Source organism: Algibacter sp. YIN40, assembly GCF_057219435.1.
Map to the genome: position 1 here is coordinate 1,441,782 of NZ_JBXVVC010000001.1, position 230,686 is coordinate 1,672,467.

228 protein-coding genes, 1 tRNA gene, 3 pseudogenes and 2 riboswitches (2 of these 234 only partly in view) are annotated in these 230,686 nt (G+C 32.7%); of the genes and pseudogenes, 150 read left to right on the top strand and 82 right to left on the bottom strand.

Annotated features, from left to right (window positions below):
* The 11 genes from AC2D6V_RS06615 to AC2D6V_RS06665 all read right to left on the bottom strand — a co-directional run.
* Positions 1-345 carry the beginning of an alkene reductase gene (locus AC2D6V_RS06615; protein WP_484647269.1) on the bottom strand. The gene continues 726 nt to the left of window position 1, outside the view, so 345 of the gene's 1,071 nt are visible here — the first part of the coding sequence; it begins with the start codon at positions 343-345; its stop codon lies beyond the left edge, outside the window.
* Between the two features lie 28 nt (positions 346-373).
* Positions 374-1,231, bottom strand: coding sequence for an extracellular catalytic domain type 1 short-chain-length polyhydroxyalkanoate depolymerase (locus AC2D6V_RS06620; RefSeq protein WP_484647270.1), 858 nt, complete (start codon positions 1,229-1,231; stop codon positions 374-376).
* Between the two features lie 11 nt (positions 1,232-1,242).
* Entirely contained in the window at positions 1,243-2,127 is an 885-nt protein-coding gene (locus AC2D6V_RS06625; RefSeq protein ID WP_484647271.1) for an alpha/beta fold hydrolase, read from the bottom strand.
* The gene (locus tag AC2D6V_RS06630) at positions 2,124-2,738 is read right to left on the bottom strand and encodes a pyridoxamine 5'-phosphate oxidase family protein (protein WP_484647272.1); all 615 of its coding nucleotides are present in this window, start codon (positions 2,736-2,738) and stop codon (positions 2,124-2,126) included. Before AC2D6V_RS06630 ends, AC2D6V_RS06625 begins: the two co-directional genes overlap by 4 nt.
* 6 nt (positions 2,739-2,744) lie before the next feature.
* Complete coding sequence (locus AC2D6V_RS06635; protein WP_484647273.1) at positions 2,745-3,212, bottom strand: nucleoside deaminase; 468 nt, start codon at positions 3,210-3,212, stop codon at positions 2,745-2,747.
* A gap of 9 nt (positions 3,213-3,221) precedes the next feature.
* Entirely contained in the window at positions 3,222-3,656 is a 435-nt protein-coding gene (locus AC2D6V_RS06640; RefSeq protein ID WP_484647274.1) for a hypothetical protein, read from the bottom strand.
* A gap of 143 nt (positions 3,657-3,799) precedes the next feature.
* The gene (locus tag AC2D6V_RS06645) at positions 3,800-3,937 is read right to left on the bottom strand and encodes a hypothetical protein (protein ID WP_484647275.1); all 138 of its coding nucleotides are present in this window, start codon (positions 3,935-3,937) and stop codon (positions 3,800-3,802) included.
* Between the two features lie 147 nt (positions 3,938-4,084).
* On the bottom strand, positions 4,085-5,071 hold the full coding sequence (locus AC2D6V_RS06650) for an alpha/beta fold hydrolase (RefSeq protein WP_484647276.1): 987 nt from the start codon (positions 5,069-5,071) through the stop codon (positions 4,085-4,087).
* A gap of 33 nt (positions 5,072-5,104) precedes the next feature.
* Entirely contained in the window at positions 5,105-5,659 is a 555-nt protein-coding gene (locus AC2D6V_RS06655; RefSeq protein ID WP_484647277.1) for a carboxymuconolactone decarboxylase family protein, read from the bottom strand.
* 147 nt (positions 5,660-5,806) lie between these two features.
* Entirely contained in the window at positions 5,807-6,217 is a 411-nt protein-coding gene (locus AC2D6V_RS06660) for a nuclear transport factor 2 family protein (RefSeq protein WP_484647278.1), read from the bottom strand.
* Between the two features lie 74 nt (positions 6,218-6,291).
* On the bottom strand, positions 6,292-6,852 hold the full coding sequence (locus AC2D6V_RS06665) for a TetR/AcrR family transcriptional regulator (protein WP_484647279.1): 561 nt from the start codon (positions 6,850-6,852) through the stop codon (positions 6,292-6,294).
* 166 nt (positions 6,853-7,018) lie between these two features.
* On the opposite strand from AC2D6V_RS06665, the gene AC2D6V_RS06670 reads away from it, so the two are divergent.
* A complete protein-coding gene (locus AC2D6V_RS06670; RefSeq protein ID WP_484647523.1) occupies positions 7,019-7,438 on the top strand; it encodes a CBS domain-containing protein in 420 nt (139 codons plus the stop codon).
* Positions 7,439-7,549: 111 nt separating this feature from the next.
* Positions 7,550-7,966 carry a CBS domain-containing protein gene (locus tag AC2D6V_RS06675; protein WP_484647280.1) on the top strand — a complete coding sequence of 139 codons (417 nt, stop codon included), beginning with the start codon at positions 7,550-7,552 and terminating at the stop codon, positions 7,964-7,966.
* On the opposite strand, the gene rpe is transcribed toward AC2D6V_RS06675, so the two are convergent.
* From rpe to AC2D6V_RS06690, 3 genes are all read right to left on the bottom strand, one after another.
* Positions 7,963-8,625, bottom strand: coding sequence for a ribulose-phosphate 3-epimerase (gene rpe / locus AC2D6V_RS06680; protein ID WP_484647281.1), 663 nt, complete (start codon positions 8,623-8,625; stop codon positions 7,963-7,965). The genes AC2D6V_RS06675 and rpe overlap by 4 nt on opposite strands.
* Positions 8,626-8,811: 186 nt before the next feature.
* Complete coding sequence (locus tag AC2D6V_RS06685) at positions 8,812-9,675, bottom strand: sigma-70 family RNA polymerase sigma factor (protein ID WP_242085608.1); 864 nt, start codon at positions 9,673-9,675, stop codon at positions 8,812-8,814.
* A gap of 174 nt (positions 9,676-9,849) precedes the next feature.
* Positions 9,850-10,848 (bottom strand): hypothetical protein, encoded by a 999-nt coding sequence (locus AC2D6V_RS06690; protein WP_139001808.1) that lies wholly within the window; start codon positions 10,846-10,848, stop codon positions 9,850-9,852.
* Between the two features lie 138 nt (positions 10,849-10,986).
* Here AC2D6V_RS06690 and AC2D6V_RS06695 point away from each other — a divergent pair, with 138 nt between their 5' ends.
* The 7 genes from AC2D6V_RS06695 to AC2D6V_RS06725 all read left to right on the top strand — a co-directional run bounded on the left by AC2D6V_RS06695 (position 10,987) and on the right by AC2D6V_RS06725 (position 17,141).
* Positions 10,987-11,262: a hypothetical protein gene (locus AC2D6V_RS06695; protein WP_139001809.1), complete on the top strand. Its 276-nt coding sequence runs from the start codon at positions 10,987-10,989 to the stop codon at positions 11,260-11,262.
* Positions 11,263-11,678: 416 nt separating this feature from the next.
* On the top strand, positions 11,679-12,815 hold the full coding sequence (locus tag AC2D6V_RS06700) for a helix-turn-helix domain-containing protein (protein WP_139001810.1): 1,137 nt from the start codon (positions 11,679-11,681) through the stop codon (positions 12,813-12,815).
* Positions 12,816-13,011: 196 nt separating this feature from the next.
* A complete protein-coding gene (locus AC2D6V_RS06705) occupies positions 13,012-13,701 on the top strand; it encodes a DUF6134 family protein (RefSeq protein WP_484647282.1) in 690 nt (229 codons plus the stop codon).
* Entirely contained in the window at positions 13,698-14,375 is a 678-nt protein-coding gene (locus AC2D6V_RS06710) for a CPBP family intramembrane glutamic endopeptidase (RefSeq protein WP_462923712.1), read from the top strand. Before AC2D6V_RS06705 ends, AC2D6V_RS06710 begins: the two co-directional genes overlap by 4 nt.
* Positions 14,372-15,358 (top strand): NAD-dependent epimerase/dehydratase family protein, encoded by a 987-nt coding sequence (locus tag AC2D6V_RS06715; RefSeq protein WP_139001813.1) that lies wholly within the window; start codon positions 14,372-14,374, stop codon positions 15,356-15,358. Before AC2D6V_RS06710 ends, AC2D6V_RS06715 begins: the two co-directional genes overlap by 4 nt.
* Complete coding sequence (locus AC2D6V_RS06720) at positions 15,355-16,125, top strand: SDR family NAD(P)-dependent oxidoreductase (RefSeq protein ID WP_139001814.1); 771 nt, start codon at positions 15,355-15,357, stop codon at positions 16,123-16,125. Before AC2D6V_RS06715 ends, AC2D6V_RS06720 begins: the two co-directional genes overlap by 4 nt.
* 53 nt (positions 16,126-16,178) lie before the next feature.
* Positions 16,179-17,141 (top strand): NAD-dependent epimerase/dehydratase family protein, encoded by a 963-nt coding sequence (locus AC2D6V_RS06725; protein ID WP_484647283.1) that lies wholly within the window; start codon positions 16,179-16,181, stop codon positions 17,139-17,141.
* A gap of 60 nt (positions 17,142-17,201) precedes the next feature.
* On the opposite strand, the gene AC2D6V_RS06730 is transcribed toward AC2D6V_RS06725, so the two are convergent.
* The gene (locus AC2D6V_RS06730) at positions 17,202-17,513 is read right to left on the bottom strand and encodes a hypothetical protein (RefSeq protein WP_139001816.1); all 312 of its coding nucleotides are present in this window, start codon (positions 17,511-17,513) and stop codon (positions 17,202-17,204) included.
* Positions 17,514-17,539: 26 nt separating this feature from the next.
* Positions 17,540-18,508 carry a sodium-dependent bicarbonate transport family permease gene (locus tag AC2D6V_RS06735; RefSeq protein WP_139001817.1) on the bottom strand — a complete coding sequence of 323 codons (969 nt, stop codon included), beginning with the start codon at positions 18,506-18,508 and terminating at the stop codon, positions 17,540-17,542.
* A 293-nt stretch (positions 18,509-18,801) separates the two neighbouring features.
* Between AC2D6V_RS06735 and AC2D6V_RS06740 the strand changes: the two genes are divergently transcribed.
* Positions 18,802-19,725: a LysR substrate-binding domain-containing protein gene (locus AC2D6V_RS06740; protein ID WP_484647284.1), complete on the top strand. Its 924-nt coding sequence runs from the start codon at positions 18,802-18,804 to the stop codon at positions 19,723-19,725.
* Positions 19,726-19,935: 210 nt separating this feature from the next.
* Here the strand turns inward: AC2D6V_RS06740 and AC2D6V_RS06745 are convergent, their stop codons facing one another.
* Positions 19,936-21,741 carry a hypothetical protein gene (locus AC2D6V_RS06745; protein ID WP_484647285.1) on the bottom strand — a complete coding sequence of 602 codons (1,806 nt, stop codon included), beginning with the start codon at positions 21,739-21,741 and terminating at the stop codon, positions 19,936-19,938.
* A gap of 165 nt (positions 21,742-21,906) precedes the next feature.
* Positions 21,907-23,160 (bottom strand): methionine adenosyltransferase, encoded by a 1,254-nt coding sequence (gene metK, locus AC2D6V_RS06750; RefSeq protein WP_484647286.1) that lies wholly within the window; start codon positions 23,158-23,160, stop codon positions 21,907-21,909.
* 623 nt (positions 23,161-23,783) lie between these two features.
* Between metK and ilvD the strand changes: the two genes are divergently transcribed.
* From ilvD to AC2D6V_RS06780, 6 genes are all read left to right on the top strand, one after another.
* Positions 23,784-25,469 (top strand): dihydroxy-acid dehydratase, encoded by a 1,686-nt coding sequence (gene ilvD, locus AC2D6V_RS06755; RefSeq protein WP_484647287.1) that lies wholly within the window; start codon positions 23,784-23,786, stop codon positions 25,467-25,469.
* 51 nt (positions 25,470-25,520) lie between these two features.
* A complete protein-coding gene (gene ilvB, locus AC2D6V_RS06760) occupies positions 25,521-27,254 on the top strand; it encodes a biosynthetic-type acetolactate synthase large subunit (protein WP_484647288.1) in 1,734 nt (577 codons plus the stop codon).
* Positions 27,255-27,264: 10 nt separating this feature from the next.
* Positions 27,265-27,798, top strand: coding sequence for an acetolactate synthase small subunit (gene ilvN, locus AC2D6V_RS06765; protein WP_484647289.1), 534 nt, complete (start codon positions 27,265-27,267; stop codon positions 27,796-27,798).
* A 20-nt stretch (positions 27,799-27,818) separates the two neighbouring features.
* Complete coding sequence (gene ilvC / locus AC2D6V_RS06770) at positions 27,819-29,294, top strand: ketol-acid reductoisomerase (RefSeq protein ID WP_484647290.1); 1,476 nt, start codon at positions 27,819-27,821, stop codon at positions 29,292-29,294.
* Positions 29,295-29,536: 242 nt separating this feature from the next.
* Positions 29,537-31,129, top strand: a complete 1,593-nt coding sequence (locus AC2D6V_RS06775) for an NADP-dependent glyceraldehyde-3-phosphate dehydrogenase (RefSeq protein WP_484647291.1) — start codon at positions 29,537-29,539, stop codon at positions 31,127-31,129.
* 151 nt (positions 31,130-31,280) lie between these two features.
* Positions 31,281-31,802: a plastocyanin/azurin family copper-binding protein gene (locus AC2D6V_RS06780; RefSeq protein WP_484647292.1), complete on the top strand. Its 522-nt coding sequence runs from the start codon at positions 31,281-31,283 to the stop codon at positions 31,800-31,802.
* 85 nt (positions 31,803-31,887) lie between these two features.
* On the opposite strand, the gene AC2D6V_RS06785 is transcribed toward AC2D6V_RS06780, so the two are convergent.
* Genes AC2D6V_RS06785 through AC2D6V_RS06800 form a run of 4 tightly spaced genes read right to left on the bottom strand, consistent with a single transcriptional unit; the run spans position 31,888 to position 36,488 of the window.
* On the bottom strand, positions 31,888-33,345 hold the full coding sequence (locus tag AC2D6V_RS06785; RefSeq protein ID WP_484647293.1) for a Gfo/Idh/MocA family protein: 1,458 nt from the start codon (positions 33,343-33,345) through the stop codon (positions 31,888-31,890).
* A 29-nt stretch (positions 33,346-33,374) separates the two neighbouring features.
* Positions 33,375-34,151 carry a 3-keto-disaccharide hydrolase gene (locus tag AC2D6V_RS06790; protein WP_484647294.1) on the bottom strand — a complete coding sequence of 259 codons (777 nt, stop codon included), beginning with the start codon at positions 34,149-34,151 and terminating at the stop codon, positions 33,375-33,377.
* Positions 34,152-34,175: 24 nt separating this feature from the next.
* Positions 34,176-34,763: a gluconate 2-dehydrogenase subunit 3 family protein gene (locus AC2D6V_RS06795; RefSeq protein ID WP_484647295.1), complete on the bottom strand. Its 588-nt coding sequence runs from the start codon at positions 34,761-34,763 to the stop codon at positions 34,176-34,178.
* Positions 34,764-34,772: 9 nt separating this feature from the next.
* Positions 34,773-36,488, bottom strand: a complete 1,716-nt coding sequence (locus tag AC2D6V_RS06800) for a GMC oxidoreductase (RefSeq protein ID WP_484647296.1) — start codon at positions 36,486-36,488, stop codon at positions 34,773-34,775.
* A 114-nt stretch (positions 36,489-36,602) separates the two neighbouring features.
* Here AC2D6V_RS06800 and AC2D6V_RS06805 point away from each other — a divergent pair, with 114 nt between their 5' ends.
* From AC2D6V_RS06805 to argH, 17 genes are all read left to right on the top strand, one after another.
* Positions 36,603-37,634, top strand: coding sequence for a helix-turn-helix transcriptional regulator (locus AC2D6V_RS06805; RefSeq protein ID WP_484647297.1), 1,032 nt, complete (start codon positions 36,603-36,605; stop codon positions 37,632-37,634).
* A gap of 97 nt (positions 37,635-37,731) precedes the next feature.
* Complete coding sequence (locus AC2D6V_RS06810; protein ID WP_484647298.1) at positions 37,732-38,718, top strand: sugar phosphate isomerase/epimerase family protein; 987 nt, start codon at positions 37,732-37,734, stop codon at positions 38,716-38,718.
* Positions 38,719-38,745: 27 nt separating this feature from the next.
* Positions 38,746-39,978, top strand: coding sequence for a nucleoside permease (locus AC2D6V_RS06815; RefSeq protein ID WP_484647299.1), 1,233 nt, complete (start codon positions 38,746-38,748; stop codon positions 39,976-39,978).
* A gap of 2 nt (positions 39,979-39,980) precedes the next feature.
* Positions 39,981-41,126 carry a Gfo/Idh/MocA family protein gene (locus AC2D6V_RS06820; RefSeq protein WP_484647300.1) on the top strand — a complete coding sequence of 382 codons (1,146 nt, stop codon included), beginning with the start codon at positions 39,981-39,983 and terminating at the stop codon, positions 41,124-41,126.
* Positions 41,126-42,178: a sugar phosphate isomerase/epimerase family protein gene (locus AC2D6V_RS06825; RefSeq protein WP_484647301.1), complete on the top strand. Its 1,053-nt coding sequence runs from the start codon at positions 41,126-41,128 to the stop codon at positions 42,176-42,178. Before AC2D6V_RS06820 ends, AC2D6V_RS06825 begins: the two co-directional genes overlap by 1 nt.
* 10 nt (positions 42,179-42,188) lie before the next feature.
* A complete protein-coding gene (locus tag AC2D6V_RS06830) occupies positions 42,189-43,499 on the top strand; it encodes a 3-keto-alpha-glucoside-1,2-lyase-like domain-containing protein (protein ID WP_484647302.1) in 1,311 nt (436 codons plus the stop codon).
* Positions 43,500-44,014: 515 nt separating this feature from the next.
* Entirely contained in the window at positions 44,015-44,638 is a 624-nt protein-coding gene (locus AC2D6V_RS06835; RefSeq protein WP_484647303.1) for a GNAT family N-acetyltransferase, read from the top strand.
* On the top strand, positions 44,638-45,813 hold the full coding sequence (locus AC2D6V_RS06840) for an argininosuccinate synthase (protein ID WP_484647304.1): 1,176 nt from the start codon (positions 44,638-44,640) through the stop codon (positions 45,811-45,813). Before AC2D6V_RS06835 ends, AC2D6V_RS06840 begins: the two co-directional genes overlap by 1 nt.
* Before the next feature lie 3 nt (positions 45,814-45,816).
* A complete protein-coding gene (gene argC, locus AC2D6V_RS06845) occupies positions 45,817-46,794 on the top strand; it encodes an N-acetyl-gamma-glutamyl-phosphate reductase (RefSeq protein WP_484647305.1) in 978 nt (325 codons plus the stop codon).
* Positions 46,795-46,847: 53 nt separating this feature from the next.
* Positions 46,848-47,642, top strand: a complete 795-nt coding sequence (gene proC, locus AC2D6V_RS06850) for a pyrroline-5-carboxylate reductase (protein WP_484647306.1) — start codon at positions 46,848-46,850, stop codon at positions 47,640-47,642.
* 1 nt (position 47,643) lies between these two features.
* Positions 47,644-48,768, top strand: coding sequence for an aspartate aminotransferase family protein (locus tag AC2D6V_RS06855; RefSeq protein ID WP_484647307.1), 1,125 nt, complete (start codon positions 47,644-47,646; stop codon positions 48,766-48,768).
* A gap of 1 nt (position 48,769) precedes the next feature.
* Entirely contained in the window at positions 48,770-49,963 is a 1,194-nt protein-coding gene (locus AC2D6V_RS06860) for a glutamate-5-semialdehyde dehydrogenase (protein ID WP_484647308.1), read from the top strand.
* 1 nt (position 49,964) lies between these two features.
* Positions 49,965-50,729, top strand: coding sequence for a glutamate 5-kinase (proB, locus tag AC2D6V_RS06865; protein ID WP_484647309.1), 765 nt, complete (start codon positions 49,965-49,967; stop codon positions 50,727-50,729).
* A 58-nt stretch (positions 50,730-50,787) separates the two neighbouring features.
* Positions 50,788-51,726 carry an N-acetylornithine carbamoyltransferase gene (locus AC2D6V_RS06870; RefSeq protein ID WP_484647310.1) on the top strand — a complete coding sequence of 313 codons (939 nt, stop codon included), beginning with the start codon at positions 50,788-50,790 and terminating at the stop codon, positions 51,724-51,726.
* 129 nt (positions 51,727-51,855) lie between these two features.
* On the top strand, positions 51,856-52,632 hold the full coding sequence (gene argB, locus AC2D6V_RS06875; protein WP_484647311.1) for an acetylglutamate kinase: 777 nt from the start codon (positions 51,856-51,858) through the stop codon (positions 52,630-52,632).
* Positions 52,633-53,703 carry a M20 family metallo-hydrolase gene (locus AC2D6V_RS06880; RefSeq protein WP_484647312.1) on the top strand — a complete coding sequence of 357 codons (1,071 nt, stop codon included), beginning with the start codon at positions 52,633-52,635 and terminating at the stop codon, positions 53,701-53,703.
* A gap of 94 nt (positions 53,704-53,797) precedes the next feature.
* Complete coding sequence (gene argH / locus AC2D6V_RS06885; RefSeq protein ID WP_484647313.1) at positions 53,798-55,072, top strand: argininosuccinate lyase; 1,275 nt, start codon at positions 53,798-53,800, stop codon at positions 55,070-55,072.
* Positions 55,073-55,399: 327 nt separating this feature from the next.
* Here argH and leuB read toward each other — a convergent pair whose 3' ends face one another.
* Together leuB and AC2D6V_RS06895 are read right to left on the bottom strand one after the other, a co-directional pair.
* Positions 55,400-56,518 carry a 3-isopropylmalate dehydrogenase gene (gene leuB / locus AC2D6V_RS06890; protein WP_484647314.1) on the bottom strand — a complete coding sequence of 373 codons (1,119 nt, stop codon included), beginning with the start codon at positions 56,516-56,518 and terminating at the stop codon, positions 55,400-55,402.
* A gap of 45 nt (positions 56,519-56,563) precedes the next feature.
* A complete protein-coding gene (locus AC2D6V_RS06895) occupies positions 56,564-57,739 on the bottom strand; it encodes a 2-isopropylmalate synthase (RefSeq protein WP_484647315.1) in 1,176 nt (391 codons plus the stop codon).
* Between the two features lie 149 nt (positions 57,740-57,888).
* On the opposite strand from AC2D6V_RS06895, the gene AC2D6V_RS06900 reads away from it, so the two are divergent.
* The 21 genes from AC2D6V_RS06900 to AC2D6V_RS07000 all read left to right on the top strand — a co-directional run bounded on the left by AC2D6V_RS06900 (position 57,889) and on the right by AC2D6V_RS07000 (position 82,880).
* Entirely contained in the window at positions 57,889-59,439 is a 1,551-nt protein-coding gene (locus tag AC2D6V_RS06900; RefSeq protein WP_484647316.1) for a hypothetical protein, read from the top strand.
* Positions 59,440-59,515: 76 nt separating this feature from the next.
* Positions 59,516-59,616, top strand: a riboswitch (SAM riboswitch).
* Positions 59,617-59,711: 95 nt separating this feature from the next.
* Positions 59,712-60,986: an O-acetylhomoserine aminocarboxypropyltransferase/cysteine synthase family protein gene (locus tag AC2D6V_RS06905; RefSeq protein ID WP_484647317.1), complete on the top strand. Its 1,275-nt coding sequence runs from the start codon at positions 59,712-59,714 to the stop codon at positions 60,984-60,986.
* 24 nt (positions 60,987-61,010) lie between these two features.
* On the top strand, positions 61,011-64,412 hold the full coding sequence (thrA, locus tag AC2D6V_RS06910; RefSeq protein ID WP_484647318.1) for a bifunctional aspartate kinase/homoserine dehydrogenase I: 3,402 nt from the start codon (positions 61,011-61,013) through the stop codon (positions 64,410-64,412).
* Between the two features lie 38 nt (positions 64,413-64,450).
* Positions 64,451-65,623 carry a trans-sulfuration enzyme family protein gene (locus AC2D6V_RS06915; RefSeq protein WP_484647319.1) on the top strand — a complete coding sequence of 391 codons (1,173 nt, stop codon included), beginning with the start codon at positions 64,451-64,453 and terminating at the stop codon, positions 65,621-65,623.
* Positions 65,624-65,635: 12 nt separating this feature from the next.
* Positions 65,636-66,055, top strand: coding sequence for an RrF2 family transcriptional regulator (locus AC2D6V_RS06920; protein ID WP_484647320.1), 420 nt, complete (start codon positions 65,636-65,638; stop codon positions 66,053-66,055).
* Between the two features lie 161 nt (positions 66,056-66,216).
* Positions 66,217-66,474, top strand: a complete 258-nt coding sequence (locus AC2D6V_RS06925; RefSeq protein WP_298237453.1) for a DUF2061 domain-containing protein — start codon at positions 66,217-66,219, stop codon at positions 66,472-66,474.
* A gap of 12 nt (positions 66,475-66,486) precedes the next feature.
* Positions 66,487-67,107, top strand: coding sequence for a phosphoadenosine phosphosulfate reductase domain-containing protein (locus AC2D6V_RS06930; protein ID WP_484647321.1), 621 nt, complete (start codon positions 66,487-66,489; stop codon positions 67,105-67,107).
* Between the two features lie 49 nt (positions 67,108-67,156).
* Positions 67,157-68,062 carry a sulfate adenylyltransferase subunit CysD gene (gene cysD, locus AC2D6V_RS06935; RefSeq protein ID WP_484647323.1) on the top strand — a complete coding sequence of 302 codons (906 nt, stop codon included), beginning with the start codon at positions 67,157-67,159 and terminating at the stop codon, positions 68,060-68,062.
* An 84-nt stretch (positions 68,063-68,146) separates the two neighbouring features.
* On the top strand, positions 68,147-69,394 hold the full coding sequence (locus tag AC2D6V_RS06940) for a sulfate adenylyltransferase subunit 1 (RefSeq protein ID WP_484647325.1): 1,248 nt from the start codon (positions 68,147-68,149) through the stop codon (positions 69,392-69,394).
* 8 nt (positions 69,395-69,402) lie between these two features.
* Positions 69,403-71,511 carry a HEPN domain-containing protein gene (locus AC2D6V_RS06945; RefSeq protein WP_484647326.1) on the top strand — a complete coding sequence of 703 codons (2,109 nt, stop codon included), beginning with the start codon at positions 69,403-69,405 and terminating at the stop codon, positions 71,509-71,511.
* A gap of 9 nt (positions 71,512-71,520) precedes the next feature.
* Positions 71,521-72,282 (top strand): uroporphyrinogen-III C-methyltransferase, encoded by a 762-nt coding sequence (gene cobA / locus AC2D6V_RS06950; RefSeq protein ID WP_484647327.1) that lies wholly within the window; start codon positions 71,521-71,523, stop codon positions 72,280-72,282.
* Positions 72,283-72,285: 3 nt separating this feature from the next.
* Positions 72,286-72,870 carry a precorrin-2 dehydrogenase/sirohydrochlorin ferrochelatase family protein gene (locus tag AC2D6V_RS06955; protein ID WP_484647328.1) on the top strand — a complete coding sequence of 195 codons (585 nt, stop codon included), beginning with the start codon at positions 72,286-72,288 and terminating at the stop codon, positions 72,868-72,870.
* Between the two features lies 1 nt (position 72,871).
* Positions 72,872-73,927 (top strand): NAD(P)/FAD-dependent oxidoreductase, encoded by a 1,056-nt coding sequence (locus AC2D6V_RS06960; RefSeq protein ID WP_484647329.1) that lies wholly within the window; start codon positions 72,872-72,874, stop codon positions 73,925-73,927.
* 92 nt (positions 73,928-74,019) lie between these two features.
* Positions 74,020-74,763, top strand: a complete 744-nt coding sequence (epsC, locus tag AC2D6V_RS06965; protein ID WP_484647330.1) for a serine O-acetyltransferase EpsC — start codon at positions 74,020-74,022, stop codon at positions 74,761-74,763.
* The gene (gene cysM, locus AC2D6V_RS06970; RefSeq protein ID WP_484647331.1) at positions 74,747-75,637 is read left to right on the top strand and encodes a cysteine synthase CysM; all 891 of its coding nucleotides are present in this window, start codon (positions 74,747-74,749) and stop codon (positions 75,635-75,637) included. The genes epsC and cysM overlap by 17 nt, the downstream gene beginning before the upstream one ends.
* 68 nt (positions 75,638-75,705) lie before the next feature.
* Positions 75,706-75,816: riboswitch (SAM riboswitch) on the top strand.
* 50 nt (positions 75,817-75,866) lie between these two features.
* A complete protein-coding gene (locus AC2D6V_RS06975; RefSeq protein WP_484647332.1) occupies positions 75,867-76,880 on the top strand; it encodes a homocysteine S-methyltransferase family protein in 1,014 nt (337 codons plus the stop codon).
* A 9-nt stretch (positions 76,881-76,889) separates the two neighbouring features.
* Positions 76,890-77,171, top strand: coding sequence for an antibiotic biosynthesis monooxygenase family protein (locus AC2D6V_RS06980; protein WP_484647333.1), 282 nt, complete (start codon positions 76,890-76,892; stop codon positions 77,169-77,171).
* Entirely contained in the window at positions 77,171-79,846 is a 2,676-nt protein-coding gene (gene metH / locus AC2D6V_RS06985; RefSeq protein ID WP_484647334.1) for a methionine synthase, read from the top strand. Before AC2D6V_RS06980 ends, metH begins: the two co-directional genes overlap by 1 nt.
* Before the next feature lie 185 nt (positions 79,847-80,031).
* A complete protein-coding gene (metF, locus tag AC2D6V_RS06990) occupies positions 80,032-80,988 on the top strand; it encodes a methylenetetrahydrofolate reductase [NAD(P)H] (RefSeq protein ID WP_484647335.1) in 957 nt (318 codons plus the stop codon).
* Positions 80,989-81,028: 40 nt separating this feature from the next.
* On the top strand, positions 81,029-82,126 hold the full coding sequence (locus tag AC2D6V_RS06995; protein ID WP_484647336.1) for an acyloxyacyl hydrolase: 1,098 nt from the start codon (positions 81,029-81,031) through the stop codon (positions 82,124-82,126).
* Between the two features lie 7 nt (positions 82,127-82,133).
* Positions 82,134-82,880, top strand: a complete 747-nt coding sequence (locus AC2D6V_RS07000) for a head GIN domain-containing protein (RefSeq protein ID WP_484647337.1) — start codon at positions 82,134-82,136, stop codon at positions 82,878-82,880.
* Here the strand turns inward: AC2D6V_RS07000 and AC2D6V_RS07005 are convergent.
* From AC2D6V_RS07005 to gldA, 3 genes are all read right to left on the bottom strand, one after another.
* Entirely contained in the window at positions 82,866-84,053 is a 1,188-nt protein-coding gene (locus AC2D6V_RS07005) for an acetate/propionate family kinase (RefSeq protein ID WP_484647338.1), read from the bottom strand. The two genes, AC2D6V_RS07000 and AC2D6V_RS07005, sit on opposite strands and share 15 nt — an antisense overlap.
* Before the next feature lie 3 nt (positions 84,054-84,056).
* Positions 84,057-86,147 (bottom strand): phosphate acetyltransferase, encoded by a 2,091-nt coding sequence (gene pta, locus AC2D6V_RS07010; RefSeq protein ID WP_484647339.1) that lies wholly within the window; start codon positions 86,145-86,147, stop codon positions 84,057-84,059.
* A 169-nt stretch (positions 86,148-86,316) separates the two neighbouring features.
* Positions 86,317-87,213 carry a gliding motility-associated ABC transporter ATP-binding subunit GldA gene (gene gldA, locus AC2D6V_RS07015; RefSeq protein ID WP_484647340.1) on the bottom strand — a complete coding sequence of 299 codons (897 nt, stop codon included), beginning with the start codon at positions 87,211-87,213 and terminating at the stop codon, positions 86,317-86,319.
* Between the two features lie 283 nt (positions 87,214-87,496).
* Here gldA and AC2D6V_RS07020 point away from each other — a divergent pair, with 283 nt between their 5' ends.
* The 4 genes from AC2D6V_RS07020 to AC2D6V_RS07035 are packed head-to-tail and all read left to right on the top strand — an operon-like array spanning position 87,497 to position 91,407.
* On the top strand, positions 87,497-88,324 hold the full coding sequence (locus tag AC2D6V_RS07020; RefSeq protein WP_484647341.1) for a prephenate dehydratase: 828 nt from the start codon (positions 87,497-87,499) through the stop codon (positions 88,322-88,324).
* Positions 88,321-89,466: a pyridoxal phosphate-dependent aminotransferase gene (locus AC2D6V_RS07025; RefSeq protein ID WP_484647342.1), complete on the top strand. Its 1,146-nt coding sequence runs from the start codon at positions 88,321-88,323 to the stop codon at positions 89,464-89,466. Before AC2D6V_RS07020 ends, AC2D6V_RS07025 begins: the two co-directional genes overlap by 4 nt.
* Entirely contained in the window at positions 89,463-90,314 is an 852-nt protein-coding gene (locus AC2D6V_RS07030; protein ID WP_484647343.1) for a prephenate dehydrogenase, read from the top strand. The genes AC2D6V_RS07025 and AC2D6V_RS07030 overlap by 4 nt, the downstream gene beginning before the upstream one ends.
* A 10-nt stretch (positions 90,315-90,324) precedes the next feature.
* A complete protein-coding gene (locus tag AC2D6V_RS07035) occupies positions 90,325-91,407 on the top strand; it encodes a chorismate mutase (protein WP_484647344.1) in 1,083 nt (360 codons plus the stop codon).
* A 49-nt stretch (positions 91,408-91,456) separates the two neighbouring features.
* Here AC2D6V_RS07035 and AC2D6V_RS07040 read toward each other — a convergent pair whose 3' ends face one another.
* Complete coding sequence (locus tag AC2D6V_RS07040) at positions 91,457-91,903, bottom strand: hypothetical protein (protein ID WP_484647345.1); 447 nt, start codon at positions 91,901-91,903, stop codon at positions 91,457-91,459.
* Between the two features lie 86 nt (positions 91,904-91,989).
* Between AC2D6V_RS07040 and rsgA the strand changes: the two genes are divergently transcribed.
* From rsgA to AC2D6V_RS07095, 11 genes are all read left to right on the top strand, one after another.
* Complete coding sequence (gene rsgA / locus AC2D6V_RS07045) at positions 91,990-92,940, top strand: ribosome small subunit-dependent GTPase A (protein WP_484647524.1); 951 nt, start codon at positions 91,990-91,992, stop codon at positions 92,938-92,940.
* A complete protein-coding gene (gene dtd / locus AC2D6V_RS07050; RefSeq protein ID WP_484647346.1) occupies positions 92,941-93,393 on the top strand; it encodes a D-aminoacyl-tRNA deacylase in 453 nt (150 codons plus the stop codon). It begins immediately after the preceding gene.
* Positions 93,393-93,935: a metal-dependent hydrolase gene (locus AC2D6V_RS07055; protein ID WP_484647347.1), complete on the top strand. Its 543-nt coding sequence runs from the start codon at positions 93,393-93,395 to the stop codon at positions 93,933-93,935. Before dtd ends, AC2D6V_RS07055 begins: the two co-directional genes overlap by 1 nt.
* Positions 93,892-94,218 carry a nucleotide pyrophosphohydrolase gene (locus AC2D6V_RS07060; RefSeq protein WP_484647348.1) on the top strand — a complete coding sequence of 109 codons (327 nt, stop codon included), beginning with the start codon at positions 93,892-93,894 and terminating at the stop codon, positions 94,216-94,218. The genes AC2D6V_RS07055 and AC2D6V_RS07060 overlap by 44 nt, the downstream gene beginning before the upstream one ends.
* A 54-nt stretch (positions 94,219-94,272) precedes the next feature.
* Positions 94,273-95,496 carry a 3-phosphoshikimate 1-carboxyvinyltransferase gene (locus AC2D6V_RS07065; RefSeq protein ID WP_484647349.1) on the top strand — a complete coding sequence of 408 codons (1,224 nt, stop codon included), beginning with the start codon at positions 94,273-94,275 and terminating at the stop codon, positions 95,494-95,496.
* Positions 95,497-95,609: 113 nt separating this feature from the next.
* On the top strand, positions 95,610-96,659 hold the full coding sequence (gene queA / locus AC2D6V_RS07070; protein ID WP_484647350.1) for a tRNA preQ1(34) S-adenosylmethionine ribosyltransferase-isomerase QueA: 1,050 nt from the start codon (positions 95,610-95,612) through the stop codon (positions 96,657-96,659).
* A gap of 124 nt (positions 96,660-96,783) precedes the next feature.
* Entirely contained in the window at positions 96,784-97,824 is a 1,041-nt protein-coding gene (rlmN, locus tag AC2D6V_RS07075; RefSeq protein ID WP_484647525.1) for a dual-specificity RNA methyltransferase RlmN, read from the top strand.
* 88 nt (positions 97,825-97,912) lie between these two features.
* On the top strand, positions 97,913-98,890 hold the full coding sequence (locus AC2D6V_RS07080; protein WP_484647351.1) for a polyprenyl synthetase family protein: 978 nt from the start codon (positions 97,913-97,915) through the stop codon (positions 98,888-98,890).
* A gap of 74 nt (positions 98,891-98,964) precedes the next feature.
* Entirely contained in the window at positions 98,965-99,540 is a 576-nt protein-coding gene (locus AC2D6V_RS07085; protein ID WP_484647352.1) for an RNA polymerase sigma factor, read from the top strand.
* A complete protein-coding gene (locus tag AC2D6V_RS07090) occupies positions 99,527-100,291 on the top strand; it encodes a hypothetical protein (RefSeq protein WP_484647353.1) in 765 nt (254 codons plus the stop codon). Before AC2D6V_RS07085 ends, AC2D6V_RS07090 begins: the two co-directional genes overlap by 14 nt.
* Positions 100,292-100,390: 99 nt before the next feature.
* Positions 100,391-101,470 carry a hypothetical protein gene (locus tag AC2D6V_RS07095; protein WP_484647354.1) on the top strand — a complete coding sequence of 360 codons (1,080 nt, stop codon included), beginning with the start codon at positions 100,391-100,393 and terminating at the stop codon, positions 101,468-101,470.
* Positions 101,471-101,505: 35 nt separating this feature from the next.
* Here AC2D6V_RS07095 and def read toward each other — a convergent pair whose 3' ends face one another.
* The 8 genes from def to AC2D6V_RS07135 form a co-directional block, all read right to left on the bottom strand.
* Positions 101,506-102,141, bottom strand: a complete 636-nt coding sequence (def, locus tag AC2D6V_RS07100) for a peptide deformylase (protein ID WP_484647355.1) — start codon at positions 102,139-102,141, stop codon at positions 101,506-101,508.
* Between the two features lie 32 nt (positions 102,142-102,173).
* Positions 102,174-103,451 carry a rod shape-determining protein RodA gene (gene rodA / locus AC2D6V_RS07105; RefSeq protein WP_484647356.1) on the bottom strand — a complete coding sequence of 426 codons (1,278 nt, stop codon included), beginning with the start codon at positions 103,449-103,451 and terminating at the stop codon, positions 102,174-102,176.
* Positions 103,451-105,391, bottom strand: a complete 1,941-nt coding sequence (locus AC2D6V_RS07110) for a peptidoglycan D,D-transpeptidase FtsI family protein (RefSeq protein WP_484647357.1) — start codon at positions 105,389-105,391, stop codon at positions 103,451-103,453. The genes rodA and AC2D6V_RS07110 overlap by 1 nt, the downstream gene beginning before the upstream one ends.
* Positions 105,388-105,744, bottom strand: coding sequence for a rod shape-determining protein MreD (locus AC2D6V_RS07115; protein ID WP_484647358.1), 357 nt, complete (start codon positions 105,742-105,744; stop codon positions 105,388-105,390). Before AC2D6V_RS07115 ends, AC2D6V_RS07110 begins: the two co-directional genes overlap by 4 nt.
* Before the next feature lie 142 nt (positions 105,745-105,886).
* Entirely contained in the window at positions 105,887-106,699 is an 813-nt protein-coding gene (mreC, locus tag AC2D6V_RS07120) for a rod shape-determining protein MreC (RefSeq protein ID WP_484647359.1), read from the bottom strand.
* A gap of 21 nt (positions 106,700-106,720) precedes the next feature.
* A complete protein-coding gene (locus AC2D6V_RS07125; protein ID WP_298237856.1) occupies positions 106,721-107,749 on the bottom strand; it encodes a rod shape-determining protein in 1,029 nt (342 codons plus the stop codon).
* A gap of 169 nt (positions 107,750-107,918) precedes the next feature.
* Positions 107,919-109,451 carry a bifunctional phosphoribosylaminoimidazolecarboxamide formyltransferase/IMP cyclohydrolase gene (purH, locus tag AC2D6V_RS07130; RefSeq protein WP_484647360.1) on the bottom strand — a complete coding sequence of 511 codons (1,533 nt, stop codon included), beginning with the start codon at positions 109,449-109,451 and terminating at the stop codon, positions 107,919-107,921.
* A 177-nt stretch (positions 109,452-109,628) separates the two neighbouring features.
* Positions 109,629-110,084, bottom strand: a complete 456-nt coding sequence (locus AC2D6V_RS07135) for a GAF domain-containing protein (RefSeq protein WP_484647361.1) — start codon at positions 110,082-110,084, stop codon at positions 109,629-109,631.
* Positions 110,085-110,162: 78 nt separating this feature from the next.
* Here AC2D6V_RS07135 and xrtF point away from each other — a divergent pair, with 78 nt between their 5' ends.
* The 7 genes from xrtF (at position 110,163) to AC2D6V_RS07170 (ending at position 115,554) form a co-directional block, all read left to right on the top strand.
* Positions 110,163-110,708, top strand: coding sequence for an exosortase family protein XrtF (xrtF, locus tag AC2D6V_RS07140; protein WP_484647362.1), 546 nt, complete (start codon positions 110,163-110,165; stop codon positions 110,706-110,708).
* Entirely contained in the window at positions 110,705-111,133 is a 429-nt protein-coding gene (locus tag AC2D6V_RS07145; RefSeq protein ID WP_484647363.1) for an exosortase F system-associated membrane protein, read from the top strand. The genes xrtF and AC2D6V_RS07145 overlap by 4 nt, the downstream gene beginning before the upstream one ends.
* A 60-nt stretch (positions 111,134-111,193) precedes the next feature.
* Positions 111,194-111,592, top strand: coding sequence for an HYC_CC_PP family protein (locus AC2D6V_RS07150; protein ID WP_484647526.1), 399 nt, complete (start codon positions 111,194-111,196; stop codon positions 111,590-111,592).
* Positions 111,593-111,675: 83 nt separating this feature from the next.
* Complete coding sequence (locus AC2D6V_RS07155; RefSeq protein WP_484647364.1) at positions 111,676-112,398, top strand: heavy-metal-associated domain-containing protein; 723 nt, start codon at positions 111,676-111,678, stop codon at positions 112,396-112,398.
* Positions 112,399-114,642, top strand: a complete 2,244-nt coding sequence (locus tag AC2D6V_RS07160; protein ID WP_484647365.1) for a TonB-dependent receptor — start codon at positions 112,399-112,401, stop codon at positions 114,640-114,642.
* 157 nt (positions 114,643-114,799) lie between these two features.
* The gene (locus AC2D6V_RS07165) at positions 114,800-115,153 is read left to right on the top strand and encodes a heavy-metal-associated domain-containing protein (protein ID WP_484647366.1); all 354 of its coding nucleotides are present in this window, start codon (positions 114,800-114,802) and stop codon (positions 115,151-115,153) included.
* 35 nt (positions 115,154-115,188) lie between these two features.
* On the top strand, positions 115,189-115,554 hold the full coding sequence (locus AC2D6V_RS07170) for a DUF2200 domain-containing protein (RefSeq protein ID WP_484647367.1): 366 nt from the start codon (positions 115,189-115,191) through the stop codon (positions 115,552-115,554).
* 91 nt (positions 115,555-115,645) lie between these two features.
* On the opposite strand, the gene groL is transcribed toward AC2D6V_RS07170, so the two are convergent.
* From groL to miaB, 8 genes are all read right to left on the bottom strand, one after another.
* Positions 115,646-117,277: a chaperonin GroEL gene (gene groL / locus AC2D6V_RS07175; protein ID WP_484647368.1), complete on the bottom strand. Its 1,632-nt coding sequence runs from the start codon at positions 117,275-117,277 to the stop codon at positions 115,646-115,648.
* Between the two features lie 105 nt (positions 117,278-117,382).
* The gene (locus AC2D6V_RS07180; RefSeq protein ID WP_298237867.1) at positions 117,383-117,658 is read right to left on the bottom strand and encodes a co-chaperone GroES; all 276 of its coding nucleotides are present in this window, start codon (positions 117,656-117,658) and stop codon (positions 117,383-117,385) included.
* Between the two features lie 145 nt (positions 117,659-117,803).
* A complete protein-coding gene (gene secG, locus AC2D6V_RS07185) occupies positions 117,804-118,169 on the bottom strand; it encodes a preprotein translocase subunit SecG (protein WP_484647369.1) in 366 nt (121 codons plus the stop codon).
* A complete protein-coding gene (locus AC2D6V_RS07190) occupies positions 118,169-119,125 on the bottom strand; it encodes a hypothetical protein (protein WP_484647370.1) in 957 nt (318 codons plus the stop codon). Before AC2D6V_RS07190 ends, secG begins: the two co-directional genes overlap by 1 nt.
* A complete protein-coding gene (lptE, locus tag AC2D6V_RS07195; RefSeq protein ID WP_484647371.1) occupies positions 119,119-119,631 on the bottom strand; it encodes an LPS assembly lipoprotein LptE in 513 nt (170 codons plus the stop codon). Before lptE ends, AC2D6V_RS07190 begins: the two co-directional genes overlap by 7 nt.
* A 52-nt stretch (positions 119,632-119,683) precedes the next feature.
* The gene (locus AC2D6V_RS07200; protein ID WP_484647372.1) at positions 119,684-120,955 is read right to left on the bottom strand and encodes a sigma 54-interacting transcriptional regulator; all 1,272 of its coding nucleotides are present in this window, start codon (positions 120,953-120,955) and stop codon (positions 119,684-119,686) included.
* A gap of 35 nt (positions 120,956-120,990) precedes the next feature.
* Positions 120,991-121,332, bottom strand: coding sequence for an avidin-fold protein (locus AC2D6V_RS07205; protein ID WP_484647373.1), 342 nt, complete (start codon positions 121,330-121,332; stop codon positions 120,991-120,993).
* A 3-nt stretch (positions 121,333-121,335) separates the two neighbouring features.
* Entirely contained in the window at positions 121,336-122,784 is a 1,449-nt protein-coding gene (gene miaB, locus AC2D6V_RS07210; protein ID WP_484647374.1) for a tRNA (N6-isopentenyl adenosine(37)-C2)-methylthiotransferase MiaB, read from the bottom strand.
* Positions 122,785-122,934: 150 nt separating this feature from the next.
* On the opposite strand from miaB, the gene AC2D6V_RS07215 reads away from it, so the two are divergent.
* The 8 genes from AC2D6V_RS07215 (at position 122,935) to AC2D6V_RS07250 (ending at position 133,609) form a co-directional block, all read left to right on the top strand.
* Entirely contained in the window at positions 122,935-123,702 is a 768-nt protein-coding gene (locus AC2D6V_RS07215; RefSeq protein ID WP_484647375.1) for a hypothetical protein, read from the top strand.
* Between the two features lie 139 nt (positions 123,703-123,841).
* The gene (gene topA, locus AC2D6V_RS07220) at positions 123,842-126,331 is read left to right on the top strand and encodes a type I DNA topoisomerase (RefSeq protein ID WP_484647376.1); all 2,490 of its coding nucleotides are present in this window, start codon (positions 123,842-123,844) and stop codon (positions 126,329-126,331) included.
* Between the two features lie 184 nt (positions 126,332-126,515).
* The gene (locus tag AC2D6V_RS07225; RefSeq protein ID WP_484647377.1) at positions 126,516-127,682 is read left to right on the top strand and encodes a formimidoylglutamase; all 1,167 of its coding nucleotides are present in this window, start codon (positions 126,516-126,518) and stop codon (positions 127,680-127,682) included.
* Positions 127,683-127,844: 162 nt separating this feature from the next.
* Entirely contained in the window at positions 127,845-129,209 is a 1,365-nt protein-coding gene (gene porK, locus AC2D6V_RS07230; RefSeq protein ID WP_484647380.1) for a T9SS ring complex lipoprotein PorK/GldK, read from the top strand.
* Between the two features lie 74 nt (positions 129,210-129,283).
* A complete protein-coding gene (gene porL, locus AC2D6V_RS07235) occupies positions 129,284-129,919 on the top strand; it encodes a type IX secretion system motor protein PorL/GldL (RefSeq protein ID WP_484647381.1) in 636 nt (211 codons plus the stop codon).
* A 49-nt stretch (positions 129,920-129,968) separates the two neighbouring features.
* Entirely contained in the window at positions 129,969-131,528 is a 1,560-nt protein-coding gene (gene porM, locus AC2D6V_RS07240; RefSeq protein WP_484647382.1) for a type IX secretion system motor protein PorM/GldM, read from the top strand.
* 48 nt (positions 131,529-131,576) lie between these two features.
* Positions 131,577-132,467, top strand: coding sequence for a type IX secretion system ring subunit PorN/GldN (gene porN / locus AC2D6V_RS07245; RefSeq protein ID WP_484647384.1), 891 nt, complete (start codon positions 131,577-131,579; stop codon positions 132,465-132,467).
* A 104-nt stretch (positions 132,468-132,571) separates the two neighbouring features.
* Positions 132,572-133,609, top strand: a complete 1,038-nt coding sequence (locus tag AC2D6V_RS07250) for an NAD(P)/FAD-dependent oxidoreductase (protein ID WP_484647385.1) — start codon at positions 132,572-132,574, stop codon at positions 133,607-133,609.
* A gap of 16 nt (positions 133,610-133,625) precedes the next feature.
* On the opposite strand, the gene AC2D6V_RS07255 is transcribed toward AC2D6V_RS07250, so the two are convergent.
* Entirely contained in the window at positions 133,626-134,009 is a 384-nt protein-coding gene (locus AC2D6V_RS07255; protein WP_484647387.1) for a DUF983 domain-containing protein, read from the bottom strand.
* Positions 134,010-134,096: 87 nt separating this feature from the next.
* On the opposite strand from AC2D6V_RS07255, the gene AC2D6V_RS07260 reads away from it, so the two are divergent.
* The 5 genes from AC2D6V_RS07260 (at position 134,097) to AC2D6V_RS07280 (ending at position 137,683) form a co-directional block, all read left to right on the top strand.
* A complete protein-coding gene (locus AC2D6V_RS07260) occupies positions 134,097-136,007 on the top strand; it encodes an ABC-F family ATP-binding cassette domain-containing protein (protein WP_484647389.1) in 1,911 nt (636 codons plus the stop codon).
* 96 nt (positions 136,008-136,103) lie between these two features.
* Positions 136,104-136,934, top strand: a complete 831-nt coding sequence (locus tag AC2D6V_RS07265) for a leucine-rich repeat domain-containing protein (protein ID WP_484647391.1) — start codon at positions 136,104-136,106, stop codon at positions 136,932-136,934.
* Between the two features lie 79 nt (positions 136,935-137,013).
* Positions 137,014-137,196 carry a CPXCG motif-containing cysteine-rich protein gene (locus AC2D6V_RS07270; RefSeq protein WP_484647392.1) on the top strand — a complete coding sequence of 61 codons (183 nt, stop codon included), beginning with the start codon at positions 137,014-137,016 and terminating at the stop codon, positions 137,194-137,196.
* 119 nt (positions 137,197-137,315) lie between these two features.
* Positions 137,316-137,388 (top strand) — tRNA-Met (locus AC2D6V_RS07275).
* Positions 137,389-137,497: 109 nt separating this feature from the next.
* Positions 137,498-137,683: a hypothetical protein gene (locus AC2D6V_RS07280; RefSeq protein ID WP_484647393.1), complete on the top strand. Its 186-nt coding sequence runs from the start codon at positions 137,498-137,500 to the stop codon at positions 137,681-137,683.
* Positions 137,684-137,705: 22 nt separating this feature from the next.
* Here AC2D6V_RS07280 and AC2D6V_RS07285 read toward each other — a convergent pair whose 3' ends face one another.
* The gene (locus AC2D6V_RS07285) at positions 137,706-137,861 is read right to left on the bottom strand and encodes a ribbon-helix-helix domain-containing protein (RefSeq protein WP_484647394.1); all 156 of its coding nucleotides are present in this window, start codon (positions 137,859-137,861) and stop codon (positions 137,706-137,708) included.
* Between the two features lie 576 nt (positions 137,862-138,437).
* Between AC2D6V_RS07285 and AC2D6V_RS07290 the strand changes: the two genes are divergently transcribed.
* The 7 genes from AC2D6V_RS07290 to AC2D6V_RS07320 all read left to right on the top strand — a co-directional run bounded on the left by AC2D6V_RS07290 (position 138,438) and on the right by AC2D6V_RS07320 (position 143,615).
* Positions 138,438-138,824 carry a hypothetical protein gene (locus tag AC2D6V_RS07290; RefSeq protein WP_484647395.1) on the top strand — a complete coding sequence of 129 codons (387 nt, stop codon included), beginning with the start codon at positions 138,438-138,440 and terminating at the stop codon, positions 138,822-138,824.
* A 124-nt stretch (positions 138,825-138,948) separates the two neighbouring features.
* Positions 138,949-139,575, top strand: coding sequence for a recombinase family protein (locus tag AC2D6V_RS07295; protein ID WP_484647396.1), 627 nt, complete (start codon positions 138,949-138,951; stop codon positions 139,573-139,575).
* 23 nt (positions 139,576-139,598) lie between these two features.
* On the top strand, positions 139,599-139,760 hold the full coding sequence (locus AC2D6V_RS07300) for a hypothetical protein (RefSeq protein ID WP_484647397.1): 162 nt from the start codon (positions 139,599-139,601) through the stop codon (positions 139,758-139,760).
* A 337-nt stretch (positions 139,761-140,097) separates the two neighbouring features.
* A complete protein-coding gene (locus tag AC2D6V_RS07305) occupies positions 140,098-140,874 on the top strand; it encodes a DUF6090 family protein (protein ID WP_484647399.1) in 777 nt (258 codons plus the stop codon).
* A 221-nt stretch (positions 140,875-141,095) separates the two neighbouring features.
* Entirely contained in the window at positions 141,096-141,806 is a 711-nt protein-coding gene (locus AC2D6V_RS07310; RefSeq protein ID WP_484647400.1) for a hypothetical protein, read from the top strand.
* Between the two features lie 546 nt (positions 141,807-142,352).
* Positions 142,353-142,601 carry a hypothetical protein gene (locus tag AC2D6V_RS07315; RefSeq protein WP_484647401.1) on the top strand — a complete coding sequence of 83 codons (249 nt, stop codon included), beginning with the start codon at positions 142,353-142,355 and terminating at the stop codon, positions 142,599-142,601.
* 108 nt (positions 142,602-142,709) lie between these two features.
* A complete protein-coding gene (locus AC2D6V_RS07320) occupies positions 142,710-143,615 on the top strand; it encodes a toxin-antitoxin system YwqK family antitoxin (RefSeq protein ID WP_484647403.1) in 906 nt (301 codons plus the stop codon).
* Between the two features lie 110 nt (positions 143,616-143,725).
* Here AC2D6V_RS07320 and AC2D6V_RS07325 read toward each other — a convergent pair whose 3' ends face one another.
* Positions 143,726-144,517: a competence protein CoiA family protein gene (locus AC2D6V_RS07325; protein WP_484647405.1), complete on the bottom strand. Its 792-nt coding sequence runs from the start codon at positions 144,515-144,517 to the stop codon at positions 143,726-143,728.
* A 195-nt stretch (positions 144,518-144,712) separates the two neighbouring features.
* On the opposite strand from AC2D6V_RS07325, the gene AC2D6V_RS07330 reads away from it, so the two are divergent.
* The 16 genes and pseudogenes from AC2D6V_RS07330 (at position 144,713) to AC2D6V_RS07405 (ending at position 159,899) form a co-directional block, all read left to right on the top strand.
* Positions 144,713-146,101 carry a hypothetical protein gene (locus AC2D6V_RS07330; RefSeq protein WP_484647406.1) on the top strand — a complete coding sequence of 463 codons (1,389 nt, stop codon included), beginning with the start codon at positions 144,713-144,715 and terminating at the stop codon, positions 146,099-146,101.
* A gap of 233 nt (positions 146,102-146,334) precedes the next feature.
* Positions 146,335-147,636, top strand: a complete 1,302-nt coding sequence (locus AC2D6V_RS07335; RefSeq protein WP_484647408.1) for a toxin-antitoxin system YwqK family antitoxin — start codon at positions 146,335-146,337, stop codon at positions 147,634-147,636.
* A 417-nt stretch (positions 147,637-148,053) separates the two neighbouring features.
* Positions 148,054-149,553: a toxin-antitoxin system YwqK family antitoxin gene (locus AC2D6V_RS07340; RefSeq protein WP_484647409.1), complete on the top strand. Its 1,500-nt coding sequence runs from the start codon at positions 148,054-148,056 to the stop codon at positions 149,551-149,553.
* Positions 149,554-149,558: 5 nt separating this feature from the next.
* On the top strand, positions 149,559-149,990 hold the full coding sequence (locus tag AC2D6V_RS07345; protein ID WP_484647410.1) for a toxin-antitoxin system YwqK family antitoxin: 432 nt from the start codon (positions 149,559-149,561) through the stop codon (positions 149,988-149,990).
* A gap of 9 nt (positions 149,991-149,999) precedes the next feature.
* Positions 150,000-150,053, top strand: a pseudogene (locus tag AC2D6V_RS07350) (hypothetical protein); the annotation flags it as partial.
* 9 nt (positions 150,054-150,062) lie between these two features.
* Positions 150,063-150,254 (top strand): toxin-antitoxin system YwqK family antitoxin, encoded by a 192-nt coding sequence (locus tag AC2D6V_RS07355; RefSeq protein ID WP_484647527.1) that lies wholly within the window; start codon positions 150,063-150,065, stop codon positions 150,252-150,254.
* A 159-nt stretch (positions 150,255-150,413) separates the two neighbouring features.
* On the top strand, positions 150,414-150,836 hold the full coding sequence (locus AC2D6V_RS07360; RefSeq protein WP_484647411.1) for a hypothetical protein: 423 nt from the start codon (positions 150,414-150,416) through the stop codon (positions 150,834-150,836).
* A gap of 310 nt (positions 150,837-151,146) precedes the next feature.
* Positions 151,147-151,974 carry a hypothetical protein gene (locus AC2D6V_RS07365; RefSeq protein WP_484647412.1) on the top strand — a complete coding sequence of 276 codons (828 nt, stop codon included), beginning with the start codon at positions 151,147-151,149 and terminating at the stop codon, positions 151,972-151,974.
* Between the two features lie 133 nt (positions 151,975-152,107).
* On the top strand, positions 152,108-152,929 hold the full coding sequence (locus AC2D6V_RS07370; protein ID WP_484647413.1) for a toxin-antitoxin system YwqK family antitoxin: 822 nt from the start codon (positions 152,108-152,110) through the stop codon (positions 152,927-152,929).
* Between the two features lie 210 nt (positions 152,930-153,139).
* Entirely contained in the window at positions 153,140-153,883 is a 744-nt protein-coding gene (locus AC2D6V_RS07375; protein ID WP_484647414.1) for a hypothetical protein, read from the top strand.
* A 707-nt stretch (positions 153,884-154,590) separates the two neighbouring features.
* The gene (gene gndA, locus AC2D6V_RS07380) at positions 154,591-156,474 is read left to right on the top strand and encodes an NADP-dependent phosphogluconate dehydrogenase (protein WP_484647415.1); all 1,884 of its coding nucleotides are present in this window, start codon (positions 154,591-154,593) and stop codon (positions 156,472-156,474) included.
* 25 nt (positions 156,475-156,499) lie between these two features.
* A complete protein-coding gene (locus tag AC2D6V_RS07385; protein WP_484647416.1) occupies positions 156,500-156,802 on the top strand; it encodes a divalent metal cation transporter in 303 nt (100 codons plus the stop codon).
* A 221-nt stretch (positions 156,803-157,023) separates the two neighbouring features.
* Positions 157,024-157,734, top strand: a complete 711-nt coding sequence (locus AC2D6V_RS07390; RefSeq protein ID WP_484647417.1) for a FadR/GntR family transcriptional regulator — start codon at positions 157,024-157,026, stop codon at positions 157,732-157,734.
* Positions 157,735-158,002: 268 nt separating this feature from the next.
* The gene (gene tnpA, locus AC2D6V_RS07395; RefSeq protein ID WP_484647418.1) at positions 158,003-158,449 is read left to right on the top strand and encodes an IS200/IS605 family transposase; all 447 of its coding nucleotides are present in this window, start codon (positions 158,003-158,005) and stop codon (positions 158,447-158,449) included.
* Positions 158,450-158,655: 206 nt separating this feature from the next.
* Positions 158,656-159,081 (top strand): annotated as a pseudogene (locus AC2D6V_RS07400) (SDR family NAD(P)-dependent oxidoreductase); the annotation flags it as partial.
* Positions 159,082-159,143: 62 nt separating this feature from the next.
* On the top strand, positions 159,144-159,899 hold the full coding sequence (locus AC2D6V_RS07405; RefSeq protein WP_484647419.1) for an SDR family NAD(P)-dependent oxidoreductase: 756 nt from the start codon (positions 159,144-159,146) through the stop codon (positions 159,897-159,899).
* Between the two features lie 72 nt (positions 159,900-159,971).
* Here AC2D6V_RS07405 and AC2D6V_RS07410 read toward each other — a convergent pair whose 3' ends face one another.
* From AC2D6V_RS07410 to hutH, 3 genes are all read right to left on the bottom strand, one after another.
* Positions 159,972-160,199, bottom strand: coding sequence for a YgaP family membrane protein (locus tag AC2D6V_RS07410; protein ID WP_484647420.1), 228 nt, complete (start codon positions 160,197-160,199; stop codon positions 159,972-159,974).
* Between the two features lie 79 nt (positions 160,200-160,278).
* Entirely contained in the window at positions 160,279-162,276 is a 1,998-nt protein-coding gene (locus AC2D6V_RS07415) for a urocanate hydratase (protein WP_484647421.1), read from the bottom strand.
* A gap of 10 nt (positions 162,277-162,286) precedes the next feature.
* Complete coding sequence (gene hutH, locus AC2D6V_RS07420) at positions 162,287-163,780, bottom strand: histidine ammonia-lyase (protein WP_484647422.1); 1,494 nt, start codon at positions 163,778-163,780, stop codon at positions 162,287-162,289.
* An 80-nt stretch (positions 163,781-163,860) separates the two neighbouring features.
* Between hutH and AC2D6V_RS07425 the strand changes: the two genes are divergently transcribed.
* The 3 genes from AC2D6V_RS07425 (at position 163,861) to era (ending at position 166,530) form a co-directional block, all read left to right on the top strand.
* A complete protein-coding gene (locus AC2D6V_RS07425) occupies positions 163,861-164,739 on the top strand; it encodes a LysR substrate-binding domain-containing protein (RefSeq protein WP_484647423.1) in 879 nt (292 codons plus the stop codon).
* A gap of 84 nt (positions 164,740-164,823) precedes the next feature.
* The gene (bamJ, locus tag AC2D6V_RS07430) at positions 164,824-165,549 is read left to right on the top strand and encodes a BamJ family beta-barrel-assembly machinery protein (RefSeq protein WP_484647424.1); all 726 of its coding nucleotides are present in this window, start codon (positions 164,824-164,826) and stop codon (positions 165,547-165,549) included.
* 99 nt (positions 165,550-165,648) lie between these two features.
* On the top strand, positions 165,649-166,530 hold the full coding sequence (gene era, locus AC2D6V_RS07435; protein ID WP_484647425.1) for a GTPase Era: 882 nt from the start codon (positions 165,649-165,651) through the stop codon (positions 166,528-166,530).
* A gap of 63 nt (positions 166,531-166,593) precedes the next feature.
* Here era and AC2D6V_RS07440 read toward each other — a convergent pair whose 3' ends face one another.
* Positions 166,594-167,088, bottom strand: a complete 495-nt coding sequence (locus AC2D6V_RS07440) for a GTP-binding protein (protein WP_484647426.1) — start codon at positions 167,086-167,088, stop codon at positions 166,594-166,596.
* 171 nt (positions 167,089-167,259) lie between these two features.
* Between AC2D6V_RS07440 and der the strand changes: the two genes are divergently transcribed.
* Positions 167,260-168,564, top strand: coding sequence for a ribosome biogenesis GTPase Der (gene der / locus AC2D6V_RS07445; protein WP_484647427.1), 1,305 nt, complete (start codon positions 167,260-167,262; stop codon positions 168,562-168,564).
* A gap of 86 nt (positions 168,565-168,650) precedes the next feature.
* Positions 168,651-169,667 (top strand): annotated as a pseudogene (locus AC2D6V_RS07450) (sugar kinase).
* A gap of 15 nt (positions 169,668-169,682) precedes the next feature.
* On the opposite strand, the gene AC2D6V_RS07455 reads toward AC2D6V_RS07450, so the two are convergent.
* From AC2D6V_RS07455 to AC2D6V_RS07475, 5 genes are all read right to left on the bottom strand, one after another.
* The gene (locus tag AC2D6V_RS07455; protein WP_484647428.1) at positions 169,683-170,528 is read right to left on the bottom strand and encodes a TPM domain-containing protein; all 846 of its coding nucleotides are present in this window, start codon (positions 170,526-170,528) and stop codon (positions 169,683-169,685) included.
* Between the two features lie 6 nt (positions 170,529-170,534).
* Complete coding sequence (locus AC2D6V_RS07460) at positions 170,535-170,972, bottom strand: TPM domain-containing protein (RefSeq protein ID WP_484647429.1); 438 nt, start codon at positions 170,970-170,972, stop codon at positions 170,535-170,537.
* A gap of 5 nt (positions 170,973-170,977) precedes the next feature.
* Positions 170,978-171,574 (bottom strand): LemA family protein, encoded by a 597-nt coding sequence (locus AC2D6V_RS07465; protein ID WP_484647430.1) that lies wholly within the window; start codon positions 171,572-171,574, stop codon positions 170,978-170,980.
* 127 nt (positions 171,575-171,701) lie between these two features.
* Positions 171,702-172,031, bottom strand: a complete 330-nt coding sequence (locus AC2D6V_RS07470) for a MerR family transcriptional regulator (protein ID WP_484647431.1) — start codon at positions 172,029-172,031, stop codon at positions 171,702-171,704.
* A complete protein-coding gene (locus AC2D6V_RS07475; protein WP_484647432.1) occupies positions 172,031-173,002 on the bottom strand; it encodes a M23 family metallopeptidase in 972 nt (323 codons plus the stop codon). Before AC2D6V_RS07475 ends, AC2D6V_RS07470 begins: the two co-directional genes overlap by 1 nt.
* A 217-nt stretch (positions 173,003-173,219) precedes the next feature.
* Between AC2D6V_RS07475 and alaS the strand changes: the two genes are divergently transcribed.
* The 6 genes from alaS (at position 173,220) to AC2D6V_RS07505 (ending at position 182,965) form a co-directional block, all read left to right on the top strand.
* The gene (gene alaS / locus AC2D6V_RS07480) at positions 173,220-175,835 is read left to right on the top strand and encodes an alanine--tRNA ligase (protein ID WP_484647433.1); all 2,616 of its coding nucleotides are present in this window, start codon (positions 173,220-173,222) and stop codon (positions 175,833-175,835) included.
* A gap of 176 nt (positions 175,836-176,011) precedes the next feature.
* On the top strand, positions 176,012-176,974 hold the full coding sequence (locus AC2D6V_RS07485; RefSeq protein ID WP_484647528.1) for a GSCFA domain-containing protein: 963 nt from the start codon (positions 176,012-176,014) through the stop codon (positions 176,972-176,974).
* Positions 176,975-177,130: 156 nt separating this feature from the next.
* The gene (locus AC2D6V_RS07490; protein ID WP_484647434.1) at positions 177,131-178,972 is read left to right on the top strand and encodes an outer membrane protein assembly factor BamB family protein; all 1,842 of its coding nucleotides are present in this window, start codon (positions 177,131-177,133) and stop codon (positions 178,970-178,972) included.
* Between the two features lie 606 nt (positions 178,973-179,578).
* On the top strand, positions 179,579-181,462 hold the full coding sequence (locus AC2D6V_RS07495) for a tetratricopeptide repeat-containing sensor histidine kinase (protein ID WP_484647435.1): 1,884 nt from the start codon (positions 179,579-179,581) through the stop codon (positions 181,460-181,462).
* A 70-nt stretch (positions 181,463-181,532) separates the two neighbouring features.
* Positions 181,533-182,183, top strand: a complete 651-nt coding sequence (locus AC2D6V_RS07500) for a response regulator (RefSeq protein WP_484647436.1) — start codon at positions 181,533-181,535, stop codon at positions 182,181-182,183.
* Between the two features lie 167 nt (positions 182,184-182,350).
* On the top strand, positions 182,351-182,965 hold the full coding sequence (locus tag AC2D6V_RS07505) for a DUF4230 domain-containing protein (RefSeq protein ID WP_484647437.1): 615 nt from the start codon (positions 182,351-182,353) through the stop codon (positions 182,963-182,965).
* Here the strand turns inward: AC2D6V_RS07505 and AC2D6V_RS07510 are convergent.
* Positions 182,960-183,265 carry a rhodanese-like domain-containing protein gene (locus tag AC2D6V_RS07510; protein ID WP_484647438.1) on the bottom strand — a complete coding sequence of 102 codons (306 nt, stop codon included), beginning with the start codon at positions 183,263-183,265 and terminating at the stop codon, positions 182,960-182,962. The genes AC2D6V_RS07505 and AC2D6V_RS07510 overlap by 6 nt on opposite strands.
* Positions 183,266-183,377: 112 nt before the next feature.
* Here AC2D6V_RS07510 and AC2D6V_RS07515 point away from each other — a divergent pair, with 112 nt between their 5' ends.
* Entirely contained in the window at positions 183,378-184,130 is a 753-nt protein-coding gene (locus tag AC2D6V_RS07515; protein ID WP_484647439.1) for an enoyl-CoA hydratase/isomerase family protein, read from the top strand.
* Here the strand turns inward: AC2D6V_RS07515 and AC2D6V_RS07520 are convergent.
* Complete coding sequence (locus AC2D6V_RS07520; protein ID WP_484647440.1) at positions 184,120-185,880, bottom strand: aromatic amino acid hydroxylase; 1,761 nt, start codon at positions 185,878-185,880, stop codon at positions 184,120-184,122. The two genes, AC2D6V_RS07515 and AC2D6V_RS07520, sit on opposite strands and share 11 nt — an antisense overlap.
* 155 nt (positions 185,881-186,035) lie before the next feature.
* On the opposite strand from AC2D6V_RS07520, the gene AC2D6V_RS07525 reads away from it, so the two are divergent.
* The 3 genes from AC2D6V_RS07525 (at position 186,036) to AC2D6V_RS07535 (ending at position 188,753) form a co-directional block, all read left to right on the top strand.
* Positions 186,036-187,139: a bestrophin family protein gene (locus tag AC2D6V_RS07525; protein ID WP_484647441.1), complete on the top strand. Its 1,104-nt coding sequence runs from the start codon at positions 186,036-186,038 to the stop codon at positions 187,137-187,139.
* A 92-nt stretch (positions 187,140-187,231) separates the two neighbouring features.
* The gene (locus tag AC2D6V_RS07530) at positions 187,232-188,011 is read left to right on the top strand and encodes a LytR/AlgR family response regulator transcription factor (RefSeq protein ID WP_484647442.1); all 780 of its coding nucleotides are present in this window, start codon (positions 187,232-187,234) and stop codon (positions 188,009-188,011) included.
* Positions 188,012-188,093: 82 nt separating this feature from the next.
* On the top strand, positions 188,094-188,753 hold the full coding sequence (locus AC2D6V_RS07535; RefSeq protein WP_484647443.1) for a hypothetical protein: 660 nt from the start codon (positions 188,094-188,096) through the stop codon (positions 188,751-188,753).
* A gap of 84 nt (positions 188,754-188,837) precedes the next feature.
* Here the strand turns inward: AC2D6V_RS07535 and AC2D6V_RS07540 are convergent, their stop codons facing one another.
* Together AC2D6V_RS07540 and AC2D6V_RS07545 are read right to left on the bottom strand one after the other, a co-directional pair.
* Complete coding sequence (locus AC2D6V_RS07540; protein ID WP_484647444.1) at positions 188,838-189,398, bottom strand: DUF4136 domain-containing protein; 561 nt, start codon at positions 189,396-189,398, stop codon at positions 188,838-188,840.
* 149 nt (positions 189,399-189,547) lie between these two features.
* On the bottom strand, positions 189,548-189,712 hold the full coding sequence (locus AC2D6V_RS07545) for a C1orf53 family protein (protein ID WP_484647445.1): 165 nt from the start codon (positions 189,710-189,712) through the stop codon (positions 189,548-189,550).
* Between the two features lie 51 nt (positions 189,713-189,763).
* Here AC2D6V_RS07545 and AC2D6V_RS07550 point away from each other — a divergent pair, with 51 nt between their 5' ends.
* The 6 genes from AC2D6V_RS07550 to AC2D6V_RS07575 all read left to right on the top strand — a co-directional run bounded on the left by AC2D6V_RS07550 (position 189,764) and on the right by AC2D6V_RS07575 (position 196,098).
* Complete coding sequence (locus AC2D6V_RS07550) at positions 189,764-190,102, top strand: hypothetical protein (RefSeq protein WP_484647446.1); 339 nt, start codon at positions 189,764-189,766, stop codon at positions 190,100-190,102.
* Positions 190,092-191,006 (top strand): 1-aminocyclopropane-1-carboxylate deaminase/D-cysteine desulfhydrase, encoded by a 915-nt coding sequence (locus AC2D6V_RS07555; protein ID WP_484647447.1) that lies wholly within the window; start codon positions 190,092-190,094, stop codon positions 191,004-191,006. Before AC2D6V_RS07550 ends, AC2D6V_RS07555 begins: the two co-directional genes overlap by 11 nt.
* Before the next feature lie 90 nt (positions 191,007-191,096).
* Positions 191,097-191,894, top strand: a complete 798-nt coding sequence (locus AC2D6V_RS07560; protein WP_484647449.1) for a glucosaminidase domain-containing protein — start codon at positions 191,097-191,099, stop codon at positions 191,892-191,894.
* Positions 191,895-191,908: 14 nt separating this feature from the next.
* The gene (hemL, locus tag AC2D6V_RS07565) at positions 191,909-193,195 is read left to right on the top strand and encodes a glutamate-1-semialdehyde 2,1-aminomutase (RefSeq protein ID WP_484647450.1); all 1,287 of its coding nucleotides are present in this window, start codon (positions 191,909-191,911) and stop codon (positions 193,193-193,195) included.
* Between the two features lie 454 nt (positions 193,196-193,649).
* Positions 193,650-195,170, top strand: coding sequence for an amidase (locus tag AC2D6V_RS07570; RefSeq protein ID WP_484647451.1), 1,521 nt, complete (start codon positions 193,650-193,652; stop codon positions 195,168-195,170).
* A 217-nt stretch (positions 195,171-195,387) separates the two neighbouring features.
* The gene (locus AC2D6V_RS07575; RefSeq protein WP_484647452.1) at positions 195,388-196,098 is read left to right on the top strand and encodes a DUF6090 family protein; all 711 of its coding nucleotides are present in this window, start codon (positions 195,388-195,390) and stop codon (positions 196,096-196,098) included.
* A gap of 134 nt (positions 196,099-196,232) precedes the next feature.
* Here AC2D6V_RS07575 and AC2D6V_RS07580 read toward each other — a convergent pair whose 3' ends face one another.
* The 3 genes from AC2D6V_RS07580 to AC2D6V_RS07590 form a co-directional block, all read right to left on the bottom strand.
* Positions 196,233-196,685, bottom strand: a complete 453-nt coding sequence (locus AC2D6V_RS07580) for a hypothetical protein (RefSeq protein ID WP_484647453.1) — start codon at positions 196,683-196,685, stop codon at positions 196,233-196,235.
* A 265-nt stretch (positions 196,686-196,950) separates the two neighbouring features.
* Positions 196,951-198,171 (bottom strand): hypothetical protein, encoded by a 1,221-nt coding sequence (locus AC2D6V_RS07585; RefSeq protein WP_484647454.1) that lies wholly within the window; start codon positions 198,169-198,171, stop codon positions 196,951-196,953.
* 35 nt (positions 198,172-198,206) lie between these two features.
* Positions 198,207-199,727 (bottom strand): tetratricopeptide repeat protein, encoded by a 1,521-nt coding sequence (locus AC2D6V_RS07590; RefSeq protein WP_484647455.1) that lies wholly within the window; start codon positions 199,725-199,727, stop codon positions 198,207-198,209.
* Positions 199,728-199,878: 151 nt separating this feature from the next.
* Between AC2D6V_RS07590 and yiaA the strand changes: the two genes are divergently transcribed.
* The 7 genes from yiaA to AC2D6V_RS07625 all read left to right on the top strand — a co-directional run bounded on the left by yiaA (position 199,879) and on the right by AC2D6V_RS07625 (position 205,409).
* Positions 199,879-200,364, top strand: coding sequence for an inner membrane protein YiaA (yiaA, locus tag AC2D6V_RS07595; RefSeq protein WP_484647456.1), 486 nt, complete (start codon positions 199,879-199,881; stop codon positions 200,362-200,364).
* 111 nt (positions 200,365-200,475) lie between these two features.
* Complete coding sequence (locus tag AC2D6V_RS07600; protein WP_484647457.1) at positions 200,476-201,225, top strand: ceramidase domain-containing protein; 750 nt, start codon at positions 200,476-200,478, stop codon at positions 201,223-201,225.
* A gap of 6 nt (positions 201,226-201,231) precedes the next feature.
* Positions 201,232-202,515, top strand: a complete 1,284-nt coding sequence (locus tag AC2D6V_RS07605; RefSeq protein WP_484647458.1) for a DUF2157 domain-containing protein — start codon at positions 201,232-201,234, stop codon at positions 202,513-202,515.
* The gene (locus AC2D6V_RS07610) at positions 202,512-203,075 is read left to right on the top strand and encodes a GDYXXLXY domain-containing protein (protein WP_484647459.1); all 564 of its coding nucleotides are present in this window, start codon (positions 202,512-202,514) and stop codon (positions 203,073-203,075) included. The genes AC2D6V_RS07605 and AC2D6V_RS07610 overlap by 4 nt, the downstream gene beginning before the upstream one ends.
* Positions 203,076-203,124: 49 nt before the next feature.
* A complete protein-coding gene (locus tag AC2D6V_RS07615; protein ID WP_484647460.1) occupies positions 203,125-204,003 on the top strand; it encodes an alpha/beta hydrolase in 879 nt (292 codons plus the stop codon).
* A 34-nt stretch (positions 204,004-204,037) separates the two neighbouring features.
* Entirely contained in the window at positions 204,038-204,787 is a 750-nt protein-coding gene (locus AC2D6V_RS07620; RefSeq protein WP_484647461.1) for an alpha/beta hydrolase, read from the top strand.
* A gap of 133 nt (positions 204,788-204,920) precedes the next feature.
* Complete coding sequence (locus tag AC2D6V_RS07625; RefSeq protein WP_484647462.1) at positions 204,921-205,409, top strand: hypothetical protein; 489 nt, start codon at positions 204,921-204,923, stop codon at positions 205,407-205,409.
* Positions 205,410-205,578: 169 nt separating this feature from the next.
* On the opposite strand, the gene AC2D6V_RS07630 is transcribed toward AC2D6V_RS07625, so the two are convergent.
* The 3 genes from AC2D6V_RS07630 to lysS all read right to left on the bottom strand — a co-directional run bounded on the left by AC2D6V_RS07630 (position 205,579) and on the right by lysS (position 209,359).
* Positions 205,579-206,445: an MBL fold metallo-hydrolase gene (locus AC2D6V_RS07630; RefSeq protein ID WP_484647463.1), complete on the bottom strand. Its 867-nt coding sequence runs from the start codon at positions 206,443-206,445 to the stop codon at positions 205,579-205,581.
* Positions 206,446-206,649: 204 nt separating this feature from the next.
* The gene (locus AC2D6V_RS07635) at positions 206,650-207,414 is read right to left on the bottom strand and encodes a DUF6090 family protein (protein WP_484647464.1); all 765 of its coding nucleotides are present in this window, start codon (positions 207,412-207,414) and stop codon (positions 206,650-206,652) included.
* 256 nt (positions 207,415-207,670) lie between these two features.
* Complete coding sequence (gene lysS / locus AC2D6V_RS07640) at positions 207,671-209,359, bottom strand: lysine--tRNA ligase (RefSeq protein ID WP_484647465.1); 1,689 nt, start codon at positions 209,357-209,359, stop codon at positions 207,671-207,673.
* Between the two features lie 288 nt (positions 209,360-209,647).
* Between lysS and AC2D6V_RS07645 the strand changes: the two genes are divergently transcribed.
* From AC2D6V_RS07645 to lipB, 3 genes are all read left to right on the top strand, one after another.
* Complete coding sequence (locus AC2D6V_RS07645; protein ID WP_484647466.1) at positions 209,648-210,535, top strand: hypothetical protein; 888 nt, start codon at positions 209,648-209,650, stop codon at positions 210,533-210,535.
* Positions 210,536-210,646: 111 nt separating this feature from the next.
* Positions 210,647-210,805, top strand: coding sequence for a YqaE/Pmp3 family membrane protein (locus tag AC2D6V_RS07650; protein ID WP_484647467.1), 159 nt, complete (start codon positions 210,647-210,649; stop codon positions 210,803-210,805).
* Positions 210,806-210,833: 28 nt separating this feature from the next.
* Complete coding sequence (lipB, locus tag AC2D6V_RS07655; RefSeq protein WP_484647468.1) at positions 210,834-211,532, top strand: lipoyl(octanoyl) transferase LipB; 699 nt, start codon at positions 210,834-210,836, stop codon at positions 211,530-211,532.
* A 97-nt stretch (positions 211,533-211,629) separates the two neighbouring features.
* On the opposite strand, the gene ppk2 is transcribed toward lipB, so the two are convergent.
* From ppk2 to rsfS, 7 genes are all read right to left on the bottom strand, one after another.
* Complete coding sequence (gene ppk2, locus AC2D6V_RS07660; protein WP_484647469.1) at positions 211,630-212,409, bottom strand: polyphosphate kinase 2; 780 nt, start codon at positions 212,407-212,409, stop codon at positions 211,630-211,632.
* 110 nt (positions 212,410-212,519) lie between these two features.
* Positions 212,520-212,786: an acyl-CoA-binding protein gene (locus AC2D6V_RS07665; protein WP_484647470.1), complete on the bottom strand. Its 267-nt coding sequence runs from the start codon at positions 212,784-212,786 to the stop codon at positions 212,520-212,522.
* The gene (locus AC2D6V_RS07670; protein WP_484647471.1) at positions 212,779-213,435 is read right to left on the bottom strand and encodes a phosphatidylserine decarboxylase family protein; all 657 of its coding nucleotides are present in this window, start codon (positions 213,433-213,435) and stop codon (positions 212,779-212,781) included. Before AC2D6V_RS07670 ends, AC2D6V_RS07665 begins: the two co-directional genes overlap by 8 nt.
* Positions 213,425-214,246: a phosphatidate cytidylyltransferase gene (locus AC2D6V_RS07675; RefSeq protein WP_484647472.1), complete on the bottom strand. Its 822-nt coding sequence runs from the start codon at positions 214,244-214,246 to the stop codon at positions 213,425-213,427. Before AC2D6V_RS07675 ends, AC2D6V_RS07670 begins: the two co-directional genes overlap by 11 nt.
* Position 214,247: 1 nt before the next feature.
* On the bottom strand, positions 214,248-214,856 hold the full coding sequence (locus AC2D6V_RS07680) for an LUD domain-containing protein (protein WP_484647473.1): 609 nt from the start codon (positions 214,854-214,856) through the stop codon (positions 214,248-214,250).
* Positions 214,857-214,968: 112 nt separating this feature from the next.
* Complete coding sequence (gene ftsH / locus AC2D6V_RS07685; RefSeq protein ID WP_484647474.1) at positions 214,969-216,933, bottom strand: ATP-dependent zinc metalloprotease FtsH; 1,965 nt, start codon at positions 216,931-216,933, stop codon at positions 214,969-214,971.
* Positions 216,934-216,940: 7 nt separating this feature from the next.
* Complete coding sequence (gene rsfS / locus AC2D6V_RS07690; RefSeq protein WP_484647475.1) at positions 216,941-217,312, bottom strand: ribosome silencing factor; 372 nt, start codon at positions 217,310-217,312, stop codon at positions 216,941-216,943.
* Positions 217,313-217,404: 92 nt separating this feature from the next.
* Between rsfS and AC2D6V_RS07695 the strand changes: the two genes are divergently transcribed.
* Complete coding sequence (locus AC2D6V_RS07695) at positions 217,405-218,136, top strand: biotin--[acetyl-CoA-carboxylase] ligase (RefSeq protein WP_484647476.1); 732 nt, start codon at positions 217,405-217,407, stop codon at positions 218,134-218,136.
* On the opposite strand, the gene AC2D6V_RS07700 is transcribed toward AC2D6V_RS07695, so the two are convergent.
* Entirely contained in the window at positions 218,133-218,528 is a 396-nt protein-coding gene (locus AC2D6V_RS07700; RefSeq protein ID WP_484647477.1) for an SRPBCC family protein, read from the bottom strand. The genes AC2D6V_RS07695 and AC2D6V_RS07700 overlap by 4 nt on opposite strands.
* 26 nt (positions 218,529-218,554) lie before the next feature.
* Positions 218,555-219,199 carry an orotate phosphoribosyltransferase gene (gene pyrE, locus AC2D6V_RS07705; RefSeq protein ID WP_484647529.1) on the bottom strand — a complete coding sequence of 215 codons (645 nt, stop codon included), beginning with the start codon at positions 219,197-219,199 and terminating at the stop codon, positions 218,555-218,557.
* A 128-nt stretch (positions 219,200-219,327) separates the two neighbouring features.
* On the opposite strand from pyrE, the gene AC2D6V_RS07710 reads away from it, so the two are divergent.
* Positions 219,328-219,909 carry an NUDIX hydrolase gene (locus AC2D6V_RS07710; protein WP_484647478.1) on the top strand — a complete coding sequence of 194 codons (582 nt, stop codon included), beginning with the start codon at positions 219,328-219,330 and terminating at the stop codon, positions 219,907-219,909.
* A gap of 4 nt (positions 219,910-219,913) precedes the next feature.
* On the opposite strand, the gene AC2D6V_RS07715 is transcribed toward AC2D6V_RS07710, so the two are convergent.
* Positions 219,914-221,650, bottom strand: a complete 1,737-nt coding sequence (locus AC2D6V_RS07715) for a M14 family metallopeptidase (protein ID WP_484647479.1) — start codon at positions 221,648-221,650, stop codon at positions 219,914-219,916.
* Between the two features lie 137 nt (positions 221,651-221,787).
* Between AC2D6V_RS07715 and AC2D6V_RS07720 the strand changes: the two genes are divergently transcribed.
* On the top strand, positions 221,788-223,401 hold the full coding sequence (locus AC2D6V_RS07720; RefSeq protein WP_484647480.1) for a SulP family inorganic anion transporter: 1,614 nt from the start codon (positions 221,788-221,790) through the stop codon (positions 223,399-223,401).
* Positions 223,402-223,551: 150 nt separating this feature from the next.
* Here AC2D6V_RS07720 and AC2D6V_RS07725 read toward each other — a convergent pair whose 3' ends face one another.
* The 4 genes from AC2D6V_RS07725 to AC2D6V_RS07740 all read right to left on the bottom strand — a co-directional run bounded on the left by AC2D6V_RS07725 (position 223,552) and on the right by AC2D6V_RS07740 (position 226,077).
* A complete protein-coding gene (locus AC2D6V_RS07725) occupies positions 223,552-223,998 on the bottom strand; it encodes a HEAT repeat domain-containing protein (RefSeq protein WP_484647481.1) in 447 nt (148 codons plus the stop codon).
* Between the two features lie 82 nt (positions 223,999-224,080).
* Positions 224,081-224,491 (bottom strand): VOC family protein, encoded by a 411-nt coding sequence (locus AC2D6V_RS07730; RefSeq protein ID WP_484647482.1) that lies wholly within the window; start codon positions 224,489-224,491, stop codon positions 224,081-224,083.
* Positions 224,491-224,946: a pantetheine-phosphate adenylyltransferase gene (gene coaD / locus AC2D6V_RS07735; protein WP_484647483.1), complete on the bottom strand. Its 456-nt coding sequence runs from the start codon at positions 224,944-224,946 to the stop codon at positions 224,491-224,493. The genes AC2D6V_RS07730 and coaD overlap by 1 nt, the downstream gene beginning before the upstream one ends.
* A 150-nt stretch (positions 224,947-225,096) precedes the next feature.
* Positions 225,097-226,077 carry a D-alanine--D-alanine ligase gene (locus AC2D6V_RS07740; protein ID WP_484647484.1) on the bottom strand — a complete coding sequence of 327 codons (981 nt, stop codon included), beginning with the start codon at positions 226,075-226,077 and terminating at the stop codon, positions 225,097-225,099.
* A 165-nt stretch (positions 226,078-226,242) separates the two neighbouring features.
* On the opposite strand from AC2D6V_RS07740, the gene AC2D6V_RS07745 reads away from it, so the two are divergent.
* Together AC2D6V_RS07745 and AC2D6V_RS07750 are read left to right on the top strand one after the other, a co-directional pair.
* Positions 226,243-226,797, top strand: a complete 555-nt coding sequence (locus AC2D6V_RS07745) for a PASTA domain-containing protein (protein WP_484647485.1) — start codon at positions 226,243-226,245, stop codon at positions 226,795-226,797.
* Between the two features lie 3 nt (positions 226,798-226,800).
* On the top strand, positions 226,801-227,835 hold the full coding sequence (locus AC2D6V_RS07750; RefSeq protein ID WP_484647486.1) for an RluA family pseudouridine synthase: 1,035 nt from the start codon (positions 226,801-226,803) through the stop codon (positions 227,833-227,835).
* A 173-nt stretch (positions 227,836-228,008) separates the two neighbouring features.
* Here the strand turns inward: AC2D6V_RS07750 and AC2D6V_RS07755 are convergent, their stop codons facing one another.
* Together AC2D6V_RS07755 and AC2D6V_RS07760 are read right to left on the bottom strand one after the other, a co-directional pair.
* The gene (locus tag AC2D6V_RS07755) at positions 228,009-228,554 is read right to left on the bottom strand and encodes a cupin domain-containing protein (RefSeq protein WP_484647487.1); all 546 of its coding nucleotides are present in this window, start codon (positions 228,552-228,554) and stop codon (positions 228,009-228,011) included.
* Between the two features lie 32 nt (positions 228,555-228,586).
* Complete coding sequence (locus AC2D6V_RS07760) at positions 228,587-229,150, bottom strand: hypothetical protein (RefSeq protein WP_484647488.1); 564 nt, start codon at positions 229,148-229,150, stop codon at positions 228,587-228,589.
* Positions 229,151-229,404: 254 nt separating this feature from the next.
* On the opposite strand from AC2D6V_RS07760, the gene yaaA reads away from it, so the two are divergent.
* Positions 229,405-230,163: a peroxide stress protein YaaA gene (yaaA, locus tag AC2D6V_RS07765; RefSeq protein WP_484647489.1), complete on the top strand. Its 759-nt coding sequence runs from the start codon at positions 229,405-229,407 to the stop codon at positions 230,161-230,163.
* A gap of 136 nt (positions 230,164-230,299) precedes the next feature.
* On the top strand, positions 230,300-230,686 hold the 5' portion of the coding sequence (locus tag AC2D6V_RS07770; protein ID WP_484647490.1) for a hypothetical protein. It continues 351 nt past the right edge of the window; 387 of the gene's 738 nt are visible here — the first part of the coding sequence; its start codon is at positions 230,300-230,302; its stop codon lies beyond the right edge, outside the window.

Below are 230,686 nucleotides of genomic sequence, written 5' to 3' on the forward strand. Positions count from 1 at the left end.
TGTTACTGCTCCATTTGGCATATTTACTTTGGCTGTAATTCTACCAGTATGCATTAACTGTACAAATATTTTCCCCCCTTGTGAATGAACCAATTCTGCAATTTTTTTCCAGCCTATAATTTGTTCATCAGTGTATGCACCTGGTATACGTGGATACCCAATACCATTAGCTGAAGGAGATGTGCCTTCACTTATAATTAGTCCTGCATTTGCTCGTTGTTGGTAGTACTTTGCCATTAGATTATTTGGAATATTATCTATGGCTCTACATCGAGTCATGGGTGCCATTACGACCCTGTTTTTTAATGTTGTATTTCCTAAAGTAAAAGGATTAAATAAATTCATGTGATTGTGTTTTTATGTATTAGTTTATTTATTTTCTATTCAAATTAAAAAATTCCCATATAACATCATTAAAAGCGATATCGTGAGTTGTTTTACCTAAAGGAAAGCCAACATTAAAATCATTCGCTCCAGGCCAAGTATGTCCACCATTTTCAATTTTTATTAAAACAACATCTTTTTTTCCGCTAAACGTTGTAATGCTTACTGAAGTTTCGTCTTCTATTGGATTCATTTCTTTAACAACTTTTTTATTGCTTTTATTATGATTTCTCCAATATATTATTGTCTCTTCAACTGAATTATATTTGCCTTCTTTCCCATTATACTTAACATGTTCATCAACATCTCCATGCGCTAATAGAACTGCTACTTTTTCCTTGGATGCATGTCTTTTTTTAACTTCATTTGGTATAGGAGCACCAATTGCAGCGATAGCAGCAAAAACTTCGGGAAGTTCAACAGCTAGTCTATGTGTGAAAAAACCACCTCGAGAGAGTCCTGTAGCAAATACCGCATTGGAATCTATGTTATAATGCTTCTTGATTTTTCCTATTAATTGACGAATAAACTCAACATCTTTAGATCCTTCATCGTAGTCCATACCAAAACCAACATTCCAGTCTTTTTTTATTCCTTGAGGATAGATAACTATAAAATTATTTTTATTAGCGCTTGAATTCATTTTTGTATAAAACATATGTTCTAAAGCGGTCATCCCAGAACCGTGAAAATTTAAAACGAGAGCTGCTGGTTTTTCTTTGTTGATAGTTGAAGGAATGTACATTGTGAATTGACGCATTTCTCCATCAATTTTTATTCCTTGAGTTTGTCCGTAGCTAAATGTAGTTATGCATAAAATAATTATGCTTTTAATTAATGTTTTCATCTTGTCTGTTTTTACTTTATTGAAGTATTATGATTTGAAATAAATTTGGTTACTACCTCAACCAATTCATAAGGTTTATCCATATGCACATAATGGCCTGATTTATCAATTATTTCGAGTTGAGAATTAGGGAGTTTTTCAACAATCTCATATGCGAGTTTAATATTAATAAAGCGATCATATTTACCCCATACAACCAATACAGGTATTTCTAGTTTGTGAGCAACTTGCTCAAAATATGTTTGTCCGATATGAAAGTTTTGAAAATAGGACAGGAAAGCATCCATTGTATGCTCTCTTTTACCATCATCCAGAAATTCTTTACGGACTTCTTTTGGAATAGAATGTCCCTTATGAAACCCTTTAATATAAACAATTTTAGATGAAATACTAGGAAACCATCGAACTAAAGCTTTACTTATAATAGATCCTTTTTTTGTAAAACTATTCAACTCCCAAGAAGAATATTGTTTTCTCGGAAAAGGAATACCATCCATAACAATTAGTTTTGAAACTAATTCAGGCCTTTCTAGACCTATTAATAATGTTGGTAAAAGAGCAATATCTGAAGCCAAAATAATAGGTTGTTTAACATTGATTGTATCCATAAAATCTATGACTATGTCTGCAAATTTTTGAGAATTATAGTCTTCAGTTGACTTAAATGACTCACTACCTCCAAACCCTGGCCAATCTAAAGCTATGACATGATAATTATGAGATAGCATTGGTGCAACAGCATACCAAGCCTGTAGGTTTTCAGGAACGCCATGTAATAATAAAACTGTCGGTTTTGATTTGTGCCCTAGTTCAGCAAAGCGAATCAAGTTGTTGTTTTTTTTCAACTTAATAGTCTTTGTAACTAGTAATTGGCTGTTATATGATTGTTTCATCATTTAATAATCTCTTTTAGTTCTATTATTTCTTCTTCTAACTTTGATATATATTCTTTTTGTGGCAAAAAAGCTTTATTTATTTCTTCAATAGTATATCTTGGTATTATATGTTGTGGACAGTTCCAATCGTATGCTTCAATATTAAAGACCATCATTCGTTCTGGACGAAATTTGTAATCTTTCAAATCGAGCATATCATATAATTCGGGATTATCTTTTAATTCCACAATTTCCGCTTTAGCGAAAATCTTGAGTCGTGTTCTTGTTGGGTAATCTATCATTATGAGTGATACGTTATTATTGGTTGCTATGTTTCCAACCGACACATATTGCTTGTTTCCTATAAAATCGATAAAACCCAATCGTTTAGAATCTAATATTTTTAGAAAACCTTTTGGACCGCCTCTGTGCTGTATGTACGGAAACTCTTTTACTCCAATTGACGCCAAATAAAAACTATCACGATTCTCAATGAATGACTTCTCATTATTTGTCAATCCATCAACAACACTCAATTTTTCCATACGTTCATAGCTCTTCCGACTACCATGTTTCTCTTGTAGTTTTTTTACCATTTCTGTGAATGCTATTTCCGCAAAGTTTTTAGCCATGATATTTTAATTATTTAATGATTGATAATTTCTTGAAAGAGCCAAACATTCATTTTCTAATATGCCTTCAATAATTTCAGGCACTTTTTTCCATACTGGAATGCTATTTGTTTGTAATATCTTAAAACTAGAATTTTTCCCTCCGACATATTTAGATTTCACACCAAAAACAATAGTTTTAATATTATAATGTCTAATAACGTAAGAACACATTATACAAGGCTCATGAGTAGTATAAAGTATAGATTCGCTTAATGATTGATGATTTAATAAAGCATCCTTAATAGCTTCAATTTCGGCATGTTTAGTTACGTCCTTTGAAGATTTTCCTGCTTCTTTACCAATGCCTACAATAGTGTTATTTTTTACGACTATCGACCCAACAGGTGGATTTCCGTTAAGCATTGCTTCTTTTCCTAATTCTATGCATTTTTTCATATACTTTAAATGCGCTCTCATGCTATAGACTGCCATTAATAAGTGTTAATTTTTAAGAGATTTAAATGTTGAAAAAATATCATAGTTAAGTAATAATATTAACGGAACTGCAAAGGCTAAATGACGGACCAAGGTTATTACTGGCATCATTGGATCCATATCAATTCCTGCAATACCCGCGCCTAATAAAGGAAGCATAAATAACCAAACAAGTGCTATAGTTTCTCCAACTACAAATGTGATAGCCCTTAACCATTTAGGTCCCCAAAGTGATGGCGCTATACCAGCAAACAAAATGGATAATAATATACCATTACTATAATGTCCTATAATTCCATATGCTATTCCTAATCCCGTTTTTGTTCCTAATACACCTGGTATATCCCACCACTTTCCGGTAATTAATAATCCTACTAAATCAAACAGTATAGTACCTATAACTCCTGCTATTATTGCGTTTTTCCAATTAATTGTTTTCATAATATTTTTGTGTTTTTAAATTCTATTAAAACTGGAGTTTTGTCTTTTAAAGTTCCACCTCACTCTTTTACTCGCATTTGCTATTTCAAGTTTTCGATAGTTAAATGCATTTTTGTTAATTGTAATTGATGTTTTCATAATCTTTACTTTGTTCGTGCCATTGATTCCCAATATCCCATGATTTCTAATGGCTTTTTATAAATTCTTTTAATTTTGCCAAAACTTTCCTCGCCAGATTTTAAATAATGTGTCTGAGTTGCTTTTATACAATTTGCTTCCATAATTATTAATTTTTATTATTTTTGATATTACAAAAGTGTTCTATCAAAATATAATTGACTTGTTATCAAAGGATAAAGATTTGTTCGAGAAGGAAACCCTTTTTATTTATGAAGTAAAAACTCGAACAAATTCAAACTAACTCTCAATTATTCTATGTTATTCTTTTGTAAAAAACTTAATATGTGACTAGCAATTTCGTCACCTTTTTCTTCCAAGGCAAAATGTCCTGTATCTAATAAATGAAACTCTAAATTTTTTAAATCTCGCTTATATGGATGTGCCCCATCTGCTGGAAAAATATAGTCGTTCTTCCCCCATACAATTAATGTTGGTGGCTGATGATCTCTAAAGTACTGTTGCCATTCTGGATATAAAGGCACATTCGTTCTATAATCATAAAACATAGCTAATTGAATTTCATTGTTTTCTTCACGAGTTAAATGTTGCAAATCAATATTCCAATTATCTGGACTGATTTTAGATACATTACCTACACCATGAGTGTATTGCCATTTTAATCCATCTGGTGAATGAAATCCTTCAAGCGGCTTTCCGTTTTCAACAGTATAATCATTCCAGTATTTTTTGATAGGAATCCAGAAATCTTTTAAACCTTCATCATAAGCATTTCCATTCTGAATAATTAATGCATCCAGTTTTTCAGGATATTTTGCAGCAATTCTAAAACCAATAGGTGCGCCATAATCCATTAAATAGATACTATATTTTTCAACTTTTAATTCTTTTAAAAACCCTTCCACAATTTTTGACATATTATCAAAAGTGTATTCAAAGTCTTTAATTAATGGTTGATCGCTTCTACCAAATCCTGGGTAATCAGGAGCTAATACATGATATTGTACAGACAAGTCTGTAATTAAATTGCGAAACATATGTGATGATGTTGGGTAGCCATGCAATAAAAGTATGGTTGGTTTGCTAACATCTCCAGCTTCACGATAAAATATGTTTACGCCATTGACTTTTACATTTTTGTGAAATGTTGGTTGTTTTGTCATTTCTAATGTAACTTCCTTTTTGTCTGTTTTTGACTTTTCAAAAGAAGATAGACTAATGGATAGCAGGGCTAAAAAGGTGATACTAAGTACTGATTTTAAAATTTGTGTTTTCATAATATAGTATTTAATGTTTGATTAATTTGTTAATTATGCTTCTTGTAATTTTTCTATGTTTTGTGTTTTTGGAAAATCTATTTCAAAACCTCCATTGTGATATATATTATTTGTAATAGTTGTTAAAGCAACTGCTCCTATTAATTCAGCAAAAGCAGCTTTTGTATATCCAGCAATAAAAAAGTTGTCAATTGTATTTTGAGAAGGATGCCCCTTTAGATTTACAACTTCGCTAACTAAAGTTACTAAAGCATTTAGTTTAGTATCTTCTATATCATTAGATCTTAATTGAAGGGTTTCTTCTTCTGTAAATCCATTCATTTTACCTATTGCTGTATGAGCAGCTAAACAGTAAGCACACCTGTTTGCTTGTGATGTTGCTAAAGCTATAGCTTCATATTCTTTAGCTGAGAATTCTCCGCTTTTAAGTGTTTCTGTAAAGGATAAGAAACCTCCTAATAATTTATCTGAAACTCCCATTGCTGCGTACAGGTTTGGTACCATGCCTATTTTATTTTTTACATTATTAAAAATAGCTTGTGCGTTTTCGTTTGCTTCTTTTAATGATAATGGTTTTAATGTTTTCATAATTCTAAAATTTATTTTTATTTTTTTTTAAGACTAAATCCTATGCCTCCTTTTACTATTCCAAATACTTATTTTTGATTTCCTTAATGTACTTGTAATGCGATTACTGTTTAATGTTCTCATTTTTTTATAATTTATAGTTAATATTTATTTAAACTTTCTTTCAGATTTTTTTATGTCTATATCGTTTGCACTCATATCTCGTACTTGCATTAATCCTTCTTCATTAAATTCCCAATGCTCGTTACCATGTGTTCTTTTCCATTGACCAGTATTAGCATCTTGCCATTCATATTCAAAGCGAACAGATATTCTATTATCTGTAAAAGACCATAAGTGCTTTTTAAGTTTATAATGTAACTCGTTATTCCATTTATCTTTTAAAAATTCCTGTATAGCCATTCTACCTTCAAAGAATTTATCTCGGTTTCTCCACTTAGAGTCTACAGCATAGGCAAGCGATACTTTTTTATAATTTTTACTATTCCAAGCATCTTCTGCGCTTTGTACTTTTAATTTTGCCGTTGCCATTGTAAATGGAGGGGTTAATTTTATCATTTTATATAATTTTATACAGACAAGTCTGTTTGTTTTAATGAAGAAAAATAATATTTTTCTTATGTTTTATTCGTTTAACATAATATTTTTTTACACACGTTTTTTCCACTTTTAATTGGCCAAACATCTTTTTGAATTTGAGATTGAATAATTGCACCTTCTAAAAGAATGACAATTTCATCTCCAAGGGTATCGGCTTCACCATCATTATATTCCTCTACTTCTTTTAGTGTATTTTTCACCCAAGTTCGAACATCATTTTTATGTAATAAAGCTTGATTTCTTATTTTGTCGTGATCTTGTGGTAAGTCAGTTATTATATTTTGCCATCCACAACCTCTAAAGTTCACATCTGTCAGCCATTCAACCAAATAATCAAAACATCTTAATATCCTATTTTTAGGGTCCTTTTCTACAGATACAAAATTTGATAATTGCCCCATCCACACAGAATGCCTTCCAATTAAGTAAGCTACTGCTATATCTTCCTTAGATCTAAAATGTTGGTACATACTAGCCTTAGCTACACCAGCTTCTTCAATAATTTGGTTTATTCCAGTTTGATTAAATCCTTGGAAATAAAACAATTCAGAAGCAGTTTGAACAAGTCTTTCTTTAACACCTAATTTTTTCATAGGGCAAATATATAACTATTACTTAAAAAACAGACAAGTCTGTATTTATTTAACAATTTATTAACATATATCATTTTGTTTAGATTTATGGAATATGATTTTAATCATAATTTATTAAAACTTAGTTTAATAATTTTAAGGATAACAAAACTTATATATGAAAGTCATGATACGCAAAGCACCAATTTCAATGATAATGACGGAACCTGTTATTACATTAAAAAAAGAAGACAATTTAGAAACAGCCGAACACCTTTTTAAAAACCGCCATATTAGACATATTCCTATAGTAAGTGGAGATGCAGTGATTGGGATGCTTAGTTACACAGATTTATTACGACTTAATTTTTCTCAATTAAACGAAGAAGAAAATACAGATTCTGATGTTTTTATACATAATATGTTTACTATAGAACAAGTAATGCTTCAGAAGATTGTGTCTGTGTCATCATCAAATTCAATAAAAGAAGTAGCCGAAATATTTGCAACTAAAGAGTTTCATGCTTTACCCGTAGTTGATAACAATAAATTGGTTGGCATTGTTACTACAACAGATTTGATAAAGTATTTGTTAAAACAGTTTTAGTTAGTCATTATTGAATTACTGCAATGTTTTAAGTAAACGACGGCTGATTATTATCATATTTTCCTAAGAGTTTAGTTACTAATTTTGCGATACAATTTAAATAATAAGATCATGAGAAATAGAACTCCAGTTTCTGAAATAATGTCAAAAGACATTATAGCTTTAGATAGAACAGATGATTTAATTAGAGCAGAAATGCTTTTTAAAAAACATAACATTCGCCACATTCCAGTTGTGAACGAAGAATCTATTATAGGCATGTTGAGTTACACCGACTTGCTAAAAATTAGCTTTGCAGACGCTACTAACGATGATCGGGATGTTGAAACTATAGTCTATAATATGTATTCAATTGAACAAGTAATGGCTAAAGATTTAGTATGTGTTAATAGTGAGACTACTATACGTGAGGTTGCAGAGATTCTAGCTGAAAAAGAGTTTCATGCTCTGCCTGTGGTTGACGATTCTACTTTAGTAGGTATTGTAACTACAACAGATTTAATAAAATATTTGCTTAAACAATACTAAGAATTTGCTAAAGCTTTTAAATCTTTAGTGGTTTCTAGTTGGTTGGTACTTTTAAAAACGTAGCTTCCTGCTACTAAAACATCTGCTCCAGCATTAACTAATTCTTTGGCATTTTTATTAGTTACTCCGCCATCAATTTCAATGAGTGTTGATGCACCTTTGCGGGTAATTAATTCTTTTAACTGCTTTACTTTATTATAGGTGTTTTCTATAAAACTTTGTCCGCCAAATCCAGGGTTTACACTCATAACGCAGACTAAGTCAATATCATTAATCGTATCTTCTAAAACATTGATATTGGTATGTGGATTCAATGCAACGCCAGCTTTCATGCCTTCATTCTTTATAGCCTGAAGCGTTCTGTGTAAATGTGTACATGCTTCATAATGAACAGTTAGAATATTACTTCCTAATTGAGCAAAAGTTTTTATGTATCGATCTGGGTCAACTATCATTAAGTGTACATCTACCGTTTTTTTTGCATGCTTTGTTATTGCTTGTAAAACAGGCATTCCAAAGGAGATGTTAGGTACAAAAACGCCATCCATTATATCGATGTGAAACCAATCGGCTTCACTTTCATTCACCATTTCAATATCCCGTTGAAGATTTGCAAAATCGGCTGCTAACATTGATGGTGCTATTAATTTAGAACTCATTATAAGAATGCTTTGTTAAAGTTTCTACAAATATATAGATAAAAAAAGAAGTTTCTTCCCTTTGGGAAGACGGAAGATGGGAGAAAAAATAAACCCCCGGTAATCAGCCGAGGGTTCTTTCATCAATCAAAAAACGAACAGTTATGTGTAACTGTTTGTTGTGGTAATTTAGTCGTAATTATATTACTATCCTAAATATGTTTTTAATATTTTACTTCTAGACGTATGTTTTAATCTACGAATAGCTTTTTCTTTTATTTGTCTTACACGCTCACGTGTTAAGTCGAATGTTTCTCCAATTTCTTCTAAAGTCATTGGGTGCTGGTTACCTAAACCAAAATATAAACGAATAACATCTGCTTCACGAGGTGTTAAAGTTTCTAAGGCACGTTCAATTTCCGTACGTAGAGATTCGTGTAATAATTCTTTATCTGGATTTGGTGATTCACCACTATTTAATACATCGTATAAGTTAGAATCTTCACCTTCAACTAAAGGCGCATCCATACTTACGTGACGTCCAGAATTCTTCATGGACTCTTTAACATCGTTAATAGTCATGTCTAATTCTTTTGCAATTTCCTCTGCAGAAGGCGGACGCTCATGACTTTGCTCTAAAAAGGCAAATGTTTTATTAATCTTGTTAATAGAGCCAATTTTATTAAGAGGTAAACGTACAATACGTGATTGCTCAGCTAACGCTTGAAGAATCGATTGTCTAATCCACCAAACAGCATAAGAGATAAACTTAAATCCACGAGTCTCATCAAAACGTTGTGCAGCTTTAATTAGTCCCAAGTTGCCTTCGTTAATTAAATCTGGAAGGGTTAAACCTTGGTTTTGATATTGCTTAGCTACCGATACAACGAAACGTAAATTAGCTTTTGTCAACTTTTCTAAAGCTAATTGATCACCAGCTTTAATACGTTGAGCTAATTCTACTTCTTCGTCTGCAGTAATTAAGTCAACTTTTCCAATTTCTTGCAGGTATTTATCTAACGAAGCGGTTTCTCTATTGGTTACCTGCTTCGTAATTTTGAGTTGTCTCATGTATTATATCGTTATTTTAGAGGGATTGCAATTCTTATTCTATGGTTATACGTTTAAATGTCAAAAAATGTTACAAAAACTTTGAAATAATTTTTTATACACTCTTTTTTTAGACCCTAGAGTATTTGAATTGTCACAATTTAGACCGCGCGAAGTGGCTAACTATTTCTTTATCTATAGGAAAGACATTTTATCTTCCATGTTTATACGCTCTTGGGCAATGTAAATTTTTTGATGTACTTTTTTAAAAAATAACGTTCTATCTCTTTCACCTGAGGTTGCCAACAGTTTTGAGTTAGACATTTGTTTTTGCAAAAATTCATACATCATTTCGCATGTATTCTGATTTTCAATTTTAAAATAATTTAATACTGTAAATGGTGTGAAAAATACTTTGCCAAATGGGGTTATAATCATAGGTGTGTTAGTCAACATATGTAAATCACATTTGTATAGTAAAAATTTATTACTACTACCATGACTTTCAATGCTTTGGTTAATTGTTTGTTCCTCAATGTGTTTTATTACCTCATGTATGTCATCACAAATAAGTAAAGCCAAGTCTTTAGATACTAATCCAGCTTCAAAATAGTAAAGTACTTGCTGCAAAGTGCCATTAATTGTGTTATCGCTCCATAACTCTGTTATATCAATATTTTTATATATTTCACCTAATTGAAAAGCGCTTTTTAAAAGGGATTCAGGAATAGTACTTATCCAATCATCAAAAGAAATTTTGCTTTTGGCCATGTCAATATTCAAATCTTTCAACCAGACATACATTTTATATCTTGTTAAATAAGAATCTGTTAGGGTGTGAAAAACAGGGACGTCTTTAGCTGAGTAAATAATTGAAGCACCTTTAAGCTTCGTTAAAGGGTAGGTGTTGTTGTAAGATTGTTTTAACCATGATTCTAGTCCATCCGTATCATGAATAGTTGGGGACAATTCCGCTATAATAGAGTTTTGGTTACCAACTTCAAATAGTTTATTTAGTGAAATATTATAATGTTTTGCAAGTTTTACACTTTCTTCAAGTGATAAATTCGTTTTTAAATTTATACGTCTATAAGCGGCATCGTAACCAATATCTAATACATCTGCCATTTCATCTACAAAAGACGTATTGTCTTTTGATTTCTCTTTTAAGAGTTTAATGAACTGATTTTGCATTTTTTCAAAAATTCCAAGTAGGAAAGTGGGTGGTTTTGTGAAAAATAAGAAAATTAAATTGTTTTTTAAACAATTTAGTCAAATGATTATCAATTAATACAAAGTAAGTTTGTACTATAATCTTTTAATAATCTAGCCATGAAAGCTAATATTACAACAAATTCTCCCTTAATATTGTTTTGGTCTGTTCCTAGTATTTCTATGGTAAGGGAATATAAGGCTAAATGTGAATTACTAAGTAAGGCTATCGCTAATCTCAAATCTGTTGAAATTTTAACTTATGATAATAAGCTTATAAAGCTTGAACATATTATAATCGATTCAGGAAAATTCTTTGGAATGGAAAATATCAAAGGAGAGCTTAAAAAACTATTGCTGAATGTTAACAAGATTAAAGAAATAATAATACTTTAAATTGATCGCAATGAGAACTGTTAGAAATATAAAAAGTAATCCATTTAAAAATCTTGTATTAAGCATTATTGATAACTATCTATATTATGTTGTAATTAAAAAATCCTATAAGCAACAATTGGAACAAAAAATGTTGTCATCAGAAACTCAGAATTTTAATTTTCGAGTAGCCTCATAAGTGATTCGGAATACTTTTGTTAAACTTTAGTAAACTCGTCCATTCTTTTTGTCTTATTTCAATGTTAAGTGCAACTTAAAAGCAGTGTATAACATTCTATTAAAAATACCACCCTTTTTTGTTATCTTCGTTTTAGACATAAAAATCTTACGATATGAAGGATAATTAACTTTCCCAAATTCGAATAGCTCTTTTAAATTGTAAGAAACTTATTTTAATTTTTTAAGTTGACTTAATTATGGACTTCGTTTCCATTATTGACTTTTTATTAATGGCTGGGGTTTTACAAGGTTTCGGATTTAACCTTGTAACCATTTTTGTTAAAAAGAGATTCGATAAAACCATTATCTTTTTAAACTTAACTGTCTTATTTATTTCATTAAACAATCTTCAAAGGTGGCTTATAGATAATGATTATTCGTCTGATTTGTTTCTGTTGGAAAATTTGATGATTCCTTGGTATTTGTTTATTGCGCCAATGTTTTATGCATTTACAATTCACTTTATTAAAGTTCAGGATCGTGTAAATGACTTTGTTAGGTTTACAATTGTGCTTTTTATTGTTGAAATAATTATAAGGCTGTGTTTAATTTCTCATGTTTATTATCAAGTTCCTAATAGGGACATATCAATAATAGAAAATTACACGACTTTTGAAGATATCTTCAACTTGGTATACGGTATTTTGTTTTTTGCGAATTCGTGTATTCTTATATTCCGAAAACACCACTTATTGCAATATATTTTAGCTTATGATGACTTAAATTGGATAAAATGGTTTATTCGCTTTGGTGGTTTGGTCATGCTTTTATGGGCAGTTGCTGTGATAGTTAAAAGTTTAACAGGTGATGAGTTTGTGTACTTATTTTTACGATTTAGTTCGTCAATACTGCTCTATTGGATAGGATATCAAGGATTCTATAAATATAATGTGGTAAGGGATCGTATTTATTTAAGAAGTTCTATTGAAACGAATAGTGTTTTAATTACGCCAAATAATTATGAGAAGCCATCCACAAAATCTGATGATTTCTTTAATGAAAAACATCAAAATGACTTTGAAAACGTGAAAAATCATGTTATTGGAAATAAACTTTATTTGGATCCTTTGCTAAGCATGGAGACTTTGGCCAGCGACCTTGGGATGAGCAAAAGTTATTTCTCAAAACTGATAAATTCTTATAGTACCTATAACTTTTCAGATTTTATTAATTCGCTTAGGGTAGAACAAGCTAAAAAGTTTTTGTCCAGTAATGAATTTAATGAATATACCATTGTAGCTATTGGTTTAGAATGTGGTTTCAATTCTAAATCTACCTTTTATTCTGCCTTTAAAAAATTCACTTCAGAGACACCAACATCCTACAGAAATTAAGATTCTTCTGATATATATCATTGTGACTTCATAGATATGTAATTAAATTTAGTATTAATTCTTAAATTTAGAATTATTAGAATCCAATATTATCGTTGGACATCCTGATTTTCATAAATAAGAATATCTTGGACATTAAAACATTTTAAACTTAATAGTTTTATGATTGAAAGAATTAATTATAAAACTATTAGTTATGTTACCTATCCTTATTTTATATCTCTTTAAAAAGATCAAAAGTAATACTGTTATATTGAGTATTAAGGAAGAGTTAAAAACGGCTGTATTGAAGGTAAAAACTTTTTTATTCATTCTAGCAGTATTAATTTCATTCTCCTTTGCTAAGGTCAATAGTAAAGTTATTACCTATCATGTTATTAAAAATAATGTACTAATAGGTACAATTGAAATCAATAAAAGAGTTATTGATGATTCTGTTATTTATTTATCCGAAAGTCATATAAAAGTCAAGTTTTTATTAAAATTTAATGTAGTTGCTAAAGAAAAGTCAGTCTATAAAGATGGCGTATTGGTCTATTCTTCCATATTCAGAACTCTTAATAAAAAGACAAAAACAGATAATAAGATTGTTTTAGATAATGGGCAATACAAACTTCAATCTACAGGTAATTCAACAGCCTTAGGTTTTAACCGTATCAAACAGAATCTTATCACCTTATATTTTGAAGAACCTAATGGAGCTGGCTATGTTTTTTGTGACAACTTAGGGACTATGTCAAAAATAACACCATTAGGCGATAGCAGATATAAAGTAGAATTTTCCAATGGAGCATATAATGTGTTTCATTATAAAAATGGGCAATGCGTCAAAATTGATGCTGTAAACAAACTATTTAATGTAACTCTAATTCCAGTAGTAATATGAATAATTCAGAGATTATATGGACTCTTATAGGAATTATATTTTCCACCTATTTTATAGTGAGTTTTGTGTTTAATAAGTTGGGAATTCAAAATTTACATAAGGCATTAATATCTGCCAATGGATTACGTCTATTAAATTTAAAACATCTTTTAGGTATCGTCCTTTTTGGAGTATTTAGTTATATAATGATGCCAGAATTTAGGGTTCTTATAGAAACTATTGAAATAGCAAAATTAGTTGTTTTAATAGCATTCTTCTTGATATTGTTTCTTTCTGCTTTCGTCTCTTATTTAAGTATCCAAAAAAGAGAAGAGATTCATAAAGTCCATATAAGCCATTATAGTTTTTCAAACGCCTGGATGTATTTCATTATAAGATTTACATTTCTATTATGTTATGAATTCTTTTTCAGAGGTGTTCTTTTATTCAAGTTTCTTAACGAAACAAGCCTTTTTTTGGCTATTTTTTATAGTACAACCTTTTACGTATTAATTCACATTTTTGATTCAAAAAAAGAAATTATTGGAGCTATACCTTTTGGAATTGTTCTATGCTTATTCACATATTATACAAACAGTGTTTGGTATGCTTTTTTAATTCATCTCGCACTATCATCTGTTTATGAAATTTCGATGTTTTATTATTTAACACTTAAAAACAAAATTATATCATGAAAGTATTTGTAACAGGAGCCACAGGTTATGTTGGCCATCAATTAGCAAAAAAATTGGCAAATCAAAATTATAAAGTGATTGCTCTAGTAAGGAATTTGAATTCAGAGAATATTCCAAAACATGTAAATATTATTCCTGTAAAAGGTGATATATGTAATTATGATTCCATAGAAAAGAGCATTGTAGGCTGTGATTATGTATTTCATACGGCAGCTTATACCAACTTAAAATGTAAAAATATAAATAACTTCTATAGTGCCAATGTTAAGGGAACAGAGAACATTTTGAAAGCTTCTCAAAAACATCATATTAAAAAGGTTATTTATACTAGTACACTTGCTGTTCATGGGCCTTCATATAAAAGCATTGCAATTACCGAAGATCAACCGCGATTAATATCCTATTCAAATGATTATGAGTTAACAAAAGGGGTTTCGGAAGAGTTGGTTTTCTCATATATCAAAAAAGGATTGCCTTGTGCCATTTTAAATGTTACACGAGTATATGGTCCAGGGTTAAAGACTTTTACAAGTGGTGTCAACACACTAATTTCCAAAATTGCGAATAATGATTTTTTGATCGTACCAGCAAAACTAAATGTCACAACAAATTATGTTTTTATTGATGATGTTGTCGATGCTCATATACTAGCAATGAAAAAAGAGATAAGTAACGGGAAATATATTATTGGGGGTGATAATATAAGTTATGAGACCCTTTTTGAAGTCATTAAAAATATTACAAAAAGTAAGATAAAAATTGTTAAGGTTAACTACGGCATTATAAAAACTGGCTTTGCTATCATTAACATAACTAAGAGATTTTTTGGAATGCCATCAGGAATTACCACAAAAGTTTTAGACTCCCTCTTTGTAAATAGAATTTCATCATCACGAAAGGCGATTAAAGATTTAGATTATCAGGTTACACCCTTAAATAGAGGTCTTTTAACAACTATAAATTACTTAAAATTTGCAGCATGAAAACTTATACTTTAATAACTGGAGCAAGCAAAGGATTCGGAAGAGCACTTGCTTTGGAATGCGCAAAAAAAAACATGAATTTGGTTTTAGTAGCGCTTCCAAATTCTGGATTAGAAGTGTTGAGTGAATTTTTAACAAACAATTTTGGAATTGATGTGTTGTTTTTTGAAATGGATTTAAGTTCAAAAGAAAATTGCATACATTTATATCAGGAAGTCAAAAGGAGAGGGGCCTCAATTAAATATCTAATAAACAATGCAGGCATGTTAAGTAATGGTTTATTTGAAGATATGAACGCGGATTATTTTTTAACCCAGATAAATATTAATGTCTCAACTCCAACTTTATTAACAAAACTATTCATCGATGACTTTAAGGCCTATACCCCATCAGGAATATTGAATGTAAGCAGTATGGCGAGTTTTTTTCATTTGCCAAAAAAACAAGTATACAGTGGTACCAAGGCTTATTTGTTGTCTTTTTCAAAAAGCTTAAGAAAAGAACTCAAGAAATATGGGATTTCTGTTTCTATTGTTTGTCCTGGAGGGATGAATACCACAGCGAGGTTATGCATACAAAATAGAAGATTAGGATGGATATCTAGAAAATCAATTCTTAATCCAGAGGACGCTGCTAAAGAAACTCTACAAGATTTTTTTCGAGGTAAAGAGGTCATTATCCCTGGTTTTATGAATAAAGTTTTTATGTTTTTAGATTCAATACTTCCGGTAGGAATCAAAAATAAACTTACAAGTAATGCTATTTAATAAGGTCTCATTTCAAAAATTCAATATTGTTTTATCCAAATGAGCTTAAAATAATGACTGTTTTAGTTACTGGAGCTAATGGCTTATTAGGGACCAACGTTATAAACGAGCTTTTGAGAAAAGGCTATAAAGTTTATGGGTATTTAAGAAAAAAGTCTTCTTACAAGGGGATAGTTAATGCAAATCTTACATTATTAGAAGGTAATTTGCCTGATGTTAATGGTATATTCCAGGTGCTTGGAGATGTCGATACTATAATTCATTGTGCAGCTATAACTAATCAAAACCTTTTGCAATATTCAGATTATTACGATTTAAACATTAAAAGTGTTAAGCATCTTGTAGATATAGCAATAGAACAAAGTGTCTCAAAATTTATTTATGTAAGCACCTCTAACGTCTTTGGTCATGGAAAAAGCGGGGTTTCGGCAAATGAAAGCTCTAAAATGAGATATCCGTTTTCAGAGTCCTTCTATGCTTTAAGTAAGTTAGAAGCAAGTCGTTATTTGAAAACTAAGGAAAGTCAAATTGAAGTGGTGACCGTTAATCCAACATTTATGATTGGAGCGTATGACACAAAGCCAAGTAGCGGAAGAATTGTTTTAATGGGATTAAAGAATCGAATTGTTTTTTGCCCTCCAGGAGGTAAAAATTTTGTTTGTGTAGAGGATGTGGCTAATGGAATTATAAGTGTTTTAGATAATGCTGTAAACGGAGCGTCTTATATCATAGGCAACGAGAATTTAAGTTACACTAAGTTTTTTAAGAGACTTCGAGTGCTGTGTAAAAGAACGTTCATAATTGTAAAACTCCCAAGAATAGTGCTATTATTTTTTGGTAGAATAGGAGATACACTTAGGTATTTTGGAGTAAGAACCAATTTGTCGACTGTTAATATGAAGGCTGTTTCAATAAACAACTATTATTCAAATAGAAAAGCTCTAGAGGAATTAAGACTAACTATTAACCCTATAGAAAAGGGAATAGAAGATGCAATAAATTGGTTTAAGAAATAAAAACCCGTCAATCTTGACTCTCAAGGTTAACGGGTTTTTGACTAACTCAAACTAACTATTTTAATCTTCTACTTGAATTGTAATGATACTTTCTATTCTTAATTTCTTTCCTTTTAAACGGGCATCTTTAAAATAATCTTTAGCATCATGCTTCGCATCGATGAGCTCAATGATTCTACTGTTGTCATATTCGCAAGTATCATTTGCGTTACCTTCAGTGCGAGATAATCTCTGTAACTTGTGAAAGTTAATTTTTACATCCAAAACCGAGTTGATTATATCTCCTGCTTCAGATGGTGTAAAGTGACCATCAATAAGTTTAATTTCTTGATCTAAATTAATTTCTTTGGTTGAAATCGATTGTGTTTCCATAATGTGATTTTTTTAAGTTAAAAATTTTATAAAGTATTTTGAATGATAAACAAGTAAAGTGGCATACCCAGAGTAATATTAAACGGGAATGTAATAGCTAAAGCCATTGGTATGTACAAACTAGGGCTGGCTTTTGGAACTGCGATTTTCATGGCAGCGGGAACCGCAATATAAGACGCACTTGCTCCTAGTATAGCAAATAATAGACGATTACCTACTTCGCTTATAAAAAGACCACTTGCAACTGCAACTATAACACCATTGATAATTGGTATAATTATGGCAAATGTTAAAGCAAATCGTCCTTTTTTAATAAATTCATTAAGTTTTTTACCACTTGTAATTCCCATATCTAATAAGAATACTGCTAGGAATCCTTTAAAAATATCTGTAGTAAATGGCTTAATACCTTCTGCTTGAGCTTCACTGGCTAGAAAACCTATCGCCAAACTCCCAAGAATCAATAAGACACTTCCATTAAACAAAGCATGTTGAATAACTGTTTTCATTGGAATTTCTGATTTACCATTACCACCTTTAAAAAGCATAATTAAGAGTAAGCCTACCATAATTGAAGGAGCTTCCATTAAAGCCATTACAGCTACCATGTGCCCACTAAAGGCAATTTGCTCTATTTCTAAAAATGAAATAGCGGTAACAAAAGTTACAGCACTTACAGATCCGTAGGCAGCAGCTATCGCACCAGCATTTTCAATGCTAAACTTGCGTCTTAGTATGAAATATCCATATACCGGAACAGCTACTGCTAAGAAAATACCAAACAATAAAGACCAAAGAATCTCCATGTCAAATTCACTATGCGCCAATTCTTGTCCACCTTTAAAACCAATGGCAAGTAACAAGTAAAGAGATATGAATTTTGAAGAATTTTCTGGGATATGCAAGTCACTTTTTAGCTGCACTGCAATGACGCCCAAAAAGAAGAACAATAATGCAGGATTAGTTAAGTTGTCTATAAGTAAATGTAAATCCATTTAAAATTCTTTAGTTTTTCCGTTTAGTTTGGTTGCTAAGGATTATGAAACCTATTGTTAATCCACATACAGTCAATTCTTTTAAAAAAAGGTTGTTGCTTTTTATTGATAGAATTATAAAAATGAGGTAAGTAGAAATCAAAATGGCATCATTAAAAATTCTTGGCTTTTCTTGCAACTTTTTTAAACTGGTGTAAAATGCTTTTTTCATTGGATTTATTTTTTTGCAAAGTTTAATACTTTTGTTGATATATTTTTATTTATATTTATTATGAAAAACATAAATTATATTTATGAATTATACTTTACATCAACTAGAGGTCTTTTTAAAAATTGTCGAATTACAGAGTGTTACTAAGGCCTCTGAAGCCTTATATCTGACGCAACCTGCTGTTTCAATTCAATTAAAAAATTTTCAAGAACAATTTAAAATCCCACTATTTGAAGTGGTTGGTAGGCGTATATATATTACCAAATTTGGTGAAGAAGTAGCAGAAGCCGCAAAAAAAATAATGGAAGAAGTCAAACAAATTGATTATAAGGCCTTGTCGTATCAAGGTGAATTGGCTGGAAAATTAAAAATAGCTATTGTTTCTACTGCTAAATATGTAATGCCATATTTTATTTCAGACTTTATTAATGAACATCGAGGTGTTGATCTTGCAATGGACGTAACAAATAAAGCGTCGGTAATAAAAGCTCTGGAAAATAACGAGGTCGATTTTGCTTTGGTTTCTACCATACCAAAAAAACTTAAAATAAATAGAATAGAGCTAATGAAAAATCAATTATTCATGGTGGGAGGAAAGGATTATAAAATGAAAGGTGAATATTTATCTAAATCGGAGTTTCAAAAATTACCACTTATATATAGAGAACAAGGCTCGGCTACACGACTTGCCATGGAAAAATTTATTGATTCGAAAAAAGTATCTACTTATAAGAAAATGGAGTTGACATCGAATGAAGCTTTAAAGCAAGCTGTGATTTCTGGGTTAGGTTTTTCAATAATGCCATTAATAGGGATAAAAAATGCTGTTGCCATTGGGGATTTGCAAATTATACCAGTAAAAGGACTTCCCATGGTAACCAATTGGAATTTAATTTGGCTCAGTTCTAAAAATATGTCCACCATTGCCAAAAGTTTAATAGATCATGTTAACGAAAATAAACAAGCTGTTATTGCTAAACATTTTGGCTGGTTAAGAAGGCATTAATTAGATTTATAATATAAATTTGTAACCAGTATTAATTGTTGTTATTGGATATTAGTGAATATTATAATTTTTTAGTCAAATAATTTGGCTTGAGAAATTTTATTGACACTTATAGAATTAGTTTATTTTAGACTAAAGATAATGCCAAATATCACAAATAAAAAAGACCACTTAGTGAAGTGGCCTTTTAACCTTTCTTTTTCAATAAAATTAATCTCTAAAAACATGAATAACACCTGTTATAGTATGTGCATTACCATTGTAATCTTCATAACTACCGTTAAAATTAATATCAATGTACTCCCCAACCTCACCTAAAGCCGTAACATTATAGGTAATGTTGTTATTCTCTTGAGACATACTAATACATTCGCCAATAAAAATACCAGTATCATCTGGTGTTTGGAAATCTAGGTTATCATAGGTTCCTGTATGAGGCGCATCATTTAAATTACCAAATAAATAGAAACACGTATTATTACCACTAGCATCTCTTTGTCCAGAAATATTGAGACTATTGCCACTTGTTCCATTAGCGGTATCGCCAAAAGTAGCTTGAATGTTTGCAGCCAATAAGGCATTCTCACCTGTATCACCATCAATATTATATTGTATAAATTCGGTAATACTATTACACGACATTAATTTACCCAGATTGGTTTCTGGCGTACTAAACGTGTAATTTATTTCTCCAGTAGTTTGCAGATTGTCCGTATCTATGGCTTCTATCGAGAAATTATCTGCTGAGCCACAACGCAACATATTAATTTCGAATACGCCTTCTTCTACCGTATCGAAGAATTGTTGATCGCCATAAGTTAATACTACATAACCATTAGTAATTGGGTTTTCATTACAATCTGTAAAAACACCTGTGATGGTTTCATTAATAATATCAGACGTTTCACTCACAACCACTAATAAACTGTCATCAGCATTAAATGGTCCGATAGTAGCTGTATAAATTATGTTTGAACCACAAATAGCGAAGTCATAAACAGTAATTTCTAGTGTTTCACCACTTGGCACTAAACCGCAAACTTCACCTAATTCGTTGGTGTAGCCACTACGCGTTCCGTAGGTATTGCTAGTTACATTAACCCTTGTATTGGCAAAGGCCGTTTCATTTTCATTTATAACTCTAATACATAAGTTGATGGCTTCTGCTGGGATATCGCAGTTCCAGAAAGAAAAATGAGCTACAGTTCCTATATAGTAGTTCCCAACCAAAGTGGCTTCGCCTTCTTCAATCCAGTAGCCTTTATCTTCATCAAAATACCATAGCGGAATTGTGCTTGGTGCCATAGATAATATACTAGCATCTACAGGAATTTTAATTTCAGCCGAACTTCCTTCAGCTATATTTAAATCTTCACTACCAGTTCCGCGTAATTCTACTGCCAACATACCTAAGGTTTGAAGCATACGTTCTTGGTTATCTCCATTTTCTGCATATAACATACCAGGCATCATTAATTCAACATTTTCATCGGTGGCATCTAAATGATGAATAATCACGTCTAAGCTACCAGAGTATGGCGTGCCGTCTTCTTTAATGTAGTCACCTTCTAAACTAACAGAAGCACCATTACCTATTGAAATGGTTTCTGTAGTACCACTACTTGTAGTGCCTGCAACAGTTTCTTCTAAAAGCATGATGGTAACTTTGTTAACACCATTTGTTGGTATTACCGAACGTGAGCCATGAATATAACCAGCTTTTTCAGCTTTTATAAAGGCAAATCGTTCGTTTACATCGGCATTTTTAAGAATAAAAACACCGTTTTCATCGGTTTGTACGGTCTCATTTCCAATTGAAATAAAAACATTCTCGATGGCATTATTGTTAACATCGATAACATTACCAATAAACTCTCTTGTAATTTCAATGCCAAAATTTTCATGGAAATTTGATGGCGTATCGTTGTTGTTTTGCTCACCGTTTGGCAAATTATCTTTGTTACAAGATATTGTTGGTCCAATTAAACAAATCAAAAGAAGTAATTTTGTTTTCATAAGAATAAATATTTGTAGGTTAAAAATTTGGGCGATGACTGCTTTAAGCAGTCATCTGCTTATATAACAAGTTATTTAGAGAATTTCCTAGCCTAATTAAATAAAAAAACAAAAAACCCTCTGAAACACTAAGTTTCAGAGGGTTTTAAGAATAAGTATTTATTGTTATAAGCTAAAAGCCGCTTTTACCTTTTCTACATAATCCAACTTCTCCCATGTAAATAATTCTACATCAAGCGTTTTACTTTCACCATTTGGTTGGCTAAAAGTTTTCGAAACAACACGGTTGCTGCGTCCCATATGTCCATAAGCAGCAGTTTCGCTATATATTGGTGAGCGTAGTTTTAAACGGTCTTCAATAGCAAAAGGGCGCATATCAAAAATCTTAGAAACTTTCTCGGCTATTTCGCCGTCGGTCATGTTAAAAGGACAAGTGCCGTAAGTATCTACAAATATTCCCATTGGTTCTACGACGCCAATAGCGTAACTTACTTGTACAAGAATTTCATCTGCAACACCTGCAGCTACTAAGTTTTTTGCTATATGTCGTGTTGCATAAGCAGCACTTCTATCTACTTTACTCGGGTCCTTTCCAGAAAAAGCACCACCACCATGCGCACCCTTTCCACCGTAAGTATCTACAATAATTTTACGTCCTGTAAGTCCTGTATCTCCATGTGGTCCACCAATAACAAACTTTCCAGTTGGGTTAATATGATATGTGATGTCATCATTAAACAACTTTTGAATATTTTCAGGTAGATTAGCAACCACTCTTGGGATTAAAATATCGACAATATCTTTTCTAATTTTTGCAAGCATGGTATCATCATCTGCAAAATCATCATGCTGTGTAGAAACTACAATAGCATCGATGCGTTGCGGAAGGTTATCGTCACTGTATTCAATAGTTACCTGACTTTTAGAATCTGGGCGTAAATAAGTGATTTCCTTATTTTCTCGACGCAATGTGGCTAATTCTCTTAAAATTTTATGCGATAAATCTAATGCCAAAGGCATGTAGTTCTCGGTTTCGTTGGTTGCATAGCCAAACATCATACCTTGATCTCCAGCGCCTTGTTGTTCCTTGCTACCACGATCTACACCTTGATTAATATCTTCAGACTGCTCGTGAATTGCAGAAAATACACCGCAAGAATTACCATCGAACATGTATTCTCCTTTAGTATAACCAATTTTATTTATAGTATCTCTCGCAATTTTTTGAACATCTAAATAGGTATTCGATTTTACCTCTCCAGCAAGTACAACTTGTCCTGTTGTAACAAGCGTTTCACATGCCACCTTAGCATCTGTGTCGAATGCTAAAAAATTATCTATTAGTGCATCACTAATTTGATCTGCTACTTTATCTGGGTGTCCTTCAGAAACACTTTCCGAAGTAAATAAATAGGCCATTTTAATTTATTTTTTTGAGATTTGACGAGAGCGTCTCAGGAAGTTTACACTGCCTTTAGCATTTTTAAATCATGAATTTATTTCAGGATCTGCTTCTCGTAAACGAAAAACACAGAGGTTGCAATCAGTCAAATCTTTCCTCTTATTATTAATCATGCAAAAGTAAAAAAATAAAAGGATATGAACGCCTATTTCTCTTTTTTTCAAAAAAGAATAGGTGGTTTAAAATTAATTGTAAATATTTGTGGGGTTATGGTGCAAAAACAAATTTTAAATATCGTTTCTATTAGTGTCGTTGTGATTATTTCACGGTGAGAGGGAATGGTATTTTAAAACGAACATAAATTTTAAAGTCTTCCCTAAAACGGAAGGCTTTTTTTATGGAATATTTTTATAATTTTGAACATCATAAAAATAATCATTTAAAGCATTGTTAGTCAACATATTAAATTAATTTTTGTAATGCTGAATTTAACCAAAGAATAGAGTAAATAGTAGATTTAATAATGTAATAATATAATTTCGTAACCTTTTAAAGGGTTTATGGATTTTTCAAGCAAATTCTTAAAAACTATTAAAATAATTATCATTAAGTAAGAAAGGCGAAATTTTTTGCAAAAAACATGAAAGAACTTAATAAACATAGTAAAAGATTAACACAAGATGAATCTCAGCCAGCATCTCAAGCCATGCTATACGCAGTTGGTTTGACTGATGAAGATATGAGTAAAGCTCAAGTTGGTATTGCTAGTACAGGATATGACGGAAATCCATGTAACATGCATTTAAATGGTTTAGCTGCTGAGGTAAAGATTGAAACTAAAATTGCTGGTTTAGTAGGTTTAGGATTCAACACTATTGGTGTTAGTGATGGTATTTCCATGGGAACTTCGGGGATGAATTATTCTTTAGCATCTCGTGATATTATTGCAGATTCTATTGAAACCGTTATGAATGCGCAAAGTTATGATGCGCTAGTTTCTGTTGTAGGTTGTGATAAAAATATGCCAGGTGCCGTTATTGCTATGTTGCGATTAAATCGTCCTTCAATTATGATGTACGGTGGTACCATAGCATCTGGAAAATATAAAGGAAGAAAATTAAATATTGTCTCAGCTTTTGAAGCATTAGGTCAAAAAGTAGCTGGCGAAATTGATGAAGACGAATATAGAGATATTATAAGACGAGCTATTCCGGGTGCAGGAGCATGTGGTGGTATGTATACCGCAAATACTATGGCTTCGGCTATAGAGTGTATGGGCTTTGCATTGCCGTATAACTCTTCTATTCCAGCAGAAAATCCAAATAAATTATCAGAAAGCGAAAGAACTGCCAGAGCTATAAAAAATCTTTTAGAATTAGATTTAAAACCTCTCGATATAATTTCAAAAAAATCAATTGAAAATGCAATAGCTCTTGTAAATGCTTTAGGTGGTTCTACCAATGCGGTATTACATTTCTTAGCAATTGCTCATGCTGCAGATATTGAATTTACATTAGAAGATTTTCAACGTGTAAGTGATAGAACGCCATTAATTGCAGACTTGAAACCTAGCGGAAAATATTTAATGGAAGATGTTCATGGAGTTGGTGGAACACCAGCAGTAATGAAATATTTACTTGACAATGGTTATCTACACGGCGATTGTTTAACAGTAACAGGAAAAACATTAGCAGAAAATTTAGCAGATGTTGAACCACTTTCATTTGAAGAAGATAGTCAAGATGTTATTTATCCAAAAGATAAAGCATTAAAATCTTCGGGGAACTTACAGATCCTTTATGGAAATCTTGCCGAAGAAGGTGCTGTAGCGAAAATATCAGGAAATGAAGGCCTGTTGTTTGAAGGGAAAGCGGTAGTATATGATGGGGAACAAGCTGCAAATACTGGAATTTCTAATGGTGAAGTTGAAAGAGGCGATGTAGTTGTTATTCGTTATGTAGGCCCAAAAGGAGGTCCAGGGATGCCAGAAATGTTAAAACCAACATCACTAATTATGGGAGCAGGATTAGGTAAATCTGTTGCATTAATTACAGACGGTCGTTTTTCTGGAGGAACTCACGGATTTGTTGTTGGACATATTACACCAGAAGCTCAAGAGGGAGGAACAATTGGTTTATTAAAAACGGGTGATAAAATTAGAATTAGTGCCGAAGACAACTCCATTAATGTGTTGCTTTCTAATGAAGAATTAGTAGAAAGAAAAGCACGTTGGATACAACCAGCATTAAAGCACAAAAAAGGAATATTATATAAATATGCAAAATCGGTTGCTTCGGCTTCAAAAGGCTGTGTAACAGATGCATAATAAATTGTTATTTCTGCGTAGGCAGGAATCACATCGTTAAATGTTGAGAATATGAAAACACAAACAATTAACACAAAAAAAGAAGTGGCAGAAAAAACACAACGAATAAAAGGTAGTGAAGCTGTTGTAAGAAGTTTGATGGCTGAAGGAGTTGATATTCTTTATGGATATCCTGGAGGAGCTATTATGCCTGTTTATGATGAATTATACAAATTTCAGGATAAGATTCATCACGTTTTAACACGTCATGAACAAGGTGCTGCGCATGCAGCTCAAGGCTATGCACGTATATCTGGTAAAGTTGGTGTCGCTATGGCAACGTCAGGACCAGGAGCAACTAATTTAATAACAGGAATTGCAGATGCACAGATCGATTCTACTCCCTTAGTATGTATTACTGGGCAAGTGTTTTCTCATTTATTAGGAAGTGATGCGTTTCAAGAAACCGATATTGTTGGTATTTCTACGCCGGTTACCAAATGGAACTGTCAAGTTACTAGAGCAGAAGATATTCCAGGAGCCATCGCAAAAGCATTTTACATTGCAAAAAGTGGAAGACCAGGACCTGTATTAGTTGATATTACCAAAGATGCTCAGGTTACTGAATTCGATTTTAAATACGAAAAATGTGAAGGAGTAAGAAGCTATAAGCCTATTCCCAAAACAAATCAAGAATCGGTTAACGCTGCTGCGAAATTGATTAATAATGCTAAAAAACCAATGATTGTTTGGGGACAAGGTGTTATTTTAGGTCAAGCCGAAGAAGAGCTTAAAAAAGTAATTGAAAAAGCTGGAATTCCTTCTGCTTGGACTATTTTAGGAGCTTCTGCATTACCAACATCACATCCTTTAAATATAGGAATGGTTGGAATGCACGGTAATTATGCACCAAATAAATTAACAAACGAATGTGATGTGTTAATTGCTATCGGTATGCGTTTTGATGACCGAGTAACGGGTAGTTTAGATACGTATGCTAAACAAGCGAAAATTATTCACTTTGATATTGACCCCGCGGAAATTGATAAAAATGTAAAAACCGATGTAGCTGTTTTAGGGAATTCAAAAGAAAGCTTAACAATGCTTGTTGATGCCTTAAATGAAAATTCTCACAACTCTTGGTTGCAAGAATTCAAAGATTTATATGCTATTGAATTTGATAAGGTAATTAAAGGCGATATCCACCCTACAAAAGAAGGATTGACTATGGGAGAGGTGTTGAAGCAAATAAATATTGAAAGTAAAGGAAACGCAGCCATTGTTTCAGATGTGGGACAACATCAAATGATTGCTTGTAGATATGCAGATTTTAATATTACAAAAAGTAATATTACTTCAGGTGGCTTAGGCACTATGGGATTTGCTCTTCCGGCGGCTATCGGAGCTAAAATGGCAGCGCCAGAACGCGAGGTGGTTGCTATTATAGGAGATGGCGGTTACCAAATGAATATTCAAGAATTAGGAACTATTTTTCAGCAAAAAACAGCTGTAAAAATAGTTGTTCTTAATAATGAGTTTTTAGGAATGGTGCGTCAATGGCAACAGCTGTTTTTCGATAAGCGTTACGCTTCTACCGAAATGACAAATCCAAATTTTGTAGCTATTGCCGAGGGGTATTATATTAAAGCGAGAAAAGTAACAAAACGTGATGAATTAGAAGATGCTGTAAAAGAAATGATGGTTTCAAAAGAATCCTATTTCCTGGAAGTTTGTGTAGAAAAAGAAGATAATGTATTTCCAATGATTCCTGCAGGAGCATCGGTTTCAGATGTTAGATTAAGTTAAGAGAAAAGAAATGAACGAAGAAATAAAATCATTTACTATATCAATATACACCGAAAATAATATCGGTTTATTGAATCGGATATCTGCCATTTTTCAGCGTAGACATATCAATATTGAAAGTTTGACGACATCGCAATCAGAAATTGATGGTGTAAATCGATTTGTAATTGTAGTTGACATAACCGAAACTAATGCAAGTAAGATTGTAAAGCAAATAGAGAAACAAGTTGAAACGATTCGAGCATACTATCATACAGAAGATGAAACTATTTTTACGGAATCTTGTATGTTTAAAATCAAATCCGCTTTGTTGTTTAATGAACCTCAAATTCAGAATATAATTAAAGAAAGTTACGCTAGAATTGTAACAGTAAATAAAGAGTTTTTTGTACTTGAAAAATCGGGTAGAAGAAATGAAATAGAGTCTTTAAGGCGCGATTTAAACGTGTTTGGCATTATGCAATTTGTACGTTCGGGAAGAATTGCAGTTACAAAAGACGAAATGAAAATAACCGAAATGCTAAAAGCATTTAATAACCAATAATAATTACAATCAAATATAAAATGGGAAATTATTTTAACACACTATCGCTAAGAGATAAATTAAATCAATTGTCGAAGTGTAGATTTATGGACGCTTCAGAATTTACAGATGGCGTAAACGCATTAAAAGGTAAAAAAATAGTTATTGTAGGATGTGGTGCTCAAGGGTTAAACCAAGGTTTAAATATGAGAGATTCTGGATTAGATATTTCTTATGCATTACGAGATGCTGCGATTGTAGAAAAGCGTCAATCTTTTTTAAATGCATCAGAAAATGGATTTAATGTTGGTAATTACCAAGAGTTGATTCCTACGGCAGATTTAGTGTTAAACTTAACTCCAGACAAGCAACATACTAATGCCGTAAATACGGTTATGCCTTTAATGAAAAAAGGAGCAACATTATCGTATTCTCATGGTTTTAATATTGTTGAAGAAGGGATGCAAATTCGTAAAGATCTCACTGTAATCATGGTAGCGCCAAAGTGCCCAGGAACAGAAGTAAGAGAAGAATATAAAAGAGGTTTTGGTGTGCCAACTTTAATAGCTGTGCACGATGAAAACGATCCAGAAGGAAAAGGCTGGGCACAAGCTAAGGCTTATGCTGTTGCAACAGGTGGTGATAGAGCAGGTGTTTTGGCATCGTCTTTTATTGCAGAGGTTAAGTCTGATTTAATGGGAGAGCAAACCATTTTATGTGGTTTGTTACAAACAGGTTCAATACTTTGTTTTGATAAAATGGTTGAAGAAGGTATTGATGCAGGGTATGCTTCAAAATTAATTCAATATGGATGGGAAGCAGTAACGGAAGGTCTTAAATATGGAGGTGTAACTAATATGATGGATCGTTTGTCTAACACGGCAAAAATTAAAGCTTTTGAATTATCAGAAGAATTAAAAGATATCATGCGTCCATTGTTCCAAAAGCATATGGATGACATTATTGAAGGACGTTTCTCTGAAGGTATGATGGCAGATTGGGCTAACGACGATAAGAATTTATTAACGTGGAGAGCTGCGACTGCCGAAACAAATTTTGAAAAAACACCAGCTGGTGATGTTGAAATTTCAGAGCAAGAGTACTATGATAATGGTGTGTTATTGGTAGCAATGGTAAGGGCAGGTGTTGAGTTGGCTTTTGAAGCGATGACAGATTCTGGAATTATTGATGCTTCTGCATACTACGAGTCGTTACACGAAACGCCACTTATAGCTAACACGATTGCAAGACGTAAATTATACGAAATGAACAGTGTGATTTCTGATACTGCTGAGTACGGATGTTATTTATTCGACCATGCATGTAAGCCTTTATTAACAGATTTCATGAAAAACATTAAAACAGATGTTATTGGGAAGCCTTATTCTAAAGATAACGGTGATGGTGTTGATAATGCGAAGCTTATTGAAGTAAATGCAGCTTTAAGAAATCATCCAGTTGAAAAAGTTGGGGAGTTTTTAAGATCATCTATGACAGCAATGAAGCCAATAGTATAGAACACAACTAGACTAAACTATATTTTGTAAGAACCTGTCTGATGTTATCATTTTGACAGGTTTTTTATTAGAGTAAATTCAACTTGTAGTGATGTTTGATAAGTGATAAATGTTGGATAAGGAAAACACTTTTTTAGTAAGCTCATCTACATCGTTTTCGTGTGTATTATGCTGTTTATATAGTATTTAGGCGTTATTATAGACAGGTTTACATTAAATTAGTGCTCTTAAATTTTCAGATTATGAAAGATACTTTTTTAGAAATACCAGAAGAATATAAGATCAAATCACTTTTACATCAAAACACTTATTTAGTTGATGGTGAATTAAAACAATGGAATGGTGAAACAGCTGAGGTATTCTCAACTATTTCATCAACAGAAGATTATAAGCCAACTTTATTAGGAACTATTCCTCAGTTAGGTGAAAAAGAAGCATTAGATGCCCTTAATTCTGCAACATTGGCTTATGATAAAGGAAAAGGCTTATGGCCAACTATGAAAGTAGCCGATAGAATTGCATGCATGGAAACATTTGTTGAACAAATGAAGACTAAGCGTGAAGAAGTTGTAAAGCTTTTAATGTGGGAAATAGGAAAAAATCTACCAGATTCAGAAAAGGAATTTGATAGAACAGTAGATTACATTTATGATACAATTGAAGCTTATAAAGAAATTGACCGAGGTTCAGCAAAGTTTGAAAAGAGTGGTGGTGTATATGCACATATCCGCCGTGGGCCTCTTGGGGTTGTATTATGTTTAGGGCCTTATAATTATCCGCTAAATGAAACTTTTACATTATTGATTCCAGCATTAATCATGGGTAATCCAGTTATTTTTAAACCTGCAAAAATAGGTGTTTTACTTATTTCGCCATTATTGGAAGCATTTCAAAGTAGTTTCCCAGAAGGCGTTGTAAACATAGTATATGGACGTGGTCGTGTGCTGGCAACTCCAATTATGAAGTCTGGTAAAATAGATGTACTGGCACTAATCGGGAATAGTAAATCTGCAAATGCATTGCAAGCGCAACACCCAAAAGGAAATAGATTGCGTATGGTTTTAGGTTTAGAAGCTAAAAATCCAGCCATAGTACTGCCAGATGCCGATTTAGATTTAGCAGTTGAAGAATGTATAGCAGGAACATTATCTTTTAACGGACAGCGCTGCACTGCACTTAAAGTATTGTATGTGCACGAGTCTGTTGTTGAAGAGTTTAATAGAAGGTTTTCGTATAAAGTAGACCAGCTCAAATTCGGAAATCCTTGGGAAGTAGGAGCTAAATTAACACCACTTCCCGAAGAAGACAAACCAGGGTATATTCAAGAATTAATTGATGACGCTAAAGAAAAAGGTGCTGATATATTGAATATTAAAGGAGGAAAAACTACCGATAATTTTATTTTTCCTGCAGTATTGTATCCAGTAAATAAAGAGATGCGTGTTTTTAAAGAAGAACAATTTGGTCCAGTAGTACCTATTGTTTCTTTTTCAGATATAGAAGAACCTCTTGATGATATGGCAGAATCAGATTATGGACAACAAGTAAGTTTGTTTGGTAAAAATGTAAATACTTTATCACCGTTAATTGATACTCTAGTAAATTTAGTATGTCGTGTTAATCTAAATAGCTCATGTCAAAGAGGTCCAGATGTTTATCCATTTACGGGTAGAAAAGATTCAGCATATGGAACCTTGAGTGTTCATGATGCATTGCGATCTTTTTCAATACGAACATTTGTGGCCTCAAAAGATAACGACTATAATAATGCCATTTTAGAAGAATTGTTAGATAAAAAAACATCCAATTTTATTAGCACAGATTATATTTTATAATTTTATTAGATTTACATAGATTTAATTATTTATTAAAGAGGTATGTGTTAAAGTAGCAAAGGTGTATAATTTATTTCAGTGATTAAAACTGTACTAACCTTTTAGTATTATTGGCTATATTTGGACTAGTGTTAAAATAAAATATCAAAAAATGAAATTAACAAAGTTTATATTCCTTTCAATTTTTTCATGTTTAGTGTTAATTGGTTGTGGAGGAAAAGAAGAAAAGAAGAAAGAAGGATTTTCTTATGAGAGTAATAAGACTAGCGAAGTAAAAGGAGATGAAACTGCTGATAAGGATGCTAATAATGTTGTGATTACATCAAATGATTTGATGAAGTTCAATGTTAGTGAAATAAAAGTTAATTCGGGAAAAAAAGTAAGACTTACTCTAAGGCATGTTGGTAAACTTGATATAAATGTAATGGGGCACAATTTGGTAATACTAAAAGAAGGGGTTGATTTAACGGCTTTTGCTGCTAAGGCTTCAATAGAAAGAGAAAATAAATATATACCAAAGAATTCCCAAGATATAATTGCCCACACAGATTTGATTGGAGGAGGACAGGTAACAACTATAGAATTTGAAGCTCCAGCATCTGGAATTTATGATTTTTTATGTAGTTTTCCTGGTCACTCAGGTTTAATGAAAGGAAAATTTATTGTAGAGTAAATAATTGACATAGGAAAAATCATAAACTTTTTTTTAAGTTTCGCTTGAGCGCAGTTTTGTTGGGTCACTATTGTGTATTTTTTAATTAATCTAATTTCCAGCCGTTGCGATATTTTCGTTTTACAAATTGGTTAGCAGATTCAAAATTAGTAACCTTCATATTTTTACCGTCCCATAATAATTTTTTTCTACCAGGATATTCAAATCGATTGTTTTTCGTTTCATTTCTTAGATTAAAACTTCTTATCGCTAAGTTGCCCATTAAAATAGATTCTGTTAATGGTCCAGCAAAATCAAAAGAAGAAGTTAAGGTTTTATGTGCCTCACTATTATAGCCAGCTTTACAAGCTTCAACCCATTGCATATGATGCCCATTCTCAGGTAAGTTACTATTGTCGGCAATATCTTCTTCTTTTGTTGGAAGAATAACATCTCCGTTGTTTAAATAGATTTTCGGATTTCTACCATAGGTTCCGCAAGTCATAATGCCTTTGTCGCCTATCATTATAACGCCATTCGTGCTATTTTCATCTCCAATTGGGTGATCGGCAGGTATAAGCTCCGGATGGAATGGTCTTAAACCACCATCAGTCCAATTAAGTTTAACTGTTGAAGGGTTTTTTTCTGAGGCTTCAAATTTTAACTGTGTTCTTGATGAAGGCGGACAAGATTCAGGATAATAGTCCGGTGTCCAATCTTGGGTGTATATAGAGCCAACGCTAGATTCAACTTCGGTTGGATATCCTAAGCCCAAAACTCTGTATGGTGGGTCCATTAAATGACAGCCCATATCGCCTAGCGCCCCAGTTCCAAAATTCCACCAACCACGCCATTTAAATGGATGATAAAGTGGGTGATAATCGACCCATTCTGCTGGCCCAACCCAGTTATCCCAATCTAAATTATCAAGTAAATTAGGTTTTTCAGTTGGTGTTTTTATACCTTGTGGCCAAACAGGTCTATTTGTCCAAACGTTTACTTGATTTACGGTTCCTATTGTTCCAGAATTAAACCAATCCATCATAGTCTGTACACCTTTGCCAGACGCCCCTTGATTTCCCATTTGGGTTACAATTTTATAGGTGTTGGCCGCTTTGGTAAGTACTCTGGCTTCATGAATATTGTGAGTTAAAGGTTTTTGTACATAAACATCTTTATTTAATTGCATGGCTGCAAGCGTAATAACAGCATGAGTATGATCTGGAGTTGATACAGTTATAGCATCAATATGTGTCATTTCATCTAGTAATTTTCTGTAATCTTTAAACTTTTTCGCTTTTGGGAATTGTTTAAATGCTTCTGCTGCTCTATTCCAATCAACATCACAAATGGCAGCAATATTTGAAGCGCCATTGTTCCAAACATTCATCATATCAGAATATCCTTTGCCTCCAGCGCCTATTACAGCAATATTTAATTTATCACTTGGCGGAATAAAGCCGCTACCCATCACATGTCTTGGTATTATCGAAATTCCTACAGTTGCAATAGATGCTTTTTTTATGAAAGATCTTCTGCTATTTAATTTGCTATTTTTGCTCATAGTTAAAAAATAGTTATGGAATTGTATAGTTACAATTCTAAGATTTCAATATTCCTAAATTCTATAGGATGACTTTCGCTTTGTAAAGAAATATAACCGCTTGTCAGAGGTTGTCCTTCTTTTCCTTGAATTTCTTTAGAAGCGCTATCTAAAAATTGACCTCCAATTATTGGTTTTGAATATGAAATAACAGGGTTCCCGTTAATAATATGAGTAATGGAATCATTGCTTACAATAACTTCTGCATCAACCCACCTTTCATCATAAATGGTTTCGCAGTTAGCTTTTATGCAATGTTCTGTAATCAAATTTTCGTTCATTACTACATGAGTCCCTGGTGTACACAAATTTCCAGATGGTCTAGGTTCGTCAGTATTTATGCCTCCTAATAATTGAGCTTCTAAAGAGATAGGAAAGCCTTGATTTAGTAACATGCTTTCTGGGGATTGACAATGAATCATTATACCACTATTTTTGGTAGCCCAACCTTGACCGCCTTTAACTTGTTGACCTATAAATCTATATTGTAGTCGAAACCTGTAATTTGAAAAAGGCGTTTTATAAAATAAGTGCCCAAATTGATTGGTAAAAGTATCATAATTATCATAAGATACTTTTATAACCTCGTTTTCAATTCTAAAAGTATTGTTATAATTGTTATTAAGTTCGAAACCATTTATTTTAACTGTCCAATCGGTTAAATCTTTACCATTAAAAAGTTTTACCCATTTCTCTGATTCTTTTTTCTCAACGTTTTTGCAATTGTATATAATGCTAATTATTAGAATAAGAATTATTACTCGCATATTTTTGGCATTACTTATTTTTTTTTAATCTAACGACCAAGCTACTCCACCAGTTGCCTCTTCAACCGTCATACAGCTTTCTTTAGGGATACCAGGAACAGGGTCGTAAGCTAAAATTGTTTCCCCAACAGTTTCGCTAGTTATATAAGCATTAATTGACATCCATTTAAAAGTGTGTAATATGTCTGAAATTGTCATAGGATCATCTTCAGGTGTTGGAGATTCATTTAAGAGCATATGATTATCTAATAGATTTTTATAATCATCTTCTGTAAGGTCATTTAAATCGCTTTTAAAATCTGATTTTAATAGATTAATTAAATTGGTAAAACCATGGTTTAGTTTATCTTGATCTTCTAAATCAAAAACCTCATTAATGTATTTGTCTATAAATTCTGGAACATTTACTTCTGTTGCTGATGGCGTATCAGATTTTGGTAAAAAAACATCAACAATTTTTCTTAACACTATACCCTGTTCTCCAGTTAAGAAAGTTGGAATCCAGGTTTTTACTTCGCTTGTGCAACTTTGCAATAGACTTACTAATGTTGGTGTAGCTACTACAAATCCTGCTGTAAGTCCAATGTGTTTTAATGCGTCTCTTCTTTTCATAATAGTATATTAAAGATTGGATTTTTTTAATTCTTCTGCAGCAAAATTTGCAGCTCTTGCAGTAAATGCCATATATGTTAATGACGGATTTTGATTGCCAGCAGAAGTCATAAATGATCCATCGGTAACAAAAACATTTTTACAAGCATGTATCTGATTGTACTTATTTAAAACAGATGTTTTTGGGTCACGCCCCATTCTTGCAGTACCCATTTCATGAATTCCAAGTCCCATACCAACTTTTTCATCATAGGTTTCTATATTTTCACATCCGCCGGCTTCAAGCATTTCAACTGCTTGTTGTTTGATGTCTTCACGCATCGCTAATTCATTTTCTCCAAAGTCAGCATCAAAGGTTATTGTAGGTAATCCCCATTTATCCTTTTTGTCATAATTAAGATACATTCTGTTGTCATGATTTGGTAAAGTCTCTCCAAATCCATGAAAATCCATTTCCCAATCTCCAGGTTTTAAAATGGCTTCTTTTAATTTCGGACCATATTTTAATTCAGCTATTAATTCAGAGCCTCCATCGCGTTTAGCACCTCCTTGGAAACCATAACCTCTAACGAATGAACTCTGGTCTGTATCTCCACCAATATTTCTGAATCTTGGCATATAAGTGCCAGTAGGCCTGCGACCTTTGTAATATTTATCTTCATAGCCTTTTATTATTCCCTTGGCACCAACCTTGAAATGGTGATCCATTACATTGTGACCTAGTTCTCCACTATCATTTCCTAGACCGTTTGGAAATCTTTCGGATTTTGATTGTAACAATATAGATGCTGAAGCCATTGCAGAAGCACATAAGAAAATGATTTTGGCTTTAAACTCAAAAGTTTCATTAGTTTCGGTATCAATAACTTTTACTCCTGTTGCTTTACCTAGTTGTTCATCGTAAATAACCTCATGAACAATTGAGTTTGGTCGCATGGTCATATTTCCCGTTGCTTCAGCTGTTGGGAGCGTAGAAGAGTTACTACTAAAATAAGCTCCAAACGGACAACCTCTCTTGCATCTATTTCTGTACTGGCAAGTGCTTCTACCCATGCCTGGTTTTGTTCCTTCAGTTATATGTGCAACACGGCCAACAGTAAGGACTCTATCTTCATATTTTTCTTTTATAACCGCTTTTAAGTCTTCTTCAACACAATTCAAATCCATTGGCTTCAGTAATTTTTGATCCGGAAAATGTTCAAGTCCTAAGTTTTCACCACTTACACCAATGAATTCCTCAACGCGGTCATACCATGGTTCAATATCTTTATATCTAATTGGCCAATCAACAGCTATACCTTCTCTTTTGTTAGCTTCAAAATCTAAGTCACTTAAACGGTAGCTATGACGCCCCCACATAAGAGAACGGCCACCTACATGATAGCCTCTAATCCAATCAAATCGGCGGTCTTCATTATAAGGATGTAATTTGTCATCAACAAAAAAGTGCTGAACATCTTCATTAGTTGCCGAACTATCTCTGTCTTGTTTGTATTTTCGTTCTCTCGTTTCTCTTAAAGGAGCTCCTCCATTTGGTAAATCCCAAGGATCCATATTTGCCGTTGGATAATCTTCAATATGTTTTACCATTCGTCCACGTTCGAGAACCAGTGTTTTTAATCCGTTTTCGCAAAGTTCTTTTGCTGCCCAACCACCGGAAATACCAGTTCCCACAACAATTGCATCATATTCACTTTCATTAGGGTTTTGATTGTTAATGTTCATTATTGTTAAAATTAAGTTAGTATTTTTAGAAATTTATCAATTAAGTGCCATTAAAATTACACATTTATCGGCAAATTAATTAATTTGCATGTTAAAGTTGTTCAATTTTTTTCAATGAAGATAAATATACAAAATATAGCGCCTTTTGAATCTGACGGTATTGTTTACCACGCAGATACTTGTGTGTCACTTATAGATGCCGTGGATAGAAACAAATTAAAGTTTAAAGCTTTAGCTAGATACACTTACCCAGGTGATCGATTGACCGAAGATACACTTGGATTAAATAGTATAGGTTATTGGGATGCAAATGAACCGCAAGATTGGGGTTTGGATTGGCATAGAAATGAGGGCTTAGAAATTCATTTTTTAGAGTCGGGCACAATGCCTTATGCACAAGGGAGTAATCAAATGGAATTACAGCCCAATTACCTAACAGTTACAAGACCATGGGAGGCACATAAAGTTGGTAATCCTTCGATAGGAATGGGTAAATTTTATTGGGTAATTATAGATTTAGGAGTAAGAAGACCTCATCAAAACTGGATATGGCCTGATTGGATTCTATTATCTTCAAATGATTTGGAAAAATTAACAATCATTTTACGTCAGAACGAAAAAATAGTTTGGAAAACTAATAAACGAATTAGAGATTGTTTTCAAAGAATAGGCAAAGCGGTAGATAATGATAAAGGGGGTTCTAATGCATCAAGAATACGTTTACTAATAAATTATTTACTAATATTAATGTTGGATTTATTGGTGGTTGAAGAAGTTGAGTTGAATGAACAACTCACAGACAGTTCAAGAAGCGTACAATTGTTTTTGAAAGAACTGGATAATAATTTAACGGAGGCCTGGACAATTGAAAAGATGGCACAATCTGCAGGTGTTGGTTTAACCAGATTTACGCATCACTGTAAACAAATTACTAATCTTACACCTATGCGTTATTTAATGATTAAAAGATTGGAAATGTCAAAAGAAATCTTGTTGCAAAATGAAAAAATGAGTGTCCTTGAAGTAGCATTTGCCTGTGGGTTTTCAACAAGTCAATATTTTTCCACCGTTTTTAAGAAACATGAAAAATGTACGCCTATAGAATATCGTCAAAAGCAGTTAGAATTAATCAAAATTGAAATTTAAATTTTTGTTTAAATTATTTCACTGAATAATTATACACATGATTACTATTATGATTTTATATTTTTCGGATTCAAAATTTTCAAAAACAACTTAAGTTATGTTTATTCCTAATGTATCTTCTAAGATAATTTTATCATTTTTTATATTCTTTTTATTGGTTTTGTTCAATTGCGCAGAAACAAAGAAAAAAGAAGTAAAAGAAACTGATTCTGCAAAAATGGAAGTCGCTAAAAAACCATTTTTCAAATTGTCATTAGCACAATGGTCTTTTCATAATGAAATAAATGAGAATGGAACTGATCCTTTCGATTTTGCTAAAGAAGCCAAAGCATTAGGCTTTCAAGCTGTAGAATATGTAAATCAACTTTATGAGAGGCAAATTGACTCTATGGGACTAGATGCCGTTATTGAACGTCTTAAAAATGAAAGTGAAAAACATGGTGTTAAAAATTTATTGATTATGGTTGATCACGAGCCAGATTTAGCAGATCCTGATGAGGACATACGAAATGATGCTGTAGAAGCTCACAAGAAATGGGTAGATGCAGCCGCTTATTTAGGTTGTCATTCCATTCGGGTAAATACATTTGGAGCTAACGACCCTGAAGTCTGGGTGAAAACGGTCAAAGATGGTCTTACAAAATTATCGAAATATGCCGCTACTAAAAACATTAATGTATTGGTTGAAAATCATGGATGGATATCTTCTGATGCTAATAGAGTGATGCAAGTCATTAATGAGATAAATGCGCCGAACTGTGGGACCCTACCAGATTTTGGAAATTGGTGCATCAAACGTTCTGAGGATTATTTCGGCGGAGAATGTCTTGAGGAATTTCCAGATAAGTATGAAGGTATTAAGATAATGATGCCAGCTGCAAAAGCTGTTAGTGCCAAGTCATACGCCTTTGATGAAAATGGTAATGAAACTACTATTGATTTTTTGAAAATGCTGCAAATTATAAAGGACTCTGGATACAAAGGATATATAAGTGTTGAATTAGATATAGATAATAATTCCGAAAAGAAAGGTATTATAGCTACTAGAGATTTATTATTAAAATCGGCTAAGATGATAAAATAATTCAAACTAAAACTAACTAATCTAGAAATGAAAAAATCAACACAATTTCAATTATCCTTTATGATGTTCCTCGAATTCTTTATTTGGGGCGGGTGGTTTGTAACGCTTGGATCGTTTATGGGAAACAATCTTAGTGCAACAGGAGCAGAAACAGGAATGGCATACTCGACCCAATCGTGGGGAGCTATTATTGCACCATTTATTATTGGTTTAATAGCAGACCGATTTTTTAATGCTGAAAAAATTCTTGGAGTGTTACATTTAGTCGGTGCATTTTTAATGTATCAAATGTCGAAATCTACTGAGTTTGCAACCTTTTATCCATATGTTTTAGGATATATGATTGCTTATATGCCAACTTTAGCATTAGTTAATTCAGTATCATTTAATCAAATGAATGATCCAGCAAAACAATTTCCAATAGTTCGTGTTTTTGGTACTATAGGATGGATTTTGGCAGGTTTAGTAATTAGTTTTGTGTTTAAATGGGATTCAATAGAAAATATTGGACAAGGTCTGTTATCAAATACGTTTACTATGGTAGCTATTGCTTCAGCTGTTTTAGGAGTATTTAGCTTTACACTGCCCAAAACACCACCAAGTGTTTCCAAAGATGAAAAAGTAACGATTAGTGATATTTTAGGTTTGGAAGCTTTAAAATTATTAAAGGATAGAAATTTTTTAGTGTTCTTTTTATCTTCCGTATTAATCTGTATTCCGCTAGCATTTTACTATCAAAACATCAGCCCGTTTTTAACAGAATATAAGGTTGAAAATTCTACTGCTTGGGCTTCTTTAGGACAAATGTCCGAAGTAGGTTTTATGCTATTATTGCCATTTTTCTTTAAGAAATACGGATTTAAAAAAACCATCCTTTTCGGTATGTTAGCTTGGGCAATCCGTTATGCGTTATTTGCATTTGGTAACGCAGGAGATTTATTTTTTATGCTAGTTATTGGTATTGCTTTACATGGCATATGCTATGATTTTTTCTTCGTCTCAGGTCAGATTTATACCGATTCAAAAGCCGGTGAAAAAGTTAAAAGTGCAGCTCAAGGTTTAATTACATTGGCAACTTATGGTATTGGTATGCTAGTTGGTTTTTGGGTGTCAGGACAAATAGTAGATAAAAATGTGCTAGCAGATGGTACACATAGCTGGTTAGATATTTGGCAATTTCCAACATTATTTGCTATAGGTGTGTTCGTATTGTTTGCATTCTTATTTAAAAATGAAAAAGTAGAATATAAAGACGCTTAAAAATGGGTAGTAGGATTAGACTTGGGATATTAGGAGGCGGAGGAGATTCTCTTATTGGTGTTTTGCATCGTGTCGCTTCGGCTATGTATGATAAGTATCAAATAGTTGGAGGTGTTTTTAATCCAAATTGGGAAGAAAATATTGGTTTTGCAAAACAAATTGGTTTGGCAACAAATAGAATTTACAAAGATTTTGACACCTTAGTTGATGAAGAATTAAAACTTCCAGAATCTGAAAGAATGCAAGTAGTGTCCATTTTAACACCTAATTTTTTGCATTTTCCTATGGCAAATAAGTTATTAGAAAGTGGTTTTAATGTTATTTGTGAAAAACCAATGACAACGACTTATGATGAAGCCAAAATTTTAAATACTACTTTAAATAAAGTCAAAACTGTTTTTGCTGTAACTTACACGTATACCGGTTATCCAATGATTCGCCAAATGCGCGAAATGATTTTAAATGGCGATTTAGGAAATATTCAAAAGATAGATGCGCAATACTATCAAGGTTGGATAAACCCTATCATTCATGATAAAGAAAAACGATCGACAACATGGCGTTTAAATCCTGAAAAATCAGGAATTAGTTGTTGTGTGGGAGATATTGGAACCCATGCTTTCGATATGTTAGAATATGTATCTGGTTTAAAAGTTGAATCGATTTTAGCAGATTTAAACTATTTGTATTCTGATAATAAAATGGATATAGACGGAACTGTATTACTTCGTTGTTCAAACAATGTGAAAGGGGTTATCTGTACAAGCCAAATTGCAACAGGGGAAGAAAACAGTTTTATTGTAAAAGTTTACGGTGATAAAGCAGGATTAAAATGGGAACAGGAAAATCCTAATTATTTATATTTAATGGAAGATGGGAAACCACTCCGTTTATTAAAACCTGGTCATGCTTATAATTCTAAGTTATCTTTAGATGGAACAAAATTACCACCTGGACATCCTGAAGGCATTTTTGACTCTATGGGGAATATTTATAAAGGAGTGGCAAAAGCTATTAACAAAGAGCCTTACAATCCTGGAGAATTCCCAACGATTATTGATGGTGTTAGAGGAATGAATTTTATTGAAAAGGCTGTAGAGTCTCACCAAAATGGAAATATTTGGGTAAACATTGAAACTACAGAATGATGAAAACTATAAAAGGGCCTGCTATTTTTTTAGCACAATTTATGGATAGTAAAGCGCCATTTAATTCGTTAAATGGTTTATGTAAATGGGCTTCAGATTTAGGCTATAAAGGTATTCAAGTTCCTACACTAGATAAGTCAATTATAGATTTAGATATTGCTGCAGAAAGTCAAACATATTGTGACGATTTTAAAGGAAAAATAAACAGTTATGGGTTAGAAATTACTGAACTTTCAACTCATATCCAAGGGCAGTTAGTAGCGGTTCATCCTGCTCATAATATTATGTTTGATGTTTTTGCTCCAGAGCATTTAAAGGGAAATTATAAAGAACGCACCTCTTGGGCAATTGATCAAATGAACAAAGCTGGAATTACCAGTAGACGCTTGGGCTTAAAAACACATGCAACATTCTCTGGTTCATTGCTTTGGCCAATGATGCATCCATGGCCACAACAACCAAAAGGACTAATTGAATACGGTTTTAAGGAATTAGCGAACCGTTGGAAGCCAATTTTAAATACGTTTGAAGAAAACGGTGTGGCCGTTTGTTACGAGGTGCATCCGGTTGAAGACATTCATGATGGTGATACATTTGAGCGTTTTTTAGAAGCGACAGGAAGTCATAAAGCAGTTAATATACTTTATGATCCTTCTCATTTTGTGCTTCAACAATTAGATTATATTAAGTACATAGATCACTATCACGAGTTTATTAAAGCGTTTCACGTTAAAGATGCGGAGTTCAATCCTACAGGTAAAAAAGGAACATTTGGAGGTTACAACGACTGGAAAGATCGAGCAGGTCGTTATCGTTCCCCAGGAGATGGGCAAATAGACTTTAAAACAGTCTTTTCAAAATTAACGGAATATGGTTGCGACGTATGGGCAGTTTTAGAATGGGAATGTGTGTTAAAAAGTCCAGAACAAGGTGCTAAGGAGGGTGCTAAGTTTATAAATGATCATATAATAGAAGCTACTAATAAACGTTTTGATGATTTCGCAGGGAGTGATACCGATGATGAACAATTGAAAAAAATACTGGGAATTTAATTTTAGAAGAATGAAAAAAGAAATATTAATAGTCTTTATTTTACTTGGCTTTATAGCATGTAGACAAGCCCTAAAACAATCTACCGAAATTGAAATTAATGAGAAACTAAAAGAACAGGCAAAAACTCTTTATGAAGGTGTGTTTATTGATGTGCAGGATTCGCTCATTCTCGATGAAATTGATGTCAATGTATTGAAAGAAACTCGCCTTTTGAAGAATATTAATTTGAGGGATTCAAGTGAATTTTGGGGTTCTAAAAAGGACTTTGCATTATTTGCAATGGGAAGTATTGCAGTACCCGAAAGCGGCAACTACTACTTTAGATTAACGAATAGTGGAAAGATCAAATTAAAACTTGACAACAAAGATCTTGTTGTTAATGAGCTAGTACATAGTAAGGAAATTAATATGAGTAAAACGTATTTGGAAAAGGGCTTTACTATTTTTGAATACGAATATTATCCTGCTTTGAAGGATCCATATTTAGTTTTAGAATGGTCGAAAGACGGCGAGCGATATGAAGTAATTCCTGATTCAAGTTATAATAATTTAGATGCATTTACAGTAGAAAACTGGAGTGGTGAAGAAACCAATAATGCTGATGAAATTGTTCCTGACAACACGCTTTCAAAATTAGAGAAAGAAGAAGGTTGGCAACTTCTTTTTGATGGAAAAACTACCAAAGGATGGCATACATATAATAAGCCAGGAACAATTGGTCGCAAGTGGGTAGCCAAAAATGGGATGCTTGTTTTTGAAGGAAGAGATCGATTTGAATTTTTTGTTGCTGGACGTAAAATTGAATTGGGTCCGACCAACAAGGTTTTCGATGGAGGAGAAGATATTGTAACCGACGACTCTTTTGAGAATTTTGAATTAGCGCTAGAATGGAAGATTTCAGAAGCTGGAAACAACGGCATTTTTTATACTGTTCAAGAAGATAAAAAATATGATGAAAATTGGAAAACAAGCCCGGAAATGCAAGTAATGGATAATCAAAAGCACAAAGATGGACTTATAAATAAACATCGTGCAGGTGATTTGTACGATTTAATTGCATCGAATCCAATTCGGGTAAAACCACAAAGTAAATGGAATACGGTTCGAATTATTAAAAACAAGGGTAAAATAGAGCATTGGCTAAATGGAACTAAAGTTATAAGCTATGATTTAAATTCGGATGTTTGGAAAGATATGATTTCCAAAAGTAAATTTTCAGATTTAACAGAATTTGCTAACCCAGGTCCAGGAAAAATTGGCTTTCAGGATCATGATAACGCAGTTTACTATAAAAACATAAAAATTAGAGTAATTAATTAAACAATAAAAATTAGCAGTTAAATACTCAGTCAGTCGTTTTGCCTATTAAAACAACTTTAAGATAAAAATGCCATAATCATCGCGCATTTTTTTGGAAAATGCATAAATAGATTACATATTTTAAAATAAAAACCCGTTTAAAAAGAGATTTCTGTAATTTTATTCAAAAACTATATCATTATTAGGCGATTTTGAAATAAAATTTTAGTTTTACATAATGAAAAATTCTAAAAATAAAATACGTTGTACTACACCCGGTTTGCCCGTGCGCTGTCGCCGCCGCTTCTAATACTTAGCTTAGTAAACCAAAAACGTAATTTTAATTTTTCAAAAAGTGTTCAATTTTTTCATCATAGCAGTTCAAAATAAAGTTAATTTAATAATTAACAATAGTTCTATTATGCGTCGTCGTTTTCCTCGTCGCCCGTAAGGGTATGTTTCAATTTATTGAACTAGGTGAGTCCAGTTCAGCAATCAAGACAAATTAAAATTCAACATTATATCAAATTAGGAAAATGAAGATTGTAATAGCCGATAAATCACATATTAAATACGCAAAAGCCATTTGCGAAACAATTGCCGAATCTGCTATGGTTAGAGGAACTGGTATTGCAAAGCGAACACCAGAATATATTGCTAATAAAATGAAAAATGGCAATGCAGTAATTGCACTTGATGGTAATAAATTTACAGGATTTTGCTATATAGAAAAATGGGGTCATGGTAAGTTTGTTGCGAATTCTGGATTAATTGTACATCCAGATTATCGAGGAAAAGGACTTGCTAAGAAAATCAAACATAAAGTGTTTGAACACTCCAGAAATAAATTCCCAGATGCTAAGGTTTTTAGTATTACTACAGGGTTACCGGTTATGAAGCTTAATAGCGATTTAGGTTATAAACCTGTTACATTTTCAGAGTTAACAGATGATCAAACCTTTTGGGATGGCTGTCAAACCTGTAAAAACTATGATGTTTTAACGCGTACCAATAGAAAAATGTGCTTGTGTACAGGGATGCTTTTTGATCCTAAAAATATTGAAAGTGCGGAAAAATCTCAGGTTAAAGAAAAAGCATTTAAAAGATTAAAAAGAATAAAAGAGGCCTTGTTCCTTAAAAAAGATAAAAATAAAAAGTAATGAAAAAATTAGTAATTGCCTATAGCGGTGGATTAGACACATCATATTGTGCCGTTAGTTTATCCAAGGAATATGATGTTCATGCGGTAAGTATAAATACAGGCGGATTTACCCTAGAAGAAATTAATCATATTGAAAGTAATGCCTATAAAATGGGTGTTTCAACTTATAAAAATATTGATGCGGTAACTACGTTTTACCAAAAAGTAGTGAAGTATTTAATTTTTGGAAACGTCTTAAAAAATAATAGCTATCCGCTTTCTGTAAGTGCTGAGCGTATTATTCAGGCTATTGAAATTATTGAGTACGCTAAAAGTATTGATGCTGAGTATATTGCTCATGGTAGTACTGGAGCAGGAAATGATCAAGTTCGTTTCGATATGATTTTTCAAACATTGGCACCAAATATCAAGATCATTACGCCAATTAGAGACCAGAAATTAACAAGACAACAAGAGATTGATTACCTAAAAGAAAATGGTGTTGAGGCGTCTTGGGAAAAAGCAAAATATTCAGTTAATAAAGGGCTTTGGGGAACAAGTGTTGGTGGAGAAGAAACTTTGACATCAGAAAAACCACTACCAACTGAAGCATATCCGTCACAATTAAAAAAAGAAGGCGAAGAAAAAGTTATTTTAACGTTTAAAGGCGGTGAGTTTGTTGCTTTAAACGGTGAAAAAAATGTCCCTGAAGTGAATATTGAAAAGTTAAATGATATTGCTTCAGCTTATGCTATTGGTAGAGATATTCACGTGGGTGATACTATTGTTGGAATTAAAGGGCGTGTTGGTTTTGAAGCTGCTGCTGCTTTAATTACCGTGAAAGCACACCATTTATTAGAAAAACATACTTTGACTAAATGGCAATTACAACATAAAGAATATTTATCTAGCTTCTATGGTATGCATTTACATGAAGGACAATATTTAGATCCTGTAATGCGTAACATTGAAGCTTTTTTACAAAGTAGTCAAGATATGGTAACGGGTGATGTTATGGTAACATTGAAACCTTATCACTTCTCATTAGACGGAATTAACTCAGAGCATGATTTAATGAGTGCTAAGTTTGGAAGTTACGGAGAGGAAAACAGAGCTTGGACAGCTGATGATGCTAAAGGGTTTATTAAAATTCTAGGAAATCAAAATAAAATTTATAGACAAGTAAACTCTTAAATTATGATAAAAGTTGGAATTATTGGGGGTGCTGGTTATACGGCTGGAGAGTTAATTAGATTATTAATTAATCATCCTGAAACTGAAATCGATTTTGTGTTTAGTACATCTAATGCTGGAAACAAAATAAGCAAGATACATCAAGATTTAGTGGGTTCTTTAGATTTAGAATTTACCAATACTGTAAATTCAGATGTAGATGTGTTATTTTTGTGTTTAGGTCATGGTAATTCTGTTAAGGTTTTATCGGCTAATACATTTTCCAGTAACACAAAAATTATTGATTTAGGAAATGACTTTAGATTAGAATCTGATAAAGTTTTTAAAGGAAAAACATTTGTTTATGGCTTGCCAGAATTACAAATAGAAAATATCAAGACTGCAAAATATATTGCAAATCCTGGTTGTTTTGCAACAGCTATTCAGTTAGCATTACTGCCATTAGCAGAGAACAATTTATTGGATAGTGATGTGCATGTTAATGCCGTTACAGGTGCCACTGGTGCTGGGACTTCATTATCTGCAACAACCCATTATACTTGGAGAGACAACAATTTTTCGTATTACAAACCGTTTACGCATCAGCATTTAGGAGAAATTAATCAGTCGGTAAAACAATTACAGAATAATTTTTCTTCCGAAATTTTATTTATGCCAAATCGAGGGAATTTTTCAAGAGGAATATTTGCAACAGTGTACACAGATTTTGAAGGAACAATAGAAGACGCTAAAGATATTTACAAGTCTTTTTATAAGGATGCTAATTTTACATTTGTTTCAGATGAAAATTTACATTTAAAACAAGTAGTAAATACTAACAAGTGCTTAATTCATTTACATAAGCATAACGGAAAATTATTAATTACAAGTATTATTGATAATTTATTAAAAGGAGCTTCTGGTCAAGCTATTCAGAATATGAATTTAATGTTTGGTTTAGAGGAAACAACAGGGTTACAATTAAAAGCAACTTATTTTTAAAATATTTTGTCATACCTGCGAAGGCATGAATCCACTATTAAAATAGAAGCATTATGAAAATAGCCATTATAGGTACAGGAAATTTAGGAAGTTCAATTGCAAAGGGACTCATAAAAAACAAGTCGTTTACATCACTTTATTTAAGCGATAAAAACATGGCTGCAGTTAATGAGTTCAGCAATGAAGATTATGTTACTGTAACAAACGATAACGAATTAGCAGTAAAAGAATCTGATATATTGATTTTCGCTTTGCAACCTCGCCATATAGATAAAGTTTTAGAAAATGTTTCCTCGAGTATTACCAAAGACCATATTGTCATGTCTGTTGCTGCTGGATTCGAGATTTCTAGAATAGAAAGTATTATTGGCGATGATAAGAATATTATTAGGGTAATGCCTAATACAGCTATTTCAATTGGAAAATCAATGACCTGTCTATCGGCTAACAAGCAAGGTCAAAGTAAAATTGAATTAGCTATGAAGATCTTTAATCAGTTAGGGACTACCATGGTAATTCCAGAAGAACAAATACAAGCTGCTACGGTTATATGCGCTAGTGGTATTGCTTTTTGGATGCGTTTAGTACGAGCAACAACGCAAGGCGCAATTCAATTAGGGTTTGAAGCCGAACAAGCACACGAATTAGCAACACAAACTTGCTATGGCTCAGCTAGTTTGTTAATTGAATCTGGTAGACATCCGGAGCAAGAAATCGATCGAGTTACAACACCTAGTGGATGTACTATTGAAGGATTAAATGCCATGGAGCACCAAGGGTTAAGCTCTGCTTTAATACAAGGTATTGTAGCTTCTTTTGAAAAAATAAATCAAATTAAAAAGAATTAAAATGCCATTATTTGACGTTTATCCATTGTACAATGTAACTCCAGTTTCGGCTAAGGGAATTCATGTATATGATGAAAATGGAACAGAATATTTAGACCTTTATGGCGGTCATGCTGTTATTTCAATTGGGCATGCGCATCCAAATTATATCAAGGCTGTTACTAGTCAGGTTTCAAAACTTGGGTTTTATTCGAATGCCATTCAGAATCCCCTACAGAAACAATTAGCAGATAAAATTGAAGCGCTTTCTGGGTGCAAAGACTACGAGTTATTTTTATGTAACTCAGGTGCCGAAGCCAATGAAAATGCTTTAAAATTAGCCTCATTCAAAACAGGGAAAGCTAGAGTTGTTGCTTTTAAAAATGGATTTCATGGGCGTACTTCGGCTGCTGTTGCTGCTACCGATAATAAAAATATTATTGCGCCTATTAATGCTCAACAAGCAGTTTCTATACTACCTTTAAATGACATTGAAGGTGTTAAGACTGAATTAGAAAAAGACGATGTATGTGCGGTTATTGTTGAATTTATCCAAGGTGTGGGTGGATTAGATCAAGCAACAGCAGAGTTCTTTGAAGAAGTTAATAAATTGTGTAAAGCTAATAATACCATGTTTATTGCCGATGAGGTCCAATCGGGTTATGGACGTTCAGGTAAATTCTTTGCCTTTCAGCATTATGACGTAACACCAGATATTATTTCCATAGCAAAAGGAATGGGTAATGGTTTCCCCATAGGCGGTATTTTAATTCATCCAGATATAGAATCTAAATACGGCATGTTAGGTACTACGTTTGGTGGTAATCATTTGGCGTGTGCAGCTGGATTAGCAGTTTTAAATACCATTGAAGATGAAAATTTAATAGACAATGTAAATGTGATATCTGCATATTTCATTTCAATAGCTAAAACGATTCCGCAGATAAAAAATATTAAAGGACGCGGCTTAATGTTAGGTCTTGAATTTGATTTTGAAATTGGCGATTTACGCAAAGAATTAATCTATAAACATCACATTTTCACTGGAGGCGCATCGAATAAAAAGTTGCTAAGAATTTTACCACCTCTTAATATTAAAAAAGAACACGTCGATCAATTTTTTGATGCATTGAAGAAAGTTTTATAAAATGAATACCTTATTATCCATAGAGATTAGAAACGCTGTTTTACTTAAAATGGCTCAACTTTTGGAGCAAGAAAGAGAGTCTATTATTTCAATTAATAAGGAAGATCTTGAGGCTTACGAAGGCGATGATATATCAATGTTCGATCGCTTAAAGGTTGACGATGCTAAAGTAGATGAAATGATTAACGCGGCTAAGCATTTAGCGTCTCAAGAAGACCCAGTGGGAGTTGAACGCTTTAGTTTTAAACACGATAATGGAATGCAGGTTTATAATAAAACAGCATCATTTGGAACTGTTTTGATTATTTATGAGTCACGACCAGATGTAACCGTTGAAGCTGCTGGAATAGCTTTTAAATCAGGTAATAAAATTTTATTAAAAGGGGGAAAAGAATCGTTACGTTCAAATTTGAAAATTGTTGAATTATGGCATCAAGCCTTGCAAGAATATGGAGCATCAACAAACTGGGTTGAATACTTGCAGTTCAATAGAACCGAAACACAGTCTTTTCTAGAAAAACCAACTCAGAAAGTAGATTTAATTGTACCCCGTGGTGGAGAAAGATTAATTGCTTTTGTGAAAGAACACGCGACTTGCCCTGTAATTATTAGTGGTCGTGGCAATAATTTTGTGTATGTTCATCAAGAAGCGGATTTAGATATTGCTATAGATGTTATTATGAATGGTAAGTCGAAAATATCGGCATGTAATGCAGTAGATAAGGTTCTAATTGATGAGAATCTTCCAAACAAAAGCGAGTTTGTAAAAACACTAATTTCAAAGTTAAAAGATTTGAAAATAGAAGTTTTAGGAGATGAAACCATTTCAAAAAATAATGGCTTAGTAGCTATTAAGTCTGATGATATTTGGTACGAAGAGTTTTTAGATTACAAGATCTTAATTGGAGAAATTGCATCTAATCAAGAGACTATCGCTATGATAAATAAGTACTCTGGCGGTCATTCATCTTCAATTATAACTACCAATGAATCCGAAGCAAAATTGTTTATGGAAAATGTTGATACTGCTGCAGTATATCATAATGCATCTACTCGTTTTACAGATGGTGGGCAATTAGGTTTAGGTGGTGAGTTAGCAATAAGTACTGATAAATTACATCAGCGGGGGCCAATAGGTTTACAGCATTTGGTAACAAATAAATGGTATGTTCACGGCAACGGGCAAATAAGATAGCATGCAAAAAAAGAAGCGTATATTACTTAAAATAGGGTCTAATACCCTAACAAAAGAAACAGATAATATCTCTAGAGGAAAAATTGAGGATATTGCTAGTCAAATTTCGCAATTACAAGATACTTGCGAATTTATCATAGTAAGTTCTGGGGCTATTGCTGTGGCAAAGCAGTTTGTAAAGTTAGAAAGTAAACGTAAAGATATTTTTGTAAAACAAGCCTTAGCATCTATTGGTCAACCGCATCTAATTCGTATTTATCAAGAAATTTTTAGAGAATATGGATTGTTGAGTTCGCAATGCTTGTTATCGTACTCAGATTTCGAGAAAGAGCAAAGTAGAACCAATATCATGAATACCATTAATGTTTTGGTAAACAATAATTATATTCCAATAATAAATGAAAATGATACGGTTGCTACAGACGAAATTCAATTTGGTGATAATGATAAACTAGGTGCTTTAACGGCGTCTCTTTTAGGTGTTGATTTGTTTATAATTGCAACCAATACCAATGGAATTTACACTAAAGAATCGATTGAGAACAACAAACCAAAAACCATTGAAGAGGTATTGGACTTTGACGAATTGAAAAAGCAAGTAGTCGGTTCTAAATCGTCTCATGGCAGTGGTGGTATGAAATCCAAAATAGAAGCGGCTACCGTTACTAAAAAAGCAGAAATAGAAACATGGATTGTAAATGGATTAAAAGATAATTTTGTTGTAAATGCTTTTGAAAATAAAGTACCGTTTACAAAAATAAAGTAACCTGAAAGGTTATGCTGAATTTATTTCAGCATCTAAATTTAATAGATAATAAAAAGAGATGAAGAACTATACATCTATACAAAATATCGACAATATTAATACGTGGATTGAAGAGGCGAAGCAATTAAAATCTAATCCACTTCAGAATAGTGCATTAGGAAAAAATAAAACATTAGGGTTATTGTTTTTCAATTCTAGCTTAAGAACCCGTCTGAGTACACAAAAGGCAGCCTTAAATTTAGGTATGAATCCTATTGTTATGAATGTTTCTGGGGATGCCTGGGGTATCGAGTTCGCCGATGGTACAGCTATGAATGGAAAAACGGCGGAGCATATAAAAGAAGCTGCAGCAGTGGTATCTCAATATTGCGATATTATTGCGGTTCGTGCATTTCCAACCTTAACCGATAAGGAGAAAGATGAAAGTGAAGAAGTGTTGAGGTCTTTCACAAAATATGCAAGTGTGCCAATAGTAAATATGGAAAGCGCTACAGGTCATCCATTACAAGGCTTAACCGATGCGCTTACAATATCAGAGCATGCTAAAACCTCAAAACCCAAAGTTGTTTTAAGTTGGGCGCCACATATAAAAGCATTACCGCACGCTGTGGGAAATAGTTTTGTGCAGGCTATGCTAAAAATGGATGTAAACTTTGTAATTGCAAATCCGGAAGGTTACGATCTGAATCCACAAATAACTGGAGACACGCCAATTTACCATAATCAGTTGGAGGCTTTTAAAGACGCCGATTTTGTATATACGAAAAACTGGAGCAGTTATTCGCAATATGGAAAAATTTTGAATATTAATGCCGATTGGATGATTACTAAAGAGAAGTTGGGAAGTGCTAAGTTTATGCATTGTTTACCAGTTAGACGTAATGTGGTTGTTGAAGATGCGGTTTTAGATAGTGATAGCTCACTAGTTATAGAACAAGCTAATAATAGAACATACGCAGCACAATTAGTTTTGAAGAAAATATTAGAAAATTTATAAAATTTTCATCAGCCTGAACTTGCTGGTGTTGAACTGGTTTCAGTATTTCAGAATCGCATTGCATTGAGAGTATAAGCATGTCACACGCAGCGCAGTCGAAGTTCGAAACCTAAATAATAGAATAATAAAATGGAAAAACTATCCATAGTAAAAATAGGAGGGAATATCATTGAGAATGAAACATCTTTAAACGCATTTCTAGATCTATTTTCTAATCTTGAAGGAAAGAAAATTTTAGTTCATGGTGGAGGAAAACGAGCGACACATATTGCTTCCAAATTAGGTATAAAGTCTAAAATGATTAATGGCAGACGTATTACTGATGCAGATACTTTAGAGGTTATTACTATGGTTTATGGTGGTTTGGTTAATAAGAATGTAGTCGCCAAACTACAAGCGCTAAACATCAATGCTATTGGATTGACAGGAGCAGACGTGAATAGCATCAAATCGGATAAAAGACCAGTGAAAGAGGTTGATTTTGGTTTTGTTGGTGATGTAAAACAAGTAGATCATAATTCTATCGATAAACTAATACAAGCTAATTTTACGCCCGTATTTTGTGCTATTACTCATGATGGCAAAGGGCAGTTATTAAACACGAATGCAGACACCATTACTTCGCAAGTAGCTATAGGGATGAGCGAATTATATGAAACCTCAATTTATTATTGTTTTGAGTTGAATGGTGTTTTAAAAGATATCAATGATAAAAATTCTGTTTTAAAGCATATAGATTCTAATATTTATAAAGATTTGTTAGATAAAGGCATCATTGCAGATGGAATGTTGCCCAAGCTAGAAAATTGTTTTGATGCGTTAAGAAATGGCGTTAATGCAATAAATATGGGGAATACCTCTATGTTAACCCAAGAAAACGATAATTTCACAAAAATAAGCTTGTAAATGGTACTAGAGAAATTAACAAGCGATGCCATTGCACTTTTAAAAAGGCTAATAGAAACACAGTCTTTTTCTTCTGAAGAAGATGTTACCGCATCGCATATTGAAGATTGGTTTAAGAGTTACGATATGGTGTATACACGAACTAAAAATAACGTATGGGCTATCAATAAATATTTTGACGAGACTAAGCCAACATTATTGCTAAACTCACATCATGATACCGTAAAACCAAATTCAGCATATACTAAAGATCCATTTAAAGCTATTGTAGAAGATGGTAAATTATTCGGACTAGGGAGTAACGACGCCGGAGGTTGTTTGGTGTCTTTAATTGCGACGTTCACATATTATTATAATCACGAAAATTTAAAATATAACATCGTTATTGTCGCTTCAGCGGAAGAAGAAAGCAGTGGTCCCGATGGGCTAAATAGTATGTTGTCTATAATTCCTGAAGTCGCTGTGGCTATTATTGGAGAGCCAACGTTAATGAATTTAGCAGTAGCTGAAAAAGGTCTCGTAGTTTTTGATGCCATAGTAACAGGAACACCGAGTCATGCAGCGCATCCAAATAACGACAATGTTATTTACAATACGATTGCTGTTTTAAATTGGTTTAAAGATTTTAAATTCGAAAAAGGATCAAAAGCTTTAGGTGATGTAAAACTAACAGTCACTCAAATAAAAGCGGGCAAACAGCATAATGCAGTGCCTGCCGATTTAGAATTAGTAATTGATGTTCGCGTGAATGATGCTTATAGTAATACTGAAATAGCAGAAATTTTAAAAAAAGAAGCGCCAGTTTCAAGTATTACACCACGTAGTTTACGGCTTAATTCGTCGTCAATTCCAACAGATCACGAATTGGTGAAAGCAGGAATCGAAATAGGTAGAACAACCTACGGGTCGCCAACATTATCTGACCAAGCGGTATTGTCCTGTCCAAGTTTAAAACTAGGCCCTGGAGATAGCACCCGATCGCATTCAGCAGACGAATTTATTTATGTAAACGAAATAGAAGAAGGCATTAAGATATATGTTGAATTGTTGAAACGAGTTATTGTTCAATAATTTTGTCATTCCCGCGAAGGCGGGAATCTGTAAAATATTAGTATAGAATAAACAAGAGATTTCCATCTACATGGAAATAAAAAAAGTATTATTTATGAAACTCTGGGAGAAAGGCATATCAATAGATAAAAAGATAGAACAATTTACTGTTGGAAACGATAGAGAGATTGATATTCATATAGCAAAGTACGATGTTATTGCATCTAAAGCGCATGCAAAAATGCTTCAGAAGATCGGTATTATTACCGTTGAAGAATTAGTAGAATTGTTAAGTGGATTACAAGTTTTAGAAAAACAAATAGAGGAAGGTGGTTTTATTATTGATGCACAGTTTGAAGATGTACATTCCAAAATTGAGTTCGAACTAACAAAATCTTTAGGCGAAGTTGGGAAAAAGATTCATACAGCAAGATCTAGAAACGATCAGGTTTTAGTAGCACTTAATTTGTATTACAAAGAGAATTTAGGAGAAGTTAAAGAAAAAACAGAAATGCTTTTTAATACACTTTTAGACTTAGCCGAAACTTATAAAAATAAAGTACTTCCTGGTTACACACATTTACAAGTGGCTATGCCATCCTCATTCGGATTATGGTTTTCTGCCTATGCAGAACTCATGATTGATGATGTTTATTTATTAAATGCGGCTATAAAAACAGTGGATCAAAACCCCTTAGGCTCTGCGGCTGGTTATGGTAGTTCATTCCCAATAGATAGAGAACTTACTACCAAAGAAATGAACTTTGCTACTTTAAAATATAATGTGGTTGCGGCTCAAATGGGGCGGGGTAAAAACGAGCGAACTATTGCAGCTGCGTTGGGCGGATTAAGTAATACGATGGCACGTTTTGCAATGGATGTATGCTTGTATATGAGCCAGAATTTTGGGTTTATTTCTTTCCCAGATGAGTTAACTACAGGAAGTAGCATCATGCCACACAAAAAGAATCCAGATGTTTTTGAACTCATTCGTGGTAAGTGTAATAAAATACAAGCCTTACAAAGCGAAATGATTTTAATAACTAATAATTTGCCTAGTGGTTACCACAGAGATTTTCAGTTGTTAAAAGAAAACATGATTGCAGCTTTTGAAGAGTTAAAAGACATTCTAGATATTTTTAATTACTCCATCCAGCAAATTATTGTTAAGGATATTGATATAAACGACGATAAATACAAGTATCTATTTACTGTAGATAATATTAATACGCTGGTTGTAGAGGGACAAAGTTTTAGAGAAGCTTACCAAAAAATTGGCGGACAAGTACAAGATGGCACTTATGTACCGGATACGTCTAAACAACATACCCATGTTGGGAGTATTCATAATTTGTGTTTAGATAAGATTAAGGCAAAGTTTCCTAAGTAGGAATTTATTTGACTTTGTAAATCTTTTCTGAGACCTTCGTTTAGCTACCGATAAAGTTTATTAAAACAGAACCTTATCTTAGCATTAAACGAACCTCAAATTCCACGTTAGGCATCGCAATGAACATCATTTTTGTGAAGGACAAGCAAAAAGATTGTAATGTAAAGCCCGACCAACTGCCCTGAGCGGAGTTTAAGGGTGTTGTAACCTGCCTGCCGGCAGGCAGGCGTCCAAATAATAAGAATGAAAAAAGCGCATCGGTTAAATGCGCTTTTATTAGGAATCCAATAGTTTAGTTTAATATGCTTGGTGACTAACTCAAAATAATTAAATAATCGTGGACTGTCCTAAATGTATATTTGTAAAATTCAAATTTGTTTCTTCTGGGTTATTTATATAATCTTCAATAAAATCGCCCACTTTAGTGGTTGAAATATTGTCGTATTTAGTATTTAAATCTGGTGTGGTAATTTGAAGTTTCAACGATTTGTCTACTGCCTTTCTAATAAGTGCCGCTTCATCGTCTAATCCAAAATGGTCTAACAACATCGCTGCCGATAAAATGGAAGCAATTGGGTTCGCAATACCTTTGTTGGCTGCTTTTGTATAGGCACCGTGAATGGGCTCGAACATGGCATATTTATCGCCATGTGATGCTGATGCTAGTAAGCCAATAGAACCTACAATAACGCTAGCTTCTTCTGATAGTATATCGCCAAACATGTTTTCGGTTAATATAACATCAAACTGTCTAGGGCTAATAATAAGCTCCATGGCAGCATTATCAATATACATGTAATGTAATTTTACATTTGGATATTGTGGTGATATTTCTTGTATTATTCTGCGCCAAAGTCTAGAGCTTTCTAAAACATTGGCTTTATCCACTAAAGTTAGTTTGCGCTTTCTAGTTTGTGCTGCTTTAAATGCTAAATGGGCAATCCGCTCTATTTCGAACCTGCTATATTCGCAAGTATCGGATGCCGTATTACCATCTTCACTTAGTGTTCTTTTTCCGAAATAAATACCTCCAGTAAGTTCTCTGTAAATAAGTATGTTGGTGTCTTTTATCTGCTTTTTCTTTAAAGATGATTTGTTTAAAATATCTTCATAGGCAATCACAGGACGAATATTAGCAAATAAACCAAGTTCTTTGCGAAGTCCTAAAAGCCCTTGTTCTGGACGAATTTTTGTATTAGGATCAATGTCGTATTTGGTATTGCCAATAGCTCCAAATAAAATAGCATCTGCTTTTTTACAAGTGTTTATAGTTTCTTGAGGTAAAGGGTTCCCAGTTTTATCGATAGCGGAAGCACCAACCAGAGCAGTTTTGAACGTAAATACATGGTCAAACTCCGTAGCAATAGCCTTTAAAACCTTAACGGCTTGTGCTGTAACTTCTGGACCAATACCATCGCCTGGTAAAACGGCAATATTTAATTTCATCAATTTAACTTTTTTATCATTCCCATGAAGGTGGGAATCTATCAATTAAGACGCTACAATTTCGTTATATACTTTGCTATTTTCTATTATTTGATGAATATCTGAATCGTCAACTTCTTTTTTCTTATCTGCAAAATCTAAGAAATTGGTATAGATTTCGTCTAACTGAAGTTTCGTTAATTCGTATCCAACATTTTTTGCTCTATATGCTAATGCAGCTCTACCACTACGTGCTGTTAATACTATAGCAGATTCAGTTACACCAACATCTTTTGGGTCTATTATCTCGTATGTTTCACGATTTTTTATGACACCATCTTGATGAATACCAGAACTGTGTGCAAACGCATTAGCGCCAACAATCGCTTTGTTAGGTTGCGTGTAAATACCCATGCTATCGGACACTAATTGGCTAATACCATAAAGCATTTCGGTTTGAATACTCGTGTCTAGGTCTAAGTAAGGATGTTGTTTTAATATCATAACAACTTCTTCAAGAGCCGTGTTACCAGCACGTTCTCCAATACCATTTATAGTACATTCTATTTGTCTTGCGCCGTTAATTACACCTTCAATGGAATTGGCTGTCGCCAAACCTAAATCGTTGTGGCAGTGGCAAGAAATAATCGCCTTTTCAATACCTTTTACGTTTTCTTTTAGGTACTTAATCTTAGCCCCATATTCGTGAGGTAAGCAATAACCTGTAGTATCTGGAATGTTTAAAACCGTAGCTCCTGCTTTAATGACTGCTTCACATACACGAGCTAAATATTCGTTGTCTGTTCTACCAGCATCTTCAGCGTAAAACTCAACATCTTCAACAAAAGATTTAGCATAACTCACGGCTTTAACAGCACGTTCAATAATAGCTTCTTGAGTTGATTTGAATTTATGTTTTATATGTGATTCAGATGTGCCAATACCAGTATGAATTCTTGGTATTTTAGCATATTTTAAAGCTTCGGCAGCAACTTTTATGTCGTTTTCAACAGAACGGGTTAAACCACAAACTGTTGCATTTTTAACAATTTTTGAAATTTCTTCAACCGATTTAAAATCACCTGGACTAGAAACAGGAAAACCGGCTTCAATTATATTAACACCTAGACTGTCAAGCTGTTCGGCTATAACTAATTTTTGCTCAGTGTTAAGTTTACAACCTGGGACCTGCTCGCCATCGCGAAGCGTTGTATCGAAAATTTGTACGTTACTATTAGACATTTATTAAAATATATTTTCGTATTCTTATACGAATGTATATTTTGGTTTGGTAAATGACGCTACTCCATTAATCCTTTTTACGATGTTTAACTTGTTTGTTTTATGTTTAATCAATTGAATATCAATTTATTAATAGAGTTTTTGTGACTATGACAAGAGAGCAAAAAGATAATTTATTTGTACTGGTTAAATCGCTTTCTAAATCGGAGAAAAGACAGTTTAAGCTGTATGTTGGTCGATTGGGAGTAAATGAAGACTCAAAATTCTTATTACTTTTTAATATCCTTGATAAACTAAAAGTTTACGATGAAGCGATTATTTTAAAAAAAGGGATTGTTAAAAAACAGCAATTGTCTAATTTAAAAGCACATCTCTATAAACAAATTCTTATAAGCTTGCGTCTAAATCCGTCTCACCAAAACATTCGAATTCAGATTCGTGAGCAGCTTGATTTTGCAACTATTCTATACCATAAAGGGCTTTACAAACAAAGTTTAAAAATATTAGATAAGGCCAAGAATTTGGCAGTTGCAAATGAAGAGAAAAATGTAGCGTATGAGATTGTTGAGCTTGAAAAAGTTATAGAATCGCAATACATTACAAGAAGTATTAGTAATCGCGCCGACGAATTAACTATTCAAGCCAAAGAGTTTAGTCTACAAAATGTATTGGCAAGTAAACTATCAAACTTGTCTCTACAGCTGTATGGTTTATTTTTAAAAACAGGATATGTTAAAAATGATGAAGAGCATCAAGTTATTACTAATTATTTCAATGACAGGTTACCCAAATACGATATTAATGAATTAGGATTCCGCGAAAAACTTTGGCTTTACAAATCCTATTTATGGTACAGTTTTTTAACAGTAGATTTTTTGTCATGTTATAAGTACGCATCAAAGTGGGTAGATTTGTTTTACAAGAATAAGAACATGATAGTTTTAAATCCTGTTTTTTTCTTAAGAGGAAATCATTATTTGTTAGAGGCCTTGTTTTACTTGCGTCAGTATGAAAAATTTCAAGATACACTTAAGAATTTAGAAGAAGTAACCAGAGAAAAGTGGTTTCCATTAGACGATAATAATGCTAGTTTAGCTTTTTTATATATCTACAATAATAAATTCAATTTACATTTTATTGAAGGTAGTTTTAATGAAGGTATACCGTTAATTGATGAAGTATTAGAGCAACTAAAAGGTTTTAAAAATCGTATAGATGAGCATCATATTATGGTATTTTATTATAAAATAGCTAGTATGTATTTTGGTGCTGGAGAAACTAAAAAGTGTATTATTTATCTTGATAAAATTATAAGTAATAAATCGCTTCAAATGCGAGAGGATTTACTCTGCTTTTCAAGAATATTAAATCTTGTAGCTCATTATGAAGCGGGATTAGATTATAATTTAGATGTTTTAATAAGAAGCACATATAAGTTTTTAATTAAAATGGAAGATTTATATGAGGTTCAGAAAGAGTTTATTAAGTTTTTAAGAGGTTTAGGTGATATTTATCCGCATGAAGTAAAAGGCGAATTTATTAAACTACTTAATAAGTTAAAAGAGTTCGAGAATGATCCATACCAAAGTCGCGCTTTCTTGTATCTAGATATTATTTCATGGTTAGAATCGAAAATTGAGAATAAACCTATAGGGCAAATAATTAGAAGAAAATTTAATGAAGATTCAATTAAAAAATAAAATAGTCACTAAAAAATTTGGATATTAACTTTTTCTAACTGAATATTTGTATTCACAAGTTCAATAACTTATTGAGATGTTATCAAGAAAGGCGGAGGGATTAGACCCGTTGAAGCCTTAGCAACCCTTTACCCGTAAAGAAGGTGCTAAATTCTACCCATAACGGATAGATAACTTAAGAAAATTACTTTCAGTAATTTTTAAATTTCTTTTTAACATTTTTCTATAAAAGCATATTTGGCTTGATTTATTAATGAATTAAATTTAGAAAAATGAGCATACCAAAATTAGCAACAAATGCATTACATGCAGGACATGATGTTACAACCACTTTAGGGACTAGAGCAGTACCAATTTATCAGACAACATCCTATGTTTTTAACAATTCAGATCATGCAGCAAACTTATTTTCATTACAAGAATTAGGTTTTATATATACGCGTTTAAATAACCCAACAAACCAAATTTTACAAGACCGTTTAGCAGCAGTTGAAGGCGGAATTGGTGCTGTTGTTTTTGCATCTGGTACATCTGCTATTTCCACAGGATTACTTACATTATTAAAAGCCGGCGACCATATTGTAGCCTCTAGCAGTTTGTATGGCGGAACTTATAATCTTTTAAAAGTTACTTTGCCAAGATTTGGTATTACAACGACATTTGTTGATGCTGATAATCCTGATAATTTTGCAGGAGCCGTTCAAGATAATACAAGAGCATTTTTTGTAGAATCATTGGGAAACCCAAAATTAGATGTGTTAGATTTAGAAGCCATTTCTATTCATTCAAAAGCTGCAGGAGTACCTTTTATTGTTGATAATACAGTAGCTACTCCGGCATTATTAAATCCTTTAAATCATGGTGCTAATATTGTTATTCATTCTTTAACAAAATATATTGGTGGTCAAGGAACTTCTATAGGTGGAGCTATTATTGACGGTGGTACATTTAATTGGGCAAACGGAAAGTTTCCAGAATTTACAGAACCATCTGCTGGTTACCACGGCTTAGTTTATAATGAAGCATTGGGTGCAGCAGCTTATACCTTTAAATTGATTTTAGAAGGATTACGTGATTTAGGCGGTGCTTTAAGTCCAACAAATGCATTTAATATTATCCAAGGTTTAGAAACTTTACCTATTAGAATTAAAAAACATTCTGAAAATGCTTTAGAAATAGCGAAATGGTTAGAACAGCAAGATGAAGTTGCATGGGTTAATTATCCAGGTTTAAAAAGTAGTAAATACAAAGCTTTAGCAGATAAGTATTTGCCTAATGGCCAAAGCGGGATTGTTACTTTTGGAGCTAAAAAAGGATTTGATGCTGCGAAAACAATAGCAGACGAAACTAAATTATTTTCATTATTAGCTAATATTGGAGATACAAAATCTTTAATTATCCATCCTGGAAGTACAACACATCAACAGTTAGATGAAGCAGAACAAGAATCGGCTGGTGTATCTGGAGATTTAATTCGTTTGTCTGTTGGTATTGAAGACATAGCAGATTTAAAAGCAGATTTAAAACAAGCACTTAGTAAAATCTAATTTACTCATAAGTAATACAAAGAATTGAATCACAAGTTGCAACATATAGCTATTAATAATTACACTACTGAAAAAGGTGTGCTTTACCCTGAGATAAAGTTAAGTTATCAAGTTTTTGGAAAAACTTTAGGTGCGGCACCAATAGTTTTAGTAAATCATGCACTAACTGGTAATAGCAATGTTGCAGGTAAAACAGGTTGGTGGAAAGATTTAGTGGGCATTGATAAAGTTATTGATACCAATTTGTATTCAGTTTTAGCATTTAACATTCCTGGAAATGGCTACGATAGTTTCGTAATTGAAAACTATAAAGATTTTGTAGCTCGAGATGTAGCGAAAATCTTTTTATTAGGGCTTCAAGAATTAAAAATCACGAAGCTTTTCGCTACTATTGGTGGTTCATTAGGAGGTGGTATTGCATGGGAAATGGCTGTTTTACAACCTGATTTTACAGAGCATTTAATAGTGGTTGCAACCGATTGGAAATCTACTGATTGGCTAATTGCGAATTGCCAGATACAAGAACAATTTTTATTGAATTCTAAAAACCCAGTTCACGATGCTAGAATGCATGCGATGCTTTGTTATCGTACTCCAGAATCTTTTAAAGAGCGATTTCAGCGTTCAAAAAATGAGGATTCAGAAATTTTTAATGTAGAAAGTTGGTTGTTGCATCATGGTAAAAAATTGCAAGAGCGCTTCCAATTATCAGCTTATAAATTAATGAATCAGTTGTTAAAAACAATTGATGTTACTAAAAACCGAAAAGCAGACCTGAATGTTTTAGAAGATATAGAGGCCAACATACATATTATTGGTGTTGATTCCGATTTGTTCTTTACTGCTGAAGAAAATAAGCAAACACATAAGCAATTGGCGGTAACACATGCCAATGTTACTTACAATGAAATTAATTCGGTTCATGGTCATGATGCGTTTTTAATGGAGTATCAACAATTAGAAAAAATAGTAGAAGGCATTTTTGTGCCAGATTCTAAAAAGAAAAAAATGAAAGTATTAAAGTTTGGAGGGAAATCTTTAGCAAATGGTGATGGATTGAATAAAGTGCTTTCCATTATTGAAAACAAAGTACATGACGGCGAAAAAATAGCGGTTGTTGTTTCTGCTAGAGGGAGTGCCACCGATGATTTAGAAGAAATTTTAAATAAATCAGTACAAGGTAAAGAATATAAAGAAGCATTAGAAGCTTTTAAGCAATATCAAAAAGAACCTTTAAAGGATATTGATTTTTCGCAAGAATTTTCAATATTAAATAAACTCTTTGAAGGGGTAAGTTTATTGAGGGATTACAGTCAAAAAACTAAAGATGAAATATTAGCACAAGGTGAATTGTTATCTGTAAAATTGGTTTCCAGTTTGCTTAATCAGAAAGGAATAAAAGCAAAAGTAACAGATACTAGACAGCTAATTAAAACGGATGGTAATTTTGGAAATGCACAGCTTGTTTCACAGTTAACTAAGGACAATGTTAAGAATTACTTTAAGAATAATAATAGCGACACCGTTAATATTTTAGCTGGATTTATTGCTTCCAATTCTAAAAACGAAACCACTACTTTAGGAAGAAACGGGAGTAATTATACAGCCGCTTTAATAGCTAATTATTTAGATGCCGAAGAGTTGCAAAACTATACGCATGTAAACGGTATTTATACAGCCAACCCAGATTTAGTCGAGGATGCTCAAAAAATAAGAGAGTTGTCGTTTGCTGAGGCTAATGAACTAGCTAATTTTGGAACAACAGTTTTACATGCCAAAACAATTATTCCGTTAGTTGAAAAAAATATTAATCTGCGTATACTTAACACCTTTAATTCAGATGATGAAGGCACCTTAATTACGGCAAAACCAAGCTCAAAGGAAGTAACATCATTATCTGTTTTAGACAATGTGGCGTTGCTTAATTTAGAGGGACGTGGTTTATTAGGCAAAATTGGCGTTGATGCAAGGATATTTAAAGCTTTAAGCGACAGAGATATTAGCGTAAGTATCATTTCTCAAGGATCTTCAGAACGCGGGATAGGTTTAATTATAGATGCAGAAAAAGCAACTCAAGCAGTTATAGCTTTAGAGCGTGAATTTGAAAATGATTTTTATGCACAAGACGTAAATAAAATTGAGGTAGTTGATGATGTTTCGGTTATTTCAATCATTGGAATAGAATTGAGTTCTTTCCATAAACCATTTAATGCACTAATAAAAAATCAAATTACGCCATTACTATTTAATAATACAGTAACTGGTAGAAATGTGAGTTTAGTTGTTAAGAAGAGCCAATTGAATAAAGCAATGAATGTAATTCATGGTGAAGTATTCGGAATTTCAAAAAAAATAAACATTGCCATTTTTGGTCACGGAGGAGTTGGTGGCGCTTTAATAAATCAGATTTTAAAATCGAAAAACGATATTGAAAAACGTAAAGGCCTCAATTTGAATGTTTTTGCCATTGCGAATTCTAGAAAATTACTTTTAAGCAAAAATGGTGTCGATGCTAATTGGAAGAAAGCAATTGATGAAACAACTACAGAAAGCTCTATTGAAGATATTATCACTTTTGCAAAAACATATCATTTAGAAAACCTAATTGCAGTAGATAACACTGCAAATTCTGAGTTCTTTAATAATTATATTCCGTTAGTAGAAGCTGGTTTCGATTTAGTATCATCTAATAAAATCGCAAATACGATTTCTCACGATTTTTATAAGGAATTAAGAGTTCAATTAGAAAAAAATAATAAAGAATATTTATACGAAACAACAGTGGGCGCGGGTTTGCCGTTAATTGATACCATTAAACTATTACATGAATCTGGAGAAAACATTACCAGAATACGCGGTGTTTTCTCAGGAACTTTAAGTTATTTATTTAATAATTTTTCAATTCAGGATAAACCGTTTAGCGAAATCATTCAAGAAACCATAGATAAAGGATTTACTGAACCAGATCCAAGAGAGGATTTTTCAGGAAATGATGTAGCAAGAAAGCTGTTAATTCTAGCCAGAGAGTTAGATTTGCAAAATGAGTTTGAAGATGTTTCTGTATTAAATTTAATACCAGAGGCGTACCGAAATATTTCAGTAGAATCCTTTTTATCACAATTGAATGTGTTGGATGGTCAATATCAAAAGATAAAAGACGATCAAAAGGATTGTCATGTATTACGTTATGTTGGTGATCTATCAGGTGATTTATCTCAAGATAAAGGAAATTTGGAAGTAAAACTAGTGTCAATTCCTGAAAATAGTACTTTAGGACATGTTAAAGGATCTGATGCTATTTTTGAAATATTTACAGAGTCTTATGGTGAGCAACCTATCGTTATCCAAGGAGCAGGAGCAGGAGCAGAAGTAACTGCAAGAGGTGTTTTTGGTGATATATTGAGATTGTCTAAGCATATAAATTAAATGTCAGGTTGAGCGCAGTCGAAACCATTTAGAAAGTAATGAGTAAAAGTAAAAAACAATTCGAAACAGAGGCCATTCGTACCCAATTAGAGCGTACAGAATTTTTAGAGCATACTAGTCCGTTATATTTAACGTCCAGTTTTGTGTTTGAAGATGCTGAGGATATGCGAGCTTCGTTTACCGAGGAAAAACAACGTAATATATATAGTCGTTTTACAAACCCAAATACATCTGAGTTTGTTGATAAAGTGTGTAAAATGGAAGGCGCTAAAGATGGCTATGCGTTTGCAACTGGAATGGCAGCAATTTTTTCAACATTTGCCGCGCTTTTGGATAGTGGTGACCATATTGTATCGGCACGGTCAGTATTTGGTTCAACGCATACAATGTTTACTAAGTATTTACCTAAATGGAATATAACAACAAGTTATTTTAATATCAATGAGCCAGAAACGATTGAAAGTTTCATAACACCTAATACTAAAATTTTATATGCTGAATCACCTACAAACCCAGGTATCGATATTATTGATTTAGAATTGTTGGGAAACATTGCTAAAAAGCACAACTTAATTTTAATAATAGATAACTGTTTTGCAACGCCATACATACAGCAACCTATAAAGTATGGTGCCCATTTAGTGATTCATTCTGCTACAAAATTAATGGATGGTCAAGGTCGCGTATTAGGAGGGGTTACCGTTGGAAATGCTGACTTAATAAGAGAAATATATTTATTTGCTAGAAATACAGGGCCTGCTTTGTCTCCTTTTAACGCTTGGACTTTATCGAAAAGTTTAGAAACCCTTTCGGTTAGAGTGGATAGACATTGTGAGAATGCTTTAAAAGTAGCCGAGTTTTTAGAAAACCATCCAAAAGTAAATTGGGTAAAATATCCATTTTTAAAATCGCATCCGCAATACGAAGTTGCTAAAAAGCAAATGAAACTAGGGGGTAATATTGTTGCCTTTGAAGTAAAAGGAGGTATTGATGCAGGACGTAGTTTTTTAAATAATATTAATATGTGTACATTATCTGCCAATTTAGGAGATACAAGAACTATTGTAACACATCCTGCAAGTACAACTCACAGCAGTTTAGCAGAGGAAGATAGGTTGGTAGTAAATATTACAGATGGGTTAGTAAGAGTATCTGTTGGATTAGAGCATGTAGATGATGTTATTGCCGATTTGGAGCAAGCTTTAAATTAGTATATTAGCCACATGCTATCCAAAAAAACGAAATACGGGTTAAAAGCACTTACATATATAGCCAGAAGGGAAAGCGATTTGCCCGTTCAAGTAAGTGTCATTGCTAAAAGTGAACAAATTCCACAGAAGTTTTTAGAAAGCATTTTACTTACCTTAAGAAAATCTGGAATTTTAGGATCAAAAAAAGGAAAACATGGAGGTTATTATTTACGAATGGAACCTTTAGAAATTAAAATGACTGATGTAATGCGTGTCCTTGAAGGTCCAATTGCTATGGTGCCTTGTGTTAGTCTTAATTATTATGAAAAGTGTGATGATTGTCCAGATGAACATAAATGTAGCGTTCATAAATTGATGATTGAGGTACGAGATAGTACGCTTAAAGTATTCAGAAATACAACTTTAGCCGATTTATCTAATATAAACGATTAAAGATTTCTCAAAATAACGCACCTCTCAAGAGAATTTTTCACAGTTAATCCTTAAAATATTCCATTATTCTAAAAAGTTGTTAAAACTCTTTTTTGTGTTACAAAATGTTTTACATTTGTAATCCCTAGTAAATTGATAGGATTAATGTAAAATAACAACAAATGATTGCGCAAATGTTATTAAAAAGTAAAGAAAAGACCACTTACAGCGAGGATTCTACCGATGAGAAACCAATAAGAAGTATTGCTAAAGCTCTTAGCTGGAGGGTTGTTGGTACTTTAGATACTTTGTTAGTTTCTTATATATTAACAGGGAGAATATCGCTTGCAGCGTCTATAGCATCAGTAGATTTTGTAACAAAATTAATTTTGTACTTTTTTCACGAGCGCATTTGGAATGCGGTAAAATGGGGAAAATAAATATATAGAACAATGTTAACAGATAATCAAATAGAAGAATTAAATAAAAGCTTTAAAAAGGCGACGCCAGCTGAAATTATTCAGAAGGCTTTTGAGCTTAATGATAAAGCAGTAGTTACAACAAATTTCAGACCTTATGAAGCCGCTATTTTGCATGCAGTAAGCGAAGTGGAAGCAAATATTCCTGTGGTTTGGTGTGATACAGGTTACAATACGCCTCAAACATATAAGCATGCAGAACAGGTTATAAATGACTTGAACTTAAACGTGTCTTTATATGTGCCAAAACAAACGTCTTCGCATAGAGATGTGGTTATGGGAATTCCAAATATTGATGCTCCAGAGCATGCTTTATTTACTGAGCAAGTAAAGTTAGAGCCTTTTAAAAGAGCAATGGAAGAGCACAAACCAAAAGTATGGTTCACAAACTTACGCCAAGGGCAAACAGCTTTTAGAAACAGTATTGGTATTTTTAGTGTAAGTAAAGATGGTGTTTTAAAAGTAAGTCCTTTCTATTTCTGGTCTGATGAAAAATTAGATACTTATTTAGAAGAGAATAACTTACCAAACGAATTCAAGTATTTCGATCCAACAAAGGCATTAGAAAATAGAGAGTGTGGTTTACACGCTTAAATAAGATAAAAAAGAGATATTTGTATTTTAAAACAAATTAAGCAAGATTATGAATAAAGACACATCGCATATCAATTCTCTTGAAAATGAAGCGATATACATCATGCGAGAAGTTGCAGCACAGTTTGAAAAACCGGTGTTGTTATTCTCAGGAGGAAAAGATTCAATTACATTAGTTAGGTTGGCAGTAAAAGCTTTCTACCCAGCTAAAGTACCTTTTCCATTAATGCATATAGATACGGGACATAACTTTCCAGAAACTATTGAGTTTAGAGACCGTTTGGTTAAAGAATTAGGTTTAGAATTAATTATAAGAAATGTACAAGATTCTATCGATCAAGGAAAAGTAAAAGAAGAGTCCGGTCGTTACGCGAGTAGAAATATGTTGCAAACAACAACACTTTTAGATGCTTTAGAAGAGTTTAAATTTGATGCAGCTATTGGAGGCGCAAGACGTGATGAAGAAAAAGCTAGAGCAAAAGAGCGTATTTTCTCTGTTCGTGATGATTTTGGTCAATGGGATGAAAAAAACCAACGCCCAGAATTATTTGATATGTTGAATGGTGAAATCGATCATGGTCAAAATGTTCGAGTATTCCCTATTTCAAACTGGACAGAACTAGATGTTTGGTCTTATATAGAAAAAGAAAACATAGAGATTCCTTCAATTTATTTCGCACATAAACGTAAAGTATTTATGAGAGATGGCATGATTTGGTCTGCAGAAGATGGTGTTGTTTATAGAGATAAAGAAGAAGAGGTAATTGAAGAAATGGTACGATTCAGAACTGTAGGAGACATGAGTTGTACTGCCGCAGTATTATCAGAAGCAGTGTCTATTTCTAAAGTGGTGGAAGAAATTAGAGATTCTACTATTTCAGAACGAGGCGCTCGTATAGATGATAAACGCTCTGAAGCAGCCATGGAAAAACGTAAGCAACAGGGGTATTTCTAGAATACAATTTTGTCAATTCCGCGAAGGCGGAAATCTTTTAAAACGAATACAAATTAGGTTTAAAACCTATCATTATTATAAAAAATGGAAGTATTAAAAATAGCAACAGCAGGTAGTGTTGACGACGGAAAAAGCACCTTGATAGGACGTATTCTTTACGATACAAAATCATTAACTACAGATAAGTTAGAAGCGATAGAGAAAACGAGTAAACAACGGGGTTACGATTACTTAGATTTTTCATTAGCAACCGATGGTTTAGTTGCTGAAAGAGAACAAGGTATCACCATTGATGTAGCGCATATTTATTTTTCAACAAAAAAGAAGAGTTACATAATTGCAGATACTCCAGGTCATGTTGAGTACACACGTAACATGGTAACTGGAGCTTCAACATCACAAGCGTCTATCATTTTAATTGACGCTAGAAAAGGGGTTATTGAGCAAACAAATCGTCATTTTTTCATCAATAATTTATTAAGAATTAAAGATGTTGTTGTTGCGATAAATAAAATGGATTTAGTCGATTATTCAGAAGAGATTTATAATAAAATAAAAGCTGATTTTTCTGAATTAATGAGCAAAAGAGATTACCAAGATCAAAAAATAACATTTATTCCAGTTAGTGCTTTAAAAGGCGATAACGTGGTTAACAAAACTGAAAAAATGCCTTGGTATAAAGGCGAAGCTTTATTAGAGCATTTAGAGCAATTAGACAAAGCGGATATTTTTAATGTAGGTACACCACGCTTTCCAGTGCAATATGTAATTCGTCCAAAAACTGAAGAGTTTCATGATTATAGAGGATATGCAGGAAAAGTTTATGGTGGCGATTTAAGTGTTGGTGACGATATTATTGTTTTGCCATCAAAAACACGATCAAAAATTAAGGATATTTATTTCTATGATGAAAAGTATGAAACAGCTTCAAGACGCTCTTCAGTAACCATAACTTTAGAAAATGATATCAATGTAAGTCGTGGAGATATGATTGTCAAGGAAGGGGATTTACCTACAATAGATAAACAATTCACTGCGAATGTATGCTGGATGGATATAAACGAATTAACGCCTGGTGGTAAATATGTTGTGCAACATGGTATTAATAAGGTATTAGCAAAAGTTGATAGAATCAATCATAAAATCAAACCTGACTATTCAGGAATTGAAAAAGATATTACTGGTTTAAGTATCAATGATATTGCTTCAATAACATTCAAATTAAACAAACCAATTTTTTACGATCAGTTTAAAAATCACAGAACAAACGGGTCGTTTGTTATAATAGATACACAGTCTAACAACACGGTTGGTGCTGGTTTCATCCAATAAAAAAGAAAATGCAAAGTTTTAGAACAGAATTTGAAAACCCAGTTGTTGAGAAAGATATTATTGAATTAGCTAATAAAATTGAGCTTTTCAATAATGGGAAGATTGATGAAGAAAAATTTAGAAGTCTTCGTTTAGCTCGAGGTGTTTATGGGCAGCGTCAAGAAGGTGTGCAAATGATTCGCATAAAATTACCTTATGGAAAGGTAAAGAGTAATCAATTACATAGAATTTCTGATGTTTCTGATGAATATTCTCGTGGTCGTTTGCATATTACAACGAGACAAGATATTCAAATACATTATGTCGATTTAAATAGAACACCAGAATTGTGGGCAGAATTAGAGCGTGATGATGTGACCTTGCGTGAAGCTTGTGGTAACACGGTAAGAAACGTGACAGCAAGTGAAACAGCTGGTATCGATGTTGATGAACCATTTGATGTGTCACCTTATGCAGATGCATTATTCAAGTTCTTTTTACGAAACCCAATTTGTCAGGAAATGGGACGTAAATTCAAAGTGTCTTTTTCTTCTTCTGATGAAGATACTGGATTATCATACATGCACGATTTAGGATTCATCGCAAAAATCGAAAATGGTGTTCGTGGATTTAAAGTATTGATTGGTGGAGGTCTAGGATCTCAGCCACGACATGCCGATGTGCTATATGATTTCTTAGAAACAGATAAAATAATTCCAGTAATGGAAGGTGTTTTAAGAATTTTTGATCGCCATGGAGAACGTAAAAGTCGAGCTAAAGCTAGAATGAAATTCTTATTAAAGGATATTGGGCTTGATGCGTTTAAAGCACTAGTAGAAGAAGAGCAAAATGCTATAGAGTTTAAATCGGTTGCGATTGATGCAGATGCTTATGAACCTTCAGTTCCAGTTGAACTTGAAGTTGTTCCAGAAGTAACAATCAAAGATCAACAAGCCTTTGAAACTTGGAAATCGACCAATATTATTCCTCAAAAGCAAGAGGGACATGTGGCAATTGGCATCAAAGTGTTATTAGGAGATTTTTATACAGATAAAGCACGTTTATTAGCAGATTTAGTTGAAAAATATGCTGCAGGAGAAATCAGGTTATCATTACGCCAAAACATTGTAATTCCTTTTGTAAAAAGAGAATTAGTGCCATTTTTCTACACTGAGTTAGAAAAATTAGGTTTTGTTGAGGCGGGTTATAATAAGGCGGTAGATATTACGGCATGCCCTGGTACAGATACTTGTAATTTGGGAATTGCAAGTAGCACAGGAATTGCCGATGAGTTAGAACGTGTAATTAAAGCAGAGTATCCTCAATATTTAAATAACGAAGATTTAGTTATAAAGATTAGTGGCTGTATGAATGCCTGTGGTCAACACAATATGGCTAATATTGGTTTCCAAGGTATGTCTGTTCGTACACCAGATAAATTAGTAGCGCCTGCATTACAAGTTTTGTTAGGTGGAGGTAATCTAGGTGATGGTAATGGGGCTTTTGCAGATAAAGTTGTAAAAGTGCCAAGTAAGAGAGGGCCAGAAGCTTTGCGAAGAATCTTAAATGATTTTGAAGCGCATGCCTGCGGAAAACAATTTGTTGAATACTATAAAGAAAAAGGAGAAAAGTATTTCTACGATTTCTTAAATGATTTACAAGATGTCACTAATTTAACTCAAGCCGATTTTATTGATTGGGGAGAAGAAGAAAAGTATGTTAAAGAGATTGGTATTGGAGAATGTGCAGGTGTTGTAATTGATTTAATAGCTACATTGTTTTTAGAAAGTGAAGAGAAGATTGAAAATGCGAAAGAATCTTTTGATAACAAAGTATATTCGAGCGCTATTTATCATGCTTATAGTTCACTAGTGAATTCCGCAAAAGCTTTGTTATTAGCCGAAAACAAGAAAACAAATACACATGCTGGAATTATAAGTCAGTTTGATGAATTGTTTGTTGAAAGTAAAAGAATAGATTTAGGAAGTTCTTTTTCAGAACTGATATATCAAATTAATAAATTTGCACCAACTGAGGAATTTGCTTCAAATTATATCGAAAATGCTAATGGTTTTTTGCAAAAAGTAAGAGTTTTTAGAGAATTAGAAACATCAACTTTAACAAAGAAAGCGGTTTAATACAGAGTAATGAGTATAATAATTCCAAAGTTAACTGTTGTAGGCGCAGGTCCAGGTGATGAAGATTTAATTACCTTAAAAGCTATTAAGGCTATTAAATCTGCAGAAGTCATTCTGTATGATGCACTCATTAACGAATCCTTGTTAAAATATGCTCCAGAGAATACAGAGCTAATTTTTGTAGGTAAACGAAAGGGGTGTTATGCTTTTCAACAGAAACAAATTAATGAATTAATCGTTTCTAAGGCCAAAGAAAAAGGTCATGTTGTAAGATTAAAAGGAGGTGATCCGTTTATTTTTGGACGCGGTGCAGAGGAAATAGATTATGTAAGGCAGTTTGGTTTGGAAACCTTTATTGTGCCGGGAATTTCATCATCCATGGCAGTTCCAGCATATCAAGGAATTCCGTTAACAAAGCGGGGTGCTTCAGAAAGTTTTTGGGTGATTACGGGAACTACTAAAAATCATCAATTATCAACGGATGTTGCTCTCGCAGCTAAATCGACTGCAACCGTAGTCATTTTGATGGGAATGAGTAAACTAAGCGAAATTGTTAGGATTTTTTTAGAAGAAAATAAGCAGAATACTTCGGTGGCGATAATTCAAAATGGAACAAGAGCCAATGAAAATGTTGGGATTGGAACAATTAAAACAATTGAAAAGATAGTTAAAGAAAAGCAATTAGCGAACCCAGCTATTATTATTATTGGAGAAGTGGTTAAAGAAAGAGCAGTATTAACTTCTATTTATAGTGAAGTAGCTAGGAACTAAATTATGGAAAGAAATAATTTATATCCTATATTTTTGAAAGCTAAAAGCTTAAGTGTTCTTATAGTTGGCGGTGGAAATGTAGCTGAAGAAAAATTAACGTTCTTATTAAAATCGAGTCCAGATGCTCAGGTAACTATGGTGTCTCCCATGTATAGAGAAGGTACTATAGAACTTGCTAAAAAGGGTTGTGTAACATTATTTGAAGATGTTTACAAAAAAAAATATTTAATTGGCAAGCATATAGTTGTAGCAACGACAGACATACCCGAAGTAAATGTTCAGGTTTGGAAAGATTGTAGGGCAGAAGCTAAATTGGTAAACGTTGCAGATAATCCACCATATTGCGATTTTTATATGGGAGGGATCGTAACAAAAGGTAATGTAAAAGTAGCGATAAGTACTAATGGAAAATCACCAACAACTGCTAAACGATTACGTCAGTTTTTCGAGGATGTAATTCCTGAAAACGTAGACGATTTAGTGAAGAATTTAAACGAGTATAGAAAAACAATAAAAGGTGATTTTGAAGAAAAAGTGGAAACACTAAACGAATTCACTAAAGGATTAATTGCAAAAAAAGAAGTATAAAATGATTAAGACTGATATACTTATCATAGGGGCTGGGCCAACAGGTTTATTCACTGTTTTTGAAGCAGGATTATTGAAATTAAAATGTCATTTAATTGATGCATTACCACAACCAGGTGGGCAATGTTCTGAGATTTACCCTAAAAAACCAATTTATGATATTCCTGGATTTCCTGAAATATTAGCGGGCGATCTAACTAAAAACTTACTAGAGCAAGGTAAACAATTCGAGCCTGGATTTACATTAGGTGAACGAGCTGAAACTATAGAAAAGCAAGAAGATGGTTCTTTTATTGTAACAACAAATAAAGGAACAAAACATCATGCACCAATAGTAGCTATTGCAGGCGGTTTAGGCTCTTTTGAGCCTAGAAAACCAGCCATTGAAAGGATTACAGATTATGAAGATAATGGTGTAGAATATATTATTAAGGATCCAGAATTTTACCGAGATAAGAAAGTCGTAATTTCTGGAGGAGGAGATTCTGCATTAGATTGGAGTATCTTTCTAACAGATGTGGCATCAGAGGTAACTTTAATTCACAGAAGAAATGAATTTAGAGGTGCTTTAGATTCTGTAGAGAAAGTAGGTGAATTGACAAAATCTGGTAAAATTAAATTAATAACACCAGCTGAGGTTACAGAGCTACATGGGAATGGAAAGATTGAAACGGTTACCGTGACTCCAAAAGAAGGTGAGGCGTTTCAATTAGAAACCGACCATTTCATTCCACTATTTGGTTTGTCACCTAAATTAGGTCCTATTGGAAACTGGGGATTAGATATTGAAAAGAATGCTATTAAAGTAGATAACTCATTAAATTATCAAACAAATATTCCAGGAATTTTTGCCATTGGAGATGTGAACACCTATCCTGAGAAATTAAAATTGATTTTATGTGGTTTCCATGAGGCAACTTTAATGTGTCAAGCTGCTTATAGAATTATCAATCCAGGAAAAAGATTAGTGTTAAAATATACAACCGTAAGCGGAATTGATGGTTTCGATGGTTCAAGAAAAGAAGCACCAAAAGCGGTTGTTCAAGCTATTAACTAGTTATAAAAGGACTTATATTTGTAGTCAGTAAATGAAATATAAATTTATAATCCTGCAAGTTTATTAACCTTGTAGGATTTCATATTTAACAAATGAAAAGCTATAACGTTTGCCTAAAAGATACAGCTAAAACCTTCACTAAGCGTTTGTTTTATTCGTTGTTCGATTGTGAGCAAGAAGAAGAGCATGGCGAATATTTAGAAAAAACCTTTCTAAAAATACTGTCTAAATTAGAAATAGAAAATGGAGAAGTGCTTTGGGAAAGTTTTAAGAACGAACTTCCTGAAATCAGAAAAAAACTAGACTTAGATGCTATTGCTTTTGAAAAAAATGACCCAGCGTCTCATTCATTAGCCGAGATTTATATGGCTTATCCTGGGTTTTACGCGATATCTATTTACAGATTAAGTAATGCATTACACAAACTGAATGTTTATATTTTGCCTAGAATGATGAGTGAATATATACATGGGATTACAGGTATCGATATTCATCCAGGGGCGACAATTGGTGAGTCGTTTTATATTGATCACGGCACGGGGATTGTAATTGGCGAAACCTCGATAATTGGAAAAGATGTGAAGATGTATCAAGGGGTGACTTTGGGCGGTATTTCAGTAGCTAAAAGCTTAGCTTCAACAAAACGGCATCCAACAATAGAAGATAATGTGTGCATTTATGCTAACGCTACTATTTTGGGAGGCGATATATCCATTGGTGCCAATAGCATTATTGGTGCTAATGTTTGGATAACTGAATCTGTTCCAAAAGATTCTTTAGTAACCTACCAAACAGAAATAAAAGTAAGACCTAAGAAGAATGGAATTCGAAAATAGTATTATTGGTCAGATTGGGAATACACCACTAGTTGAAGCAACGCATCTTTTGAAGAAAGAAGGTGTTAGATTGTTTTTAAAGTTAGAAGGGAATAACCCGGGAGGCAGTGTAAAAGACCGTCCTGCTTTTAATATGATTAATGAGGCTCTAAAACGAGGAGATGTCAAAAAAGGAGGCACTCTGGTTGAAGCTACTAGTGGAAATACAGGGATTGCCTTGGCTTTTATTTCGAAACTTTTAGGGTTGAATATGGTACTTGTCATGCCTGAGAATTCAACAGAAGAGCGTGTTAAAACCATGCGTGCATATGGAGCAGAAGTTATTTTAACCCCTGCTGATATTGGGATTGAAGGTTCTAGAGATGTGGCTTTTAAACTTCGTGATGAAAAAGGGTACACTTTACTAAATCAGTTTGAAAACGATGATAATTGGAAAGCGCATTATAAAACAACTGGTCCTGAAATTTGGAAGACAACTAATGGAAAAATAACACATTTTGTTTCTGCCATGGGAACAACGGGAACCATTACCGGCGTTTCAACATATTTAAAAGAACAGAACACAAATGTTACGATAGTAGGAGCACAGCCTGCTGAAGGTGCCAGAATTCCAGGTATTAGAAAATGGTCTCCAGATTATGTGCCGAAGTTTTTTGATCCAAAGAAAGTTGATATTGTGGTCGACGTTACAGCAGAAGATGCCAAAGCAACAACTATAAATTTAGCAAAAGTAGAAGGTGTTTTTGCTGGTATGAGTAGTGGTGGTTCTGTGTTTTGTGCTTTGAAGATTGCAGAACAAATTGAAGAAGGCGTAATTGTTGCAATTATTTGCGATAGAGGCGATCGATATTTGTCGTCCTCTCTATTCGAATAAAGTTATAGATTTTTAAGGATAAGAAAGATTTAGTTATTATTTTTGTCCACAGTTCATAAACGTACTAAATGTTATCAAGAAAGGTTGAGGGATTAGACCCGTAGAAACCTTGGCAACCCTTTATCTTTAAAGAAGGTGCTAAATTCTACTAATGCAGTAATGTGTTAGAAAGATAACGAAAAGTAAATTCCTACTTTTCTTGATGACATTTTAGATAACAAATATATAAATGTCGAATATACATAAAGCTTTACAGGAGCGAATTTTGGTTTTAGATGGCGCTATGGGTACCATGCTTCAAGCTTATAAATTCGCTGAAGAAGATTTTAGAGGCGAACGCTTTAAAGATTATCCAACGCCTTTGCAAGGTAATAACGACCTGTTGTCTATTACACAACCAAAAGCTATTAAAACTATTCATGGTAAATATTTTGAAGCTGGTGCAGATATTGTTGAAACCAATACCTTTTCAGGAACGACCATTGCTATGGCTGATTACCAAATGGAAGATTTGGTATATGAATTGAATTATGAATCAGCTAAAATCGCGAAGGAAGTTGCTAATGAGTTTACATTAAAAGAACCTTATAAACCACGTTTTGTAGCAGGTTCTATTGGACCAACAAATCGAACTGCAAGTATGTCACCTGATGTGAACGATCCTGGATATCGCGCCGTAACTTTTGATGAATTACGAATAGCATACAAACAACAAGTAGAGGCTTTAGTTGACGGTGGTGCAGATTTATTATTGGTAGAAACGGTTTTTGATACGTTGAATGCAAAAGCAGCTTTGTTCGCAATAGAGGAAGTGAAAGATGAACGCAACATCGATATTCCAATTATGTTAAGCGGAACAATTACGGATGCTTCTGGAAGAACCTTGTCAGGTCAAACAGCAGAAGCATTTTTAATTTCTGTATCACATATCCCATTATTATCTGTTGGATTTAATTGTGCTTTAGGAGCAAATTTATTGCAACCTCATTTAGAGGCGATTGCCAATAAAACAGACTTTGCAATTTCAGCACACCCAAACGCTGGTTTGCCAAATGCTTTTGGCGAGTATGATGAAACGCCAGAAGAAATGGGCGAGCAAATAGAAGAATATTTAAAAAAGGATTTAATTAATATTATTGGCGGTTGCTGTGGAACAAATCCAGAGCATATTCGAGTGATTGCTGATATTGCCGCCAAATATAAACCACGAACTGTCATTCTTGCGGAGGCAGAAATCTCATAAATTGAAGTTATGATTCTAGAAGTAGCCATATTAAATATAGAAGAAGGAATGTCTAAAGCTTTTGAAACCAATTTTCAAAAGGCAGAAAAGATTATTGCTTCAATGAATGGTTATATATCACACCAATTAAAGAAGTGTGTTGAACAAGCCGATAAATATATTTTATTAGTTAATTGGCAAACGCTTGAAGACCATGAAATTGGTTTCAGACAATCAGATGAATATCAAGAATGGAAGGCATTATTACATCATTATTATAATCCATTTCCAATAGTAGAGCATTATAAATAATGAAAATAAAACAAACCAAATACATGAAATTGTCTGGTTTAGAACCTTTGGTTTTAAACGAAAACAGCAATTTTATAAATGTAGGAGAGCGAACTAATGTTGCAGGGTCTCGAAAATTTCTTCGATTAATAAAAGAAGAAAAATTTGATGAAGCCTTAGATATTGCTCGTCATCAAGTAGACGGTGGCGCACAAATTATCGATATTAATTTTGATGATGGTTTGATTGATGGAAAAGAGGCGATGATTCGTTTTTTGAATTTAATCGCCGCAGAACCTGATATTTGTAGAGTGCCTATTATGATTGATAGTTCCAAATGGGAAATTATTGAAGCTGGACTTAAAGTGGTACAAGGAAAATGTGTGGTGAATTCTATTTCGTTAAAAGAAGGCGAAGAAAAATTTATTTGGGAAGCAAAACAAATTAAGCGCTACGGTGCTGCTGTAATTGTTATGGCTTTTGATGAAGTAGGACAAGCTGATAATTATGAACGTCGTATTGAAATCGCAAAACGCTCTTACGATGTTTTGGTTAACAAAGTAGGCTTCCCATCTGAAGATATTATTTTTGATTTAAATATATTTCCTGTTGCCACAGGTATGGAGGAGCACAGAAGAAATGCTATCGATTTTATTGAAGCCACTCGTTGGGTACGTCAAAATTTAAAGAATGTAAGTGTAAGTGGTGGCGTAAGTAATGTGTCATTTTCATTTAGAGGAAATGATGGTGTTCGTGAAGCGATGCACTCGGTGTTTTTATACCATGCTATTCAGGCAGGTATGAATATGGGTATTGTAAATCCTGCGTTATTGGAGGTTTACGATGATATTCCGAAAGATTTATTAGAACATGTTGAAGATGTTATTTTAGATAGACGTGACGATGCTACTGAACGCTTATTAGACTTAGCTGAAACTGTTAAAGGCTCGAAAGTTGAAAAAGGATTGGATTTATCATGGAGAGAAAATCCATTACAAGATAGAATTACACATGCTTTAGTAAAAGGTATTGATGCCTATATTATAGAAGATGTTGAATTAGCGAGACAAGAAGCCGAAAAACCAATTGAGGTTATTGAAGGTCATTTAATGATTGGAATGAATGTAGTTGGTGATTTGTTTGGCGCTGGAAAAATGTTTTTGCCTCAAGTAGTAAAATCTGCTCGTGTTATGAAAAAAGCAGTGGGTTATTTGAATCCGTTTATTGAAGCTGAAAAAGGCGATAAACAAGAGCCTGTTGGTAAAATATTAATGGCAACTGTAAAAGGTGATGTACATGATATTGGTAAAAATATTGTGAGTGTGGTGTTAGCATGTAACAACTACGAAATAGTTGATTTAGGAGTAATGGTGCCACCTGAAAAGATTATTGAGATAGCAATAAGTGAGCGTGTAGATGCTATTGGACTCTCTGGTTTAATAACACCTTCATTAGACGAAATGGTTTATTTAGCAAAGGAAATGCAAAATAAAAACTTTGAAGTGCCTTTGCTAATTGGTGGAGCTACAACCTCTAAAGCCCATACCGCAGTAAAGATTGATACTCAGTACAAAAGTGCAGTGGTTCATGTGAATGATGCCTCAAGAGCGGTAACGGTTGTTGGCGATTTATTAAATAAGAAATCATCGCATGCCTATGTAGCCAAAATGAAGAAAGATTATGATGAATTCCGAACCAAATTTTTAAAACGAGGTAAGGAGAAAACATATATTTCTATTGATGAAGCACGAAAAAGAAAATATAAAATTAATTGGGAAACTTCTGAAATTATAAAGCCTAAAGAGCTCGGTGTTCAGATATTGAAACAATTAAGTTTAAAAGAATTATTACCGTTTATAGATTGGAGCCCGTTTTTTAGAAGCTGGGACTTACATGGTAAATATCCAGATATTTTAAAAGATGATGTAGTTGGTGAACACGCGACGCAGTTGTTTGAAGATGCGCAAGAGATGGTTCAACTAATAGTAGCAAAACAATTGTTGAAACCTAAGGCGGTTTTTGGTCTGTTTGAAGCTAATTCGATAAATGAAGATGATATTTCAGTTCAGAAAAAAGGAAAAGAAATTGCTGTTTTTAGAACTTTGCGCCAGCAATTGAAAAAGCGAGAAGGTATTCCTAATCATGCTTTAGCGGATTTTGTAGCTCCAAAAGAAACAGGAACAACCGATTATATGGGTGCGTTTTGTGTGGGTGTTTTTGGAGCACAAGAATTAGCCGATAGTTATAGAGCTAAAGAAGATGATTATAATGCGATAATGGCACAAGCCATTGCAGATCGATTTGCCGAAGCTTTCGCAGAATATTTACATAAGCAAGTAAGAATGAAGCATTGGGGTTACGCCGCAAATGAGGATTTAACGAATCAAGATTTAATAAAAGAAAGCTATAAAGGTATTCGTCCAGCACCAGGTTATCCTGCGTGTCCTGACCATTTGGAAAAGGAAACTATTTGGGAATTGTTAGAGGTTGAAAAATTAATTGGTGTAACGCTAACAGAAAGTTTTGCCATGTGGCCGGCAGCTGCAGTATCGGGGTATTATTTTGGAAACCCTGAAGCTAAATATTTTGGTTTAGGTAAAATTACTGACGGTCAAGTCACTGATTATGCCACTAGAAAGGGCATAACCAAAGAGAAAGCTAGAAAGTGGTTGCATCCAACGTTGGCAGAAGAATAATGCGTTTGCGATTGCAGTGGTATCTTTTTTTTGAGTGTCAGTTCGAGTGAGTTTGTGAAGTATGAGCAAATTTATATCGAGAACAAACGTAAAAAGATATAACGTAAAGCGCGACCCTTGTGGTAACGCCCAAGAAATAAAAATAATATTAACTAATAAAAAGTCCCATTTAGGGATTTAGGGGAATGAAAGTAACAGATCACATAGCACAATCGAAAGGTAAAGCCCTTTTTTCATTTGAAATTATACCACCACAAAAAGGCAGAAGTATACAGGAATTATATAATAATATTGATCCGTTAATGGAATTTAATCCGCCATTTATTGATGTAACCACATCTAGAGAACAGTATATTTATATTGATAAAGGCGAAGGGCTTTTAGATAGAAAAATAACCCGTATGCGTCCAGGGACGGTTGGCATTTGTGCTGCGATAAAGCACAAGTATAATGTGGATACGGTACCGCATGTTTTGTGTGGCGGATTTACCAGAGAGGAAACAGAATATTTATTGGTAGATTGTCATTACCTAGGTATTGACAATGTTATGGCGTTACGTGGTGATGCTATGAGTCATCAAAAATATTTTGAAGCTTCTAAAGGGGGACATAAGTATGCTACTCAGTTAGTTGATCAGATTCAGAGTATGAATTTAGGTAAGTACCTTCATGACGTTGTAGAATCTGAGCATAAATCAGACTTTTGCATTGGTGTTGCAGGTTATCCCGAAAAGCATATGGAAGCCCCTTCTTTACAAACCGATTTAAAAAGATTAAAAGAAAAGGTGGATGCTGGAGCAGATTACGTAGTAACTCAAATGTTTTTTGATAATCAGAAGTATTTTGAGTTCGTTGAGGCTGCTAAAGCCGCGGGGATTAATGTGCCAATTATCCCGGGTATTAAACCAATTGCAGTGAAGCGCCATTTACAAATATTACCACAAGTATTCAAAATTGATGTTCCCGAAGAATTAATTCAAGCTGTTGAAAACTGTAAGGATAACAAAGCAGTAAGACAAGTTGGAATAGAATGGGGAATAAAGCAGTCTAAAGAATTATTAGATTATGGTGTTCCAGTGCTGCATTATTATTCTATGGGAAAAAGTGATAATATTAAAGCGATAGCTTCAGAATTGTTTTAATTATTATTGCACTACTTTTGCACAATATGTTAACCCATAAATGAAGTTTTTTTTAACCTGCTTTCTTTGTATTTGTTTCGGTATTTCCTTTTCACAAGAAAAAGAACACACATCGTATTTCGACCTTAATTATTTTAAGGGCAATATAGCACTTCATAATAATGATATTCTCCATTTAATAAAGGGCCATCCAGAAGGTTTTGTTTTAAGTTGGAATAAAAAAACGTATGGTTTTAATGCTTGGGAACAACGGTATAACTATCCTGATTATGGGTTTTCTTTTGCATACCAAAACCTAAAAAATGAAGTCTTAGGGAAGAATTATTCAATTTACGCACATTATAATTTTTATTTCTTTAAAAGAAACTTAATGATGCGTGTAGGCCAAGGTTTAGCATTAACAACAAATCCTTACGATAAACTTGATAACTTTAGAAATAATGCATTTGGTTCTAAACTCATGAGCAGTACATACATAATGATAAATTATAAGAAGGAACGCTTGTTCGATAAATTTGGATTTCAGGCTGGACTATCATTAATTCATTACTCCAATGCCAATGTAAGAGCACCAAATACGAGTATAAATTCTATTACCTATAATATTGGACTAACCTATAGTTTGGATGAAGATGAACCAGAATATCAATATACACTTGATGAAAATGATAGGAAGTTTACCGAACCTATAAAGTATAATTTTGCATTTAGAACTGGGGTTAACGAAAGTGATGTAGTAGGAAGCGGTCAGTTTGCATTTTATACTTTATCAGCTTATGTAGATAAGCGAATTAACAGAAAGAGTTCATTGCAACTAGGAGCCGATATATTCTTTTCAAATTTTTTAAAAGAGTATATCTATTACAGAAGTGTATCATTTCCTGAAGAAAACGTTTCTGGAGATGAAGACCATAAACGGGTTAGTTTAATTGCGGGTCATGAATTGTTTATGAATAGAACCTCTCTTGTTACGCAATTTGGGTACTATATTTATTATCCATTTGATTTTGAAGGACGCACTTTTGTAAGAGTTGGTTTAAAGAGATATTTTGGCAAAAAATGGTTTGGAGCCTTAACCCTAAAGTCGCATGCTTTTAAGGCTGAAGCTGTTGAGTTTGGAGTGGGAGTAAGATTATGACAAAAAGATGAAAAGACTAATTTATATTTTATCGTTTTTATTGCTTTTTACTTGCGATAGTGAAAGCACAGGTGATTGCTTTCAGAAAACAGGAAGCACTATTCAAAGTGAAGTGACAGTAACTTCGTTTGATAAAATATTAGTTAATCGAGATATTGAATTAATAGTTAAAGATGGCGCTGAGCAAAAAGTAATTATAGAAACTGGTGATAATTTATTAAATGATGTGAGTGCAGTAGTTGAAGGGAATAGATTAATACTTACGGATAATAATACCTGTAATTATGTGCGAGGTTATGGTATTACAAAAGTATCTGTAACGGCTCCTAATATTACAGAAATTAGAAGCTCTACCCAGTATGATATAAGTTCAGATGGTGTTTTAACCTATCCTAGTTTAACCATTTTGTCTGAGGATTTTGGAGCACCAGATTCTTTTACAAGTGGTAATTTTAGATTGCAAATTGATAATAATTCGTTTAGTTTGACTTTCAATAACCTGTCTAATTGTTTTGTTTCTGGAAGTACTGAAAACTTAAATATTGGATTCTTTTCTGGATCAAGTCGTTTTGAAGGCGAAAATTTGATAGCACAAAATGTTACTATATCCCACAGAAGTAGTAATGATATGATTGTGAATCCTCAGCAATCACTTAAAGGTGTTTTGAGAGGTACTGGAGATTTAATTTCAAAAAACACACCACCAGTAGTTGAAGTGGAACAGCTTTATACAGGCAAATTAATTTTCGAATAGCTTTACAGATTGTTTCGCAATTTCTAATTCTTCGTTTGTAGGAATCACTAATATTTGAACTTTTGAATCTACAGTGTTAATTGCTCTGATTGCATTTGCTCGTAATTTGTTTTTATCAGTATCTAAATCAATACCTAAAAAATCTAAATTATTACAGACTAATTCACGCATCAAACTGGAATTTTCACCAATTCCAGCTGTAAACACAATAGCATCCAATCCGTTTAAAATGGCGGCATAACTACCTATATATTTTTTTATTCTATAGGTATTCATTTCTAGGGCTAATTGACAAGCTTTGTTACCATTTTCAGCTTCAGATTGAATATCTCTTAAATCGCTATAACCAGTTAACCCAAGCATGCCACTTTTCTTTTGAAGTAAGGTATTGATTTCATCCAGTGTATAGTTGAATCTTTTAGACAAATAAAAAATTATGGATGGGTCTATATCTCCAGACCGCGTACCCATTATTAATCCGCTAACAGGAGAGAATCCAAGAGAATGATCAATACTTTTGCCATCTTTAATGGCGGTCATACTACAACCGTTTCCTAGGTGAATGGTTATAATTTTCGAATTTTGTTTACTTAAAAAGGCAATAGCTTTTTCAGACACATATTTATGACTCGTGCCATGAAATCCATACAATCGAATATTATGTTTATCTGAAAACTCATTTGGAATCGCATATTTATATGCATATTCTGGAATAGTTTGATGAAACGCAGTGTCAAATACAGCTACTTGTTTTGCATTTGGAAATATAGTTTCAGCAACTTCGATGCCTTCTAAGTTTGCAGGATTATGCAAAGGAGCAAGTGAAGATAATGCCTCTATTTTCTCTTTAACGGCTTCGGTGATTTCAGTTGTATTACTAAAATGTTTGCCACCATGAACTACACGATGCCCAACAATCTCAATAGCGTCCGTAGACTTTATTATTCCAGTATTTTTATCCAATAACTGCTTCGAAAGCAATTCTAATGCAGTTTTGTGATTAGGAATTGGTTGCGTTACTTTTATGGTATCGCTTTTAGTTTTAAACGTGAATTTTGAATCTATAAAGCCAATGCGTTCAATTAATCCAGAACAGAGAACGTTTTCATCTGGCATAGAGAATAATTGAAATTTTAATGAAGAACTTCCAGAATTTAAAACTAATACCTGCATATATTAAAGATCTTGAGCTTGTATGGCGGTTATAATCACCGTGCTGTAAATATCATCTGCTGTACAACCGCGACTTAAATCATTTACTGGTTTATTTAATCCTTGTAACATAGGACCAATGGCTAATGCTCCAGTTTCTCTTTGTACTGCTTTGTATGTATTGTTTCCTGTATTTAGGTCTGGAAAAATTAAAACACTGGCTTGTCCAGCAACTTCAGAATCGGGTAATTTACTTTTACCAATGCGCATATCTACTGCGGCATCATATTGTATTGGTCCTTCAATTTTAAGATTTGGAACTTGCTTTTTAGCAATTTCTGTAGCCTTTCTAACTCTATCAACATCCTCTCCTTGCCCTGAAGCGCCAGAGGAATATGATAACATAGCTACTTTAGGCTCAACTCCAAAATCTTGCGCTGTTTTTGCTGATGAAATGGCTATTTCTGCTAGTTGTTCTGCGTTCGGATTTGGATTGATGGCACAATCGCCAAAAATAGAAACACGATCCTCCAAACACATAAAAAAGACCGAAGAAACAATATTAACGCCTGGTTTCGTTTTTATAAATTGTAATGCAGGACGCAGTGTGTGAGCTGTAGTATGAGCTGCTCCAGATACCATGCCATCCGCATGTCCTTTATAAATCATCATCGTAGCAAAATATGAAACATCAGACATAGCATCTCTTGCCATATCTAAGTTTATACCTTTGTGCTTTCTAAGTTCATAAAACGTATTAACATAATCTTTAAAGTGTGGCGACTTTTGAGGAGAGATAATGTTTATATCTTCAGCATTTAGAGGAATGTCTAGTTTTTCAATACGTTCTTTTATTTTTTCTTCTTCACCAATTAAAGTTAAACTAACTACGCGGGCATGAATTAATCTAGCTGCTGCACGCAAAATACGTTCGTCATAACCTTCAGGAAGTACAATATGTTTTTTGTCTTTTAAAGCGCGTTGTAGTAAGTTGTATTGAAACATTCTTGGCGTGAAAATATCCGATTTAAAAGTGATTAAATCGTTAGCTAATTTATTAGTGTTTACATGCTTTTCAAACGTAGCAATAGAAGTTTCAATCTTATCTGTGTTTTCAGCATAGATTCTAGATTTTATTTTTCCGATGGTATTGGCGACATAGAATGTGCCTTCTTTTGCACTAATAATAGGCACAACACTTGATAGTCCTTCAATAAGCTTTAAAATTGATTCTTCTGGAATGAGTCCTCCAGTTAAAATAATGCCAGATATTTTTGGATAATTTTTTGAAATATTAGCTTGTAATGCTCCTAGAATAATGTCGGCTCTATCTCCAGGACTAATTACTAAAGCATTTTCTTTTAGATGCGTTAAGTAATTTCGAAGTTGCATGGCACCAACACTAAAATTTTCAGACTGATTGTTAATCATGTCTTTACCAAAGAGAATAGTACCGTTTAGAGTTTTTACAATTTCCTTAATTGTTGGACTTGCCAAACTTTTAATTTTAGGAATTACAGTAATATCTGTATCACTATTTATTCGTTGCTTTAAAAGTGATTTTAATGTTGAAATATCTTCATGATTAATTTTATTAGTCATGATGGAAAGCACATCAACTTCCTCTTTAAAAGTATCATGAGCTAATTGGACATTATCTACTATTTCTGATATTTTTTTTCCATCACCTTGAGAAACGATAATAACGGGCAATCCTAAATTTTTTGAAATAAGTATGTTAATGTCTAATTCTAAGCTTGAGTTTTCATGTGAAAAATCGGTACCTTCAACCAAAACAAAATCAAATTGCTCCTCAAGATATTTATATTTCTTAATGATTTCGTCAATAACATCACCAGACTTTCCTTTGTTGTATAAATCCAGAACTTGATTTCTGGTATATGCATAAGTTTTTTTATAATCGATGTCTATGTCAAAATAAGATACGACTGTATTTATGTGATTATCCTTTTCGCCATTTTCTGTATCTTCAATAATAGGTCTAAAATAACCGACTTTTGCAGTTTTACCAAGAAGCATCCTCATTAACCCAAGAACTACAACGGATTTTCCACTATTCGGCTCAATGGTAGCAACATAAATTCCTTTACTCATTTTTGTACATTTCTATTGTTACAAAGATAGTTCATAGCTTTTTTCTAATTAAATGAACTAAACTAAATCACATGATATTTATACAAAATTATCAACTCACATTGAGGTTAAAGATGATAATTATCATATCCTCAAAATTATAAACGTCATAAGAAAAAATAGTAAAATATTATTTCGAAGTTAAATCTCTAAATAGAGATTCTAAACTTGCATTTTTTTGATTAAGCTGAAGGATTTTAAGCTGATTATCATGTGCAAAATCAAATACATAAGAGCGCATATCTTCAGCAGTCTTAAAAGTTATTTCGTAAACAAAATCATGCGTATTTACAACGTTGCTAACTTTTGGAAGCTTCAATAAAAAGGCGTTTTCTACCCGATAATCAAATTCGACAATAACTATTTGTTCTTTTTCATCGCGTAATTCTTGTAATTTTTTATCTGCAACAATTTCACCTTTATTAATTATGATAACGCGATCGCACATGGCTTCAACCTCCTGCATTATATGAGTAGATAAAAACACTGTTTTAGTTTTTCCTATAGACTTAATAAGGTTTCTAATTTCAACCAATTGATTTGGGTCTAAACCCGTTGTAGGCTCGTCGAGAATTAAAACATCGGGATTATGTAAAAGAGCATTAGCTAATCCAACACGTTGGCGATAGCCTTTAGATAATTGTTCTATTTTTTTATGAGATTCTGGAAATAACCCAGTTTGTTCAATCACTTCTTCTACACGTACTTTATCTACTTTAAAAATACCTGCATTAAATTCTAGATATTCCTTAACATACATTTCTAAATAAAGAGGGTTGTGCTCTGCTAAATATCCAACACTTTGTTGTACTTGCTTCGTGTTTTTATTTACGTCATATCCATTAACTATTGCTAATCCTTCATTCGCATTAATATAAGTAGTCAATATTTTCATCATTGTGGATTTTCCAGCTCCGTTCGGACCCAAAAAACCAACAATTTCTGGTTTATTTACCTTAAATGAGATATTATTTAGTGCTTTTTGGTTTCCGTAAAGTTTTGAAACCCCAATTACTTCAATAGACATAATTAAAATTATTTGTTCAAAAATAATTGATTATATAATGCAATGTCATATTTGCTGTAAAATCTTTAAAATTTTAGTAAAAACAAAAAAAAATGTTTTTTACAATTTTGATTTCTTAAAATATTATTTACTTTAGCCTCGTAATTATGACAACAACAGTATATTATACATATTTCAATTTCTTTTATTTCTTTTTTAGCAAAGAAATCGAGACATTGTATGTATAATTTATAACTATAAATTTTTATGTGAGTCTCGATGAAAATCGGGACTTTTTTTATACATGATTAAAACAGTAGCCATACAAGGAGTAAGAGGATCTTTTCATCATATTGTGTCTCAGCAATTTTTTGAGGAAAATGTTGCTAACATAGAGTGTTTGACTTTTGACAGAGTTGTTGAAAGCTTAATAGATGAAAAATGTGATGCAGCGATTATGGCTTTAGAGAATTCTATTGCGGGTTCTATTATTCCCAATTATGCATTAATCGATAAATATAATTTGCATGTAGTAGGTGAGCATTATGTTGATGTTCAACATAACCTTATGGCACTTTCTGGACAGAAAATAGAAGATATTAAAGAGGTTTATTCACATCCAATGGCGTTGCTGCAGTGTAAAGAGTTTTTTAAGCAATATCCACATATTAAATTGGTTGAAGATAAAGATACGGCAGAGGTAGCACAGCGGATTAATGAAAATCAATTAGCTGGTATTGGCGCAATAGCTAGCGTTAAGGCTGCCGATATTTTTGAGTTGGATATATTGGCAAATAGTATTCAAACTATTAAGCATAATGAAACGCGATTTGTTATAGTAAAGCGAACGAATTCTGAGGTTCCGGAAAACGAAATTAACAAGGCTTCAATAAAATTTGAAACAGACCATAAGCGTGGAAGTTTAGCAACAATTTTGAATGTAATGAGCGATTGTAAATTGAACCTTACCAAAATTCAATCACTTCCTATAGTTGAAACACCATGGAAATATGCATTTTTTGTTGATGTTACTTTTAATACTTATGAAGATTTCAAAAAGGCAAAGTCTATTATTGAAATAATGGGACAAGGCTTTAAAGTTTTGGGTGAATATAAAAATGCGAAGTTATGATAGAAGTAGCTGATAGATTGCATACGGTTGAAGAGTATTACTTCTCTAAAAAATTAAGAGAGGTAAACCTACTTATTGCAAGCGGTAAGCCAATTATTAATTTAGGTATTGGAAGCCCAGATATGCAACCACCAAAAAAGGTTGTAGATGCTATTTCAAACAGTTTGTTCGATAAGAATGCTCATAAATACCAGAGTTATCAAGGTCTTCCAGAATTAAGGCAAGCCATTGTTGGTTTTTATAAAGAACATTATGATGTTAACTTAAGTGCAAACACCGAAATTTTGCCATTAATGGGAAGCAAGGAAGGGATTATGCATATCTCTATGGCTTATCTTAATAAAGGCGATGAAGTATTAATACCTAATCCTGGATACCCAACGTATCAATCTGTTACAAAATTGGTTGAAGCGACTCCAGTTTTTTATGAATTAGATGAAGCTCACAATTGGTTGCCAGATTTTAAAGCATTGGAGCAATTAGATTTGTCTAAGGTAAAATTAATGTGGGTTAATTACCCTCATATGCCTACGGGAGCGCAACCATCAAAGTTTTTATTTCAAGAGTTGGTGGCTTTTGCAAAAAAGCATAACATCTTAATTGTTAATGACAATCCATATAGTTTTGTTCTTAATAATAACCCATCAAGTATTTTAAAAGTAAATGGTGCTAAAGAAGTTTGCTTAGAGTTAAATTCCTTAAGCAAAACCTTTAATATGGCTGGCTGGCGTGTAGGTATGGTAGTTGGAGATAATAAGCATATTAATAACATTTTGAAAGTGAAAAGTAACATGGATTCTGGCATGTTTTACGGAATACAAAAGGGTGCGATTGAAGCATTAAAATGTTCAAGTATGTGGTTTAGCACTTTAAATAGTGTTTATCATCAACGCCGAGACCTAGTGTGGAATTTAGCCGATGCTCTTAACTGTACATACGATAAAAATGCAACTGGGCTTTTTGTTTGGGCGAAATTACCAGCCTATGTTAAGTCTGAAGAATATATAGATACCATTTTAAAGGAAAATCATATTTTTATAACGCCAGGGACTATTTTTGGAAGTCAAGGGGAAGGTTATATCCGTTTTTCACTTTGCGCACAAACTGAAGATTTAGAAGAAGCAATAGCTAGGGTAAGATGAAGAATATATATGCAATAGGAGTTGGATTAATAGGTGGAAGTCTTGCTATAGATATAAAGAAGAATGACCCCAATGTTGTTATTCATGGTATAAGTCGTAAAGATACTACGTTAGAAACGGCGTTATCACTTAATTTAATTGATAAAAAAGCAACCCTTGACGATTTAGGGAAAGCAGATTTAGTTATTGTTTCTATTCCAGTTGATGCGACTGTTAAATTATTGCCTACCATTCTGGATAAAATTTCAGATAAAGGATTGGTGGTGGATGCAGGTTCAACAAAAGAAGCTATTTGTAAAGCGGTTGAAAATCACCCAAAGAGAAGAAATTTTCTGGCAATGCATCCCATAGCAGGTACAGAGCACTCTGGTCCAACTGCAGCAATATCTGGCTTGTTTATTGGAAAAACGAATATTGTTTGTGAAGTTGAAAAAACCACTTTTAAACTTCAGGAAAAAGCATTGAAATTGTTTACAGATATTGGTATGCGAATTCGATATATGCATCCTGTTGCCCACGATAAACACATTGCATATGTTTCGCATTTATCACATATAAGTGCATTTATGCTTGGTAAAACGGTAATTAATAAAGAGAAAAATGAACGCGATATTTTTGATATGGCAGGCAGTGGGTTCGAATCCACGGTACGATTAGCAAAAAGTTCACCCGAAATGTGGACACCGATATTCAAACAAAACAAGGAAAATGTCATTGAAACATTAGAAGAATATATTCTAAATCTCACTCATTTTAAAGAGTTAATGAAAGATGGCGATTTCGAAGCAATTTTTAATGAGATGAAAGATACCAATCATATAAAAGACATATTAAACGGAATTAGTTAAGATTAAAATTATGGAAAACAAGAAAGAAATGAGAACCTGGTTAGATGATTTAAATTTAAATCATCCTTTAGTAATCGCAGGTCCATGCAGTGCTGAAACAGAAGAGCAAGTATTGAAAATTGCTCATGAATTGAAAGATACAGATGTTAGTTATTTTAGAGCAGGTATTTGGAAACCAAGAACGCGACCAGGAATGTTTGAAGGTGTTGGTGCTTTAGGCTTAAAATGGCTGCAAAAGGTTAAGGATGAAACAGGTATGAAGGTTTGTACTGAAGTTGCTAATGCCGCGCACGTGAAATTAGCTTTGGAACATGATATTGATATGCTTTGGATAGGTGCTCGTTCTACAGTATCTCCGTTTATTATGCAAGAAATTGCTGATGCATTAAAAGGTACAGATAAACCTGTTTTGATTAAAAACCCAGTGAACCCAGATTTAGCTTTATGGTTAGGTGGTATTGAAAGAATTTATAGTTCGGGTGTTAAAAATGTTGGAGCAATACATAGGGGTTTTTCTACTTACCAGAAAACTAAATACCGTAATATTCCAGAATGGCAATTGGCAATTGAGTTTCAAAATAGATTTCCTGATATTCCTTTAATTAACGATCCGTCTCATATTACAGGAAAAAGAGATATGATTCATGAAGTGTCTCAGGAGGCGTTAGATTTGAATTTTGATGGTTTAATGATAGAAACGCATTACGATCCGGAGAAAGCTTGGAGTGACGCTGCACAACAAGTAACTCCTGCTACATTAGTTCAAATAATGAAAGATTTAAAAATTAGAAAAGAAAGCAATAGTGAGGAAGATTACAACAAAGCTTTAAATAACTTAAGAGCTCAAATTGATGTAGTCGATAATCAAATCATAGATTTATTGGGTAAACGTATGCAAGCCGCTGATGGTATTGGAGCTCTTAAGAAATCCAAAAACGTTGCGATCTTGCAAAATAAACGTTGGAATGAGATTTTAGGTAAAATGGTTTTGGAAGGCGAACAACATGGATTAAGCGAAGAATTTATCTTAAGAATGTTTAAAGCGGTTCACCAAGAATCAATTAATCATCAAGAAAAAGTTATTAACGGATAAATTAAAAAAGCCTCCTATTTAGGAGGCTTTTTTATTAAATGGAATATTTTTACTTGTTCCTTTTAAAAATATATCTGGTAATAAAAATTCCTTGATTATCACCTTTGCCTGCACTTTCTACGCCACTTGTAACAAAAGCTAAATCCCAACCTTCTTCAATCATAGTGTTTATTTTCGATTCAATAATAGCATCATTAGCTGCAATATTTTGAAAACGAATACCCCCAATATTAAAAAAGTTCAAAAGTTTTGTTTCATCAAATCCCTTAACCCTAATTTCATCACGCTTAGATTTGTTACGACTATTGTCATCTTCTGTTTGTGTGGTTGTGAATTCTTTGTAATCTTTTTGTTCATTAGCACTAATAATTCTAGAACGGCCTAAGCCATTAGGAACAATTGACTCTACACTTGTAACAACTTTATACTCTACTTGAGCATGAGTTTCAATAAAAGCAAATAAACTAATGCATAATAACAATAATAATTTTTTCATGTTGTTGAGATTTTAAAAATTAAGAAACGAATATAGATATAATCTTAACAATATAATTGTTAATTTCATTTACTTTTGAAGAATATATGACTGGACGTGTTTATAAATCTACAGGAAGCTGGTACACTGTAAAAACCCAATTAGGGGAGACTTACGAATGCCGTATAAAGGGGAAATTCCGTATTAAAGGTATTAAAAGTACTAACCCAATTTCGGTTGGTGATATTGTAGATTTTGAACTGGAAAAGGATAATAATACGGAAACAGGAATTATCCATAATATTCATGACAGGAAAAATTATATAGTTAGAAAGTCAGTAAACCTTTCCAAACAAACACATATTATTTCTGCGAATATAGATCAGGTGTTTTTAATGATTACCATAAATAATCCACCAACGCTAACATCTTTTATTGACCGTTTTTTGGTAACAGCTCAGGCATATTCAATAAAAACAATATTACTTTTTAATAAAATTGATACTTATGATGATGACACTCTTAATGAGGTTAAGTTTTTAGCGCATACTTATAGAAAAATAGGTTATGAATGTATTGGTGTATCCGCTAAAACAGGTAAAAATGTTGATAAAGTGAAGTCGTTAATGCTTGATAAAGTTAGTATGTTCTCTGGCCATTCGGGAGTTGGTAAATCCACATTGGTGAATGCTATTGAGCCCGAATTGAATTTAAAAACGAAAGAGATATCGCAGTTGCATATGCAAGGACAGCATACAACAACATTTGCAGAAATGTTCGATTTAAGTTTTGGGGCTAAAATAATTGATACCCCAGGGATAAAGGGCTTTGGAGTTGTAGATATGGATAAAGAGGAAGTTGGGGACTATTTTCCCGAATTTTTTGCTTTAAAACAAGATTGTAAATTCAATAATTGCTTACACTTACAAGAACCTAAATGTGCTATAAAGTTGGCTCTTGATAATGATGAAATAGCCTTTTCAAGATATAGAAGTTATTTACAGATTATTGAAGGTGAAGATGAACATTATAGAACAGATAATTGGGATGAAGACTAAATGAAAGTAGTTATTCAAAGAGTTTCAAAAGCAAGTGTTACTATTGATGGTGATATTTTAGCTTCCATAGGGAGCGGATTATTAATATTGGTAGGAATTATTGAAGAAGACACTCAAGAAGACATAAAGTGGTTAACAAATAAAATAACTAATTTGCGTATTTTCAATGATGCAGATGGTGTTATGAATCTTTCAATAAAAGATATAAATGGTAACGTTATCGCAGTTAGCCAGTTTACATTGCATGCATCCATAAAAAAAGGCAATCGCCCAAGCTATATAAAAGCCGCAAAACCAGAGGTTGCTATTCCAATTTATCAAAGTTTTGTTAATCAGTTAGAAGTAGATTTAGGGAAAAGAATTCAAACAGGAATTTTTGGAGCAGATATGAAAGTGGATCTATTAAATGATGGACCGGTAACTATTATTATCGATTCGAAAAACAGAGAATAATGGCATCAGTATTTGGGCATAGTGTTGTTGCTTATACTTTGTCTAAAATACTTGACAGGCATCATAGTAAATGGCTTTTAATTGCTGCAATAATTTCATCAATTTTACCAGATTTAGATGTAGTTACATTTTATTTGGGGGTGCCGTATGAAGCCCCATTTGGGCATCGCGGATTTACACATTCCATTCTCTTTGCCATGCTATGGGCTTTTCTTTTAATGTTAACATTAGGTAAGAAGCATAAGAGCTTATGGTTTACAGTCATTTTGTTATCAACGTTTTCACACGGGATTTTGGATGCTATGACTACTGGAGGCAGAGGTGTTGGTTTTTTAATTCCTTTTAATAACGATAGGTTTTTCTTTCCTCTGCAGAAAATAGTGGTTTCACCTTTAAGCGTAAAAAGTTTTTTTTCAGATTGGGGTTTACAAGTAATATTTAGTGAAATAAAATATATAATTTTACCATGTATTTTAGTTTTAACTTTTTTAAAAATATATGGAGATTCAAAACGCACAAAAAACAGTAGACGATTGGATTAACGAACACGGTGTTCGGTATTTTAATGAGCTTACTAATATGGTACAACTTACTGAGGAGGTTGGAGAAGTAGCTCGTATTATTGCACGTCGTTATGGCGAACAAAGCGAAAAAGAAAGTGATAAAGATAAAGATCTAGGTGAGGAACTGGCAGACGTGTTGTTTGTCGTGTTGTGTCTTGCAAATCAAACAGGTGTCGATTTGCAGAAAGCTTTCGACAAACGCATGGATAAAAAAGCCAAGCGGGACCATGATAGGCACCACAATAATCAGAAATTAAAATAATTTATATCTATCTTTGACGCTTCTAAAATTAGAAGCGTTTTTTAATAGGTAAACATGGATTTTACACTACACAAGTCGGTAATAAATAAGCAATCAACTATAAAAATAACAGGTTCAAAAAGTGAATCGAATAGATTGTTATTACTTCAAGCGTTATATCCAGAGATCGCTTTAGCCAATGTTTCCAATTCCGATGATAGTTGTCTCATGACTAAAGCGCTTGCTTCAGAAGAACAAGTTGTCGATATCCACCACGCAGGCACAGCTATGCGCTTCTTAACAAGTTATTTTTCAGTTCAGGAAGGAAGAGAAACCATCCTTACTGGTTCTCATCGCATGAAAGAACGTCCTGTTAAAATTTTGGTAGAATCTCTCCGAGAACTTGGGGCTGATATTAGTTATGTTGAGAATGACGGTTATCCACCGATTAAAATAAAAGGTAAAAAACTGACTAAAAATAAGGTTTCTCTAAAAGCAAATGTGAGTAGTCAATACATTTCATCGCTATTACTTATTGCATCAAAATTAGAAAACGGGTTAGAATTGACTTTAGAAGGAGAAATTACTTCTATTCCATATATAAAAATGACTTTGAGCTTGTTAGATGAAATTGGTGTCGAATCTTCATTTGAAAATAATATAATAACAGTTAAGTCTAACACTAAAAATCTAATGTCTAAAACCTTAGTAGTTGAGTCCGATTGGTCATCAGCGTCTTATTTTTTCAGTATTGTGGCGTTGAGTGAAATTGGGACAGAGATTACATTATCATCATACAAAGAGAATTCTTTACAAGGTGATTCAGCTTTAATAGATGTGTATAAGCATTTTGGTGTTGAAACTGTATCTTTAAATAATACAATCACCTTAAAAAAGGTTCAACATAATAATACAGCAAAAACATTCAATTTAGTTAATGCCCCAGATATCGCTCAAACTATTGCAGTAACCTGTTTTGCTTTAGGTATTCCATGCAATTTAACAGGATTACATACGCTAAAAATTAAGGAAACAGACAGATTGGTTGCTCTTAAAACTGAAATTGAGAAACTAGGTGGAGAAGTTAGAATAACCAATAGTTCTTTACATCTATCTGCAAGTAATAACATAAATAGCGGTGTTTCTATTGAAACATATCACGATCATAGAATGGCTATGGCTTTTGCGCCTTTGGCTTTAAAAACAGAACTAGTTATTAAAGAAGCTATGGTAGTCTCAAAATCCTATCCAACATTTTGGGAAGATTTAACGCAGTTAGGGTTTAAAATAACGCAATAATAAATAGCGATTTACTTGACAACCCCTATGTCGAGATTGTATATTTGCAGCCGTTTGTAATTTTCAGATTGAATTATAAACGATTAAATAAATAAACTTATAAACTTCTATAAATGAAATTATCACACTTTGGATTTACTTTACCAGAAGACCTATTAGCAGAATATCCCTCAGAAAATAGGGATGAATCTCGTTTAATGGTTTTAAATAGAAAAGAACAAACTATCGAGCATAAACAGTTTAAAAATATTATCGATTATTTTAATGAAGACGATGTTTTAGTATTAAATAATACTAAGGTTTTTCCAGCCAGATTGTATGGTAATAAGGAAAAAACTGGTGCTAGAATTGAAGTATTTTTATTAAGAGAATTAAATGAAGACCAACGTCTTTGGGATGTACTTGTAGATCCTGCCCGAAAAATAAGAATAGGCAATAAATTGTATTTTGGCGAAGATGAAACACTAGTTGCAGAGGTAATTGATAATACCACTTCTAGAGGAAGGACTTTACGTTTTTTATATGACGGGTCTTACAAAGAATTTAGAAGTAAATTGACTGAATTAGGAGAAACACCCCTTCCAAAATATATTAAGCGCGAAGTTGAGCCAGAAGATGAACAACGTTATCAAACTATTTTTGCTAAGAATGAAGGTGCCGTAGCAGCTCCAACAGCTGGTTTGCATTTTTCAAGACACTTATTAAAACGTTTAGAGATAAAGGGTATTAATTTTGCAGAGGTTACACTTCATGTTGGATTAGGTACTTTTAATCCAGTGGAAGTTGAAGATTTATCTAAGCATAAAATGGATAGTGAAGAACTTACAATTGACGGGAAGGCTGTAGAATTGATAAATCGAGGAATTAACGAAAAAAGGCGTGTTTGTGCGGTTGGTACTACAGCGATGCGAGCTATTGAAAGCGCTGTGTCATCTAGCGGAATGTTAAATGAAGCCGATGGTTGGACCAACAAATTTATTTTCCCTCCATACGAATTCAGTATTGCAAATAGCATGATTACTAATTTCCATACACCAAAATCTACTTTATTAATGATGGTGTCTGCATTTGCAGGTCATGATTTTATTAAACGGGCTTACGACGAGGCTATCAAAGAAGGCTATAAATTTTATAGCTATGGCGATGCTATGTTAATTATTTAATTGGGTATATTTTTTATTAAAATAAATACAGAAAGCCTCTATCTAGAGGCTTTTTTAATACATAACTTAATAACTAAGGTGAAAATATTAAATAGTGAATCGTTTCACTATTTTTGCATCAGTCATGGCAGAAGATAAAAAGGACATACGTGCATTAACCAAAGAACAACTCAGAGAATTCTTTGTAAAAGAAGGCGATAAAGCCTTTCGCGGCAATCAAGTATACGAATGGTTGTGGCAAAAATCGGCGCATACTTTTGAAGATATGACCAATGTTTCTAAAGAAACGCGGCAAATGCTGGAAAATAACTTTGTAATTAATCATATCAAGGTCGATCAAATGCAACGTAGTTCAGATGGTACCATAAAAAATGTAGTTCGTTTGCATGACGACTTAATTGTAGAATCGGTTTTAATTCCCACAAAAACCAGAACAACTGCTTGCGTGTCAAGTCAAGTAGGCTGTAGTTTAGATTGTAAATTTTGTGCAACTGCACGTTTAAAACGTATGCGTAATCTAAATCCAGACGAAATTTACGACCAAGTAGTGGCTATTGATAATGAAAGTAGATTATATCATAACAGACCATTAAGCAATATTGTGTTTATGGGTATGGGTGAACCGCTTATGAACTATAATAACGTAATTAAAGCCATTGACAAAATTACGTCGCCAGAAGGTTTGGGAATGTCTCCAAAGCGAATCGTTGTTTCAACTTCTGGGGTGCCAAAAATGATTAAAAAAATGGCAGATGACGATGTTAAATTTAAACTAGCAGTGTCTTTACATTCTGCTATTGATGAAGTAAGAACATCTATTATGCCTTTTAATAAAAACTTTCCGCTTAACGATTTAAGAGAAGCGTTGCAATATTGGTATGCAAAAACTAAAAACAGGATTACTTATGAGTATGTAATTTGGGATGGTATTAATGACAAAAGAAAAGATATAGATGCATTGGTCGAATTCTGCAAATTTGCGCCCAGCAAAGTAAACCTCATCGAGTATAATCCTATTGATGATGGCGAATTCCAACAGGCTAATTCAAAAGCAATAGAAATGTATGTTCAAGTTCTTGAGCGAAATAATATTACCGTTACTGTTAGACGCAGTAGAGGCAAAGATATTGATGCGGCTTGTGGACAATTGGCAAATAAGAGTTAAGACTCTCTCATCCCTTAGATGATTATCTACTTTAGAAATAATTATAAGTATTAAAAGAATGCATCTTAAATAGTATCTTTGATTTTCAATGAAAATTGTAGAGCAAATAAAACAGCCCATAGCCTATGAAATGGATCTTTTCGAGCAAAAGTTCCAACTATCTATGTCTAGTAAAGTGGCTCTTCTAAATAGAATTACGCATTATATTGTTAACCGCAAGGGGAAACAAATGCGACCTATGTTTGTTTTTTTGGTCGCCAAAATGGTTTCTAATGGCGAAGTAAGCGAACGCACCTATAGAGGGGCTTCAGTAATTGAACTTATACATACAGCTACGCTCGTGCATGATGACGTTGTAGATGATAGTAATCGTCGACGAGGATTCTTCTCTGTTAATGCACTTTGGAAAAACAAAATAGCCGTTTTAATTGGAGATTTTTTATTATCAAAAGGCTTATTACTTTCTATAGATAATAATGATTTCGATTTGCTAAAAATAATTTCTATTGCTGTTCGTGAAATGAGTGAAGGGGAATTACTCCAAATAGAAAAAGCACGAAGACTTGATATTACAGAAGCTATTTATTACGAAATTATTCGTCAAAAAACAGCAACGCTTATTGCTGCATGCTGCAGTCTTGGAGCTGCTTCGGTAAAACCGGAATCGCTTCATGTGGAAAGTATGCGCAGATTTGGAGAACTTATAGGTATGGCATTTCAAATAAAGGATGATTTGTTCGATTACGGGGAAACCCAAATAGGTAAACCAACGGGTATTGACATTAAAGAACAAAAAATGACCTTACCATTAATTTATGTGCTTAATAATTCTAGTAAAAAAGATAAAAACTGGTTAATCAATTCTATTAAAAACCATAATAAAGACACCAAACGTGTAAAAGAGGTTATAACTTTCGTGAAGAATAATGGTGGTTTAGATTATGCCATTAAAAAAATGAAACAATTTCAAGCCGAAGCTTTAGAATTATTACAAACTTACCCAGAGTCCAAGTATAAAAATTCACTGGAGCTAATGGTGAATTATGTAATTGATAGAAAGAAATAAAAATTTCTAGAAAATAATTGCTTCCCTAGGCAACCATTTGCATAAAATTTGCGTCTTTATAAATAGAAGGCTAAATGAAACCATTTTTGAAAGTTATTCAACTCCATAAAAACGAATCTGTTTTGATAAAAAAAGCGATTAAAAATAATCGTGAAGCGCAACACGTTTTGTTTGAAGAACATGCCCCAATAATGTTAAGTGTTTGTAGATACTATATAAAAGATTTACAACAAGCAGAAGAAGCTATGCTTAATGGGTTTTTCAAAGTATTTACAAATTTAAAAAGTTATAGAACAGAAGGGAGTTTTGAAGGTTGGATAAGGCGCATTATGGTAAGAGAGTCTATCTCTTATTTAAGAAGTAAAAAGAATTTTGAGTTTCCAGTTGAAGAGCTAACATATAAAAATGATTATACTAATAATATTGAAGTAGATATAGATGTTGCACAGATTCAACAACTTATAGATACGCTTCCAGAAGGTTATAAAATGGTATTTGTAATGTATGCCATTGAAGGATATAAGCATCTGGAAATTGCTGAAATGTTGAACATCTCAGAAGGCACTTCAAAGTCACAATTATATAAAGCTAGGAAGTTGCTTCAAGAAAAGATTAAAGAATTAAACAAAACGAGTTATGGCACCAATTAAATTTGAAGAGAACATAAAAGACAAGCTCGATAAGCGGAAGTTAAAACCATCGCCTGAAGCTTGGAGTAAATTATCTAAGCGGATGGATTCTGGCCAAGAGAAACGCACGAGCAAAAACTTTTGGTGGTTGGGAATAGCGGCTAGTATCGTTGGGATTTTGTTTGTTGTCTCACAGTTTGTTTTTGATAAACCGGTTATTATAAATGCACCTGAAATAGTCGATTCACCAGAAATTATTGAAAATAACAAGGATGTTGAATTAGTAAATCAAGAAATAAACGCTTTAGAACTTAATAAGAAAGAAGTTATTGTTAACGCGTCAATTAAAGAGAAAAAATCATTCGAAAGTAAGATTGAAGTTAGCCAACCAACATTTAAAGAAAATAATGTTATTGCTCAAAATAATTTAGAACCTCAAATTGTTGAAGATGATACTGTACTCTCAAGTATTGTTTTAAAAGAAATTACTTTTGAAGAACAAAAAATTCAAGATGTTGTAGCACAAGTGCAAGCATTAACAGAAGATAATAAGGAGGTTACAAATGAAACAATTGATGCACTTCTATTTGAAGCACAAAGAGAAATCACTTTAAAGCAATTAATAAATAAAAAAACTGGAATGGTCGATGCCGATTTATTACTTCAAGACGTTGAAGCAGAGGTAGACCAATCCTTTAGAAGTAAAGTTTTTGAAGCTTTACGAAATAGTTACAATTCGGTTAAAACTGCAGTAGCCAATCGTAATGAATAAGTCTTTACAGAAGTAGAGATTAGAATAAGTAAATTATAAAATCATCAATAGATACTGAAATTCCGATAACTATTGGGACAGTATAAAAAACGAACAGTTATGCAAACAATTACTAAGTATTTAGCACTCGCTGTGCTAGCAATAAGTGTGCAATTAATCAATGCGCAGGACACAATTCCAAAGATTAATAATCAAGAAAAAATTACCAATTTAGAAGATATTAAAGAGCGTATTAAGACAGAAGAACGCGATTTTTTGAAAGTAGAAGTTGAGGCTATTAATAAGCGTTTAGACCTGGGAGAACTTTCTGGTGAAGAAGCCCAAATTTTAAAAAAGGAAGCAGCAAAAAAGCGTGCCTTAAATATTGAGAATCGCATCGCAATTATAGATAATAGAATAGCGCTTTTAAAACGTAATGATGAAGGTTATAAAATATATAACGCAGAGGATACCGATAAAGTCGGGTTTCAAATAGGAGGTGAAGAAGGAAGTTTTGCGGGATTTAGCATTAAAGGCACAAATAAACCCAAAAAGTACGACAGACGTACTTCGAGTGATTTAGTCTTAGCTTTTGGATTAAATAATGCCATTATTGAAGGTCAGAATTTAGATGATTCGCCATACAAGATTGGAGGTTCTCGTTTTTTCGAAATTGGATGGGCTTGGAAAACAAGGGTGTTTAAAAACTCGAATTTTTTGAGGCTTAAATATGGGTATTCCTTTCAAATAAATGGTTTAAAACCAAATGACAATCAGTATTTTGTAGATCAAGGTGGTGAAACTGCACTTCAAGAATTTCCTGAAAACCTAAAGAAATCAAAGCTATCAATTACAAACTTAGTGTTTCCCGTGCATTTCGAATTTGGACCATCAAAACGAATTGACAAGGACACTTATTATCGATATTCAACCGATAATAAATTTAAAATAGGTGTGGGAGGTTATGCAGGATTTAATATTGGAACACGTCAAAAGTTAAAGTACGAGTTAGATGGTGAGCGTATAAAAGACAAACAAAAACGTGGTTTTAATACAACAAATTTAGTTTACGGATTAAGTGCTTATTTAGCATTTGATGATACCGCATTATACATTAAATACGATTTGTCACCAATTTTCAAAGACCAAGTAATTGACCAGAATAATATTTCTATTGGTCTTCGATTTGATATGGATTAATATCCAATTCATGAATTAATTGTAAACTGATTTTTTTAGTCACTCTTTCTTTTAGAGTTTGCACCCTCTTTATTAAGATGATCTAAATATAGAATCCCATTTAAATGATCTATTTCGTGCTGAAAAATCACAGAAGTAAAACCATTTACTGTCTCAGTTAGATGGTTACCTTCTATGGTGTCATAATTAATTTTAATTGTTTGAGACCTTATTTTTAGAGTGTCACTTCGATTGGGAATGGATAAACAACCTTCTCTAACGGTTTGTTTCTTATCTGAATAGTCAACAATTTTTGGATTCAAATAGACTTCAAAGGGGTAGTTCTCTTTGTCAAAACGTTGAACCCATATAATGTTTTTTAAAACACCTACCTGTGGTGCCGCAATACCAACACCCATGGACATACTGTCTCTTACTGTTGCATAAAGACGTTTTGCAAAATTCTGTAAAATAGGATCTTTTGGGTTTGGTTTTATGTAGCTACTTTTCGTTCTAAGCAACAAAGAATCTTTCTTGTTATTAATCTTATAAACCCGCATGGGCTTTAAGCTATTGGCACTCATAATTAAAGTCTTTTCTTCAGAAGAAAAAGACTTTTTTATTGTGTTTTTAGAACTATTGCAACCAAAAACTAAAACCAATCCAAATATAAATATTAAATGTTTCTTCATAGGAGTGAAATAATTAAATGTCGCTTAGCAACTTACCATTCATTAATTCTGTTAGAATCAAGTTTGATAAATATAAAAAGTAAAATAGTAAATGCCCACAGTCCAGAGCCACCATAACTAAACATAGGCAATGGAATACCAATGGTAGGGATTAATCCCATCACCATACCAATATTTATTAGAAAGTGCATAAAAATGATTGCTGCGACTCCATAACCATAAACTCGACTAAACTGCGATTTTTGAAGTTCTGCCAAATGTAAAATACGGATTATAAGCAATACAAAAATAATAACAACTAAAGCGCTTCCAAGAAATCCCCACTCTTCACCAACTGTGCTAAAAATGTAGTCGGTATGTTGTTCTGGAACGAATTTTCCAGTTGTTCGAGTACCTTCTAAAAAACCTCTACCTGTAAAACCACCTGAGCTTATTGCTTTTTCAGATTCATTAAGATTATAAGCAAATGTTTTTTTCATCTGCTCTAATTTAACTGGGTCTTTTTCCAAACGTAACCATAAGCTAATACGGTCTTGCTGATGCGGCTGTAAAATACTTTGATAGAAAAATTTAACACCAACTGTTAACCCAATACACATTAAAAGCATAGAGAGTGATTGTAAAATAGGAGGTTTCTTTTTGCTTAAAAAATGATAAGTAATTATTAAAATGATGGATGTTACGGATGTTATAATTGCTCCAAATTTTAATGAAAAGACCGATAATAAAATGGCCATGACAGCTAGGTTTAAATAGATTTTAGGTAAACCTTCTCTATACAAAACAAAGAAGAAAGCTGCATAAACTATAGTGCTTCCAGTGTCGTTTTGTAGGAGCACCAAAATGGCAGGGATAACTATAATGATAAAAGTTTGTATTTGATCTTTTAAGCGTTTAATGTCTGTATTTAAATCGCTCACATATTTAGCAACTGCTAATGCTGTGGCTGCTTTAGCAAATTCACTGGGTTGTATGGTCATTCCTCCAATCGCATACCATGAAGTTGCTCCATTAACGTTTTTTCCAAAAAGGAAAAGACCAACCAAAGAAAGCATGGAAATAATATAAATAATACTCGAGAAACGCTCATAAAACTTTGCTTCAATAGAGAGCATGATAACAATTAACCCAAAAGTTAAGAGTATAAATACGAGTTGTTTCCCGTAAGGTTGTGAAAAATTAAAGTAGTCTATGGTGTCTCCAGTATGTGACGCCGATAAAATATTTAACCAACCAAAACCAACCAATAATAGAAACAAGATTATGGTAATCCAATCGAACTTAAAATATTTATTGGTTTCTCTAACCATTAATTTTTCTTGTTATTGATTTTATTTAATTGCTTTTTAAGCCGATTGTATTCTGTCTCTTCAACCACTTGGATGGTTGTCTCACCATTTATTCTAAATGGTTCTCCGATATAAGGTTTTGCATATTCATTTTCTAGACTATGTCTTAAAATCCATTCTTCCAGATCTGTTCTTGTTATATCTCCTTTGATGTATTTTTCTATTATTAAACTAGCAATTCTTCCTGCAAAACGACTTCCCCAGTAACCATTTTCTACAAATACTGCCAAAGCAATTTTAGGATTGTCTTTGGGCGCAAAAGCAACAAAAATAGAATGGTCTGTTAGCTGTGTTTTTACACCATCAATTTTCATGAAGTTCTCAGCAGTACCTGTTTTACCGCAAATCTCAATGTCTTTTACACGCAGTGTTGCGGCAGTACCTTTGTTATATACGTCAAACATTCCTTGTACGACAGGATCGAAATAATGTTTGTCTATAGTAGTTTGTTTTGGAGTCGTGTAATTTTCGTCTATGGTTTCACCATCAATATTTTTTATAATATGAGGTGTATAAAAGTACCCTCTATTAGCAATTGCAGTAATCATATTAGCTAATTGTATAGGTGTAGCTTCAACTTCACCTTGGCCAATGGCATTCGAGATGTTATACGTTGATGCCCATTTGTTTTTGCCATACCATCTGTCATAAAAATCACCATCTGGAATACGTCCTTTATTACCAATTTTTAAATCGTAGCCTAAATAATTCCCTAAACCGAAACTCTTCACATGATTACTCCAAGTATTCATACCGTCATAGGGCTTCTCATATTTATCAATGATACGTCTGTAGACATTGGCAAAATAGGCATTGCATGATTGCGCAATGCCATCTGTCATACTCAAAGGACTTGAATGATGATGACAACCCGTTAACCTTCTGCTTCCTAAATAATACCCCATTCTACAACTAAACCTGTCTTGAGTAGTCACCACTTCTTCTTGTAGGCCAATAAGTGCATTTAAAACTTTAAAAGGAGACCCTGGTGGGTATTGAGCCTTCAAACTTCTATCGAATAGAGGTTTAGCAATAGTATCGTTATAAAGCTTTGTGAAGTTTCTAGAACGTTCTCTACCCACTAATATATTTGGGTTGTAAGAAGGGGCAGAAACCATTGTAAGTATTTCACCACTACTAGGTTCTATAGCAATTATACCGCCTCGTTTGTTTTGCATTAAAAGCTCGCCGTAAGCCTGTAAAGTAGCATCAATGGTTATAGTAATGTCTTTGCCTTGTTCGGGGATGGTGTCGAATACACCTTCTTTATACGGACCAATATTTCTGTTAAATCGGTCTTTTTGAATAAACTTAATACCTTTAACACCTCGAAGCGTATTTTCATAAGAAGCTTCAACACCTTGTTTGCCAATAAGGTCTCCCATTCTGTAATATGGGTCTTTCCTTATTATAGCATTATTTACCTCACCAATATCGCCCAAAACATTGGCTCCAATGGAAGTTTCGTAGTGTCTTAACGAACGTTTTTGGATATAAAACCCTTCATATTTTCTCATTTTTTCCTGAAGAACGGCATAGTCTTCCTTAGATAGGTGAGAAACAAAAACGGAAGGTAATCTGGGAGAGTATCGATAGCATTTATTATAGGTTTTGATAAATTTTTCCTTATCAATTTTCAGTAATGAACAAAACTCTAGTGTATCTAAAGGTTCTACCTCACGAGGTATAACCATGACGTCGTAAGATGGTTGGTTGGCTACTAGGAGCTCTCCATTCCTGTCGTAAACAAAACCACGTTTCGGATAATCATATACCTTTCTAATAGCATTGTCTTCATACAAATTAAGAGTGCTAGAGTTGTAAACTTGCAGATAAAATAATCGCACAATAAATATAAGACCAACAACAATGACAGATAAGAAAAGAAGAAGTTTTCTCATTTGTTTTCTCGACTAAAAATAACACTTAATAATAAACACAGTATGATGGTAAATATACTTGAGAATAACGTTTTTTGAAGGACTAAAAGTATTCGAGAAGCACTAAATATTTCTAAAGAAAACAAAATTATATGATGCAAAACAGTCATTATAGTGATGTATGTAAACTTAGACCCAAATTCTACTGCATTAAATTTCATGGTTTGATGCTCATATTGCATACCAAAGGAGAATTTGAGAACTACTGGTCTAGCATAAGCAATACACAATGCCGCTGCTGCATTAATGCCACCTGAATCTAAAAATAAATCGACAGTTAGTCCTAACAAGAAGCTCAAGAAAATAAAGAGCATTCTATTATTTTTTAGTGGATATAAAATGATGAATAGGATGTATATATACGGATTTATATATCCTAAGAAATTAATGTGATTGCAAATTAATACTTGTGTTAGAGCAAGAATTATAAACCTAATAATATTTAAGGAAACAACATTATTCATCTCGTAATTTTGTTATTTCTGGTTTATCAATATTCTGTATCACGTATACGTGCTCTAGATTGGTCATGTCATTAAACAACCGCACGTTTATTTCGTAAAAATTTTCGGCATGGTCTAATTTGAAATCTTCAATAACTCCTATTAAAACATTTTTAGGAAAAATAGAAGAGCGCCCAGATGTAACAATTGTATCACCTGCTTGTACTGGTGCTATTTTAGGGATATCTATTAATTGAACCAACTCTGGTGATTCAGAATTCCAAGTTAGCGTTCCAAAATGATTGGTTTTTTTTAATTGTGCGCTAATTTGACTTGTAGTATTAAGTACCGAAATAACCGTACCGTAACCATTACTAGTTCTATCAATAATACCTATAATTCCTTTTGAACTAATAACACCAAAATCTTGTTTGATACTGTCTTTTGCCCCTTTATTGAGGGTGAGTAAATTATTTGTAGAAGAGTAGCTATTCTTTATAATATTGGCTGGGGTGAATTTATACAAACTTGCAAACTGTATGCTGTCAAAATAAACAGAGTCTTTCTTATTTTCTGTACCGTATAAAACCATTCTTAGCCTATTATTCTCTTCTGCTAATTGCTGATTTTGAGATTTTAAATTGAAATAGGAACTAATATTATTTATAGAATTATAAACGCCGCCTGTTAAAAAGTTCGCCGAATTTATAAACTTACTTTTATGATAAGAATGTGATTGAATCGTAAATAAAATAGAAATAGAAAAGAGTAACAAGAACAACAGAAAGGTTTTGTTTCTTATAATAAAGTTTATAATCTGTTGCATGAATTGAACCTATTTATGCCTTTATTTTATCAATACACTTTTGTATTTAGGTAAATTTTTAAGTGTTATTCCAGTCCCTCTTACTACAGCACGTAAAGGGTCTTCCGCAATATAAACGGGTAAATCCGTTTTTTGAGATAGCCTTTTGTCTAATCCGCGTAACATAGATCCACCACCTGCTAAATAGATACCTGTATTATAAATATCCGCAGCTAATTCTGGCGGTGTTTGCGATAAAGTTTCCATTACAGCATCTTCAATTCTTAAAATAGATTTATCTAAGGCCTTCGCAATCTCGCGGTATGAAATAGATACTTGCTTAGGTTTTCCAGTTAATAAATCACGCCCTTGAACACTCATGTCTTCTGGAGGTAATTCTAAATCTTCAGTTGCAGCACCAATCTGGATTTTAATTTTTTCAGCAGTTCGTTCACCAACATATAAATTGTGTTGAGTTCGCATGTAATAAACAATGTCGTTGGTAAATACATCACCTGCAATTTTAACCGATTTGTCGCATACAATGCCACCTAAAGCAATAACTGCAATTTCTGTAGTACCACCACCTATATCTACTACCATGTTTCCCTTAGGTTGCATGATGTCTACGCCAATACCAATCGCAGCAGCCATAGGTTCATGTATTAAATACACCTCTTTTCCATTAACACGTTCTGCACTTTCTTTTACCGCGCGCATTTCTACTTCAGTAATACCAGATGGGATACAAATAACCATTCTAAGCGCTGGTGTGAAAAACTTTTTCTTCAAAGCAGGTATGTTTTTAATAAACATACTTATCATTTGTTCAGAAGCATCAAAATCAGCAATTACACCGTCTTTTAACGGGCGAATTGTTTTGATGTTTTCATGAGTTTTTCCTTGCATTAAACTAGCTTCCTGTCCAACAGCAATAATCTTTCCTGTAGCTCTATTTCTTGCTACTATGGAAGGTGCATCTACAACAACCTTGTCGTTATGAATAATAAGTGTGTTTGCAGTACCTAAATCTATTGCAATATCTTCTGTTAGGAAGTCAAAAAAGCCCATGTGCTATAACTGGTTTAAGAGGTTTAAAAACTAATCTTGTAAATGTAATAAAAGTTGATAAATATATGCGACATAAATGCTACAGATATTTAACAAAATTCATTACTCTTTTATACGTTCAAACATCTTTTTTGGATGGTTTGAAATTATATTAATTTTGAAAGAAATTTTAGTGCTTGAAATGACGCGTTCCAGTCATTACCATCGCCACATCATTTTCATTGCAATAGTCAATACTAAGCTGGTCTTTAATCGAACCTCCTGGTTGAATAACAGCATTAATGCCAGCATTTTTAGCAATTTCAACGCAGTCTGGGAACGGAAAAAAAGCATCACTTGCCATAGCAGCTCCCTTTAAATCAAATTTAAAAGTGCCCGCTTTGTGAATAGCTTGCTCTAATGCATCAACACGACTAGTTTGTCCAGTGCCACTCGCACATAATTGTTTGTTTTTCGCTAAAACAATGGTGTTTGATTTAGTATGCTTGCAAATTTTTGATGCAAATAATAAATCTTCAATTTGAGCATTGGTTGGTGCAATATTTGTAACCGTTTTTAAATCTTCTGCTTTATCAGTTATGTTGTTTCTATCCTGAACCAGAACACCATTTAAACAACTTCTAACGTTTGTAGCAGGCATATCAACATCGTGAATTTCTAACAAAATCCTGTTTCTCTTTCCTTTTAATATTTCTAGTGCTTCAGGATTAAAAGAAGGCGCGATTACAACCTCACAGAATAATTTATGAATTTCTTGAGCGGTAGCCTTGTCAATTTCTTTGTTACTAATTAAAACACCTCCAAACGCAGAAACTGGATCTCCAGCTAAAGCATCTACATAAGCTTGGTGTAATGATTCGCGTTGTGCCAGTCCGCACGCATTGTTATGTTTTAAAATGGCAAATGTTGGTGCGTCATTTTTAAATTCTAGCATTAAATTAACAGCGGCGTCAACATCTAAAAGGTTATTATAACTTAATTCTTTTCCGTGAAGTTTTGTGAATAGTTCATCAAAATTCCCGAAGAAAAATCCTTTTTGGTGAGGGTTCTCACCGTAGCGTAAAGCTTTACCATTGGTTTCACTAATTTTTAAAACAGCTTCATCATGATTTTTGTTGAAGTAGTTAAAAATAGCGGTATCATAATGAGAAGACACATTAAACGCTTTACCTGCAAAACGTTTTCTGTTTTCTTCAGAAATAGTTCCATTATTTTTAGAAATTAATTCTAAAAATTCAGCATAATCATCAACTGATGATACACAAATTACATCTGCATAATTTTTAGCTGCGGCACGGATTAAGGAAATACCGCCTATATCTATTTTTTCAATAATATCTTGGTTACTAGCACCAGAAGCTACCGTTTTTTCAAATGGATATAAGTCAACAATCACAACATCTATTTGTGGAATTTCGTATGCTTCTAATTCTGCAACATCACCATCATGGTTTTGTCTATTTAAAATACCACCAAATACTTTTGGGTGCAGGGTTTTTACACGTCCGCCAAGTATAGAAGGATAAGAAGTCACATCTTCAACAGGAACAACGTTTACGCCTAAATCAATAATAAATTTTTCTGTGCCACCGGTAGAATATATTGTTACACCTTGTTTGTCTAGTTCTTTTACAATAGGCTCTAAACCGTCTTTGCTAAATACAGATATTAATGCCGATTTAATAATTTTTTCGTTGCTCATTATTAATTTGTGTTGTGAATAAAATGCTCCTTTTTGGAATGAAATTATGCTTGTTATTCAGCGATTTAAGCTGAAATTTCTAAATAATGGCAAAAGTAGTTATTTCCTTGAAAAAACAAGTGTGGAAATCTTAAAAATGGATGCGATTTTTTAACGAAAAAGCAAAGTTGTTAACAACTACAAAATTGAAGAAACTTTTTTGCAAACAAACTCTAAAAAACGTTCATCAGCTTCAGTAAAAGGGTCAGGTGTATTGGAATCTATGTCTATCTGTCCAATGTTTTCTCCATTTACAAAAATGGGTACGACAATTTCAGCTTTAACGGTGATGCTGCAGGCAATGTAATTATCTTGGGCAGAGACATCGGGGACAACAAAATTTTCATTACTTACAGCTACTTGTCCGCAAATACCTTTACCAAAAGGAATTATGGTGTGGTCTGTTGGTTCACCTACATAAGGGCCTAAAAGTAATTCTTCTTTATCACTATTTTTAAAATAAAAGCCTACCCAATTATAATAATCAACATGAGCTTCAAGTAATTTGCATATATTTTCTAAGCGCGTCTCGACTGTTTCTGTAGCCTTTAAAACAATAGTTTCTACTTGCGGTTTGAGTTGTTCAAAAATCATAAATAAGAAAGTTTTGGCAAAAGTATTTAAAAAGGCGTAATTTCGATATTGAGTTATGAATAAAATTAATAATACTTTTTGAAAGCACTCTTTGTAAAATACAAGTCGGTTATTAAATTCATTCTTACATTTTTATTGGTGTACATCATCTTTTCATTGTTGTATCAGTTTTATTTAAAAGCTTCAATAGGCTCAAGATTTTATCCAGATTATATTACAAATCTGGTTTCAAAGCAAACAGAATTACTAATACGTGGTTTTGGGTATGATGCTGAGGTTATCCCTCATCAAGACGAACCTTCCATGAAATTACTAATCAATGGTAAATATTTAGCACGTGTAATTGAAGGATGTAACTCAATAAGTGTTGTTATCTTGTTTGCTTCTTTCATTATTGCTTTTTCAGGCAAATTAAAAGAAACTATAGTCTTTTTGTTGTCAGGAAGCGTTTTAATTTATGTGGTTAATTTATTCAGAATTGTTATTCTATCAATTGGAATGTATCACTACCCTTGGCGTAGAGAAATTTTACATACCGTAATTTTCCCAGCTATAATTTATGGTATCGTTTTTATACTTTGGATAATTTGGGTAAATCGTTTTTCTAAAATGAGAAGAATATGAATCGAAACATAAAATATTTACTTCTTTTTTTATTATTTGGGCTGTTGATATTAATTCGATTTTTTGAAAACGAACTTTTCTACGATCCCTACCTTGTCTTTTTTCAAAATGATTATCTGTACCTAGATAACCCTAGAAGGGAGGTTTTTAAATTGACTTTATTTACAACGCTTAGATATACACTTAACTGTATTATTTCTTTAGGTGTTTTGTACGTTATTTTTAAAGATAAAAGCATGATTAAATTTGCTGCGTTTATATATTTAATGGCATTAATTATATTGCTTGTCATTTATCTTTATTTCGTTGTAAATCCACGTCAAGAAGACTATTACATGTTTTTTAATGTGCGTCGTTTTCTTATTCAACCTATTATATTGTTTGTTTTATTACCAGCTTTTTATTACCATAAACTTAAAAAGTAAATGTTAATCATTTAATAAATTAATCACCACCATTTCGATTTTTTGTACTTTTGTATCGTGATAAAACAATTGTTTCATAAAAGTTTTTCAATGCTTCTGGCATTAATGGTTTTGTTTTCTACGGTATCTTTTACTGTAGAAAAGCATTTTTGTGGTGATGTTTTAGTAGATGTGTCTGTTTTTACAGATGTTGAAAAATGTGCCATGGAAGCTATGGAAATGAAGCAAAAGAAGTCATGTTGTAAAGATGAAGTGGATGTTCTAAAAGGTCAAGATGAATTGAAGTTTAATTCTTTTGAGGATTTAGATTTTGAACAGCAACAGTTTTTAAATGCTTACACTTACTCGTGCATTAATTTATTTGAAGGTTTGCCAAAGCAGATCATTCCTCATAAAGATTATTCTCCACCCAATTTAATTCAAGACATACAAGTTTTGGATGAAGTCTTTTTAATTTGAATTATTAATTTATGTTAAGTGATTCCTATGAAAACAGGAACCTATTTCTTTTTACATAACACAAATTAATAATTACAATAATCATGAAACATACATATACAGTTACAGGAATGACCTGTAATGGCTGTAAAACTTCAGTAGAAAATAAGCTAAGCGGTTTAGAAGGTATTACCGATGTAACGGTCAATTTAGAAAAAGCTGAAGCTCAAATAGAAATGTCTAAACACATTTCTGTCGAAACTTTACAAAATGCTATTTCAGGGAAGTATAAAATTTCTGAAAAGAATATTTTTCAAACTACTGATACATTAGTTCAAGAGAAAAAAAGTGAGTTGCAACAATTGTTTCCACTATTTTTAATTTTCTTTTTTATTATTGGGGCTTCAATATTATTAAACTATAACCCTTGGAACGGAGAAGCATTTATGCTCGATTTTATGGGTTTGTTCTACGTTGTCTTTAGTTTTTTTAAATTTTTAGATTTAAAAGGTTTTCCAGAATCTTTTAAAATGTACGATCCTTTGGCTAAGGTAGTTCCTGTTTATGCATGGGTCTATCCATTCATAGAAATTACATTAGGAATTATGTTTTTAATGCGTTTTGAAATTTCACTAGCCTTGATTATTACTCTTGTTATTTTAGGACTCACAACTATTGGAGTTACCAAAACACTACTAATTAAAAACCATATTCAATGTGCTTGTCTGGGTACTGCATTAAAACTCCCAATGACAAAAGCGACTTTTATTGAAAATAGTGTCATGATTGTTATGGCAATTATTATGCTCATAAAAACTTACAATTAAATGAAAAATATATTTTATATAATACTATTGCTTCCTATACTTATGTCTTCTCAAGATAAGATTACAGGTATGATTATGGAAGCGAACGAAAAAAACGAACATATAGGCTTAGTAGGAGCTAATATCTATTGGTTAGATACAACTGTAGGAACAGTTACAGATATTGATGGAAAGTTTAAGCTTTCCTATAAGCCAGAGTATGAAAAATTGGTGATTAGCTACGTAGGCTTTAAAACAGACACATTAACCATTAGCGACCCTAAAAAGATGGTGCATCATTGGTTACAACCTACTAGTGATTTGGATCAAATTACGGTCACTTCTAGAAAACAGGCAACAGCTAAATCTTATTTAAAGGCTCAAAATGTAATTACAGTTAGTAGCGATGAATTGTTGAAAGCTGCTTGTTGTAATCTATCTGAAAGTTTTGAAACGAATCCATCAATTGATGTTAATTTTGCCGATGCGGTTTCAGGAACACGTCAAATTAAAATGCTTGGGCTTACAAGTCCCTATATTTTAATTGCTACTGAAAATATTCCGTCTATTAGAGGTGCATCTCAGGCTTATGGGTTAAGTTTTATACCAGGAACTTGGGTGGAAAGTATTCAAATCACTAAAGGTGCTGGTTCAGTAGTGAACGGTTTTGAAAGTATTGCAGGACAGATTAATGCTGAACTCGTTAAGCCTTCAACAGACGACAAATTATTTGTTAACCTATATGGGGCAACCAATGAACGTTTGGAGTTAAACACACACTTCAATAACAAAGTGAGCAATAGATGGCATACTGGTTTGTACGTGCACGGAAACACACATAACAAAAAGCATGATGTGAATAACGATGGTTTTTTGGATATGCCCTTGTTTAACCAAATTAATCTTATGAATCGCTGGCAGTACATAGATACTCAAAATGGATTTGTAAGTTTCATTAATTTAAAATTTTTAAATGATAAAAAACAAATGGGTGAGCTAAATTTTAATCCAGATATAGATAAACTTACCATGAATGCTTGGGGGAGTGAAATTGATACGAGACGCTACGAATTATCTGGTAAATTTGGTTATGTAAACCCTGAGGTTCCTTGGCAAAGTCTTGGTGTTCAAACCGCGTTTAGCAGTCATAAACAAGACTCATATTTTGGATTAAATATCTATGATATACAACATAATAGTCTATATGCCAATGCTATTTATAATTCTATAATCAGCGATTCTAGACATAAAATAAAAACGGGAATAAGTTATACCTACGACCATTATGACGAACTGGTAAATACAACAGATTACGAAAGAACCGAAAATTCGGTCGGTGGGTTTTTTGAATATAGTTTTGACAATTTGGAGCTTTTAAACTTTACTGCAGGAATTCGAATAGACCATCATAATTTATTAGGGACTTTTATAACGCCCCGTGTTCATGTGCGCTATTCACCATGGAGTAAATCAGCTTTTAGAGCGTCCTTTGGAAGAGGTAAGCGTAGTGCCAATATTTTTACTGAAAATCAGCAACTATTTGCTACATCAAGACAAATTAATATTCTAAATTCTGGCGGGAATATTTATGGCTTAGACCCTGAAATTGCATGGAATTATGGGGTTTCATATTTGCAAGGATTTAATTTATTCGGAAGAAAAGCAGATATCACTTTAGATTTTTACAAAACCGATTTCACAAATCAGGTAGTTGTAGATTGGGAAAATCCACAGGAAATAAATTTTTATAATCTTGACGGGAAAAGTTACGCTAATAGTTTCCAAGTAGAGTTTAATTATAATCCATTTGAATATTTCGATTTAAGAATGGCTTATAAGTATTACGATGTTAAAACTGATTATAACTCAGGGCGATTAGAAAAATCATTAACACCAAAAAATCGTGTGTTTGCTAATGTTGGATATAAAACACATCAAGATGAAGGGCAGCTAGGACGTTGGAAGTTTGATGCTACATTTAATTGGTTAAGCGACCAGCGTTACACATCGACAATAAATAACCCTGCACAATATCAATTACCAGAGAGAACACCTACAGTAGCAACGTTAAATGCGCAAATAACAAAAGTATTTTCTCCAAAATTTGAAGTATATTTAGGTGGTGAAAATATTACAAATGTGAGACAACCAAATCCTATTTTGGGAGCCGATGACCCTTTTGGTGCGAATTTTGATTCTACTTTTGTATATGGCCCAATTTTTGGAAGTATGTATTATGCGGGTTTGAGATTTAAAATAAAATAAAAATGAACGTCACTTCAAGTGATTTCAAGATATTGAAATTGTATCCAGAAAAATAAAGGTCTGAATGCAATTTTATAAAACCAAAATTACTCGACCTGACAATTACAAACAACAGTTATGCTGAGCGCAGTCGAAGCATCTTAAAAAACAGACAAATATGAAAAACATAATTATTGTAGCATTAATGCTCATTGGAACAGCAACATTCGCTCAAAATAAAAACGCCAAAGCTTCTATGGAAGTAGATGGTGTGTGCGGTATGTGCAAAGCACGAATTGAAAAAGCATGTTTAAACACTAAGGGTGTTAAGTTTGCGACCTGGGATATTGATACCCATCAATTAAATCTAATTTACGACGCTCGTAAAACAAATTCCGAAATTATTAAAAATCAAGTTTTAGCAGCTGGTCATGATGTTCAAGATTTAAAAGCAACCGATGAAGCTTATGCAACAGTACACGCTTGCTGCAAGTATCGCGACGAAGATGTGCAGGATGATCATAAGGGCTAGGAAAAAGAAGATAATTAGGTATATTAAAAAATATTATGAAAACAACTCCTGAACACAATGAGCGTGTTAGAACGATGAAATTTTTTTCAGTCTATCCACATTATGTCAATAAAGTTGAGAAAAAAGGAAGGACAAAAGAAGAGTTGCATACGGTAATTACTTGGTTAACAGGTTTTGACGATGCTAAAATACAAGAGCTGATTGACCGAAAAGTAACATTTGAGCAGTTTTTCCAAGAAGCTAATGTTAATCCAAATGCAGAATTAATTAAAGGTGTTATTTGTGGATATAGAATTGAGGAAATCGATAACCTTTTAACAAAACAATGTAGATATTTGGATAAGTTGATAGATGAATTGGCTAGAGGTAGAAAAATGGAAAAGATTTTACGTACGCCTTAAAACATAAATAATTTAAAATTTCTGAATAAAAAAATGCCTCAATTTCAATTGAGGCATTTTTTTATTATAATTATGATGTTGAAGCTTTGCACTACATCATTCCTGGCATACCACCGCCTCCCATTGGAGGCATTGCAGGAGCATCTTCTTTAATATCAATTAAAGCGCACTCAGTTGTTAGAATCATACCAGCAACAGAAGCAGCATTTTCTAAAGCAATACGTGTTACTTTCTTAGGATCAATAATACCAGCTTTAAGCATGTCTACATATTGTTCAGATTTAGCATCGTAACCAAAGTCTTTTTTGCCTTCTAAAACTTTATTGATTACTACAGAGCCTTCGCCACCTGCATTTTCAACAATAGTTCTTAATGGAGACTCAATAGCTTTATTCACTATTTGAACACCAGTAGTTTCGTCTAAATTTTCAGTTGTAATTTTTTCTAATACTGCCTTAGCTCTAACCAATGCAACACCACCACCAGCAACAATACCTTCTTCTACGGCAGCTCTTGTAGCATGTAAAGCATCATCAACACGATCTTTCTTTTCTTTCATTTCAACTTCACTTGCAGCACCTACGTAAAGTACAGCAACACCTCCAGCTAACTTAGCTAAACGCTCTTGAAGTTTTTCTTTATCGTAATCTGAAGTAGTTGTTTCAATTTGAGCTTTTATTTGGTTAACTCGTGCTTTAATGTCTTTTGCGTTTCCAGCACCGTTTACAATAGTTGTGTTATCCTTATCTACTGTAACAGTTTCTGCAGTGCCTAACATAGTTAAATCTGCATTTTCAAGAGTAAATCCGCGTTCTTCAGAAATAACAGTTCCTCCTGTTAAGATGGCAATATCTTCTAACATTGCTTTACGTCTATCTCCAAATCCTGGAGCTTTTACAGCTGCAATTTTAAGTCCACCACGTAATTTATTAACTACTAAAGTCGCTAATGCTTGACCATCTACATCTTCAGCAATAATTAATAATGGGCGACCAGATTGAGCAACTGGCTCTAATATTGGAAGAATTTCTTGTAAGTTAGAAATCTTTTTATCAAATAATAATATGTACGGATTTTCTAAATCTGCAATCATTTTGTCAGCATCTGTCACAAAGTACGGGGATAAATAACCTCTGTCGAATTGCATACCCTCAACAACATCAACGTATGTTTCCATACCTTTTGCTTCTTCAACAGTAATAACACCCTCTTTTCCAACTTTTCCAAATGCCTGAGCGATTAACTCGCCAATAGTATCATCGTTATTTGCAGAAATTGCAGCAACTTGTTTTATTTTTTCAGAAGAATTACCAACTTGTTTAGATTGTTTTTTAAGGTCACTAGTAATCGCTTCTACCGCTTTATCAATACCACGCTTTAAATCCATAGGGTTTGCTCCTGAAGCTACATTTTTTAAGCCTTCTTTTACAATAGCTTGTGCAAGAACTGTTGCAGTTGTGGTACCATCACCAGCTAAATCGTTGGTTTTTGAAGCAACTTCTTTTACCATTTGCGCACCCATGTTTTCGTGTGGGTTGTCTAACTCAATTTCTTTAGCCACAGTAACACCATCTTTAGTTACTTGAGGTGCGCCAAAACTTTTACTAATAATTACGTTACGTCCTTTAGGGCCTAATGTTACTTTTACTGCGTTTGCTAATGCGTCAACGCCACGTTTTAATCCGTCGCGCGCATCAATATCGAATTTTATATCTTTTGCCATTTTTTAAATATTTTTTTGTCATTCCCGCGAAGGCGGAAATCTGTTTAATAATAATCTAGTTTTGCTTGATGAGATTTCCGTCTGCACGGAAATGAAAAATAGCAATTAAATAATTGCTAGTATATCACTCTCACGCATGATTAAATAATCGTTACCTTCAAGCTTAAGTTCTGTTCCTGCATATTTACCATATAAAACAGTATCTCCAACTTTTACGGTAATAGGTTCGTCTTTTGTGCCCTTTCCAGCAGCTACTACAGTTCCTTTTTGAGGTTTTTCTTTAGCGTTATCTGGAATAATAATTCCTGAAGCTGTTTTTGTTTCAGCAGCAGCGGGTTCAATAAGAACACGATCTGCTAATGGTTTAATGTTTAATGCCATTGTTTATATTTTTGATTTAAAAATTTAATTTAACGCTTAAGCGTTATACTAAAAATGTGCCAATAGTATGAAACTGACAAACTTTCAGAAACAAAAAATGCCAACTCGTATAAGTTGGCATTTTTTGTTTTTTTATGAAGCACAATTATTGTGCAGAGTCAGTTGCTGTTGTTGCCTCTGGTAAAGTTGTTGTGCCTGCATCGGTAGGAACTGCTGGCAATGGCTGCGTTATTGCAGCATCTGGGTCTAATGCTTTAGAATCCACATTTTCAGAGCCTCTGTTAATAGCTACATTTGAAAGTAAAATTAAAACTAACAAAAGTGTTGCTAAAGTCCATGTGCTTTTGTCTAGAAAATCTGTTGTTTTCTTTACACCTCCTAATTGTTGTGTGCCTCCTCCTCCAAAAGACGACGATAATCCGCCTCCTTTAGGGTTTTGTACCATCACTACAACTACTAGCAAAAATGCTACTACTACTATAAGTGCTAAAAATATTGTAAACGTACTCATTATTCTTTATTATTTTGTTCTTGTAATTGTTCTACTGCCTTAATTTGGTTTGCAAAGAAACCACTTTTTTCTGGATATTTCAAACTTAAAATTTTATAAGATTGAATTGCTTTTTTGTAGTTTTTTTGCTCAACATAAATACGCGCTAAAGTCTCTGTCATTAACGCTTCAGGTTGTATCATTTGTGCCTTCGCTAAATTGCCTTTTGGTGTGGGAGATTTGGATGGATTTATCTTTGGGTTTTTAGCAATAAACTTATCTATTAATTGAAATTTTTTTGCCTTTTCAGATACTTGGGAAACTTGCTCTTTTGTTTCTAAACTTTCTGTTTTTGTGTTTTTTGATCTGTCAATTGGTTTAAAACGTGTCAATTTTAGCCATTCGTTAAAAGAATGTGTTTCACTTTTATCAAACTGCAGAGGTTTGCCTAAACTTAAAATATCTTCTGCTGTGGCTTCTTGTGTTCTAGTTTCTTCAGTGACGTTTTCAATAAGTTTTGATTCGTCTAATGTAAAAGCAACTGTTTTTTTAGGAAGGATATCTTTAGGTTCGAAAAGCGCAGGGTCCAATACACCTTGTGTTTCTTGAATTTGTTGTTTAAGCGCTTCATCAATTGCGACACTTTTGTTAATTGAAATTTCCTCAACATTTACATTTATATCTTTTAAATGTGCTGTATTTTGTTTGATAAACTGCGAAATTTCATTTTGTATGAAACTGTCTGATGTTATAAAATCGAATAAAATACTTCTATCAGTAGTATAAGCAGCGGTCGTTTTAAGTTCCTCATTGTATTTAATACTACTCTGGTTTTTTAAACCTTTAAGGTAAACAGCACGTGCTGATTGAAAATATGGATAGGTGTCAATAATAGATTTCACCTCTTCAGTCTGCTCGTGTGTTATAGACTGCGGATGCTGAAGTATGTATGTAAAATCATTACTTTTTTCTACCATCTAGCTAGGGTTGCATTAAAAATGTCTTGGGTTAATCTATCTAGTATTTCTTCGTGGGCGGTTGCTTTTTGTGACCCAATAAGTTGCGCGTTTCCTGGGTAATCGTAGAAAAAAGAGAAGGACTTATTTTCTAGGTTATCTTCTTCTTTATTTCTATTATAAAAACTAATTTTAACCGAAATAGTCAACCTGTTTTGTGCCGCTGTATTTTGAGAAGTAGAGGTGGTTGGCGAAATTCTATACTCACTAATTTCGCCTTCGTATACCAAGTCTGGATTTGATGAAACTAAATTTAAATTGGTTTGATTTTGAATTAAATCTTCTAGAGTTATTTTAAAATCTCTTTCTAGCCCTGGTTCAACCAACGTGGCATTGTTTTCGAAACGAATAACTTGAAAGGTGTCCGCTTCAATTGAATTGGGTTGTGTGAAACCGTATTGAATTTTACAATTAACAAGAATTACAGTTGCTACTAGTAAAAAAAAGAAATATTTTATTTTGTTCATCTTATTTAACATGCTCTCACAGAGTTTTAGGATTAACCTAAATAACGATTAACTATAAATCGTATTGTTTTATTTTTCTATATAATGTGCGTTCACTAATACCTAATTCTGCTGCTGCTAATTTACGTTTTCCGCTGTGACGTTCAAGCGATTTTTTTATTAATTCTAATTCCTTATCTTGAAGGGATAATGTTTCTTCCTCTTCTATCTCTTCTGCAAAGTGATATTTGTCTTGTGAGTTTATAATGTCTTCATTCGGGGCTGTATGCTCCGGAATTGATAAAACCTCAGGTTCAGAAATACTTTCTTCAAAATCTAATTCATCTTCGTTGTCACCACCATAAATCTTTTGAATTAACCCTTCGTTATCTTTCTCAACTTCTTTAGCGTTACCTGTTTTCATAAGCTCCATGGTGAGCTTTTTCAAATCATTCAAATCACTTTTCATATCGAAAAGAACTTTATAAAGTATTTCGCGTTCACTGCTAAAGTCACTTTCAGACTTAGATGTTTTTATAACTGCTGGCAAATTCGTTCCTGCCGAAGCAGGTAAATAACCTTGAAGTGTTGAAGCACTTATGGTACGATTTTGCTCAAGGACAGATAGTTGTTCGGCTATGTTACGTAATTGTCTAATATTCCCGCTCCACCTATGTTTAATAAGTAATAGAATAGCATTGTCGGTTAATTTAACCGTTGGCATTTTATATTTCAGGGCAAAGTCACTCGCAAATTTCCTGAATAATAGATGAATATCATCACGTCTTTCACGTAGCGGTGGTAAATGAATATCTATGGTGCTTAATCTATAATAAAGGTCTTCGCGAAACTTTTCTTTTTGAATAGCTTCAAGCATATCCACGTTGGTAGCTGCTACAATACGAACATTTGTTTTTTGTACTTTACTTGAACCTACTTTTATGAATTCACCGTTTTCTAAGACTCTTAACAATCTAACTTGTGTTGTTAATGGAAGTTCGCCAACTTCGTCTAGGAAAATAGTGCCACCATCTGCCACTTCAAAATATCCGTTTCTTGTTTGTGTAGCACCTGTAAAAGCACCTTTTTCGTGCCCAAATAACTCACTGTCAATTGTGCCTTCTGGTATAGCACCACAATTTACTGCAATGTATTTGTTATGTTTTCTATGTGATATTTGATGAATAATTTTAGGAATACTTTCTTTCCCAACGCCACTTTCACCGGTTACTAAAACCGAAATATCTGTAGGAGCTACTTGAATGGCTTTTTCAATAGCGCGATTTAATGTTGGCGTATTCCCAATAATACCAAATCGTTGTTTTATAGCTTGTATTGATTCCATAATTTGTCATTCCTGTAAGAACAGAAATCTAGTTTTTAATGTTCAATATATTCTGAAGTTTCCTTTTCATCACTATCATCTAACCATTCCCAGTCTAACTTCAGTTTTATTTTGTTGTGTTCTGTTAGGCTAATTTTAGCTATTGCCTTTCCAGCCTTTAATTCGTTTTTTGTTGTTATACATTGGTATAACATATTCAGTTTATTGTTGTTTAGGTGCCCAATTATTTTTCCAAATTTAATGGTGCCTCCAGAATAATCTGCACTAACCAAGTCGCCCTCTTGTTTATACTTAAACTGTGTTTCAGAATTTACTTTTCCATTTTCTGAATTCTCTAGCAGAGAAAATGTTTTGTTATTAAAGTCAAATTTTGACATTATTTAATTGTTTTCAGAATACCCGATTGCAGCCCCAATTAAGGTTGCTGTTGTGCAATCGTGCGTCTGTACGTTAACAAAATCACCTATTTTATAGTGTTCTTTTGGAAAAACAACCACGATGTTTTGCGGGGTTCTACCAGACCATTGTTCTTTCGATTTTTTTGATTCTTTTTCAATTAAAACTTCAACTATATTCTTCAAATACTCCTTAGTTCTTTCGCCACTGTGCTTTTGTTGAAGCTCTACCATATCGGCAAGTCGTCTCTTTTTAGTTGACTCGGGAACATCGTCTTCCAACTTACGTTCGGCTAATGTCCCTGGGCGCTCAGAATACGTAAACATGTAACCAAAATTATATTTTACATATTCCAATAAGGATATGGTGTCTTGAAAATCTTCTTCAGTTTCAGAAGGAAATCCAACAATCATATCTTGGCTTATGGCACAATTAGGAATGATTTGACGAATATTATCTATCAACGCCATATATTCAGCTCGCGTATGTAAACGATTCATTTCCTTTAAAATGCGGTCGCTACCACTTTGAACTGGTAAATGAATATGATTACATATATTATTGAATTTTGCCATGGTTTCAACAACATCTATGGTAAGGTCTTGTGGGTTAGATGTAGAAAAACGAATACGCATTTTAGGTTGTGCTTTTGCACATAACTCTAATAATTTAGAGAAGTTTACCGAAGTCGCTTTTTGGATATCACTAGCTTTAACAAAATCCTTTTTTAATCCGCCACCATACCATAAATAACTATCTACGTTTTGTCCTAAAAGGGTTATTTCTTTGAAACCTCTGTTCCAAAGGTCGTTAACTTCCTCTAAAATACTTTGTGGGTCTCTACTACGTTCACGGCCTCGAGTAAAAGGGACTACACAAAAGGTACACATGTTGTCGCAGCCTCTAGTTATTGATACAAACGCTGTAACGCCGTTTGTATTTAGACGTACTGGTGATATATCGCCATAGGTTTCTTCTTTAGAAAGAATAACGTTAATAGCATCTCTGCCTTCATCAACCTCGGCTAGTAAATTTGGTAAATCTTTATAAGCATCTGGACCTACTACCAAATCAACAATTTTTTCTTCTTCAAGAAATTTATTTTTAAGGCGCTCTGCCATACAACCTAAAACACCAACTTTCATTTTAGGATTGTGCTGTCTTTTTACAGCATTATACTTTTCTAAACGTTTTCTAACAGTTTGTTCCGCTTTATCCCGGATTGAGCATGTGTTCACTAAAACTAAATCGGCTTCTTCTAAATTTTGAGTTGTATTGAAACCTTCTTTAGTTAATATAGATGCTACAATTTCGCTATCACTAAAATTCATAGCACACCCGTAGCTTTCTATAAAAAGTTTACGTGTATTTTCTTTTTTTTGTTCTAAAACAAGTGATTCGCCTTGTTTTTTTTCGTCAATAATCTTTTCCATAATGTGCTTGAACAAATGCGGGTCAATAAGCATGCAAAGATACAATTTATTTGTGTTTTATGACAAAGTGTCATATTAAATACTAATAATTTTGAAAATCATTTTGAATAGTGTTACTTTGAAAAACGAATCAACATAAAATATTATATTATGAGTACTATTGAAGGGTTATTAAATAAAATCGAAAATGCCAAAGATCTTGATTTTGGAGATATTTTCAATAAATCTATCGAGTTGTTTAAAAAGGTATGGCTTCAAGGCTTAGTTATGTTGTTATTAACTTTTGTTTTAATGCTGCCTTTTTATATCATAATGTATTTACCTTTAATTGCAATGGGTATTCTTGATCCTGATGCTATGGCAGGGGGTGGTGAACCTGAACTTGCTTTTTTAGTACCTTTTTATCTTTTTATGTTGGTGTTTTCATTTTTTGCAATGGTAATAGGCTTCGGATTGAAATCTGCATTTTATAGAATTTGCAAATTCAAGGATTTCGATGAAGCTTCTAAAGATGATTATTTTTATTTCTTCAAAAAACCTTATTTGGGAAAAACAATAAAACTAGCAGCTATGACTTTTGGTATTGCGCTCGTTGCAACATTATTATGTGTTCTTCCAATAATATATGTAATGGTGCCAATAGCGTTAATGAATGTTATTTATGCATTTAACCCAGATTTAGAAGCGTCAGATATTGTGAAAGTTGGATTTAAACTTGGTAATAAAAAGTGGCTATTAACTTTTGGGCTTATGATAGTTGCTGGAATTTTGGCACAATTAGTTGGTATGATAATGTGCTTTATAGGAGTCCTAGTTACGGCTTCATTTACATACTTACCTGCTTACTTTATATATAAAGAATCTATTGGCTTTGATAATACAGACGCCATTGAAGAAATAGGAACTCCAATAGAATAAAAATTTATTTCAAATTGTAAAAGCCTGTGTTTATTGCTATAAATACAGGTTTTTTTTGTTTCAAAATCGAGGTGGAAATGTATTTAATTAGGAAGTTAAACTTTTTTTCATATACATTTGTACCCACAAAAAACCATTCATGGCAAAGAATTTAGTAATCGTTGAGTCACCAGCAAAAGCAAAAACAATAGAGAAATTTTTAGGAAAAGATTTTAAAGTTGAATCTAGCTTTGGGCATATATCGGATCTCCCTTCTAAGGAATTAGGAGTAGATGTAGAAGGTGATTTTAAACCGAAATATGAAGTTTCAAAAGATAAAAAAGCAGTTGTTAAAAAACTTAAAGATTTAGCTAAAAAGGCAGAAATGGTATGGCTCGCTAGTGATGAGGATCGTGAGGGAGAAGCAATTGCATGGCATTTAGCTGAAGCATTGAAATTGGATAAGGATAAAACAAAACGAATTGTTTTTCACGAAATTACTAAAGTAGCTATTCAAAAAGCCATAGAGAATCCAAGGAGTATTGATTATGACTTGGTAGATGCACAACAAGCACGTCGTGTTTTAGATAGAATTGTTGGTTACGAGTTGTCGCCTGTTTTATGGCGTAAAGTAAAAGGTGGCTTGTCGGCAGGTCGTGTTCAATCGGTTTCTGTGCGTTTAATTGTGGAAAAAGAGCGTGATATTCAAAATTTTACGCCTGTAGCATCATATAGAATAGATGCAGAATTCTCGAATGAAAACGGACAAACCTTTAGAGCGAAACTTCCGAAGAACTTTTCATCAAAAGCAGAAGCTCAGAAATTTTTAGAGCAAAATGCATCGGCTTCATTTAAAGTTGCAGACTTAGAGAAAAAGCCAGCAAAGAAATCGCCAGCTGCACCATTTACAACATCTACTTTACAGCAAGAAGCGGCTAGAAAATTATATTTTTCAGTGAGCAAAACCATGACTATGGCACAACGCCTTTATGAATCTGGTTTAATTACTTATATGAGAACAGATAGTGTTAACCTATCGGATGAGGCCAGAAAAGGTGCCGAAGCCGAAATTAAAAGTTCTTTTGGTTCAGAATATAGCAATCCAAGAAATTATAAAGGAAAATCTAAAGGAGCTCAAGAGGCACACGAGGCTATTAGACCAACTAATTTTGCCGTACATTCTGTAGATATTGATTATGATCAAGCTCGTTTATATGATTTAATATGGAAACGTTCAATTGCATCTCAAATGAGTGAAGCGCAATTAGAAAGGACGAATGTAAAAATTAGTGCTTCTTCACATAATAACAATTTTAGTGCAAATGGTGAAGTAATTAAATTTGATGGATTTCTTAAAGTATATTTAGAAGGAACCGATGATGAGAATGAAGAACAAGAAGGCATGTTGCCTGCTTTAAAAGTAAATGAAGCGCTCCTTAATAATTATATAACCGCTACCGAGCGTTACACAAGGCCGCCATCGCGTTACACCGAAGCATCTTTAGTGAAAAAATTAGAAGAACTTGGTATTGGACGTCCATCAACGTATGCGCCAACTATTTCAACTATTCAAAATAGAAACTATGTTGAGAAGGGTTCTGTTGAAGGAGAGCAAAGAAGTTATTTGCAACTTACATTAAAAGATGGCATAGTTAGAGATAAAGAATTAACTGAAAAAGTAGGTTCTGATAAAGGAAAGCTTGTGCCAACGGATATTGGTATGATCGTTACCGACTTTTTAGTGAATCATTTTGAATACATTCTTGATTATAATTTTACAGCTAAGGTTGAATCTGATTTTGATGACATCGCAGATGGAAAAGAAGATTGGACTAAAATGATGAAAACTTTCTATCAGGAGTTTCACCCTCAAGTTGAAGATGTTAAAGAAAATGCTGCAAGAGAATCTGGCGAACGTGTTTTAGGTACAGACCCAAAGTCCGGCAAACAAGTAAGTGTTCGTTTAGGCAAGTTCGGGCCTATGGTTCAAATAGGAACAGTAGACGATGAAGAAAAGCCTCAGTTTGCAAGTTTAAGCCCAGACCAACAATTAAATACAATTACTTATGAGGAAGCTATGAACTTATTTCAACTTCCTAAAAGTTTAGGTACTTATGAAGGTGAAGATATACAAGTTAATAACGGTCGTTTTGGTCCTTATGTAAAATTTGGTTCGGCATTTGTGTCACTTCCTAAAGGAGTTGATCCGTTAAGTGTTGAGTTAGATGAAGCTATTGTTTTAATAAAGGAAAAACAAAAAGCAGATGCTCCTATATATATGTATAAGGATTTACCTGTTCAAAAAGGAAAAGGGCGTTTTGGGCCATTTATTAAATGGAACAATATGTTTATTAACGTCAACAAGAAATACGATTGGGATAATTTATCCGATAATGATATTATAGAACTTATCGAAACGAAGATTCAGAAGGAAATTGATAAAGTTATTCATAACTGGGAAGAAGAAGGTATTCGGGTAGAAAAAGCGAGATGGGGTAGACATAATGTTTTAAAAGGTAAAATAAAAGTTGAATTGGCTAAGACGGTTGATGTCTCTGAAATGACTTTGGATGAAGCAAAAGTTATTATTGAAGCTAAAACTCCAAAGAAAAAAGCAACTAAGCGCAAACCTGCTGCAAAGAAAAAATAATTAAGCTTTTGATTTAAAGTTTGTTATTGGGTTTTATTTAATAAAATGCCCAATAATTTAGCAATTTATAAGAATTGCGATGTTATTTTTATGCTAACCATATATAAAAACTCATTATTTCTTTTGATATTTGTGTAAAACCCCAAAAAAGGTGTGGCTAAGCATTTTTTAGCTTAATAATCTTATGAACTTTAATTTTCTCTCCCCAGTTTCAGATATGGTTTTGGCTCATAATGAGTTAATATCTGTTCAAGCACTCGGAAGAAAACTTCGCATTCATTCCTCACAAAACGGTATTCCAGATTTAGACAATGTTAACATGGCTATAGTTGGTGTGCTAGAAAACAGAAATGATATTAATTATATAGGAGAAGAGTTTCAGTTAAATGAAATAAGAAAAACCTTATACGGTCTTTTTCCAGGTAGTTGGAGTGTGACTGTTGCCGATTTAGGAGATATTAATCAAGGAGAAAGTGTTGAAGATACTTACTTCGCTCTTAAAACTACGGTAAGTATTTTAGTGAAAAAGAATATCATTCCTATTATAATAGGAGGGACACAAGATCTTACATATGCAAACTATCGGGCTTACGATGATATTAGTCCTATGGTAAATATTGTGAACGTTGATTGCAAGTTTGATTTAGGAGATTCTGCCAAACCCATAAAGAATAAGAGTTTTGTTGGTAAGATTATATTGGATGAGCCATATAACCTTTTTAATTATGCGACTATAGGGTATCAAACTTATTTTAACTCACAAGAAGAAATAGATTTAATGGATAAGCTTTATTTTGAAGCTTATAGGTTAGGGCAAGTATCTAAAGATGTAACATTTGTTGAGCCAGTTATGCGAGATGCGAATGTGGTTAGCATTGATTTGGGCTCTGTTAAGGGATCTGAGTTAAGTTTAAATCAAAAAATGTCGCCTAATGGACTAGATGGCAAAGAGATTTGTGCCATTGCTCGTTATGCAGGTATAAGTAATAAGGTGTCTTCTTTTGGTGTTTATGAATACAAACCATCAAAGGACGATGAAATGACGTCCATGCTTATTGCACAAATAATATGGTATTTTATCGAAGGGTATAATTTTAGAGTAAAGGATGATGATTTTTCAGATGAAGTAAACTACCAAAAATTTATTACCTTAGTAGACTCCCAAGAATTAGTCTTTTATAAAAGTAACAAGACCGGCAGATGGTGGATTGAAATCCCTTTTTTAGCAGAAGTCAATAATAAATTGAAAAGACATACGTTATTACCATGCATGCACCAAGATTATCTTGACGCATGCAATAATAAGGTCCCAGACCGTTGGTATAAAGCGTTCCAAAAGAATTGCATTTGACGATAAAAAGTAGTTAAAAGGTTGATTTCATCGATGAAATGTAATTTTTTCACGACGAAATGTAATTTTTTTTACAAAAAAGTTGTTTTTTAAGAAATATATAAATATGTTTACGCTCTCGAAATTGAAGCTTAAATAATTAACCTCGAGTTTTCTATGGATATGAAGAAGTTTATATTATTAACCGCAGTATTAACATTGTTCGCTAGTTGTGGCTCTAAAGATAGGGGCGAGCTAGTTGGTGTTAAAGGAAAGAAGTGGCATCCAGAAAAGCCTTATGGAATGGAACTTGTTCCTGGTGGTGCTTTTATAATGGGTAAAGCAGACGATGATTTAGCTGGCGTGCATGACGCACCTGCTAAAACCGTAACTGTTAGAGCCTTTTATATGGACGAAACAGAAATCACAAATAGTGAGTATCGTCAGTTTGTTAATTGGGTAAGAGATTCTATTATTAGAACTAAGCTAGCAATATTAGCAGATGAGGTTGGTTTAACCCAAGAAGATGAAGGTACTATTGGTGAATTTGCATTTAAAAATGCAGATACAGCTAATATGACTGTTTATGAAAAATACATCTATAATAATTATACTGGTTTAGGACCTACGGGATATGAAGGGTATAAACTAAATAAAGATGTAGATGTTGTATTTGATACTTCAGAATATATAGATGAGTATTATGCCGAAGTTATGGATACCATGTATTTACCAGAAGAAGAGTCTTATAACGGACAAAGAACTTGGGATGTTTCTAAGTTTAAATTCCAATATACTTATATGGACATTCAAAAGGCTGCAAAAGATAGAAGCCTTAGACGTAAAGACGTTTTAATAAAAGAAGAAGTTGAAGTGTATCCAGATACAACAACATGGATTAGAGATTTTGCTTATTCTTATAACGAACCAATGCATAATGATTATTTCTGGCATGACGCTTATGGAGAATATCCAGTTGTAGGTGTTACTTGGAAACAAGCAAAAGCATTTTGTCAATGGAGAACTTTATGGAAGAACGCCTATCAAAAAGGAAAAAAAGGAGCACATTTTGTAAACTCGTTCAGATTACCATCTGAAGCGGAGTGGGAGTATGCTGCAAGAGGTGGCTTACGAGCTGCAACTTTTCCATGGGGTGGGCCGTACGCTAAAAATGACAGAGGTTGTTTTATGGCAAACTTTAAACCTGTTCGTGGTGATTATGCAGCAGATCAGGCTTTATATACTGTAGAAGCAGATTCGTATGAGCCTAATGATTATAACTTGTATAATATGGCAGGAAATGTTTCAGAATGGGTGAATGCATCTTACGATCCATCATCTTATGAATATGTTTCAACTGTAAATCCAAGTGTAAACGACAAAGAAAATCAACGTAAAGTAGTACGTGGAGGATCTTGGAAGGATGTTGCATACTTCTTACAAGTGAGTTCAAGAGATTACGAGTATGCAGATTCTGCAAGAAGTTATATAGGATTCAGAACCGTTCAAGATTATATGGGGACACAAGTAACTAAAAACGGTAAATAATAAATCAAATCAATAATAAATACTATTAATTAACCTACTTAAGTATTCGTACTTAACATTAAAAATCGAAAATTATGGCACAGTCAAGAGCAAGTAAAAAGTTTATGAATTTAGCTTACGGATTAGGAGCATCAATTGTAATAGTTGGAGCACTATTCAAAATTATTCATTTTGAAATTGGACCTTTAACAGGTAACGTTATGTTAACTATAGGTCTTGTAACCGAAGCAATTATTTTTGCAATTTCAGCATTCGAACCAGTAGACGACGATTTAGATTGGTCGTTAGTGTACCCGGAATTAGCTGGAGGACAATCTTCAGAAAAAGAAGCAAAAGATCCACAAGGATTATTATCTAAAAAATTAGATGAGTTATTAAAAGACGCTAAAATTGATGGCGAGCTTATGGCAAGTTTAGGAGACAGTATCAAAAATTTTGAAGGTGCTGCTAAAAACATTTCTCCAACAGTAGAATCTTTAGAGGCTACTAGAAAATATGGTGAAGAGTTATCTTTAGCCGCTGCACAAATGGAGTCTTTAAATAGCTTATACAAAGTACAATTAGAAAGTGTAAACAGACAAGCTACTATTAATGAAGAGTCTGTAGAGAATGCTGCTAAATTGAAAGAGCAAATGCAATCATTAGCATCTAACTTATCATCGTTAAACGGTGTTTATGGAGGTATGTTATCTGCAATGAACAAAAGCTAATTAGGGGTTAATCCCAAATTTATATTAATTAACCAAAACCTAATTAGATATGGCATCAGGAAATTTATCACCAAGACAGAAAATGATTAATTTGATGTATTTAATATTTATAGCAATGCTTGCTTTAAATATGTCAAAAGAAGTCCTTTCTGCTTTTGGATTAATGAACGAGAAATTAACCGAGTCGAATCAAGCGGCGTCGGAACGTAATACAGCTTTTATTGCCAATCTTGAGCAAAAAGCTATTGACCAAAAAGAAAAATACGAACCACTAAAGCTTAAAGCAAGTCAAATAAAAGATTTGGCAACAAACTTTAATACGTATTTACAAGAATTGAAATCTAACATGTCTGCTACTGTAGATGATGCTACAGATTATGAAATCATGGATAAAGGTGATTATTTAGATCAAAACTTCTTTAAAGGGGATAAATTAAAACCTGCAGGAGAAGAATTCATGAACCAAATGAAAACTTTTAGAGATGGTGTAGCTAGCGTTTTAGCTGATCAGAAAGGAATGGAAGGCGTAATTAAAGATGTTCAAGACAAATTTGAAACAGACCCTGTTAAAAGAGGTGCTGGTGAGCAAAAATGGTTAGAATATCATTATAAAGGATTTCCATTAGTGGCATCTTTAACTAAAATGACGCAGCTTCAAGCTGATATTAAAACGACAGAATCTGAAGTGTTGTCCAATATGCTACAAGGAACACTTTCTAGTGAGGTATCTATGACTAACTATACAACGCTTTTAGAAACAACAAAGTCAGCTTATTTTAATGGAGAGACATTTGATGGACAGATTGTGCTTGGTAGAAAAGATGCTACAACGAAACCTAATAGAGTTGAATTGACTTTAGATGGAAAAGCTTTAACTGCAGATCAATATACTATTGAAGATGGTAAAGTAAAATTGAATGTTGGAACAGGAACTCCTGGTGAGCATAAAATCGAAGGTAAACTAATTTTTGCCCAAGATGGTGAGGATATAGAAGTTGAAGTAAATCAATCTTTCGCTACAGTTCCAAAACCAAATTCTGCCACTATTTCAGCAGATAAGATGAACGTAGTATACCGTGGTGTTAAAAACCCAATGACGATTTCGTTTGCTGGTATTTCAGATAATAATGTAAATGCTCGTGCTCAAGGTTTATCTAGAGTTAGAGGGAGTAAATATGTAATGGACGCTACTAGAGTTCAAGGTAGAGAAGTTACTATTAATGTAACCGGTAAATTACCTGATGGACAACCTGTAAGTGATAGAGCTACATTTAGAATTAAAGATTTACCAAAACCAACAGGAACTATTAGAGGTGAAGATGGTGCAGTAAAAATGCAACGTAACAGTCTTGAAATATCTACTATTGGTGCGAAGTTTGACGATTTCGATTTCGAACTACCATTACGTGTTACAGGATTTAAATTTAAAGTTCCTGGACAACCAACAATAAATGTTAGTGGAAGTAAGTTAGATAGTAGAGCTAAATCGGCTTTACGTAAAGCTAAGCGTGGTTCTGGAGTTCAAATATTTGATATCCAAGCTAAAGCAGGCGGTGTAAGTGTAATACTTAAAAAAGTATCACCTGTATTCGTTGAGCTTACAAATTAAAATTTAGGGCCTAATTAATTTAGGCCCAATAAATAAAATTAAAGAAAGATGAATTTTAAAAGTTTTTTATTAACCGTTCTAACTGTTTTTTTAGCAGCTAATACATTTGCTCAAGCAAATATATTGAATGCAAAATCTCCTGATGAGATTGGTGTTAGAACAGAAGCGCAGATAGCTATTGATAACGATCAAGCTTTGCCATATGGGTATGTTGACGACAGAGATATTTTATTCTCTAAAATGACATGGGAAAAAGTTGTTCTTGACGAGCGTGCTAACTTCCCGTTATACTACCCTATTGATACAAACAATATTGGTAGCGATAGACGATCATTATACGATGTGCTTATGAAAAACATCAAAAATGGTACTATAGAAAACATTTACGATGATTCTTATTTCACAACAAAGCGTACTTTAAAAGATATTGAAGCTGCATTATCTAAAGTTGATACTACCGAATTAGGTATTGAGCAACTAAATGCTGGTGAAGAATTATCTGGAGAGTATATAGACAGAAGAGACATTACCGCTGCTGATATCACAGAATATCACATAAAAGGACTTTGGTATTTCGATAAGCGTCAGGCCGAAATGAAATACAGACTCTTAGGAATTGCTCCTGTTTCGCCAGATGTGAACTTTATTGACGAAGAAGAACCAGATTTAGTAGAACTATTTTGGGTATTCTTCCCAGACGCAAGAGATGTTTTGCATGAAGCAAAATCATTTAATAATGAAAATAGTGCGATACCGTTTTCTTTTGATCACGTATTAAATTCACGACGTTTTCATGGTTATGTTTACCAAGAGGAGAATGTGCAAGGTGATAGAAAGATTAATGAATATGTCGCTCAAAACGCTCTTATGCAACTGCTAGAGTCAGATAGAATTAAAACCAAAATTCGAGACTTCGAACTTGATATGTGGACCTATTAATTCACACGAAAAATTAAAATAAAAAATGCTCACTTTTAAGTGAGCATTTTTTTGTTATTCCAACTAATGCAGAAATCCAATTTCTAATTACCTTCGCATAAATTATGGAAGTAGATTATATTATAGTAGGTATTGGTTTAGCTGGGATTAGCTTTTGCGAGCAATTAAAAGCTAATAGTAAGACTTTTATGGTCTATGATGATACCTCACAAAAATCATCAACCGTAGCAGGAGGTTTATATAATCCAGTGGTTTTAAAACGCTTTACGCCAGTTTGGAAAAGTAAAGAACAGTTGGGTCTTGCAATGAAAATGTATTCTGAAATTGAATTAAGACTCAATACCTCACTAGATTATAAAATTCCAGTATATCGTAAGTTTGCATCCTTAGAAGAACAGAACAACTGGTTTGCAGCTTCGGATAAACAATCACTTTCTAATTATTTGTCAACGAACATTGTAAAGAACAATAATGAATCAGTTAATGCACCTTATGGATTAGGTGAAGTTAATGATACGGGAAGGGTTGATGTTAAAACATTAATTAGTGCATATAAATCTAATTTATTAGATGATGGCTTATTTGTTGAGAGTACATTTCATTATGAGAATCTTGATGCTTTAGATCAGGGTTTTCATTACAAGGGAACAACATCAAAGCATATTATATTTGCTGAAGGATATGGAATTACAAAGAATCCATTTTTTAATTATTTACCACTCGTACCAACAAAAGGCGAGTTACTTACCATTTATGCTCCAGAATTGAATATCGATTATGTCCTTAAAGGACCTGTGTTTTTAATTCCATTGGGAAAACATCACTATCTAGTCGGTGCAACTTATGAATGGACGGATTTAACCAATAGGGTAACCTCAAAGGCTAAAATGGAGCTTTTAACTAAACTAAAAACACTCATAAATTGTTCTTTCGAAGTCGTAAATCAAGTAGCCGGTGTTCGTCCAACTGTGAAAGACAGACGCCCTTTAGTTGGTGAGCATCCTGATATTAAAAACATGTTTGTTCTTAATGGATTGGGGACACGTGGTGTTATGATTGGTCCGTATGTTTCAGAACAACTTTATAAGTATATTGAGATACAAGTTCCGATAGAAAAGGAAATTGATATTGCCCGGTTTTAATAAGTTTTCTTGAGGGTTATTTTTTAGTTAAAGACTTATCATAATGCATAAAAAAATTAATCCAAATATTTCTGGAAAGTCTTAAAATTACCGGCATAAAAACTATAAGTGTTACAACAATAGAAATAAATATAACGTGTATACTCGCTTTAAATACAAAAAAAGAAATCACAAAAGCTGCCACCGCAAAAGCAATTCCAACTGGGTAGCTTACATACATTGATCCATAGAAGAAGGAAGGTTCTATTTTATATTTAGTTCCACAATTACTGCAAGTTTCATTCATCGCTAGGGCTTCTGAAAGTATAAATGGATTCTTGTTCTTAAACATAGATTCCTCATGGCATTTAGGGCAGGATCCTGTAAAAATACTGTATAATTTATTCCCTTTTTTAAACATAATAATTGTGTATTTTTGCCAACGCATTAAAACGCTGCAAAGATACTTTATTAAATATATAGGGTTTGCAATAAAAGTTACAATTCTATGATGAATATTCACAATTTATCGATTTCATTTCAAGGCGAATACTTGTTCGAGGATATCACCTTTAAACTAGGTAATGGCGATAGAATTGGGCTTATTGGTAAAAATGGGGCTGGAAAATCCACGATGCTAAAGATTTTATCGAAAGAAATGGAGCCTGACACAGGACAGATTGCTGCCGATAAGGAATTGAAAATCGGGTTTTTAAAACAGGATATTGATTTTGACTTTGGGCGAACGGTGTTAGAAGAGTCTTATGAAGCATTTACTGAAATAAAGCAACTCGAAACCCAAATAGAATCTATTAATACACAATTGGCTGAACGCACGGACTATGAAAGTGATAGTTATCATCAGCTAATGATTGATATTAATGATATTCAACATCAATATGAAATAGCTGGTGGTTATAATTATCAGGGAGATACAGAAAAAATACTTCAAGGTTTAGGGTTTAAACGAGAAGATTTTAATAAACTAACTGATACGTTTTCCGGAGGGTGGCGTATGCGTATTGAACTCGCAAAACTCCTTCTTCAGAATAATGATATTTTACTTTTAGATGAGCCAACCAACCATTTAGATATAGAATCGATAATTTGGTTGGAAACCTTTTTGAAGAATTATGCTGGAGCGGTCGTAATTGTATCACACGATAAAATGTTTTTGGATAATGTAACTAATAGAACAATAGAAATATCCTTAGGGCGTATTTATGATTATCCGAAGCCATATTCTAAATATCTGGTGCTCCGTGAAGAATTAAGAACACAGCAATTAGCATCTCAAAAAAATCAGCAAAAGCAAATAGAACAAACAGAAAAATTAATTGAAAAGTTTCGAGCTAAAGCTTCCAAAGCGACCATGGCACAATCGCTAATAAAAAAGTTAGATAAGATAGATCGTATTGAAGTTGATGAGGATGACAATAGTGTAATGACTCTTAATTTTCCAATTTCAATAATTCCTGGAAAGGTTGTGGTAGAAGCCGAAAGAATTTCAAAGAATTATGGAGACAATCAAGTGCTTAAAAATATTGATCTACTTATAGAACGCGATAGTAAAACAGCATTTGTAGGACAGAATGGGCAAGGAAAATCGACTTTAGCAAAAATAATAGTTGGAGATATTAAGTATGATGGTCATTTAAAACTAGGGCATAATGTACAAATAGGATATTTTGCCCAAAACCAAGCAGAATATTTAGATGGTAATAAAACTGTTTTAGATACGATGATTGATGCTGCAAATGAGTCTAATAGAAGTAAAGTTCGTGATATATTAGGGTCTTTCCTGTTTAGGGGAGAAGAGGCCGATAAGTATGTTCGTGTATTATCTGGGGGAGAGCGCAATAGACTTGCTTTAGCAAAGCTGATGCTTCAACCGTTTAATATTTTAATAATGGATGAGCCTACAAACCATTTAGACATTAAATCGAAAAATGTTTTGAAAGAAGCATTGTCAAGATTTGAAGGTACTTTAATTTTGGTGTCTCACGATCGTGATTTTCTTCAGGGTCTTACCAATATAGTCTATGAGTTCAAAGATCATAAAATAAAAGAGTATCTAGGGGATATAGATTATTATTTAGATGCCCGTAAGGTAGATAACTTACGTGAAGTTGAAAAACGCACCGTTGTTAAGCAATCGCCAAAAGAAAAGAAGCAAAAGTCTTATGAAGACCAGAAAAAGATAAAGTCTTTAAACAATAAGCTAAGTAACGTGGAATCTAAGATAAACCAGTTGGAGCGAGACATAAAAGTAATTGATGTGCAGTTAGAGGTGAATTACGAAGAAGTAACCTCGAAACCAAATTTCTTTGAAAATTATCAAAAAAAGAAAACCGAATTACAAGAATTAATGCAAAAATGGGAGGACGTTCAACTGGAAATTGAGCAGTTCGTCGATTAGTAAATGTTAAAATTTTATGTATTTCGTCGAATAAAATAGATTTTAATCCATATACGTGCTACTTTCGTAGGAGAATTAATCCCAAATTTATTCGACATGAAGACATTAAAACTTATAATTGCCTGCTTTTTAGTTTCGGCATATTCCTTTGCAAATGTATCATCTATTGAGAAAGAGGCTTTAATAACTCTTTACAATGCAACCAATGGTAGTGAATGGAATGTAACTTGGGATCTTACTACTTCTGTAGATTCTTGGCATGGTATTCAAGTTGAGGACAATAAAATTGTAGAAATCAATTTGCAATTTAATAATTTACGAGGAACACTTCCTTCAGAAATTGGTAATCTAGTTAATCTTAGAAAGTTCAATTTAGGTTTCAATAAAATCACTGGAGAACTTCCAACTTCAATTCAACATCTAAAAGAGTTAACTTCATTAGAATTATATATGAATGCTATAGAAGGTAATATTCCTTCAGAATTAGGCGCTTTAAAAAACTTAGAATCATTAAAATTATATAGTAATAAGTTTTCTGGAAATATTCCAACTTCTTTAATGGAATTAACCAACTTAAAAGAACTTTTATTAGGAAGTAATTTTTTAACAGGAACCATTCCAAATCAAATATATGCTTTAACTAAATTAGAAAAGTTAAGCTTAATGGATAATAAATTGAACGGTGAGATTCCAGTTGAAATTGCCCAATTAGAAAATTTAGAGGAGTTATTATTATCTACAAATCAATTTTCTGGTAATTTACCAATGGAGTTTTTAAATCTAAGAAAGTTAAATACCATTATGATAAGTGATAATAATTTAAATAACGATTTCACAACCTTTTCTGGAAACAATCCTCCAGATTTAATTTTTATGGAATTACAAAACCAAAGTGCAACAGCAACAATGGATATTGAAAAAGAATAGTAATGTAATAGTTTATCATAAATTAGTTAGTTAGTAAAAAGCAGATAATAATTTATCTGCTTTTTTTATTTTTGAATTTATGATGGAACATTTTTTTACTTGCCCATATTGTTGGGAAAGCATATCTATGCTTTTAGATAATTCTATTTCATACCAGTCTTATATTGAGGATTGTGAAGTTTGTTGTAACCCTATTCAAGTGATAATTAAATTTGGAAATACCGATTTAGAAAGTTTTCAAGCAGAAAGTATCGAGCAATAATTTTTTGTTTTTTATGTTTGCTAAAGTTAAAAAGGGTTGTATATTTGCAGTCCGAAATGATTTGGTCGGCATTATGAACCGAGAGTGAAAAGCTAAGAGAATCATTTTTGATATTATATCGCGGGATAGAGCAGTAGGTAGCTCGTCGGGCTCATAACCCGAAGGTCACTGGTTCGAGTCCAGTTCCCGCTACTAAACAAGACGCATCATCTTTTTCAGTTGATGCGTTTTTAGTTTCTCTTCTGTTATACCTTGATATACTTGCGATTAGAGAAAACACAGAGTTCACTTCAGAGGTTCGATGGAAGAAATTAAGAAAAACGATTTCAACCTTAATATTTCTAGATATGTTAGTACAGCTATAGCTGAAAAGAAAATTGACCTTCAAGAAGTGCACGATAAACTAGTTGATATTGAAAAGAAAGCAACGAATTCATTGCATGAGCACAATGAATATTTAAAGGAATTAGGATTGAAGACAATTTAAGATGGTATCACCTGTATGATGGTTATCTTCTATACTCTGATTCAATCAAATCACGTATAACTGCAGATGCACTGCCATATTTGCTTTTTTGAGCAAGCTCATTAAGTTTACTTTTTAGTGTTGGGGATATTCTCATTATGAAGGTATCGGTATTCTCAGTAGTTGGTAGTTTTGCCATGATTTATCTTTTGTATATAAATATTAAGTAATCATATAAAAAACCATCTTTTTTATTGGTACCGTGTTGCACCAACTTAGCACCTAAATTAAAGTCTATACTTTAAAGTACTGTGTGTTTTTATACAATTTTTAAATTATTGGTCCGTCTGGTCCATGAAGTGTGTACAGATTTTGAAATTTCTCTAACCTTCGCCCCGTAACCCACCTTTTGGTGAAAAAGAAAGACTCTTGTATATACAATGGGTCCCATAGGTCTGTGAACTGGCTACAAATTTTTTGAAATATAAAAGGCTTTGTATATACAAAAAGTGTATTATTTCAAGCATGCTATCTCGAAGCACATCTTAATCATATTAATTTTACCTTAAGTGAGGTGTATTATTTAGCCACCCTAATTTAGAAATATGTGTCAAAACCTCAAGTGTATCATTTTATATCTATAAAATGTTACAACTGGTACACTTTTTTGTATTCATTTAAGTCTTTGATTTATTTTGCCACAAGTCCAGCTTGTTATACGGTGACCTATTAAAAAAAACCTAACTTTAAAAATATTAGTTTTAAACAAAAAATTATGAAAAAAATTGCATTGTTATTAGTCTTTCTTATTAGCTTTTCTTCATGTAGTGATAGTGATAGTGATAGTGATGAAGATGTATCTGGTGATAAAATAATTGGAACATGGGTACAAACAAAAACTGTTAACCGTGACGACAATTCCATTGTAGAAGAATTCGACCTTTCTGAAATGGAAGGTAAATCTACATATTTTTCGGATGGAAAATGGGAAGCCTTTACAGATATTGGGTCAATAATAGGTGAGTGGAAAAATTTAGGGGGAAGTATGTACAGGTTTACACTTTTTGGTGTAACTATGGAAGGAGTAATTGAGTTTATTGGGGATAATGAAATGAGAGCTGAAGCCCAATCCGAATATGTGTTCTACGAAAGAATTGAGTAAGAGATTATACAATAATATTTGTTTATAATAAGCATGTATTTATACCTTTGATTAAAAATAATACAAACACCTGGTTTACAGCTGTTTAATTAGGTTATGAGATGCTATTTTCGTATATTTACATATGGAAAAAGCGATTATAATTAGTAGATGTTCTACCACCGAAAATAAGCAAGACGTTACTCATCAGAGCGAATTATTAAGGTCTAACTACGGTAACACTTACCAAGTCATAAAAGAGTTTAGTTATTATAAAAGTGGCACTAAAAACGATGCCGTTAACGATGAGATATTGGAATATGCTATAAATAACGATATTAAGCACATCATAGCTTCTGAGACATCGAGAATAAGTCGTAAAATATCATCATTTGCTTTGTTTTTAGAAAAATGTAACGAACATGGTATAAATATTATCATTGACAACTACAAGTTGCACACGTTATTAGAGAATGGTGAAGTAAACGGCATGGTACAAACAATGTTAAGTATCGCTTCAACATTTGCATCGGCTGAATTGAGGTTAATTAAATCTAGATTGGATTCTGGGCGTACTAAATACATTAAAGATGGTGGGAAATTGGGGCGTAAGATTGGTTCTACCAAAGATTCTAAACAACTGTTGTCGGAACATTCAGATGTAGTACGATTTGTTAAGCAAAACCAATCTATTCGCAACATTATGACCCTTACAGGTAAATCTAGCGGTACAGTACAAAAAATCAAAAAGATAGTCTTAAAAGTGGCTTAATATTAATCTTAAAATTATAAATTATGACAACTCAAACTTACACAGGAGCAATTAGATTAAAAAGTGGTGGTCACCAAATTACCGTACAATGCCTTGCCTCAAGCGCCAGCGCAGCTACGAAGTCCATAGAATCTCAGTACTCTGGTCAGATAAAGAAATGGTATCGACATATGGCTAGTAATTGAAAATATTGTAGAATTGATAGAAGAAGAATTAAAAAAAGATAAAGTGTAATGTTATTATTACAATATTAACTTTCAAATTCAACCACCTTCAAAAAATCACTCACTATCAAATTTAGGTTCGATAATTCGATGCTTCCCGCTAGAGAATAGGACTATGATGCTTATAATTGCTTTCGTAAAATAATGCAAACCTTATCAATTCGTCATTAAAATGGTTCGACAAAACAATATTAGAGGGAGCAACTTTACAAAACCATCTAAGAGATTAGGTGGTTTTTTTGTGCTCTGGATTTCCCTGTTAATAATTTCTTACCTTTAGAAAGCTAACCAACTTCTTATGATTAAATTCTTCAGGAAAATACGCTATAAACTTATGAGTGAGAATAAAACAGGCAAATACATTAAATATGCTTTTGGGGAAATTGTATTGGTTGTAATTGGAATATTAATTGCATTACAGGTAAATAACTATAATAACTATATCAAAGACAGACGTTCTGAACAATTGATATTGATTAAACTTCATGATGAATCTGAGGCAATTGTAAGTTACCTTAATGAAATTAATTTAATGGCCGAAAAGTATATTTATGGAATTGAAAAATCAGTGAGAGCAATTAGCTCGAAGTCCATGAATGGACTTAGCAAAGACGAATTTGAAAAAGGTGTGATTAACGTCGGACTATATCCAGGTATAACACCTTCGAAGAGTGTTTATGAAGAATTGAACAGCTCTGGAAAATTACAGTTAATACAAAATGATTCGATACTCAAGTTTATTAGTGATTATTATTCTCAATTGAGTTTTGTGAATAGCCAATTGAATTATTTTCGAATGTTTGTGCAAAGTCCTGAAGCAATTGCCGGCAGGTCATTTTTGATGGTTTATGATAAGGAGGACCCTTTTAGAAGGGGAGTCAAATTTGATTTTGATGAATTAGTCGATAATCCCGAATTCACAAGCTCAATGGTAAAAGGGCTTAGAGACCAAATTGCATTCAATACAAATAGAACAATTTTGTTAGAAAAGGCAGAGCGCATGTGCAATGCTCTTGGAAAGATTATAAATAAGGATTGCATATCGTCTTCAAAAAGATTAGAAAATGGTAATTGAAGAGTAATACCCAAGAAGGGGGGAGCAACAATAGAAAAGTCCAACAGAAATGTTGGACTTTTTTTTTGGTTTAAACTCTCCTTTTTGAATTTTTAGTATCTCCAGAAGGCTAGCCAACTTCTATGATAAGATTCTTCAGAAAAAATCTGAAGGTTTTTCTCTTTTATGACGCTCATTTATTTTCCTTATATTTAAACAACTAACTGAAAATCATTATCTAATTGAAGAATACAAAACTGTTTCCAAGAACACACCTTTGGTCAATCATACCTTTCATCATTATAATAAGTGGTTTTTATCCAAGTTATTGGACAAAATTCTTTTCTGTCCCATTTAGATTTCATGTTCATGGTCTTTTAGCTACTTGTTGGTACATATTAGTTATTGTTCAACCATATTTATATCAAAAGAATAATCTTGGACTACATCGTAAATTAGGTTTGGTTGGATTGTTTTTGGCTGGTGGAGTAGTCTTTTCAGCTTTACAAATGCTTCCATTTATTTTATCCAATCCAAATCTACCACCAAGCCTTGCTAATGGCATTCTTTTTATAGATTTTGTGGCGCTTGGCGGATTTGTCATATCTGTTTATTTTGGAGTTCGAAATGTAAAAGATACTCGAATTCATGGAAGGTGGATGATTGCAACTGTATTTTGGTCATTGCTTCCAGCACTTATTCGATTTTTAAATTATCCAGTAGGTAAAATTGTAAATTGGGACTTGAACTTTACGGAATTGGTATATGTTACAAATGGATTAATCTTTCTTTCAATTGGATTGATTATACTTATTGATTACCGTAAGGAAAAAATCATCTATACAAGTTATAGTATAATTGCTATTGTTATGATTATCATGTCTATTTTGTATTCATATATGGTTGAAGCACCTTGGTGGGGAAGTTTCTTAAAAGTATTATTGAAGAACTGATTCATGTCATGTTGAAAATGTAACCGCCTCAAAAAAATCCCAGACAAACTCATTAAGGTTTAGGTTTGGTAATTCGAACCTTTCCACTAAAGAACAAGACTGTTTACATCAACAAAGCCTTTATAGAATGAAGCTAATTTCATTAACTCTTCATTAAAATGGTTCGACAAAACAATATTAGGGGGAGCAAAAACGAAAAACCATCTAAGAAATTAGGTGGTTTTTTTATTCGGTATTGTAGCATATTTGTCATTCTTTTAACTGTTTAGTAGAAGTAATTTACTCTTATTACTAGTTGAAATGCCTAATACCAAATATCATTTCAATTGAATAACCAAACTATATTGCTTATCTTGACATTCATATTCAAGATATTATTCTTTATATCCCCAGTAATTATAGTTTTTTGAATGGTTTATTTATTAACCTTTTTAACTATAATTTCTGATTAAAAAACTAATCTTTCTATTATTATTCATTTCTTTTATAGGTTGTTCTGGTTCCTTAACTGGGGGACCTGGTGAAATTAGTTTGTGCACAATAAAAATGTATTTATCGGATAATTGTGAGGGAAACACGGTAATAGGAACGATATTTACAGGTCAAGACTTCAGAAAACTTGAACAGTCTATGGTTGAACGTGAACTTGGAGAATGTGTTGAGTTGTCTGTAAATGGGAAAAGTTATATTAAAACTTTTAATAATTCCGATTTACAAACTGCATATATATCTATTGATGCACAAAAATCATGGATAGTATCAAAGGAATGCTGTGGTACTTTTTGTGTTGATTAACCAAAAGAATTTTATAAGGTAATTTAAAAGAAGATGGTTTTTAATAAGATTTAACTTTTGAGGTTAAAATGCTTTTTATCATTAACTTATAGACAAATATTATAGTATATGAAACGACTTTTTATGATTATTGTCTTCTCTCTATCTTTTGTATGTGTAGGGCAATCAAAAAAGATTTATAAAACCAGTGAAGTAGACACAATCAATGGTTTGGTTTATACCTCAAAGGATTCCATTTTATTGACAGGCAGATTAGTTTATTACGATATAAGTGGAGATAAAAAATTACAAGAATCGACTTTTAAAGCAGGCATACCACAAGGTTTAGCTAAAGAGTGGTATGAGAATGGGCAGTTAAAGAAGGAATTAACGTTTAATAATGGATTGCCTGAAGGGCTGACTAGAGAGTGGTATGAGAATGGTCAGATAAAGCAAGAACTAACTGTTGAGGATGGTAAACCATGGGGGTTAGCTAGGATGTGGTATAAAAATGGGCAGCTAGAGCAAGAAATGAGGTTTGATAACGAGGTGCCTAATGGGTTAGCCAGAATGTGGGATGAGAACGGACAGTTAATACATCAATCAACATTTAAGGATGGTAAACAACATGGATTATTTAGAGAGTGGTATGATAATGGACAGATAAAACAAGAATTAACAATGAAGAATGGTTTCCCTGAAGGATTGACTAGGGTATGGCATCAGAATGGACAATTAAGAAACGAAAAACATTTTAAGGATGGTGTGCCAGAGGGGTTAGATAAACAATGGTCTGAAAAAGGTAAATTAAGATATAAAACAATTTGGGAAAAGGATTCTGGTGAGGGTACTAGCGAGGAATACTATGAAAATGGTCAGTTAAAATCCAAAGGCTTGAGTATTCATGAAATACAAGAAGACAACAAGACTTATAAAAAAACTGGTGTTTGGGAAGAATATAATGAGAAAGGTAAATTAAAAGCGAAAGTAACGTATAGATTTGGAATTAAAATAAAAAGAGAAACTGTCGATTAATAAACTTATAATGAAGCAAACCTCATCAATTCTTCATTAAACTGGTTCGACAAAACAATATTAGGGGGACCCATAGTAGACATATTAGAAATGCTGAAAAGATTGACCAATTACCGTCTTCTTCTCCTTCTATAATGAGTTATAAGTCTTCTATGCCCATGCTGGACAAGCTTACTCTTTTCTTCTTCCTCTTTTCTTTTTATTTCTAGTTTTCTTATCTCTTCTTCCTTTCTTCTTAATTCAAACTGCTCTTGATAATAGTCGTAATCACCACCATATTTAAGAATGAAATCCTTTTTGGGGATTAAAAGACCAGAACCTATTTTGGTCCCCATACCAGAGCGTGCCCAAAAAAGAGTATTCTCACCAAAATCGATAAAAACATGTCTCCGAACAGCACTCCAACTTCTTCGAGCATAATTCCATTCAAAGCCTTTTTTCCCTCTTAAATTTTTAGTTTGGTTATGTTCTGAACTCCACTTGTGGCCAAGACCATCCAATTCATAAATTTTAAAATTACTTTTAAAGCCTCTCCCATTAATTAGCCACAACATTCTTTCTCCATAAAACTCTTCTCGTTTTGAGATTACGTCTATCTGTATCGGTGAATTTTGGAGTTCAATTACTACATTTTGCTTGGTTAGAACATCTGCTCTATGCATTTCACCGTGCTGCCTTATCACCCGTTCAGCGCATTCTGGGCCGAATGTCATTTTCCAATCATAATGCCAAGAAGATTCTGGCTCGTGCCAGGAGTCACAATTTTCTCCTTTAAAATGCGCCCAATGCCATTCTTTAATTTTACCGCATTTTGAGTGTACTTTATAACCACAAGATGGACAAGTTCCAAACGTATTTGGTTGCGGTCTTTCTTTTTCATTATTTACAATGGCCCAAAACATGAATTCATGGTTTAACCCTAAAGTTACAAACCTTTATAAAATCTTGAACTAGATTGTTCGATTTTTCAATCTTTTCCGCTACGAAGAAGCTTCACAGAAATGTGAGGCTTTTCTTTTTGGTGCAAATGATGCGACTATTTTTTTGGCTATATTTGGTCAAAATCAATCCATGACAAATTTATTGATGAAAGTCACATGAACTTTTATAAATACATAACAGAATTAAAAAGGCGAAATGTTATTAAAGCTGGAGTAGCATATTTGGTTGTGGCATGGGTTCTATTACAAGTTTTCTCAATTCTTTTACCCCTTTTTGAGGCTCCATTATGGGTGTTAAGAACCATAACTTTGTTAATGGCTATTGGATTTCCCATTTGGCTAGTGTTTTCTTGGATATATGAAATGACTCCTGAAGGAATTAAAAAAACTAAACAAGTTGATAATGAAGAATCTGAATTAACTAATAGTAAATTGAATAAACTGATAATAGTTTTTTTAGCTATTGCAGTTGTATTTTTATTAATAAAGTTGAATTGGAATCAATCTAATAAAGAAGACAGTGTTGTTGGTCAATTTGAAGAATCGGAAAATTTATCTTCTAATTTGAAAGCCTTGGACTTTTATTTCAAAGGTGACCACCATCATAAAAAAGAAACTCTTTCAGATATCAACTCTGCAATAGACTATTATAATAAAGCGATTGATATTGACTCTTTGTTTGCTAAAGCCTACAGTAGACTAGCTAGTGCTTACATGAGAAAGAGCCTTTCGTTTGATTTGAATGCGAAATGGGAAGAAGAAGCGTATTCTGCTGCAAGGAAGGCGTTGCAATTAGACCCTAAATTAGCGAATCCACATATAATTCAAGGTCAGTTTTTTTGGAGTAAAAGCCATAATTTTGCGCATGAGGAAGCAATAAATGAATTCAAAAAGGCGATATTAAAGGACTCAAAATCAAATAACGCTTTTGAGCAATTATCATTGGTGGAATTTCATATTGGACTTTTTGATAAAGCTTTAGTAAATGCTAAAAAAAGTCTTGAGTTAGACCCTGGGAATTATAGAGCAAGAAGATTTATTGGAGAAGCCTTAATGTTTAGTGGAGAATATGAATTATCACTTGTTGAATTTGAAAAAATTCCCAAATATTTTGCCCCTCAATTGACACAAACATTACTTGCATTAAATCATTTTTACTTAAAAAACTCAAATAAAGCTATAAAAATGCTGGATAGTAATCTAAAAAACTCACCTAAAAATAACCTCTCAAATAGCGCATATGCCATTGTTTTAGCTAGTAAAGGAGAATATGTGGATGCAGAACAAAAAATGGAATTGGCGTTAACTAATTCGGAAGATTTAATTCATGTTCACCACGTTTATTATCAATTGGGTGTTGCTTCAGCTATAATGAATAAAAAGGAAGTCGCTACTGATTGGCTAATAAAAGCTGCTAGTACAGGTTTTCCAAATTATCCATTGTTTAGTTCAGACCCTCATCTAGAAAATTTAAAGGGATTTAAAGAATATGAAGAGTTACTATCTAGATTAAAAGAGAAATGGGATTATTTTAAAACGTTGTGATTATTAAACGCAACAACTTCCAAAAAATCACTCACAAACTCATTTAGGTTCGATAATTCGAAGCTTTCCGCTACGACAAAGCTTCACAGAAATGTGAGGCTTTTTTATTTGACCGAATAACTTTGCTAAACCAAGTTTTTGTTAAACAAATGAGTTAGTTTTAAGTGCTGGTTATATCAACTTCTTTAAAATACATTTAGTATTTTTTTTATTTTTGAGAAATTAATTGATAAATGAGACCAATTTTACTACTACTATTTACTGTTCCAATACTAGCATTTGGACAAAATGAGAAGGTGACAAATCTTAATGATGTGTTCCTTAAAGATTCATTATTACTTCAAAAGCAAGACTCAACCTTGGTTAATGGGAAAGTTGTTCGATATCGTGGAGATGGTAAACTTCGCATGGCTTATTATGTTGAGAATGGTAAGCTAAATGGATTTAATAGACGATGGAATAATAAAGGAGGTTTAACAAATGAAGTATTTTTTAAAGATAATTTAATGAATGGGCATTTTAAATCTTGGAATGAAAATGGAGATTTAATAGAAGAAGGTCAATACATAGACAATAAAAAGTTTGGGAAGTGGAAGAAGTGGACTGAATTATATGGCAGACTAGTTTATAAAGAAGAAGGTTTATATAATGATAATAAAAAGGAAGGGGTTTGGAAGAAGTGGTTATTAGGAGAACAAGAAGAACAACTTATTGAAGAGTCATTTTATAAAAATGACAAAATGAATGGTTTATATAAGTTTTACTGGGAATATGAAAATGAACAAATAAGAGAAGAGGGGCAATACAAAGAAGGTGAAAGGGATGGTATATGGAAGGAATGGTACTCAGACGGTAATATCCGATTAAAAGAAATATACAGAGAAGGTAAACGGGATGGCTTATCTATACTGTGGTACCGAAATGGCAAGAAACTAAGTGAGGTCTTATACAATAACAACAAAGAGGAAGGTTTATATAAATCCTGGAACGAAGATGGGAATTTAAGAGAGGAGGGGCAATACAAAGAAGGTGAAAAGGATGGTGTTTGGAAGGAATTGTACTCAAACGGTAATATCTTTTTACAAGAGATATACAGGGAAGGTAAACTGGATGGCTTATCTATATTGCGGCACCAAAATGGTCTCTTAAGTGAAGAGAGGACTTACAAAGAAGGCAAAATAGATGGTATTCTTAAGAGATGGGATGAAAACGGTCAAACTCTTGAAGAGACACTATTCAATGAAGGTGAAGAAGATGGTTTGTCAAAGCATTGGTATAATAATGGTAAGCTTTCGGCAGAATATATGTATAAAGACGGAAAAATGGATGGTGTATGGAAGAGTTGGTATTATAATGGTCAGCTTGAGTCAGAGCGTATATATAAAGATGGAAAAAAGGATGGTGTATGGAAGCTTTGGTATGATAATGGTCAACTTCGAAACATACAAAATTACCGTGAGGGCACTCCTATTGGTCAATGGGAATATTATGATGAAAACGGAAAATTAACTAAAACGGAAAATTATGTTGACTAACTATTAATATGTTGACTAACTATTAATATGATATCTTCTATAAGTTTTTAAATTTTTCATTTCTTCTTGCCATGATATTTTAGAATTCGACAACTTTTAGAAAGTCATTCACAAACTCATTTAGGTTCGATAATTTGAAGCTTTCCGCTACAAGGAAAGCCGATTGTGAAAACAATTGGCTTTTTTATGCGAAAAACCCAGATGCTTGCATCTATTGGTTTAGAGCATAAAATACTTTATGGTATAGCCACTGGTTTTTCTTGGGCTGTTTTTCGTTTGGCCCATTTCATTGCAGGACAATGAAATGAATCCAGCTCCCGCTACTATCAAAACCTCTTGAGAAATCAAGAGGTTTTTTTATGCCAAATTTCACTTCATTTAATTTTTTTATATTTAATGAAACTTACTAATCTACTAATGAAAAAAATCTTGCTATTTCTTATATTAATTCCTTCAACTTTAATTGGTCAATCAAATCAGGTTATTGACACAGTAACTACTAGCCAACTTTTACTAAAAGGAGATTTAGCATATAAAATTGACACAAACAAACCTTTTACTGGAGTTCGGGTTGAAACATTACCTAATGGGGAAAAATATTCTGAGGAACATTTTGTAAATGGTAGCATAAGTTTGGCAAAAACTTTTAACAACGATACGATTTTTAGTATTGCAGAATATTCACCTGAGAGTTTAAATAAACTCACTTATTATTTTAAGAGTGGGATAAAACGCTTCGAAAGAATTTACGATAAAGCAAGTAGAGTCACTAGTGAAACCACCTGGAATAGTGATGGAAGCAAAAAAGATGAAAAGATATATCCTAGTGCTCACCCCATGCCAGGCATAATGATATCGCTTCCAGATGAAAGAGAATTCGCAGATGACTTAGTTGCTAAAGACACTCTTAAAGAAGACGAATACTTGGCTTACGCTAAAGGGAATAATGAGCCATTTACGGGTGTTGTTACTTTTTCTGGGCAATTGAATTTTAATAGGAGTAAACGAGGGATTTTTATTCCACATGATAGCTACGTTTCTGCAGCCACATTTGTATCTGGAATGATTAATGGGAAATACACAACATGGTATGTGAAAAATGGAAATAAGAAATCAGAATTAACGGTTACAGGTGAGCGTGCGAGAATAAAAGAAAATGGACCCTTTACTCAGTGGTATCCAAATGGACAAATAGCAGCAACTGGTATTTTAAAAAATGGACAAAAAAGTGGAAACAAAACCACATGGTATGAAAACGGGCAGATAAAAAGTGAAGCTTATTATAATAATGGGAAGCCATTTGATAAATCTATGACCTGGGATGAAACGGGTCAGAATTCAATTGAGTCAGTCTATTATCAGGGAGCAATGATTAAAAAAATATGGAGAGGTAAAAATGGGCAAACCGAAAAGGAATGGCCAGAAGTAGATGAAGATAACTATGGTTTAAGAAGATTTATAGACGATTTTTTATCTATCCTAAAAGCCGAAGACTATGATGCCTTAAAAAATTTATTTGCATCAAAAGAGGATTATATAACTATTAAATTGAGGAATAAAGGAAAGGAGCCCTCCAATAAGATACTTGAAAGTATTAATGCTAGTTGGGATGAAAACGTATCTGAAAAAATCAATGATATTAAAGACCAATTACGAGAGCATAATCCTATTGAAATGTTAGGAGAATACAATGTTTTCTATTCCTATGAACTTATTAAAGAAAATAACGCTAGCCAGATAGTTAGCTGGCCAAACTCAATAAACTACGACATTAGCGCGGCAATATCAGTAGCGACTAAAATAGCAATTACACATAAGCAAGCACCTTTTAAATTAGAATTAACACCATATTTTTTAAACAATAAATGGTGTTTTATTGCTACTGATTCTAGTAGTGTAGTTCAGGTAACATATTAACCATCATGATAAATATCTTATTATTATTTATCTCTTTACAATTTATTGGCGGTCAGTTTCTTATTGCGCAAAGCAAGGAAGTTAAGGTTATGGAATTGAAGCAAATTAGAATCAATGATGGTATCGACTCGTTAACTTATAACGACAAACCATTTACAGGTATGGCAGTAGATTATTATGAAAATGACAGCCTTAGATTGAAAGTAACTCTCGTTGAAGGGAAGGCAGAAGGTCTTTCAACTAAATGGCATTTTAACGGGCAGAAGGAGTTAGTGAGTAACTATAAAGATGGAAAGAGAGACGGTACTGAAATAATTTGGTATGATAATGGGCAGAAGGAAAGAGAAGGTTATTATAAGGAAGGGAAGGCAGAAGGTCTTAGGACTAGTTGGCATAATAACGGGCATAAGTTGTCAGAAGCTAACTATAGGGATTGAGAGAAAGAAGGTCTTTCGGTTAGTTGGCATCTTAACGGGCAGAAGAAGTCAGAAGAAAACTATAAGGATGGGATTGGTCTTTATACTTTGTGGGATAGTAATGGCCAGAAGAGGCAAGAAGGTAATTTTAAGGATGGGATGCATGAAGGTCTTTGGACTTGGTGGCATAGTAATGGGCAGAAAGCTTATGAAACTATCTATAAAAATGGAGAACCAGTAAGCAGAAAAGCATGGGAGGAAGATGGAAAGGAAATAAATAATTAAAACTCCACAACTTTCAAAAAGTCACATATAAACTCATTTAGGTTCGATATTTCGAGCCTTCCCGCTACTAAGTAAGAAGCTTCACAGAAATGTGAGGCTTTTTTTGTGACATTATTTATTTCTGTATCTTTAAAAGGTAACTAACTAAAAATTAAAATTATGAATTTATTTAAAAACGCAAAATCTTTTTTCCATAATTGCGAATCAGGAAAAGGATGGGAATCTTGCAAGGAGTATGTTATAGAGAATGCTCTATTTGAGGCTCAAAGTGATGCTTTTGCTGATGTTGATAAGGTTAGTGTTTATGTAGATGCAATGGCTGGATTAGCAAATGTGACTATGCCTGGAAGTAGTTATAAAATTCATTCCTCTGCTTTTGATGAGGTAACGAATACGGCACTATTTTTTGCAACTTTTACAGGAACACATTCTGGTGATGGTGGGCCAATCCCACCAACGAATAAAACAACAAATACACATTATGTTTATGCTCTAAAAATGAATAAAGAAGGAAAGGTTGAAAGCATGACAAAAATATGGAATTCACCTTGGGCTTTTCGAGAACTTGGATGGGCTCAATAATACTTTATTGATTTAGAGTGAATTTTGTTAAATCTAAGAAATCACTTATAACAATATTAAAATTCGATAATTCGATGCTTCCCACTGCAAAGAGAACCAGTTGTATTTGCAACTGGTTTTTTATTTCATATTTACTTTTAATCCGACTTCACAAAACAAAAAAGTATTATTAAACATTTTATTTCATATATTGAAAAAAACCAACCTTACAACAGACCATAACACTTTCCCCTAAGCATTATCGTTTTTAGTAAACACAATTTTTAATTATGAACATTGTTCATATGGGCTTTTATTGAATCTAATTTTTATGAAAAAAAGTATCGTCTTATCAATATTATTGTCATTGAACTTAATTGGGTACACACAAAATGACTTTCAAAAAAGTGATGTTAAAACGATTGATGAGGAGTATGAATTTCTCAACGAACATTATACGAAAGAAAACAATTTTGAATTGTTAGATGGTTATGAATTGAAATCTTTTGGTGTTTTTAATTATGAAAAATATAGCTGTGAGTCAAAGTTTCTAGTGGAATCTAAAACTAAAAATGTAAAAGCACTATTATACATAATTACAAAGGAAAAAGAAAATGAAGATAAAGTTAGATACTTGTGTTTACCTATTAATAACGAAAAGCTTTTTAAGAAATTTATAAAAAAATCTGAAAAAGTGGGATTAACTATGAATGAAATGCTTAATTATTTTAGTGAGCTCATGATATCTAGTCATCTTGAACAACAATATAATTTAAATAATAAAGATATAAAAACTACCGAAGAAGAGTATGAGTTTCTAACCAAAAAATATTCTAATTTGAACAACAATTATTTATTAAATGGTTACGAATTAAAACCCTTTACTGAAGAAACCATCGAAGAAAAATATATCTATAATTATAAATTATTAGTTGAATTGAATACTAAAAATGTAAAAGCTGTTTTAATTACAATTACCAAACTAAAAAGTGGTGATAATAAAATAAAGTATCTGTGTATGCCTATAAATAATAAAGAGTTAAACAAGAATTATGTTAAAGCATCAATTAAATTAGGTGTTAATCTGGGATATTATTTTGCTTTATCAAATTTTTCTATCGTTTCAAAAATTTTGGATAATAGATATAACGTCAAATAAACTTAATATTAAAATTTATAACTTTTAAAATAACAATGGCAAATTCGTTTAGGTTCGATATTTCGAATCCTTCTGCTACAATTCAAGAATCTTCAAATTATTGTGAGGTTATTTTTGTGCTTTACTAACTATTATGAAATTAAAACTATTAATATTATCACTTCTATATTTCCATATAATCCTAGGGCAAAACATTAATAATAAAGATGTTGCAGTCGTAAGCTTAGATGATGTTATAGATATACGTGGTCTTATTTATTATAAAGCAGACTCTTCGTTGGTTACAGGAAAAGTAATTCGATACAATAGGAAAAAGGAATCTAAGCGATATATTATTGTTAGAGAAGGGAAACCTGATAAATTAGGTTGGATTTATGAGAATGAAAAAAAGTACATAAAATCAGAAGAATCTGCACTTGGAACCATTTTAACAGTTGCAGCAGTCACGACAGGACTTGTTATGGAAGTATCTGGTAATAATATTGACGTGCCTTTTCCTAATAGTAATACTATTAAAAACGATAATAATAGATTAATCGAAAATGAGATAACACCTTTATTAAATTATAACAAAGAAATTTCGGCAAAAGCTAATGATAAGATGTTACAAAGAAATCAAATTTCAAAAAATCTTCAGTTAAGTGAAAATTCTGATACAATTGTAAAAGCAAGAGTTGGACCTTATCAAAAAAAATATGAAGATGGGCAAATTGCAATTGAGGGAAACTACATTGATGGAAAGCAAGATGGTATTTGGGAAGAATATTATGAAAATGGTCAATTAAAGCGAAAAATAAATTATAAGAATGGTGTTAAAGATGGTTTATGGGTGCAATATCACGCTAATGGGGAGCTTTGGGGTAAAGGTTTATATAAAGAGGATCGAATGATTGACGAATGGAAATATTATGATAAAAAAGGAAAACTGCTTTTAACAGAAAACTATGACAAGTAATCATTAGTTGAATTGTTATTGCGAAAATTCAACAACTTTTATAAACTCATTTAGGTTCGATATTTCGAGCCTTCGCGCTACAAAGAGAACCTCTTGAAAATTCAAGAGGTTTTTTGTTGCTTAACTAAACTCAAATAATAATTAACACTTGTTAATTTATTTGGAAGGATTTTAGGTTATATTGCGTTAACTAACGGAAAAACCTAGTCCATGAAAATTTTATTACCAAAGATTTGTAGTATCGTGTTAATTTTGTTTCTATTCTCAAATGGAGTTAAAGCTCAAAAAATAAAAGATAATAATGGAATAATAACGTTGGATGGAAAGCCCTATGTTAAATTAATTAAAAAAGTGCAATATGTTTTTGTCCATAATAATTTCTGGATTCAGAATTTAGAAGGAAAGGAATTAATGTCTGCAAAAGTTAAGGAAAAGATATCGAGCGTATATAATAAAGAAAAACGCAAATATGAGGACCAAACATCTTATTATTATGTAATATATTTTAAGAAGAGTGAAGCTCAAGTAGTTCTTAATAGTCAATTAAGTAAAAGAGGATTAATTAAATTGATATTCAAAAATAAATTAATTAAAAACAACCAAATAGACCCAATAGCAGAGCGTGAATTCATATCAAAGCATGGTGGTTCTGTACACGGAATAAAATCAACCGCTTTGCCCGTTATTAAAGAAGACCAAATATTTCATTATGGTAAGTTGGTAGGAAACTTTATAACCCAATCTTCCATTTCAGAAAATGGTGTACCTCAAACAATCCTTTTGGTTTACAATAATGATGGAGAAAAAGTGGCCGAAGCAATTGTACATGAAGAGAATGCGATAGAGTGGTCAGTTTATACGTACAGTGACGAAAAAATGTCTTATGTAAGATATGAAGCAGATGATGATAGGGAAAAACTTTTTAAGTGGATATCAGATAAAAAATATTTATAAAGTTTTATTAAAATTCAACAAGTTTTATAAACTCATTTAGGTTCGATATTTCGAGCCTTCCCGCTACAAGGAAAGCCGATTGTGAAAACAATTGGCTTTTTTATGTGAAAAACCCAGATGCTTGCATCTATGGGTTTAGAGCATAAAATACTTTATGGTATAGCCATTGGTTTTTCTTGGGCTGTTTTTCGTTTGGCCCATTTCATTGCAGGACAATGAAATGAATCCAGTTCCCGCTACTAAATATAAAGTCAATTATTTGTTTATCAGATAATTGACTTTTTTTATATCCGATATTTTCCCGACATTGCGGTAGAGCATCCGTTATATCGAATTTTGAGAAAGTATAAAGCTTGTTTAGGTTTAATAGAAATTATCAAAATTCTAAAAATAATCTGAAACTGCTCAGAAAAAGTCTCTGGTTTAAAAAGTATATTTTTTTGAAGTGGGGTGCTTCGACAAATTACTTGATAGGGGTGCCTTTTTATTAGGGTAGTTCATCCCATTCCCAAATAAGCTTCAAAAAAAATTAAATACAATTTTTTTTCAGCACAATTATTTTATGTTTGAAAAGTTTATATTAATTATATATGGAAGATAGCATTGATATAAATCATCAGAAGCAACTTCGAGAAGTTTTTAACACTCTCACTGTTGGCTCAAGTACATTACCCAGTAAAGAATAGTTAGGTATATAAAATGAAAATATGAATCAGGTTATCTTTATAATGGGTGTTTCAGGTTGTGGCAAAAGCACAATCGGGCAACTATTATCAAAGGAAATGAATATTTCTTTTTTTGATGGAGATGATTTTCATCCTGAAAGTAATATTCTAAAAATGTCTAAAGGTCAAGCTTTAAATGATAATGATAGATTAAGTTGGCTACAAACATTAAATAAACTAGCCATTGGGCAATCTAAAAATAACAGTTGTGTTATTGTTTGTTCTGCATTAAAAAAGAGTTACCGAGATATTTTGAATAATGGTATTGAAAATCATACAAAATGGGTTTTTCTTCAAGGATCATTTGAGCAAATTTCGGATAGAATCAATAAGCGTGTAGATCATTTTATGAGTTCTAGTTTGTTGAAATCACAATTTGACATTTTAGAAGAACCGAAGGATGCTATTAAAATAGATATAAGTCTAACACCGAATACTATTGTGGAAGTGATAAAGAAAGAATTAACAACAAAATCGCAATTCGGTCTGTTTGGATTGGGTGTAATGGGTAAAAGCCTCAGCAGGAACCTAGCCAATAAAGATTTTAATATATCATTATTTAACCGACACGTAGATGGCACAGAAGAAGATGTTGCAATTAATTTCAAAAACGAATTTAAAGAATTATCATCTGCACTTCCTTTTGATAATATCGAGTCTTTTGTAAATTCTTTGCAATCTCCAAGAAAAATTATGCTAATGGTAAATGCAGGAAAGATAATTGATTTGGTTATTGAAGATTTACTTCCATTTTTATCCGAAGGAGATATTTTAATAGACGGAGGTAATTCAAATTATAATAAAACTAAAGATCGGCTTGATTATTTAAAATCTAAAAACATTCATTTTATCGGCGCAGGTGTTTCTGGTGGAGAAGAAGGAGCGCTTAAAGGACCTTCCATTATGCCAGGTGGTGAAAAAGAAATTTATAAGGAAGTTCAACCTTTTTTAGAAGCCATTGCGGCAAAAGACAAAAACAATTTGCCTTGTTGCACGCACATAGGAACGGAAGGTAGTGGACACTTTGTGAAAATGGTGCATAATGGTATTGAGTATGTAGAAATGCAGTTATTAGCAGAAGTGTGTACAATATTAAAGGCATTAGGAAATAATCCTGATGACATAGCTTCTATTTTAGAATCATGGCAAGAAACATCTAACAGTTATTTGTTAGAGATAACCATTAATATTTTAAGAAAGAAGGAAGGTGATGATTGGTTGGTTAATAAAATATTGGATAAAGCGGGAAATAAAGGAACAGGAAATTGGACGACCATTACAACTGCTCAATTAGGTGTTCCAAGTACGATGATAGCATCCGCATTGTTTGCTCGTTATACGTCCTTTTATAAAGAAGAGCGAATTGCAGCTAGTAAAAATTATGAATCTAATAATAGTTCTAAACTTAATGTGACGAATGATGCTGTTTTAAAAGCATATCAGTTTGCTAGAATAATAAACCATTATCAAGGGTTTAAATTAATATATGAAGCTTCTAAAAGTTATAAATGGGATTTGAATTTAAGTGAACTCTCTAGAATTTGGACAAATGGTTGTATTATAAAATCGGATCTTATGTTAGAATTGGTGAACGTTTTTAAAATGACAAATAATATGTTGACAAACGAGAAAATAATTAAACAGATAAAATTATTGAAACCAAGTGCTAAAAAAGTTGTTTCAGAATGTATCTTAAATGAGCTGTCAATTCCAAATTTAAGCGAGTCAATTAATTTTTTAAACAGCTTCGCAATAGCAAATACATCAGCAAATATAATTCAAGCTCAACGAGATTACTTTGGCGCGCATACCTATCAAAGAACTGATGATGATTCAGGAAAATTCTACCATACCAACTGGAAATAATTAACTAAACTAAAACCACTGCAAAATGCCAACATCCGAAACCAAAAAATCTTTCTTAAAAAAAATTATCGCAATTGTTTTAGGCTTTGGTCCTGGTATTTTTGCTATAGGTTATACTATAGGGACAGGCAGTGTAACCTCTATGATTGTTGCTGGTAGTAAATTTAATATGCAGTTACTTTGGGTGCTTTTATTAAGTTGCTTTTTTTCAGGTATTTTAATGTTTGCATACGGTAATTATGCTTTGATTACTGGTGAAACAGCTCTTTACGGATTTAAAAAGCATTTAAAATTTGGTAAGGTATTGGCAATTTTTATTATAGTTTGAGTTTAGTTTAAGTTGAATTTTACTGGTCATAAAATGGCCGGTGAAATTTGACAAAAAAAGTAAAGAAAATTGTGTTGTTTTGTTTAAATTTAGCCATATTGTTTGGTTAACCAATTTGTAAGAGTTATGAGGTTGACAATAAAAGGAAATAAATTAATAATTAGAGGAATCATTGTATAGAAGTTGCATTGGCAACTTATTAGAGCATTAAATTTTAGCATATGAAATTAGAGGTACTTGCGGTAAGCGATAATCAGGAAATCCAAAATTCAATAATCAGTAAGATTAAAGAATTAATTAACTACAAAAATCTTGAACCAGGTGAAAAACTACCTTCCGAAAGGATGTTATCTGAGAAGTTTGAAGTAAGTAGAAGTAATGTTAGAGATGCCATACAAAAATTAGAATTTTATGGCATTTTGAAGTCGATTCCACAAAGTGGAACTTTTGTTGCTAACATAGGCGTTGTTGCTATGAATGGGATGATTGACGATATTTTAAGACTAGAGTCGCCTAGTTTTAAATCTTTGGTAGAAACAAGAATTTTACTGGAACTAAAAACAGTTAGGCTAGCATCCTTGAGACGTACAAATAAAGATTTAAAGCTAATAAAAGAGGCTTTAGATGCTTATGAAAAGAAAGCATTATCAGGAGAGGATGCTGTTCAAGAAGATTTATTGTTTCATCTAGCCATAGCAAAAGCTAGTGGCAACAGTACCATGAATACCTTTATGCTTACAATAACACCGCAAATAATTATCAATTTTGAAAAATATCATGTTTGCGATAAAAATCAGGCCGTTTTAGGTATTAAGGAACATACAGAAATTTATGAAGCTATCAAAGCGCAAAACCCGGATTTAGCGAAACAAAAGATGAAAGATCATTTTAGCGTTTTATATCAATATTGTTATAATAGTAAATCGGCATAAAACGATTTGAAAAATGGGATTGCATGCTCTCATTTTTTGATTAAGCATATTTAGGGAGGGGAGTGTACTACACAATATAGTCAGACTGTATTCATGTTACATTCAAAATGGCACAAGTTGCCTTTTCTGAAACGGTGATTGTCAGTTTCAGAACTCATATTATTTAATCATTAGAATTCCCCGATGCTTGCGTCGGGTGTAGCGTAAATCATTAGAATTCCCCGATGCTTGCGTCAGGTGTAGCGTAAAGATATGTAATTTTGGCATTATGAGTGAGCATATTCATAAGAGTCATAATAAAAGTTTGTTACTATATCATTTGGTTTGTCCGATAAAATATAGGAGAAAAGTTTTGACAGCAGAAGTTTCACAAACGTTGTGTAATATATGTTTAGAAATATCGGCGCGTTATGAGATACATTTTTTAGAAATAGGTTGTGATGAGGACCACGTTCATTTTTTGATTCAAAGTGTTCCTATGATGTCTGCAAAGAAAATATCAAACACGATTAAGAGTTTGATAGCTAGAGAAATTTTCAGATTGCATCCAGAAATAAAGAGGTTTTTATGGGGTGGAAAATTTTGGACAAGTGGTTATTATATTAACACAGTTGGTCAATATGCAAATGAAGAAGTTATTAAGAAATATGTTCAAGGACAAGGAAATAGTCAGAGTTATGAAAAAATACATACTTCACAGTTGAAGTTATTTTGATACCTCGCATGCTTGAGTCGAGGTAGTTCATTACTAAAAAACGAAACAGATGAAAATTAAAGGCTTACGTTGGTGGATTATTACATTAATTTGTCTTGCCACAGTTATCAATTATATTGATAGAACTGCTTTTGGGGTCATGTGTGGATAGGGCGGTCAAAGTGAGCCACCTCGGGCGGATTAAACTGAGCAGTGTAAATGAAGTGCTAAAAGTTGATTCTACATTTTTCGCTTCAAGAGCAGCTATTCCATTTCTTAAAAAAGGCGAAAATGCTTCAATTATAAACTATACGTCAAATGCTGGATGGAATGCAGGAGGATCTGGAACTGGTATCTACGGAACATCCAAAGCTGGAGTTCATATAATTACTAGAGCATTAGCAAAAGATTTAGCCGAATATGGTATTAGAGTAAATGCGGTTTCCCCTGGTACAATAGACACACCTTTTCATGCTCAAATTAAATCAACAAAACCAGAAGTTTTTGCCTCTTGGAAGAATAACATTATGTTAGGGAGATTAGGACAACCTGAAGAGGTTGCTTCAGTTGTTTCATTCTTAGCAAGTGAAAATGCCTTGTTCATAACGGCAGAAACTATCCAAATTGGAGGTGGACAAGGTATAGGAATCTAAATTTTAATATTTTTACTGATTAATCAGTAATTGACTATTAACTTTAGAACCAAAATATTAAAATGAGTAAATTAAAAGGAAAAGTAGCTGTAGTTACCGGAGGTTCTAGAGATATTGGTCGAGCAATATCTCTCAAGTTGGCAAAAGAAGGAGCTAAAGTAGTTGTTAACTATTATAATTCTGAATCTGGTGCTAAGGAAACAGTGAATGCAATAAAATCTTTTGGAGGTGACGCTATTGCGGTTAAAGCCGATGTATCAAATCTAGATGATATTAAGAGTTTTAAAGTAAAGGTGATTGAGGCATTTGGTGATAAAATTGATGTTTTAGTTAATAATGCAGGTGGTCTTTTTGCGCGCAAAACATTGCAAGAGTTGGATGAATCATTTTTTAACTTAGTTATGGATGTTAATTTCAAGTCGACAGTTTTTGTTATGCAAACATTTGATCCTTTAATGGGAAAAGGAAGTTCGATTATCAATCTTTCTTCTCAAGCAGCTAGAGATGGTGGTGGTGGTGGATCTTCACTTTATGCTTCTTCAAAAGGTGCTGTCACAACGTTTACAAGGTCAATGTCTAAAGAGCTTGGGCAAAAAGGTATTCGTGTTAATGCCGTTTGTCCAGGATTAATTGGAACTAAATTTCACGATGATTTCACAAAAGATGAAGTTCGTACTAAAGTAGCAGCTGGGACACCTTTAAGAAGAGAAGGAAAAGCTGAAGAAGTTGCTGATTTAGTAGCTTATTTAGCTTCAGATGAATCATCTTTCTTAACAGGCAATAACATTGATATTGACGGCGGATTAGCCTTTAGTTAATTGATAATTAATTTTAAAAAACAACCTTATGAAAGTTTCATAAGGTTGTTTTTTTTAATAGAAATTGTTTGGTTATTTCCCATTCTGAATGGGTTCTGAGTCAGGCATAATTTTGTTAAGAACAAAATAAACTGGACAAAATTTAGTAATTGGACTAATAATTTGAAGTACAGCCACAGCTCCAGCTAAATATAGCCATTGTACATTAATGGTCGCTGCAAGAATAACACTTAGTCCATAAAGAACACCAACAATAGCATCATGTAATCTAATTTTGGTGTGAGTGCGATTGGTTGCCATAGATAGTTGTTTTAATTATTATCAATATGGATAATTCTTAAAATTACGAAAATATTTTTAATTTATTCCTTTGCGTAATTTAAAATAAACCCTCTAAGATGTTGTTTTCTACTATATTAGGTAACGTAACTTTTAAGCTGGGTGTTCGCTCCATTTCTCTTTTAATAGCAAATAGCGCTTCGTCATTTCTAGCCCAACTTCTTCTAGAAATGCCGTTGTTAACATCATAAAAAAGCATGCTTTTTAGCCGTTCTTTGGCTTCTAATGTCCCATCGAGTAATAATCCAAATCCACCATTTATAACTTCTCCCCAACCAACACCGCCACCATTGTGAATAGATACCCAAGTTGCACCTCTAAAACTATCACCAATAACATTATGAATTGCCATATCCGCCGTGAATTTGCTACCATCATATATGTTTGATGTTTCTCGGTAAGGGGAATCTGTTCCGCTTACATCGTGATGGTCTCTGCCTAAAAGCACTGGACCTATTTTGCCTGTAGCTACGGCATTATTAAATGCTTCTGCTATTTTTATACGCCCTTCGGCATCTGCATATAGAATGCGTGCTTGAGAACCTACAACCAAATTATTTTCTTTGGCGTTTTTAATCCAAGTGATATTATCTTGCATTTGTAATTTAATCTCTTCAGGTGCAGACTCCATGACACTTTGCATTACTAATGCTGCGATGCTATCTGTTATATCTAAATCTTGAGATTTCCCAGAGGTACACACCCAACGAAATGGGCCAAATCCATAATCGAAACACATAGGTCCTAATATATCTTGAACATAGGATGGATATTTAAAGTCGATGTTATTTTGAGCCATCACATCTGCTCCAGCACGGGAAGCTTCAAGTAAAAAAGCATTGCCATAATCGAAAAAATAAGTGCCTTTAGCAACATGCTTGTTGATGGCAGATGCATGTCTTCGAAGTGATTCCTGAACTTTTTCTTTAAACCATTCAGGATTTTCACGAAGCATCTGGTTCGCGTGTTCAAATGAAATACCAACAGGGTAATAACCTCCTGTCCAAGGTATGTGTAATGATGTTTGATCAGATCCTACATGAATGAAAATGTTCTCTTCATCAAAGCGTTCCCAGACATCCACTATATTTCCAATATAAGCAATGGATACAATTTCATTTTCAAATTGCGCTTTCTTTGTGCGTATTAAGAGGTCGTCCATATTATCAATTAAGACATCAACCCAATTTTGTTCATAGCGTTTCGTTGCTGCTTTCGGATTAACTTCTGCACAAATAGTTATGCACCCCGCAATATTACCAGCTTTTGGCTGAGCACCACTCATACCACCCAATCCTGCGGTTAAAAATATTTTACCAGCTGGGGTTTCTTCTTTTGGTAAAATCTTTCTAAAGGCGTTCATCACAGTTATGGTTGTGCCATGAACAATCCCCTGTGGGCCAATATACATAAAAGACCCAGCCGTCATTTGTCCATACTGCGTAACACCTAACGCATTAAATTTTTCCCAATCATCTGGTTGCGAATAATTTGGAATCATCATACCATTTGTAACAACCACCCTAGGCGCATTTTTAGATGATGGAAATAATCCCATAGGGTGACCAGAATACATGTGCAACGTTTGCTCGTCTGTCATAGTAGCTAAGTATTGCATAGTGATTAGATATTGCGCCCAATTCTGAAAAACACTTCCGTTTCCTCCATAGGTTATTAGCTCTTCCGGGTGCTGTGCCACATCTGGATTCAAGTTATTTTGAATCATCAACATGATGGATGCGGCTTGTAATGATTTTGCTGGATAATCATTTATAGGCCTTGCATAAAAAGCGTAATTAGGTTTAAAACGATACATATAAATACGTCCAAAATCTTTTAATTCTTGAGCGAATTCTTCTGCCAATATTTTGTGCCATTTACTCGGAAAATACCTTAGAGCATTTCGAATTGCTAATTGCTTTTCTTCTATTGAAAGAATGTCTTTTCTCTTGGGAGCTCTATTTATATTTTTTGGATATGCTTTTTTATTAGGCAATTCCGTTGGTATACCTTGAAGGATGTTTTCTTTAAATGTCATAGTTCTATTTTTATTGAACGATAATAGATTGTGTTTTTACAAGGCTAATCATTTCATATATGTCATCTTTCAAAAGCCTGTCGTCTTCTAATTTTTTGACTTTGTTCCGTATTATTTTGTGATTTTCTTCTAATATTTCTGAAAATTTGTTTGGTCTTCTAAATTCCATCGCTTGGGCAGCATACATAAGTTCTATAGCTAGAATTTTTTCAATGTTTTCTAGGATCTGATTAAATTTCCGACTCGAAATACTTCCCATCGATACATGATCTTCTTGCCCTAGTGATGTAGGGATACTATCGGCTGAAGGCGGAAAACATAAGGATTTATTTTCGGTTACTAAAGCCGCTGTAGTGTATTGTGGAATCATAAAACCTGAGTTTAGTCCACCTCCAGTGGTTAGTAAACGAGGTAAGCCATATTTGCCTTCGATTAATAAATAACAACGTCTATCTGAAATATTTCCAAGTTCTGATGCGGCTATAGATGCATAATCCAAGGCCATAGCTAATGGTTGACCGTGAAAGTTACCTCCCGAAATAGCTTCTGTATCACTTAAAACAATGGGGTTATCGGTAACAGAATTCATTTCTATTTCGGCTAATTCTTTTAAGTGATAGTATGCGTTTCTCGATGCGCCATGTACTTGTGGGATACATCGCATAGAGTATGGATCTTGTACACGTTCACAATCTTCATGAGACATAATGTTTTCAGAATCTTTAAATAACATGCGCATTCGTTTAGCGACCTTCAAATTCCCTTTAAATGGTCTTATGGTGTGAAGCGCTTTCTTAAATGGCGAAGCACTGCCTTTATAACCTTCAATGCTCATGGCACCAGCAACATCAGCTAAATTAAGCAGGTATTTCATTTTATTTAAACCAAGAATGGCATGGGCTAGAATGAATTGCGTACCATTTATTAAACCTAAACCTTCTTTAGCTTGAAGTTGCATAGGGTTTAAATTATAATCTATTAATACTTTTTTCGCAGGATGAATAGTATTATTTATCCAAAACTCACCTTCTCCTAACAATGGTAAAAACAGATGGGATAATGGTGCCAAATCACCAGATGCACCAACCGAACCCTGTTCTGGTACAACAGGTAATAAATCATTTTCTATAAAATATAGAATGCGTTCTATCAATTCCAAACGCACGCCAGAAAAACCTTGACACAAAGCATGCACTTTACAAATCATCATGATTTTAGAAAGTTGCTTATCAATCGCGTTCCCAACACCAACAGCATGGGTAATTAATAAATTCTCTTGAAGTTTGTTAGTTTCATATGGTGTTATTTGTACATCGCACAACGGCCCAAAACCAGTATTTATGCCATATATAGCTTTGTTAGAACTGGCCATAGTCTCAACTTTCTTTCTACAAGCATTTACCTTGTCTGCTGTTTCTTGAGTAATTAGGGCTTGTATTTCATCCTTTGCAATAGCCATTACTTTGTCTGAAGTGAGTATATCAATTCCGTATTTAAAGACCATAAGTTTTTTAGTTTGAACTTAACAAAGTTATCTGTATTTTTGATTCATAATAAGACTATTATTATCAATAATCAATTACTATGAGTTATCAAATAGAATTAAGACATCTTCGATATTTTTTGGCGGTTGCCGAAGATTTGCACTTTAGAAAGGCTGCTGAGAAGCTCTTTATATCCCAACCCGGACTTAGTCGACAAATTAAACAAATGGAGAATGATTTAGGGGTTCAATTATTTGAACGTCATAGTAGAAAAGTAAAATTGACAAAAGTTGGTTTGTATTTAAAAACAGAAATAGCTAGAAACTTAAAAAGTTTGACACAAATTTTAAATCATGCTAAACTTTTAAATAATGGTATAGTTGGAGACCTAAAATTTGGATATGTAGGATCTGCAATGCAAGAAATTATACCAAATTCCTTGCTTAAATTTCAAAAAGAAAATCCAGAGGCTTTATTTGGTTTAAAGGAAATGGATAACCAAAGACAAATAGAAAATTTATTATTAGAAGATATTGATATTGGTTTTGTTCGGTTGGATAGAGTTCCTAAAGGAATTAATATGAAAACCATATTAACGGAGAATTTTTGTCTGGTTTTGCCAAAGAATCATAAAGTTAGTTCTAGTAATTTTGAAAGTTTAAATCAGCTTAAAGAAAATTCTTTTATATTATTCGATCCTAATTATAGTTCCAGTTATTACGAGAAGGTCATGCAAATATTTGATGATGCTGGATTTGCGCCTATTATAACACATAATACAATTCACGCGGGTTCTATTTTTAAGCTTGTGGAAAATAATTTTGGAATATCAATTGTTCCAAAGTCATTGCAATCTAGTAACCAAGAAGGTGTTAAATTCATAGAATTAAAAAAGATTACTCAAAAAACAACTTTGTCAGCTGTATGGAATCAAGAAAATAGAAATCCTATGTTAAAAGAATTCTTAAAACATATATAAGACAACAAAATAGGTTGTTAACTTGCTTTTATTCTGGACTAAAATTCCCTACTTTTGGCATCATTAAAAAATAAACTATAAAGAATGAAAGCAATTAAATTATTAAGTATTGTGCTAGTTGCTACGATTTTTGTGTCGTGCAATAAAAAAGCAGTAACTAAGGATGCATTAAAGACAGAGATTGATTCTGTTAGTTATGCTATTGGAATGGATGTTGGAAGAAATGTACAAATGAGTTTTGATGAAATAAATAACGATTTATTCTTGGAAGGTTATTTGAATACTATTGATTCTGCCGATGTTTTAATCGATAAAACTGCCGCTCAAGGGCTTGTTCAAGCTTATTTTAAGAAGAATCGTGCAAAAATTCAAGAAAAGCAACGTGAAGCTGCTGCAAAAAAAGCTGAAGCAGATAATGCAGAGGGAAAATTAGCTAGTGAAAACTTTTTAGAAGAAAATAAGTCTAAAGAAGGAGTACAAACAACAGCTAGTGGACTTCAATATCTTGTATTAAAAGAAGGTGAAGGTGAATTGCCAACTGCTGAATCGAAAGTTAAAGTGCATTATCATGGAACTTTAATTGATGGAACTGTATTTGATAGTTCTGTAGACAGAGGGGAACCTTCTACATTTGGTGTAGGACAAGTAATAAAAGGATGGACAGAAGGTCTGCAACTTATGAAAGTTGGGTCTAAATACAAATTCTTCATACCTCAAGATTTAGCTTATGGTGCTACTCCAAGAGGTGGTAAAATTAAACCATTTGATGCTTTAGTTTTTGAAGTTGAACTTTTAGAGATAGTAGAATAATTAAGTTATTTTATTTATAACAAATGAAAGCAGGAAGTTTAACTTCCTGCTTTTTTACTTTAAAAAGGTTGTAACTTTGCAACTTAAAGGAAAGAGAATATGAGTCACAAAGCAGGTTTTGTAAATATTATTGGTAATCCAAATGTTGGTAAGTCCACTTTGATGAATGCTTTTGTAGGTGAAAAGTTGTCAATTATTACTTCTAAAGCACAAACGACGCGCCACAGAATTTTGGGCATTGTAAACGGAGATGATTTTCAAGTGGTTCTTAGTGATACACCTGGAATTATTAAACCAGCTTATGAGCTTCAAGAATCCATGATGGGCTTTGTTAAATCTGCCTTCGAAGATGCCGACGTTTTAATTTATATGGTTGAAATTGGTGAACAGACATTAAAAGATGAAGCATTTTTTAATAAAATAACCAATTCAAAAATTCCAGTCCTGTTACTTCTTAATAAAATAGATACGTCTAATCAAGAACAATTGGAAGGTCAAGTGCAACTTTGGGCGAGTAAAGTTCCAAATGCAGAAATTTTTCCTGTTTCTGCACTTCAGGGGTTTAATGTTAAAGAGGTTTTTAATCGTATTATAGAACTGCTTCCAGAATCACCGCCATTTTATCCTAAAGACCAGCTAACGGATAAACCAGAACGATTTTTTATCAACGAAACCATTCGTGAAAAAATATTAATTCACTACAAAAAGGAAATACCTTATGCTGTTGAAATAGATACCGAAGAGTTTTTCGAAGAAGAAAAAATTATTAGGGTTCGATCTGTAATCATGGTAGAGCGAGAAACACAGAAAGGTATTATTATAGGTCATAAAGGAAGCGCACTTAAACGTGTAGGTGTCGAGGCTAGAAAAGATTTAGAGAAATTCTTCGGAAAACAGATTCACTTAGAACTATATGTCAAAGTAAATAAGAATTGGCGCAGTAATCAGTATCAGCTGAAGCGTTTTGGTTACAATCAATAGTAAATTCTAGAAATAAAAAGGGCAGTAGAGGAATCTGAATATTTGAAACTTTAGAATATTGACTTAATTTTTTATTATTGTATTCATAAAATCTCTTAAAGCAAACATATCCTTTTTACTAGTATCGCGACCTATCCTACCTGCAAAATATAGCACAAACCAAATTAAAATCATTAAAAAAGTTAAACTAAGTTGTATCGCATAATCTGTTTTGAGCGACCAATTTGTATAGGCCCAAATCCCAAATGCTATAAAAAAACCAGCCACCATAAAGTGCAAGAACATAAACATAGTCCACACAGTTGGATTTGGTCCAAACAATCCATGAAGCAAGCTTTTATTGTCATCGACCTTATCAATTTCTAAATGTAATTGAGGCGACCAAAAATGTTGTTTTTCTTTTGGGTATTTTATAAAAACGTGATTATCTACTCTAGTTACTATAAAATCTTTTTGTGTTTTTTTTTGAGACTCAAATTGACTCAATATGGTTTCGTTATTAGTATTTAATTCAATCTTGAAACGCGGTCTTAAAACAATGTCATTTGTACTTGTCATTAAGCAAATTTTTACGTCAATTAAATTACCATTTTTTATTCATATTTTAAACTTTATCAATCTTTACTTAAAAAGAGTTTTACGTGGGGATATTTCCTATTTTTGCAAAATATTTGAAAATCAAAAAATTAAATCAATCAGTCCTAGGCTGTTCTAGATAATTAAGACATTATGAGTAACATAGTTGCTATTGTAGGAAGACCAAATGTTGGAAAATCGACGTTTTTTAATCGTTTAATTCAACGAAGAGAAGCTATTGTTGATGCCGTAAGCGGAGTTACAAGAGATCGTCATTATGGTAAAAGTGATTGGAACGGAAAAGAGTTTTCTTTAATTGACACCGGTGGTTATGTGAAAGGAAGTGATGATGTTTTTGAAGCAGAAATTGATAAACAAGTAGAATTAGCTATTGATGAAGCCGATGCTATTATTTTTATGGTCGATGTGGAGTCTGGTGTAACAGGAATGGATGAAGATGTTGCTAAACTACTTCGTAAGGTTAGTAAGCCTGTGTTTCTTGTTGTAAATAAAGTTGATAATGGAAAGCGTGCTGAAGATGCTGTAGAGTTTTATTCGTTAGGGTTAGGAGATTATTATACGGTTGCTAGTATTAATGGAAGTGGAACGGGTGAGTTATTAGACGCATTGGTTGAAGCATTACCTGAGAAAGAAGAGGTTGTAGAAGAAGAGTTACCAAGATTTGCTGTTGTTGGTCGTCCAAACGCGGGAAAATCTTCGTTTATAAATGCCCTTATTGGTGAAGATAGATATATTGTAACTGATATTGCTGGAACAACTCGTGATTCAATTGACACAAAATACAACCGCTTCGGGTTTGAATTCAACTTAGTTGACACCGCTGGAATTAGAAGAAAATCTAAAGTAAAAGAAGATTTAGAGTTCTATTCCGTAATGCGAAGTGTTAGAGCTATTGAACATGCCGATGTTTGTTTGGTTGTTTTAGATGCCACTCGAGGTTTTGATGGGCAAGTTCAAAATATTTTTTGGCTTGCAGAACGAAATAGAAAGGGCATTGTGATATTGGTTAATAAATGGGATTTAGTAGAGAAAGACCATAAATCTGTTAAAGAATTTGAAAGAGTTATAAGACAACAAATGGAACCTTTTACAGATGTTCCTATTGTTTTTATTTCAGCTTTAACCAAGCAACGTATTTTTAAAGCAATAGAAACTGCTGTTGAGGTTTATAAAAATCGTTCTAAAAAAATTAAAACAAGCCAACTTAATGATGTCCTGTTACCTATAATAGAAAACTATCCACCACCGGCTTACAAGGCAAAGTTTGTTAAAATTAAATATATTATGCAATTGCCTACACCACAACCGCAGTTTGCATTTTTCTGTAATCTTCCGCAATATGTAAAAGAACCGTACAAGCGTTTTTTAGAAAATAAATTGCGCGAGAATTTTGGATTTAATGGTGTGCCAATTAGTGTTTACATGCGGAAAAAGTAGGCTTTAAATAAAAATCAAATCATTTTTTTAATTTTCGTTTATTTCTCATGTTTATTGGTTATTTTTAAAATCAATAAAATAATAAAATGGGGCAAACAATAACCTTTGGAGAGGTTCTTATGCGAATTTCACCTCGAGGGAATCGAAAATTTATTCAATCTAATACAGTAGAATTTTATTTTGGAGGCACAGAATTAAATGTAGGTATTTCTATAGCTAATTTTGGTGGAAGTGTAAAGCATATTACATGCATTTCAAATGATTTTATTGGTAATACAGCTATGGCTTACCTAAATAAATTCGATTTAGATACTACAGCCATAGTAAGGTCTAATAGACCATTAGGTGTTTATTTTTTAGAAGTTGGTGCAGTAATGCGCCCTAGTTGTATTTCTTATAATCGATCACATTCAGCATTTTCTGAAATTAAACCTAGTATGGTTAACTGGGAGAAGTCTTTAGAAAATGGTAGTTGGTTTCATTGGACCGGAATAACACCTGCTTTAACCAAAGGTAGTTTTGAAACATAAAAGGAAGGTTTGATGTTGGCAAAAAAGAAAGGTTGGTGTGTTTCTGCAGACCCTACATATAGAAGCGGTTTGTGGAATTATGGGTTAGACCCAAAAGAAGCATTGACAGAACTATTGCATTGTTCCACCATTTTTATTGGTGGTATAAATGAAATGAATGAGGTTTTAGAAACCAATTTTGGTTATAGTAATGATGAGTTTATTGAAGCTAGTAAAATGCTGATTGAAAAATTTCCTTCCATAGTTAAAGTTTTCGATAAAATAAGAACCTCTATAAATTCATCTTGGCATAAAATTCGAGCTAGAATGTGGAACGGTAAGAAGTTTTACGAAACTGAAGATTTTGATATTACACATATAGTGGATCGTATTGGTACTGGCGACGCCTTTGCTGCAGGTTTAATTTATGGATTGCAGCATTTTAGTGATGATACTAAAGATACTAAAGCTATGAAATTCGCAAGTGCAGCATGCGCTCTAAAGCACACCTACGTGGGTGACGTTAATTACGCTACTATTGATGAGGTAATGCCTATTGTAGAAGGTAATATATCTGGACGTTTTAATCGTTAATATAGGACAAGTAAGTTACCAGCTCCCGCCAGCACCACCACCAGAGAAACCGCCGCCGCCGCCGAATCCGCCGAATCCTCCGAATCCTCCACTACCACCGGAGCTACCCCATCCACTAGATGAACCTCTTCTGTAATTACCACGTCCCATGTTACTAAGAATAATCGCGTCTAGTAAATCTCTGCTATCTAATTTTTTACCCCTGTTTCCATTATTTTTTCCACCACCACGGCTGTTTTTAGAAATTGAAATTATAATAATGATGAAAATAAAAATTAGCATAATCAAAAGACCAATTGGGAATTGGTTTTTATTTTGCTCTTCAGTGTTTTGATATTCACCACTTAAAACTTGAAAAATGGCATCGGTACCTTTATCCAAACCACTATAATAATCGTTGCGCTTAAACTCTGGGATAATAATATTACGAATTAATTCTCCTGTAGTACCAGCAGTAAGTTTATGTTCCACACCATAACCTGGAGAAATCCATATTTTACGATCGTTTTTAGCTAGTAAAACAAAAACTCCGTTATCTTCTTTAGCCTGTCCAATCCCCCATTTATGTCCCCAACGTGGAGCTAATAACCCAATGTTTTCTCCTTTAGTGGTTGGGATGATTACAATTAATATTTCAGTAGATGTACTATCGTTATAATGTTTTAATTTTTCATAAAGCGATTTGTATTCAATACTGTTGAGAGTCTTAGTACTATCAATAACGGGTGGAATGAAATTGGGTTTGCCAGGAATATTATATTGTGCAAATGCAAGACTAATGGAGAAAAGCCCAATTAAGAATGTAATGATACAGCTTCTTCTTTTTTCGATGTTTCGTATGTTAGATTTCGAATACAGCATACTTTGTTACTTTTTTGAAATCTCGTTAGAAAGCTCATCAATATCACCATGATGCCAAGGGAAATGCTTTTGCATTTCTTTACCTGCTTTTAAAACACCGTCAATCAACCCTTGCTTATAATCACCTTTTTTAAAGTGTAATTGTATAACGTCTTTTGTGCTATCCCAAAAACTGGAAGGCACAACGCTATTAATGCCTTTGTCTCCATAAATAACGAATGTTTTATCTTCTACAGCGACATAAATTAAAACACCATTTTCATCTTTAGTATTATCCATTTTTAGATAATGAAAAACTTCTAAAGCCCGATTAAAGGCTTCAATTTCTGATGTTTTTTCAATATGAACACGAATTTCTCCAGAAGTATTTTTTTCAGCTATTCGAATAGCTTCAACAATTTCCTGTTCTTCTTCAGCAGAAAGAAAATCTTCTATTTTAGACATGATTTTTAGTTGAAATCAAATTCTACGTCTAGAGGTTTATCGCTGCCCGCTTCAGAATCAAAATATGGTTTATCATCAAAATTAAGAATACCAGCTATAATTGAATTGGGAAAGGTTTTAACATGAATGTTATAAGGTTTTATAGCTTCATTATAGCGCGTCCTAGCAGTTTGTATTGTGTTTTCAGTACTGGTTAATTCATCTTGAAGTTTCAAGAAATTCTGATTGGCTTTTAAGTCAGGATAGCGCTCGACAGTTACCAATAAACTTTTTAATGCACCACTTAAACCACCTTGTACTTGGTTGTATTGTGATAATTGTTCTGGGGTAACATTTGATGGATCTATGCTTATAGAAGTCGCTTTGGCACGAGCATTTATTACAGCTTCAAGAGTACTCTTTTCAAAGTCTGCAGCACCTTTTACGGTATTTACTAAGTTGCCTATTAAATCATTTCTGCGCTGGTAAGATGTTTGCACATTTCCCCAAGCTTCACTTACGTTTTCATTAAGTGAAACAGCATTATTGTTAAATCCTTTTCCCCAAGAATAAAGACCTATTACGACTATTCCAATAATAATCCATGGTAAAAATTTCTTCATGATAAAGTAGTTTTAAGATGTTTTAATTGTTATTTGTTTGACACAAAAAAGTGATAAAAGTTACTTGAATTTTAATGTTTTTTAGAAAAACTTAATCGATATGCAAAGATTGGTTTAAATCAATCTTTTATAAATGTTGTTTAATTTTAATAAGCTGCGTTTTCACGTCTTCAAGCTTACTTATAATTTCAAAATTACTTAATGCTTGCTTTTTCTCTTCTTTTAAATGAATTTTCGCGCCTTCAAGAGTAAAGCCTCTTTCTTTTACCAGATGATAAATAAATTTAAGATTTTTTATGTCTTCTGGTGTAAACTTACGGTTGCCTTTAGCGTTTTTCTTTGGTTTAAGTACATCGAATTCTTTTTCCCAAAAACGAATTAAAGAAGTATTAACTCCAAATGCCTTAGCTACTTCGCCTATGCCATAATATCGTTTTTCTGGTAATTCAATATACATTAGTCTAAAGATTGATTTTCTAAGGAAGCATTTTCCAAAAGTACAGCAAATTCTTCAGCTGTTAAACTTCCATAGTAAAAGTTTATAGGATTAATTCGTGTGCCATCTTTGAAAATTTCGTAGTGTAAATGAGGTGCTTGAGATCTACCAGTACTACCAACAAATCCTACTAAATCTCCCCGTTTTACTTTTTGGTTTTTCTTGACATTGTATTTGTATAAGTGGGCATATAGACTTACATAGCCATAACCATGATCTATTCTAATATGACGGCCATAACCTGTTGCTCCAGCATCTGCACGTTTTACAACACCGTCGCCAGTTGCATAAACTGGGGTGCCTCTAGGAGCTGTAAAGTCCATACCCCAATGCATTTTTCTTGCTTTTGTAAATGGATCCGATCGCATGCCATAACCAGAAGCCATACGAGATAAATCTTTATTGTTTACCGGTTGTATGGCAGGAATTGCAGCCAATAATTTTTCTTTTTCTTTGGCAAGTTTAGCTATTTCATCTAAAGATCGCGATTGCACAACAATTTGTTTTTGCAGAATATCTATGCGTTTACTGCTTTCTATAATTAATTTAGAATTGTCATATCCTTCTAAATCTTTATACCTATTAATTCCTCCAAATCCTGCTTTTCGTTGCTCTTCTGGTATTGGGTTTGCTTCAAAATAAACACGATAAATGTTATTGTCTCTATCTTCAATATTTGATAGTACTGCTTCAGCATGTTCCATTTTTTTATTCAGAAGACTATATTGCAACTGCATATTTTGCAACTCTCTTTTTAAAGCTTTTTCTTTAGGAGATTCAATATATTGGCTCGAAATAAAAACGAAGACAAAACCAAACATGGCAGAGGCAATAATAAACATTGAGGCATATTTTAAGGTCGTCCTTTTTTTGCGCTCAATTTTTCTATAAGAAAGCGATTCTGGATCGTAATAATATTTTACCTTACTCATTACCTAATTTATGCTATTTTTGCATCTAAATTTAGACAAGTTTAGACTGCATGCTATATGCAAACGAACAAACCTACAAAATATTTTTAGCAAAACTAAATCATAAAAATGAATTGTAGGGGTAGTAAGTTCTAAATTTTAAAATAGATTAACAAAGAAAATATAAAATCACTTCAGTTATAAATTATATAATTGAAGTAAGTTTTTTGATAAATAAATGAAGTCACAAGAAATTCGATCCAAGTTTTTAAGTTTTTTTGAAGACAAGAAACATAGCATTGTTCCATCGGCACCTATGGTTTTAAAGGATGACCCTACCTTGATGTTTGTAAATTCTGGTATGGCACCCTTTAAAGAGTATTTTTTAGGTAATGCACAGCCTAAAAATAATCGTATAGCAGATTCTCAAAAGTGTTTACGGGTTTCTGGAAAGCATAACGATTTAGAAGAAGTTGGTTACGATACGTACCATCACACTTTGTTTGAGATGCTTGGTAATTGGAGTTTTGGCGATTACTTTAAAGAAGAGGCGATTGCTTGGGCTTGGGAATTATTAACTGAAGTTTACGGTATAGATAAGGATATTTTATACGTTACAGTATTTGAAGGGAGTGATGATGCCGATAATCTTGATATGGATACCGAAGCTTATAATTTTTGGAAAGCCCATATTTCTGAAGACCGCATATTAAAGGGAGATAAAAAGGATAATTTTTGGGAAATGGGCGATCAAGGACCTTGTGGGCCTTGTAGTGAAATTCATGTTGATATTCGTTCTGCCGAAGAAAAAGCTAAAATATCGGGTAAAGAATTGGTAAATAAAGACCACCCTCAAGTAGTAGAGATTTGGAATTTGGTATTCATGCAATACAACCGAAAAGCAAATGGAACATTAGAAGCTTTGCCAAATAAACATATAGATACCGGAATGGGATTTGAGCGCCTTTGTATGGTTTTGCAGAATGTTCAATCTAATTACGATACGGATGTTTTTACACCCATAATTAGAGAAATTGAAACCATTACCAATAAAAACTACGGTAAAGATGATAAGATGGATGTCGCTATCCGTGTCATTTCAGACCATTTGCGTGCTGTCGCATTTTCAATTGCAGACGGACAATTGCCAAGTAATACAGGTGCAGGTTACGTAATTCGTAGAATTTTGCGTCGTGCAGTACGTTATGGATTTACTTTTCTTGATAAAAAAGAACCATTTATTTATAGATTGGTTGATGTTTTGTGTAAAAGAATGGGAAATGCTTTCCCAGAATTAAAAGCACAAAAACAACTTATTGAGAATGTTATAAAAGAAGAAGAGCTATCTTTTTTAAGAACATTGGATCAAGGTTTAGTGTTGCTAAATAGAATTGTTAGTGAAACAAAAGGCGATACTGTTTCTGGTGAAAAAGCCTTTGAATTATATGATACTTATGGATTCCCTATAGATTTAACTGCTTTAATTCTTTCTGAAAAAGGGCTAAACCTTGATGAAAAAGGTTTTAATGAAGAGTTGCAGAAACAAAAAACACGTTCCCGTGCAGCTAGCCAAATGTCTACTGATGATTGGACAATTTTAGTAGATGATGCCGAAGAAAAATTTGTTGGCTACGATACTTTAGAAGCTCATGTGAAATTGACTAGATATCGAAAAGTCACTTCAAAAAAAGACGGCAATATGTATCAGTTAGTTTTTAATTTAACGCCTTTTTATCCTGAAGGTGGCGGGCAAGTTGGAGATAAAGGTTACCTTGAAGACACACATGGCGATGTGGTTTATATTCTGGATACTAAGAAAGAGAATAACGTTATTATTCATTTTACAAAGAATTTACCTGAGCATATAAGCGAAACTTTTAAAGCCGTTGTTGACGCCAAACAACGTTATAGAACAGAATGTAACCATACTGCCACTCACTTGTTGCATCAAGCACTAAGGGAGGTCTTAGGAACACATGTTGAACAGAAAGGGAGTGCAGTTCATTCTAAATATTTACGTTTCGACTTTTCTCATTTTTCTAAAATGACAGTTGAAGAATTACGAGATGTCGAAAATTTTGTAAATCGAAGAATTGAAGGGAAATTACCATTAGAAGAAAAAAGAAATATTCCGAAAGAGGAGGCGATTGCGGAGGGAGCGATGAGTTTGTTTGGTGAGAAATATGGAGATACTGTTAGAGCTATTCGGTTTGGGAAATCAATTGAGCTTTGCGGAGGTACCCATGTTAAAAATACTGCTGATATTTGGCATTTCAAAATAGTATCGGAAGGTGCAGTTGCAGCAGGTATTAGGCGAATTGAAGCTATTACTAACGATGCTGTAAAAGATTTCTATTTTGATAACAATAGGGCTTATTTTGAAATGAAAGACTTGCTCAATAATGCAAAAGAACCCGTTAAAGCGTTACAGAATTTGCAAGAGGAAAATAATAGTCTTAAAAAGCAAATTGAAGTTCTGTTAAAAGATAAAGCCAAAAATATTAAGGGAGAGCTAAAAAATGAATTAACTGAAATTAATGGGATTCAATTTTTAGCTAAAAAACTCGATTTGGATGCTGGTGGGCTAAAAGACGTTGCTTTTGAAATTGGAAGTCAGTTTGATAATTTGTTCCTGTTGTTTGCAACAGAGCAAGATGGAAAAGCTTTGTTAGCATGCTATATTTCAAAAGAACTTGTTGCTAGTAAAGGACTAAATGCAGGGCAAGTTGTTAGAGAATTGGGGAAATACATTCAAGGCGGCGGCGGGGGACAGCCATTTTTTGCGACCGCAGGAGGTAAGAACCCAGATGGGATTGACGATGCTTTGAGAAAATCCAAGGATTATTTAACTTAAAAGTGTTATTTAATATTTAAAATTTTATTAAATGTTTTAAGCTCACATTTATAAAATTTTAAAAAATTGTTTTTTAAAGTTAAATATTTGGCGTTTTTATTCTTTTTCATGATAATGTATTATTATATATACAGTTAGTCTGTGGAAAAATGAAATTGTTACAGGAAATGAACTTGATGAAGCTTCAAACTCAAATACCATTAGAGAAAAAGTCTATAAATCTAATAGATTATAATTCGAATGTGATTTTAATAGGTTCTTGTTTTTCAGAAAATATAGGAAATAAACTAAAGTATTTCAAGTTTCAAAATCTTCAAAATCCTTTTGGAATTCTATTTCATCCTAAAGCAGTAGAACAGTTAATTGAAAATACAATTTCCAAAAAAGTTTATAGCAAAACTGATGTCTTTTTTCTTAACGAACAATGGCATTGTTTTGATGCTCATTCAAAACTAAGTAGGCCTTCAAAGGAGGATTTATTAAATGGTTTAAATGATCAAATTGAATTTACAAATACCCGAATTCATAATGCAAGCCATATAATTGTTACTTTAGGGAGTGCTTGGGTATATAGAAATTTAGACTCGAATGAAATAGTTGCCAATTGCCATAAAGTTCCTCAGAAACAATTTGATAAAGAATTATTATCAGTTCAAACAATTCATCAGTCATTAAAAAATATAATTAATTTAATTGAAAGTGTAAATTCAAATGCTTCTGTAATTTTTACAGTATCTCCTGTAAGACATTTAAAAGATGGTTTTGTTGAAAACATGCAAAGCAAAGCAAATTTAATTTCTGCAATACATTCCGTTATCGGACCTCAGTCTAGATTGAAAGGTCTTTATTATTTTCCTTCTTATGAAATCATGATGGACGAACTTCGCGATTATCGTTTTTATAATGAAGATATGATTCATCCAAGCCAAACAGCTATAAATTATATTTGGGAAACCTTTAAAAAGGTTTGGGTTTCAGAAGAAGTTTCAAAAATTATGCACGATGTTGATTTTATTCAAAAAGGACTTCAGCATAAACCATTTAATCAAAATTCTGAGGCGCATCAACAATTTCTTCAAAAGTTAGAAGCTAGAAAGCAAATATTGGCTTCAAAATTACCTCATATTAAATTTTCATAAAGTTTACATTTTTAAAAATGCTGCTTTATCAGTATTAATTGCTGTTTCAGCTGCTATTAATCATTGATTTTTTAAAATATACGTAATTCATCGTATTGATTTCACCCTCATTAATTGACATTTTTGTGAAGCTATTAACAATAACAATATTCAACAATGAGAAATTTAAAACTATTTGTTTTTCTATTAGTAGGTACGCTAATGTTAAACGCACAGAAAGCTGAAGCTCCTAATTTTACCTATAATATTGAAGGTAAAGTCGAGAAAATGACACTTACAACTTCTGGTGTTATGCTAATTATGCATGGAAAAGGGTTAGCAGGAATTAAACCAGGTCAGGATGGATTAGTATTTAATTTTGAAGATTACGGAAAAGTTAAAGAAGAAGAAGTTTTTATAGTTCCAAATACACCATATGTAATGGTTGGACAAGCAGGTTTTGGTGGAATTGCCGCTAAACAAAGCGTTATTGATGTGGTGTCTGGAAAACGTCTATTTGATACAAAGGCCAATGGATGGAAGGCAGCAGGGCGACCAACGCTAATTATGCCAGAAAACAAATTAATTGTTTCTGGGCAACGCACAGCTAAAGAAAAGTATACACAAGCAGTTGGTATTTATGATATGAGTAGCGGTAATGAAGTAAAACTCTTTAAATTAAAAGGCACTAATTCGTTAACGGGAAGACCAAGTATTATTGATGGCGGCGTGATATTGCCAACTTTCAAAGGAATTTACAGAATAGATATGAATACAGGAGCAGAAAGTTGGGTGGTAGATTTAAAAAATGTTGCTTATGTTATTCCTGATAACGATGGTAAGTCTATGTTTGCGGTTCAAGGCAAAGGAAAAAACCACATGATTCATAAAATAAGTGCTTCAGGAGCTCAAATGTGGGGTGAAGGAAAAAAATTAAAAGGAGTAGTTTCTAATTTTGAAGTAACGCCAAAAGGTCTCGCCATAGTTAGTGATGTGGCAGATTCTGGAAAAAAAGGATTAGGAAAATTAGCATCAGCAAAAGCACAAAGTAATATTTCTTTTTTATCGGCTAGTACAGGAGAGGATTTATGGGAGAAAGCACCTAAAACAAAAGGGTATGTACAGCATTTTTATATTATGGATGATGGGATCTTATTTGGCATTGGAGAAGGTGGTATCAACAAAATTTCTTATGAAGGTGTGCCATTATTCAAAAAACCTTTAAAAACAGGTGAAAATATTCACACCATGGCTTTAACAAAGCAAGGGATGATTTACATCACAGATAGCGACGCTAATATTGTTAGTTTAGATACTGGTGAGTCCATTTGGAGTAAACCAATAAAATATAAGCGAGCCAAAGCAGTAACTAGTGTTTATGACGAGGCGCATTCCAGATACTTAATTAGTACAGGTGAAGAAATGATTACTATAGACGAGAACAAAGGAGATATTAGTACTTTGGCAACTTATGACTTCGATGAAAAGGAAAACCCAACCAGTCTCGAGATAAGAGAAGGAGGTTTGTTGTTAACCTCAGATCAAAATATGATGATGCTTGGTTTTGATGGTAATGAAAAATTTCATGAATATTTCAGGTCTCCAGGTAAAAGCGCGTTTGCTATTGTAGCCTTAAGTGCTTTAGCTTTAGCATCTACAGCGGCAATGGCAGATGCAAGTTTTCAAGCTGGTGCCAACAGGAACTATATAGGGCAATATAATCAGTATGGTGCGCAAAAGAAAAGAGAGGCAGATGCTTATGCAGCTATAGCCACAGCATCATTTAATGAAATGGCAAAGCGATTTAATGCTACAGCGGCTACCGAGAATGCACAGTTTATTTTAACTAAGCTAGACGACGGTGTTGGTTTGGTAAAAGTTAATAAAGACTCAGGTATAGCAGAAAAAGAAATTATTCTAAAAGATAAAAAACCGACCTATGAAGTAGACGAGTTTGGTGGGTATTTATATTATTTAGCAAACAATAATACTATTTATACTTACGATCTTAAAAAATAAATCTTGTTGTTGAGATTTGTTAGATTGGGCGTGATATTTATTTATTGCGCTTAATCTTTTTTTCTTGACACTTTATCGAAAAATTCAATTTAAATTGTCTTTAAATTGTACTTTAGGTATGCTATTAATCAGTTCATATAGAAAACATTAGTTCTAAAATTCACGAAAGTGGTTTTGAGCTAATGTTTTTTTTTTTGAATAATATGAACTAAACTCGTTTTCATCACTTGTAAATAAAAATTTGTTATGGTTGTCTTTGACACTTTTAGTGTGGTTATTTGCTTGTTTATGGTTATACTTTTAGTACTGATATTCAAAATATTTCATACCATAGCTGTAAACAAAAATCAAATTTACTTGAGTGAAATAACGCTTTGCAATCTGCTTGTAAAAGAAACAAAGAAGTCCCAAATAATGAATAATAACTTGAAATTAGTTGATGATTTAAACAAATCTATAATTTATCGTTTACTAAAAATAACTAAAGAACTACTTTCAATTCAAAATCTTATATTTGAGAAACCCATCTAAATTATTCTCATGCACAAAGGTTTTCTCTCAATCCTATTTTTTATTTTCAGTTTGTGCTGTTTTTCTCAAAACAAGTTGAAAATAATTGACAGCCTAAAACATGTAATAGCCAAAAACCCAGCAGACTCTATTAAAATAAATGCATACAGTGATTTATGCTGGTATTACAGAAATATATCTATCGACTCTGCTTTCACCTATGGCAATCTTACTTTGCAATTATCCAAAGAGGCAAATAATAAGTTAGGTGAAGCTCAAGCATATAATGATATTGGTATTCTTCATTATGATTTGGCAGAGTACCTCAAATCTATGGACTATTACAAGAAGTCCTTAGCTATTAGATCTGAATTTAAAGACACCATGGGAATTGCTGCACTTTATAATAAAATAGGATTAGTGCATCAAAATACTTTTAAAATGGATTCTGCCATTTTTTATGCTACGAAAGCCTTAAAAATTTATGAGAATAAAAGTCATTCAAGATATGTGACATTCATAAAAAATAATATTGCTAATATATATAAAGGTTTAAAGCAATATGAAAAGGCTTTAAATACACACTTAGAAATCGCTGAAGTAAATGAACGAAATAAAGATTATTTACCACTAACAAGATCATATAATAATATTGCCAATGCTTATTTGTTTCTTAAAGATACTGTTAGGAGTATAGAATATTATAAAAAAAGTATAGCATTGGCTGAACGACAGGATTATAAAAGAGAGTTGGCTGCTTTATACAACAACTATGGGAGTATTTTGTTAGGGCAAAAGCAATATGAAAAAGCCATTGATTTAACATCTCAATCCTTAAAACTAAGAAAAGAATTAGAAGACAACTATGGCATTGCTAGTACGTCTCTTCATTTAGCAGGCTTATACCTTAATTTAAGAGACTTTAATAAAGCAAAAAATCACTTGTATTTTGGAGCAAAGTTATCCGAAAACATAGATGCTAATGAGCTTAAAATAGACGCTTACGATAAATTAGCATCTTATCATGCATTTAAAAATAATCCTGATAGTGTTATATATTATAAGGAACTATTTAAAACGTTAAAGGATACCATTTATAGCAAGCGAGTTATTTCAGAAGTGGCTGAGGTACAAGAGAAATATAATACAGCAGAGCGTGAAAGGCAAATTCTTTCTCAAAGGGCTGATATCGCTGAAAAAGAATTGGATTTAAATAAAAAAAACACCCAGCTTATAGGCTTAGTATTGGCTATTGTGTTGCTAAGTATATTAACATATTTAGTTTACAATCAGCAGCGATTAAAAAACTCGCAACTAAAGAAGGAAAGTGAACTAAAACAAGCGCTTGTTAGAATAGAAACTCAAAACCGACTTCAAGAGCAAAGGTTACGAATTTCTCGAGATCTTCATGATAATATAGGCGCACAACTTACATTTATTATATCGTCTATAGAAAACTTACAGTATGGTTTCAAAATTACCAATCAGAAACTCACCAGTAAATTATATCACATTAGTGCCTTTACAAAAGAAACTATTTATGAGTTGAGAGACACCATTTGGGCAATGAATAAAAGCGATATTACACTTGATGATTTACAAAGTAGAATTTCCAATTTTGTTAAAAAAGCGAATATTCATTCAAACGGTATAGATTTTAAGTTTATAGTTGATGCTGATATTTCGAAGGATATAGAGTTCACTTCTGTAAAGGGGATGAATATTTATAGAATAGTTCAAGAAGCCATAAATAATTCAATGAAATATGCTGAAGCCAAGCTTATATCTGTTGAGATTTCAAAAAAGAAAAATAATCTTGAAATAGTTATTAAGGACAATGGTAAAGGTTTCGATGAGAATAAAATTGAACATGGAAATGGACTTAATAACATGAAGAAAAGAGCACAAGAAATTGATGCGCATATCAAAATTGAAAGTGTTTTAACTAAAGGAACACAAATCATACTTACTTTAAGCTGATAGAATACGAAGTTATTAGTATTGTTTTATCGTAATAAAATGATAACTTTTACATTTATAAATTGAGTTCATGAATATAAAAATAGCCATAGCAGACGATAATTCTTTTTTAATAGCTGCGGTTAAAGAAAAATTGTCATTTTTTGAAGATATAAATGTGAAATTTTCTGCTATGAACGGTCAAGAATTAATTAAAAAAATTGAAGACAATCATAATATCGATATTATATTAATGGATATAGAAATGCCTACTTTAAATGGTATACAAGCTACCGAAATTATCAAGCAAAAATATCCACAAATCAAGATTATTATGCTTACGGTTTTCGATGACGACGAAAACATATTTAATGCTATAAAAGCTGGAGCAGACGGCTACTTATTAAAAGAAGTTAATCCAAAAGACCTCTATAATGGCATTAACGAAACCTTAGAAGGAGGAGCAGCAATGACACCTTCAATTGCTATGAAAACTTTAAAGTTATTAAGAAACCCTTTTGCGGTTAAAAATATTGAAGAGCAAGAGTCTATTGCATTAACCCCAAGAGAAGTTGAGGTTTTAGAGCAACTTAGTAAAGGACTTAGTTATAATTTAATAGCCGAAAACTTGTTTCTTTCTGTGGGCACTATTAGAAAACATATTGAAAATATCTATAAAAAATTACAAGTGCATAACAAACTAGAAGCAGTACAGAAGGCTAGAAAGAACAACTTAATATAATATTGTAATAACATACACTTAATATGACTGATATACTTATCACATATATTTGTCATGCTATTAATGAAGGGAATTACATTAGTTAGACTTCTTATGTCGAAGGAAACTGATGTTTTTTTTGCTCTAAATTCATGCTATTAGTTTTTAAATATTACCTAAATTAGTGCATGCGTAAAATTCTATTTGGTGTCCTTGTTACTTTAGTTATACTATTTACATTCAAATATTGTGATAAAGAAAGAGAAGATAAAGTACGGATTCAAGAAAGTTCTATGCTCATTCAAAAGCAAATAGAGCAAGTTGGAAAACTTATTGTTACTGAAGGTCATTTTAGCGAAGTTTTTAACTATAAAAATTCAAAAGACATTTTCGGCGATTTTTTTACTTCAGAAAAAAAGGCTTTAGTAGTCGTTAATGCCGATGTCTCCATTGGGTATGATTTAAGTAAAATTGAATACCATATAGATGAAGCTAGTAAAACTCTGACAATAACAAGTATCCCTGATGAAGAAATTAAAATTAATCCGGATTTGGAATATTACGATATTCAATCAGATTTTTTAAACCCTTTTGAAGCTAAAGATTATAACGATATAAAAAATATTGTAAAAAATTCTTTAATGAAGAAAATTGATGCTTCCGATTTAAAATCAAATGCAAAAAATAGATTAATTAGCGAACTTGCTAAATTTTATATTTTAACCAATTCACTTGGATGGACATTGAAATATCATGAAAACTCCATGCAAACGATAGACGATTTAAAGACACTAAAGCTATAGTTTACTATTTAAACTTATCCAGCCACCTCCGTTAATTGCTTCAATTCCATGATTTTTTAAAATAGTAGCAGCAGTACCAGAGCGCATACCACTTACGCAACAAGTTATTACTGGTTTGTTATACTTTTTAATCTCATTAATTTGAGTCTTAATGTTTTGTAACGGAAAGTTTTTAGAATCAAGAATTGCACCTTGGTTATATTCCTTAACTGTGCGCACATCAATAATGACAGCACCTCTTGATTGAAAATCTTTAATCTTGTTGTCTTTGTTGCCAAATAATAAATCTAATAATCCCATAATCTAATTTTTAGCAAATTACTTTAAATAATTTTAAAACATTGGTAACAAAAGTTGCACTATGGTTCATTAAAATTTTATGTATATTCAACTTTTGTAACAATAAGTTAATATGGAGCCATACGTAACACTTACAATTGAAAATAGTATTGGGTATATAGAGTTTTTTCATCCAGATCATAACGCAATGCCTGGAGACAATCTTAAAAAATTGGAAGAAACAATAGTCAAGGCAGGCCATGATAATAATATTAAAATTATTGTACTTAAAAGTGGAGGTGATAGAACCTTTTGTGCAGGAGCAAGTTTTAAAGAGCTAGTAAGTATTGATAGTGTAGAAGTAGGGAAGCAGTTTTTTTTAGGTTTTGCAAATCTTATTAATACCATGCGGAAATGTCCAAAATTAATTATTGGACGGGTTCAAGGAAAAGCTGTTGGTGGAGGTGTTGGTTTAGCTGCTGCCACAGATTATTGTTTAGCAACTAAGTACGCGTCTATTAAGCTAAGCGAATTAAGCATTGGTATTGGGCCATTTGTAATAGAACCCGCGGTTTCAAGAAAAATGGGAAAAACAACCATGTCCCAATTGACGATTGATGCAGATTCTTTTTTTTCAGCTGAATTTGCAAATGATAAAGGTTTATATGCTAATGTTTACGATTCTATTGAAGCCTTGGATAATGCTGTAAGTGACTTAGCCAAGAAACTAGTTAGCTACAACTCTGAAGCATTAAAAGAAATGAAAACTATTTTCTGGCAGGGAACAGAAAATTGGGATGCCATATTAGATGAACGTGCAAAAATTAGTGGCAAGTTAGTTTTAAGTGCATTTACAAAGGAAACCTTGAGGCGTTTTAACCAATAACCCCCTTTTTTGTAATAATCGATAACCCATCATCTATTAATCGTCCTACTTCTGGTCGATTTTGTTTTATAGATTCTAAATGTTGTAAAACACGTTCGCACAAAATGGTTTCATTTCCTTCAAATGCTAATTCGTATAGTTCTATAGGTAAAAGCCAATCTTTGGGGTGTCTTTCTATTAGTTGTTCTAACACTTTTGTTCTAGAAATAGTTCTGTTTTTGCCATCTCTATAATCTCTTACCTGTTGATAAAAGCTTTCTAGCTCTATTCGTTCTTGAGATTTCTTTATGTGGATGGTTTTTGACGATGGTATATGTGTAATTAAATCAAAACTATTTAAATCTGAAGGTCCAGAAAATGCCGAAATAATTTCTTTTCCAACAGCCATATCATAAGTTCCCCATTCTGGTTTAAATAAGACAGCATCATTATGTGTTACCGTACAGTTTTTAAAACTAATTAAAATTATTTTTCCTTGAAGATTTCGTTTTCCAGTTATAATTTCTCCAGAGACTTTAATATTTCCATCAAACTCAAGAGTGATAGTTTTTTCTTCATAGATATTATATGCAGCAAGGTCACGTGGACTCATATCTTCAATGGCAATGTTAATACCTTTTAATTTACCAATAGGCGAACCAAAACCCCTAGAATGAGTTTCAACACCATGACCTACTAATTCTTTTTCTCTATAAGCTAAAGCGCTTTTTCCAGTAGCTTGAATATATATGGGTTTACCTTTATCTTCAATAACATCTGTAAAAATACCAGAAATCTGCAAGCCAGTAGTCAATTCAATAGTTCCTAAAGCTTTAGAATTAATAAGTTTTCTAACCCCAGAAATACCACCGCTTCTTAAAGCCATGGTGTTTGCAAATTCCTCTAAAACAAGACTTAAACGCGCAAAATCGGGTGTTACGAATAGTTGTGGTTGCGGTTTGGTAATATCAAAATTTTTATAAGTAGCATTTATGTCATAAGGTAACTTTGTTACTTCATCGGTCATACACCATGCACTTTCCCCAATAGATGATAGCAGACCTGCACCATATATTTTTGGATTTTCGGTAGTGCCTATTAATCCATATTCAACAGTCCACCAATGTAGATTTCTTATAAGAGCCATTTCACTAGGTTCTCCCATATTGCGTTGTAGGTCTTCTACCTTTCTTTCTGCTAAGGCAATAGCCTCTTCATCAGAATTTGGAGCTTCCTTAATAATAGATAAATACCTAACACCTTCATACAACTCGTAATCTTTAGCCGATGAAATAGCTTTGCAACCAACTTCTCCAAATCGTCTCAAATATTCGGCGTATTCTGGATTTGCAATAATAGGAGCGTGACCTGCTCCCTCATGAATAATATCTGGCGCTGGAGTGTATTCAATATGTTCTAATTGTCGAATATCGCTAGCAATTACCAAAACATTATAAGCTTGAAATTCCATAAAAGCATTTGGAGGAATGAAACCGTCTACCGCGACTGCCGCCCAACCAATATCTTTTAAAATACGATTCATCCCATACATATTAGGGATGCTATCTATTGAAATACCTGTTTGTTTTAATCCATCTAGGTAAGATTTATGAGCGACAGTACTTAAAAAATCTACATTTTTACGCATCACATAGCGCCAAACAGCTTGGTCTATGGCTGAATAATCAGTGTAGTTTTGAGGTTTTATAAACTGTCTTAAGTGCTTAGGAAGCTTGCTTAATATTTCATTAGATTCAAAATTATCCGACATTGTTATTTTTCTTTATAAACTACAAGTAAAAATACGAATTCTTTAAGGAAAAGAATTATTTCAACTAAATAATTATGAATATCGTAACATTTTAAAGATAGTTCGTTATTTAAAGATTTCCATATATTTATAAAACTAAAAATTTCTAACCAAACATGTATACAAGAAGAATATTTCCAGTTTTAGGAGTCTTAAAATGGACGCGGCGCCATATTTTTTTATTCCTAATTTTAGCATTAATTCCTGTTTTTTTATTCGATGTTTTGGGGTTAAAATGGTTGCATGTGCCTTGGTTGCCTTTAGGGGTATTAGGGACAGCAGTTGCATTTGTTGTTAGTTTTAAAAATAACGCATCATATGATCGACTCTGGGAAGCTCGAAAAATTTGGGGTGGTATTGTCAATGCTTCGCGTTCGTGGACTATTATGGTGAAAGATTTTGTTAATAACGACCATACAAAAGAGACGCTTTCTCAAAGCGAGTTATCTTTAGTACATCGCGAATTAGTGCATCGTCATGTAGCATGGTTAACAGCATTGCGTTACCAGTTACGAAAAGACAAACCATGGGAAATGCATCTTAAATCCAAGCGGTCTTATATAGAATTTAGAGCCGCAAAATTTAGAGTTTGTGAAGATGAAATCCCAATTGAAGAAGCTATCAAACCTTATATTTCCAAAGAAGAATATGATGAATTATTCGCTAAAGGGAATCAAGCATCTCAAATTTTGGGAATTCAATCTAAACGATTAAAGGAGTTAATGAATCAAGGGTTAATTGAAGATTTTAGGCATATGGAAATGGCGAATATGCTGGTTGAATTTTACACGCTTCAGGGTAAAAGTGAGCGTATAAAAAACTTTCCGTATCCAAGGCAATTTGCTACATTAAATTATCTTTTCGTATGGATTTTCATTATTCTCTTACCTTTCGGAATAATGGAAGGGTTTGAATCTATTGGCTATCATATTCTTGAAGATTTAGCAGTTCATGAATCGCAGACTACTTTAGGGCATTTGATTCAAGAGTTTATTGCGAAGCATTTTGTTTGGTTTTCTATTCCATTTAGCGCTTTAATATCTTGGGTATTCCATACCATGGAGGCTATTGGAGAAAATACTGAAAACCCATTTGAGGGAGGTCCAAACGACATACCAATTACAGATATGAGTCGAGGAATTGAAATTGATATAAGACAGCTAATTGATGATACAGATATTCCCGAACCTTATGTATGGAAAAATGATATTGTGATGTAATGATAAATACCATTCAAAAAATTAAATCCTATTTGACTAAACCAGTCTTTCTTTTACATACGAAAAGGGAAAAATGGGAGTTAATTATATTTTTGAGTTTGTATATTCCGTTATTCCTCATAATTTTTCAGCCTTTTGGGGTAAATAACTACGACCCAACGCATACCATTCGATTTGAGTTTTTGTTAGGAGCCGCTGCTTTCGGTCTTACTAATTTTATGATATTAATATTTTTTGAATTTGCTATAGCCCCATATTTATTTACCCTAAATACGCGTCTAATATTTGCAATAAGAATATTTTTAGAACTCATTATTTTATCTGCGGCAACATATTTAATTTATAATATTTTAGGTAATTTCCATGATTGGTCTTGGGTAAGTTTCTTAGGTTTTATTAGAGACATAGGGTTTTCGGCTCTTATCCCAATGACTATGATTTTTCTTTATTTCAATTTTAAAAAAACGAAAGAGGATTATGAATATTTGTTAGAATCACCTAGGCTTAACTCAGACGAAAATGTCTTAATAAATTTTGAAGCTAATAATGGAAAAGATATTCTTTCTGTTTTTCAGAAATCATTATTATTTATTGAGGCTCAAGATAATTATGTTGCTATTCAATATTTGGAAAACGAAACCCTGAAGAGAGAATTGTTAAGAATTACAATGAAAAGTTTAGAAGATAAACTTAAACCATACGCTGTTATAAGGTGCCATAGGTCGTTTATGGTGAATATTAATAATATTAACAAAGTGGTTGGGAATGCTCATAAATTGGATTTATATATGCCATATTCGAAATTACCTGTGCCTGTTTCTAGATCATATGTAACAAGTATAAAGGCGATATTGGGTATTCACCACAAATAGGTTATTTTCACCACAGGTGAGTAACAAACGAAATTTATTGTAGTCATGTTGATATATTTTTAACTACTTAAATCATATCATTATGAAAAAACCAATCGCTGTTCGTTCGAGCAATCCCTTATTTAATTTTCTTTTAATATTCTCAGGTATTACATTTATGCTTGTGTGGTTACCCCTATTAAGATGTCTTTTTGATGGAAGTTCTTATAGTTGGGGGCAATCTTATTTTGGACTTTCTTTAAGAAGCACTGGAGTAGAAGCAGGGTATTTTGTCTTAATCCCATTTCTAATATTTTTTATTCTTTTCTTTTATTCATTTTATTGGATAAAAAATCGAATCGTTTTTTATGGTTTATTGTTTTTATGGTGGATTCATACCTTTGGAAACCTTCTATTCGATATAATTGTAAACGGAGATTCTCAGTTTCATGGAGATACTTTAGATGTGCATATATCTATTTCTATGATTGTAATTCCATTGGCAATTATTGCATTGTTATTAATTATTGGAATTGTTTTAAAAGATAGAAAGCTACCTGAAATGAATATTCAATGGAATAGAAAAAACACAAACAAGGGGTTAATAATTATGGCGTTAATACCAATACAAGCAATATTATTCGCTACAGGAGAAGCTCATGGTTTAACAGACGAGATTAGTGTAATAATTACAATTTTGCAGTCTTTTTTAATTCCTACTATATTTTTTCCTGTTAAGAATTTAAAGGAGTCAAATTTATGATTGCATGCTAAACAGATGAGATAATTAAATTTAAATAGGCTATAAAAAAAAGCGACCTACTAGGGCGCTTTTTTTAATTTGATTTTATTGTTGCGCTCCCGGAGGATATTTAGTCATAATCTCTGTAACAAATTCTTTTATACGGGCTTCTTTCTTTTCCATGTTTCTGCTTAAATAACCAGTTCCCATACCTTGCCAAACGAGTTCTTTTTTATTAGCATCAATGAGGTCTATATAAAGTGTTCCTTGTGTGCTGGTGGAAACCATTGGTTGTTGATTCCAACCCCAGCCCCAACCTGGACCATATCCTCCCCAACCGCCCCAACCCCAGGCACCCATGCCCCAAGAATTGTTGTAAACATCTACCCGTTGTTGAGATTTAGTAAAAAGACTCACTAATAAATCTGGGTTTTGAGACTTTGAAAAACCTTTAGCTAGCAACTCAGCTTCAATGGCTCGTAATATTCTACGTTTATCTAAATCACTAATTTCGGCTTTATCAATACCAGTTTTAAAGAATGCAAAAGTTTTGTATTCACCAAAGTTTGCACCTTTATCATAATCTGCTGCCACTCTCACAGAAGTACAGGATGTCGCTACCATTACTAATAATAACAGCGATAAAGTTTTAAATAATCTATTCATAATGCAATTTTTTACGGTTATAATAGTTGTAAAAGTTTGAGTAAATAGCTATTCTATAAAGATAATTAATTTACAGAAACTTTCTTTTTTTACTTTTAATAGCATCAAGAATCATACCAAGTATCGCCCAATAAAAGTGTTATTCTAACTTACTTTTTTATAGAATTTGTAGCTTTGTCATAACCATAGGGGCAATGCCTGCAACCACTTTCACAGCAGTAACCTCTTCTTAAGTGGTACTGCTCTTTAAAACAGCGATAGCCTTCTGGGGTAATGTAATAGTCGCCTTCTTGAATTGGGATATTTTTTTTCATTGAAGTGGCAAAGTTAATATAATTTGGATTGATTTTTGAAAGCCTTTAAATATGATATTGATTTCTAAATTTTTAGTTCCTAAAGGTTATAATGGCTTAACTATTTTTCCATTTGTTTTTTTAAAATGGAAACGTTTAGAGTCAGATAAAGTGTTGTTGAACCATGAGAAAATTCATTTAAGGCAGCAAATAGAAATGCTTGTGCTACCGTTTTATTTTTTTTATGGAATTGAATTTTTAGTAAGACGTTTTCAATATAGAAATTGGAATCAAGCTTATAGAAACATTTCTTTTGAGCGGGAAGCTTATGCCAATGAATGTAAGCTAGATTATTTGCAACACCGATCATTTTGGTCTTTTTTGAAGTATCTTCGCGAGCATGATATTTAAGCTTGAAAATAGTGTAAATCAACAAGTAAAGTTGCCTCAAAAAAAGGATGTTGAGCTATATGTTAAACGCGAAGATAGAATTCATCCTTTCGTTTCGGGTAATAAATATCGAAAACTAAAATACAATCTAATAGAAGCCGAAAAATCAGGTTTTAAAACAATATTGACTTTCGGTGGCGCTTATTCTAATCATATTGCAGCTGTCGCATCAGCAGGTCAACTATATGGTTTTAAAACTATAGGTATTATTCGTGGTGAAGAGTTGCAAGAGACGGAAAATAGTAACGCTACGCTTCGTTTTGCGAAACAATGTGGGATGCAATTTAAATTTGTTTCCAGAGAAGATTATAGAAAAAAAGATTCCGAAATCTTTATTGAGAGTTTGAAAGAGGAATTTGGATTATTTTATTTAATTCCAGAAGGAGGTACAAACCCTTTAGCTATTAGGGGTTGCGAAGAAATACTTGATGATAACACAAGTGATTTTGAATATATCTGCTGCTCGGTAGGAACTGGAGGAACCATATCTGGACTTATTAATTGTTCAAAACCTAGTCAACAAGTTTTAGGATTTCCTGCTTTAAAGGGCGACTTTTTAAAACAAGATATTAGTAAATTTGCATCAAAGCCTAATTGGAGATTGATTTGTGATTATCATTTTGGAGGTTATGCTAGAATAAATGAAGAGTTGGTGGCGTTTATCAATTGGTTCAAGATATATCATGAAATTCCTTTAGATCCAATTTATACAGGTAAAATGATGTATGGTGTTTTTGATTTAATCGAAAAGAATTATTTTCCGAAAGGCGCAAAAATATTAGCCATTCATACAGGAGGTTTACAAGGAATATCTGGTATGAATACAGTTTTAAAAAAGAAGGGTTTACCATTAATTGATGTTTAAATGAAACATTCATAACTAAAGTTTCGATACATAGTGAAATTATTATATGAAAGTTACATATGACCGCTAAAAAACAATATTTATAAACAGATGAAACGAATTATTGTCATATTTTTTCTAAGTATTTTAAGTTTTAGTTGCGGCTCTAAAAAAGGAGTGGTTACCAAAAAGAAACGTGCTGAACCTCTTGAACGTTCAGAACCTAAGGTGGTTGTTGCAACTCCAGAAACGGAAGTAGTAAAAGAATCTTCTAAAACTTATGCCAATGCTACCGAAAAGTATATTGGAACATTTAGTGATATTGCACAAAATGAAATGAAACTTTATGGCATACCTGCAAGTATTACTTTGGCTCAGGGGATTTTAGAATCTGGTTCTGGAAAAGGACGATTATCCACACAGGCTAATAATCACTTTGGAATTAAATGTCATGATTGGACTGGAAAAAAGATTTATCATGACGATGATAAAAAAGGAGAATGTTTCAGGAAATATAACGATGCTAAATATTCCTTTAGAGACCATTCGTTGTTTTTATCTGAACGTAAGCGCTATGCCTTTTTATTTGATTTAAAAATACATGATTATAAAGCCTGGGCAAAAGGATTACGAACTGCTGGATACGCCACCGATAGGAAGTATCCACAAAAACTTATTAGTTTGATTGAGCGTTACAAACTTGATAAATATGATAAGCAAGTATTGGGTTCTCATACAAATTCGATTGCTCAAAATGAAACTTATCAAACGACTTATACAGTTTCAAAAGGCGATACGCTATATTCCATTTCTAAAAAGTATAATACAACTGTAGAAGAACTTCAAAAAATAAATGGATTAAAAGATAATGCTTTAAATATTGGGCAAACCTTAGTAATTCAGCAATAACGATATAATTTTTTATGATTTATAAAAGAAGTAGCGCCTTGTTCGCCGAAGCAGAAAAAGTAATTCCTGGAGGTGTAAACTCACCTGTTAGAGCTTTTAAGGGTGTGGGAGGAACGCCAATTTTTGTAAAAGAAGCCAAAGGGGCTTATTTGTATGATGCAGACGACAATCGTTTGATTGACTACATAAACTCATGGGGACCTATGATTTTGGGGCATGCATTCGATCCTGTAGTAAATGCAGTGGTAGAAAAAGCAAAAAAAGGAACTTCTTTTGGTATGCCAACAGAAATTGAAACTCAAATTGCAGAATTAGCAGTTTCTATGGTGCCTAATATTGATAAAATTAGGTTTGTAAATTCTGGTACCGAGGCATGCATGAGTGCAGTACGATTAGCACGTGGTTATACAGGGAAAGATAAGATTATAAAATTTGCTGGTTGCTATCATGGACATAGCGATTCTTTTTTAATTCAAGCGGGGAGTGGCGCAAGTACTTTTGGCGTCCCTAATAGTCCTGGAGTCACCCAAGGTACTGCGAAAGACACCTTACTTGCAGCCTATAATAATATTGAGGCTGTTAAGAAATTAGTTACGTCTAATAGAGATGAAATTGCGTGTATTATTATTGAGCCAGTTGCTGGTAATATGGGGTGTATTCCACCTAAAGAAGGTTTTTTAGAAGCCTTACGAACTATTTGTGATGCTAATGACATTTTGTTGATTTTTGATGAAGTCATGACCGGTTTTAGACTAGCAAAAGGAGGTGCGCAAGAACTTTATAATATTACGGCAGATATTGTTTGCTTCGGAAAAGTAATTGGTGGTGGTTTGCCTGTAGGTGCTTTTGCTGCAAGAAATGAAATCATGAACTATTTAGCGCCTTTAGGTCCTGTGTATCAAGCAGGAACTTTAAGTGGAAATCCCTTAGCTATGGCAGCTGGATTAGCTATGTTAACTGAGTTAAATAATGATGCTGAAATCTTTAATCGCTTAGCTGAAAAGACCGCGTATTTACATAAAGGTATTGCTCAAGTTTTAGATGAAAATAGCATAGCGCATACTATTAATAGAGTAGGTTCTATGATTTCGGTACACTTTGATGAAGGAAAAGTTATAGATTTTGATACTGCTGCTAAAGGCAATAATGACAGATTTAAAAAATTCTTTCACGGTATGCTTAACCAAGGTGTCTATATAGCACCTAGTGCTTTTGAAACTTGGTTTATTACAGATGCTTTGTCTTACGAAGACCTAGATTTTACTATAGAAGCTGTGAACACAGTTGCAAAAACGCCGTAAGAACAAAAGATTTACAGGATATAAAAGCCCTGTAGATACTATTATAAAAAAAATATCTTTACAGGATAACAGTTATAAAAAACTCACTATATCCTGACTTATTTTACGGGCTATCGATAATAAAAGTTACTATATAACGAGTTAGGAAGAATAACCACAAGGGCACGCAAACGAAACATTAAATTTTTTAGGTATTAGGTCAGCTGAATAGCAGTATATTTTCATAAATTAAGTCAAAATTCAAACTTGTCTCTATTCATAAAATTTAAAATTTCTAATGTTTGCTTATTCTTCCTAACCCGCAAAGTATAGGCAATGCATCGACTAACTTTTAGTATATTTATAATAAAAAGGATAACCCTTATGATAACTACTACCTAACAAACCTTATACTTTGCGGGTTGTAGCTAATTTTATAAAAACAAAAAAACTAACCTTAAAACTTAAATTTCTAATGAATAATTCGAAAAACAGTATTTCCAGAAGAGAAATGTGCTCCTTAATTGGACTAGGTATTGTTGGGCTTACACTTCCTTTTGGTTGCATTTCTTCAGATAAGAATTTCAATTTAGCAAATATTCATTTTAAAAACCTCTATGAGGTAGCTGATCTTATTAAAAATAAAACGATTAGCTCAGTTGAATTGACTCAATTAATGTTAGATCGTATAGAAAGTATTGACAAAAGATTGCATAGTTATATTACTATAATGAGTGAATATTCATTAAAAAGAGCTAAAATGGCTGATGAGCAGTTATTAAAAGGGGATTATCTTGGTCCTTTACATGGTGTTCCAGTTGCAGTAAAAGATTTAGTCTTTACAAAAAATGCTCCAACAACTGGAGGTCTTTCTTTTTATAAGGACTTTGTTCCTGAATATGATGCAACGGTCTTTGAAAAATTAGAGAATGCTGGTGCTATAATTCTGGGTAAATTAAATCTTACTGAAGGCGCTATGGCTGGATATCATAGTGACTTTGAAATTCCTATAAACCCATGGGAAGAGCAACATTGGGCTGGCGCTTCTTCAAGCGGTTCAGGTGTAGCTACTGCCGCTGGACTTTGTTTTGGTTCACTTGGTACAGATACTGGAGGCTCTATTCGTTTTCCTTCAATGGCAAATGGTGTTGTTGGACTCAAACCTACTTTTGGCAGAGTTAGTAAATATGGTGTTTTACCTTTAAGTGATTCTCTTGATCATGTTGGTCCACTTACTCGATGTGTGAAAGACGCGGCCATTATGTTTGATGTAATTAGTGGTTATGACGAAAAAGATCCAAACTCTATAAATAAACCTGCTTCAAATTTAAGTGCCGAACTAGGAAAGGGAATAAATGGACTTAGAATAGGATTGGATGAAAGTTATATTGCCGATGGTGTTGATAAGGATATTGTTGCCAGCATATTGAATGCAGTTGATAAATTAGAGGAATTAGGAGCAGAAATTGTAAGATTTAAAATTCCTTGGGACAAAAATGCTCTGGGTGGAATTTGGTTTAATATCTGCACACCAGAGGCTACAGTTGCTCATAAAATTAATTATCCATCAAAAGAAGATTTGTATGGACCCTATTTTCGTGATTTCCTTGCTTATGGTAATTCTGTGTCTAAAAAAGATTACGAAGATGCAAAATTAGCCAAAGAAACATTTAAGGAGGAATTTTTAAAAATATTTAAGAATGTTGATGTTATAGTGGCTCCAGCAGGTACATTACCAGAAGGGATTACTCATGAAATCCAAAGAGGAAATATGGAAAATTTTAATCCTTATGTAGCAGCTGCTAATATGCACTTTACTATACCTGCTAATCTTTCAGGAACTCCTGCAATTACATTTCAATGTGGAAAATCGAAAGAAGGATATCCTCTTAGTTTACAATTAATGGGAGCTCCATTTAGCGAATCTATTTTATGCAGATTGGGTTATGAATTTGAACAAGCCACAGAATGGCATAAACGGCATCCAGCAATTTGACCATTTTTACAAATATGAAAACTAGCACCCAACAAAGGATATAAATCATAGCATTTCAAAAGCTAATACGAAAGTTTTTACTTACTTTTATAGGGAATCTAAAAGCAAAAATTAAGAGATGGCGTGAATGCTACGCTTCATATCCATATCGTTGAATGTAATCAGAAACCGCTAACCAATGATAAAATTCTTTAGAGAAATTAGACAAAACTTATTAATGGAAAACAAAACTGGGAAGTATTTTAAATATGCAATTGGAGAAATTTTACTCGTTGTTATTGGAATACTGATTGCACTTCAGATTAACAATTGGAATGAAGAAAGAAAATCTAAAAAATTAGAGAAAGTTTTTTTAACACAAATTCTTAAATCCTTAAAAAGCGACTTAGGTAGAACAAGAGGGATTTATAAATTTCGCGCTCTAGAAAAAAATAATGTGATTAGTCAATTAATAAATGAATTGAATCAAGAAAATCTGCCTCATGATTCTATATTATATCCTTTATTCAATAAAATTGGTATTACACTTTCTTTCAACTATGACAAAGGTGCTTATGAGTCTTTAAAATCACAAGGGTTGAATATAATTCAAAATGATTCATTAAGACAAAAAATTGTCAGAATTTATGAAAACGACTTGCCTTTGGGAATTGAATTTATTAATCTTAATCGCCAATTTCAGCATCAACTTCGTGAAAATTATGAGCTAGAATTAACCGAATATAATTTTGAACGGTCAAAAAACGGGAAATGGGTTGGAGGTATAGACGTTGACTTTAAGAAAATAAAAAATAGTAATACATTGAAAAAGCTTATCAGACTAGAAGAAGAAGTTGCATTAAACTATAAGTATAGGCTTGAAAACGAAATTAAGGATTTTGAAAGTTTAATTCTTCTGATTGAGAATCAATTGAAAAATTTAAATTGAAATAAATAACTTAAAAGGAATAGAAATAACGAAGCACAACATGCGTATATAACAAATAAACAAAACGCATCCCAAATATTCGGGATGCGTTTTTCATCAACTAAACTATAATCAAATTAACTAAACTAAAATCGTTATTGTTTTTGCATATCTTTTTTCATGCCTTTCTTTTTTCCTTTCTTCGCCATTCGCATTTGTGCTTTTTCCCATTTAGCAAATTGCTCAGCATTTAAAATCGTTTTCATTTTTGCTTTCATGGCTATTTGATGGTCTAACCTAGCATTAGCCATTTTTAGACGCTCTTCTTTTGTGGGTTTTTGAGCGTCACCACTTTCTTTTTTGGCTTTGCGACTTTCCATGTGCGCTTTTCTAGTGGTAGCATTTGCTAAATTTATATCGTAAATTTCTTTTTGTTGCGATTCATTTAAATCTAAATGAAGGGTCATTTTTTTAGTTTTAAGTGTTGCAATTTCGTCAGCACTTAAATTTTTCATGGCTTGACCTTTTTTATGACCATCTCTTTTTGGTTCTTGAGCTCCTACTTGAATGGCTAATAAAGCTAAGGCTATTAAAATAAGCTTTTTCATTTCTTTCTATTTTAAATTGTTTGTGCTTTTGACTATAAAAAAAATGAAAGGTTTAACGCTATCTTGTTTTTAACGCTACTTTAACAATTTTATACCCGTTGTGCATTTTGATTAATTTTACTAAACTAAGTGTCAGTTCGAGTGTCACGCCTTAGCGTGATGTATCGAGAACTGGTTTTAAAACAAAAATTTAATTCTCGATAATAATTTCACTCATAAAATGAGTAATATTCACTCGAATTGACAATCTTTATAAAAATGAAGTCTATTTGCTAATAGGGATTTGTACACTCACACCTGTTTGAAAATCTGGTGCATTATTGACTGAGAAATCTTCTTTGAAATAAAGTGATAATTTAAACTTGGGACGACCATAAGTGTAAATAAAAGTCCAATCAGAAAGTGCTTTATAGAGTGTTTGTACGCCATGTTGCCAACCGCCATTTATTTCTTGCCACAGTCCTTGTAGTTTAAAATATCCTGCTTCTACTAGTTTCCCATATCTTGATTGGATATGAAAATTCACACTAAAGGCGTGATAATTTCTTTTTCTGGTGTACTTTGTGAATTCAATATCGCTCTCTAAACTTGCTAGATATTTATTTGTGCCTAAATCGATATTGTCATCTTTAAAGTCTATCATGTTTTTATGCAAAAGACTTGCGCCCAAACCAATATTAAACTCGTTACCACCTTTGAGCTTTATTCTTTTGACGGCATTTGTAGATACGCCAACATCTACAGAAGAATTAAATTTAGAAGTATTTATACCTACATGACTTCCAATGTTGAAAAACAAATTTCTAGTTTCATTGATGCCTAAGGTTGGATAATAAAAATGGTTTAGTTCAATACCTCCTAAAAAGAAATCATTATTGTTTAATTTAAGTGTTCTTCCGTTTCTATCGTTATATTCGAAATTCACTTGATTAAGCCCATAAAAACGTCTGCCATAGGGGTCTTCACCTCCAAAAACATTACTGTGAAACCACTCAATACTCTCATCGCCGGTAAATAGGGAAAAAGGATGTTTTCCTTTAGTAATTAAATAGGATCTTAATGTGATGCCTAACTCATGTTTTTCTGCTAAAGGGATATTTAGGTTAGCTCTAAACTCTTTAATAACAGCGTCAATAACAATATTAAGATAATCTGCAGGAGTTGTTTCTTGGTCAATAAAATTGAAGCGTCGGTCGTGCCAAGTTGTATTACTCAACTCCTCTCTAACTGCAGGGTCTTTTGGGTAGTAAGCTTCAACAAATGGATGGAAATTATTCCCACTAATATATTCAAATGAAAATACTTTCTGTTTAGATGGCGCAATTTTGAAGTTGTTATTTATTCGCGAACTAAAAATTCCAAAATGATGTGTTGCTAATATACTTGGCTTATCAATGCCGTTTTTAAAAGACAGACTATCCTTTTCTTGTCCAAGTAAAATAAAACTTGAAAAGCAGAATACAATAAGAAGCGTTTTTTTTAGCATTGCGCAAAAATAGGTAAAGTTTAAATAAATAATAATTATGCGTTTGTTAATTCTTTTTGCGCTTGTTTTATTAAGTCTATAGTAGTTTTGTATAAATCGTTTTTATTCATTTTACTTTTTAGCCAACTGTAAAAACTAATAACAAAAATATCTTCTCGATGCGTTTTCATCCAATCGAAGGCGTTTTCGACAGTTTCTTTAAATTTAGTAGAGGTTACTAACTCGGGATTTTTATAATACTGTTCTACGAAACCCAAATATGTAATTACGCGTTGTTGGTTGATGCTTTTTAGATATGGAAAATAGGTTCTTTTAAAACTTCGGAGTCTGGACTCTAATAAGTCCATATTTTTGAGTTCAATATGCAGTAAAATTTCTGTTAGGTTCTTTTTAATAACCCATTCTTTACCTGCTTTTTCGATGTACCATTTATCTGTATGATAAAATTTTGAAAATATAGATTGAGCTTCTTTTAGGTTGTTTTTTTGAAAATGAAACATGATAAGACTTAGGTTAATATCTAATAAAGTTTCAATATCCTCATGCTTGATTTTTGTAAACTGTTCTAAGAGTTCGATAGCTTGAATTTCCTTATTCGAAAAATTATAATTGAGCGCCAATAGCAAGTTGTATTTTAATTTAAATGCATTGAAATATTTTTTTCGGTTTAGAATCATTTGTTCATACATGAGTTGTAAATAATGTATTGATTCATCAAATTTCTTATTTCTAAACAAGGCATTAGCTATGGCATAAAGTATTTGAATATGATAGTAGCGCTGATTTTCTTTGTTCTTATATTCGAGTATGGATTTATAAGTATCAATTAAAAAGGGCTCAATTTTTAAATAGTCTTTACTAACAAAAGCAGAGATACTTGCAATAGAAACTAATTGTGAAAGCGATTTAAATGACATAGAATCTCTTATGTTAATACCATGTTCTTTAAAAGTGTTACTAAGGATGGTTTGAAAATCTAAGACCTCACCTTTATAAGCGATGCTATTCAGGGTTTCTCTAATTTTTGCGTAGACTATATTTAGCTCACCTTCTAAATGGATGTTTTTTTGATTTCTTTTTAATTTTGAGATGAGCAGATCTAGATTCTCGCCATGATTTGCATGTGCGTATTGAATTTTTGTATGATAGATTTCATTTAACAACGAGAATAAAAAGTACTCTTCGGCTAAACTTTCGGCTTTATTTAAAATCTTATAAGCTAATTTATATTGTTTGTTTTGAAGAAATACTCTCGATGCCAAAATGTATTTAATAATTTGCATCTCTATAGAGTTTTCTTCTTGCAAGCTGGAGTTTGCTACAAAATCGATGATAGATTGGTATAATCGTTTGCGCAGAGCATGGTAAGCATCTTTTTTTAGAGTTCCGTAAAGCTTAAAACAGATATCCTTAGAACTCAATTCGTTTCTTATTAAATGATTAAATAATTGAACATTTTTGGTATCTTTTCGTTTGTTCTTTTTTTCTAAATGTGTTATAAAACGTTGTCTATCATCAATAGAAAATGTAGAAACTATAATATTTAAATCAATCATTTAATCGTCAGTTAATTATTGTAATATATAATAAATATAGCAATAATTTTAATTTTAATATTTATTATATCGTTGGTTTTATGTTAATGTTGTGTTTCATCGCTTCCAGATATTGTGCAGTTTTGCCGTATAATTATTAAAACAAAAAATTATGAATTATCAAACAACAGTTTCGGTAGATGAAAAATCTAAAGAAACAAAAGTTAAGAAAGAGATTAAAGTTTATGATCAAAAACCGACTTCAGCTTTTATTGGGTCATCTTGGTCTGCATTATTAATAGGAATGACATCCTATTGTATTGGTTTATGGAATGCAGACATGATGCTTAATGAAAAAGGATACTATTTTACCATCTTACTTTTTGGTTTGTTTTCTGCAATCTCAGTTCAGAAGGCTGTTAGAGATAAAATGGAAAATGTTCCAGTTACCGATATTTATTATAGTATTAGTTGGTTTGCTGCTATGGCATCCATTGTGTTATTGGTAATAGGATTATGGAATGCCGATTTACTTTTAAGTGAAAAAGGTTTTTACGGGATGTCTTTTCTTTTGAGTTTATTTTCTGCAATTGCTGTGCAGAAAAACACAAGAGATGTGCAGTATATTGATAGAAGTATAGCTGAGGATGACAACTAATTTTCAATAAATTATTCAAAACAGAAAATATCTATGGGTTGTTTTGATGATTGGTTAGTTAATTAACCCAAAACCTCGTGGTTAATGCTGCGAGGTTTTAAAAAAAATGTCATGTTGAAACAGATTAGTGTTCTTTCAAAAAGAAAGAGATTTGGATTAAATATTCTGACTGTTCTAGTTTTAGTGGTAGTTGTTGGGTTGTTTATAAGCCCTCCTATTACTCAAGACTTGTTATATCATAATTTCTCTGATAGCAATATGATTTTGGATGTTCCAAACTTTTGGAATGTAATAACCAATCTACCTTTTCTAATAGTTGGATTATTTGGATTAATTAATTTGAATACATTAAGTAAACCTAGATTTCAATATATTATATTTTTTACAGGAATAATTTTTATCGCTTTTGGATCTAGTTATTATCACATGAATCCAAACAATGATACTTTAATATGGGATAGATTATCCATGATAGTAGCTATTATGTCTTTGATCTCAATAGTGATAAGTGAGTTTATTAATAATCAATTTGGAAAGAAATCATTAATCCCATTATTAACAATAGGATTCTTTTCGATTCTATATTGGGTGATTTTCGATGATCTTAGAATTTATGTCGCTGTTCAGTTTTTACCTTTAATTGCGTTACCTTTAATTTTGATTTTATTTAAATCAAAATATAATACCTCGTTTGGGTATTGGGCATTAATAGTAGCTTATATAATAGCAAAAGGGTTTGAACATTTTGATAGCCAGATATTTGGTATCTTAAAGGTTGTTAGTGGTCATTCAATAAAGCATATTTTGTCGACGGTCGGACTGTACATCCTAATACATTCATATATAAAAAGAGAAAAATAAATTAAAATGAATTCAAAAATTCAAAACGATATAAAAGAGTTAGTTGAAGAGCAAGTCATTTCAAACGAAGTTGCCACCAACATCGAAAACTATTATAAGTATAAAAAATCAGATTCACCAAATCGGTTATTTACTGTTTTTGCTGTTTTAGGTTCTACACTAGTTGGTCTTGGTATTATCTTAATTCTAGCTCATAACTGGGATGATTTTTCTAGAAGCATAAAAACAATTTTTGCTTTTGGACCATTAATTATTGGGCAACTAATAGTAGGCTATACAATTTTAAACAAGGAAAGCACAACATGGAAAGAAGCTTCAAGTGTATTCTTGTTTTTTGCTGTAGGTGCTAGTATGGCTTTGGTGAGTCAAATTTATAATATTCCAGGGAATTTTAGCAGTTATATGTTAACATGGATTTTACTCTGTACACCACTTATATACCTTTTAAAATCTAATGCTTCAGCAATACTGCATATTGTTTTTGCAACAAATTATGCTTGCGCTTTTGGGTACTTTGATGGTAACCAAACACCATGGTTATATTTAATGCTATTGGCAATATTAATGCCCCATTACTATCTATTATTAAAAAATAAAAAGACACATAACATTACTTCAATTTTTAATTGGCTTATACCTTTAAGTGTTATTATTGTGTTAGGAAGCTTTGTTGATAGTACTGAAGAACTTGGTTTTTTAATGTATGTTATACTTTTCGGGTTGTTATATAATATTGGAAAACTACCGTTTTTCAATAATCAAAAATTAAGACAAAATGGTTATTTGGTACTAGGTTCTTTAGGAACCATTTATATGTTAATGCTAACAAGTTTTGAATGGCTCTGGAAAGATATTTTAAGACATGATATAGTGTTTGGCAGTCAAGAGATTTATATTTCAATAACACTTTTTCTAATTACGTTAGGTGTTTTGGCCTTTTCATATTCAAAAAAATGGATTCAAAACTTCAACTTATTCCAATATGTATTTATACTTTTCTCAATCATCTTTTTTATTGGAATGTCAGGTGGTTTTACTTCAATAATTCTAATAAATTTATTAATACTAGCACTAGGAATTCTAGCTATAAAGATTGGTGCAGATAAACTTCACTTTGGTATTTTAAATTATGGTTTGTTAATAATAACAATACTTATTGCTTGTCGATTTTTTGACACTAACATGAGTTTCGTAATTAGAGGCTTATTATTTGTAGGTGTTGGAGTTGGTTTCTTTTTCACCAATTATATTATGTTAAAAAGGCAAAAATCAAACAATAAAGACTCATGAAAACAATGTACTTATTCATACTATTTATAGTTGTAGCAATAGCACAACTATTCGTGCCAGCACAAATGATTTTTAATAAAGAATCTATTATAAGCAACGGGACAGTCTATAAATTTAAAACGCAGCCAGTAGACCCTAGTGATCCTTATAGAGGTAAGTATATAAATTTAAATTACGATGTTGGATCTTATAAAACTATCGACACCATTTGGGAAAGAAAAGATAAAGTTTATGTTTATTTAGAAACTGATAGTTTAGGTTTTGCAAAAGTTTCTGAAGTCAGTAAAGAACCCTTAAACGTATCTAAAGATTTTATTATTGCTGAAGTTGGTTGGTATAGTAAAATAGAGCAAGAATTAAGTTTTAATTTACCTTTTAATCGTTATTATATGGAAGAAACCAAAGCTTATGATGCCGAGGTTGCTGTAAGAAATAATCAACGCGATTCATTGTCTAATAACACATATGCTTTAGTGTACATTAAAAATGGAGAAGCGGTATTAAACGATATTATTATTAATGAAATTTCTATTAAAGATTATGTTGATAAAGTTGACTAAAATCAATAGGGTGAATTATTGTATATTAGTAATCTAACGGTTTTGTTATATGTCTTATTGGTTGCACATTACTATTGTAATTCTTATTGTTTATGTAATAATAAGCATTGCTTTATATTACTTGCAGGATTATTTATTATTTAAACCGGAAAAACTTTCTAAAGATTTTCAGTTTTATTATGAGAATCAAGATATAGAGGAACATAATCTAGAAACTAGAGATGGAGCTATTATAAATGGTATTCTATTTAAGCCAAAAAGCGAATCAAAAGGCATTGTTTTATACTTAAAAGGGAACTCTAAAAGTATTAAGGGTTGGGGTAAATTTGCTGTAGATTTTACAAGACATGGTTATAATGTCCTTATGGTAGATTATCGTGGATTTGGAAAAAGCACAGGCAGACGTTCTCAAAAAGCTATCAAAAGAGATTTGCAGGAAGTGTATAACAAGATAAAAGAGAAAACAACCGAAGACAGAATTATATTGTATGGACGTTCATTGGGTTCAGGGTTTGCTGCCAAGTTAGCTTCAATGAATAACCCTAAAATGCTTATCCTAGATGCGCCTTATTATAGTTTAACAAAAGTAACGGCACGCTATGCACCTTTTATGCCACTGTCTCTTTTAATTAAATATCCGCTACCAACTTATAAGTGGTTAAAGTATGTGGAATGCCCTATTCATATTATTCATGGCACTAATGACAGTTTGATACCATATAAAACTAGTGTGAAATTATCGAAAGTGAACCCTAAACGTACCAAATTGCACACGGTAATAGGGGGCGGACACAAAAACTTAAACAATTTTGAATCGTATCATGAAATGATACATGATATCCTAAATTCTAAACCAGAACAAATAGATTTATCTACAACAAGCATACATGTTAAACACAGTTCCAAGGCATCTAAAGCAAAAGCTTAAAACGCTAGTTTTAATTTTAGTAAGTCTATATGTTATGATTTCAGCATCCTTATATTTTATACAAGAAAAACTTTTGTTTTTGCCAACGGTATTAGAACAAGATTATGAGTTTAGTTTTAATTATAATTTTGAAGAAATAAATTTAGAAACAACCGATGGAGCTAGGCTAAACGCACTGCATTTTAAAGTTGAAAATCCCAAGGGAGTTATCTTATATTTTCATGGTAATTCAGGCGATTTATCTCGTTGGGGAACTGTAGCGGAGTTTTTTGTTGAAAAACAATATGACGTCTTGATTATGGATTACAGAACCTATGGAAAAAGTACGGGCAAACTTAGTCAGGATGTATTCTATGAAGATGCCGATATGTTTTACAGTTATTTGAAGAGTCAATATCAAGAAAGTCAAATTACAGTATATGGTCGTTCCTTAGGAACAGGAATAGCTGCATATGTTGCTTCTAGAAATAATCCAAGTAAGCTTGTTTTAGAAACCCCTTATTATAGTATAGAAGATGTGGCTCAATCTAGATTCCCTATATTTCCGGTTAGACTATTTCTTAAATATAAATTTCTAACCTATCAATTTATTGGTGACGTAACTTGTCCTATTATAATGTTTCATGGAACAGAAGATATAATTATCCCTTATAGGTCTGCTCAAAAACTCTACGAAGTGGCACCAAAGGGCTTTACAGAGTTTGTGGAAATTGAAAGTGGAAATCATAATAATTTATCTAATTTCAGTTTGTATCAGCATCATATTAAAATACTATTTCCATAGTAATTCTTAAAATCCTTAACACTTCAGTTTAGATATCTTAAAGTATTGATAATTATGTGTTAAACATATCTAAATCTTAGTAACCATTTTACCAAATAAGCGTCAATTTGTATAGAAATTAATTTATAAAATTATGGTACGATTAGCATTTATTTTAAGTTTGTTTATTACTGCTAGTGCATCTGCAACTATTAGTGAAATGACGCATGATTATGACACAATTCCAGAATACGAATTATCTTGTATTTTTGAAGATTCGATTTGTGATCAAGCCAATGAATTTGTATTAGAACTTGTTGAGTTGGAAGAGGACGTTACAATACCTTTTGATACAAAATTATTCTTACCTGAAGGGTTTAATCCATTAAAAGGAAAGCACGATTTAGATTGGAATACAATTGAATTGGTTACTATAGATGAGGAAGTAGACATAGTAATAGATACAAAAGAGTACCTGCCGAGAAACTTTAATCCATTAAAAGGATTACACGATATAGATTGGAATACAATTGGACTAATTGAAATTGAAGAAGAAGTCAATTTAAATTTTAATACCAAAGATTATTTGCCTAAGAATTTCTGCGCATACTACGGTATGGCTCAGAATTATTGGGTTAGTTAAGTTGTTAGTTTAGTTAGTTAGTTAGTTAGTTAGTTAGTTAGTTAGTTAAAAAAGTCCAGTAATTAATTTTACTGGATTTTTTTGTTGACCTTAATTCAATTTATTCTATTAGGTTTTTGAATAATATTTATTGCTGTAATTTAAACATAAGATTAACATGACGTTTAATTTACGAACTAAAATCTTTATATAAAGGTTTGTATTTTGGTCCAAGTTTATCTTTAATGTCATCTAAAATCTCATCAGAATTTTTGCCTTTTACATAACCCGATTTTACATGTTTCCAAACGCTTGATAATAAATCTGCATCACGTTTTATCGATTCCATAGTTGTTGATTTACCATGACCTGTTAAGACAATATTTGGGTTTACATTTGCTATTTTGTAAAGGGTACTAACTAAATTTGGAACATTTTTATAGTCTGTAATCATTGGCATCCAATCAGAACTTAATACATCTCCACCAAATATTATTTTTTGTTTAGGTAACCACATCAAAATATCACCCGGAGAATGTCCATCATTAGAAAAAATAAATTCTACATCTATTCCTCCGAATTTACGCTTCTGTCCTTGAGTTAATAAAACTGTAGGAAACACAAGGTTAGTGGAACCGATAGTGCCTTTAGTTACTTGAGAATAAAACTGAACATCTTCTTTGCCATATTTTTTCATGGTAATATGTGCTTTATTACTTGCTATAATTTCAACATCAGTTTCGATAAACGCTGCATTACCAAGCCAATGATCAGCATGACTATGTGAATTAATTACCCTACGAACAGGTTGATTAGTAACTGTCTTAATTGCCTTTTTAACTTTGTTACCAATAAATTCGGAAGACCCAGTATCGAAAAGTAGGACTCCTTCTCCAGTAACCACAAAATGAATATTGGAATTCCAACCTTTGTTTTCAGGAGTAGGTAATCCTTTTGATGGTGAAACAATGCTATATACATTTTGTGTAATGGTGGTTACTACAAAATCTAAATTTGCATTTACAGCGCAAGAACTTTTAGATATTAGTACAAACATGCAGAGAATATGCCTGATGATTTTAATTAGATATTTTTGACTCATCGATTTTGAGTGTTTTTTTATGTTGGCTAACGTGTTTGTGTATGGTTAGTGTTGTTAGAGAACTAAGCAAGCAAAAAATGGAATGACATATCCGAAATTCGGCAGAATTCCCTGAACCTTGTTTTAACGACATTAATTATACACGTTGTTGTACTTTCATTATTTTTTAATTTCTGAATCTATCTGTTTGAGTAATTGCTCCATGTATATTTTTAATTTTTGGTATTCCATCTGCTGTCCTTCCGAAAGGAATGTTTTTTGCCGTAAAATATTTAGAAAAAACACTTCGCTTTGATAGTCTTTAATCGACTTTGAGCTAATTTTAGATTTATTAAAATCAACTCTTGTAAAATTCTCATAACCCTCAAGCCCGTCGTTACTTTGTGGCATATGATCAAAATTCAGAATAAATGGAGCCATTATATTTCGTGTATAATCGGACATCGCTGAATCCCAACCTTTATAGTTATTATTGTAATATTTAGTAATAGAGTCCGTCAGTATTTTGTTTTGAATGAATTCTATTTGTCCTGATGATACAATATTATTGAATGTTGTTTTGTTTTGATTGAAGAAATTCACAGCAAGTAAAGACCTTAAATTTTTTCGAAAATCTTGAAGATTTGTTTCTGCATTTCCTAGAATGATGTTAATTATAAAAGTTAACTCTTTGTTACTTCTATTAATATATTCCATTTGAGTTAAAATACCATTTACATCAGTAATAATGTCAGCTTTTAATCTTTCAAGAATAAATTGTTCTTGAGCAATTATTTTACGGTTCTCATTCCAATTGTTAATTGATAAGGCAATCAAAATTCCAATAACCACAAGAATAATTTCTCCAATTGCGTATTTAAAATACTTTCCAGTTTTTCCTTCTGAAACCAGATTTTGTCTAATTTTTCTAAAGAATTTTATCATTGGTCAGGGATTTTTCTTAATGAAGCACGATAATTGGATATAGACAATTTTCTATATTCCTCTTTAAATACACTCAAATATACATAATTACTTACAAAATTTATTAATTAGAGAATTACTAAGTTAAGATAATGATAAGTGACATATTTGCACTATATATATGCTACCATCTGCTACAAAAAAAGGATTTACTTAATTGTAAACCCTTTTTCTATATTATTCAATGTAGAGATAAATTTTAGATGTGAATATAATATTATACAACATCTACAATTAAGGCATCTTCGGTTTTAGTTACTTTTGCTATACCTAGTTTTGTTAATCCTTTAATGGTTTTATCCCATTTTTTATTACTCAAACCAGATTGTGATTTTAGAGTATTTAAATCTATTGGAGAATTTGACTTTAAAATAGTAAATAAAGCTTTTTCATCATCATTCATCGCTACTGCCTTTTTCTCTGGTCTCATTTGTGGAAAGAATAACACTTCTTGAATAGATTGATTATTAGTTAAGAACATAATGAGTCTGTCCATACCAATGCCCATACCAGATGTTGGTGGCATACCATATTCTAAGGCTCTTAAAAAGTCTTCATCAATAAACTCGGTAGCCTCATCGTCACCTTTGGCGGCAAGTTTTAATTGATGCTCAAAACGCTCGCGTTGGTCTATTGGGTCATTAAGTTCAGAATAAGCATTAGCAATTTCTTTACCACAAACCATTAGTTCGAAACGTTCGGTTAGTTCTTGATTTTTTCTGTGTTCTTTACATAACGGACTCATCTCTTTAGGATAATCGATTATATAGGTTGGCTGTATATAGTTGTCTTCACATTTTTCACCAAAAATCTCATCAATCAACTTCCCCTTACCCATGGTTGCATCCACTTCTACACCTAATTCTTTTGCAGCCTGTCTTATTTCGTCTTCGTTCTTACCTGTAATATCAAATCCTGTAAAATGTTTTATAGAATCTGCCATAGTTACACGCGCATACGGTGCTTTAAAATCTATTTCATGCTCCCCAAAAGTAGCTTTTGTGCTTCCATTCACAGCTATCGCACAATGCTCTAGTAGGCGTTCACAGAATTCCATCATCCAGTTGTAATCTTTGTAAGCTACATAAATTTCCATGGCTGTGAACTCAGGATTATGTGTTCTATCCATCCCCTCGTTTCTAAAGTTTTTAGAAAACTCATAGACGCCATCAAAACCTCCAACAATCAATCTCTTTAAATACAACTCATTCGCAATTCGCATGTATAAAGGCACATCTAAAGCGTTGTGATGTGTTATAAACGGACGCGCCGCAGCACCACCAGGAATTGGTTGTAATACAGGAGTTTCTACTTCAAAATAACCAGCATCATTAAAAAATGAACGCATCGCATTGAATAATTTAGTGCGCTTTACAAATACTTCTTTTACATGGGGATTTACCACTAAATCGGCATAACGCTGTCTGTAGCGTTGTTCAGGATCAGTAAAAGCATCATACACCACACCGTCTTTTTCTTTTGGTAATGGAAGAGGTTTTAAAGCTTTACTTAATACCGTAAAATCTTTAACTTTTACTGTTTTTTCACCAACTTGCGTGGTGAATAATTCACCTTCAATGCCCACAAAATCTCCAAAGTCTAGTAGTTTTTTAAAAACATCATTGTACTTGGTTTTGTCTTCATTTGGGCAAATTTCATCACGATTAAAATACACTTGAATTTTTCCTTCAGCATCTTGAAGTTGCGCAAAACTCGCTTTACCTTGAATTTTTATCATCATTAATCTTCCAGCAATAACAACCTGTTTACCTTCTTCAAATTGTTCTTTTACTACTTTTGAACTGTGATTAACAGGATACAAATCTGCAGGATATGGGTTAATACCTAATTCGCGTAGTTTTACTAGTTTTTCTCTTCTTACTAATTCTTGCTCAGAAAGCTGCATCTTATAATTTTTTTGAATCGCAAAATTAAACTATTTAAAAAAAAGGAAAAGCTTCTTTTTAATTATTCTTTGTTTTTATTGATTCACAGACAGTGTTTTGATAATAATTTAGAAAAAAGTTTCGTTTATGACTTTCATCATAGGCTGATTAATAAGATAGTTTTTATTTTGATATAATTATAATAACAGGTTTTGTCGCCTATTTATTTAAAATATAATTGAGATGATTTATAATGTATTTTTTATTAATTCAATTACTATAACACAAATAATTTAAACTTATTTAAGATGAAAAATTTAATATTAAGCTCACTTGTTTTATTTACCATTAATTATAATTTATTAGCACAAGAATTGTCTCCATATATTAAAATTGGAGAATCAACTGAAAGTATTCAGGAATTAACACAAAAGGTTATTTCTACGTTAAAGAATAATTCATTTATTTTCTTAGGAGCTTATAGCCCTTCAAATAAAAAATCTTTAAAAGTTATTGCATTTACAAGAAGTGATTTAAGTAATACCGCAATTAAAGTTACTGATAGAGGAGCATTAGCTGCAGTTTTTAAAGTAGGATTAGTTGAAATAAATAATAAAGTAACTATTTCATACACGAATCCAGATTATATTTTAAGAGCTTATTTAAGAGAGAACTATAACACATTCAGCAGTACTTTTAAAGCATTTAGTGCAGATTTAAAAACAGCATTTTCTTCTCTTGGAAATGAGTTTGTTCCATTTGGTGGGACTGTACAAGCAGATAAATTAAAAAAGTACCATTATAAAATAATGATGCCTTATTTTACAGATCCTATTGTATTGAATGAATTTAATTCGTTTGAAGAAGGAGTAAATACTATTGAAAATGCTCTAAACTCTAAAAAAGCAAGCACGAAACTAGTTTATAAACTAGTTTATAATAATGCTAAGGTGGCTGTTTTTGGTATTGGATTATTAAATAGTTCAGAAGGAGAATCTCATTTTTTGCCAATTATTGGTGAAGATCATGTTGCTGCTTTGCCTTATGAAATAATACTACAGGATAAAGTTGCGACCATGCTACATGGTAAATATAGGCTAGCTTTACATTGGCCTGATTTAACAATGGGTACATTTATGAAAATTATGAGTACACCGGGAGATATTGAAGATAACTTAGAAGCACTTTGTAAGTAAAAAAATTTCATTTACCTAAACTTTTAATTGTAACAAAACTTATATCATGACGTCAAACAAGTAAATCATCAATCTATGCCGAACGTGTTTCGGTATCATTAAATATTCAATATGAGTTTTTGGAGAGTTTTACTGTCTATTATTTGTCCACCTTTAGCTGTTATAGATAAAGGCTGTGGCTCTATTTTTGTAGTTTTCTTATTATGGCTTTGCGGCTGGGTGCCAGGTGTTATTGCTGCTTTAGTTATACTTAATAACCCTAAAAATTAAACAATAAAATGTCGTAATTTTGCAGTCTATGAATAAGCAAATTGAGCTGCAAGATTTAGGTTTAAAAGACTACAAACAAACCTGGGATTACCAGGAACAATTGTTTAAGGGCATTGTTCAAACCAAAATTAAAAATAGGAGAGAAGACGCTAATTTGCAAACAAGTAATTATTTCTTGTTTGTTGAACATCCGCATGTTTATACTTTAGGTAAAAGTGGTGATATTTCAAATTTACTAGTTGATGAAGCGCAATTGAAAGCCAAAAAGGCTAGTTTTTATAAAGTGAATAGAGGAGGAGATATAACCTATCATGGCCCCGGACAGATTGTTGGTTATCCTATCTTAGACTTAGATAATTTTTTTACCGATATACATAAATACCTTCGTTTTCTTGAGGAAATGATTATTCTTACTTTAGCAGAATATGATTTAAAAGCACAACGCAGCGATGGAGAAACAGGTGTTTGGTTGGATGTAGGTACGCCATTTGCAAGGAAAATTTGCGCTATGGGAGTTCGTGCTAGTCGTTGGGTAACGATGCATGGTTTTGCTCTTAATGTGAATGCTAATTTGGGTTATTTTGATTTAATGATTCCCTGTGGTATTAAAGGGAAAGCGGTTACTTCTCTTAATGTTGAATTAGGGGTTAAGCAAGTTGATGAAGCTGAAGTAAAAGAAAAATTACTGAAGCATTTTAAAACACTTTTTGAGGCAGAGTTTTATTAAGCTTTTATTTATTGCTAATTACTTGTTGTGTTAATCGCCAAATCATACATAAGAATTTTTTGAAAAATCAAGTATACTACAAAACTTAAATGTTTCACTAATACTTCTCAGGTACAAAGGTCTGGTAATTCATAGGTGGACGTACATATGCCTTATAATCTGGTAATTCAGGAAGTTCTATTGGCTTTATATTCATCCTTTCATAAGGAATCTGGCTTAAAACATGACTTATACAGTTTAAACGTGCCTTTTTCTTGTTATCTGCATTTACTACGTACCAAGGAACTTGCTTAGTATCGGTATGTGCAAACATATTATCTTTGGCTTTTGAGTATTCTAACCAACGTGAGCGTGATTCTAAATCCATTGCACTAAATTTCCAGCGCTTTAAGGGGTTACTTATACGGTTTTTAAATCGTTTTTCTTGTTCTTCATCACTAACTGAAAACCAATATTTTAAAACTATAATACCGGAACGCACTAGCATTCGTTCAAATTCTGGGCAAGAACGCAAAAATTCGTTGTATTCCTCATCTGTACAAAATCCCATCACTTTTTCTACACCTGCTCGATTATACCAACTTCGGTCGAAAAGGGCAATCTCTCCTGCAGCTGGCAAATAATGAACATACCGCTGGAAATACCATTGAGTTTTTTCTCTTTCTGTGGGTACACCTAAGGCAACTACTTTACAGATTCTAGGATTTAGAGGTTCGGTAAAACGTTTTATGGTACCTCCTTTTCCAGAGGCATCTCTGCCCTCAAAAAGAATAACAACTTTTAATCCTTGTTTTTTAACCCACTCTTGAAGATGCACCAGTTCTGTATGTAACTTTGCTAATTCTTCATCGTAGTTAAAGGGTTTGGCTTTAGACATATATAAGGCATTTTAAAAGGAGAATGATGTAGAAGACAAGTTAATAAAAAAATGAAAATCTAGCAGTATAAATTTGCTAAAAACAATTATATATATGGAAATATTTTGGCCTACTTTCTGTATAGAAAATAATCTTTTACCAGATCAATATATGCTTGCTTCGCCTTATTTTGAGAGATGTTTTCTACTTGAAAAAGGGCATTAGTTTTAAAAGCATTTATTATAGGCTCTTTGCTTTTAGGTCTGCGATAATTATTAGTGGCTTTTTTATAGTAGGCATATAGTTTAAGTAGTGTATCGGCTGGGAATGGGTCAATATGAGCATTTACACGCTCAACAGCTTCATTAAATTCTATGTCTAAATCGATACTATCCATTTGCATCGGCAATAATACTCTCTCCGCCTTTTACTTTTTGATTAAGCTGTACTTTTATTTTTGTGTCTAAAGGTAAAAATAAATCGACTCTCGAACCAAATTTAATAAAACCAGAATCGGCTCCTTGTGTAACTTTATCGTTTTGTTTAGCATAGTTTACAATGCGCTTTGCTAATGCTCCTGCAATTTGTCTGTATAAAACCTTTCCGTAAGATTCATTTTCTACTACAACCGTTGTACGCTCATTTTCTTCACTTGCTTTTGGGTGCCATGCAACCAAATATTTTCCAGGATGATATTTACTAAAAATAACATGACCTCCTATAGGGTAACGCGTAACATGCACATTAAGGGGCGACATAAAAACACTTACTTGAAGACGTTTGTCTTTAAAATATTCCTTTTCGAAAACTTCTTCTATTACAACCACTTTGCCATCTACTGGAGAAACCACATGCTTCTCGTTAAAAGTTGTATGACGTTTGGGATTTCTAAAGAACTGCAGAATAAGCCCCAAGAATACTAATAGTGCAATCATTATTAATATTTGTAACCACTGGATAGTAATGAACCTATCAGCCAATAAAATTCCAGCTAAAATAGCTGCAAATGTTATTGTAATAATTTTATGTCCTTCTTTATGAAACATACTTGAGTATTCTTAAAAATAAATAAATAAAAGGTGCGGCAAAAATAATACTATCTAATCTATCAAGTAATCCACCATGCCCTGGCATAATAACGCCACTATCTTTTACGTTGGCTTGGCGTTTAAATTTGGATTCGATTAAATCTCCAATTGTGCCAAAAACACTAACAATAATAGCAATTATAAGCCAATTAGTGAAGCTCAAATTTTCGGTAAAGTTAGCAATAAAATAACTGGCTATACAAGAAAAGAATAAACCGCCTAGAAAACCTTCTACTGTTTTTTTAGGTGAAATTTTTTCAAAAAGTTTCTGCGTACCAAAATTTTTACCAACAAAATAAGCGAAGGAGTCATTAACCCAAACTAATATAAAAGCACCTAACAGAATGCTAGGGTCATATACTTCATAATAATTTGCAATCAATGTTAAGAATACAAATCCACTTGAAAGGTAAAAAGTGGTTAGAATGAAACGTTTTGATATAAAAAGCGGAATCCTTTTCTCTGAAAATAAATCTTTTATTAAAAAAAGCTCAACAAAAATGGTTAAAACCATTAGGATTTGTATAGCTTCATCAAAACCTTGATCGTAGTCTAAAACGAATTGCCAATAACCAAATACGGCATAAAGAATCACAAATATAAAAAAGGGTATATTACTTTTAAGTTGAATAAGCTTATTGAATTCAACCAAACAAATGATTCCAAAAACAAAAAACAGTAATAATGAAGCATGTTCGAAATTTAGACATAATATCAACAATGAAATATAAAGTAAACCGGATAGTGCTCGAATAAGAAATTCTTTCATTCTATAAGTCTTCTAAAAGCAGTAGATAGAGGTTTTTAGCACTACTTCCATAACTTAAGAAATCTTTTTCATCTCCAGATTTAAAATGTTTTATAGTAGTAATATTTGTTGGTATTTTTTTTCTATTATTAGATTTAATACCTCTTAAGCCTTCACCAATACTTTCTACAATTTGACTAGTTGTGGCGAATACTATAAAGTTAAAAGGAAGTTCAGGAAGCTTTTTTTCGAAAATTTGTCTTGATGAAATAAGTAAAGAACCATCATTTGCAATTAGATTTTCACAGGTAGTTAAAAAGAAAGCGGAATCACTTATTCTATTTGTTGTTTTGAGATTAGAATTTTGAAATTTACTTTGTAATTGATCATCGATAATTAATACATTCTTCTCCTGCCAATCATTTTCGTTTATAATACTCTGTAAATTTTGGAATATTTCATTTAGGTCTTCACAGTACAAAAATTTACCACCATTAGCCTTAAAGTTTATAGTAAACCTTTCGTCTATTGGTAATTTAATTTCAGGCATGTATTTGCCTCTGTCATTTGATTTTAGTTCTTCATCTTTATTTTCAGATTTCAAACCAAAAATTTTTCTAAAAAGACTCATTTACATACTGCTATTAATACAATTTAATTTGGAGTTTATCAAATATAAAAAATCTTAAATTAACCTAACGATTAATTTAAGATTTTAATTTAAGTTTAAGAGTATGAGAACACTATTCTTCTTCGTCTTTATTTTCTATTTGGAGTTTTTCCGACGGTTTTCTAATAACATTACTATAGGGGCGTTTACCAAGTATTTCTTCTAAATCTTCTCTAAATAAGACTTCTCTTTCTCTAAGTCTTTCAGCAAGTATGATTAGTAGATCTTTCTTTTCAGTTAATATTGATATTGCTCTTTGATACTGAGTTTCTATAATGTTTTTAATTTCAGCATCAATTAATTCAGCTGTTTTTTCGCTGTAAGGTTTTACAAATCCATTTTCCCCAGCTGGATCATAATAAGTAATATTCCCTACCTTTTCATTTAAGCCATAAATCATTACCATTGCTTTAGCTTTTTTTGTAACGCTTTGTAAATCACTAATAGCTCCTGTAGAGATTTTGTCGAACATCAACTTTTCAGCGGCACGACCACCCATTGTCATACAAATTTCATCAAGATATTTTTCCGTTCTTGTTGTATGGGTTTCTTCAGGCAAATACCATGCAGCACCTAAACTTCGCCCTCTTGGTACAATTGTTACTTTTACAAAAGGATCAGCATGTTCTAAGAACCAGCTAGTTGTAGCATGTCCAGCTTCATGATAAGCTATGAGGTTTTTCTCTTCTTCAGAAAATATCGTACTTCGTTTTTCTAATCCACCAACAATTCTATCAACCGCATCTAGAAAATCTTGTTTCTCTACATGTTTTTTACCTTTTCTGGCTGCTATTAAAGCAGCTTCATTACAAAGGTTTGCAATATCTGCTCCAGAGAATCCGGGTGTTTGCTTTGATAAAAAGTCAACGTCTAAACCTTTTGCTTTTTTCAATGGTTTAAGGTGTACTTCAAAAATAGCTCGTCGCTCAGTTAAATTTGGCAAATCCACATGTATCTGCCTATCAAAACGTCCTGCACGCATTAGGGCTTTATCAAGTATATCGGCTCTGTTAGTAGCAGCAAGTACAATAACATTAGTGTTAGTACCAAAACCATCCATTTCTGTTAGTAATTGATTTAAGGTGTTTTCGCGTTCATCATTACTTCCAGACATCGCGTTTTTACCTCTTGCGCGTCCAATAGCATCAATTTCATCAATAAATATAATGGCTGGTGATTTCTCTTTTGCTTGTTTAAATAAATCACGAACCCTAGAAGCTCCTACACCAACAAACATTTCAACAAAATCAGAACCTGATAAAGAAAAGAAAGGCACTTTTGCCTCACCAGCAACAGCTTTGGCTAATAGGGTTTTACCAGTTCCTGGAGGTCCTACTAATAATGCCCCTTTAGGAATTTTACCTCCTAAAGACGTGTATTTTTCAGGGTTTTTTAAGAAATCTACAATCTCTTGTACTTCTTCTTTAGCTCCTTCTAAACCAGCCACGTCTTTAAAAGTGGTTTTAACTTCAGTGTTTTGATCGAATAATTTTGCTTTCGACTTTCCTATATTAAAAATTTGTCCACCAGCACCTCCACCAGCACCTCCAGACATACGGCGCATAATGAAAATCCAAACACCAATAAGTAATACAAAAGGTAAAATACCTAAAAGGAAATCACCTAGAAAATTTTCTTCCGTGATGTAAACAGGTTCTAAGTCTAAATTATTTGATTTTATAACCTCATTTAATTCATTCTGAAAAATCTCTAACTCTCCAAATTCAAATTTGTAATTTGGCAATTGAGTAGCAGTTGGAATTAAGGTAGTAGGTTTAGAACTTCTATGAATTTCTTTAGTTACCGCATCTTTGGTAAGATATACTTTTGCTACACGTTTATTAACAATTTCAACCTTTTCTACATCACCATCTTCTACAAATTGAAAAAATTGTGTTGGGTTGGTTTCTTTGCCTTCTTGAAAACCACTATTGCTAAATACCGAAGTACCTATAAAAATAGCTATTACAATACCGTAAATCCAATACGGACTAAACTTTGGTTTTTTTTCTTTTATGTTTTTTTTGTCGTTTGCCATGTTTTTTCTAGTAACTAGTTTCTATTACTGTTGTTTTCGCATCTCCCCAAAGGCTCTCAATGTCGTAATAGTCTCTTATTTGTTTCTGAAACACATGTACCACTACATTAACGTAATCTATTAAAACCCATTCAGCATTATCAAGTCCTTCGGTATGCCAAGGGTTATCTTTAAGCTCTTTACTTACTTTTTTTTGTATGGAATTTACAATGGCGTTAACTTGAGTGTTCGAAGTTCCTTCGCAAATTATGAAGTAATCACAAACAGTATTTTCAATATCTCTTAAATCTAGTATATTTATCTCTTTACCTTTAATATCTTCAATGCCACTAATTATTACAGATATTAGCTCGTCTGCGCTTATTTTTTCTTTCGCCATTAATATTTTTTAATTTATGCAAAGTTATTATTTTTTTAGTTCTTTATACTTTAAATTAATCATAAGATTTTCTAACTTTTAATAACCTCTATATGCGTATAATCAAACTTGATGCCATCGATTCTACAAATAGTTATTTGCGGGAGTTAATTGCATTAGAAGTGCTAGATGACTATACCGTGGTAACTGCTAAATATCAAAACCAAGGAAGAGGACAAATGGGGTCTGCTTGGAGCTCTCAAACTTCTAAAAACCTTACGTTTAGTATCTTTAAGAATGCTTCTGGTTTAGATGTTGATGCCTCTTTTAGTATAAGTATGATAACCGCGTTAGCCATAATTAAGGCATTACAAAGTTTCTCAATTCCCAGACTACATATAAAATGGCCTAACGACATTTTGTCAGAAGACAAGAAGATTTGTGGTATTCTGATTGAAAATGTCATAAAACAAAACAATCTTAACGCATCGATAATAGGTATTGGACTTAATGTGAATCAGACAGAATTTAAAAATTTACCGAGAGCGTCATCATTAAAATTAATTTCTGGGAGCAATTTTAATTTGGAAGAAGTATTACTCGTAATATTAGAAAATTTGAAAAATTACTTCAGCATCTTACATAAAGAGGATTATGCCTTTTTAAAGCAAGAATACGAAAGTCATTTATTCAGAAAAAACAAACCATCTACATTTAAAAATTGTAATGATTCAACGTTCTCTGGATTTATCCAAGGGGTTTCTAATTCTGGAAATCTTCAAATTTTATTAGAAGATAACATTACTAAAGAATTCGATTTAAAAGAGATTACGCTATTATATTAAATTGCGTTTGGAATACTAGTAACAAGGGTTTCGATAAATTTTTTAATTGGACCTTTTATCATCATTGCCATCATTGGGTTAAATTCACCAGTAAATTCTAATTGAACTTCGCTAGACGATTCATCAATATCTTTTATGTTACCAATAAGTGAGAAATCTATTTTTCCACCTGCTGCTCCTAGAACAATTTTGTTAGGTGCTATTGCTTCCTTCTTTTGAAGAATTATCTCTGGCATACCTTTAAGTGCAAATAAAAACTTATCATCCTCTAATAGTTCAAATTTACTTATGTTTTCAGGCATTAGAGATTCGAAATTTTTGACATCTGTTAAAAATTCAAAAACTTCTTGAGAAGATTTATTCACAGTAATATTTGGTGATTCTAAATTCATGTATTTATATTATTAGAATAGATATATCAATTAGCGTTCCATTTACTTGGATTGGAATTCCATTCCGATAAAGTCTTTAATTCTTTTTCAGAAATATAATTTGTATAAGCAGCTTGTTCTAATAGGCTTTCATAATTACCAAGAGTTTGTAACTTGACTTCATGCTTTTCAAAATTTTCTTTTGCAACATCAAATCCATAAGTAAAAATGGCTATCATACCTTTTACATTTACGCCAGCTTCACGAAGTGCTTTTACCGCATTCAAACTACTTTTTCCTGTACTAATTAAATCTTCAACTACTACTACATTTTGCCCACTTTCAATAAAACCTTCAATTTGGTTTTTACGACCATGTCCTTTAGCATCTGGCCTTACATAAATAAATGGTAGTCCTAAATATTCTGCTACAAGCATACCGATACCAATGGCACCAGTAGCAACACCAGCAATAACATCTGGTTTGCCATACTGTTTTTCAATTTGTTTCCCTATAGTTTCTCGTATGTAATTACGAATTGGAGGAAAAGATAAAATGATTCGATTATCACAATAAATTGGTGATTTCCAGCCTGATGCCCAAGTAAATGGCTCTTTTGGATTTAGTTTTATAGCATTAATTTGCAATAGAACTTCGGCTGTTTTTCTAGCGGTATGTTTGTTGAAAATCATAGTTGCAAAATTACGCATAAATTTAGTTCTACATAGTGCTTAAAACTGAATTAAAATATTTTTTTCAACAATGTTAAAAGTGTTATTAAAAATGATATTTTTACCAACAGCGAACTATTAAATATAACATGTATCAAGTTTTTGTTGGAGATAAACCTATTGTAATAACAGACAAGGTTGAATTGGAGAACGGTTTTAAGAATTATTTGTTGGAAACAGCGAATATGGCTAAAGTTATTAAACGACTTAATACAACTTCTTTAAACGAAGTTCGCTTGATTCATAAAAATAAAGATAAACTTCTTAAAAAGTTTTTAAAAAAACTTCCTAATGTAATTGCTGGAGGAGGAAAAGTTTATAATGATGAAGGTGCGGTTTTATTCATTTATAGAAACAATAAATGGGATTTGCCAAAGGGGAAAACTGAAGGCAATGAAACTATTGAAAAGACTGCGTTGCGGGAGGTTATGGAAGAAACGGGTGTGGCTGGATTGGAAATCATAAAGCGCATAGAAACTACTTATCATATTTTTAAGCGTAATGGGCGTTATAAAATTAAAATCACTTATTGGTTTGAAATGAAGACTAGTTTTAAAGGTGATTTATTTGCACAAGAAGAAGAAGGGATTACTAAAGTATCTTGGCTTGGTGAAACAGAAATTAAAGAGGCATTGAAAAATTCTTATGCCAATATTAGAAAACTAGTTTAGTTATTCAATTAATTCTGTAAATAGGATATTGCAAATGCGCCTTTTCATAATGGATACTTTGTTTATGTAACCAGTCCAGTTGTTCATACCAACTATTTCTAAACTCTGTCAAATCTTTTTTACGGCGTTTGAAAGTCGCTTCTAATTCTGGGTTGTTTTCTAGTAATTCCAAAGCTTTGTCTTCCCATACATAAGGAGAAAACCCTTCTTTCTGTTGTAAAATAGTATCAAAAAAATTCCAATTAAAAAATGAATCTGGTCCTTGTGGTTCCAAAGTTTCTAAAATATATCTTATTGAAGGTTGGTTTGTTTTAATTAGATAGTCACCTTTTCTAAAATTAATATCTTCATTGGATTTTGATAGAACTACATCATAGTGTTGATAATGTCCTTCATAAGGTTGTTGCCGAGTTTTGTAATCACTAATCCTGTAGGACTCAACCGCGATAAGAGTATCTTTTTCAATTTGAATCATTTCCACTTCATTTAGTATTAGTAAATCAATAATACGATGCCATCCTTGTGGTATAATATAGGCTTTGGGGATTGTCACTTCTAAGCTCGGTTTAAAATAATTTTGATATGCAATTTCTCTGTTGAAGGGTTTTGTTTGGTCATATTTCAATCTTTTAAACCCGGTAATCTCACTGAGGAATTTATCAGCCTCATAGCCTTTAAATTTTATAGTTGAAACTTTCGTGGTATCAACAGTCCAGTCAAGAGCATATGATCTGTTTTTATATAGTTCTAATAACATATTTTTTCTAATGTTCGATATCTCTTTACCATCTTTTTCGGTAATTTCAATCATACTTTTCATTAGGTCATAAGTGCCTTCAACACGTTGTTTGTATGGCTTAAGCATATGAGTTTCAACGGTAATGCCCAAAGTATTAAATAGTGCGGTGTAACCAACGGAATACCTAGGATAGTCTAGGAATTGAGAAAATCCTTCTTTTGGAGCTTGATTAAAAACATTTACGTATGGTGTAATGTCCCATTTCTTTTCGGCTAGTTTTTGTTCAAGCTTAGGTATCATTTCGGTATGCAAATAATCACCTAAATCACCACCGAGTTTATTATGTTGTGTAAATAAATGTGTTAGTGTGTATTGATAATCAGCACCGTTGCTTACATGATTGTCAATGAAAACATCGGGTTTTATCAAGTGAAAAATTTGAGTAAATGTTTTGGCATTTTTTGTGTCACATTTTATAAAATCTCGATTAAGGTCATAGTTTCTAGCATTTCCTCTAAATCCATACTCTTTTGGCCCATTTTGATTGGTTCTTGTAGTAGAATTTCTATTTAAACTCCCGCCAATATTATAAATAGGAATAGTAACTAAAACCGTATTTTTAGGTGTTTCAATTTTGTCATTAACCAAATCTCTATATAGCATCATTGTAGCATCAATGCCATCGGACTCTCCGGGGTGGATACCATTCATAATTAATAGAATGCGTTTTTCGTTTTTTCTTATTTCTGAAAAGTTAAATTCTAAGTCCTTATTTAACGTCACAATATGTAATGGTTTTCCAGAATCGGTTACTCCAATACTATCTATTGCTATTTCTGGAAAAGCTTCAGCTAGGTTTTCATAAAATTGAATCGTTTGTTGGTAAGTAGCAGTTTCTAATCCTTTGGATATTTCAAAGTGAGTTTCAAAATCATAATAAGGTTGTTCATTGCTGGAATTACAGGAAACTAAAACGATTAAAATAACAAGAATTGCTTTCATTCAATAAAATTTTTATAAAGCTACAATTATATTGTTTTATTACTCAAACGTTTTAGCATTTCTATTTTCAAAATATACTAATACAACTTGCGCTTCAACATTTTAACTGTAAATTTGCAGCTTGTAAAATACAAATCATGACTGAATTTATTAGAAAGCGTACAACAAATGCCAAGAATGATATTTTAAGTGGAATTACGGTTTCATTGGCGTTAGTTCCAGAGGCAGTGGCTTTTGCGTTCGTTGCGGGTGTAGATCCATTAGTAGGTTTGTATGCAGCTTTTATGATTGGTTTAATTACTTCTATTTTTGGAGGACGACCAGGTATGATTAGTGGAGCTACAGGAGCATTAGCTGTGGTGATGGTGAGTTTGGTTGCAGAAGGAAATGCCATGGGTGAAGCTAGTGAACAACTAGGTCTATATTACTTATTTGCCACCGTAATATTAATGGGTGTTATTCAAATGTTAGCGGGTGTTTTAAAGTTAGGTAAGTTTGTTAGATTGATTCCGCATCCAGTAATGATGGGCTTTGTAAACGGATTAGCCATTGTTATATTTTTATCCCAATTGGGCATGTTTAAAGATGCAAATGGTGATTGGTTTTCTGGCAATTCACTTTGGATTATGGTTGCTTTAGTTGCTCTAACTATGGGGATTATGTTTGGGCTACCCAAGCTTACAAAAAAATTACCAGAGGCTTTAGTAGCAATTTTAGTGGTATCTGCTATTGTAATTTTTGGAAATTTAGATGCAGCTACTGTTGGTAGTTTTATAACCGATGGAGGAGGAGAAGGCCTAAAAGGAGGACTTCCACAATTTCAAACAGATATTTTAAGTAAAGTACCTTTTAATCTGCAAACACTTTGGTTTATTGGCCCATATGCTTTAATTCTTGCAGCCATTGGTCTTATTGAATCGTTGATGACTCTTAATTTAATTGACGAATTAACAGAAACAAGAGGTAATGCTAATCGAGAATGTATGGCACAAGGTGGTGCTAACATTGTCACTGGCTTTTTTGGTGGTATGGGAGGTTGTGCTATGATTGGTCAGTCATTAATTAATATTAAGTCAGGGGGTAGAACACGCTTGTCCGGAATTGTGGCCGCAGTACTATTATTAATGTTTATTCTTTTTGCATCTAGTTATATTGAACAAATTCCAATAGCTGCCTTAGTAGGTGTTATGTTTATGGTAGTTATAGGGACTTTTGCATGGAGTAGTTTTAGAATTTTAAACAAAATTCCATTTAGCGATGTTATTGTATTAGTTGCCGTGTCTGCATTAACCGTTATTTTTGATTTGGCTATTGCGGTAATTGCGGGAGTTATTATTAGTGCTTTGGTATTTTCTTGGGAAAATGCAAAACGTATTCGAGCCCGTAAGCGTATGCGTGAAGATGGAACAAAAATCTATGAAATTTGGGGTCCTTTATTCTTTGGTTCTATAATAGCTTTTAACGAAAAGTTTGATGTTAAGAATGATCCGGACAAGGTAGAAGTTGATTTTGTTGAATCTCGTATTAGTGATCATTCGGCTATAGAGGCGATATTTAATTTGGTGAATAAATATGAAGCTGTAGGCAAGCAAATTAAATTGAAACACCTGAGTGAAGACTGTAAAATATTGCTTTATAAATCTAGTCCTAAGTTTAGAGAAGTTATTGTTGAAGATATAGACGATCCACGTTATCACTTAGCCGAAAACCCTGAAGCTTTCACTAAAGGGTTATCAGAGTATAAGTTGTAGTAAAGTTAAAAGTGTAAATTTTAGCCATTAGCCATTAGCCATTAGCCATTAGCCATTAGCCATTAGCCATTAGCCATTAGCCATTAGCCATTAGCCATTAGCCATTAGCCATTAGCCATTAGCCATTAGCCATTAGCCATTAGCCATTAGCTATCTCATAGGTCTTTTCAATTGTTCCTTTACTCGGTCAAAAGACTTTTTACTAGCGCGTTCCCATCTATAGATTTTGTATTTTTTATTTCTATTTTCTTGATATTTTACTTCCTTTTCGCGTGTTTCTTTATCCCAAGTAAAACACTTTTTTATAACGTTTTTTATCATTTCTTCTGAAGGACTTACACGCTCATGTGCATTTAAGCAAGCCAAAGAAACATTATGTACTTTGTCATAGATGCAGTTAAGAAGTGCAGGAATTGATGATGGTTTACCAACATGCTCTAAAGCTTCTGCTGCTAATTTTCTAGTTTTATAATTTCCGTGTTTTAAGGCATATTCTAGCTTATCAACTTGTTCAGTTTGCTCCCAATAGAAAATGATCTTTTCAGAAGGCTGAATAAGTCTTAATTTAAAAAGGAAATAAATAATTTGATGTAGCATAATAAGTTGGAATAACCGTTACTTATAAGTATAAAATAAACAAGAAATGTTACATTAATTTCATTCTAGGATAAAGTAATTTTTAAATATAAAATGAACTTTCATCGACTAAAATAGTAGTAAGTTCGACTGTATGATTATCAGGATCTTTGAGATAGATAGAGTGAAAGTAATAATGATCTTGAAATTGAAAAGGCTCATTTATAGAATTGAAATATTCTTGAGCTTTTTTAAAATCACTATTTGAAACATTGAAAGCAAAATGATCTATCTTAACATTTTTAGATGATAAAACAACTTTTTCATCATTAAGATTTGCTGGAAAAATTGCTATTCCAGTTTTACCAGAAAGCATAAATACAGGAAACTCACCCCATTTTTCGAGTTGGTATTTTTTTAAGCCCATAACTTTTGTATACCATTCAATAGAGATATTCATGTTTTTAGCACGAATAGCAACGTGGTCTAGAAAGTTAATGTTAAATGCAGACATTATTTTACTCTTACGCTATCTGGTACCAATTTCGTATAATCTCCATTATTTCTAATGACATCGCGGACTATAGAAGAAGCAATATAGGATGTTTGTGCAGATGTTAACAGGAAAATAGTTTCAATAGGAGCGAGGTCTCGATTGGTATGTGCAATAGCTTTTTCAAATTCAAAATCGGCAGGATTTCTTAATCCGCGTAAAATAAATTCAACGTCAATTTCTTTACAGAAGTCGACTGTTAAACCCTCATAAGTTGCTACTTTTACTTTTGGTTCATCGGCAAATGCTTTTTCAATAAATGCTTTTCGTTCTTCAAGTGAGAACATATATTTTTTGCTTCCATTAACACCTATAGCCACAATAATTTCATCAAAAAGTGTGATGCCACGTTTTATAATATCGTAGTGTCCTAAAGTTAAAGGATCGAAAGATCCTGGGAATAATGCACGTTTCATTTTCTACTTTTGTCATTCCTGCAAGGGCAGGAATCTTTTTAAAGTTATACGATTCTTGATGGATTCCGCACCAAGTGCGGAATGACAAGTAATACCAATGCTTATCAAATATAGTATTTTTTGATGACTACCGATATATTAAATTAAATACTACTTCAATGCCTCCTGTATTGCATTATCAAACAAGTCACTAAGGCTAATTCCTGCAGCTGCGGCTTGTTGAGGTAAAATACTTTCTCTGGTAAGCCCTGGAACGGTATTCATTTCTAACAAATGAGGTTCACCATCTTTGAATATAAATTCACTTCTTGAGAAGCCTTTCATTTTTAAAATCTCATATACTTTTTTTGCTTCTCTATTTACTTTTTCTTCTTGCTCTTCACTTAATCGTGCAGGTGTTATTTCTTGAGATTTTCCTAAGTATTTAGCCTCGTAATCGAAAAAATCGTTTTCAGAAACAATTTCAGTAATAGGTAAAACTTTAGTAGCACCTTTATAGGTTATAACACCAACGGATACTTCGGTACCATCTAAATAAGATTCAATAATAATTTCGTTATCTTCTTTAAAAGCTACGTCAATAGCATTTTGTAAGTTTTCTCTTTTGTGCACTTTGGTAATACCGAAACTACTGCCTGCTTTATTGGCTTTTACAAAACAGGGTAAGCCAACTTTATTAATGATGTCAACTTCATTAATAGTATCGCCAAGATTTAGATAAAACGATTCAGCAGTTTTTATGCCGTAAGGTTTTAACACACTTAAGCAATCACGCTTATTAAAAGTTAAACTAGCTTGGTACATATCGCAACTTGTATGTGGGATATTTAATAAATTGAAATAACCTTGCATAAAACCATCTTCTCCAGGAGACCCATGAATGGCGTTAAAGACGCAGTCAAAGCGAATAACTTGATTAGCAACTCTTGCTGAGAAATCATTTTTATCAATAGGAAATTCAGCATTATTAGAATCTACAAACACCCATTTGTCTTTAAAAATATGGATGCGATATCCATTGTATTTGGAGCTATCTAAAGTTTCAAAAACAACGTTGCCGCTTTTTAAAGAAATCTGATATTCGCTAGAATATCCGCCCATAATAATGGCTATATTTTTTTTTGTAAGCATATTTCATCTATTTCTGTGAAGACGGAAATCTTATAAATGTAATTCCTATCAGTCCAAACCCAACAATAAAACGTATCTAAATTAGGTATAGCTAAAATATCATATAAATAGCAAAAGAAAAAACAGTTCGGTTTTTATATATTTGCCTAATTGAAAATTCTGTAAATGAGCATCATTAAATTTCTTTCAAGCAAAACTTTTTTAAAGCAAATGGCATTGGCTATTGTGGCCTTAATCGTTTTATGTTTTATTATTTTGAAATGGCTAAAAGTGTCTACAAATCATGGCGATTTTGAGACTGTTCCAAACCTAACTGGTAAATCGATTAGCGTTGCAAAAATAGAATTAGAAGAGAATAATTTAGTAATGCAAATACAGGATTCTGCTAACTTTAACCCAAAATATCCTAAGTTTTCAGTGATTGAGCAAGAGCCACTTGCTGGATCTAAAGTAAAGGAAAACAGAAAAATATACTTAACACTTAATCCTTCTGGATATAGAAAAATTTTAGTTCCAGACTTAAAGGAACGTACTTTTAGACAGGCAAAACCTACTCTAGAAGCTTTAGGTTTTCGAGTTGGTAAGCTTACTTATGAAAACAATATTGGTAAAGATTTGGTTCTAAGAATGCTTTATAAAGGAAAAACCATTAAGCCAGGAGATATGCTTCGAAAAACATCGGTTATCGATTTGGTGCTTGGTAATGGTAATAGACCTTAGATAATGGACGACTACACACCGCAAATGCCAGACGAAGATAATCTTTACGAACACCATGCATTTACAGTAGATAAAGGGCAAGCTCCTTTACGTATTGATAAATACTTAATGAATTTTGTCGAAAACGCAACCCGAAACAAAATACAGGCTGCTGCAAAAAACGGAAGTGTTTTTGTAAACGAAGTTGCAGTAAAATCTAATTACAAAGTAAAACCATTTGATAAAATTAGAGTATTGTTTTCGCACCCGCCTTTTGAAAATTTATTGGTAGGAGAAGATATTCCAATTGATGTGGTTTATGAAGATGACGACTTATTAGTGGTTAATAAACCTGCAGGTATGGTTGTGCATCCAGGTCATGGAAATTATTCAGGTACGTTAATTAATGCTTTGATTCACAGGTTTGATAATCTACCTAATAATTCAAGCGAACGCCCAGGATTGGTACACCGAATTGATAAAGATACAAGCGGACTTTTAGTAGTTGCTAAAACCGAACAGGCCATGGCGCATTTGTCTTTACAGTTTGCAAATAAAACGAGTGAACGTGAGTATGTTGCTATAGTTTGGGGGAATGTTGATGAAGATGAGGGAACTATTGAAGGGAATATTGGACGGCATCCTAAAAATCGATTACAAAACACGGTTTATTTAGATGATGAGGCCGATAAAGGAAAACCAGCCATAACACATTACAAAGTATTAGAACGTTTAGGCTATGTGACTTTGGTGTCTTGTAAATTAGAAACAGGACGTACCCATCAAATTCGCGTACATATGAAGCACATTGGGCACACGCTTTTTAATGATGAACGTTATGGCGGTGAAAGAATATTAAAAGGAACAACTTTTACAAAGTACAAGCAGTTTGTTGATAATTGTTTTAAAGTCTTACCAAGACAAGCACTTCACGCGAAAACTTTAGGTTTCGAGCATCCCACAACAGGTGAGTTTATGAAATTTGAAACACCTGTTCCACAAGATATGCAACAGTGTATAGAAAAGTGGCGAGGTTATACTAAACATCAAGAGATGTAAGTTTTTAAGGCAAGAATTATTTAAATTTTCGAGATTTCGTTTAACGTTCCTAGCTATGATTTCGTTGTGGAATCATCCGCAGGATTCTTCCGCCCAAATCTAGCCGTTTGATTTATACTTTTATTTTGGAGTTGAACAAAACCAATATGAATTATAACTATTGTTTTGTGCAGTTATAGGCAATATGTCTTTATTAACTCTTCTTGAATTTTCTTAGATTTTTTTGATTTAACAATAATTTTAAAAATCCATTCTATATAAGAAAATATCCCAGGCAAATTTGTTCCCGACATAGTTGCTATGATCGCTAAATGACGAAAACTTTTTGGAATTCCTTTTTTATTTACCAATCCATCAGAAGCTAAACCATATGCTATAGCTAGAGATTTTTCAAATCCTTCATGACCAGGAATAAGCGTTGCTCGAAATTTTGTGGGCTTTTCAGACTCAGAATAAAACCTATGAATTTCATTTCTTTTGACGGTAATTTTTTCTCCTGATTCTAATTTCTTTTTCTGCTTTCCAATTTGTACCATGAGTTCTCCAGACTGAACCTCAAAAGTTTCATCGTATATCTTGTGGTAATGTAAGCTAACTCCTCCTTGAGGTTCTAGATGGATATCCATAACGGTTTTTTCTCCATTAGTTGATTCCGCCGTATGAATATAGGTGGCCTGATCTTTTATTATTGGATTTATAATCGTTTTTTCTTGTAGCATATTCAATTTATTGTAATGTACAATATCCGTTTCTAGCCTTGATTAATCATTGGTAGAATAATTCCAATTTGCAGTAAAATAAATACTAGAATTACCACTATACCGTGTAATGTAAAACTCTTATTTCTTGAAAGTAAGAAAGCGAAACCGATAAAGATGAGATTGATGGTAAAATCATACATTGAAACTTTGTTGGCTACAACTCTGTTAATGAACAGAAAAATCATCATTATGACTAGGAGAGAAAACATATAGTTTGACTGCTCGAAATACCATGATTTTAAATCGAACTTTTCCTTGGGAACTTTATCAGGAATCACAGCCATTACAAATAACAAATGACATACTGTTGGTATTAAAAACAATAATAGTCCAAGAGCAGACCCAGAATAAAAGCTAGTCAATTCCATTTTAAGGTTAAACCACATAATTATTAAACTTTCGAATGCCATAAATGCCCACGCCAATGGAATCCAATTCCATATAATACGTTTTCGGGCTTTAAGCATGACGTGAAGGCTGTGCAATAAGTTGGTCATACCAAGCCCAACAAGAACAGATATAAAGGTAACTAAATAGTTGAATTGGTCGATCATAAATTGGTTTCTTATTTATAATTCTAGAATATTTTATATCAAATTACACACAATGCAAAGATAAATTTGCGTTTCAATACTGAACCAAATTCAGCACAGATAAACTTTATCGATTGATAAACGAAGTTAGCTGAAATTTTTTACAAAGTCAAATACATCAATTTCGTTTATAATGGCATTAAAAATAATTGTAATCTAAAATTTAAAAAATAGACTAGGAGTTGTAAATTTGAATAATTCAAAAATCACATTGTATGAAACTCGTTATTTCACCAGCCAAATCATTAGATTTTGAAACGGCATTACCTTTTACAAGGTATAGCGAACCTCAGTTCTTAAAGCAATCGGAGCGCTTAAACAAGTTGCTTAAAAAGAAATCGGCTAGAAGTTTATCAAAACTTATGAGCATTTCTGGTGCCTTAGGACAATTGAATTACGAGCGCAATCAGTCTTGGGAATTACCATTTACAAAAGATAATGCGCGACCAGCCGTTTATGCTTTTAATGGCGATGTGTATCGTGGATTAGATGCTTACAACATTCCAGAAGAAAAACTAGATACCCTGCAGAATACAGTGCGAATACTTTCAGGATTATATGGTGTTTTAAAACCAACAGATTTAGTTCAGCCTTATCGCTTGGAAATGGGGACCAAAATGCCAGTAGGTGTGAAGAAAAACTTATACGAATTCTGGAAAAAAGATATTACAAAAGCTTTAAATGAAGAACTTGAAGATGGTGAGTTATTTTTAAACTTAGCCAGTAATGAGTATTTTAAAGCAGTTGATACTAAAGCTTTAAAAGTGCTTGTAATTACAGCGAATTTTAAAGATTTTAAAAACGGTGAGTATAAAATGATTTCGTTTTTTGCCAAAGCAGCTCGTGGTATGATGGCACGCTACATTGTTGATACCAATGCAAAAACAATTGACGATTTAAAAGGCTTTAATTATGGCGGTTATGGTTTTAGCGAAGACATGTCTAAAGAGAATGATTTAGTTTTTATTCGATAACGTCATTCCGAGGAGCTTGTGACTTAGGAATCTCTTTAATGGAAGCTTAAATTAAACATATTACTACATAGCAATAAAAACGCCTGACAATGATACTAAAGTTGTATTTTTGATTTCGTTCACTCAATACTTTTAAATGTATTTTTACTTTATTATTGCCCTTCAAGCCTACTGCCTTTATCATCTTTATACACATAGAAATGCTTTTTATTGGTGGATTTTAATTCTCCTTTTACCGCTAGTAGGTTGTGTTATTTACTTGATTACACAGGTATACAATAAGCGCGATGCAGAAAAAATAACAAGTGAGATTACACATATAATTAATCCGACTAAAAAGATTAAGGATTTAGAAAAGCAACTTGAATTTTTAGAATCTTATCAGAATAGAGTGAATTTAGCCGATGCTTATTTAGAAAATAAAGATTATCAAAATGCAATTCCTTATTATTTAGATTCTATTGAAGGAAACAAGCAAAACGACTTTTATGTTATAAAGCAATTAATTGAGTGTTACTTTAAT

Excerpts from the sequence above, each read along its gene's own strand:
- AC2D6V_RS06620 (WP_484647270.1), bottom strand. The coding sequence starts at position 1,231 with ATGAAAACATTAATTAAAAGCATAATTATTTTATGCATAACTACATTT.
- AC2D6V_RS06625 (WP_484647271.1), bottom strand. The coding sequence starts at position 2,127 with ATGATGAAACAATCATATAACAGCCAATTACTAGTTACAAAGACTATT.
- AC2D6V_RS06630 (WP_484647272.1), bottom strand. The coding sequence starts at position 2,738 with ATGGCTAAAAACTTTGCGGAAATAGCATTCACAGAAATGGTAAAAAAA.
- AC2D6V_RS06635 (WP_484647273.1), bottom strand. The coding sequence starts at position 3,212 with ATGGCAGTCTATAGCATGAGAGCGCATTTAAAGTATATGAAAAAATGC.
- AC2D6V_RS06640 (WP_484647274.1), bottom strand. The coding sequence starts at position 3,656 with ATGAAAACAATTAATTGGAAAAACGCAATAATAGCAGGAGTTATAGGT.
- AC2D6V_RS06645 (WP_484647275.1), bottom strand. The coding sequence starts at position 3,937 with ATGGAAGCAAATTGTATAAAAGCAACTCAGACACATTATTTAAAATCT.
- AC2D6V_RS06650 (WP_484647276.1), bottom strand. The coding sequence starts at position 5,071 with ATGAAAACACAAATTTTAAAATCAGTACTTAGTATCACCTTTTTAGCC.
- AC2D6V_RS06655 (WP_484647277.1), bottom strand. The coding sequence starts at position 5,659 with ATGAAAACATTAAAACCATTATCATTAAAAGAAGCAAACGAAAACGCA.
- AC2D6V_RS06660 (WP_484647278.1), bottom strand. The coding sequence starts at position 6,217 with ATGATAAAATTAACCCCTCCATTTACAATGGCAACGGCAAAATTAAAA.
- AC2D6V_RS06665 (WP_484647279.1), bottom strand. The coding sequence starts at position 6,852 with ATGAAAAAATTAGGTGTTAAAGAAAGACTTGTTCAAACTGCTTCTGAA.
- AC2D6V_RS06670 (WP_484647523.1), top strand. The coding sequence starts at position 7,019 with ATGATACGCAAAGCACCAATTTCAATGATAATGACGGAACCTGTTATT.
- AC2D6V_RS06675 (WP_484647280.1), top strand. The coding sequence starts at position 7,550 with ATGAGAAATAGAACTCCAGTTTCTGAAATAATGTCAAAAGACATTATA.
- rpe (WP_484647281.1), bottom strand. The coding sequence starts at position 8,625 with ATGAGTTCTAAATTAATAGCACCATCAATGTTAGCAGCCGATTTTGCA.
- AC2D6V_RS06685 (WP_242085608.1), bottom strand. The coding sequence starts at position 9,675 with ATGAGACAACTCAAAATTACGAAGCAGGTAACCAATAGAGAAACCGCT.
- AC2D6V_RS06690 (WP_139001808.1), bottom strand. The coding sequence starts at position 10,848 with ATGCAAAATCAGTTCATTAAACTCTTAAAAGAGAAATCAAAAGACAAT.
- AC2D6V_RS06695 (WP_139001809.1), top strand. The coding sequence starts at position 10,987 with ATGAAAGCTAATATTACAACAAATTCTCCCTTAATATTGTTTTGGTCT.
- AC2D6V_RS06700 (WP_139001810.1), top strand. The coding sequence starts at position 11,679 with ATGGACTTCGTTTCCATTATTGACTTTTTATTAATGGCTGGGGTTTTA.
- AC2D6V_RS06705 (WP_484647282.1), top strand. The coding sequence starts at position 13,012 with ATGTTACCTATCCTTATTTTATATCTCTTTAAAAAGATCAAAAGTAAT.
- AC2D6V_RS06710 (WP_462923712.1), top strand. The coding sequence starts at position 13,698 with ATGAATAATTCAGAGATTATATGGACTCTTATAGGAATTATATTTTCC.
- AC2D6V_RS06715 (WP_139001813.1), top strand. The coding sequence starts at position 14,372 with ATGAAAGTATTTGTAACAGGAGCCACAGGTTATGTTGGCCATCAATTA.
- AC2D6V_RS06720 (WP_139001814.1), top strand. The coding sequence starts at position 15,355 with ATGAAAACTTATACTTTAATAACTGGAGCAAGCAAAGGATTCGGAAGA.
- AC2D6V_RS06725 (WP_484647283.1), top strand. The coding sequence starts at position 16,179 with ATGACTGTTTTAGTTACTGGAGCTAATGGCTTATTAGGGACCAACGTT.
- AC2D6V_RS06730 (WP_139001816.1), bottom strand. The coding sequence starts at position 17,513 with ATGGAAACACAATCGATTTCAACCAAAGAAATTAATTTAGATCAAGAA.
- AC2D6V_RS06735 (WP_139001817.1), bottom strand. The coding sequence starts at position 18,508 with ATGGATTTACATTTACTTATAGACAACTTAACTAATCCTGCATTATTG.
- AC2D6V_RS06740 (WP_484647284.1), top strand. The coding sequence starts at position 18,802 with ATGAATTATACTTTACATCAACTAGAGGTCTTTTTAAAAATTGTCGAA.
- AC2D6V_RS06745 (WP_484647285.1), bottom strand. The coding sequence starts at position 21,741 with ATGAAAACAAAATTACTTCTTTTGATTTGTTTAATTGGACCAACAATA.
- metK (WP_484647286.1), bottom strand. The coding sequence starts at position 23,160 with ATGGCCTATTTATTTACTTCGGAAAGTGTTTCTGAAGGACACCCAGAT.
- ilvD (WP_484647287.1), top strand. The coding sequence starts at position 23,784 with ATGAAAGAACTTAATAAACATAGTAAAAGATTAACACAAGATGAATCT.
- ilvB (WP_484647288.1), top strand. The coding sequence starts at position 25,521 with ATGAAAACACAAACAATTAACACAAAAAAAGAAGTGGCAGAAAAAACA.
- ilvN (WP_484647289.1), top strand. The coding sequence starts at position 27,265 with ATGAACGAAGAAATAAAATCATTTACTATATCAATATACACCGAAAAT.
- ilvC (WP_484647290.1), top strand. The coding sequence starts at position 27,819 with ATGGGAAATTATTTTAACACACTATCGCTAAGAGATAAATTAAATCAA.
- AC2D6V_RS06775 (WP_484647291.1), top strand. The coding sequence starts at position 29,537 with ATGAAAGATACTTTTTTAGAAATACCAGAAGAATATAAGATCAAATCA.
- AC2D6V_RS06780 (WP_484647292.1), top strand. The coding sequence starts at position 31,281 with ATGAAATTAACAAAGTTTATATTCCTTTCAATTTTTTCATGTTTAGTG.
- AC2D6V_RS06785 (WP_484647293.1), bottom strand. The coding sequence starts at position 33,345 with ATGAGCAAAAATAGCAAATTAAATAGCAGAAGATCTTTCATAAAAAAA.
- AC2D6V_RS06790 (WP_484647294.1), bottom strand. The coding sequence starts at position 34,151 with ATGCGAGTAATAATTCTTATTCTAATAATTAGCATTATATACAATTGC.
- AC2D6V_RS06795 (WP_484647295.1), bottom strand. The coding sequence starts at position 34,763 with ATGAAAAGAAGAGACGCATTAAAACACATTGGACTTACAGCAGGATTT.
- AC2D6V_RS06800 (WP_484647296.1), bottom strand. The coding sequence starts at position 36,488 with ATGAACATTAACAATCAAAACCCTAATGAAAGTGAATATGATGCAATT.
- AC2D6V_RS06805 (WP_484647297.1), top strand. The coding sequence starts at position 36,603 with ATGAAGATAAATATACAAAATATAGCGCCTTTTGAATCTGACGGTATT.
- AC2D6V_RS06810 (WP_484647298.1), top strand. The coding sequence starts at position 37,732 with ATGTTTATTCCTAATGTATCTTCTAAGATAATTTTATCATTTTTTATA.
- AC2D6V_RS06815 (WP_484647299.1), top strand. The coding sequence starts at position 38,746 with ATGAAAAAATCAACACAATTTCAATTATCCTTTATGATGTTCCTCGAA.
- AC2D6V_RS06820 (WP_484647300.1), top strand. The coding sequence starts at position 39,981 with ATGGGTAGTAGGATTAGACTTGGGATATTAGGAGGCGGAGGAGATTCT.
- AC2D6V_RS06825 (WP_484647301.1), top strand. The coding sequence starts at position 41,126 with ATGAAAACTATAAAAGGGCCTGCTATTTTTTTAGCACAATTTATGGAT.
- AC2D6V_RS06830 (WP_484647302.1), top strand. The coding sequence starts at position 42,189 with ATGAAAAAAGAAATATTAATAGTCTTTATTTTACTTGGCTTTATAGCA.
- AC2D6V_RS06835 (WP_484647303.1), top strand. The coding sequence starts at position 44,015 with ATGAAGATTGTAATAGCCGATAAATCACATATTAAATACGCAAAAGCC.
- AC2D6V_RS06840 (WP_484647304.1), top strand. The coding sequence starts at position 44,638 with ATGAAAAAATTAGTAATTGCCTATAGCGGTGGATTAGACACATCATAT.
- argC (WP_484647305.1), top strand. The coding sequence starts at position 45,817 with ATGATAAAAGTTGGAATTATTGGGGGTGCTGGTTATACGGCTGGAGAG.
- proC (WP_484647306.1), top strand. The coding sequence starts at position 46,848 with ATGAAAATAGCCATTATAGGTACAGGAAATTTAGGAAGTTCAATTGCA.
- AC2D6V_RS06855 (WP_484647307.1), top strand. The coding sequence starts at position 47,644 with ATGCCATTATTTGACGTTTATCCATTGTACAATGTAACTCCAGTTTCG.
- AC2D6V_RS06860 (WP_484647308.1), top strand. The coding sequence starts at position 48,770 with ATGAATACCTTATTATCCATAGAGATTAGAAACGCTGTTTTACTTAAA.
- proB (WP_484647309.1), top strand. The coding sequence starts at position 49,965 with ATGCAAAAAAAGAAGCGTATATTACTTAAAATAGGGTCTAATACCCTA.
- AC2D6V_RS06870 (WP_484647310.1), top strand. The coding sequence starts at position 50,788 with ATGAAGAACTATACATCTATACAAAATATCGACAATATTAATACGTGG.
- argB (WP_484647311.1), top strand. The coding sequence starts at position 51,856 with ATGGAAAAACTATCCATAGTAAAAATAGGAGGGAATATCATTGAGAAT.
- AC2D6V_RS06880 (WP_484647312.1), top strand. The coding sequence starts at position 52,633 with ATGGTACTAGAGAAATTAACAAGCGATGCCATTGCACTTTTAAAAAGG.
- argH (WP_484647313.1), top strand. The coding sequence starts at position 53,798 with ATGAAACTCTGGGAGAAAGGCATATCAATAGATAAAAAGATAGAACAA.
- leuB (WP_484647314.1), bottom strand. The coding sequence starts at position 56,518 with ATGAAATTAAATATTGCCGTTTTACCAGGCGATGGTATTGGTCCAGAA.
- AC2D6V_RS06895 (WP_484647315.1), bottom strand. The coding sequence starts at position 57,739 with ATGTCTAATAGTAACGTACAAATTTTCGATACAACGCTTCGCGATGGC.
- AC2D6V_RS06900 (WP_484647316.1), top strand. The coding sequence starts at position 57,889 with ATGACAAGAGAGCAAAAAGATAATTTATTTGTACTGGTTAAATCGCTT.
- AC2D6V_RS06905 (WP_484647317.1), top strand. The coding sequence starts at position 59,712 with ATGAGCATACCAAAATTAGCAACAAATGCATTACATGCAGGACATGAT.
- AC2D6V_RS06915 (WP_484647319.1), top strand. The coding sequence starts at position 64,451 with ATGAGTAAAAGTAAAAAACAATTCGAAACAGAGGCCATTCGTACCCAA.
- AC2D6V_RS06920 (WP_484647320.1), top strand. The coding sequence starts at position 65,636 with ATGCTATCCAAAAAAACGAAATACGGGTTAAAAGCACTTACATATATA.
- AC2D6V_RS06925 (WP_298237453.1), top strand. The coding sequence starts at position 66,217 with ATGATTGCGCAAATGTTATTAAAAAGTAAAGAAAAGACCACTTACAGC.
- AC2D6V_RS06930 (WP_484647321.1), top strand. The coding sequence starts at position 66,487 with ATGTTAACAGATAATCAAATAGAAGAATTAAATAAAAGCTTTAAAAAG.
- cysD (WP_484647323.1), top strand. The coding sequence starts at position 67,157 with ATGAATAAAGACACATCGCATATCAATTCTCTTGAAAATGAAGCGATA.
- AC2D6V_RS06940 (WP_484647325.1), top strand. The coding sequence starts at position 68,147 with ATGGAAGTATTAAAAATAGCAACAGCAGGTAGTGTTGACGACGGAAAA.
- AC2D6V_RS06945 (WP_484647326.1), top strand. The coding sequence starts at position 69,403 with ATGCAAAGTTTTAGAACAGAATTTGAAAACCCAGTTGTTGAGAAAGAT.
- cobA (WP_484647327.1), top strand. The coding sequence starts at position 71,521 with ATGAGTATAATAATTCCAAAGTTAACTGTTGTAGGCGCAGGTCCAGGT.
- AC2D6V_RS06955 (WP_484647328.1), top strand. The coding sequence starts at position 72,286 with ATGGAAAGAAATAATTTATATCCTATATTTTTGAAAGCTAAAAGCTTA.
- AC2D6V_RS06960 (WP_484647329.1), top strand. The coding sequence starts at position 72,872 with ATGATTAAGACTGATATACTTATCATAGGGGCTGGGCCAACAGGTTTA.
- epsC (WP_484647330.1), top strand. The coding sequence starts at position 74,020 with ATGAAAAGCTATAACGTTTGCCTAAAAGATACAGCTAAAACCTTCACT.
- cysM (WP_484647331.1), top strand. The coding sequence starts at position 74,747 with ATGGAATTCGAAAATAGTATTATTGGTCAGATTGGGAATACACCACTA.
- AC2D6V_RS06975 (WP_484647332.1), top strand. The coding sequence starts at position 75,867 with ATGTCGAATATACATAAAGCTTTACAGGAGCGAATTTTGGTTTTAGAT.
- AC2D6V_RS06980 (WP_484647333.1), top strand. The coding sequence starts at position 76,890 with ATGATTCTAGAAGTAGCCATATTAAATATAGAAGAAGGAATGTCTAAA.
- metH (WP_484647334.1), top strand. The coding sequence starts at position 77,171 with ATGAAAATAAAACAAACCAAATACATGAAATTGTCTGGTTTAGAACCT.
- metF (WP_484647335.1), top strand. The coding sequence starts at position 80,032 with ATGAAAGTAACAGATCACATAGCACAATCGAAAGGTAAAGCCCTTTTT.
- AC2D6V_RS06995 (WP_484647336.1), top strand. The coding sequence starts at position 81,029 with ATGAAGTTTTTTTTAACCTGCTTTCTTTGTATTTGTTTCGGTATTTCC.
- AC2D6V_RS07000 (WP_484647337.1), top strand. The coding sequence starts at position 82,134 with ATGAAAAGACTAATTTATATTTTATCGTTTTTATTGCTTTTTACTTGC.
- AC2D6V_RS07005 (WP_484647338.1), bottom strand. The coding sequence starts at position 84,053 with ATGCAGGTATTAGTTTTAAATTCTGGAAGTTCTTCATTAAAATTTCAA.
- pta (WP_484647339.1), bottom strand. The coding sequence starts at position 86,147 with ATGAGTAAAGGAATTTATGTTGCTACCATTGAGCCGAATAGTGGAAAA.
- gldA (WP_484647340.1), bottom strand. The coding sequence starts at position 87,213 with ATGTCTATTGAAGTAATTGGGGTTTCAAAACTTTACGGAAACCAAAAA.
- AC2D6V_RS07020 (WP_484647341.1), top strand. The coding sequence starts at position 87,497 with ATGATTAAAACAGTAGCCATACAAGGAGTAAGAGGATCTTTTCATCAT.
- AC2D6V_RS07025 (WP_484647342.1), top strand. The coding sequence starts at position 88,321 with ATGATAGAAGTAGCTGATAGATTGCATACGGTTGAAGAGTATTACTTC.
- AC2D6V_RS07030 (WP_484647343.1), top strand. The coding sequence starts at position 89,463 with ATGAAGAATATATATGCAATAGGAGTTGGATTAATAGGTGGAAGTCTT.
- AC2D6V_RS07035 (WP_484647344.1), top strand. The coding sequence starts at position 90,325 with ATGGAAAACAAGAAAGAAATGAGAACCTGGTTAGATGATTTAAATTTA.
- AC2D6V_RS07040 (WP_484647345.1), bottom strand. The coding sequence starts at position 91,903 with ATGAAAAAATTATTATTGTTATTATGCATTAGTTTATTTGCTTTTATT.
- rsgA (WP_484647524.1), top strand. The coding sequence starts at position 91,990 with ATGACTGGACGTGTTTATAAATCTACAGGAAGCTGGTACACTGTAAAA.
- dtd (WP_484647346.1), top strand. The coding sequence starts at position 92,941 with ATGAAAGTAGTTATTCAAAGAGTTTCAAAAGCAAGTGTTACTATTGAT.
- AC2D6V_RS07055 (WP_484647347.1), top strand. The coding sequence starts at position 93,393 with ATGGCATCAGTATTTGGGCATAGTGTTGTTGCTTATACTTTGTCTAAA.
- AC2D6V_RS07060 (WP_484647348.1), top strand. The coding sequence starts at position 93,892 with ATGGAGATTCAAAACGCACAAAAAACAGTAGACGATTGGATTAACGAA.
- AC2D6V_RS07065 (WP_484647349.1), top strand. The coding sequence starts at position 94,273 with ATGGATTTTACACTACACAAGTCGGTAATAAATAAGCAATCAACTATA.
- queA (WP_484647350.1), top strand. The coding sequence starts at position 95,610 with ATGAAATTATCACACTTTGGATTTACTTTACCAGAAGACCTATTAGCA.
- rlmN (WP_484647525.1), top strand. The coding sequence starts at position 96,784 with ATGGCAGAAGATAAAAAGGACATACGTGCATTAACCAAAGAACAACTC.
- AC2D6V_RS07080 (WP_484647351.1), top strand. The coding sequence starts at position 97,913 with ATGAAAATTGTAGAGCAAATAAAACAGCCCATAGCCTATGAAATGGAT.
- AC2D6V_RS07085 (WP_484647352.1), top strand. The coding sequence starts at position 98,965 with ATGAAACCATTTTTGAAAGTTATTCAACTCCATAAAAACGAATCTGTT.
- AC2D6V_RS07090 (WP_484647353.1), top strand. The coding sequence starts at position 99,527 with ATGGCACCAATTAAATTTGAAGAGAACATAAAAGACAAGCTCGATAAG.
- AC2D6V_RS07095 (WP_484647354.1), top strand. The coding sequence starts at position 100,391 with ATGCAAACAATTACTAAGTATTTAGCACTCGCTGTGCTAGCAATAAGT.
- def (WP_484647355.1), bottom strand. The coding sequence starts at position 102,141 with ATGAAGAAACATTTAATATTTATATTTGGATTGGTTTTAGTTTTTGGT.
- rodA (WP_484647356.1), bottom strand. The coding sequence starts at position 103,451 with ATGGTTAGAGAAACCAATAAATATTTTAAGTTCGATTGGATTACCATA.
- AC2D6V_RS07110 (WP_484647357.1), bottom strand. The coding sequence starts at position 105,391 with ATGAGAAAACTTCTTCTTTTCTTATCTGTCATTGTTGTTGGTCTTATA.
- AC2D6V_RS07115 (WP_484647358.1), bottom strand. The coding sequence starts at position 105,744 with ATGCTCTTTATTTTCTTGAGCTTCTTGTTAGGACTAACTGTCGATTTA.
- mreC (WP_484647359.1), bottom strand. The coding sequence starts at position 106,699 with ATGCAACAGATTATAAACTTTATTATAAGAAACAAAACCTTTCTGTTG.
- AC2D6V_RS07125 (WP_298237856.1), bottom strand. The coding sequence starts at position 107,749 with ATGGGCTTTTTTGACTTCCTAACAGAAGATATTGCAATAGATTTAGGT.
- purH (WP_484647360.1), bottom strand. The coding sequence starts at position 109,451 with ATGAGCAACGAAAAAATTATTAAATCGGCATTAATATCTGTATTTAGC.
- AC2D6V_RS07135 (WP_484647361.1), bottom strand. The coding sequence starts at position 110,084 with ATGATTTTTGAACAACTCAAACCGCAAGTAGAAACTATTGTTTTAAAG.
- AC2D6V_RS07145 (WP_484647363.1), top strand. The coding sequence starts at position 110,705 with ATGAATCGAAACATAAAATATTTACTTCTTTTTTTATTATTTGGGCTG.
- AC2D6V_RS07155 (WP_484647364.1), top strand. The coding sequence starts at position 111,676 with ATGAAACATACATATACAGTTACAGGAATGACCTGTAATGGCTGTAAA.
- AC2D6V_RS07160 (WP_484647365.1), top strand. The coding sequence starts at position 112,399 with ATGAAAAATATATTTTATATAATACTATTGCTTCCTATACTTATGTCT.
- AC2D6V_RS07165 (WP_484647366.1), top strand. The coding sequence starts at position 114,800 with ATGAAAAACATAATTATTGTAGCATTAATGCTCATTGGAACAGCAACA.
- AC2D6V_RS07170 (WP_484647367.1), top strand. The coding sequence starts at position 115,189 with ATGAAAACAACTCCTGAACACAATGAGCGTGTTAGAACGATGAAATTT.
- groL (WP_484647368.1), bottom strand. The coding sequence starts at position 117,277 with ATGGCAAAAGATATAAAATTCGATATTGATGCGCGCGACGGATTAAAA.
- AC2D6V_RS07180 (WP_298237867.1), bottom strand. The coding sequence starts at position 117,658 with ATGGCATTAAACATTAAACCATTAGCAGATCGTGTTCTTATTGAACCC.
- secG (WP_484647369.1), bottom strand. The coding sequence starts at position 118,169 with ATGAGTACGTTTACAATATTTTTAGCACTTATAGTAGTAGTAGCATTT.
- AC2D6V_RS07190 (WP_484647370.1), bottom strand. The coding sequence starts at position 119,125 with ATGGTAGAAAAAAGTAATGATTTTACATACATACTTCAGCATCCGCAG.
- lptE (WP_484647371.1), bottom strand. The coding sequence starts at position 119,631 with ATGAACAAAATAAAATATTTCTTTTTTTTACTAGTAGCAACTGTAATT.
- AC2D6V_RS07200 (WP_484647372.1), bottom strand. The coding sequence starts at position 120,955 with ATGGAATCAATACAAGCTATAAAACAACGATTTGGTATTATTGGGAAT.
- AC2D6V_RS07205 (WP_484647373.1), bottom strand. The coding sequence starts at position 121,332 with ATGTCAAAATTTGACTTTAATAACAAAACATTTTCTCTGCTAGAGAAT.
- miaB (WP_484647374.1), bottom strand. The coding sequence starts at position 122,784 with ATGGAAAAGATTATTGACGAAAAAAAACAAGGCGAATCACTTGTTTTA.
- AC2D6V_RS07215 (WP_484647375.1), top strand. The coding sequence starts at position 122,935 with ATGAGTACTATTGAAGGGTTATTAAATAAAATCGAAAATGCCAAAGAT.
- topA (WP_484647376.1), top strand. The coding sequence starts at position 123,842 with ATGGCAAAGAATTTAGTAATCGTTGAGTCACCAGCAAAAGCAAAAACA.
- AC2D6V_RS07225 (WP_484647377.1), top strand. The coding sequence starts at position 126,516 with ATGAACTTTAATTTTCTCTCCCCAGTTTCAGATATGGTTTTGGCTCAT.
- porK (WP_484647380.1), top strand. The coding sequence starts at position 127,845 with ATGAAGAAGTTTATATTATTAACCGCAGTATTAACATTGTTCGCTAGT.
- porL (WP_484647381.1), top strand. The coding sequence starts at position 129,284 with ATGGCACAGTCAAGAGCAAGTAAAAAGTTTATGAATTTAGCTTACGGA.
- porM (WP_484647382.1), top strand. The coding sequence starts at position 129,969 with ATGGCATCAGGAAATTTATCACCAAGACAGAAAATGATTAATTTGATG.
- porN (WP_484647384.1), top strand. The coding sequence starts at position 131,577 with ATGAATTTTAAAAGTTTTTTATTAACCGTTCTAACTGTTTTTTTAGCA.
- AC2D6V_RS07250 (WP_484647385.1), top strand. The coding sequence starts at position 132,572 with ATGGAAGTAGATTATATTATAGTAGGTATTGGTTTAGCTGGGATTAGC.
- AC2D6V_RS07255 (WP_484647387.1), bottom strand. The coding sequence starts at position 134,009 with ATGTTTAAAAAAGGGAATAAATTATACAGTATTTTTACAGGATCCTGC.
- AC2D6V_RS07260 (WP_484647389.1), top strand. The coding sequence starts at position 134,097 with ATGATGAATATTCACAATTTATCGATTTCATTTCAAGGCGAATACTTG.
- AC2D6V_RS07265 (WP_484647391.1), top strand. The coding sequence starts at position 136,104 with ATGAAGACATTAAAACTTATAATTGCCTGCTTTTTAGTTTCGGCATAT.
- AC2D6V_RS07270 (WP_484647392.1), top strand. The coding sequence starts at position 137,014 with ATGATGGAACATTTTTTTACTTGCCCATATTGTTGGGAAAGCATATCT.
- AC2D6V_RS07280 (WP_484647393.1), top strand. The coding sequence starts at position 137,498 with ATGGAAGAAATTAAGAAAAACGATTTCAACCTTAATATTTCTAGATAT.
- AC2D6V_RS07285 (WP_484647394.1), bottom strand. The coding sequence starts at position 137,861 with ATGGCAAAACTACCAACTACTGAGAATACCGATACCTTCATAATGAGA.
- AC2D6V_RS07290 (WP_484647395.1), top strand. The coding sequence starts at position 138,438 with ATGAAAAAAATTGCATTGTTATTAGTCTTTCTTATTAGCTTTTCTTCA.
- AC2D6V_RS07295 (WP_484647396.1), top strand. The coding sequence starts at position 138,949 with ATGGAAAAAGCGATTATAATTAGTAGATGTTCTACCACCGAAAATAAG.
- AC2D6V_RS07300 (WP_484647397.1), top strand. The coding sequence starts at position 139,599 with ATGACAACTCAAACTTACACAGGAGCAATTAGATTAAAAAGTGGTGGT.
- AC2D6V_RS07305 (WP_484647399.1), top strand. The coding sequence starts at position 140,098 with ATGATTAAATTCTTCAGGAAAATACGCTATAAACTTATGAGTGAGAAT.
- AC2D6V_RS07315 (WP_484647401.1), top strand. The coding sequence starts at position 142,353 with ATGTATTTATCGGATAATTGTGAGGGAAACACGGTAATAGGAACGATA.
- AC2D6V_RS07320 (WP_484647403.1), top strand. The coding sequence starts at position 142,710 with ATGAAACGACTTTTTATGATTATTGTCTTCTCTCTATCTTTTGTATGT.
- AC2D6V_RS07325 (WP_484647405.1), bottom strand. The coding sequence starts at position 144,517 with ATGTTTTGGGCCATTGTAAATAATGAAAAAGAAAGACCGCAACCAAAT.
- AC2D6V_RS07330 (WP_484647406.1), top strand. The coding sequence starts at position 144,713 with ATGAACTTTTATAAATACATAACAGAATTAAAAAGGCGAAATGTTATT.
- AC2D6V_RS07335 (WP_484647408.1), top strand. The coding sequence starts at position 146,335 with ATGAGACCAATTTTACTACTACTATTTACTGTTCCAATACTAGCATTT.
- AC2D6V_RS07340 (WP_484647409.1), top strand. The coding sequence starts at position 148,054 with ATGAAAAAAATCTTGCTATTTCTTATATTAATTCCTTCAACTTTAATT.
- AC2D6V_RS07345 (WP_484647410.1), top strand. The coding sequence starts at position 149,559 with ATGATAAATATCTTATTATTATTTATCTCTTTACAATTTATTGGCGGT.
- AC2D6V_RS07360 (WP_484647411.1), top strand. The coding sequence starts at position 150,414 with ATGAATTTATTTAAAAACGCAAAATCTTTTTTCCATAATTGCGAATCA.
- AC2D6V_RS07365 (WP_484647412.1), top strand. The coding sequence starts at position 151,147 with ATGAAAAAAAGTATCGTCTTATCAATATTATTGTCATTGAACTTAATT.
- AC2D6V_RS07370 (WP_484647413.1), top strand. The coding sequence starts at position 152,108 with ATGAAATTAAAACTATTAATATTATCACTTCTATATTTCCATATAATC.
- AC2D6V_RS07375 (WP_484647414.1), top strand. The coding sequence starts at position 153,140 with ATGAAAATTTTATTACCAAAGATTTGTAGTATCGTGTTAATTTTGTTT.
- gndA (WP_484647415.1), top strand. The coding sequence starts at position 154,591 with ATGAATCAGGTTATCTTTATAATGGGTGTTTCAGGTTGTGGCAAAAGC.
- AC2D6V_RS07385 (WP_484647416.1), top strand. The coding sequence starts at position 156,500 with ATGCCAACATCCGAAACCAAAAAATCTTTCTTAAAAAAAATTATCGCA.
- AC2D6V_RS07390 (WP_484647417.1), top strand. The coding sequence starts at position 157,024 with ATGAAATTAGAGGTACTTGCGGTAAGCGATAATCAGGAAATCCAAAAT.
- tnpA (WP_484647418.1), top strand. The coding sequence starts at position 158,003 with ATGAGTGAGCATATTCATAAGAGTCATAATAAAAGTTTGTTACTATAT.
- AC2D6V_RS07405 (WP_484647419.1), top strand. The coding sequence starts at position 159,144 with ATGAGTAAATTAAAAGGAAAAGTAGCTGTAGTTACCGGAGGTTCTAGA.
- AC2D6V_RS07410 (WP_484647420.1), bottom strand. The coding sequence starts at position 160,199 with ATGGCAACCAATCGCACTCACACCAAAATTAGATTACATGATGCTATT.
- AC2D6V_RS07415 (WP_484647421.1), bottom strand. The coding sequence starts at position 162,276 with ATGACATTTAAAGAAAACATCCTTCAAGGTATACCAACGGAATTGCCT.
- hutH (WP_484647422.1), bottom strand. The coding sequence starts at position 163,780 with ATGGTCTTTAAATACGGAATTGATATACTCACTTCAGACAAAGTAATG.
- AC2D6V_RS07425 (WP_484647423.1), top strand. The coding sequence starts at position 163,861 with ATGAGTTATCAAATAGAATTAAGACATCTTCGATATTTTTTGGCGGTT.
- bamJ (WP_484647424.1), top strand. The coding sequence starts at position 164,824 with ATGAAAGCAATTAAATTATTAAGTATTGTGCTAGTTGCTACGATTTTT.
- era (WP_484647425.1), top strand. The coding sequence starts at position 165,649 with ATGAGTCACAAAGCAGGTTTTGTAAATATTATTGGTAATCCAAATGTT.
- AC2D6V_RS07440 (WP_484647426.1), bottom strand. The coding sequence starts at position 167,088 with ATGACAAGTACAAATGACATTGTTTTAAGACCGCGTTTCAAGATTGAA.
- der (WP_484647427.1), top strand. The coding sequence starts at position 167,260 with ATGAGTAACATAGTTGCTATTGTAGGAAGACCAAATGTTGGAAAATCG.
- AC2D6V_RS07455 (WP_484647428.1), bottom strand. The coding sequence starts at position 170,528 with ATGCTGTATTCGAAATCTAACATACGAAACATCGAAAAAAGAAGAAGC.
- AC2D6V_RS07460 (WP_484647429.1), bottom strand. The coding sequence starts at position 170,972 with ATGTCTAAAATAGAAGATTTTCTTTCTGCTGAAGAAGAACAGGAAATT.
- AC2D6V_RS07465 (WP_484647430.1), bottom strand. The coding sequence starts at position 171,574 with ATGAAGAAATTTTTACCATGGATTATTATTGGAATAGTCGTAATAGGT.
- AC2D6V_RS07470 (WP_484647431.1), bottom strand. The coding sequence starts at position 172,031 with ATGTATATTGAATTACCAGAAAAACGATATTATGGCATAGGCGAAGTA.
- AC2D6V_RS07475 (WP_484647432.1), bottom strand. The coding sequence starts at position 173,002 with ATGAGTAAGGTAAAATATTATTACGATCCAGAATCGCTTTCTTATAGA.
- alaS (WP_484647433.1), top strand. The coding sequence starts at position 173,220 with ATGAAGTCACAAGAAATTCGATCCAAGTTTTTAAGTTTTTTTGAAGAC.
- AC2D6V_RS07485 (WP_484647528.1), top strand. The coding sequence starts at position 176,012 with ATGAAGCTTCAAACTCAAATACCATTAGAGAAAAAGTCTATAAATCTA.
- AC2D6V_RS07490 (WP_484647434.1), top strand. The coding sequence starts at position 177,131 with ATGAGAAATTTAAAACTATTTGTTTTTCTATTAGTAGGTACGCTAATG.
- AC2D6V_RS07500 (WP_484647436.1), top strand. The coding sequence starts at position 181,533 with ATGAATATAAAAATAGCCATAGCAGACGATAATTCTTTTTTAATAGCT.
- AC2D6V_RS07505 (WP_484647437.1), top strand. The coding sequence starts at position 182,351 with ATGCGTAAAATTCTATTTGGTGTCCTTGTTACTTTAGTTATACTATTT.
- AC2D6V_RS07510 (WP_484647438.1), bottom strand. The coding sequence starts at position 183,265 with ATGGGATTATTAGATTTATTATTTGGCAACAAAGACAACAAGATTAAA.
- AC2D6V_RS07515 (WP_484647439.1), top strand. The coding sequence starts at position 183,378 with ATGGAGCCATACGTAACACTTACAATTGAAAATAGTATTGGGTATATA.
- AC2D6V_RS07520 (WP_484647440.1), bottom strand. The coding sequence starts at position 185,880 with ATGTCGGATAATTTTGAATCTAATGAAATATTAAGCAAGCTTCCTAAG.
- AC2D6V_RS07525 (WP_484647441.1), top strand. The coding sequence starts at position 186,036 with ATGTATACAAGAAGAATATTTCCAGTTTTAGGAGTCTTAAAATGGACG.
- AC2D6V_RS07535 (WP_484647443.1), top strand. The coding sequence starts at position 188,094 with ATGAAAAAACCAATCGCTGTTCGTTCGAGCAATCCCTTATTTAATTTT.
- AC2D6V_RS07540 (WP_484647444.1), bottom strand. The coding sequence starts at position 189,398 with ATGAATAGATTATTTAAAACTTTATCGCTGTTATTATTAGTAATGGTA.
- AC2D6V_RS07545 (WP_484647445.1), bottom strand. The coding sequence starts at position 189,712 with ATGAAAAAAAATATCCCAATTCAAGAAGGCGACTATTACATTACCCCA.
- AC2D6V_RS07550 (WP_484647446.1), top strand. The coding sequence starts at position 189,764 with ATGATATTGATTTCTAAATTTTTAGTTCCTAAAGGTTATAATGGCTTA.
- AC2D6V_RS07555 (WP_484647447.1), top strand. The coding sequence starts at position 190,092 with ATGATATTTAAGCTTGAAAATAGTGTAAATCAACAAGTAAAGTTGCCT.
- AC2D6V_RS07560 (WP_484647449.1), top strand. The coding sequence starts at position 191,097 with ATGAAACGAATTATTGTCATATTTTTTCTAAGTATTTTAAGTTTTAGT.
- hemL (WP_484647450.1), top strand. The coding sequence starts at position 191,909 with ATGATTTATAAAAGAAGTAGCGCCTTGTTCGCCGAAGCAGAAAAAGTA.
- AC2D6V_RS07570 (WP_484647451.1), top strand. The coding sequence starts at position 193,650 with ATGAATAATTCGAAAAACAGTATTTCCAGAAGAGAAATGTGCTCCTTA.
- AC2D6V_RS07575 (WP_484647452.1), top strand. The coding sequence starts at position 195,388 with ATGGAAAACAAAACTGGGAAGTATTTTAAATATGCAATTGGAGAAATT.
- AC2D6V_RS07580 (WP_484647453.1), bottom strand. The coding sequence starts at position 196,685 with ATGAAAAAGCTTATTTTAATAGCCTTAGCTTTATTAGCCATTCAAGTA.
- AC2D6V_RS07585 (WP_484647454.1), bottom strand. The coding sequence starts at position 198,171 with ATGCTAAAAAAAACGCTTCTTATTGTATTCTGCTTTTCAAGTTTTATT.
- AC2D6V_RS07590 (WP_484647455.1), bottom strand. The coding sequence starts at position 199,727 with ATGATTGATTTAAATATTATAGTTTCTACATTTTCTATTGATGATAGA.
- yiaA (WP_484647456.1), top strand. The coding sequence starts at position 199,879 with ATGAATTATCAAACAACAGTTTCGGTAGATGAAAAATCTAAAGAAACA.
- AC2D6V_RS07600 (WP_484647457.1), top strand. The coding sequence starts at position 200,476 with ATGTTGAAACAGATTAGTGTTCTTTCAAAAAGAAAGAGATTTGGATTA.
- AC2D6V_RS07605 (WP_484647458.1), top strand. The coding sequence starts at position 201,232 with ATGAATTCAAAAATTCAAAACGATATAAAAGAGTTAGTTGAAGAGCAA.
- AC2D6V_RS07610 (WP_484647459.1), top strand. The coding sequence starts at position 202,512 with ATGAAAACAATGTACTTATTCATACTATTTATAGTTGTAGCAATAGCA.
- AC2D6V_RS07615 (WP_484647460.1), top strand. The coding sequence starts at position 203,125 with ATGTCTTATTGGTTGCACATTACTATTGTAATTCTTATTGTTTATGTA.
- AC2D6V_RS07620 (WP_484647461.1), top strand. The coding sequence starts at position 204,038 with ATGATTTCAGCATCCTTATATTTTATACAAGAAAAACTTTTGTTTTTG.
- AC2D6V_RS07625 (WP_484647462.1), top strand. The coding sequence starts at position 204,921 with ATGGTACGATTAGCATTTATTTTAAGTTTGTTTATTACTGCTAGTGCA.
- AC2D6V_RS07630 (WP_484647463.1), bottom strand. The coding sequence starts at position 206,445 with ATGTTTGTACTAATATCTAAAAGTTCTTGCGCTGTAAATGCAAATTTA.
- AC2D6V_RS07635 (WP_484647464.1), bottom strand. The coding sequence starts at position 207,414 with ATGATAAAATTCTTTAGAAAAATTAGACAAAATCTGGTTTCAGAAGGA.
- lysS (WP_484647465.1), bottom strand. The coding sequence starts at position 209,359 with ATGCAGCTTTCTGAGCAAGAATTAGTAAGAAGAGAAAAACTAGTAAAA.
- AC2D6V_RS07645 (WP_484647466.1), top strand. The coding sequence starts at position 209,648 with ATGAAAAATTTAATATTAAGCTCACTTGTTTTATTTACCATTAATTAT.
- AC2D6V_RS07650 (WP_484647467.1), top strand. The coding sequence starts at position 210,647 with ATGAGTTTTTGGAGAGTTTTACTGTCTATTATTTGTCCACCTTTAGCT.
- lipB (WP_484647468.1), top strand. The coding sequence starts at position 210,834 with ATGAATAAGCAAATTGAGCTGCAAGATTTAGGTTTAAAAGACTACAAA.
- ppk2 (WP_484647469.1), bottom strand. The coding sequence starts at position 212,409 with ATGTCTAAAGCCAAACCCTTTAACTACGATGAAGAATTAGCAAAGTTA.
- AC2D6V_RS07665 (WP_484647470.1), bottom strand. The coding sequence starts at position 212,786 with ATGGATAGTATCGATTTAGACATAGAATTTAATGAAGCTGTTGAGCGT.
- AC2D6V_RS07670 (WP_484647471.1), bottom strand. The coding sequence starts at position 213,435 with ATGTTTCATAAAGAAGGACATAAAATTATTACAATAACATTTGCAGCT.
- AC2D6V_RS07675 (WP_484647472.1), bottom strand. The coding sequence starts at position 214,246 with ATGAAAGAATTTCTTATTCGAGCACTATCCGGTTTACTTTATATTTCA.
- AC2D6V_RS07680 (WP_484647473.1), bottom strand. The coding sequence starts at position 214,856 with ATGAGTCTTTTTAGAAAAATTTTTGGTTTGAAATCTGAAAATAAAGAT.
- ftsH (WP_484647474.1), bottom strand. The coding sequence starts at position 216,933 with ATGGCAAACGACAAAAAAAACATAAAAGAAAAAAAACCAAAGTTTAGT.
- rsfS (WP_484647475.1), bottom strand. The coding sequence starts at position 217,312 with ATGGCGAAAGAAAAAATAAGCGCAGACGAGCTAATATCTGTAATAATT.
- AC2D6V_RS07695 (WP_484647476.1), top strand. The coding sequence starts at position 217,405 with ATGCGTATAATCAAACTTGATGCCATCGATTCTACAAATAGTTATTTG.
- AC2D6V_RS07700 (WP_484647477.1), bottom strand. The coding sequence starts at position 218,528 with ATGAATTTAGAATCACCAAATATTACTGTGAATAAATCTTCTCAAGAA.
- pyrE (WP_484647529.1), bottom strand. The coding sequence starts at position 219,199 with ATGATTTTCAACAAACATACCGCTAGAAAAACAGCCGAAGTTCTATTG.
- AC2D6V_RS07710 (WP_484647478.1), top strand. The coding sequence starts at position 219,328 with ATGTATCAAGTTTTTGTTGGAGATAAACCTATTGTAATAACAGACAAG.
- AC2D6V_RS07715 (WP_484647479.1), bottom strand. The coding sequence starts at position 221,650 with ATGAAAGCAATTCTTGTTATTTTAATCGTTTTAGTTTCCTGTAATTCC.
- AC2D6V_RS07720 (WP_484647480.1), top strand. The coding sequence starts at position 221,788 with ATGACTGAATTTATTAGAAAGCGTACAACAAATGCCAAGAATGATATT.
- AC2D6V_RS07725 (WP_484647481.1), bottom strand. The coding sequence starts at position 223,998 with ATGCTACATCAAATTATTTATTTCCTTTTTAAATTAAGACTTATTCAG.
- AC2D6V_RS07730 (WP_484647482.1), bottom strand. The coding sequence starts at position 224,491 with ATGTCTGCATTTAACATTAACTTTCTAGACCACGTTGCTATTCGTGCT.
- coaD (WP_484647483.1), bottom strand. The coding sequence starts at position 224,946 with ATGAAACGTGCATTATTCCCAGGATCTTTCGATCCTTTAACTTTAGGA.
- AC2D6V_RS07740 (WP_484647484.1), bottom strand. The coding sequence starts at position 226,077 with ATGCTTACAAAAAAAAATATAGCCATTATTATGGGCGGATATTCTAGC.
- AC2D6V_RS07745 (WP_484647485.1), top strand. The coding sequence starts at position 226,243 with ATGAGCATCATTAAATTTCTTTCAAGCAAAACTTTTTTAAAGCAAATG.
- AC2D6V_RS07750 (WP_484647486.1), top strand. The coding sequence starts at position 226,801 with ATGGACGACTACACACCGCAAATGCCAGACGAAGATAATCTTTACGAA.
- AC2D6V_RS07755 (WP_484647487.1), bottom strand. The coding sequence starts at position 228,554 with ATGCTACAAGAAAAAACGATTATAAATCCAATAATAAAAGATCAGGCC.
- AC2D6V_RS07760 (WP_484647488.1), bottom strand. The coding sequence starts at position 229,150 with ATGATCGACCAATTCAACTATTTAGTTACCTTTATATCTGTTCTTGTT.
- yaaA (WP_484647489.1), top strand. The coding sequence starts at position 229,405 with ATGAAACTCGTTATTTCACCAGCCAAATCATTAGATTTTGAAACGGCA.